Here is a 226,829-nt window from a genome sequence, read left to right on the forward strand (position 1 = left end):
CGCCCGCACTGTGCTGCAGGGTGTCGTCGGCCTCCAGCTGCAGGCTGCCACCATCGGTAACCTTCAACGGCCCCTGCAGTTCGGCCGCATGCACGGGCAGGGCGGCCCACAAGGCGCTGGCCAGCAGGCTGGGAATCAAGGGAAGGCGCGCCACGCGCGCGCAGGCGGGCGCACGGCGGCGCCGTGGGGGAGAGGCGTTCATGCTGTTGGATTCCTGTGGCAGGGCGCAGCGCGGCTGCGCGATCTGGCGCGGCAGGGCCGCGTCGCTGTGGAAACCGCGTGCGATGGCCGCTGCAGGCGCCATCCGGTTTCCCTCCCGCCGGTAACGCGATGACGATGGGACGTCGTCACCGTGGCGGGATGCATCCAGACTAGAAATCAGCCCTGTCCTATGGAATCAGGCGTTTCCTAAAGCACTTCGTGCCCGGCGCATGGGCCGGGCACGGTTCAGCGTTGTGGACGCCTCAGGCGAACAACGAGGCCTGCAGGCAGTACTCGATCAGCGCCTGGTCGCTGTCCACGCCCAGCTTGCGCATCGCGCTGATCTTCTGGGTGCTGACCGTCTTCGCGCTGCGCTGCAGTTGGCGGGCGATGTCTCCCACGCTCATGCCGCCGGTGAACAGGCGGATCACTTCCAGTTCCCGTGGAGAAAGGCGCGCCAGCACCACCGCGGCATCGGCCGGTTCCGCCGCGGCAACCGGCATCAGTCCGGGCGGGCGATAGATGCGGTCGGCCAGCACCGTGCGCAGCGCCTGCACCAGGCTGCCCAGACCGTGGCTCTTGAGCACCACGCCGCCCGCGCCAGCGGCATACATGGCTGCCACCAGCGAAGGGTTGGAGACCATCGTCAATACCAGTACATGCGTGTCCGGGAAGCTGCGGCGCAGGAACGAGATCAGCTTGATGCCATCGCCGAAGCTGTCACCACCGGGCATGCTGTAATCGGTGATCACCGCATGGGGCTGGGTGCTCGTCATCAGCTCGATCAGGGTCGCCGGATCGGCGGCCTCGCCGACCACGTCCAGGTCCAGTTCGCCGGCCAGGACATCGCGGATGCCGGCAAGCACGATCGGGTGGTCGTCAGCGATGAGGATGCGGGTGGTCATGGCAGTGTCGGGTTGCGGGAAGGTGAGGGGGCGGCGACGTGCGTCAATGGTTCCAGCAGCCGCTGCAGGCGCCGTTGGAAATGGTCGAGCGCCCCGGCCAGCGCAGGCAGCGTGTCGCCGTCGCCGATCTGCTGTTCGATCTGCTGGCCGTGTGCCACCAGTGCCGGTGCGCCGACGATCACCAGTGCGCCGCGGATGCGGTGCAGCACCTGTGCCACGCGTTCGGGCGAGGCATCGCCGATCGCCCGCTGCAGGCTGTCCAGGTCGGCCTGCATGGTCTGCACGAACAACGCCTGCATCTTTTCCGGAACCTGCAGCGGAGCATCGGCATCGTCGTCGCTGGGTTCGCTGTGCGGCCCGGCCGCAACCTGGATCAGCAGGCGCTGCAGTGCTGCCAGGGTGATCGGCTTGACCAGCACCCCCTGCATCCCTGCCTCGTGGCAGCGTTGCCGTTCGGCCGGGTCGGCGTTGGCGGTTGCGCCATGGATCGGTACGCCAACCCCACGCGCGCGCAATGCACGGGCCAGACCGTAACCGTCCAGTCCCGGCATGTTGAGGTCGGTCAACACCAGGGCAAAAGGACGCTGCGGCCAATAGCGCAGGGCCTCATTGCCGTCGCTGGCGACCACGGCGTGGCAGCCGAGCTGCTCCAGCTGGTCACGCAGGATCGCCTGGTTGATCGGGTTGTCTTCGGCGACCAGCACCTGCAGCCCGCCGAACCTGCGTGTCGCGGGCAGGCGCCCGTTGACCTCGGCGGGCAGTGCTCGCCCGGCTGCAGCCGCCAGCGCCATCACGATCGCATCCAGGCGATGCACGCCGACCTGCCAATGTCCCTGCACCTGTTGCGGCTGCATTCCGCCTTCGCGGCAGGCCACCACCTGCGGTCCACTCCACGCAGGCGCACCCTCGTCCAGCACAAGGTCGAGCATCACCGTGCCAGGGTCGACAAGCGCCGGTGCATCGTCGCGGTGCACGCTGGCCTGTGCGCCACGCTGCTGCAGCCGATCGCATATCGATTGTGCAAACTCGCGAACGCTGCCGCGAACCTGCACCGGCAGCCCTGCCGGCAACTGCGGTGAAGCCGCCTGCAGCGGATCGGGTATTGCCTCAGGCAGCGGCAGTTCGACCGAGAAACTGCTGCCCAGGCCGCTTTCGCTGACCACCCGCAGGTGGCCGTCCATCATCGCGGTCAGGTGTGCACAGATCGCCAGGCCCAGTCCGGTGCCACGCATGGCATCGGTGCCCGGGTTGGCCTGGAAGAACGGTTCGAACAGATGTGCCTGGTGCTCGCTGGCGATGCCGATGCCGGTATCGGCCACCTGCCAGCGCAGCCAGCAGCGATCATCGACGTGCTGTGCACCCAGGCGCACCACGACCCGACCGCTGTCGGTGAACTTCAGCGCATTGCTGATCAGGTTGTTGAGGATCTGGCGGATGCGCGCGGCATCACCATTGACCGCAGCCGGTACGTCCGGGTCGATGCAGGCGTAGAACTGCAGGCCCTTGTGTGCAGCGGCAGCGGCGTAGGAGTCCAGTGCGTCCTCGGTCAACCGCACCGGATCGAACGCGCCGGGTTCCAGGCTCAGCTGGTCGGCCTCGGCCTTGCTGACATCCAGGATGTCGCTGATCAGCTGCATCAATGTCGATGACGAGCGCTGGATCGTGTCCAGGTAGTCCTGCTGGCGCGCATCCAGCGGGGTCAGGCCAAGCAGTTCCAGCGTGCCGAGCACGCCGTACAGCGGGGTGCGTATTTCATGGCTCATGGTGGCCAGGAACTGGCTTTTGGCGCGGTTGGCCTGGTCGGCCGCGCGCCGTGCCTGCTGCAGCACCTGTTCGGCCTCGTGCTGGCTGCTGAGGTCGATGAACAGGCACAGCACGGCAGGTTCGCCGCGATAGCGCGCGGGCGTGGCGGTGATCAGCAGGTGGCGGTTGTCCGGCGTGGTGTAGGCCAGGCCGTCGCCCGTGGCAGTGCCGCCGGCGGCGAGCACACTGCGTCGCCAGGGCCCGTGCCAGCCACCCTCGTCGTGGTCTTCCCCCAACCACTGACGCGCCAGCGCGTTGTCCAGCAGCACGCGGCCATCGGTGCGACGCAGCAGGCACAATCCGATCGGTGCGTTGTCGAGGATGGTACGGCTGAAGGCTTCGCTTTCCAGCAACCGCGCATGGTTGCGGCGCAGTGGTTCGATCACCGAACGCCGGTAGGCACGCAGGATCAGCACGCCACCGGTGGCCAGCAGCAGTGCCACCACCATGCTGCCCAGCAGGGGCCCGCGCGGGTGCTGGAACACCTGTTGCCAGCCCACGTGATACACCGCCAGCCAGCCGTGTTCGCTGCGCATGCGGAACAGCAGGCCGTCCAATCCCGCGCGCCAGGACGTAGCGGCGCGGCTGGCATCGCTGGCATCACCGAGCAGCAGGCGGCCGTTGCCATCGAACAGTGACATCCGTTCGAACACCGGCGTACCCATCACCTGGCGGTAGTCATCGACGCGGCCGGGATCCAGCAGGCAGGCCACGGCGGCCAGTGACTCGTCCTCGTTCTCGCCCCACAGGCGGGCATCCTGCGGCGCGTGCGCGATGGCAAGCAGCCGGGTCTGGCCTTCGCGCCAGGCCACCGGTGTCCAGACCACGCTGCCGCGGCGCAGCGCTGGACGTTCGCGCAGGACCTGGTGGATGGCGGCCAGTGCCGGATGCAGGTGATGCGGGCTGCTCTGGCCCGGATCACCACGCGTTGTCTGGATCGGCGCAAGCAGGCCACGGCGGCCCTGGCCATCGACCAGCAGGCATTGCGGAGGCGGAAACCGGGAGGCCGCCCAGAAAGCGCCGTAGAAGCGCAGGAAGCGGTCGCCCAGTTCGTCCGCTGCCTGTGCCGAAGCGCCACTGTCGGCACCGATCCGGGCGAAACTGGCGAACAAGGGGCTGGGCGGCGCACGCGAGGCAGATTCGTCCACTGGCTGCCCGCGACTGCCTACGTCATGCAGGCGCCATTGCCGCAGGAAGCGGTCCTGTTCCTGCAGCGTGCCGTCCAGGCGACGGAAGTGATAGCGGATCTTGCTCTGTTCTTCGTTGAACAGCTGGCTGCCGGTGGACAGCAGCAGGCCGGCCTGCAGGGTTGCCAGCACCACCACGCCAATCAGCAGGGCATGTACGCGCAGGGAGCGGCGGGCGAGTCGGCGTACGGGAGCGGCCTCGGCCGGCATGGGCAGGTCTCGGAGCAGTAGGCGGTCGATGGCGGCCCGAAGGGCCCGGGGCACGGCCGGTACCGCCGCGCAGAGAGGATCGTCAATGACTCTTGATGGGATTGTGAAGCCTTTCAGCCTCGACTGTCAGCGCGATGCTGCACGGCTGCCGCGCGCGCCCTCATCCGGAGCATCTTCGTCCAGCAGTCGGGTGAAGTCGTCCGAGGGCAGCGCCTGCGAAATCAGGAAACCCTGTACCTGGTTGCAGCCGAGCTGGCGCAGCGCGGCCAGATCGGCATCGCTCTCCACGCCTTCGGCAACGATGGTCAGACCGAGCTGGTTGGCCAGCGCGATCACGGTGGTCAAGGTCAGGTGCAGGGCGGGATCGCGCGCGCAGCCGCTGACCAGCGCCCGATCGATCTTGACCTCGGTGAAGGGGGTGTTGACCAGGTTGTGCACCGAGCTCAGGCCTTGGCCGAAGTCGTCCTGGGCCAGGCCGAACCCCTTCATCCGCAACCGGCACGCGCCTGCATAGAAGTCGCTCACGTGGCGGGTGGTGCTGTTCTCCATCAGTTCGAAGCACAGGTCAGCCGGGTTGCCGCCGGCGGCCAGGGTCAATGCCAGCAGCTCATCGGGAAGATCGGACTGCTCCAGCAGATGCGGTGGCAGGTTGATCGATACCGGCACGCGGAATCCCTGGGAGCGCCAGCGCGCCTGCGCCTGGATGCTGGCGGTGAGCATCGCGCGCAGCAGTTCGCCCTCCAGGCCATGACGGCACAGTGCCGGCAGGAAGCTTCCAGGCGCCAGTGTTCCGAGCTGCGGATGGCGCCAGCGCACCAGTGCTTCGGCGGCAACCACGCGCCCGGACTGCAACGACTTCTTCGGCTGGAACCAGGCGGTCAGGCTGCCGTCGGCCAGCGCCTGCCGCAGCTGCACCGCGTCCGGCTCGGGTGTCAGCGCGGCCGGGCTGGTGCGCACGGCTGGCCGGGTCTGCGCCAGTGCATCGAGCAGCGCATCGACATCGCTGGCGGCGACCGGCTTGGCCAACAGCCCGACCACGTCCAGGCCCAGTGATTCAGCCATCAACCGTGCCGAACTCATCATCCGCCGCGAGGCTGCGCTGACCACGGCAAGCCGCGGCGGACGCGGCTGCGCGGCCAGTGCCTGGATGAACTGGATGCCATCCTGGCCGGGCATCAACAGATCGCTCACCACCAGGTCATAGGCCTGGCAGGCACACAGGGCGATAGCCGCATCGACGTCTTCGCAGGCGTCGACCTGCACGCCGGCGCGCGCGCTGAACAGATTGACGAGATAGCCGCGTTGGAACGGCTGGTCTTCCAGGATCAGGACACGGCGGGTCATGCAGGATCTCCTTGGCGAACGGCGGAAAGCGCCTGACGCAGGCGTGCGATGTCGATGGGTTTGCTCAGATAGCCCTGCATGCCACTGGCCAGGCAGCGCTCGCGTTCCTCGGCGGTAGCGTTGGCGGTGGCGCCGATCACCGGCAGCAGAACGCCCTCCGCCCGCAGCCGGCGCGCCAGGGTGTGGCCGTCCATGCGCGGCATGTTGATGTCGGTGACCACCAGGTCGAAGTCATGGGCCTGGCACAGCTGCAACGCCTCGACACCATCCTGCGCAAGCTCCACCTCGCAGCCCAGGGCCTGCAGCTGTTCGGCCAGGATCACCCGGTTGATGGGATTGTCTTCCACGGCCAGCACCCGCAGTCCCAGCGGGCCTGGCTGCACATCGCGCGCTGCGGTCGGCAGCGTTGCGCATTGCCGCTGCTGGCGTGCCACCGCCAAGGCGATCGAGGACATGCCATGCAGGGTGACCAGCAGCGCGCCATCGGCGGCAGGCGCCGGTTGGTCGCCACCATCGATCGAGGCCAGCACCCGCGGTCCCTGCCAGGCCAACGGCTGTTCCGCCTCGCCATCCATCAGGATCGCGCCGGCGTGGTCGAGCAGGGCAGGATCGCCCTGCAGCGGCTGCGCATTGGCACCCCAGCGGCGCAGCCAGCCACAGGCACTATCGACCAGCTCGCGATCGCGGCCGCGCACGTAGACCGGCGGTTCGGCCAGCAACGCGGGGCCATCCTCGGTCGCCGCCAGCACCGGCAAGGGCAGGCGCACGGTGAAACTGCTGCCCAGTCCCGGCTCGCTGACCACGCGCAGTTCGCCACTCATCAAGCGCACCAGGCGGTCGCTGATCGACAGGCCCAGCCCGGTGCCCTGCGCACTGGCAGCGCCACGGACCTGACGGAAGGGCTCGAACAGGCGTGCCTGTTCCTCGGTGGCGATGCCCACGCCGGTATCGGTGACCTGCCAGGCCAGCACGCTCGACTCGCCTTCGCGCTGCACCAGTCGTACGCGCAGCACCACCCGGCCATGCTCGGTGAACTTGATGGCATTGCTGAGCAGGTTGCCGAGCACCTGGCGGATCCGGTCGGCATCACCGAGCACCCGTGTCGGCAACCGGGGATCGGTGCAGACCAGTACCTGCAGGCCCTTGCGCGTCGCCGCAGCGGCGAAGCTGCGCAGCACGCTCTCGGTCAGCTCGCGCGGCGAGAACGATGCCGGCTCCAGGCTCAGCTGGCCCGACTCGATCTTGGACACATCCAGCACGTCGCTGATCAGTTGCAGCAGCACCGACGAGGAACTCTCGATGGTGCGCAGGTACTGTGACTGGCGCGCATCCAGGGGCGTGCGACCGAGCAGCTCCAGCGTGCCAAGCACTCCGTACAGCGGCGTGCGGATCTCATGGCTCATGGTCGCCAGGAACGCGCTCTTGGCCTGGTTGGCGGCGTCGGCCGCCTGCCGCGCCGAGGACAGCGCCGCCTGCGCCTGGCGATGGCGTGAGATGTCATGGAACACGCACAGCAGCACGTCGTCATCCTGGTAACGGCAGGCCGCATGCAGCACCTGCAGCTGGCGACCGTCGCGTGCGGTGAACTCCAGCCCGCGACCGCGTTCGCCGGCATGCCCGCGCCACGGTGCCTGCCAATCGCTGTCCGTGCCTTCCTCGCCCAGCCAGTCGCGCAGCAGCTGGTTGGACAGCAGCAGCTGGCGGTCGCTGCGGCGCAGGACACAGATGCCGACCGGCGCCAGGTCGATCACCGTGGAACTGAAATCCAGGCTTTCCAGCAGGCGCCGGTGCTGCAGCAGGGCCGGCTGGATCAACTGGCGGTCGACGCGATGCCGCAGCAGGCGCAGCGCGATGCCCGCCAGCAGCAGCAACGCACTGCTGATCAGCAGCGAGGTCGCCATGTCGCCGAGCAGCAGGCGTGGAGGCAGGTGATAGACCAGCCGCCAGCCGTCATTGCCTACGCCCTTCACCAAGGCCACGCCGCGTGGCAGGCCTGTGCTCCAGAGCACGCCGAAACTGTCGTCCTGGCGCTGCTGCAGTGCTTTCCAGCCTGCGCTGTCCAGGCGCGGAGCCAGGCTCGACAGGGCGGGCTGCCCGTCGCGGTCCAGCAGGGCGTAGCCGCCGATGCCCTGGCCATCGATCATGTCCGAGGCGGCCGCACTGTCCAGCAGCAGCATCAACCATTGGCCCGGTTGCGGTCCGGCCTGTACCGGTTGTGCCAGGGCGACCCCGGCGTCGCCCGCGCGCAGCCAGTACACCGGGTCGGTACCGGCAAGCGTGCCGCTGCGCTGCTGCAGTACATGCAGCGTGGGCAGGCCGGCGATGTCCACGTCGGCCTGGCCGCCGGCCAGCCAATGCGTTCCCTGCGCGTCGACCAGCAGCAGATGGGTCTGCAGGGTCTGCAGCGTGTGTTCTGCGCGCGGCGACAGCAGCAGGCGCTGGCCCGGCTTTCCACCCGGCCCGTCCAACGGCAGCTGGCGTACGCCCTCGCTGGACGGCGCCGACGGATCACCCACCACCACCGAATCGCCCAGATAGCGCAGCAGGGCCTCACGCTGGTCGAAGTAGATCTGCGCCCTGTACGCGGCGGCATTCATGTCGCGGCGGTGGCTGGAGATATCTTCGGTCAACGCGGTCAGCAGGTAGAAGCCGGTGGCGGCAGCCAGGCACAGGAACACGCACACCGTCAGCCAGCGCAGCAGCACCGAAGCGGTGGTCGGCGGTGCGACCAGGGGCAGGGAAGGGCGAGGGAATCGGAACATGCACCGATCCTAGGGAGGACGGTCACCCGCCCGGAATCAGCCATGTCCTAAAAAGCGGCGCGCCCGCCGTGGAGGCCGCCGTCGGCGGGGAACCGTTCAGGCTGGGGCAGCGGCAGGCGGTCAAAAAAAGACCCCCGCCGAAGCGGGGGTCTGTGGCGAGCCAGCAGCAGGGCGTCCTTACAGCGCGCTGCCACCGAACTTGTGGGTGTACTGCAGGTTGATGGTACGGCCGACGCTGTCGAACCAGGACACGTCGTAGTACGGGTACGCCGTATAGGTCTTGTCCTTCGGCGGCATCTTGTTGAACACATTGACCACCGACAGCGACAACCGCGAGTGATCGTCGAAGCGGTACTGCAGCGAAGCGTTGTAGCGGTAGGTCGCCTTGATCCACGGGCTGTCGCCGCTTTCCTCGTCGAACACCTGGTCGTAGCTGTCCGAGGTCGGCAGCTTGCCCAGGCGCGAGCCGTACACGGTGGCCGACCAGGCGTCCTTTTCCCAGGTCACGCTGACGCTGGTCTTGGTGCGGGGAATATCGAAGCCGCTGTTGATCGCGAACTGGTCTTCGGTCACATCGCCGGCATAGCGCTGGAAGTCATGCTTCTTCACCCAGGTGTGGGTGCCATTGAAGATGAAGTCGCCGATGCCGGTCTGCAGGCGGTAGCGCAGGCCGACGTCGATGCCGGAGGTGGACTCGCGCGCCACGTTGATCGGATTGACGTGCACACCGTACAGACGGCCGTCGGCGGTGCGGGTGATGCGGGCCAGGGCATCCACGCAGGTCGGCGAGCCGATGTCGGCGCTGCCCAGCCGGCAGTTCGCTTCGCTGGCCAGGATCGTACGCACGTCCATGTCCTGCACCTGGTCGCGCATGTCGATGTTGAACCAGTCGGCCGACAGGTCCAGGCCGGTGGCCGGCGACCACACGAAGCCCGCGCTCCAGGAGGTGCTGGTTTCCGGTTCCAGCTCGCGGTTGCCACTGCGGCTGCGGATCACGTTGCGCTCGTAATCCGCGCAATCATCGGCGGCGTCGGCGCGGCAGTTGTACAGATCTTCCGCGCTGGTCTCATCGTTGCCCGGGCCGGCGAACACATAGTGCAGGTCCGGCGCACGGAACGCGGTGCCGTACGAGCCGCGCACCAGCAGCGTGTCGATCGGGCGCCATTCCAGGCCGCCGCTCCAGGTCGCCTTGCCGATGGTGTGGCCCGAATAGCGATACTGGTCGTAACGGCCGGCCACGCTCAGGTTGACCGTCTCATGCAGCGGCATGCGCAGCTCGGCGGCAGTCGCCCAGCGGTTGCGCGAGCCCTTGCCGTCCGAATCCTTCCAGCTGTAGTAGTAATAGCCGGTCGCCAGCGGGTCCGGGTTGAGCGCGTAGGCCTGCTGGCCCACTTCCACCGTCGCGGCAAAGCCGGCATCGCCGCCAGGCAGGGTGAACAGCGCCCCATTGGTCAGGGTCAACGCAGCCGTCTCGGTGCGCGACTTCGGCGTATAGGTGGTGCGTGCGGCGATCGAATCGTACTCGGCACGGGTCAGCGGCCGGTACAGGCGCGACGGATCGGCGTTGTAGATCGGGAAGCCGTCCTCGTCCTCGCCCAGCTGCGGGCCCAGGAACAGGTCGTTGGCCTTGGATGCGATGATCTGCGCCCAGCTGATCCGCGACTGGTACTGCGAATGGCTCAGTGCTGCTTCGTAGTCCCAGTTGCCGGTCAGGTTGCCCTTGAAGCCGGTGGTCACGCTGAAGGTCTTCTGCGTGCTGCGCACCATCGCATTGTCCAGCCCGCCCATTTCCTCGGGCGAGAACTGGCGCTGCCAGAACTCGATCTCGCCGGTGGCTTCATTGTTGAAGTAACCCGACTCATCGCCGTCGGCGGCCATGCGGCCCCACTTGGTGACATCGCGCATCAGCGACATCGTGTGGTAGCCCAGCTGCACGTCGGCGAACCACTGCTGGCCGTTGTCGAAGTCGTAGCTGAGCGAGGCATAGCCGTTGGCGCCGCGGCGCTTGCTGAGGATCGTGCCGTAGCCGATCGAGCTGTCGCTGCCGCAGTAGTAGCCGTAGCGCGGACGGAACGCGCGGTAGGTGCTGCCCTGGTTCTGCCCGGCCAACGCCTCGCAGGTCGCCGCGCCCGGGTCCAGGTAGTCATCGTTGTAATCGGTGCGCAGGTAGGAACGACGGGCGATGCGCGCGCCTTCGGTCGGGCCGTCCTGCGTCGAGTCCTGGATGTCGCGGTCGTAGGCCCACAGCGGCGTCTGCGACTGCAGTTCGACGCTGTACACCGCGTTGAAGTTGCCGCTGCTGAAGCCGCTGGCCAGGCTCATGTCGAACGACTCACCACCGCCTTCGGTGGTGGTGCCCATGCGCATGTCGATGGTGGTGCCATCGGCCTTCTTCTTCAGGATGAAATTGACCACGCCGGCGATTGCATCCGAGCCGTAGATCGCCGACGCGCTGCCGGTCAGCACTTCAATGCGGTCGATCATGCCCAGCGGAATGTTGGACACATCGGTGAAGTTGCTGCGGCCCTTGAACGGCATCGGGAAGTCGGCGATGCGACGGCCGTTGACCAGCACCAGGGTGTGGTTCGGCCCCAACCCGCGCAGGTCGACCTGCTGCGCACCCGGCGAGAAATCGGCCCCTCCGGAGGACTGCTGGCTCTGCGTCTCACCGCCGTTCTGGGTCATCGCGCGCAGCACGTCCGGCACGGTGGTGAAGCCGCTGGAGCGGATCTGCTCTGCGTTGATGACAGTGATCGGCGCCGGTCCTTCCATCTGGGCGCGCGGGATGCGTGAGCCGGTCACCTGCACCGCATCCAGCTGTTGTACCGAAGAGGAAGCGGGAGTCTGTGCCGCCGCCGAAGCAGCAACGCCCATCAACGCCAGCTGGATCGACCACGCCATCGCCTGTCTACGCATGAGAAATTCTCGGAAGTAATGCCGGCCCACAGAGGAGGGGCCCTGTCCCCCATTCACATTTCAGGAATGGGCGCGCGCATTTAACGCCTTTTTCATGTCCTTGACTACTGGGAATATGTCTGGCAAAGAGTGAAAACGGTTGCAGGTCGTTTTTGTTCAGGGAGATCAAAATGCGACGCCTTCGCTACGGGCTGCGTGGCCCGCTCATCGCCTTGCTGCTGTCGGCGCTCTTCTGGTCATCGCCAGCGGCGGCACAGGAACTGATGGACCCGGGCTTCGCCTACTACGAAGTGGGCGATCTGGATGCACCGCGGCCTGGCCCGCGAGCCCCCGCGATGATGCTGATGGGCGGTGGCGAATGGGTGCCTGAAGCCTTCCAGTGGTGGCTGCGCCAGGCCGGCAATGGCCGTGTGCTGATCCTGCGCGCCTCCGGCACCGATGAGCTGCAGGACCGTCTGTACCGGGAGATTGGCGGCACCACCGCCGTGCAGACCCTGGTGTTCGACAACCGCCGCGGCGCCGATGACCCGGCCGTGCTGCGGGTCGTGGCCGCGGCCGATGCGATCTTCATCGCCGGCGGCGATCAGTCCCGTTACATCCGCTTCTGGAAGGGCACCGCGCTCAATCGCGCGCTGAATGCCCACGTGCGCGCCGGCAAGCCGATTGCCGGCACCAGCGCCGGGCTGGCCATCCTCGGCGGCTACGCCTATGGCGCACTGGATGGCGGCAGCATCGATTCGGCCAGCGCCATGGCCGACCCGATGGGCGAGGCGGTGACCCTGGACCGCGGCTTCCTGCAGTTGCCCTATCTGCAGCGGGTGGTCACCGACACCCACTTCGACAAGCGCGACCGTCTCGGTCGCCTGATCGTGTTCGTGGCTCGCGCCGCGCATGACAGCGGTGACCCGGACATGGTCGGCATCGGCGTCGACGAAGACACGGCCCTGTGCGTGGAGCCTGACGGCCAGGCCCAGGTTTACAGTGCCGACGGCGAAGGCAAGGTCTGGGTGGTCAGCCCCGGACGCGATGCCGACCGGCTGGTGGAAGGCGAACCGCTGCGCTTCCATGCGGTGCCGGTCACCGTGGTTGCCAGCGGCAGTCGCATGCGCCTGGACGACCTGCAGGCCGACGCGGCCTACCAGGCTTTGGCTGAAATCAGCGATGGCGAGATTGAAGTCGTCCGCCAATGATCCGGTAGCGCCGGGCCATGCCCGGCGGATGCCGTCGCGCTGTGCCTTCCACCGGGCATGGCCCGACGCTACCGTGCAATCCAATCCTTGTCCTGCTGGAGATCTGCTTCCATGAAACTGCGCCTGGCGCTGTCCGCGCTGTTGTCCCTGCCACTGCTGGCCCAGGCCGCACCCACCGCATCACCGCTGCTGGTCATCCACGGCGGTGCCGGGGTGGAGCGCAAGGATCTCTCCGCGGCAGAAGAACAGGCCGCGCGCGCTGCGCTGAAGGCGGCATTGCTGAAGGGCCATGCCGAACTTGCAGCCGGGCGTCCGGCACTGGCGGCGGTCACCGCGGCCATCACCGTGCTCGAGGATGATCCGACCTTCAACGCGGGCAAGGGCGCGGTGTTCACCCACGAAGGCCGCAATGAACTGGACGCGGCGGTGATGGATGGTGCCACCCAGGCGGCCGGAGCAGTGGCCGGCGTGCAGCGCGTGCGCAATCCGATCCTCCTGGCGCAGGCGGTGATGCAGAAGTCCAGGCACGTGATGATGGTGGGGCAGGGCGCCGAAGCCTTCGCCACCGAACAGGGCGTGACCCTGGTCGACCCCTCCTACTTCCGCACCGACAAGCGCTGGCAGCAGCTGCAGCGTGCATTGAAGGAAGAAGCGAGCGGGCAGGCGCATGCCGACCTGGAAACCGCAAAGCACTTCGGCACGGTCGGTGCGGTCGCCCTGGATGCACAGGGGCATCTTGCTGCAGGCACCTCCACTGGCGGCATGACCAACAAGCGCTATGGACGTGTCGGCGATTCGCCGATCATCGGTGCCGGCACCTGGGCCGATGCGCGTTGTGCGGTGTCAGGTACCGGTTGGGGCGAGTACTACATCCGTACCGCGGCAGCCCATGAGATCTGCGCGCGCATGCGCTACCTCGGTCAGTCGCCGGAACAGGCGGGCAAGGGCGTGATCAACGACGCGATTCCGCAGATGGGCGGCGACGGCGGGGCGATCGTGCTCTCTGCAGATGGAAAAGCGGCAGCGCCGTTCAACACCCAGGGCATGTATCGGGGCTGGATCGGGGCCGATGGCGTTGCCCATGTGGCCATCTTTGCCGACGAGACAATCGCGCTGCCTTGAGCAGACCCTTGCGTATCAAGGGGTTTGCGACGCGCGTGAAAAAAAGTGAAAAAAAGCGTTGACAGACCCCCGCTTCATCTCCAGAATTGCGGGCTCACCACCACACACCGCAACGCTTCGGCGGCACGGAATGGGGTGGTAAGGAGGGATACCCAAGCGGCCAACGGGGGCAGACTGTAAATCTGCTGGCTTACGCCTTCGGTGGTTCGAATCCACCTCCCTCCACCAGCTTCACGTTGTGGCACATTCCCGGTGCGGGAGTAGTTCAATGGTAGAACCTCAGCCTTCCAAGCTGATGGTGCGGGTTCGATTCCCGTCTCCCGCTCCATTGAATGAACTTTGAATATTATCGAGTTCATGCCATAATGCAAAACTCGCTCACATAGCTCAGTCGGTAGAGCACTTCCTTGGTAAGGAAGAGGTCGAAGGTTCGATTCCTTTTGTGAGCACCATCTTCAGCACCACACCAGACGAATTCGAGATAAGCAGCCATGGCCAAGGGTAAGTTCGAGCGCACCAAGCCGCACGTCAATGTCGGCACCATCGGTCACGTCGACCACGGCAAGACCACGCTGACCGCCGCACTGACCAAGATCGGTGCCGAGCGCTTTGGTGGCGAGTTCAAGGATTACTCCGCGATCGACGCCGCGCCGGAAGAAAAGGCACGTGGCATCACGATCTCGACCGCGCACGTCGAATACGAATCCACCGTTCGTCACTACGCCCACGTCGATTGCCCGGGCCATGCTGACTACGTCAAGAACATGATCACCGGTGCTGCCCAGATGGACGGCGCGATCCTGGTGTGCTCGGCCGCTGACGGCCCGATGCCGCAGACCCGCGAGCACATCCTGCTGTCGCGTCAGGTTGGCGTGCCGTACATCGTCGTGTTCCTGAACAAGGCCGACATGGTTGACGATGCCGAGCTGCTGGAACTGGTCGAAATGGAAGTCCGCGAGCTGCTGAGCAAGTACGACTTCCCGGGCGACGACACCCCGATCATCTCGGGTTCGGCCCGCCTGGCGCTGGAAGGCGACCAGAGCGACATCGGCGTGCCGGCCGTCATCAAGCTGGTCGAGGCGCTGGACACCTGGATCCCGACCCCGGAGCGTGACGTCGACAAGGCGTTCCTGATGCCGGTCGAAGACGTGTTCTCGATCTCGGGCCGCGGCACCGTGGTGACCGGTCGTATCGAGCGCGGCGTGATCAAGGTCGGCGAAGAAATCGAAATCGTCGGCATCCGTCCGGTGCAGAAGACCACCGTGACCGGCGTGGAAATGTTCCGCAAGCTGCTGGACCAGGGTCAGGCAGGCGACAACGCCGGTCTGCTGCTGCGCGGCACCAAGCGTGACGACGTCGAGCGTGGCCAGGTTCTGGCCAAGCCGGGTTCGATCAAGCCGCACACCAAGTTCGACGCCGAAGTGTACGTGCTGTCGAAGGATGAAGGCGGCCGTCACACCCCGTTCTTCAAGGGCTACCGTCCGCAGTTCTACTTCCGTACCACCGACATCACCGGTGCGGTCGAGCTGCCGGAAGGCGTCGAGATGGTGATGCCGGGCGACAACGTGAAGATGGTTGTCACCCTGATCAACCCGGTCGCCATGGACGCCGGCCTGCGCTTCGCCATCCGCGAAGGTGGCCGTACCGTCGGTGCTGGCGTGGTTGCCAACATCCTCGAGTAAGCCTGCATGCCGGCGGTCGCATAGCGCTGCCGGTCTGGCGAGTGGCGGGCCGGGAACCTCGGTCCGCCTTCGCCGTCTAAGGGAAGGCAAGTTTTCAACGTACGCCAGTAGCTCAATTGGCAGAGCAGCGGTCTCCAAAACCGCAGGTTGGGGGTTCGAGTCCCTCCTGGCGTGCCATCTGCCCACCTTACCGAGCGGCCCTGCCGCTAAAGCAGACACAGCCTGATGAATAGCAAGATCGAACATTCCAAGGACACCTCCGCGCAAGGCGGGGATATCGTCAAGTACGTCCTCGCATCGTTGCTGGTGCTGGCAGGTCTGTTCGTCTGGTTCTGGTTCTCCGCCGACTCCGGTCGCGCTGCCCAGCTGGGCGCGTGGGCGGGTCAGCTGCGTGCGTTGGCGGTCGTGGTCGGCCTGGTTGGCGGTATCGGCGTGTTCATGCTGACCGGCAAGGGGCGCGACACCCGCGAATTCCTCTCCGAGTCGCGCTTTGAACTGCGTAAAGTGGTTTGGCCGACCCGCCAGGAAGCCATTCGCATGACCTGGGTGGTGATTGTCGTCGTCCTGATTCTCAGCTTGCTGCTGGGCGGGTTCGACTTCTTCATCCAGAAACTGACTCAGTGGTTCCTGAGCCGCTAAGGAGAAATGCATGAAGCGTTGGTACGTCGTTCACGCCTATTCGGGCTTCGAGAAGTCGGTGGCGCAGGCTCTGCGCGATCGCATCGTCCGTGACGGCATGGAAGAGCGCTTCGGCGACGTCCTGGTTCCGACCGAGGAAGTGATCGAAATGCGCGCCGGCCAGAAGCGCCGTTCCGAGCGCAAGTTCTTCCCGGGTTACGTGCTGGTCCAGATCGAGACCCACGAAGAAGCCGGTATTCCGCGCATCGACAACGAAAGCTGGCATCTGGTCAAGGAAACCCCGCGCGTCATGGGCTTCATCGGCGGAACCGCTGATCGTCCGCTGCCGATCGCCGACTCCGAGGCCGAGGCGATCCTGAACCGTGTCCAGGAAGGCGTCGAGAAGCCGCGTCCGAAGGTGCTGTTCGAGCCGGGCCAGATGGTCCGCGTCACCGAGGGTCCGTTCAACGACTTCAATGGTGTCGTCGAAGAGGTCAATTACGAGAAGAGCCGTCTGCGCGTCTCGGTGTTGATCTTCGGTCGCGCCACCCCGGTCGAACTTGAGTTCGGTCAGGTCGAAAAGGCCGTCTGATCTGCATTCATCTGCCGCTTCAGGCATGTGAAGAAAAAACCTGATATGCTGCGCGGCTCCCGTTGGGAAGCTGGCGGGACGAGGCCACCGAAAGGTGGCCTTCGGCATGATTTCAAAACGCGATGCCGGGACGCGTGATTCCCGGTCCGATGGGGAGCCTGTTGTCGCAAGGCGCTAGCACCCGGAGAGTACTCACATGGCAAAGAAAGTTGTCGGTTATATCAAGCTGCAGGTGAAGGCCGGTCAGGCCAACCCCTCGCCGCCGGTCGGTCCTGCGCTGGGTCAGCGCGGCCTGAACATCATGGAATTCTGCAAGGCCTTCAATGCCGCCACGCAGAAGCTCGAGCCGGGTCTGCCGGTTCCGGTGATCATCACGGCCTATTCGGACCGTACGTTCACCTTCATCACCAAGAGCACTCCGGCCACCACCCTGCTGAAGAAGGCCGCTGGCATCTCGTCGGGCTCCAAGCGCCCGAACACCGAGAAGGTCGGCAAGGTCACCCGTAAGCAGCTGGAAGAGATCGCCAAGGCGAAGGAACCGGATCTGACTGCCGCCGACCTGGACGCCGCCGTGCGTACCATCGCTGGCTCTGCCCGTTCCATGGGCCTCGTGGTGGAGGGTTAAGAAGATGGCACAGACCAAGCGTGAGAAGGCCATCAAGGCCGCTATCGTTCCGGGCAAGGCATACGCCTTCGAGGACGCAATCAACATCCTGAAGACCGCCACCAAGGCCAAGTTCGTCGAGTCGATCGACGTTGCTGTGCGCCTGGGCGTCGACGCGAAGAAGTCCGACCAGCAGGTCCGTGGCTCCACCGTGCTGCCGGCTGGTACCGGCAAGTCGGTCCGCGTCGCTGTCTTCGCTCCGGCCGGTGCCAAGGCTGATGAAGCCCTGGCCGCTGGCGCCGAAGCCGTCGGTATGGACGACCTGGCCGAGAAGATGCAGGCCGGCGATCTGAACTACGACGTCGTGATCGCGACCCCGGACGCAATGCGCGTTGTCGGTAAGCTGGGTACCGTGCTGGGCCCGCGCGGCCTGATGCCGAACCCGAAGGTCGGCACCGTCTCCCCGAACCCGGGTGAGGCTGTGAAGAATGCCAAGTCGGGTCAGGTGCGTTACCGCACCGACAAGGCCGGCATCATCCACTGCACCATCGGCAAGGCCGACTTCGCCGAAGACGCGCTGAAGTCGAACCTGACCGCGCTGCTGCTGGACCTGATCAAGGCCAAGCCGGCCACCTCGAAGGGCACCTACCTGCAGAAGGTTTCGGTCAGCTCGACGATGGGCCCGGGCGTCACCGTCGACCAGTCGTCGCTGAGCCTGAAGTAATCGTTTCAAGCGGTCGCGGGTCCCTCGGGCCCCGCGACCGTGACATTTGAAGGCATCGCCGGCAACCCATCGCCGGTGGTAGCCGTCAAAGACCGCAGGTGCGGTCGTGGTATGTCGGCGACGGGCACGGAAGCTCGAATTGGCAGGGAGTCGCCGCCGAAGCAGCCATGACCGCTTAATCGATTCCCCGGAATCACCCTGCGTAGATGGTGCCCTTCTGGAGTTTTTCTGGTTCACGCACGTCTGGGATTTCCCAGGTTGGCCCACTCCAGGTCTAGAACGGCCCACCCCCGGAACATCATTCCGATGTTCCCGGCGTCCAGGACGGATGCTGCACAGGACCGCACACGGCAGGAGCCGTAAGCGGAGTTCAATTGGAGGAGTGCAATGGCTCTCAATCTGTCCCAGAAGCAAGAAGTAGTCGCGGAGCTGGCAGAAATTGCTGGTAAGGCACACTCCTTGATCGCAGCCGAATACGCTGGCACCACGGTCGCTCAGATGACCGCGATGCGTAAGCAGGCGCGTGAAACCGGCGTTTTCTTGAAAGTTGTCAAGAACACCCTGGCTTCGCGTGCCGTTGAAGGCACCGAGTTCGCATGTGCGCAGGACAAGCTGGTTGGTCCGCTGCTGTATGCGTTCTCGCTTGAGGAGCCCGGCGCTGCCGGTCGCCTGATCAAGGATGCCGCCAAGGGCAACGACAAGCTGCAGGCCAAGGTCGTCGCCATCGGTGGCGAAGTGTTCCCGGCAAGCCATGTCGACGTGTTGGCCTCGCTGCCGACCCGTGACCAGGCCCTGGCAATGCTGGCCCGCGTCCTGACCGAGCCGGTCACGATGTTCGCCCGCGCCATCAAGGCAATCGGCGACAAGCAGAATGGTGGCGACGTCGCCGCCGACGCTGCTGAACCGGCCGCCGAGACCGCCTGAGTTTCGACTAATCGTGGTTCCTGACGGAACCTCAATCCAGAAAAACATCCAAAGGTAATTATCATGTCCCTTACCAACGAACAGATCGTCGACGCCATCGCCGAGAAGTCCCTGATGGAAGTGATGGAGCTGGTCAAGGCCATCGAAGAGAAGTTCGGCGTCTCCGCCGCTGCTCCGGTCGCCGCTGCTGTGGCTGGCCCGGCTGCCGTCGTTGAAGAGCAGACCGAATTCGTCGTCACCCTGAAGACCGCTGGCGACAAGAAGGTCGAAGTCATCAAGGCCGTCCGCGCCATCACCGGCCTGGGCCTGAAGGAAGCGAAGGACCTGGCCGAAGCCGGCGGCGTCCTGAAGGACAACGCTTCGAAGGACGAAGCCGAGAAGATGAAGAAGGACCTGGAAGCTGCTGGCGCGACTGTCGAAGTCAAGTAAGCACTTCCATTGCGTCGCCATCGAAATCCGGCGATGCAGCCAAGGCTGGGGGCGTAAGCCCCCGGCCTTTGGTCGTTGTTGTAGGCCCGGCCAATCGTGGCGCGGTTCTACGGAAATACGGTGAAAAAGCCCAACACGGGCTGCGGTCAAACCCTGGCCGACCAGCGCAACGCGCGGCGGCGGGGGAGTGGATGCAGACGAGTTGGCAGTTGGAAGTAGCGGGAGAAGGCGTGCTGGTGCCGGCAATACCAGCGACTTCCAACTGACAATTTCAAGTTCCCTTCGGGTCGTGGGCGCACGACTCGCACAACAAGGTGGAAGACCTCATGACGTCCTATTCGTTCACCGAAAAAAAGCGTATCCGCAAGGATTTCGGCAAGCAGCGTTCGATTCTCGAAGTGCCGTTCCTGCTCGCCATCCAGGTGGATTCCTACCGTGAATTCCTGCAGGAAAACGTCGATCCGGCCAAGCGCACGGACCACGGCCTGCACGCTGCACTGAAGTCGGTCTTCCCGATCGCCAGCTACAGCGGCAATGCTGCCCTGGAATACGTCGGCTACAAGCTGGGCGATCCGGTCTTCGACGAGCGTGAGTGCCGTCAGCGTGGCATGAGCTACGGTGCGCCGCTGCGCGTGACCGTGCGCCTGGTGATCTACGACCGCGAGTCGTCGACCAAGGCCATCAAGTACGTGAAGGAGCAGGAGGTCTACCTCGGCGAAATCCCGCTGATGACCGACAACGGCACCTTCATCGTCAACGGCACCGAGCGCGTCATCGTCTCGCAGCTGCACCGCTCGCCGGGCGTGTTCTTCGACCACGACCGTGGCAAGACCCACAGCTCGGGCAAGCTGCTGTACAGCGCCCGCATCATTCCTTACCGCGGCTCCTGGCTGGACTTCGAGTTCGACCCGAAGGACGCGCTGTTCACCCGTATCGACCGTCGCCGCAAGCTGCCGGTGTCGATCCTGCTGCGTGCGCTTGGCTACAGCAACGAAGAGATGCTGGCCGAGTTCTTCGAGATCAACACCTTCCACATCAACCCGGATGAAGGCGTCCAGCTGGAGCTGGTGCCCGAGCGCCTGCGCGGCGAAACCCTGGGCTTCGACCTCGCCGACGGCGACAAGGTCATCGTGGAAGCCGGCAAGCGCATCACCGCGCGCCACATCAAGCAGCTGGAAGCCTCGGGCATCGCCGCCCTGGCCGTGCCGGACGACTACATCGTCGGCCGCATCCTGTCGCACGACGTGGTCGATGCCTCGACCGGCGAACTGCTGGCCCAGGCCAACGACGAAATCACCGACGAACAGCTGCAGGCCTTCCGCAAGGCCGGCGTCGATGCCGTGGGCACCCTGTGGGTGAACGACCTGGATCGTGGCCCGTACCTGTCCAACACCCTGCGCATCGATCCGACCAAGACCCAGCTGGAAGCCCTGGTCGAGATCTACCGCATGATGCGTCCGGGCGAGCCGCCGACCAAGGATGCCGCGCAGAACCTGTTCCACAACCTGTTCTTCACCTTCGAGCGCTACGACCTGTCCGCAGTCGGCCGCATGAAGTTCAACCGTCGCGTGGGCCGCAAGGAAACCACCGGCGAAGCCGTGCTGTACGACCGCAAGTACTACGGCGAGCGCAACGACGAAGAGTCCAAGCGCCTGGTTGCCGCACACGGCGACAGCTCGGACATCCTGGACGTGATCAAGGTCCTGACCGAGATCCGCAACGGTCGCGGCGTGGTCGATGACATCGATCACCTGGGCAACCGTCGCGTGCGTTCGGTCGGTGAAATGGCCGAGAACGTGTTCCGCGTGGGCCTGGTCCGCGTCGAGCGCGCGGTCAAGGAACGCCTGTCGATGGCGGAGTCGGAAGGCCTGACCCCGCAGGAGCTGATCAACGCCAAGCCGGTGGCTGCGGCGATCAAGGAATTCTTCGGCTCCTCGCAGCTGTCGCAGTTCATGGATCAGAACAACCCGCTGTCGGAAGTCACGCACAAGCGTCGCGTCTCGGCCCTGGGCCCGGGCGGCCTGACCCGTGAGCGCGCCGGCTTCGAAGTGCGCGACGTGCACCCGACCCATTACGGCCGCGTCTGCACCATCGAAACGCCGGAAGGCCCGAACATCGGCCTGATCAACTCGCTGGCCGTGTACGCCCGCACCAACCAGTACGGTTTCCTCGAGACCCCGTACCGCAAGGTCGTGGACGGCAAGGTCTTCGACGAAGTCGAGTTCCTGTCGGCCATCGAAGAAAACGAGTACGTCATCGCCCAGGCCAACGCCCTGACCGATGCCAACAGCGTGCTGACCGAGCAGTTCGTCCCCTGCCGTTACCAGGGCGAATCGCTGCTGAAGCCGCCGGCGGAAGTCCACTTCATGGACGTCTCGCCGATGCAGACCGTGTCGATCGCGGCCGCGCTGGTTCCGTTCCTGGAGCACGATGACGCCAACCGCGCACTGATGGGCGCCAACATGCAGCGTCAGGCCGTGCCGACCCTGCGTGCGCAGAAGCCGCTGGTCGGTACCGGCATCGAGCGCGCCGTGGCGCGTGACTCGGGCGTGACCGTGAACGCCCGTCGTGGTGGTGAGATCGTGCAGATCGACGCCGCCCGCATCGTGGTCAAGGTCAACGAAGCCGAGATCACCGACGCGTCCGACGCCGGCGTGGACATCTACAACCTGATCAAGTACACCCGCTCCAACCAGAACACCTGCATCAACCAGCGTCCGCTGGTGGAAGTGGGCAACGTGGTGGCGCGTGGCGACGTGCTGGCCGATGGTCCGTCCACCGACATCGGTGAACTGGCCCTGGGCCAGAACATGCTGATCGCCTTCATGCCGTGGAACGGCTACAACTTCGAAGACTCCATCCTGCTCTCCGAGCGCGTGGTGGAAGAGGATCGCTACACCACGATCCACATCGAAGAGCTGACCTGCGTTGCGCGTGACACCAAGCTGGGGCCGGAGGAAATCTCGGCCGACATCCCGAACGTTTCCGAGCAGGCGCTGAACCGCCTGGACGAAAGCGGCGTGGTGTACATCGGTGCCGAAGTCCGCGCCGGCGACATCATGGTCGGCAAGGTGACCCCGAAGGGCGAAAGCCAGCTGACCCCGGAAGAGAAGCTGCTGCGCGCGATCTTCGGCGAGAAGGCTTCGGACGTGAAGGACAGCTCGCTGCGCGTGCCCCCGGGCATGGACGGCACCGTCATCGACGTGCAGGTCTTCACCCGCGATGGCATCGAGAAGGACAAGCGCGCCCGTCAGATCGAAGAATCTGAAATCAAGCGCGTCAAGAAGGACTTCGACGACCAGTTCCGCATCCTGGAAGCAGCCATCTATGCCCGTCTGCGTTCGCAGATCGTCGGCAAGGTGGTCAACGGTGGCGCCGGCCTGAAGAAGGGCGACGTCATCTCCGACGCCTACCTGGATGGCCTGAAGAAGGCCGACTGGTTCGTGCTGCGCATGAAGGACGAGGACGCCGCCGAAGCCATCGAGCGCGCACAGAAGCAGATCCAGGCGCACGAGAAGGAATTCGAGCGTCGCTTCGCCGACAAGCGCGGCAAGATCACCGCTGGCGACGACCTCGCCCCGGGCGTGCTGAAGATGGTCAAGGTGTTCCTGGCAGTGAAGCGCCGCATCCAGCCGGGCGACAAGATGGCAGGCCGCCACGGCAACAAGGGTGTGGTGTCCAACGTGGTGCCGGTCGAGGACATGCCGTACATGGCCTCGGGCGAAACCGTGGACATCGTGCTGAACCCGCTGGGCGTGCCGTCGCGTATGAACATCGGGCAGATCCTGGAAGTGCACCTGGGCTGGGCAGCCAAGGGTCTGGGTCGCAAGATCCAGGCAATGCTGGAAGCCCAGGCCGCGGTCGCCGACCTGCGCAAGTTCCTGGACGACATCTACAACCACGATGACACCAACGTGGCCAACCGTGTCGACCTGTCGCAGTTCAGCGACGAGGAACTGCTGCGCCTGGCCCGCAACCTGTTCGACGGCGTGCCGATGGCAACGCCGGTGTTCGACGGTGCCACCGAAGCGGAAATCAAGCGCATGCTGGAACTGGCCGACCTGCCGAGCAGTGGCCAGACCCAGCTGTATGACGGCCGCACCGGTGAAGCCTTCGATCGCCACACCACCGTTGGCTACATGCACTACCTGAAGCTGAACCACCTGGTCGACGACAAGATGCACGCCCGTTCGACCGGTCCGTACTCGCTCGTCACCCAGCAGCCGCTGGGCGGCAAGGCGCAGTTCGGCGGCCAGCGCTTCGGTGAAATGGAAGTCTGGGCGCTGGAAGCCTACGGCGCGGCCTACACCCTGCAGGAAATGCTGACGGTGAAGTCCGATGACGTGCAGGGCCGCAACCAGATGTACAAGAACATCGTCGACGGTGAGCACGAGATGGTCGCGGGCATGCCGGAATCCTTCAACGTCCTGGTGAAGGAAATCCGCTCGCTGGCCATCAACATGGAACTGGAAGACAACTGATCCATGCCGGCGCGGCGGCCACCGCCGCCGCGCCGCTGGCAGTGAACTGAAAGCCCATCGACACAGCATTCCTCCTTCTGGAGAACACCATGAAAGACCTGCTCAACCTCTTCAACCAGCAGCGCCAGACGCTGGACTTCGACGCGATCAAGATCGCGCTGGCTTCGCCGGACCTGATCCGTTCGTGGTCCTTCGGCGAAGTGAAGAAGCCGGAAACCATCAACTACCGTACCTTCAAGCCGGAACGTGACGGCCTGTTCTGCGCCGCCATCTTCGGACCGGTCAAGGACTACGAGTGCCTGTGCGGCAAGTACAAGCGCATGAAGCACCGCGGCGTGGTCTGCGAGAAGTGCGGCACCGAAGTGACCCTGGCCAAGGTGCGTCGCGAGCGCATGGGCCACATCGACCTGGCCTCGCCGGTCGCGCACATCTGGTTCCTGAAGTCGCTGCCGTCGCGCATCGGCCTGATGCTGGACATGACCCTGCGCGATATCGAGCGCGTGCTGTACTTCGAAGCCTACGTGGTGACCGAGCCGGGCCTGACCGCCCTGGAGCGCCGCCAGCTGCTGACCGAAGAACAGTACCTGCAGGCCCGCCAGGAGCATGGCGACGACTTCGACGCCGCCATGGGCGCCGAGGCCGTGTACGAACTGCTGCGCACCATCGACCTGCAGTCGGAAATGACCCGCCTGCGCGAAGAGATCGCCAGCACCGGTTCGGAAACCAAGCTGAAGCGACTGACCAAGCGCATCAAGCTGATCGAAGCCTTCCTGGAATCGGGCAACCGTCCGGAGTGGATGGTCATGACCGTCCTGCCGGTGCTGCCGCCGGACCTGCGTCCGCTGGTTCCGCTGGATGGTGGCCGCTTCGCGACCTCCGATCTGAACGACCTGTACCGCCGTGTCATCAACCGCAACAACCGCCTGCGCCGCCTGCTCGAACTGAGCGCGCCGGACATCATCGTGCGCAATGAAAAGCGCATGCTGCAGGAATCGGTCGATGCGCTGCTGGACAACGGCCGTCGCGGCCGTGCCATCACCGGCACCAACAAGCGCCCGCTGAAGTCGCTGGCCGACATGATCAAGGGCAAGCAGGGTCGTTTCCGCCAGAACCTGCTCGGCAAGCGCGTCGACTACTCGGGCCGATCGGTCATCGTGGTCGGTCCGTACCTGCGCCTGCACCAGTGCGGCCTGCCGAAGAAGATGGCGCTCGAACTGTTCAAGCCGTTCGTGTTCGCCAAGCTGCAGCGTCGTGGCCTGGCCACCACCATCAAGGCCGCCAAGAAGCTGGTCGAGCGCGAAGAAGCCGAAGTCTGGGACATCCTGGAAGAGGTCATCCGCGAGCATCCGGTGATGCTGAACCGTGCGCCGACCCTGCACCGTCTGGGCATCCAGGCCTTCGAGCCGGTCCTGATCGAAGGCAAGGCCATCCAGCTGCACCCGCTGGTCTGCACCGCGTTCAACGCCGACTTCGACGGTGACCAGATGGCCGTCCACGTGCCGCTTTCGCTGGAAGCCCAGCTGGAAGCGCGTGCGCTGATGATGTCCACCAACAACATCCTGTCGCCGGCCAACGGCGAGCCGATCATCGTGCCGTCGCAGGACGTCGTGCTGGGTCTGTACTACATGACCCGCTCGCTGGAAAACAAGAAGGGCGAGGGCATGGCCTTCGCCAACATCGCCGAAGTCAAGCGCGCCTACGACAACCGCGTGGTGGAACTGCACGCGCGCGTCAAGGTCCGCATCACCGAGGTGGTGACCGACGAGGAAGGCAACAAGCAGAGCAAGACCTCGATCGTGGATACCACCATCGGTCGCGCCCTGCTGGCTGAAATCCTGCCGGAAGGCCTGCCGTTCGCGCTGGCCAACACCGAGCTGACCAAGAAGAACATCAGCCGCCTGATCAACTCCAGCTACCGCCAGCTGGGTCTGAAGGACACGGTCGTGTTCGCCGACAAGCTGATGTACACCGGCTTCGCCTACGCGACCCGCGCCGGCGTCTCGATCGGCATCGACGACATGCTGATCCCGGACGAGAAGAAGGGCATCCTCACCGAGGCCGAAGCCGAAGTGCTGGAAATCCAGGAGCAGTACCAGTCGGGCCTGGTCACCGCCGGCGAGCGCTACAACAAGGTGGTCGACATCTGGTCGCGCACCAATGAGCGCATCGCCAAGGCGATGATGGACACCATCGGTACCGAGAAGGTCATCAATGCCAAGGGTGAGACCATCGACCAGAAGTCGATGAACTCCCTGTACATCATGGCCGACTCCGGTGCACGAGGCAGCCAGGCGCAGATCCGTCAGCTGGCCGGCATGCGTGGCCTGATGGCCCGTCCCGATGGCTCGATCATCGAGACGCCCATCAAGGCGAACTTCCGCGAAGGCCTGAACGTGCAGGAGTACTTCAACTCCACCCACGGTGCCCGTAAGGGTCTGGCCGATACCGCGCTGAAGACCGCGAACTCGGGTTACCTGACCCGTCGTCTGGTCGACGTGGCGCAGGACGTGGTGATCACCGAGGTGGATTGCGGTACCACCGAAGGCCTGATCATGACCCCGATCGTTGAAGGCGGCGACGTGGTCGAGCCGTTGAAGGATCGCGTGCTGGGTCGCGTGGTTGCCGAGGACGTGTTCCTGCCGGGCAACGACGAAGATCCGATCGTCACCCGCAACACCCTGCTCGACGAAGCATGGGTCGCCAAGCTTGAAGAGGCCAGCGTGCAGACCATCAAGGTCCGCTCGACGATCTCCTGCGAATCGGCCTTCGGCGTCTGCGCTCGCTGCTACGGCCGCGATCTGGCCCGTGGCCACCTGGTCAACATCGGTGAAGCGGTCGGCGTCATCGCCGCGCAGTCCATCGGTGAGCCGGGTACCCAGCTGACCATGCGTACGTTCCACATCGGTGGTGCGGCATCGCGAGCTGCTGCGGTCGACAACATCACCGTCAAGACCACCGGCTCGGTCAAGTTCAGCAACCTCAAGTCGGTTGCCCATGCCAATGGCTCGCTGGTCGCGGTGTCGCGCTCGGGTGAAATGTCGGTGCTCGATGCGCACGGCCGTGAGCGTGAGCGTTACAAGCTGCCGTACGGTGCGACCATCACCTCCAAGGACGGTGATGCGGTCAAGGCTGGCCAGACCGTGGCCAACTGGGATCCGCATAACCATCCGATCGTTTCGGAAGTGGCCGGTTTCATCCGCTTCATCGACTTCGTCGACGGCATTACCGTCATCGAGAAGACCGATGAGCTGACCGGCCTGGCGTCGCGCGAAATCACCGACCCGAAGCGCCGCGGCGCCCAGGCGAAGGATCTGCGCCCGATCGTCCGCATCGTCGATGGCAAGGGCAACGACCTGTCGATTCCGGGCACCGACCTGCCGGCGCAGTACCTGCTGCCGCCGCGCTCGATCGTCAACCTGCAGGACGGCGCTGCCGTCGGCGTGGGTGACGTGGTTGCCAAGATCCCGCAGGAAGCGTCGAAGACCCGCGACATCACCGGTGGTCTGCCGCGCGTGGCCGATCTGTTCGAAGCCCGCAAGCCGAAGGATCCGGCAGTGCTGGCCGAGCGTTCGGGCATCATCAGCTTCGGCAAGGACACCAAGGGCAAGCAGCGCCTGATCATCAAGGACACCGATGGTTCGGAGCACGAAGAGCTGATTCCGAAGTACCGTCAGGTCATCGTGTTCGAAGGTGAGCACGTGACCAAGGGCGAAACCATCGTCGACGGCGAGCCGAGCCCGCAGGACATCCTGCGTCTGCTGGGCGTCGAGCCGCTGGCCGCCTACCTGGTCAAGGAAATCCAGGACGTGTACCGCCTGCAGGGCGTGAAGATCAACGACAAGCACATCGAGGTGATCACCCGCCAGATGCTGCGCAAGGTCGAGATCACCGATCAGGGCAGCAGCAAGTTCCTGAACGGCGAACAGGTCGAGCGCCAGCGCGTCATCGAGGAAAATGCACGCCTGACCACCCGCAACGAGCTGATTGCTCGCTTCGATCCGGTCCTGCTGGGCATCACCAAGGCATCGCTGGCTACCGAATCGTTCATCTCGGCTGCTTCCTTCCAGGAAACCACCCGCGTGCTGACCGAGGCTGCCGTCCGCGGCACCAAGGACAACCTGCGCGGCCTGAAGGAAAACGTGATCGTCGGCCGTCTGATTCCGGCCGGTACCGGTCTGACCTACCACGCCAACCGCCGCCGCAATGCGAGCGGGCTGACGGACTCGGAAATGCAGACCCTGGCCGGCACCCCGGCAGCTGCAGCCGCCGTGGCCGTGGCAGCACCGGAAGTGGTGGTGGAGTCGACCGACGCCGAGCAGGCCGAGGATTGATCGGCCGGTCCGGCTCAGGCCGGACCTCGATCGGGCAGGGGGCGGCCATCGGCCGGTCCCTGCTTCATGGTCCGGCTCCGTGTCGGACACGTATCACGCAGGACCCGCCTCGGCGGGATCTGCACTCGAGGGCCCAGGCCGCTGGTCTGTTCGCCGTCGATGAGGTAGGATGCCGCCCCGGCCCAGCGATGGGTCGGGCGACAACCTGAACGGGGGGCATGGAGAAGGCTCCCCTGTAACGGCCCTGGATCAGGGCTGGCTTGGCGTGTGCGCATTTGACCGCGTTTTCGCCAGGTTGCTACAATCGTCTGTCTCAGCAGGCCGGTCTTTCGCCTGCTCGCACATATCCGCATTCATGGCCGGTTTTTTTCGGCCTCTCTCAGAAGAACATACTGATGGCGACGATCAATCAGCTTGTCCGCAAGCCGCGGCAGGCAACCACTTATAAGAGCGCCTCGCCGGCTCTCGAAAAGTGCCCCCAGCGCCGTGGCGTCTGCACGCGCGTTTACACCACTACTCCGAAGAAGCCGAACTCGGCCCTTCGCAAGGTTGCCAAGGTTCGCCTGACCAACCAGGAAGAAGTGATTTCCTACATCGGCGGTGAAGGCCACAACCTGCAGGAGCACTCCGTGGTCCTGATCCGTGGCGGTCGCGTCAAGGATCTGCCGGGTGTGCGTTACCACACCGTTCGTGGTTCGCTCGACGCCTCCGGCGTTGCCAAGCGTCGCCAGGGCCGTTCCAAGTACGGCGCCAAGCGTCCGAAGAGCTAAGGGAAAGCACACATGTCTCGTAAAGGTAATACGCCGCAGCGCGCAGTCCTGCCGGATCCGAAGCACGGAAGCGAAACCATCGCCCGTTTCATCAACATGGTGATGCTGAGCGGCAAGAAGTCGGTCGCTGAAAAGATCGTCTATGGCGCCATGGACGTGATCGGTGAGAAGAACCCGAATTCCGTCGAGCTGGTTCAGAAGGCTCTGGAAAACGTGGCTCCGTCGGTCGAAGTCAAGTCCCGCCGCGTCGGTGGTGCCACCTACCAGGTGCCGGTCGAAGTGCGCGCCTCGCGCAAGATGGCTCTGGCCATGCGTTGGCTGATCGACTCCGCGCGCAAGCGTGGTGAGAACACCATGCCGAAGAAGCTGGCCGCTGAACTGATCGACGCCTCGGAAAACCGTGGCGGCGCCATCAAGAAGCGCGAAGAAACCCACCGCATGGCCGAAGCCAACAAGGCATTCGCCCACTACCGCTGGTGAGTTTGACGGCCTTGTAAAACAGGCAGGGCAGCACCATTTCGGTGCTGCCTCGCGGCCCCAGAAGGGCTGCGCCAATCCGAAGGCCGCCGAAAGGCGGCGTTCGGCCATCCGAAATCCAAGAAATCTGAGAGGCTCCCCGTGGCCCGTTCCACTCCCATCGAGCGTTACCGCAATTTCGGCATCATGGCCCACATCGATGCCGGCAAGACCACCACGTCCGAGCGCATCCTGTTCTACACCGGCAAGAGCCACAAGATCGGTGAAGTGCATGACGGCGCCGCCACCATGGACTGGATGGAGCAGGAGCAGGAGCGTGGCATCACGATCCAGTCCGCTGCGACCACCGCGTTCTGGAAGGGCATGGACAAGTCCCTGCCGGAGCACCGCTTCAACATCATCGACACCCCCGGGCACGTCGACTTCACCATCGAAGTGGAGCGCTCGCTGCGCGTGCTCGACGGTGCCGTCTTCGTGCTGTGTGCCGTCGGTGGCGTGCAGCCGCAGTCGGAAACCGTGTGGCGCCAGGCCAACCGTTACAAGGTGCCGCGCATCGCGTTCGTCAACAAGATGGACCGCACCGGCGCCAACTTCACCAAGGTCGTCGGCCAGCTGAAGGCGAAGCTGGGTGCCAAGGCCGTTCCGATGCAGCTGCCGATCGGCGCTGAGGAAGGCTTCAAGGGCGTCGTCGATCTGCTGAAGATGAAGGCCATCCATTGGGATGAGGCTTCGCAGGGCATGAAGTTCGAGTACAGCGATGTGCCGGCCGACCTGCTGGCTGAAGCGACCGAAGCCCGTACCTTCATGATCGAAGCGGCTGCCGAAGCCAGCGAAGAGCTGATGGACAAGTACCTGGGCGGCGATGAGCTGACCGAGGCCGAGATCATCGAAGCCCTGCGCGTGCGCACCCTGGCGACCGACATCGTGCCGATGTACTGCGGCTCGGCGTTCAAGAACAAGGGCGTGCAGGCCATGCTGGACGGCGTGATCCAGCTGCTGCCGTCGCCGATCGACGTGCCGGACGTGACCGGTACCGACGTCGACGATGAAACCAAGGAAATGAGCCGCAAGTCTGACGACAAGGCTCCCTTCTCGGCCCTGGCCTTCAAGATCATCACCGACCCGTTCGTCGGCGCGCTGACCTTCTTCCGTGTCTACTCGGGCACGTTGAATGCAGGCGACCAGCTGCTGAACTCGGTGAAGGGCAAGAAGGAGCGCATCGGCCGTATCCTGCAGATGCACTCCAACAACCGTGAAGAAATCAAGGAAGTGCTGGCAGGCGACATCGCCGCCGCCGTGGGCCTGAAGGACACCACCACCGGTGACACCCTGTGCTCCATGGATCAGCCGATCATCCTCGAGCGCATGGTGTTCCCGGAGCCGGTCATCTCGATGGCCGTCGAGCCGAAGACCAAGTCCGACCAGGAAAAGATGGGTCTCGCACTGGGTCGTCTGGCCCAGGAAGATCCGTCGTTCCGCGTCAAGACCGACGAAGAATCCGGCCAGACCATCATCTCGGGCATGGGCGAGCTGCACCTGGACATCATCGTTGACCGCATGAAGCGCGAGTTCAACGTTGAAGCCAACGTCGGCAAGCCGCAGGTGGCTTACCGCGAAACGATCACCCTGTCGGACGTGAAGTCGGACTACAAGCACGCCAAGCAGTCCGGTGGTAAGGGTCAGTACGGTCACGTCGTGATCGAGCTGTCGCCGATCACCGATGCCGATCGTGCAGATCCGAAGATCGCCGCGGGTATCAAGGACGACTTCCTGTTCATCAACGACATCACCGGTGGCGTGATTCCGAAGGAATTCATTCCGTCGATTGAAAAGGGTCTGCGCGAAACCATCACCAACGGTCCGCTGGCTGGCTTCCCGGTCGTGGACGTCAAGGTGAAGCTGGTGTTCGGCTCGTACCACGACGTCGACTCCTCGGAAATGGCGTTCAAGCTCGCTTCCTCGATGGCCTTCAAGGAAGGCTTCCGCAAGGCCAAGCCGGTCCTGCTGGAGCCCATCATGAAGGTCGAGATCGTGACCCCGGAGGATTACCAGGGTGACGTGATGGGCGACGTGAGCCGTCGTCGCGGCGTTCTGCAGGGTTCTGATACCACCGGTGACGGTTCGGCCAGCATCATCAACGCGATGATCCCGCTGGGCGAAATGTTTGGCTACGCGACCTCGCTGCGTTCGCAGACCCAGGGCCGCGCCACCTTCACGATGGAATTTGACCACTACGAGCCGGCGCCGAACAACATCGCCGACGAAGTCATGAAGAAGTCCTGAGCGTAACGCTCAGGTCCTCCAAACCACTTACGAACTAAAAGGTAGAACGAAATGGCAAAGGGTAAGTTCGAGCGCACCAAGCCGCACGTCAACGTCGGCACCATCGGTCACGTCGATCATGGCAAGACCACGCTGACCGCCGCACTGACCAAGATCGGTGCCGAGCGCTTCGGTGGCGAGTTCAAGGATTACTCCGCGATCGACGCCGCGCCGGAAGAAAAGGCGCGTGGCATCACGATCTCGACCGCGCACGTCGAGTACGAATCCACCGTTCGTCACTACGCCCACGTCGATTGCCCGGGCCATGCTGACTACGTCAAGAACATGATCACCGGTGCTGCCCAGATGGACGGCGCGATCCTGGTGTGCTCGGCCGCTGACGGCCCGATGCCGCAGACCCGCGAGCACATCCTGCTGTCGCGTCAGGTCGGCGTGCCGTACATCGTCGTGTTCCTGAACAAGGCCGACATGGTTGACGATGCCGAGCTGCTGGAACTGGTCGAAATGGAAGTCCGCGAGCTGCTGAGCAAGTACGACTTCCCGGGCGACGACACCCCGATCATCTCGGGTTCGGCCCGCCTGGCGCTGGAAGGCGACCAGAGCGACATCGGCGTGCCGGCCGTCATCAAGCTGGTTGAGGCGCTGGACACCTGGATCCCGACCCCGGAGCGTGACGTCGACAAGGCGTTCCTGATGCCGGTCGAAGACGTGTTCTCGATCTCGGGCCGTGGCACCGTGGTGACCGGTCGTATCGAGCGCGGCGTGATCAAGGTCGGCGAAGAAATCGAAATCGTCGGCATCCGTCCGGTGCAGAAGACCACCGTGACCGGCGTGGAAATGTTCCGCAAGCTGCTGGACCAGGGTCAGGCAGGCGACAACGCCGGTCTGCTGCTGCGCGGCACCAAGCGTGACGACGTCGAGCGTGGCCAGGTTCTGGCCAAGCCGGGTTCGATCAAGCCGCACACCAAGTTCGATGCCGAAGTGTACGTGCTGTCGAAGGACGAAGGCGGCCGTCACACCCCGTTCTTCAAGGGCTACCGTCCGCAGTTCTACTTCCGTACCACCGACATCACCGGTGCGGTCGAGCTGCCGGAAGGCGTCGAGATGGTGATGCCGGGCGACAACGTGAAGATGGTTGTCACCCTGATCAACCCGGTCGCCATGGACGCCGGCCTGCGCTTCGCAATCCGCGAAGGTGGCCGTACCGTCGGTGCTGGCGTGGTTGCCAACATCCTCGAGTAATCTGCTAGACTCTGCGCCCCGATGTTGCCTGGGTAGGGCATCGGGGCGTATCAAACGGGAAAGTAGGCACAGGATGTGCCTTGTGTTCCCCGGACCAGGAAGGGTCAATGCCATTCAGGCGGCGTCAACAGGAGACTGTTGACAGCTGCCTTGCGTGCCATTATGCTTCTCCGTCTGGGCAGGCCGGTTTCATGGGTCTGCCTATGCATTTGGGGTCTACGGATTGACCTTGTCGGCCTGCGGGAATGCGGGCCGTCTGTATTCAGGGATTTCATGGGGCAAAGCAACCCAGAGGCTTTGTCTGTCGCTCTTTTATCGAAGGAACCTACCGCCATGGCGGACCAAAAGATCCGGATCCGGCTGAAAGCGTTCGATCATCGTCTGATCGACCGTTCGGCCAGCGAGATCGTTGAGACGGCGAAGCGGACCGGCGCGCAAGTGCGTGGCCCGATCCCGCTGCCGACCAAGATCGAGCGTTACACCATCCTCGTCTCCCCGCACGTCGACAAGGACGCGCGTGACCAGTACGAGACCCGCACGCACAAGCGCGTGCTCGATATCGTTGACCCGAATGACAAGACCGTGGACGCGCTGATGAAGCTCGAACTGGCTGCCGGCGTCGACGTTCAGATCAAGCTGACCTGAGGACTACGACCATGACGAAGAAGTATTCGTTGGGCTTCGTGGGCCGCAAGGCTGGCATGAGCCGCGTGTTCACCGAAGATGGCCGTTCCATCCCGGTGACCCTGATCGAAGCAACCCCCAACCGCATCGCGCAGATCAAGACCGTCGAAACTGACGGCTACAGCGCCGTGCAGGTGACCGTCGGTGCGCGTCGCGCTGCCCTGGTCAACAAGCCGGAAGCCGGCCACTTCGCCAAGGCGAAAGTGGAAGCGGGCCGTGGCCTGTGGGAATTCCGCGTTGAAGACGCCCAGCTCGGCGATTTCGCCGTGGGTGGCGAAGTCAAGGCGGACATCTTTGAAGTCGGCCAGATCGTCGACGTCCAGGGTGTCACCAAGGGTAAGGGCTTCCAGGGCACCATCAAGCGCTACAACTTCCGTATGGGTGACGCTACCCACGGCAACTCGCTGTCGCATCGCGCGCCGGGTTCGCTGGGTCAGCGCCAGACGCCCGGCCGCGTGTTCCCGGGTAAGAAGATGTCCGGTCACATGGGCGCCGTGCAGCAGAGCACCCAGAACCTGGAAGTTGTCAAGGTCGACGTCGAACGCGGTCTGATCGCGGTTCGCGGCGCCGTTCCGGGCGCGGCGGGTGGCGACGTGATCGTCCGTCCGGCGAGCAAGGCATAAGGAGAGATGACGATGGAACTCGTTATCACGGGTAGCAATAACAAGGTCTCGGTCTCCGACGCCGTGTTCGGTCGCGATTTCAGCGAAGATCTGGTTCACCAGGTCGTCGTTGCTTACCGCAACGCCGGTCGCGCCGGCACCAAGGCGCAGAAGACTCGCTCCGAAGTGGCAGGTACCACCAAGAAGTCGAAGAAGCAGAAGGGCGGCGGCGCGCGTCATGGCGCACTGACGGCTCCGATCTTCGTCGGCGGCGGTGTCACCTTCGCGGCAAAGCCGCGCAGCTTCGAGCAGAAGGTCAATCGTAAGCAGTACCGTGCCGCCATGTGCGCGATCCTGTCCGAGCTGAACCGTCAGGGCCGTCTGACCATCGTGGAGTCCTTCGATGTCGAAGCGACCAACACGAAGGCTCTGATCGCCAAGCTGGCCGGCCTGGAAGTGGGCAAGCGCCCGCTGATCGTCACTGAAGAAGCCTCCGAGCACCTGTACCTGTCGGCTCGCAACATTCCCTACGTGGAAGTGCGTGACGTCCAGGGCCTGGATCCGGTGTCGCTGGTCGGTGCCGACACGGTCGTCATCACCGCTGACGCGGTCAAGAAGGTCGAGGAGTGGCTGGCATGAACAGCAACGAAAAAATCTTCAGCGTGCTGCTCGCCCCGCGTGTCTCCGAAAAGACCGCGCGCCTGCAGGAACTCTCCAATCAGTACGTCTTCGAAATTTCGAACGAAGCCACCAAGGCCGATGTAAAGGCCGCGGTTGAGCAGCTGTTCGACGTCAAGGTCGAAGCAGTCAACGTGGTCAACGTCAAGGGCAAGAACAAGTCCTTCCGTAACCGTGCTGGCCGCCGCGGCGATTGGCGCAAGGCGTACGTTCGCCTGGCCGACGGCCAGTCGATCGATGTAACGGCCAAGGCCTGAGGTACATCCCATGCCATTGATGAAATTCAAGCCCACTTCTCCCGGTCGCCGTTCGGCCGTGCGCGTGGTTACTCCCGACCTGCACAAGGGCGCTCCGCACGCTCCGCTGGTCGAGTCGCAGAGCCGTTCCGGTGGTCGTAACCACCACGGCCGCATCACCGTGCGTCACGTCGGTGGTGGCCACAAGCAGCACTACCGCCTGATTGACTTCAAGCGCAACAAGCTGGGCATCCCGGCGCGCGTGGAACGCATCGAATACGATCCGAACCGCACCGCGCACATCGCCCTGCTGTGCTACGTCGACGGCGAGCGTCGCTACATCATCGCCCCGAAGGGTCTGAAGGCTGGTGATCAGGTGATCGCTGGTTCGGATGCTCCGATCAAGGCGGGCAACACCCTGCCGCTGCGCAACATCCCGGTCGGTACCACCATCCACTGCATCGAGCTGAAGCCGGGCAAGGGCGCTCAGATCGCTCGCGCTGCAGGTGCTGCCGTGCAGCTGGTTGCTCGTGAAGGCATCTACGCCACCCTGCGCCTGCGCTCGGGTGAGATGCGCAAGGTTCCGGTTGAATGCTGCGCGACCATCGGCGAAGTCGGCAACGACGAGCACAGCCTGGAAAAGCTGGGCAAGGCCGGTGCCAAGCGCTGGCGCGGCGTCCGCCCGACCGTTCGTGGTGCTGCCATGAACCCGGTTGACCACCCGCACGGTGGTGGTGAGGCGAAGGCCGGCCAGGGTAACCCGCATCCGGTCACCCCGTGGGGTGTTCCGACCAAGGGTTACAAGACGCGCCATAACAAGCGCACTCAGCAGTTCATCGTCCGCGATCGTAGGGGCTAATCGACCATGGCACGTTCACTCAAGAAGGGCCCGTTTGTCGATCACCACCTGGTTGCTAAGGTGGCTGCCGCTGCGGGTAGCAAGCGTCCGATCAAGACCTGGTCGCGTCGTTCGATGATCCTGCCTGACATGGTAGGCGTCACCATTGCCGTGCATAACGGCAAGAACCACATCCCGGTTCTCGTCAACGAGAACATGGTCGGCCACAAGCTCGGCGAATTTGCCATCACCCGGACCTTCAAGGGTCACGGTGGTGACAAGAAGTCGGGCAAGTAAGGAGAGATGACAATGGAAGCGAAAGCCATCCTGCGCACCGCGCGCATCTCCCCGCAGAAGGCACGTCTGGTCGCTGACCAGGTGCGCGGTCTGCCGGCCGAGCGTGCCGTCAACCTGCTGAAGTTCTCGGACAAGAAGGCTGCCCACCTGATCAAGAAGGTGGTGGAGTCGGCTATTGCAAATGCCGAGAACAACCAGGGCGCCGACGTCGACGAGCTGAAGGTTCAGACCATCATGGTAGATGAAGGTCCGACCCTGAAGCGTTTCATGGCGCGGGCGAAAGGCCGCGGTACCCGCATCCTCAAGCGCACCAGCCACATCACTGTGGTTGTGGGCGCCGCCAAGTAAGCGGATAAGGAAAAGACCATGGGTCATAAAGTTCATCCGATTGGTATCCGCCTCGGCATTTCCAAGGACTGGAACTCCAAGTGGTACGCCAACAAGGCCGAGTTCGCTGGTTACCTGGCAGCCGACCTGAAAGTGCGCGAAATGCTGCGCAAGAAGCTGGCGCAGGCCGGCATCAGCAAGATCCTGATCGAGCGTCCGGCAAAGACCGCTCGCGTGACGATCCACACCGCCCGTCCGGGCGTGGTGATCGGCAAGCGCGGTGAGGACATCGAGAAGCTGCGCAAGGAAGTGAGCGAGATGATGGGCGTCCCGGCGCACATCAACGTCACCGAAGTGCGCAAGCCCGAGCTGGACGCACAGCTGGTTGCCGAATCGATCGCGCAGCAGCTGGAGCGTCGCATCATGTTCCGCCGCGCAATGAAGCGCTCGGTCGGCAACGCGATGCGCCTGGGTGCCCTGGGCATCAAGGTCAACGTGGGTGGCCGCCTCAACGGTGCAGAAATCGCCCGTTCGGAGTGGTACCGCGAAGGCCGCGTGCCGCTGCACACGCTGCGTGCCGACATCGACTACGGCTTCGCTGAAGCCAAGACGACCTACGGCATCATCGGCATCAAGGTCTGGATCTACAAGGGCGAGGTCTTCGATTTCTCCCAGGTTGGCCAGGAAAAGCAGGACGACACCCCGTCGCGCAACGATCGTCATGATCGCGGCGACCGCGGTGACCGTCAGCGCCCGGCTCGTGAAGCGAGGTAACGACAATGTTGCAACCCAAGCGAACCAAGTACCGCAAGGTGCACAAGGGCCGTAACGAAGGCCTCAGCTGGAGCGCAAACGCTGTCAGCTTTGGCGAGTACGGCCTGAAGGCAACCGCCCACGGTCAGCTGACCGCGCGTCAGATCGAAGCGGCTCGCCGTTCGATCAGCCGCTACGTGAAGCGCGGCGGCAAGATGTGGATCCGAGTGTTCCCCGACAAGCCCATCACCAAGAAGCCCATCGAAGTTCGAATGGGTTCGGGTAAGGGCAACGTGGAATACTGGGTGGCCCAGATCCAGCCCGGCCGCATGATCTATGAAATCGAGGGTGTTACCGAGGAAGTGGCACGCGAGGCGTTCCGCCTGGCCGCTGCCAAGCTCTCGGTCACCACCACTTTCGTGACCCGGACGGTGCGCTGATGGATATCAAAACTCTCCGTGAAAAGTCGGCTGACGACCTCAAGGCCCACCTGATCGACCTGCGTAAGGAACAGTTCTCTGTCCGTATGCAGCAGGTCACCGGCCAGCTGCCGAAGACACACGACATCCGCCGGGTGCGTCGCGAAATTGCTCGCGTCAAGACCCTGCTCGGCAGCACGAAGTAAGGATGGCCGCTATGAGCGACAATACTGAAAACAAAGCGCTGCGCACGGTCGAAGGCCGTGTCGTCAGCAACAAGATGGACAAGACGGTTACCGTCCTGGTCGAGCGTCAGGTCAAGCACGCACTGTACGGCAAGTACATCAAGCGCTCGACGAAGCTGCACGCCCACGATGCCGACAACGCCTGCAAGGAAGGCGATGTCGTCCGCGTGACCGAGATTGCTCCGATGTCCAAGACCAAGAACTGGCGCGTGGTGGAAGTCATCACGCGTGCGGCTGAATAAGGAGTCTGAATCATGATCCAGATGCAGAGCTACCTTGACGTCGCCGACAATTCTGGTGCCAAGCGAGTGATGTGCTTCAAGGTGCTGGGTGGTTCCAAGCGCCGTTACGCCGGCATCGGCGACATCATCAAGGTCACCGTGAAGGATGCGATTCCGCGCGGCAAGGTCAAGAAGGGTGAAGTGTATGACGCCGTCGTGGTGCGTACCCGCAAGGGTGTGCGTCGCGCCGACGGCTCGCTGATCCGCTTCGACGGCAACGCCGCCGTTCTGCTTAACAACAAGCAGGAGCCGATCGGGACCCGTATCTTCGGGCCGGTGACTCGTGAACTTCGTTCGGAGAAGTTCATGAAGATCGTCTCGCTCGCTCCCGAAGTGCTGTGAGCGACAGGAGATAATCATGGCTAACCGTATCAAGAAGGGCGACCAGGTTGTCGTCAACGCCGGCAAGGACAAGGGTAAGCAGGGCGAAGTCGTCCGCGTCGATGGCGACCGTCTGGTCGTCGCCAACGTGAACATCGTCAAGCGCCACACCAAGCCGAACCCGCAGGCAGGTGTTGCCGGCGGCGTGGTCGAGCGTGAAGCGTCGATCCATATCTCCAACGTGAATGTGCTGAACCCGGCTTCGGGCAAGGGCGAGCGCGTTGGCTTCAAGGTGCTGGAGGATGGACGCAAACTGCGTGTGTTCCGCTCCAGCGGTGAGGCGCTCGACGCCTGAGGAATGAGAAGATGACTTCCCGTCTCGAAAAGTTTTACAAGGAAGAAGTGGTGCCGGCGCTGATGAAGCAGTTCGGTTACACCAATTCCATGCAGGTGCCGAAGCTGGTCAAAGTCACCCTGAACATGGGTGTCGGCGAAGCGGCCACCAACAAGAAGATCCTGGAAAACGCCGTCGGCGACATGACCAAGATCTCGGGCCAGAAGCCGATCGTCACCAAGTCGCGTATCTCGGTGGCATCGTTCAAGATCCGTGATGGTTGGCCGATCGGCTGCAAGACCACGCTGCGTCGCCACAAGATGTACGAGTTCCTGGACCGCCTGATCAACATCTCGCTGCCGCGCGTGCGCGACTTCCGTGGTGTTTCCGGTCGTTCCTTCGACGGTCGCGGCAACTTCAACATGGGTGTGAAGGAACAGATCATCTTCCCGGAAATCGACTTCGACGCTGTCGACGCGATCCGCGGTATGGATATCGCCATCACCACCACTGCGAAGACCGACGCGGAAGCGAAGGCGCTGCTGGCAGCGTTCAAGTTCCCGTTCCGTAACTGATTCGTCGAGGAAACCGAAATGGCAAAGACCTCCATGGTCAACCGCGACATCAAGCGGAAGAAGCTGGCTGAAAAGTTCGCTGTCAAGCGTGCTGCTCTGAAGAAGATCGTGTCCTCCCCGGATGCGAGCTACGAAGAGAAGATCGAGGCCGCCACCAAGTTGTCGAAGCTGCCGCGCGATTCGTCGCCGAGCCGCCATCGCAACCGTTGCGAACTGTCTGGCCGCCCGCGTGGCGTGTACAGCAAGTTCGGCCTGGGTCGCAACAAGCTGCGTGAAGCCACCATGCGTGGCGACGTTCCGGGCCTGCGCAAGGCCAGCTGGTAACCCCAGCCGGTCCTGCCAGCGAGGGCTCCCCCCGGGGGGCTTCGCAGCCGGGGAGGGGAGGCGTTCAGCTTTCCCTCTGCAAAAAACCGAAGAGCCCGACGCAAGTCGGGCTCTTTTGGCGTATACTCCCGCGTCTTGCTCTGCGCAACGCGTAGGGGTAGGGGGCCTGGCCCGTTTCCAGGAGACAACAGATTTTCGCGAAAGCGGATATCGGTGCACTCAAAGGTACTCATATGAGCATGACTGATCCCATCGCCGACCTGCTGGTCCGCATCAAGAATGCGGCAGCGGTTGGCAAGCAGACGGTGAAAGCCCCGTCGTCCAAGATCAAGGTTGCGATCGCCCAGGTCCTGAAGGACGAGGGTTACATCGCCGACCTGCGCGTGACCGCGCTCGAGAACAACAAGTCCGAGCTGGAAATCGTGCTGAAGTATTTCGAAGGCAAGCCGGTCATCGCGACCCTGAAGCGCTTCTCGCGTTCGGGCCTGCGCCAGTACCGCGGCAAGAGCGAACTGCCGAAGGTCATGAACGGCCTGGGCATTTCCATCATTTCCACTTCCAAGGGCATCATGACTGATGCGCAGGCGCGCCAGTTGGGCGTCGGCGGCGAAGTCCTGTGCTTCGTGGCCTAAGGCGAAAGGAGTAGACCATGTCCCGTGTAGCCAAGAAGCCGATCGACCTGGGTAAGGTTGAACTGAACGTCCAGAACGACAGCGTCATCGCCAAGGGCCCGAAGGGCACCCTGTCGCTGGCCAAGCCGGCTGGCATCAACATCAATGTCGAAAACGGCGTTGCCACCCTGAGCACCGACAACGTGGAGCTGATCCCGCTGACCGGTACCGTCCGCGCCATCCTGTCCAACATGGTCAAGGGTGTTTCCGAAGGCTTCGAGCGCAAGCTTGAGCTGGTCGGCGTGGGTTACCGTGCCGCGATGCAGGGCAAGGACCTCAGCCTGTCGCTGGGTTACTCGCACCCGATCGTGTTCGTGGCGCCGGAAGGCATCACCATCACCACCCCGACCCAGACTGAAATCCTGGTGCAGGGCGCTGACAAGCAGGCCGTCGGTGAAGCTGCCGCCAAGATCCGTGCGTTCCGCAAGCCGGAGCCGTACAAGGGCAAGGGCGTGAAGTACTCCGACGAAGTCATCATTCGCAAGGAAGCCAAGAAGGCCTAATTAGGACCTTCCGCTTTCCAGGGAAAAAGATCATGAACAAGAACATCGCCCGCCTGCGTCGCGCCAAGTCGACCCGTGCCCACATCCGTGTGCTCGGTGTGGCCCGCCTGTCGGTGCTGCGCACCGGCCAGCACCTGTATGCACAGGTCTTCACCGCTGACGGCTCGAAGGTGCTGGCTGCCGCCAACACCACCCAGGCCGACATCAAGGAAGGCCTGAAGAACGGCAAGAACGCCGATGCCGCCGCCAAGGTTGGCCGCATCGTCGCTGAGCGTGCCAAGGCCGCCGGCGTCGAGAAGGTTGCCTTCGATCGTTCGGGTTACCGTTACCACGGCCGCATCAAGGCCCTGGCTGACGCTGCCCGCGAAGCCGGCCTGCAGTTCTAAGGGATCAGGGCAGGGGACTCCGGTCCCCATGCCCGCCTGCTCGCCAGCCTGAGTGAGGCTGGGCGGCGCCGCTCTTCTGCAGCGGCCCACCGCAACAACGCACCACTCCACAACCATAAGCGGCATCGAGCCGTACATAACCCAACAACCAAGGAATAAACATGGCAGAAGAACGTCAGCAGCGGGGTCGCGATCGCGACCGTAACCGCGAAGAGAAAGTCGATGACGGCATGATCGAAAAGCTGGTCGCGGTCAATCGCGTCAGCAAGACCGTCAAGGGTGGCCGTCAGTTCACCTTCACCGCCCTGACTGTTGTCGGCGACGGCGAAGGCAAGGTCGGTTTCGGTTATGGCAAGGCACGCGAAGTGCCGGTCGCCATCCAGAAGTCGATGGAGCAGGCTCGCAAGAACCAGGTCACCGTCGATCTGAACAACGGCACCCTGTGGCACACCATCAAGGATGGTCACGGCGCAGCGCGCGTGTTCATGCAGCCGGCTTCCGAAGGTACCGGCGTCATTGCCGGTGGTGCCATGCGCGCCGTGCTGGAAGCAGTTGGCGTGAAGAACGTGCTGGCCAAGGCCACCGGTTCGCGCAACCCGATCAACCTGGTGCGTGCCACCGTGAAGGGCCTGACTGCAGCGCAGTCGCCGGCTCGCATCGCGGCCAAGCGCGGCAAGAAGGTGGAGGATCTCAACCATGGCTAATGAAACCAACAAGACCGTCAAGGTCCGTCTGGTTCGCGGCCTGCGTGGTGCCCAGGCGCGTCATCGCCTGTCGGTGCGTGCGCTGGGTCTGGGCAAGCTCAACGATGTGCGTGAACTGAAGGACAGCCCGCAGGTTCGCGGTCTGATCAACAAGGTCCACTACCTCGTCAAGGTTGAGGAATAATCCAATGACCATGCATCTGAATGAATTGAGCCCGGCACCGGGCGCTCGTAAAGAGCGTACCCGCGTCGGTCGCGGTATCGGCTCCGGCCTGGGCAAGACCTGCGGCCGCGGCCACAAGGGTTCGTTTGCCCGTAAGGGTGGCGGCAAGATCAAGGCTGGCTTCGAAGGCGGCCAGACCCCCATGCAGCGTCGTCTGCCGAAGATCGGCTTCCGTTCGCCGATCGCCAAGGACACCGCTGAAGTGCTGCTGTACCAGCTGGACAAGCTGCCGGCCGGCGAGATCGACTTCGCTGTCCTGCGTGCTGCCAAGCTGGTCCCGAGCACTGCCAAGAAGGCCAAGGTCGTCGTCAAGGGCGAAGTGACCAAGGCGTTCACCCTGAAGGGTGTTGCTGCCACGGCCGGTGCCAAGGCTGCGATCGAAGCTGCCGGCGGCAGCGTAACGGAGTAAGAGAATCATGGCGCAAGCTGGCATCGGTAACCTCGCGGGCGGAATGGGCAAGTTCACTGAACTTCGCCAACGTTTGCTGTTCGTCGTCGGGGCTTTGATCGTCTATCGCATTGGCTGCTACGTGCCGGTGCCGGGCGTCAATCCCGATGCCATGCTTGCCATGATGCAACAGCAGGGCGGCGGCATCGTGGACATGTTCAACATGTTCTCGGGCGGCGCCCTGCACCGTTTCAGCATTTTCGCGCTGAACGTGATGCCATACATCTCGGCATCGATCGTGATGCAGCTGGCTGTGCACATCTTCCCCGCCTTGAAGGCGATGCAGAAGGAAGGTGAGTCCGGCCGCCGCAAGATCACCCAGTATTCGCGCATCGGCGCTGTGCTGCTCGCAGTGGTGCAGGGCGGTTCGATCGCGCTGGCGCTGCAGGGCCAGGTGTCGCCGACCGGTGCACCGGTCGTGTACATGCCGGGCATGGGCTTCGTGCTCACTGCCGTGGTCGCACTGACCGCCGGCACCATGTTCCTGATGTGGGTTGGTGAGCAGGTGACCGAGCGCGGCATCGGCAACGGCGTCTCGCTGATCATCTTCGCCGGTATCGTGGCGGGCCTGCCGGGTGCGGTCATCCACACCTTCGACGCCTACCGCGACGGCAACATCCAGTTCATCCAGCTGCTGCTGATCGCCATCGTCGTGCTCGCCTTCACCTTCTTCGTGGTGTTCGTCGAACGCGGTCAGCGCCGGATCACGGTGAACTACGCGCGCCGCCAGGGCGGTCGCAACGCGTACATGAACCAGACCTCGTTCCTGCCGCTGAAGCTGAACATGGCCGGCGTCATCCCGGCGATCTTCGCCTCGAGCCTGCTGGCCTTCCCGGCCACCCTGGCCATGTGGTCCGGCCAGGCTGCCAACCAGAGCACCTTTGGCCAGACCCTGCAGAAGGTCGCCAATGCCCTGGGTCCGGGCGAGCCGCTGCACATGATCGTGTTCGCTGCGCTGATCACCGGTTTCGCGTTCTTCTATACCGCGCTGGTGTTCAACTCGCAGGAAACCGCCGACAACCTGAAGAAGTCGGGCGCGCTGATTCCGGGCATCCGTCCGGGCAAGGCCACCGCCGACTACATCGACGGCGTGCTGACCCGACTGACTGCTGCCGGTTCGGCTTACCTGGTGATCGTCTGCCTGCTGCCGGAACTGATGCGCACGCAGCTGAACGCCTCGTTCTATTTCGGCGGTACTTCGCTGTTGATCGTGGTGGTGGTGGTGATGGACTTCATCGCCCAAGTGCAGGCGCACCTGATGTCCCACCAGTACGAGAGCCTGCTGAAGAAGGCCAACCTGAAGGGCGGCAACCGCGGCGGTTTTGCTCGCGGCTGATTAGCCTGTTATACTTTCGTCTTCCTGACGTGATGGTCCTCCGCTTCGCGGACTCTGGCCACACAAACGAAGGGCGGCCCCCGCAGCGGTTCCGGGTGGGGGTGTGATGAGGTGGTCCCGCGCTGGAGTAGCGCGGGCGGCCCGGGAGGCAACTCCAGGTCCAACCCCATCCGGCGCCGGAGCCTGGGCACACTCCCCGGGCCGGGTTCATGAAACCTCTGGTTTCACGGGCTTCCAAGTAAACCGGAACCTTGTTAGTATCACTGGTTCACTTTTTTGATCCATCCTGCCGGATCGGCGTGCCTTGAGCGCGCTGTCGGCCATCACTCAGCTGGAGAACCGCGTCATGGCGCGTATTGCAGGCGTCAACCTGCCAGCCCAGAAGCATGTCTGGGTCGGGTTGCAAAGCATTTACGGCATCGGCCGTACCCGTTCGAAGAAGGTCTGCGAAGTCGCAGGCGTCACTTCGACCACCAAGATCCGCGATCTGTCGGAGCCGGAAATCGAGCGCCTGCGCGCCGAAGTCGGCAAGTACATCGTGGAAGGCGATCTGCGCCGTGAAATCGGTATCGCGATCAAGCGCCTGATGGACCTGGGCTGCTACCGCGGCCTGCGTCACCGTCGCGGTCTGCCGCTGCGTGGCCAGCGCACCCGTACCAACGCCCGCACCCGCAAGGGCCCGCGCAAGGCGATCAGGAAGTAAGGGACATATAAATGGCTAAGCCTGCTGCTAAGACCAAGAAGAAGATCAAGCGCGTCGTCACCGACGGCGTTGCCCACGTCCACGCTTCGTTCAACAACACCATCGTGACCATCACCGACCGTCAGGGCAACGCTCTGTCGTGGGCGACCTCCGGTGGCGCTGGCTTCCGCGGTTCGCGCAAGTCGACCCCGTTCGCAGCCCAGGTGGCTGCCGAAAAGGCCGGTCGTGCTGCGCTGGACTACGGCGTGAAGTCGCTGGAAGTCCGCATCAAGGGTCCGGGTCCGGGCCGTGAGTCGGCCGTGCGTTCGTTGAACAACGTCGGCTACAAGATCACCAACATCATCGACGTGACGCCTATCCCGCACAACGGGTGCCGTCCGCCGAAGAAGCGTCGCGTCTAAAGGGAGCGATAAGAAATGGCTCGTTATATCGGTCCTACCTGTAAGCTCGCCCGTCGCGAAGGCGCCGACCTGTCCCTGAAGAGCCCGGCGCGTGCGCTGGACTCCAAGTGCAAGTTGGAGCAGAAGCCCGGCCAGCATGGCGCCACTGCCCGCAAGGGCAAGCTGTCCGACTACGCTACCCAGCTGCGTGAAAAGCAGAAGGTCAAGCGTATCTACGGTCTGCTGGAGCGTCAGTTCCGCAACTACTACAAGAAGGCCTCGACCAAGAAGGGCAACACCGGCGAGAACCTCCTGCAGCTGCTGGAAACCCGCCTGGACAACGTTGTCTACCGCATGGGCTTCGCCGTGACCCGTCCGGCTGCCCGTCAGCTGGTGTCGCACCGCGGCGTCACCGTGAATGGCAAGTCGGTCAACCTGGCCTCGTACCAGGTCAAGGCTGGCGACGCCATCGCCCTGTCTGAAAAGGCTGCCAAGCAGCTGCGCGTCCAGGAAGCCCTGACCGTCGCCGCCCAGCATGACCTGAGCCCGTCGTGGGTTGAAGTGGATTCCGGCAAGTTCTCCGGCATCTTCAAGGCTGTTCCGGATCGTTCGGATCTGCCTGCGGACATCAACGAAGCGCTGATCGTCGAGCTGTATTCGAAGTAATTCACATTGGAGAGCCCCCGGCGACGGCCGGGGGTTCACTAGGAGAACCCGCAACATGACGGTTACCGCCAACCAGGTTCTGCGTCCTCGCGGTCCGCAGATCGAACGCATTACCGACACCCGTGCAAAGGTCGTTATCGAACCTTTGGAGCGGGGTTACGGGCATACGCTGGGTAATGCCCTGCGTCGCGTGCTGCTGTCGTCCATCCCGGGCTTCGCCATCACGGAAGTCGAAATCGACGGCGTGTTGCATGAGTACACCACGGTCGAAGGTCTGCAGGAGGACGTGCTGGAAGTCCTGCTGAACCTGAAGGACGTGGCCATCCGTATGCACTCCGGCGACAACGCGACTCTGTCCCTGTCCAAGCAGGGTCCGGGCGTTGTCACCGCTGCCGACATCAAGGTCGACCACAATGTGGAGATCTTGAACGGCGACCACGTGATCTGCCACCTGACCAAGGACACGGCAGTGAACATGCGTCTGAAGATCGAGCGTGGTTTCGGCTATCAGCCGGCAGCTGCGCGTCGTCGTCCGGACGAAGAAACCCGTGCCATCGGCCGTCTGGTCCTGGATGCCTCGTTCTCGCCGGTCCGCCGTGTCGCCTATGCCGTGGAAGCGGCTCGTGTCGAACAGCGCACCGACCTGGACAAGCTGGTCATCGATATCGAGACCAACGGCACCATCGACGCCGAAGAAGCAGTGCGTACCGCTGCCGACATCCTCAGCGATCAGCTGTCGGTGTTCGGTGACTTCACCCATCGCGACCGCGGTGCGGCGAAGCCGGCCAACAACGGCGTGGATCCGGTGCTGCTGCGCCCGATCGACGATCTGGAGCTGACCGTGCGTTCGGCCAACTGCCTCAAGGCCGAGAGCATCTACTACATCGGCGATCTGATCCAGAAGACCGAAGTCGAGCTGCTGAAGACCCCGAACCTGGGTAAGAAGTCGCTCACCGAGATCAAGGAAGTGCTGGCCCAGCGTGGCCTGTCGCTCGGCATGAAGCTGGAGAACTGGCCGCCGGCCGGCGTCGCCAGCCACGGCATGCTGGGCTGATACCGCCTTTCTGCAAGACCGCATGGCCCCGTCGGCAACGACGGGGCCATTGCACCAAGGCAATACCGCCACGACGAACGAAGGTTCGCGGGCAGGTCGTCCAGGACGGATGGCCAGGACCAACCGCAGTCCGAGCAGCAGCGCCAGGAAGGCGACAACGATCCGCAAAGCCACATCATTAACCAAGGAATATCACCATGCGTCACCAGAAATCCGGCCGTAAGTTCAGCCGTACCAGCGCCCACCGCGAAGCGATGTTCAAGAACATGGCCGCCTCGCTGTTCAAGCACGAGCTGATCAAGACCACCCTGCCGAAGGCCAAGGAACTGCGCCGCGTCGCCGAGCCGCTGATCACCCTGGCCAAGGTCGACTCCGTCGCCAACCGTCGTCTGGCCTTTGCCCGCCTGCGCGACAACGAAGCCGTCGGCAACCTGTTCACCATCCTGGGCCCGCGCTACGCGAACCGTCCGGGCGGTTACCTGCGCCTGCTGAAGTGCGGCTTCCGCGCCGGCGACAACGCGCCGATGGCCTACGTTGAGCTGGTTGACCGTCCGGTCGTGGCTGAAGCCGTCGAAGAGTAATCGACGCGCGACACCCGTCATTCGGTGAAGAACCCGGCCTCGTGCCGGGTTTTTCCGTTTCTGGGCAACGGATGGAGATCCACGCCGGGCGTGGATGATCCCGCATGTTGCGGCGCGCGCGCCGGCGTGTTCCGACGGGCGCGACGTTGTGGCGGTTCGAACGGCGCGCACTCTCGGTTACGCTTGCGGTCCGTACTACACGAGCGTTGCCGATGAATCCTCTGCGCTGGCCTTTCCGCGCCCAGTTCCTGTTGGGCTTCCTGATCTGCGCGGGCCTGCTGGGCTACGCGATTTTCCTGCAGCTGAAGATGGGGCTGGAACCGTGTCCGCTGTGCATCTTCCAGCGCCTGGCGTTCGCGGCCCTGGGCCTGCTGTTCCTGATCGGCGCCCTGCATGGGCCGTCCAACCGTCCGGGGCGGGCGACCTACGGCATCCTCGCTTTCATCGCTGCCGCCGTGGGCGTGGGCATCGCCGCGCGCCATGTGTACGTGCAGATGCTGCCGCCGGAAATGGGGGCGACCTGTGGCCCGCCGCTGGCCTTCCTGCGCGAGACCATGGGGCCGCTGGAAGTGTTCCGCACCGTGCTGACCGGCACCGGCAACTGCGGCAACATCGACTGGACGTTCCTTGGTCTGACCATGCCGATGTGGTCGGGCGTGTGGTTCGTGCTGCTGGCGCTGTGGGCGCTGGTGGTGTCGCTGCGCAAGGTCAAGCACTGAGCCAGTCCGGAGCCACGCATGGCGTGGCTCTACTGTTTTCCGGTAGTGCCGGCCGCTGGCCGGCAGTCGGCGCTACCTCAAAAATCCTGCTGCAGGCTCAGATAGGCGCCGCGACGTGGTCCCCACTGCGGTGCGAACACGCCAATGCCGCCGCCATCGCGCAGCTGGTAGCTTCGGTCCAGTGTGTTGAGTACGGCCAGTTGCACATGCAGCGGATGACCGCTGTCGGCGTTGAAGTCATGCGCGGCGCTGAGATTGACCTGCAGGTACGACGGTAGTTCGCCGCCATTGGGCACGCCCTCGATGTCCGAACGCAGGCCGCTGCCATACACGTAGTTCGCACCTACCCGATTGTGGCCAGCGAACGCATAGCTGACGCCGCCGGAAGACGTCAGCTTCTGGTCGTGGTCCAGATGGATCCAGTTCTGTTGCACGTAGGCCAGTGCATCCGGATCGAGGTTGTACTGGCTGGTGATGACCTGGGTGCCCATGGCCTTGTTGTAGGCCGCGTTGAAGTACGCGCTGATCGGCCCGTTGCTGTAGTCGGCGCTGAACTCCAGACCATGGATGTGGCCGCGGCGATAGTTGAAGGTGGAATAGATGTAGGCGGCGCCGAACTGGCCTTCGTCCTGCAGGCGGTGCACGCGTCGGTCGTAGGCATCCAGGCCGAGGGTGAGGTGGTCGCCGACCTGCTGTGACACGCCGATATCGTAGTAGTCGCTGCGCTCGGACAACGGCGTGTTGCTGCCATCGGCGGGTTGCTGGTTGCTGGTGCCATCGAACAGGGCAAGATCGCTGCCGCCAACCAGTTCGCTGGCGGGCGGGGTGAAGTAGCGCGAATAGCCGGCGTGCACGGTAGTGCTGTCGCTGGCGTTCCAGACCACGCCCAGACGTGGGCTGAGCTGGCCCTCGGTGTGACCGAAGGCCTTGAAGCGGTCGCCGCGCAGGCCGTAATTGACGGTCCAGTCATCGCCGATCCGCCACTCGTCCTGCACGTACAAGGCTGCGGTGCTGGCGTGGAAGGCATTGCGGTCCGGGATCAGCTGCGGCGTGGTGCTCGTCTGCCGCCCATCGGCGTCGACCGGGAAGACCCAGCTGCTGTTGTTGGCGGCGGCGTGTTCGTAGTTGCCATACAGGCCATAACGCAGGGTGTGGTTGTCGCCCAGGGGGGTGGAGAAATCGGCCTGCAGGGTGTCGGCGCGGTTGCTGCGCCGGACCTGCGAGGCGACGCCGCTGAACACCAGGTCGCCCACGACGTCCGGATTGAAGGCCACATCGCTGTAGCGCTGGCCAGCCGAGAGCTGGTACGCGGTCTGGCCAAGCGTGCCCTGCAGCACCAGCATGCCGAAGCGGGTGGTCTCGCGCTGGGTTTCGTCCAGCTGGCTGGAATCGAAGGTGGTGGTGTCCAGGTAGCCGAACTGCGGGGTCTGTCCCGGGTTGACCGGGATCTGGAAGCGGTTGTTGGCAAAGCCGGCGAACACGCTCAGGCGGGTGCTGTCGTTGACCAGATAGGTCAGGTCGGCAAAGGCCTTCCCCTGGTGGGTGTCGTCATGCAGCGGCCTGCGTGCGCTGGTGGGGTTCTCCAGCCCGACCTCGTTCTGGTCGTAGTTGCCGGTCAGGAACCAGCTCCAGCGGCCCTGGTTGCCCCACCAGGAGGCGTTCGGGTTGACCTTGCCGAACGAACCGGCGGTGATGCCAGCGCTGCCGCCGTTGCCCAGCTCGGCGCCACTGCGGGTGGTGATATCGACCACCGCGGCGGTGCGTTCACCGAACTGCGCCGGCAGCGCACCATCCATCAGGCGGATGCTCTTGATGGTGCGGGCATCCAGGGTCTGGCCGAAGCCGGAGATCGATTCGGGCAGCAGTACGCCGTTGATGCGGTACTGCAGGTTGGCGTGGTCGCCGCGCACGTGCACGCCGCCGTAGGAGTCCTGGACCACGCCCGGGGCCTGCAGCAGCACCTGGCTGAGCGGGGCGGAGGCGCCCAGCGGCTGCTTCTGGATGTCCTCGGCGGTGATCTGGTACTGGCTGCTGCCGATGTCCGGTGACAGGGCGTTGCGGGCCTGGTCGAGCTGAGCACTGACGGTGACTACGTCGAGGTCCTTGACCGCAGCCGCGCTGGCATCAGTGTCGGCGGCAAGCGCGGGTTGGCTGGTGAGGATCAGGGCGAAGGTGATGGCGGTGGTGAGCAGGGAGGGCTTCATGGGAAATGGGCAGGGAAGGGGGAGGGGGCCGGTCCATGAGGGAGTGTTACTCCGTAACAACTGCGTGCCGATCATGCGCCTGTCCGGCGATGGCGACCATGCCGTTTCTGGCCGATCACACGGCCCCTTTCCACACCGTTCAGGCAGTCATGACCGGGCCCGGCCCTTTGCGCCAGCGGCTGGCTCTGCGACCATGACCGCCCCCCACCCCCGGATGTCCGTGATGAGCCTGTCCGCCGTTCCGCCCGCCCCCGATCCTGCCGCCATCGCTGCTGGCGCCACCTGGTCACCGGAGAGCTGGCGGGGCAAGACCGCGCTGCAGATGCCGACCTATCCCGATCCGGTGGCCCTGGATGCCGCGCTGCACGAGCTGAAGCGGCTGCCGCCGCTGGTGACCTCGTGGGAGATCCTGGCGCTGAAGCAGCAGCTGGCCGACGCCCAGGAAGGCAAGCGTTTCCTGTTGCAGGGCGGCGACTGCGCGGAGAATTTCAGCGACTGCGAATCGGGCACGATCTCCAACCGGTTGAAGGTGCTGCTGCAGATGAGCCTGGTGCTGGTGCACGGCCTGCGCCAGCCGGTGATCCGCGTCGGCCGTTTTGCCGGCCAGTACGCCAAGCCGCGCTCGGCCGATACCGAGACCCGCGACGGCGTGACCCTGCCCAGCTACCGCGGCGATGTGATCAATGCGCCGGCCTTCACCGAGGCGGCGCGTCTGCCCGACCCGAAGCGGATGCTGCAGGCCCACGCGCATTCGGCGATGACGATGAACTTCGTGCGGGCGCTGATCGATGGCGGCTTCGCCGATCTGCACCATCCCGAATACTGGAACCTGGAATGGGTGAGCCATTCGCCGTTGGCCGCCGAGTACCAGAAGATGGTGGCCTCGATCGGTGATGCCGTGCACTTCATGGAGACCCTGGCCGGGGCCCGCGTGCACAACCTCAACCGCATCGATTTCTACACCTCGCATGAAGCGCTGCTGCTGCCCTACGAGCAGGCGCTGACCCGGCAGGTGCCGCGCCAGCAGGGCTGGTTGAACCTGAGCACGCACTATCCGTGGATCGGCATGCGTACCGCCGCGCTGGATGGCGCGCACGTGGAGTACCTGCGCGGCGTGCGCAATCCGATCGCGATCAAGGTGGGGCCGTCGGTGACGCCGGACCAGTTGCTGCGCCTGATCGATGTGCTCAACCCGGATGACGAGCCGGGCCGCCTGAGCTTCATTCACCGCATGGGCGCGGCGCAGATCGCGCAGAAGCTGCCGCCGTTGCTGGATGCGGTCAAGCGCGATGGTCGTCGCGTGTTGTGGGTGTGCGATGCGATGCACGGCAATACCGAAAGCACCGCCAACGGCTTCAAGACGCGGCGCTTCGACAACGTGCGCGGCGAGGTCGAGATGTCCTTCGACCTGCATGCGGCCGCAGGCACCCGTCTGGGTGGCGTGCATCTGGAGCTGACCGGTGAGGATGTGACCGAATGCACCGGCGGTGCGCGCGAACTGACCGAACGTGACCTGGAACGCGCCTATCGTTCGACCGTCGACCCGCGATTGAACTACGAGCAGTCGCTGGAGATCGCGATGGCGATCGTGCGCAAGCAGGAGCAAGTGCGGTAAGTGTGTTTCGGCAGGGCTGCGCCCTGCACCTGCCGGATCAACGTCAACATCAACGTCAAAAGCGGGCTATCCGTGGGTTGGCGGGGCGGTGTCGGAGTGCGGGGACGCCGCAAGTACGTCCCTGTAGGCTCAGCCGCGCCATCCATGGCGCGGATGCCCCGCAATCCGACACCGCCCCGCCTTCGACAGTTGTCCGGTGTCTGATGGATTCACACCATGCGTGGATGAATCTCCATCGGAATCGAATATTTCGAATTGAATTTGAAGAGCATCCACGCATGGCGTGGATCTACGTGTCGACCAAGGTCGACACCCACCAGCAGCGGGGATCGCCACCCGCCAACAGCCGCGGGAAATTGTCGAAGGCGGGGAGGGGGCAGATGGCGGGGGCGTGAGCGCCATGGATGGCGCGACCGAGCTTACATGGACGTACTTGCAGCGTCCCCCGCCATCTGTCCCCTCCCCGCCATCCCACGGAATGCAGGCTTTTGCTGTTGCTGTTGCTGTTGAGGTTGAGGTTGAGGTTGCCGGCCAGCGGCCGGCACTACCGCGGGTGCAGGGCGCAGCCCTGCCGAACACCCCCGCCTACATTCTGCTTACGAACGACTGACATTGTGCTCATGGTGCATGGGCCACGCTGTAGCTCGGTGTTTACAGCGAGGATGCATGGTGGTCTGGCAACAGCTGCAGCAGTACCTGTGGCCGATCGGCAGCGCCCTGGTGGTTGGCGGCCTGGGGGCTTGGGCCGTACTGGCCCTGTACCGCCGCCTGCGCGGGCGTGACCGGCGCCGTGCGCGCATCGGCCGGGTGATCGGACCGCCGCTGGCCCTTGCACTGCCCGTGCTGTTGCTGGTGCCGGCGCTGCAGGCCACGCCATTGCCGGAACACACGCTCGATCAACTGCTGCGCGTGCTGCACATCGCCCTGACCGCCTGCTTCATCTGGTTGCTGGTGCGCGGCGTTGCGGCGGGTGAGCGGGCGATCCTGCGCAGCCATCCGATCGATGTCTCCGACAACCTCGAAGCGCGCCGCATCCAGACCCAGACGCGAGTGCTCAGCCGCGTGCTGATGGGCGGCATCATCGTGCTCGGTGCTTCGCTGGTGCTGCTGACCTTCCCGATGGTGCAGAAGATCGGCACCGCACTGTTGGCGTCGGCGGGACTGATCGGCCTGGTGGCGGGTATCGCCGCCAAACCGGTGTTCGGCAATCTGATCGCCGGCCTGCAGATCGCGGTGACCCAGCCGATCCGACTCGATGACGTGGTGATCGTCGAGGGCGAATGGGGGCGCATCGAAGAGATCGGCAGCAGCTACGTGGTAGTGCGCATCTGGGATGAGCGGCGGATGGTGGTACCGCTGACCTGGTTCATCGAGCACCCGTTCCAGAACTGGACACGACGCAGTGCCGACCTGCTCGGTACGGCGTTCCTGTGGCTGGACTACCGTGCGCCGATCGCGGCGATACGTGCCGAGCTGGAACGCATCTGCCAGGGCCAGCCGCTGTGGGATGGACGGGTGTGCGTGACGCAGGTGACCGAGACCAGCGAGCGCGCGATCCAGGTGCGGCTGCTGGTCAGTGCGCGCAGTTCCGGTGATGCGTTCGACCTGCGCTGCTTGGTGCGCGAACGCATGCTGGATTTCCTCGCACGCGAACATCCGCAATCGTTGCCGCAGGTGCGCGCGCGCCTGCAGCGGGACGATGAGCTGGATATGCCGCGGATGCGGCGTGCAGGCAGCGCCGATGTGCGTTCACCCGGTGCGGAGGATGGTGAGGCGGCCATCGCGCCGGCGGAGCCGCGCCCGGAATGGTAGCGCCGGGCGATGCCCGGCGGATTGCAGAGTGCCGCTGCGCTCGCCGGGCACGGCCCGGCGCTACCATCCATTGGGTCAGGGGTCGCCGGATTCGATCAAGGTATCGGTATCGAAGTGCGGTGGGCGCCGGGCGCGCGTGCGCTGCTCATACGCGTAGGCCATCTCGATCAACTTCGGCTCGCTCCAGGCCGTGCCCATGAACAACAGCCCCGCAGGCAGGCCATCGATCTGGCCCATCGGCACGCTCAGGCTGGGGTAGCCGGCGACGGCGGCGACGCTGTAGCTCTCGCCGGGGAAGTCATCGCCGGTGCTGCGCAGGGGCCAGGCCACACCGGTCGTCGGTGCGACCAGCGCATCCAGCTTCTGCGATGCCAGAATGGCGTCGATGCCTTCCGGGCCCGCCAGTCGCCGCGCATCGCTGCGCGCGCGGATGTAGACGGGATCGCCCAGGCCAGGAGTCGCCTGGGCTTCCAGCAGCAGCTCCTGGCCGAACAGGCCCAGTTCCTGGCCTTTGTGCGCCTCGTTGAAGGCGATCAGCCCGGCCAGGCTGCGCAGTGGCGCCTGGTAGGTGTTGAGGTAGCGCTCCAGACCCGCCTTGAATTCGTACAGCAGCACGATGCGCTCGGCATCGGCCCAGGCGCCCTGGTTGGGTAGTTCCACGGGTACCACCACGGCGCCGGCGCGGCGCAGTTCAGCGACAGCCTGTTCAACCAGCGGTGGCATCCCGCGATATTTCAGCAATGGTGTCTGCAGCAGGCCGATGCGCTTGCCGCGCAGGCCCTGCGGATCCAGCCGTGCGGTGTAGTCGTAGACTGCGCGGCCGGGCATGGTCGCAGTGGCGGGATCGGCGTCATCGCGGCCAGCGATGGCGGTCAGCACGGCGGCGGCGTCGGCGACGCTGCGGGTCATCGGGCCCGCGGTGTCCTGGCTGAAGGAGATCGGGATGATGCCTTCGCGGCTGACCAGGCCGACGGTCGGTTTCAGGCCGACCACGCCGTTGATCGCTGCGGGGCAGACGATGCTGCCATCGGTTTCAGTGCCGATGGCCACGCTGGCCAGGTTGGCGGCCACGGCCACAGCGCTGCCGCTGCTGGAGCCGCAGGGCGAATGACTGAGGCGGTAGGGATTGCGGGTCTGTCCGCCGCGCGCGCTCCAGCCGGAGATGGAGTCGTTGCCGCGGAAGTTGGCCCACTCGCTGAGGTTGGTCTTGCCCAGCACCACTGCGCCCGCTTCGCGCAGGCGGCGGACCAGGTAGGCATCGCCGGGGCGGAAGCCCTGCAGGGCCAGCGAGCCGGCACTGGTGGCCATCGGTGCGGCGTTGATGTTGTCCTTCAGCAGGATCGGGATGCCATGCAGGGGGCCGCGCAGGCGGCCGGCACGGCGCTCCTGGTCGCGCTGTGCGGCTTCCTTGAGGGCATCGGGGTTGAGTTCGATCACCGCGCGCAGGCGTGGCCCGGTGCGGTCCAGGGCAGCGATGCGCTTTAGGTAGGCGCCGGTCAGGGTGACGCTGTCGAGCTCACCGGCGACCATCCGCGCCTGCAGGTCGGAAACTTCGGTCTCGGCGTAGGCGAAGGGCACGTTGCTGCTACCCGGTTCGGCGGCGTGGGCGCTGGACGTAGCCGGGCTGCAGCCAGCGGCAAACACCGCAGGCAGTGCGGCGATCAGACAGGACAGGAGGGGCGGCAAGGACAGGCGCATGGGGCAGCTTCGACGGCTCCGATCCCCAGTGTAGCGGCTGCTCAGCGACGGCGCTTGCGCAGGTCGCGCGCCAGCACGTAGACGACGATCAGGTTGATCGCCAGCACCGTCCACGAGGCCCAGCCGGGATGGCGGACGATCGCGTAGATATCGAAGGGCAGATAGATGGAGGCGGTCAGGCAGCCCAGCCAGGAAGCCCATGCCTTGGCTTTCCAGAGGCCCCAGGCCTCGACCAGGTGCAGCAGGCCGTAGCCGATCATCGCCGCCGCAGCCAGGTGCACCGCGTCGGGACTGATTGCATTCAACAGCGAGGGCAGGGTGCCGTGATCCGGGTCCAGGCTGAAACGCCGGATCAGGGCATTGACGCCGTCGCGAAGCGGCTGCGGGCCGAGGATTTCCAGCCCGGTGGCCGCCAACAACGCCAGCATCGCCTTGCTCGCTTCGAGCAAGGCGATGACATGGAGGCCCGGATGCCGGTGTGGATCCGGGTTGTAGCCGTTCTGGCTCACGGTTCGCTGGATCAGCCGCCGCGCGAGTTCTTCTTGCGGTCGCTTTCGGTCAGGAACTTCTTGCGCAGACGGATCTCCTTCGGGGTGATCTCGACCAGCTCGTCGTCTTCGATGAAGTCCAGGGCCTGTTCCAGCGAGTACTTGATCGCCGGGGTCAGCTGGATCGCATCGTCCTTGCCCGAAGCACGCATGTTGGTCAGCGGCTTGGTCTTGATCGCGTTGACGGTCAGGTCGTTGTCCTTGGAGTGGATGCCGACCAGCTGACCTTCATACACGTTGTCGCCTTCAGCAGCGAACAGCTTGCCGCGTTCCTGCAGCGGGCCCAGCGAGTACGCGGGGGTGGTGCCCGGCGCATTGGCGATCATCACACCGTTGATGCGCTTGGCGATGGCGCCCTGTTCCTTCGGACCGTAATGGTCGAACACGTGGAACAGCAGGCCCGAGCCCTGGGTGAGGGTCTTGAACTCGTTCTGGAAGCCGATCAGGCCACGGGCCGGGATCTGGTATTCCAGGCGGACACGGCCCTTGCCGTCCGATTCCATGTTCTTCAGCTGGCCCTTGCGGGTGCCCAGCTTTTCCATCACGCCGCCCTGGTGGACTTCTTCGATGTCCACCACCAGCTGCTCGATCGGCTCCATGGCCTGGCCGTCGATCTGCTTGATGATCACTTCCGGGCGCGACACGGCCAGCTCGTAGCCTTCACGACGCATGTTCTCGATCAGCACCGACAGGTGCAGTTCGCCACGGCCGGAGACCAGGAACTTGTCGGCGTCTTCCAGCTGTTCGACCTTCAGGGCCACGTTGTGGACCTGCTCGCGGTCCAGGCGGTCCTTGATCTGGCGGCTGGTCAGGAACTTGCCACCGGACAGGTCCTTGTTGCCGGCGAACGGCGAGTTGTTGACCTGGAAGGTCATCGAGATGGTCGGCTCGTCGACGGTCAGTGCCGGCAGGGCTTCCGGGGTTTCCGGGTGGCACAGGGTGTCGGAGATGGTCAGCTCCGGAATACCGGAGATGGCGACGATGTCACCGGCTTCGGCGGTGTCCTGCTCGATGCGCTCCAGGCCCAGGAAGCCCAGCACCTGGGCGACCTTGCCGTTGCGCTTCTTGCCTTCACGGTCGATCACCGCGACCTGCATGTTCTTCTTCAGGGTGCCGCGCTGGATGCGGCCGATGCCGATCACGCCCACGAAGTTGTTGTAGTCCAGCTGGCTGATGCGCATCTGGAAGGGACCTTCCGGGTCCACTTCCGGCTTCGGCGCGTGCTGCATGATCGCTTCGTACAGCGGGGTCATGTCGCCGTCGCGCACGGTGTCTTCCAGGCCGGCGTAGCCGTTCAGGGCCGAGGCGTAGACGATCGGGAAGTCCAGCTGCTCATTGGTGGCGCCGAGCTTGTCGAACAGGTCGAAGACCTGGTCGATCACCCACTCCGGACGCGAGCCCGGACGGTCGACCTTGTTGACCACGACGATCGGCTTGAAGCCCATCGCGAAGGCCTTCTGGGTGACGAAGCGGGTCTGCGGCATCGGGCCGTCCATCGCGTCGACCAGGATCAGCACGGTGTCGACCATCGACAGCACGCGCTCGACCTCGCCGCCGAAGTCGGCGTGTCCGGGGGTGTCGACGATGTTGATCCGGTTCTTGATACCGGTCTTCTTGTCTTCCCAGGTGATGGCGGTGTTCTTGGCCAGGATGGTGATGCCGCGTTCCTTTTCCTGGTCGTTGCTGTCCATCACGCGCTCGGCGAGGACGGTACGCTCGGACAGGGTGCCGGACTGCTTCAGCAGCTGGTCGACCAGGGTGGTCTTGCCATGGTCGACGTGAGCGACGATGGCGATGTTGCGAAGGTTTTCGATGGACATACGAAAGGGGGCCAGTCGGCGCCGGATTTGGAAAAAGAAGTCCAACATTATACGTCGAACTTGACGATTGGCGAAAACCTGGATTTCAGGACTGCTGAGGCCCCCATTCAGCCTGCCCCCCGGCGCTGCCCGTCCGGAGGCTGAAGACCCTGCCTGCGCACATGGTCGAAGCCGCCCATGCCACGGGGGAGGTGTATCCTTATGGGGCTGATTACACACCCCGCATCCCAAGGATCTGCATGTCCCTCATCGCCACTTTCGACACCACCCAGGGCCCGATCAAGGTCGAGCTGTTCGCCGACAAGGCGCCGCTGACGGTCGCCAACTTCGTGAACCTGGTCAAGCGCGGCTTCTATGACGGCCTGATCTTCCACCGCGTGATCCCCGATTTCATGATCCAGGGCGGCTGCCCGCAGGGTCGTGGCACCGGCGGCCCGGGCTACAAGTTCGAAGACGAGAAGAATGGTGTGAAGCACCAGATCGGCTCGCTGTCGATGGCCAACGCCGGCCCGAACACCAATGGCAGCCAGTTCTTCATCACCCACATCAAGACCGATTGGCTGGACGGCAAGCACACTGTGTTCGGCCAGGTCCTGGAAGGCCAGGCGATCGTTGATTCGGTCAAGCAGGGCGACGTGATCCATTCGATCACCCTGGAAGGCGACACCGACGCCGTGCTCGCCGCCCAGGCAGAGCGCGTGGGTGAGTGGAACAAGATCCTCGCCGCCTGATCCAATACCCGGACGGCCCCCTGCACAGGGGGCCGTTTCCATGTTGCGGCCGCCCCGCCAGGCCTGTCCCCGCCCGCGCGGCCATCTCCCACAACGCTACTTAGCTTCTTAGCAGAGGAAATCCCCATGAAAGCACCTGTTCGTGTTGCCGTGACCGGCGCCGCCGGCCAGATCGGCTACGCCCTGCTGTTCCGTATCGCCTCCGGTGAAATGCTGGGCAAGGACCAGCCGGTCATCCTGCAGCTGCTGGAGCTGCCGGTCGACAAGGCCCAGGCCGCCCTGAAGGGCGTGATGATGGAACTGGAAGACTGCGCGTTCCCGCTGCTGGCCGGCATGGTCGGTACCGACGACGCTGAAGTCGCCTTCAAGGACGCCGACATCGCCCTGCTGGTCGGCGCACGTCCGCGCGGCCCGGGCATGGAGCGCAAGGATCTGCTGCTGGAAAACGCGAAGATCTTCACCGCCCAGGGCGCCGCACTGAACAAGGTCGCCAAGCGTGACGTGAAGGTGCTGGTGGTCGGCAACCCGGCCAACACCAACGCCTACATCGCCATGAAGTCGGCGCCGGACCTGAACCCGCGCAACTTCACCGCCATGCTGCGCCTGGACCACAACCGTGCGCTGAGCCAGCTGTCGACCAAGCTCGGCAAGCCGGTCGCCGGCATGGAGAAGCTGGTGGTGTGGGGCAATCACAGCCCGACCATGTACCCGGACTACCGTTTCGCCACCGCCGATGGTGCGTCGATCGCCGATGCGATCAACGACCAGGAGTGGAATGCCAACACCTTCATCCCGACCGTCGGCAAGCGCGGCGCGGCGATCATCGAAGCCCGCGGCTCGTCCTCGGCAGCTTCGGCGGCCAACGCAGCGATCGACCATGTGCGTGACTGGGTGCTGGGCAGCAACGGCAAGTGGGTCACCATGGGCGTGCCGTCCGACGGTTCCTACGGCATTCCGGAAGGCGTGATCTTCGGCTTCGCGGTCACCACCGAGAACGGCGAGTACACCCTGGTCAAGGATCTGCCGGTCGACGACTTCAGCCAGAAGTACATCGACAAGACCCTGGCCGAGCTGGAAGAAGAGCGCGCCGGCGTCGCCCACCTGCTGGGTTGATGCGGTCGGTGCCGGCACCCTGCCGGCACCTTTCCATCAGGGTAGGTACCGGCTGTTGGCCGGTACGCAGGAAACGGGGAGGCTTCGGCTTCCCCGTTTTCGTATGGAGTACCTGGCAACGACATGATCCTTCTGCATTACATCGACGACGCGCTGCTGGTGGCCGAGAAGCCGGCCGGCCTGCTGTCCGTGCCCGGCCGCTCGGCGGAGAACCAGGACTGCGTGGTCGCACGGCTGCAGGCGGTGTATGCCGATGCGCTGACCGTGCATCGCCTGGACCAGGTCACCTCTGGCCTGCTGCTGCACGCGCGCGGCAAGGACATGCAGGTAGCGCTGTCGATGCAGTTCGAGAAGCGCCAGGTGGGCAAGCGTTATGAAGCCATCGTGCAGGGACTGCTGGAAGGTGATGCCGGTGAAGTGGACCTGCCGCTGATCGTCGACTGGCCGAACCGGCCCAAGCAGATGGTCGACCACGAACGCGGCAAGCCGGCACTGACCCGATGGCGGGTACTGTCGCGTGACACCGAGGCGCAACGCACGCGCGTTGAACTGGAACCGGTCACCGGCCGCAGCCATCAGCTGCGCCTGCACATGGCCAGCCTGGGTCATCCGATCGTCGGCGACGTGCTGTATGGCGCAGAGGCCGCGCAGCGCGTGTGCCTGCATGCGCGGAAGCTGCAGTTCACTCACCCGGTGACGGGCGAGGCGCTCGCGTTCGAGTCTACGACCCCGTTCTAGAAGGGTAGGGTGTTCGGCAGGGCTGCGCCCTGCACCCTGCACCCGCGGTAGTGCCGGCCGCTGGCCGGCAACCTCAGCAGCAACAGCAGAAGCTGGCATTCCGTGGGATGGCGGGGCGGTGTCGGATTGCGGGGACGCCGCAAGTACGTCCCTGTAGGCTTGGCAGCCGCTTGCTCGTGTGCGCTGTCCTGCGCACACGGCAAGGCCGGGGTTGGGCGTCCTGCCCAACCCGCCCGAGGCATGCCTCGGGCCCATGCGGCTGACACCCCGCACTCCGACACCGCCCCACCTCTGACAGATTTCCGGCGTCTGATGGATCCACCTCATGCGTGGATGAATCTCCATCGGAATCGAATATTTCGACAATTGAACGAAGAGCATCCACGCATGGCGTGGATCTACGTGTCGACCAAGGTCGACAGCTACCAACAGCAGCCCAACAGCGGCGAGAGTTTGTCGAAGGCGGGGTGGGGCCGGTTGCGGGGGCGTGAGCGCCATGGATGGCGCGACCGAGCCTACATGGACGTATTCACGGCGTCCCCCGCAATCGGACCCACCCCGCCATCCCAAGGAATGCACGCTGTTGCTGTTGCCGTTGCCGTTGCTTCTGCGGGTGCAGGGCGCAGCCCTGCCGGCAACACACCCCCTACCAAGGTAGGGCGGCCCACGCGCCAGCGCCGGACTATGCTCGAAGCCATGACTTTGTCTGGGAGGGCTGCGTCATGAACTACGAGGAAACCTACCGCCGTTCGATCGACGAGCCGGAGGCATTCTGGGGCGAGGAAGCCAAGCGCATCCATTGGCACACGCCGCCGCAACAGGTGCTCGACTACAGCAACCCGCCGTTCCGGCGCTGGTTCGTGGGTGGTGAAACCAACCTCTGCTACAACGCCGTCGACCGGCATCTGGCCGACCGCCCGGACCAGCTCGCACTGGTCGCCATCTCCACCGAAACCAACAGCACCCGCGAAATCACCTATCGCCAGCTGTATCGCGAAGTGAACGACTTCGCCGCCGTGCTGAAGCACCTTGGCGTCGGCCACGGCGACCGCGTGGTGATCTACATGCCGAACATGGCCGAGGCCGTGTTCGCCATGCTTGCCTGTGCACGTATCGGTGCGGTGCACTCGGTGGTGTTCGGGGGCTTCGCTGCGCACAACCTCGCGCTGCGCATCGATGATGCCAAGCCGAAGCTGCTCATCGCTGCCGATGCCGGCATGCGTGGCGGCAAGCTCATTCCGTACAAGGCGATGGTCGATGCCGCCTGCGCCGAAGCCAGCAGTCCGCCGCCGCACGTGCTGATCGTTTCGCGCGGGCTGGACCCGGCCGAGCCACGCATCGAAGGGCGCGACGTCGAGTACGCCACCCTGCGTGCGCAGATCGGGCAGACCGATGTGCCGGTGCAATGGCTGGAATCGAGCGAGCCCAGCTACCTGCTGTACACCTCCGGCACCACCGGCAAGCCGAAGGGCGTGCAGCGCGATGTCGGTGGCTATGCGGTGGCGATGGCGCAGTCGATGCAGATCGTGTTCGACTGCAAGCCGGGACAGGTGATGTTCTCCACCTCCGATGTCGGCTGGGCCGTGGGCCATTCCTACAACGTGTATGGCCCGTTGATCGGCGGCTGCACCTCGCTGCTGTACGAAGGGCTGCCGACCAACCCCGATCCGGGCATCTGGTGGGCGCTGTGCGAGCAGTACAACGTGCGCACGATGTTCTCTTCGCCGACGGCGATCCGCGTGCTGAAGAAGCACGATGCCGATTTCATCCACCGCCACGACCTGGATGCGTTGAAGTATCTGTTCCTGGCCGGCGAGCCGCTGGACGAGCCGACCGCGCACTGGATCAGCGACGCGCTGGGCAAGCCGATCATCGACAACTACTGGCAGACCGAAACCGGTTGGCCGGCATTGACCCTGTTGCCTGGGCTGGACATGAAGCCGGTGCGGTTCGGCTCGCCCGGGTTCCCCAATCTCGGCTACCGGATGAAGGTGATCGACGAGAACACCGGTGAAGAGGTGGCTGCCGGGCAGAAGGGCGTGCTGGTGATGACGCCGCCGTTGCCGCCGGGCTGCATGAGCACGGTCTGGAATGACAACAGCCGCTTCCTGCAGAGCTACTTCAGCCACTTCAAGGAACTGCTGTACAGCTCGCTGGACTGGGCCATCCGCGATGACGATGGCTATACCTTCATCCTCGGCCGCACCGACGATGTGATCAACGTGGCCGGGCACCGTCTGGGCACGCGTGAGATCGAAGAGGCCATCTCCAGTCACCCGCGCGTGGCCGAGGCAGCGGTGATCGGGGTGAAGGACGAATTGAAGGGGCAGGTGCCGCTGGTGTTCGTCACCCTCAAGCAGGGGCTCGATGGCGAAGACCCGGCCGCAGTGGTGGCCGAGATGATGGCCACGGTGACCACCTCGCTGGGGGCGGTGGCGCGACCGGCGCACATCCATGTGGTCAACGCGCTGCCCAAGACCCGTTCGGGCAAGCTGCTGCGTCGCTCGCTGCAGGCATTGGCCGAGCAGCGCGACCCCGGCGACCTGTCGACGCTGGACGACCCGGGCGCGCTGGAAGAGATCCGCCGCGCGCTGGGGCGCTGATCGGGGTGGTAGCGCCGGGCCATGCCCGGCGAGCGCAAAGCGCGGAAAAGCCGCCAGGGATGGCCTGGCGCTACCCAGGCCTGCCAGGACATGCGCTAAGCTCCGCCTGTCATCGACCTGCAACACGCGGCACGCGCCGGGGAACGCGCGTGCCACCCGGGGATGGCGAACAGGGGGGCGCGCCCGCAAGGGCGTGCATGCGTATCGCATCGTGGGAAGGGGGAGCTATGGCACTGCTGCATGCCAAGACGGCCGCTGGCCGCCAGGAAATCGAAGATCGTGCCCGGCGCCTGCCGGCGGCGCTGCGTTCGATCCTGTTGATGGTTGACGGCCAGCGTGATGAAAGCGAACTGCGCGGCTTGTTTGAAGGACTGCGCGCGCCGCCGGATGCGCTGCAGCAGCTGGCTGCACTGGGCCTGATCGAAGTGGTCGGCGGCAGGGCCGAACCTGTACCGCAGCGCGGGCTGTGCAGCGGCCGTGAGCAGGATCCGGCGCTGTACCAGCAGTTGTACGACGCGATGAGCGATGCCGTGCGCCGCCATCTGGGCCTGAAAGGCTACTTCATGCAGTTGAAGATCGAGCGCTGTCCCGACGCGGTCGCCCTGGAAAAACTGTGCCCGGAAATGATCGCCGCGATCGGCAAGGCACGCAGCCCGGCGCTGGCCCAGCGCTGGTGGCAGGAGATCCAGATCTCGATGGCACCGGTCACTGCCGAGGTCGTGCCCGGCTGACGCGCGGGGTAAAGTGGTCCGCTCTTTTTCCGCCCAGGAGCCCCGCATGCAGGACGACACCGATACCCCCGGTTGGGATGCGATCAATGCCGCGCTGGCACCGCTGTACGCCGGCCAGGAGCCGCGTCACTTCGGTACCGCGCTGCCGTACACGCTGGGTGGCCAGGATCCGCTCGACGGCATCAGCGTCTACTGGGCCGAATCACCGGTTCCGCATTGGCACTACGTCACCTACGGTCTGTCAGAACTGTATGCAAAAGAGAGCAGTGATGCGGCCACCAGTGGCTATGGTTTCGAGCTGACGCTCCGCCTGGCTGCGGACAAGGGGGAGGATGCAGGCAGCACGCCGCCTGCGTGGCCGATGAACCTGCTGCAGAATCTGGCGCGCTATGTGTTCAGCAGCGGCAATGTGTTCGAGGATGGCCACCACCTCAACGCCAATGGCCCGATCGCGCTGGAGACCGACACCCGTCTCTGCCATCTGGCATTCGTTGCCGATCCGCAGCTGCCACCGCGGCACACCGCCAATGGACATTTGCAGTTCCTCCAGGTGGTGGGGCTGACCGACGAGGAAATGGACGCGATCAAGCGCTGGTCCACGCGCGGTGTCCTGCAGGTGCTTGAGGAAGCGATGCCGCTGTGGATCACCGATCTGCATCGCGGCAATCTGCTGGACGATCCGGCGCTGGCCGCGCGGGTGGAGGCCGGCAGCGAGCGTGAGGGATCCAGTACCGGCATGTTGTTCATCGAGACGCTGGACTGGCGGCAGACGGCGGGTATCACCACGCTGGTGCTGGGGGCCGGGCAGGTCGGCAGTGTGGGTGAGCTGCTGCCACTGCGCCTGCGCCACGGCAAGGCACTGACGCTGGTCAGCCGCGAACGGCAATGGGAGTTCATGCCGGCCACCGATGGCGCGGTCGCGGTCGAGGACGACAACGTGCGCTGGATACTGGATGAGGCGGCGTTGCAGGCCTGGCATGACGTGCGGCCGCAACGCGGGACCTACCCGGTGTCGAATACGTTGCAGGTTGAAGTGGTGCCGACGTTCCTGCGCGATGCGAAGGGCGAAGTGATCCGCGAAATCGGCTGACCGCGCCGATGGCACCAATGGGGTCGGAGCCGCCTGCTGCGCAGACGGATCCGACCCCGGTTCCATCAGGCCAGGCCTTCGGCCTTCAGCACCGCCTGCACGCCCGGATCGGCGTCCATGCGCGCCTTGTAGGCGGCCAGGTTGTCCAGGCCCGACAGGTCGACCTTGGCGCCGGCCGCCCAGCGCAGGGTGATGTAGAAGTAGGGATCGGCGAAGCTGCGGAAGCCGGCCAGCCACGGCTTGTCGGCCAGCTGCCTGTCGGCGGTCTCGAACAGGGCGCGCAGGCGCTTGTGCGCGGCGGCGCGGATCGCGTCGTACTGGCCTTCATCGGCGATGAACTTGCCCGGCGCGAACAGCGGCGAGAACGCCGGGTGCACGTCGGAGTTGACGAAGGCCAGCCAGCGGGTGGCTTCAGCGCGCTGGCGCGGGCTGCCATCGCCGCCGAGACCGGCCTGCGGGTAGCTGTCGGCGATGTAGCCCATGATCGCCGCGTTCTGCACCAGCACGAAGTCGCCATCGACGATCGCCGGTACCGCGCCGGCCGGATTGATCTTGAGGAATTCCGGACCCTTCAGGGTGTCCTTGTTCAGCAGTTCGACCTCGAACGGCTGGCCGGTCCACTGCAGGGCGATGTGGTCGGCGGTGGAACAGGCACCGGGCTTGCTGTACAGCTTCATGGGAACTCCAGGCGGGGTGTGGCGGGAAACCACCACTATCCCAGAGCCCAGCCGCACGCGGCAACGCTGCCACCGGCAACGGATTGTTACGACTGCCGGGGCTTGAGGTTCTGCACTTTGTAGAAGGTGTGATCGCCGATGGTGGCCACCTGGTAGGCGTTGCGCCAGTTCGGGCTGGCGATGGCCAGCGCAGCGAAGTGGCTGGCGCCAGGCACGATCTCGCGGCGCTCGCCGGCTGGCAGCGCCCAGTTGCGCTCGGCGTCGAAGGCCACGTCCATCGCCTCACTCCACGCCGCATCGTTGCCCAACTGGGTGCCGGGGGAGACGATGGTGGGGGCGAACTGCTTGCGCGCGGTCACCACCTGGCACATCGAGTCGCCCCACAGGCCACTGTCGAGGCGACGCAGGGCGACTTCGGCCACGGCCTGCTGGCCACGCAGGGTCTGGTCGCGGGCTTCCAGGTAAACGGTGGTGCTCAAACACAATGAATCAGCGGCCGGCTGCGGCAGCAACTGCGACAGCCAGAGAATCCAGGCCAGTTTCATATAACTCCTTGCTCCGTGTGGGACGCACCTGGCGGTTCCGGCAGCGCAGGCTGCTGGAGGCGGGGTACGACTTGGCGTCATGGGGAGGCGGCCATCGGGGCTGCCCCGTGGGCGGCCCCAAGAACACGATCGTGGATCGATCGGCGGGGTCCGCACCGGCTCACCGGAAACTGGCTGGTGAGCAGAAAGTCGGCGCAAGGTAGGGGGGGATTGCCGAACGCATCCTGAATCGTCCGGCTTGACATTCAGCTTGGGGGCCGGTGACGGAAATCACATTCCGGCCCCCATTCAGGTGTTCATCAGAGCGCGGCGGCGAGCCGGCTGCCCTGATCGATCGCACGTTTTGCATCGAGTTCGGCGGCCACATCTGCACCACCGATCAGGTGAGAGGCGATGCCTGCTGCCTGCAGTTCGGCCTGCAGCGCGCGCTGCGGTTCCTGGCCGGCACAGATCACCACGTGGTCGACCGGCAGCAGCTGTTCGCTGCCGTCCACGCGAATGCGCAGGCCCGCATCGTCCACGCCCAGGTACTCGACACCACCCAGCATGCGCACGCCCTTGGCCTTCAGCGTGGCGCGGTGGATCCAGCCGGTGGTCTTGCCCAGGCGTGCACCGGGCTTGCCGGCACTGCGCTGCAGCAGCCACAGCCTGCGCGGCGACGCCTCCACGGCCGGGCGGGCCAGTGCACCGCGGGCCTCGAAGGTGGCATCCACGCCCCATTCGGCCATCCAGCGCTGCGAGTCCAGCGATGGCGAGGGGCCGTCATGGGCAAGGAACTCGCCGACATCGAAGCCGATGCCACCGGCGCCGATGATGGCGGCGCTGGCACCCACCTCGACCCGGCCCAGCAGCACGTCCAGGTAGTTGACCACCTTGGCGTGGTCGGCACCGGGGAAGTCGACCTTGCGCGGCAGGATGCCGGTGGCCAGTACGACCTCGTCGAAGCCGGCCAGGCTGGCCGCGTCGGCACGGGTGCCCAGGCGCAGCTGCACGCCGGTCTCGCCCAGCTTGTGGCGGAAGTAGCGCAGGGTCTCGTGGAACTCTTCCTTGCCGGGAATGCGCTTGGCCACGTTGAACTGGCCACCGATCTCCTCGCTGGCGTCGAACAGGGTGACCTGGTGGCCGCGTTCGGCAGCGACCGTAGCGCAGGCCAGGCCGGCCGGGCCGGCGCCGACCACGGCCACCCGCTTCGGTGCGGTGGTCGGGGTGTAGACCAGCTCGGTCTCGTGGGCGGCACGCGGGTTGACCAGGCAACTGGCCAGCTTGTTTTCGAACACGTGGTCCAGGCAGGCCTGGTTGCAGGCGATGCAGGTGTTGATGGCTTCGGCGCGGCCGGCGCGGGCCTTGTTCGGCCACTGCGGGTCGGCCAGCAGCGGGCGTGCCAAGGACACCATGTCGGCACCGCCATCGGCGAGGATGCGTTCGGCGACCTCGGGCATGTTGATGCGGTTGGTCGCCACCAGCGGCAATGACACATGCGGCTTGAGCTTGGCGGTGACCGCGGCGAATGCGCCACGCGGTACCGAGGTGGCAATGGTCGGAATGCGCGCTTCATGCCAGCCGATGCCGGAATTGAGGATCGTCGCACCGGCGGCCTCGATGGCCTGGGCCTGCTGCACGATCTCTTCCCAGTTGCTGCCGTCTTCGACCAGGTCGACCAGCGACAGGCGGTAGATGATGATGAAATCCGGGCCGCAGGCTTCGCGGATGCGGCGCACGATCTCCACCGCGAAGCGCATGCGTTGTGCGGCATCACCGCCCCAGCGATCGTTGCGCTTGTTGGTGCGCGGGGCGATGAACTCGTTGATGAGGTAACCCTCCGAGCCCATCACTTCCACGCCGTCGTAGCCGGCTTCGCGGGCCAGCTTGGCGCTGCGTGCATAGTCGGCGATGTGCCGCTCGACGCCGCTGGCCGACAAGGCGCGCGGGGTGAACGGATTGATCGGCGCCTTCAGCTTCGACGGCGCTACCGACAGCGGGTGATAGGCGTAGCGCCCGGCATGCAGCAGCTGCAGGCAGATCTTCGCGCCGTGCTGGTGCGCGGCGGCGGTCAACTGCCGATGCGGGCGCACTTCCCAAGGCCAGGACAGCTTGCCGCCGAAAGGCTTGAGCCAGCCGACCACGTTCGGCGCGAAACCACCGGTGACGATCAGGCCGACGCCACCCTCGGCGCGCTCTGCGAAGTAGGCGGCCAGGCGCGGGAAGTCGCGTGCGCGGTCCTCCAGGCCGGTATGCATCGAGCCCATCAGCACCCGGTTGCGCAGCTGGGTGAAGCCCAGGTCCAGCGGGGCGAACAGGTGGGGGTAGGCGCTTTCGTTGGCTGGCGACATGTCGATACGCTTGCGTACGGAAGCGCGAAGGGTGCCGCGAAACGGCTCCCGGGGCAAGGGCTGCCTCGCTCGGTAGCGCCGGGCCATGCCCGGCCTACCGGTCAGCTCAGGGCGATTGCGGTTGCCGGCCAGCGGCCGGCACTACAGGTGCGCGGCCGATCCCGAACCAGCCAAGTGTGACCCCGCACAACGGTCCGATCAGCAACGCGAAGGCGAGCGTGCCGACGCCGACATTGCCGCCCAGCCACCACCCCAGCAGCAGCACGCTGCCTTCGATCAGGCTGCGCACCTTCCAGATCGGCCAGCCGGTGCGCGCGTGCAGTCCGGTCATCAGGCCATCGCGCGGGCCAGGGCCGAGCTTGGCGCCGATGTACAGGCCGGTGGCCAGCGCCACCAGCAGCATGCCGGCGCAGAACATCGCCACCTGCCAGCCGAGGCCGACGGCCGGGGGCAGCAGCCACAGTCCGAACTGGGCCGAAGGGCCGATCAGCATCACGTTGAGCACGGTACCGACACCTGGCTTCTGCCGCAGCGGCCACCACAGCAGCAGCACCAGCGCGCCGATCACGTTGGTGGCCAGGCCGAACGACAACGGGGTCTGTGCAGCAATGCCCTGCGACAGCACATCCCACGGCGCGACACCGATCGCGGCGCGGATCATCAGCGAGGCGCCGAAGCCGTAGAGGAACAGGCCGATGATCAGTTGCAGCAGGCGCAGGGGCAGGGCGGAGGGCATGACGGGCTCGGGGGAGGGGGATCTGTTTCCACCCTATCTCCGAAACAGGCCGTTCAATAGATACAGATGCCGGCCAATCCACTGCGACAGGCTGTGGGCGGTGAATCAGTCGTCCCAGCCGGCCAGCGCCAGCTTGCCGATGGTGCGGCCGCCGGCCAGACGCTGATGCGCGGCATCCAGGTTGGCCGCATTGATCGGGCCCAGCACTTCGCTCAGCGTGCCGCGCAACTGGCCCGCGTCGATCATGCTGGCGGCGCGGTTGAGGATGCGGTGCTGCTCAATGCGGTCGGCGGTCGCAAAGCGCGCGCGGGCGAACATGAATTCCCAATGGATGCCGATGCACTTGGCCTTGTAGGGATCGCCGATGCGCAGCGGGCCGCGGGGTTCCACGATCAGGCCTACATGTCCCTGTGGTGCCAGCAGCTGGCCCAGTTCGTCCCAGTAGTGATCGGTGTCGGCCAGGTTGAGTGCCACCTGCACTTCGTCGACGCCAAGCGCCTGCAGCTGCGGCAACAGGGGCTGGCGATGGTCGATGACATGCTGGGCGCCCATCCGCCGGCACCAGTCGATCGAGGCTTCACGCGAGGCGGTGGCAATGACCTCAAACCCCGCGTGGTGGGCCAGCTGGATCGCCATCGAGCCGACTCCGCCGGCACCACCGATCACCAGCAGGCGCTGGCCGGCGTGGCGGCGATCATCAAGCTGCAGGGGCATGCGCTGGAACAGCAGTTCCCAGGCAGTAAGGGTGGTCAGCGGCAGTGCGGCCGCTTCGGCGAAATCGAGGGTGGTCGGTTTGCGTGCCACCAGCCGCTCATCCACCAGCTGATACTGTGCATTGCAGCCAGGGCGGGTGACATCTCCTGCGTAGTAGACCTCGTCACCGGAGGCGAACAGGCTGGCCTCCTCGCCCATCGCTTCGACCACCCCTGCCGCGTCCCAGCCGAGAATGCGCGGGGTATCCAGCGACGCGGCCGACGTGGCTGCACGCAGCTTCCCGTCGACGGGATTGACGGAAAGTGCTTCGACGCGGATCAGCAGGTCACGGCCACGTGGCGGCTGCGGCGGTGGCAGCACCAGATCGCGCAGGGCAGGGGCGGAGTCACGGCACAGGGCGACGGCTTTCATTGCAGCTCCAGCTCGGTTCCTGTCTGCATCATAAGGTTCCTCACCTCGATGGGCGCGCGCTGAATCGCTTTGTGACAATCAGCGTCAAAACTGTCGCATCTGGCTCTTAAACTCTTCCAAACCCTTGTGGTGTGTGGGTCTTGCGGATTTTCATCATCCTGTATAGGGTTTCAACGTCGGGCCGGTAGCCGGTCGCGCACGACGCTTCACATGTTACGGGACTGTTAACATGACCTTCACCCGCCTGAGCATAATGTTCGCGGCGGTGGCGTGCTGAATCGGCTGTCTGAACATCGACGCAGTAGTGCTGGCCCATGCCTCTACCGGTTTCATACCCCCGAAATAGGAGCTGTACTCAATGAACAAGAAGATCCTTACTGCCGCGCTGCTGGGCGGTCTGGCTTTCGCCCAGGCTGCGTCGGCGCAGGAGTTCGATGACCGCTGGTACCTGACCGGTTCGGCCGGCTTCAACTTCCAGGACAACGACCGCCTGACCAACGACGCTCCGTTCGTGACCCTGGGTCTGGGCAAGTTCATCAGCCCGAACTGGTCGCTGGATGGTGAGCTGAACTACCAGAACCCGAACTTCGACGCCAACCAGGACAAGAACTGGTCGCAGTACGGCGTGTCGTTCGATCTGCGTCGCCACTTCATCAAGGAAGGCCGCGGCTGGAACCCCTACATCGTGGGCGGCCTGGGCTACCAGAAGTCGGAAGAAGAGTACAACCCGATCGCCGGTGGCCTGGCTGACCGCAAGGACGGCAACCTGGCTGCCAAGCTCGGCGTCGGCCTGCAGACCACCTTCGACAAGCGCGTTGCTGTCCGCGCCGAAGTGGCCTACCGCGCTGACTTCGACGACCAGAGCATCGCCGCGCGCGACGAAAGCTGGTTCGGCGACGTGCTGGCTTCGGTCGGCGTCGTGATCCCGCTGGGCCCGGCCCCGGTGGCTGCTGCTCCGGCTCCGGCTCCGGTTGCCCCGAGCTGCGCCGACCTGGATGACGACGGTGACGGCGTCAACAACTGCGACGACAAGTGCCCGAACTCGCAGCCGGGTCAGACCATCGGTCCGGACGGTTGCCCGGTGCCGGTCTCGATCGACCTGAAGGGCGTGAACTTCGACTTCGACAAGTCGAACCTGCGTCCGGACGCTGTGGCCATCCTGAGCGAAGCCACCGAGATCCTGAAGCGTTACCCGGATCTGCGCGTTGAAGTTGCCGGTCACACCGACTCGAAGGGTACCGACGCTTACAACCAGAAGCTGTCGGAGCGTCGTGCTACCGCGGTGTACAACTACCTGACCAAGAACGGCGTCGACGCTGGCCGTCTGGCCGGTCCGATCGGCTACGGCGAGAGCCGTCCGATTGCGCCGAACACCAACCCGGATGGTTCGGACAATCCGGAAGGTCGCGCCAAGAACCGTCGTACCGAGCTGAACGTCCAGAACTAAGTTCTGACGCTCTGCCAGTAAGACACAGCAGGACCCGGCTTCGGCCGGGTCTTGTTGTTTGTGCGGTCCGCAATGATGAATCAGCGCTGGAATGGTGACCGTTCGTCGGTAATTTGCTTATTAAACCAATGAGTTGCCGTATTCATTGAAAGTGGCGCTTGAAAGATGACGCGGCATTGCTAAACTCGCCGCGTCACTTCCTTTCGTGGATGCCCTCATGCTGCGCTCTGCATCGGCTGCCGTTCTGGCGCTGGCCCTGGTTCCTGCTGCTCACGCTGCGGTCGATTGCTCGGTCAACACCAGCGCTTCGCCGCTGCCGTTGCCGGCCACGGCCGTCGCCCCGGTGGCCGACGAGCTGTACATCCGCAGCAGCCAGCTGGGCATGTCCAGCGGCGTGCTGGGCAGCAGCTACGATCCGTCGCAGTCGCTGGACCAGGTGCTGCAGCGCTTGCGCATCGATGGCTGCCAGAACATCGCCAAGGCGATTCCGAGCGCGCCGGCGGTGAAGCCGAATGATCCGGCCGCGTACAAGCCGCAGACCGAGTTCGACAACACGCCGTGGCGCTTTGACATGAGCCAGAACGGCAAGCGCATGACCGCCGAAGAGTTCGACGCCTGGATGAAGGCGCGCGGCGTACGCGTGGTCAAGGCGCGTCCGGTTCCGGCAGCCACCCCGGCCGCAGCCGAAGTGCCGGCTGAGACCAAGCCGGTCGACAAGAAGTAAGCGCGGCGGGGAGCAGAGGCTTGCGCACGCGCCGCCCACCTGCCGCCCCCGCTGCCCGCTCCCACGCTGCGCGTGGGCGTGCGAATCCCCCTGCGGTTTCCGCTGGCGTGCGCCATGGCTTGGCGCGCGTGCTGTCCAAGGCGGGTGTGTGCTCGCGCAGCGAGGCCGCGCGCTGGATCGCTGATGGCCGCGTTCGTGTCGCCGGGCGCATCGTCCGTGATCCGGAATTCCCGATTGCCAGCCCGGCGCCACCGATCGAGGTCGACGGCCAGCCGATGGGCGCACCGCAACGTCTGTACCTGATGCTCAACAAACCGCGCGGGGTGGTCACCACCGTGCAGGATGAGCGTGGCCGCGACACCGTGTACCGCTGCTTCGATGGTGCCGGCCTGCCGTGGATCGCGCCGGTCGGTCGCCTGGACAAGGCCAGTGAAGGCCTGTTGCTGTTCAGCAATGATCCGCAGTGGGCTGCGCGCCTGACTGATCCGCAGACCGGCCCGCACAAGACCTACCACGTGCAGGTGGATCGCCTGCCTGACGAGGACACCCTGGCCGCGCTGCGCGCCGGTGTCGAAGACGAGGGCGAGTTCCTGCTTGCCTTGGCCGTGCGCGTGCTGCGCAGCGGCGACAAGACCGCCTGGCTGGAGGTGGTCCTCGACGAGGGCCGCAACCGCCATATCCGTCGCCTGCTGGCGGCCTTCGACCTGCAGGTGCTGCGCCTGGTCCGCGTTGCGATCGGAGAGCTCACGCTCGGCGATCTCGGCAAGGGCCAGTGGCGGGCGCTGGAGGTCAGCGACCGGCAGCGGCTGGGGGCCGCTGCACCGGGCTGAGTGATGCCCACGGCCGGCGCTTGCCGGCCACCGTTCCAGGCGTAGGGGGCGCCTGGTTGTCGAATGTCCAGAACGGAGCCTGCCATGTATCACCCGACCCTCAAGCAAACCCTGCGCTGTGCCAGCCTGTTGTTGCCGATCGTGCTGTTGACGGCCTGCGGCGGCCACAAGAAGGCGGCCAAGGCCGATCGCCCCGCCGAAACCCCGGTGGTTGAAGTGAAGACCCCGGAGCTGGATGGCCGCGGCAGCTATCGCTTCATGATGAGCAACGGCGACCAGAAGATGACCGCCGACCAGTTCGATGCCTGGATGAAAGCCAATGGCATCCGCGTTGCCAAGGGCAACGGGCAGGATGCTGCCGCCAAGCCGGTGGTGGTCGCCAGCAAGGACGAGCCCAAGGACAAGAAGAAAAAGAAGAAATAAGGCCTGGCAGGTGCCGACCTTGGTCGGCACGCCCTGATGGGTAGCGCCGGGCCCGTGCCCGGCGAGCGCATGGCGCGGCTATCGGGAAACCGCCGGGCATGGCCCGGCGTTATCCGTGGGTGATCAGCCCTTGATCACGCCCAGCTCGACACCGATGCGGGTGAATGCATCGATCGCGCGGTCCAGGTGCTCGCGGCTGTGCGCGGCGCTGATCTGGGTGCGGATGCGGGCCTGGCCCTTGGGCACCACCGGGAAGAAGAAGCCGATCGCATAGATGCCTTCTTCCAGCAGCCGCTCGGCGAATTTCTGCGCCAGCGGTGCGTCGTACAGCATCACTGGGCTGATCGGATGCACGCCGGGCTTCACGTCGAAGCCGGCAGCGGTCATCTTCTCGCGGAAGTAGGTGGTGTTGGCGGCCAGGGTGCTGCGCAGGTCATCGGCCGCGGCCAGCATCTCGAACGCCTTGATGCCGGCGGCGACCACGTGCGGCGGCAGCGAGTTGGAGAACAGGTACGGGCGCGAGCGCTGGCGCAGCAGCTCGATCACTTCGGCGCTGGCGCAGGTGAAGCCACCCAGTGCGCCGCCCATGGCCTTGCCCAGGGTGCCGGTGATGATGTCGATCTTCTCCAGCACGCCCTTGACCTCGGCCGAGCCGCGGCCCGTCGCGCCGAGGAAGCCGGTGGCATGGCATTCGTCGATGTGGACCAGCGCGTTGTACTTCTTCGCCAGCGCGGTGATTTCGTCCAGCGGCGCGATGAAGCCGTCCATCGAGAACACGCCGTCGGTGGTGATCAGCTTGGTCTTGCAGCCGGCCGCATCGGCGGCCTGCAGCTGCGCTTCCAGGTCGGCCATGTCGCAGTTGGCGTAGCGGAAGCGCTTGGCCTTGCACAGGCGCACGCCGTCGATGATCGAGGCATGGTTCAGTGCATCGGAAATGATCGCGTCGTTCTCGCCCAGCAGCGGTTCGAACAGGCCGCCGTTGGCGTCGAAGCAGGCCGCGTACAGGATGGTGTCCTGCTTGCCGAAGAAGTCGGCGATCTGTTTCTCCAGCTGCTTGTGCAGGTCCTGGGTGCCGCAGATGAAGCGCACCGATGCCATGCCGAAACCGTGGCTGTCCAGCGCGTCCTTCGCGGCCTGGATCAGGTCAGGATGGTCGGCCAGGCCGAGGTAGTTGTTGGCACAGAAGTTCAGCACCTTGCGGCCGTCTTCCAGGGTGATCTCGGCGGACTGCGGGCTGGTGATGATCCGCTCGGACTTGAACAGGCCCTGGGCGCGGATGGCGTCCAGTTCCTCAGCATAGTGGCGGGTCAGGGCGGAGGAGTCGGTCATGGCGTGGGCACGGCTCAGCACGGGGAAACCGCTGATTCTACCGGGCATCGACGGCTGCGGACCGGGCCGGATGGGGCACCGCCATGGCCGGCACATGTTGCATCGCAATAGCAAACGGGTTAAAAATTCGTGAACCGGGGCTGTCTGGCTCCGGTTGCTGCGCCCGCTGCAGATCCCCGCCTTCCACGCCACCGACCCCACCGGAGACGCTCATGAAGCACGCCCGTGCCTGCCTCGCCATTGCCGCCGCCCTGACCCTCGCGCCGTTCGCCGCCAGCGCCCAGGACAACGAATCTCCGTACAGCTGGAACGTCACCGCCGTCTCGGACTACCTGTTCCGTGGTGTGTCGCAGACCGATGAGGATCCGACCCTGCAGGCCGGCTTCACCTACACCAGCCCGGTTGGCCTGTATGCCGGTGTCTGGGGTTCGGGCGTGGACTTCGGTCCGGGCGATCCGAATACCGAGGTCGACTACCTTATCGGCTACGGCGTGGACGTGACCGAGCGCGTCAACTTCGACGTGCTGTTGAACCGTTACACCTACCTCAAGGCCAGCCACCAGAACTACAACGAGCTGATCACCACCACCACGCTGGACGACACCTACAAGCTGACGGTGGCCTACAGCAACGATGTGTGGAACAGCAGCACCGACGGCTGGTACTTCGGCCTGGGTGGCAGCTGGGGCCTGCCGAAGGACTTCACGCTCAACGCCAACGTCGGCCGCAGCACCTTCGAGGACGGTATCGCCAAGGACTACACCGACTGGAACGTCGGCGTCGCCCGCCAGTTCGGCCTGTTCAATGTCGGCCTGGGTTACTACGGCACCGATGGCAACGGCCGCGACAACTCCGGCAAGCTGGCCCACAGCCGGGTGATGCTGAGCGTGGCCGTAGGCAAGTAACGCCGCAGGCGTTACGGTAGGTGCCTGGCTTGCCTGGCACGCTTCACGAAAAAGGCGCCCAATGGGCGCCTTTTTCGATTCCGCAGCGTTCTTGATCCCATCTGGGGGAGAGCCCCCTTGTTGTTCAAGGGGGCGCGCCGACGGCGCGGGGATAAGGAAACCTGCGGGGGAATTGACCCGAAGAGTCAATTCCAGCTGAGGACCACCTTGCCGGCCTTGCCTTCTTCCATCAGGTCGAAGCCCTTCTGGAAGTCGTCGATCGGCAGCTGGTGGGTCATCACCTTGCCGAGCGGGAAGCCGGACAGCACCAGCTGGGTCATCTTGTACCAGGTCTCGTACATCTTGCGGCCGTAGATGCCCTGCACGGTCAGGCCCTTGAAGATGATCTTGTCCCAGTCGCAGCCGGCGCCCTTGGGCATGATGCCGAGCATGGCGATCTTGCCGCCGTGGTACATGCAGTCGAGCATGTCGTTGAACGCACGCGGGTTGCCGCTCATTTCCAGGCCCACGTCGAAGCCCTCCATGTGCAGTTCCTTCATCACGTCCTTCAGCGACGTGTTGGCGACGTTGACCACGCGGGTGGCGCCCATGTCGGCGGCCAGCTTCAGGCGGAAGTCGTTGACGTCGGTCACCACCACGTTGCGTGCACCGATATGCTTGCAGATGCCCGCCGCGATGATGCCGATCGGGCCGGCGCCGGTGATCAGCACGTCTTCGCCGATGACGTTGAATTCCAGCGCGCAGTGCGCGGCATTGCCGTACGGGTCGAAGAAGGCGGCCAGTTCGGACGGGATCTGGTCGGGAATCGGCCACAGGTTGCTGGCCGGCATCACCATGTATTCGGCGAACGCGCCGTTGACGTTGACGCCGATGCCGACGGTGTTCGGGCACAGGTGCGGACGACCGCCGCGGCAGTTGCGGCAGTGGCCGCAGACGATGTGGCCTTCGGCCGACACGCGCTGGCCGATCTCGTAGCCGGTCACGCCCGGGCCGATCTCTGCGATGCGGCCGACGAACTCATGGCCGATGGTCAGGCCCGGCTTGATCGTGCGCTGGCTCCATTCGTCCCACAGGTAGATATGCAGGTCGGTGCCGCAGATCGCGGTCTTTTCCAGCTTGATCAGGACCTGGTTGGGGCCCGGGGTCGGCACCGGAACCTCTTCCATCCAGATGCCCTTGGCCGCTTCGCGCTTGACCAGGGCCTTCATCGTTTGCTGCGCCATCGGGGTGGAACTCATCAGGGGGAAAGCGCGGATTATAGGGCGCCACGCAGAATTCCCATGCTGCGCTGCGGGCGCAGCGGTGGAACGAAAGCTGTGCGCAGGCGGGCGTTTCGAACAGCGCCACTGCGTTCGCCGGGCATGGCCCGGCGCTAACGGCAAATCGTGCGGGTAGCGCCGGGCCATGCCCGGCGGGCCGGGGCCCATGACTTCCGGGGTTCGGGCCGGGGCAGGGCGGCGGGCTACAATCGAGGGTTCCACTACCAGGGGCCGCTCCATGCGCTCGAACCTGCTTGCATTCTCCGTCGTCGCCAGCCTTGGGCTGGTCCAGGTCGCCCATGCCGCTGAAGGCATGTGGGTGCCGCAGCAGCTGCCGGAAATCGCCGGCCCGCTGCAGAAGGCCGGCCTCAAGCTGTCCCCGGAACAGCTGGCCAACCTGACCGGTGACCCGATGGGCGCGGTGGTCGCGCTGGGCGGCTGCACCGCCAGCTTCGTCTCCCCGCAGGGCCTGGTGGTCACCAACCACCACTGTGCCTATGGTGCGATCCAGCTGAACTCGACCGCACAGAAGAACCTGATCAAGGACGGCTTCAACGCGCCCAAGCTCAGCGATGAACTGAGTGCCGGCCCGAACGCCCGCGTGTTCGTGCTCGACCAGATCACCGACGTCACCGCCCAGGCCAAGGCGGCCATCGCCGGCGCCGGCAAGGACCCGCTGGCCCGCAGCCGTGCGCTGGACGCTTTCGACAAGGCCCAGGTCGCCGCGTGTGAAGCCGATGCCGGCTTCCGCTGCCGCCTGTATTCGTTCTCCGGCGGCAACACCTACCGCCTGTTCCGCAACCTGGAAATCAAGGACGTGCGCCTGGTCTATGCACCTCCGGGCAGCGTCGGCAAGTTCGGCGGTGACGTCGACAACTGGATGTGGCCGCGCCACACCGGTGATTTCTCGTTCTACCGTGCCTACGTCGGCAAGGATGGCAAGCCGGCCGCGTTCTCGGCCGACAATGTGCCGTACCAGCCCAAGCACTTCCTGAAGTTCGCCGATACGCCGCTCGGCGCCGACGACTTCGTGATGGTGGCCGGCTACCCGGGCCGCACCAACCGCTACGCGCTGGCCGGTGAGTTCAACGAGACCGCCAGCTTCACCTACCCGACCATCGCCCGCCACTACAACGCGGTGCTGAAGATGATCGCCGACGCTGGCAAGGCCGACGCCGACGTCAAGGTGAAGTACGCCGCCACCGCGGCCAGCATGAACAACGTGGCCAAGAACTACCTGGGCCAGCTGGAAGGCTTCAAGCGCATCGATGCCGCCGGCCAGAAGCAGGCCGAAGAAGCGGCGGTGCTGGCCTGGCTGAAGAAGCAGGGCGCTGCCGGCAAGCCGGCACTGGCTGCGCACGCGCAGCTGCTGCAGCACCTGGATACCAGCAAGTCGACGCGCGAGCGCGACCTGTTCGTCGGCCAGTTCAACAACACCTCCGCGGTGGGCGCGGCCATCACCCTGTACCGCCTGTCGATCGAGCGCAGCAAGCCCGACGCCGAGCGCGAAGCGGGTTACCAGGACCGCGACCTGACCACCATCGAGGGCAGCCTGAAGCAGATGGATCGCCGCTACGTGGCGAAGATGGACCAGCAGCTGCAGACCTACTGGCTGGACCAGTACGTGGCCCTGCCAGCCGCCCAGCGCGACAACGAGGTGCTGAACACGTGGTTGGCCGGCAGCGATGCCACTGCGGTGAAGTCGCTGGTGACCAAGCTGGGCGGCACCGGACTGGGCAGCCTGGACAACCGCCTGAAGTGGTTCAAGGCCGATCGCGCTGCGTTTGAAGCCAGCAATGATCCGGCCATCCAGTACGCGGTGGCCGTCATGCCGGCGCTGCTGAAGCAGGAAGAGCAGAAGAAGATCCGCGAGGGCGAATCGCTGACCGCTCGTCCGCTGTACCTGCAGGCCGTGGCCGACTACAAGAAGAGCCAGGGCGAGTTCGTCTATCCCGATGCCAACCTGTCGCTGCGCATCACCTTCGGCAACGTGATGGGCTATGGCAAGGACGGCGTGAAGTACACCCCGTTCACCACCCTGGAAGGTGTGGCGGCGAAGGAAACCGGTGAGGATCCGTTCGACTCGCCGAAGGCCCTGCTCGATGCGGTCAAGGCCAAGCGTTACGGCGGTCTGGAAGACAAGCGGATCGGTTCGGTACCGGTGAACTTCCTGTCCAACCTGGACATCACCGGCGGCAACTCCGGTTCGCCGGTGCTCGATGCCAACGGCAAGCTGGTCGGCCTGGCCTTCGACGGCAACTGGGAATCGGTCAGTTCCAACTGGGTGTTCGACCCGGTGATGACCCGCATGATCGCCGTCGACAGCCGCTACATGCAGTGGATCATGCAGGAAGTGGCGCCGGCGCCGCAGCTGCTGAAGGAACTGAACCTGGCGAAATGAACCGGTTGCGGTAGTGCCGGCCGCTGGCCGGCAACCTCGACCAGATAGCCGGAGTTTCTGAAACCCCGCGACGTCTGTCGCGGGGTTTTTTCATGCCCCGACCGGCCGGGTCCGCCGAACAGGTATCATCCCTGTTCCGCGCACTTCACAGGATGTGAACAATGCGCCGGAACTCCTCCCCCAAGGACCCCTTGTTCGCATGCGCATCCTGCTTGCCCGTCACGGCGAAACGCCGTGGAACGCCGAAGGCCGCTACCAGGGCCAGATCGACATCCCGCTTTCGCCCATCGGTGAGGCCCAGGCCCAGGCGCTTGGCGCCCGCCTGGCTTCGGTGGACATCACCCGCGCGGTGGCCTCGCCGCTGTCACGCGCCCAACGCACCGCGCAACTGGCCCTGGGTGCTGCACGCGCCGACATGCTGCTGACCGAGCAGGAGCTGCAGGAAATCGCCCACGGTGAGTGGGAAGGCCTGCTGGCCAGCGAAATCAACGAAAAAGACCCGTCGCGCCTGCAGGCGTGGCGCAATGAACCGGACACCGTGCTGATGCCCGGTGGCGAATCGCTGCGCCTGGTGCTGGAGCGCAGCTGGCGCGGCCTGGCCCGCGCCGCCGAAGGCCTTGGCGAACACGACACCCTGCTGGTGGTCGCCCACGATGCAGTCAACCGGGTGATCCTGTGCAAGGTGCTGGGCCTGCCGTTGTCGCGGCTGTGGACCTTCCGCCAGGCACCGACCACGCTCAACCTGCTTGAAGGCGCCGACCTGGACAGCCTGGAAGTGGTGCGCCTGAACGACTGCGCCCACCACACGCCGTTCTTCGGTGAAGCCAAGCACCGCGCACTCTGAATCTTCTGCCCTGAACCACCTGCACCTGTTGGAAGCCTTGCCGTGAAGAACACCCCGACCACTCTGGCCGAATGGCTGGACTACATTGAACGCCAGCATCCAGCCAGCATCGACATGGGACTGGAGCGCGTGCGCACCGTGGCCACCGCGATGGGCCTGGGCACGCCGGCCAGGCACACCATCGTGGTCGGTGGTACCAACGGCAAGGGTTCCACCGTCGCCTTCATCGAGGCCATCGCGCGTGCTGCGGGCTGGAAGGTCGGCGCGTACACCTCGCCGCACCTGCTGCGCTACAACGAGCGCGTGCGCATCGATGGCCAGGATGTCGATGACGCCGCACTGGTGGCCGCGTTCAACACGGTCGAGGCAGCGCGCGGTGATGTGACGCTGACCTACTTCGAGTACGGAACACTGGCCGCGCTGCAGTTGTTTGCCGATGCCGATCTTGATCTGGCCGTGCTGGAAGTGGGCCTCGGTGGCCGCCTGGATGCGGTCAACATCGTCGACGCCGACGTGGCGGTGATCACCACCGTGGACATCGATCACGCCGAATGGCTGGGCGAGGACCGCGAGGCCATCGGTGCCGAGAAGGCCGGCATCATCCGCGGCTGGAAGCCGGTGATCCTGGGCGAGACCGATCCGCCGTCGAGCGTGCTGGCGCGCGCCTACCTGGTGGGTGCCAATGCGATCCGCGGCGGCAGCGACTATTTCTACGAACCGATCGACGCGCAGCGTTGGCGCTGGCGCGATGTCGGCACCCGCTTGGAACTGCCGACGCCGACGCTGGCCGGGCCGATCCAGCTGGCCAACGCCGGTGCGGCGATCGCGGCGCTGCGCGCGTTGGACAGGCCGGTGCCGCGCGCGGCATGGGCCGCAGGCGTGGCAGCGGCGCGCATCGCCGGGCGCCTGCAGGCGTTCGAGCGCGATGGCGTGCAGGTTCGCGTCGATGTCGGCCACAACCCGCAGGCAGCCGGCCAGCTGGCGCGCGCGCTGAAGGCCGAGGCATCCCCCGGGCGCACCCTGGCGGTATACGCCGCGCTGCAGGACAAGGACGCCGTGGGCGTGGTGCAGGCCCTGCAGGAGGTGGTGAGCGACTGGACCCTGGCCGGGCTCGATGGCGCGCGTGGGCAGAGTGCGGCGGAACTGCAGGCACGGCTGGCAGATACTGCGGCAGCCACTGCGGCGCTGGCCGGCACGGTCGAACAGGCTATGGCGCAGGTGCTGGCCCGCGCCGAGCGCGGCGACCGGGTGCTGGTATTCGGTTCCTTCCATACCGCCGCCGCTGCGCTGCAATGGCTGCAGGCCCACGCCTGACCGCCGTTCAGCCATTACCGACGCCGTGCGGTCGCGCACCCGTATAATCGACCGCAACGTCCAGCCTGCCGCCTGCCCTACGTGGATACGCCCCTGAAACAGCGTCTGATTGGTGCCATCGTCCTGGTGGCCTTGGCCGTCATTTTCCTGCCGATGCTCGTCAAGGGCCCGGCCCCGGACAGCGGTGTCGCTTCTGTGCCGATCGCCGCGCCCGATGCGCCGGCCGATGGCCAGTTTGAAACCCGTGAACTGCCGCTGGTCGCACCGGCCGGTGGCGCCACCGGGTTGCAGAGTGGCCAGGCCCGCCCCGTCGAGGAGGCCGCCGCCCCGGCGGCACCGCCGACCGTGGACACCTCGCCAGCCGTCGCCGCAGGTAATTACGCGGTGACCTTCGGCGCCTACGGCAGCCAGGCCGACGCCGATGCAGTGATCGCCTACCTCAAGCGTTCGCAGCTTCCGGGCTTCATCGAGACCGCATCGATCAACGGTCGCCCGGCCTGGCGCGTTCGCGTTGGGCCGTATGCCGACCGTGCCCAGGCCGAAGCGGCCCGGCTGCAGGCGGTGAAGGTGCGTGCCGACGTGAAGGCAGAAGTCATCACGCTCGATGCGAAACCCTCCACCAGCGCACCGGTGGCAAGCACGCCGACGCCCCCGCCGAGCGCCAGTACTCCCGTCGCGGCGGCCACGCCGTCGGCGACCGGCAACCCGGTGCGCAGTGAAAGCCTGCCGCCGAGTACGCCGACCGCAGCAGCGCCGCCGGCCGCCAAGCCGGAGCCGGTCAAGCCGGTGGCCAAGCCGGAACCGAAGCCCGAGCCCAAGCCGGAAGCGACCGCCAGCAAGCCGGCCACGCCGCCGACCACGCCGGCCGCACCGGCCGCCAGCGGAGTGGGTTTTGCCGTACAGCTCGGCGCATTCGGCCAGGCCAACGATGCCAACGCCCTGCGCGACAAGGTGCGCGCGGCAGGCTTCAGCGCCTTCGTCGAGCAGGTTCGTACCGAAAAGGGCAGCCTGCACCGTGTCCGTGTCGGACCGGTCGCCAACCGCGCCGATGCTGAACAGTTGAAGGCGCAGGTCGCCGCCAAGGTCGGCGTGGCCGGCATGGTGCGACCGCACCCATGACCTGTACGCAGCCCCGTTGCCAGCGCCGCCGAAGGAGCGGGGCGCCATGATCGACGTGGTGCTGCTGATCGTGATCGCCGCCTCCACCCTGCTTGGGTTGCTGCGCGGCTTCGTGGGCATCGTCATCGGCACCGTATCGTGGCTGGTGGCCGCCTGGGCGGCCTTCGCCTTCGGCAATGACGCCGCACGCTGGTGGGCAGCACCGGCTGCGCCCGGCGGCGAGCATTTCATCGGCGGCTACCTCAGCGTCGGCATCGGCGTGATGGTCGTGGTCGCCGTGATCGGCATGGTCATCAAGGCCATCGTCCACCGCAACATGCTGGGCAGCCTGGACCGCCTGCTGGGCGGGGTCCTCGGTGCCGTGCGTGGCGGGCTGATCGCGGCCGTGCTGCTGTTGCTGGCCGGCTTCACTCCGCTTACCGCCGAACCCTCCTGGCGCGGCTCGGCGCTGCGCCCGGTGCTGAACCCGGCCGTGGCCTGGATGAACAGCAAGCTGCCGCAGTGGCAGGTGCCGGGCACCGACCTGCTGCCCAAGGCCTTGCCGATGGACGCGCTGTCCCCATCTGCGTTGATGGAGCTGGGCAAGAGCGCCGGCGCCGGAGTGGGCAAGCCGGGGGCGACAGGCGATAATGGCGTACTCGGTCAGATAGTGGCGGGCAGCGGATGGCTGCGGCCTGCGAAGGCGGAACAGGGCGAGGCATACGATCCGGCCGAAGTGCGCCCGGACGCCCCAGCACTACCGGGCAGCATCGAGCCGGACGACCCGGCCAATGTCGACCGCAGACGCGGCGACAACTCTGGCCAGGTACGGCCACCTTCCTTGTAACTGGGCACAGCCCAGCGGAGACCTCGCATCATGTGTGGCATCGTCGGAATCGTCGGCAACCAGAACGTCGCCGGGCAGTTGTATGACGGCTTGACCGTCCTCCAGCATCGCGGCCAGGACGCGGCGGGCATCGCCACCGTCAACGGCAGCCGCCTGCGGGTGCAGAAGGCCACCGGCCTGGTCCGCGATGTGTTCGATGCACGCACCATGTCCACCCTGGAAGGCAGCGTCGGCATCGCCCATGTGCGCTATCCGACCGCCGGTTCGGAAGGCATGGACGAGGCACAGCCGTTCTACGTCAATTCGCCGTACGGCATCGCGCTGGCCCACAACGGCAACCTGATCAACACCGAGGACCTGCGTCAGCAGGTGTTCGAGCAGGACCGACGCAACGTCAATACCGATTCGGACAGCGAAGTGCTGTTGAACGTGTTCGCCTACGAACTGGAACAGCAGCGCCAGCTCAGCCCGGAAGCCGCCATCCGCGCGGTTGCCGGCGTGCACCGCCGCTGCAAGGGCGGCTATGCGGTGGTCAGCGTGGTGCTGGGCCTGGGCCTGGTCGCTTTCCGCGATCCGCATGGCATCCGCCCGCTGGTGCTGGGCAAGCGCAGTCATGCCGAGGGTGACGAATACATCGTTGCCTCCGAGTCGGCCGCGCTGGACGTGCTGGGCTTCCAGCGCGTGCGTGACGTGCAGCCGGGCGAAGCACTGGTGATCACCGCGCGCGGCGAGTTGTTCTCGGAAATCTGCGCCGAGCCGGCCGAACACACCCCGTGCATCTTCGAGTACGTGTATTTCGCACGCCCCGATTCGATGATCGACAACGTGTCGGTGCACAAGGCGCGCATGCGCATGGGCATCAAGCTGGGCGAGAAGATCCTGCGCCTGCGCCCGGACCACGACATCGACACCATCATCCCGATCCCGGACACCTCGCGCGATGCCGCGCTGGAGATCTCCAACGTACTCGGGGTGAAGTACCGCGAAGGCTTCATCAAGAACCGTTACATCGGCCGCACGTTCATCATGCCGGGCCAGGGCGAACGGGTGAAGTCGGTGCGCCGCAAGCTCAACCCGATCCACCTGGAATTCCGCAACCGCGTGGTGCTGCTGGTGGACGACTCGATCGTGCGCGGCACCACCAGCCAGCAGATCGTGCAGATGGCGCGTGACGCCGGCGCACGCAAGGTCTACCTGGCCAGCGCCGCGCCGCCGGTGCGTTACCCGAACATCTACGGCATCGACATGCCGGCCGCTGAAGAGCTGGTCGCGCACAACCGCAGCATCGAGGAAATCGAAGCGCACCTGGGCTGTGACTGGCTGATCTACCAGGACATCGAAGACATGGAAGCGGCGGTGAGCGAAGGCAATCCGGCGCTGCGCAACTTCGATTCCTCGTGCTTCAACGGCCATTACCCGACGGGCATCGAGCCGGGCTACTTCGAACGCATCCAGCAGCTGCGTTCGGACGACGCCAAGCACAAGCGCCGCGCCTGAGGTCCATGCGGTGATCGGCGTGCCTGACGTCGGCGGCAATCTGCTGCGCGCCGCGCAGCAGTGCCTGGCCGAAGCCGATCCGCTGCGCAAGGTCGCACTGACCCAGGCCTACGCTGCCGCGTTCCGCGCCGGCCGCTTGAACGTACCGGCCGATGCACCGCCGGCCGATTCGATCCGCATGCCCGGCCGGCCGCCGCAGCTGGTGATGGTGCATCCGCGTGAAGTGCCCCGGCGCGGCCTGGGCGGGGTGGAAGGGCGTGCGGCGTTCATCCATGCCATCGCCCATATCGAGCTCAATGCGATCGATCTGGCCTGGGACGCGGTGTACCGCTTCCGCGGTCTGCCGGCTGCGTTCCATGCCGACTGGGTGAGCTGCGCCGACGACGAATCGCGCCACTTCATGCTGCTGCGCGAGCGCCTGCTGGCACATGGCCATGAGTACGCCGATTTCCCTGCGCACAACGGCCTGTGGGAAATGTGCGAGAAGACCGCGCACGACGGCCTGGCGCGCATGGCGCTGGTGCCGCGCGTGCTGGAAGCGCGCGGGCTGGACGTGACGCCGGGCATGATCGACAAGCTGCGCAACGTCGGCGATGGCGAAACCGCCGACGTGCTGGAGGTGATCCTGCGCGAGGAGGTTGCACATGTTGCCGCCGGATCGCGCTGGTTCCGCTGGTACTGCGAGCGCGCCGGCGTCGAGCCACGAGCGCGTTTCAAGGAACTGCTGGTCGAGTATGCCGGTGGCTACCTGCACGGACCGTTCAACATCGAGGCACGCCTGCTGGCCGGGTTCGATGCGGATGAGCTCGCCAACCTGGTCGAACAGGCGGGTTGAAGGAAAAGGGGACGGAGGGAATCAAGTCGTTTGTGCCACAAACGGCGTGATTCCCTCCGTCCCCTTTTTGGTTCTCATGCGTTCGGCAACACCACGCGTCTGCCATCCACCGTCGGCCGGTTGATGTAGAACAGCCCCGGCCCGGGGCGATACGGCAGCTCGCTGACACCGGCGTCGGCGGTGTAGGTCAGGGCGGTATCGCCCAGCGCATCGAAATTCCAGTGTGCGGACTGCATCAGGTAACGGCGGCGCAGCAACGCTTCCTGCGTCGGGGTCAACGGCTGGCCGGCAATCAGGCGGCGCGCGATCGGCTGCAGCGCGCCTGGCAGCTGCCAGCCCGCCACCTCGGCGGCGTCTGCGGTCCAGGTCACGCCGGCAGCGTTGGCGTGCTGCTGCATCACCTGCAGCGCAACCAGCTGGTAGCGCCAATCGATGCGCCGGTGCAGCACCACCGCAGCGGTGACGTACAGCACCGGCGACATCAGCACGCTGCGGCTGCCCGCGCGTCGCTGCTGCTGCCACTGGTGCCAGACATCGACCCACACTTCCTTCGGGTTCAACCCCAGCTGCTGCCGCCAGCGTTCGGCGTCGGCCTGTGCTTCAGCGTACGCGGTGGTCGCCTGCAGCAGTGCCAGGGGCGGTGTCTGGTAGTCCTCCACGCCAGGCCGGCGCAGTTGCTGCCGCCGCGGCCGGCTGAGCAGCTTGGGCCCTTCTTCCACCTGGTCGTAGCCACCACCGATGTTGGCGTGCACGCCGGGCAGTGCGATTTCGGGATGGGCTGGTGCCACCGTGGTCAGCGCATAGTGCTGGCGATGCTCGTCGCGCGCACTGAGCTGCAGCACGGCCTCGGCGATGCCTGCGGGCAGGGCGATGCGGGGGTGTTCGTCGGCGCGGCCGCCGTTGACGGCGACCACCGTGTCGAACAGGCCGATGAAGCGCAATATCGGCCGCGGCAGGGCGAAATCGGCGCTGCATGAAAGCCCCGCCTGCTGCAGCAGCTGTCGCCAGCGCGCGCCGTCCCATCCGCGCAGATGATTGGCCACATCACGCGCGGAGGCCGCGCCGCGCGAGTAGCCGAACAGATCCAGCTGCACGCTGTGCAGGGGCGCGCGCCACTGCGACGCAAGAGCCGTCAGTGCCGCCGGCAACAGCACCTGCAACGCACGCTGCACCTTCGCCTGCACGCCACTGGCGCCGATACCGAAGGCCAGGCCGATCAGGTCGTCTTCGGCATCATCGCGGGTGCCGACGCCTTCCACGTAGATCGCCAGCGAAGGTGTACTGCCGGGCGTGCGCCGGCTGTCCGGATACAACTGATGCAGGCGCGCGATGTTGGTGGCGCCGTTGTCGTAGCTGCTGGTCAACCGGCTCTGGTAGGTCGAATCATCATCAGCACGGAGCAGGGCGGGGCGCGGTCGCGGCACCTGCCGGTGGCCCTGCGCCAGGTTGTGTGCGTTGTTGCGGGTGCCATCGAAGAACAGGCCGATCCGCAGCAGGCCCGGATCAGCCGTCGTGTCACCGCTGTGCTGCGCTGGCGCCATGTGCATCCCCTGTCGTGGCCACGTCACGGTAGCGCGAAAGCCGTGTGTTGGCGAAGTGTACTGACGCTTTTGACCTGACTGAACGCAGATGCGGTCGATCACAGATCGCGATTTCCATTCCTCTCGTCTATTGAATTCACACGCCCTGCGCAGGCCTGATGGCCGGACCCGGCACCCCGGGTCGTGCTGCATCAACGCTGTCCACTTCACTTCAAGGAGCGACAAGATGATGTCCAGATCGATAGGTAAAGCGACAGGTGGTCTGTTGTTGGGATTGTCGGTAGCGGCGGCCGCCCATGCGGCGCCGCTGTTCGAGCCGGTCACCGTGCTCAGCCGTGCATCGGCCACCAGCGAGCCGGCACTGGGGCGATTGCTCGCCACCCCGTCCACCGCCGCCGTACAGGAAGTGCGTGTCGATGCTTCCGCCACCGCGCAGCCGCAGCTGGAATTCGAGCTGCTCGGGCAGAAGGTGCAGGCCGTTCGCAGCAAGGTCGAGGCGCTGCCCGATGGTGGCAGCATCTGGTACGGCCAGTTGCGCGCGCCGTCCGATCGCCTGCAGGCGGCCACGTCCAATGGCCAGGACGATCCGGGCAATTCGCTGATCCTGGTGCGCTCGGGCAATACCCTCACCGGCTCGATCCGCAAGGACGGCAAACTCTATCGTCTGCGTCCGCTGGGCAATCGCCACGTGCTGGTCGAGGTGGATGAATCGCGGATGCCGGCCGATCATCCGGCCGACTACAACCAGTTGCCGAAGATCGCCATGCCTGCCAATGATCGCCTCGGCACTGCGCAGGCCTCCTCAGGCAGCCCGGCGACCATCCGCGTGCTGGTGGTGGCAACCAACGCTGCAGTGACCGCCTATGGTGGCAACATGCAGTCGCTGGTGCAGTTGGCGGTTGCCGAATCCAACCAGGGTTACACCAACAGCAACGTAGGCCTCACCCTGCAGCTGGCCGGTTATGAAACCACCAACTACACCGAGTCCGGCAATTTCACCACCGACCTGTCGCGCTTCCGTGGTACCAGCGACGGCTACATGGACAGCATCCACACCAGCCGCAACAACACCGCCGCCGACGTCGGCGTACTGCTGATCAACAACACCAGTTACTGCGGACTGGCGTCGGGCATCGGTTCCACCGCATCGACCGCGTTTGCTGCGGTGTACTGGGATTGCGCCACCGGCTACTACTCGTTCGCCCATGAAATCGGCCACCTGCAGAGCGCACGGCACGACATCGCCAGTGATCCGAGCACGTCGCCGTATGCCTATGGCCATGGCTATCGTTATGAGCCGGCCAGCGGATCGCGCTGGCGCACGATCATGGCCTATGACTGCTCGGCCGGCTGCCCGCGGCTGAACTACTGGTCCAATCCGAACATCAGCTACAACGGCGTGCCGATGGGCATCGCCAGCAGTGCCGACAACCAGCGCGTGCTGGTCAATACCAAGGCCACCATCGCGGCCTTCCGCTGAGTCCAAGCGCCGACCAGGGTCGGCGTCTACCAGGGCGCGTGCACCTGCTCTGGTAGATGCCAACCTTGGTTGGCATCCTGTGATCCATCATGCGCGGCTGAGCGTATCCAGGGTCCAGCCGTTGACATCCACGCGCAGCACCGAACCCTGTTCGTACCAATCGCCCAGCACGATGCGGGTGCAGCTGCGTCCGCCGGCCTGCAGGGTGTGGATCGCCGGGCGATGGGTGTGGCCATGGATCATCGTGTCCACGCCGTGGCGCACGTAAGTGGCTTCCACTTCGGCCGGGGCCACGTCGGTGACTGTTTCGAACTGCGCACGGTCGCCCTGCTTCATTTCCGACTGGCGCGCCTGGCTGGCATCACGCGCCTTCTGCGCGAAGGCGATACGCGCTTCCAGCGGCTGCGACAGGAACTGCGCCTGGAAGACCGGGTCGCGGGTCTGGGCACGGAACTGCTGGTAGGGGATGTCATCGGTGCACAGCAGGTCACCGTGCTGCAGCAGCACCGGGCGGCCGTACAGCTCGATCATGCACGGGTCTGGCAGGATGCGCAGGCCGGCGCGGCGGGCATAGTCTTCGCCCAGCAGGAAGTCACGGTTGCCGCGGATGAAGAAGACCGGCACGCCGCTGTCGGACAGTACCTTCAGCGCATCGGCCACCGCGTCGGCTGCGGCCGAGGGGGTGTCATCGCCGATCCAGGCTTCGAACAGATCGCCGAGGATGTACAGCGCATCGGCGCCAGGCGCTTCCTCGCGCAGGAAGCGCAGGAACAGGTCGGTGATGGCCGGACGGCTGGGGTCCAGATGCAGATCGGAGATGAACAGCGTGGTCATGCGGACATTCTAGGGCATCACACCGGCAACGGCAGCCAGGCCAGGCTGGCCGAGGCCAGCAGTGCAGCGATGCCGGTGGCAGCCAGAACGTCGCTTGGGTAGTGCAGGCCCAGAACTACGCGCGACAGGCCCACGCCGAAGGTGAACGGCACCAGCAGCGGCGCCAGCCAAGGATAGTAGGCCAGCGCGACGATGGTGAACGACACCGCGTGCAGGGTATGGCCGGACGGGAAACTGAACTCATCCAGCGGCGCCACCCAGGCACGGATACGCAGGTCGGCCGCGTACGGCCGTGGCCGCCGGGTCCAGCGTTTCAGGCCCTTGTACAGCAGCAGCGCGGCCAGGCCGGTGGCGGCCATGTGCACTGATGCGCGCAGGCCGTCGAAGCCATCGATGAGCACCAGCGCGCCCATCAGCACATACCAGAACACGCCATCGCCGAGCCGGCTGATGATCGAAAAGACGCGCCGCACGCGGCGACGTCGGCAGTAGTGGTTGGCGCGGCGGCACAACCGGGCTTCGCGACCGGCCAGCAGCTCAAGCGGCGTGGTGCGCATGTCCGCTCCTCCGCGCGCTGGCCAGTTCCGCCAGCAGGCTTTCGAACTCCGCCACCACCTGCTGCGGGTGCAGCCGCTTCATCGCCCGTGCCGCGTTGCCACCCAACCCGCGGCGCTGGGCATCATCGGCAGCCAGTTGCACCGCTGCCTGCACGAACTGCTCGTCGTCATCCACTGCGGCACCGTTCTCGCCGTTGCGCAGGTACTCGCGGGCCGCGCCGTAGTCGAAAGCCACCGTGGCCAGGCCGCTTGCCATGCTTTCCAGGGTCACGTTGCCGAAGGTCTCGCTGCGGCTGGGGAACAGGAACAGATCGCCACTGGCGAAGTGTCGGGCCAGGGCATCGCCGCGCTGGATGCCGCAGAAGATGAAATCGGGATTCTCATGCGCCAGTTTCTCGCGCGCCGGGCCATCGCCGACCCAGATGAAACGCGCTTTCGGACGCACCTGCTGCAGCTTGCGGAAGGCCTTCACCGCCAGGCCGAGGTTCTTTTCGGCGGCGATGCGGCCAACGTAGATCGCCGCCAGGCCCGTGCCATCGATACCCCATTCCTCGCGCAGCGCCGGGTCGCGGCGTGACGGGTCGAACTGCTGGCTGTCGACCGCACGGGCGAGCAGGCGCACGCGCTCGAAGCCCTGGTCGCTCAGGAATTCCTGCAGTTCGCGGGTGGGCACCAGGGTCGCGTCGGCCTGGTTGTGGAAGCGGCGCATCCAGCGCATTGCCGCCGACTGCAGCCACGCCACGCCATAGTCGGGCAGGTATTCGTCGAAGCGGGTGTGGAATCCGGTAGCCACCGGAATGCCGAGGCGGCGCGCGGTGCGCAGTGCCGACCAGCCCAGCGGACCTTCGGTCGCCACGTAGACCGCATCGGGGCGCTGCTGTCGCCAGTGCCGGCCCAGCCGGATCGGTGCCGGCAGGCCGAAGCGCAGGCCAGGGTAGCGCGGCAAGGCCGCGCCCGGTACCAGCAGGGTGCCCGGCGCCGCATCCAGTGCTTCGCTGACCTGGCGCGGACGGATCAGGTCGACCTCGTGGCCGGCGGCGCGCAATCCCTGCTCCAGGCCCTGCACGGTCAGTGCGACGCCGTTGATCTCCGGCGGGTAGGTTTCGGTGACGATGGCATAGCGCATGGCGGGCCTCCGGTTTTACGCATGCTCGGGCCTGGCGATGTAGCCGACATGACCGCTTTGCGACAACGCGATGACGACCGGGCAAGGTGGTGCCTGCGCAGTTCAGCGGCACAAAAAAACCACGGCCCCGAAGGGCCGTGGTCGTGGTGTTGCGACAGCGCGAGGATCAGAAGCGCTGGGTGTACTTCATGTAGATGAAACGACCGATGTCATAGCCGCCGTAGTACGAGAAGACCGAGCGCGGCTTGGTGTACATGACCGGGCCCTGCTTGTCGAACACGTTGTTGGCGCCGACCGACACGGTGGCATCCCACGGCAGGTTGTAGCGGAACTGGACGTCGTGGAAGGTGACCGAACCACGCTCGTTGTAGTTGCGCGTGCCCTTGTACCAGGGAGCTGCAACGTTCAGGTCCGAGCACTCGTCGGCGTACTTGCCCGGGTTGACGCACTGTTCCTTGACGCTGGAATAGTAGCGTGCGGTCCAGCTGACGCCGAAGTTCTCCAGATCCCAGCCCACGGTCAGGTTCGAACGCACGCGGAAGCCGATGCCGGTGTTGGTGGCGATGCCGTTGTTGACGGTCGGCACGATCGTGCTGTCGTTGGACGAGCGGAAGACGTCCTTGGCCACGTAGGTGGTCGACCACGAGGTGCTCAGCTTGCCGTAGTCGGTATCCAGGCGGTACGTCAGGTCCATGTCGTAGCCTTCCGTTTCCATGAAGCCGGCATTGCGGTTGCCGAACTTCAGGCCGGTGACGATACCGGTGGTCGCGTTGCGGGTGAAGCGCGCGCAACGGTCGGCCAGGCCCTGCTCATAGCAGTCGATCAGGATCTGGTTCGGGCTGTCGTCGACGATGGTGTCGTCGATGCGGATCTTCCACCAGTCCAGCGAAACGTTGAAGTTGCTGATGAAGGTCGGGCTCCAGACCACGCCCAACGTGCGGCTGGTCGAGGTTTCCGGCTTCAGGTCCGGGTTCGAGCCGGAGGTGAACGGCGTCGGCGTAGCGGCGACGGAGCCTTCGGTCGGCTGGTTGCGGTTGTCCAGCTGGCGGAAGTTGGCCACATCGGCGATGTCACGTGCACAGCGGGCACGCACTTCGGCGCTGCTGCGGGCCGAGCCGTACTTGCTGTCACACGGGTCGGAGAAGTTGGCGAAAGTTTCCGAGCCGCCGCCGTACAGGTCGGAAATGGTCGGAGCGCGGAAGCCCTGTGCCCAGGTGCCACGCACCAGCAGCTGGTCGATCGGCTTCCACTTGAAGCCGAACTTGCTGTTGAGCGTATTGCCGAAGGTGTTGTAGTCCGAGAAGCGGGTCGCCGCGTTCAAGCTCAGCTCACGCGCACCCGGCAGGTCGGCCAGCACCGGCACGTTCAACTCCAGGTAGGCTTCCTTCACCTTGTACGACCCACCGGTCGGGCCGGCGGCCAGGTTGGTGGTGGCACCGGTCTGCGCCAGCGGGTCCGGTACGAACTTGCCGGTTTCCTCGCGGTTTTCGACGCCGAAGGCGAAGCCCAGGTCGCCGGCCGGCAGGGTGAACAGGCTGCCGCTGATGGTGGCGAAGGCGTTCTTGGAGGTGGTGCGGCCGGTTGCGTTCTCCGGCGGGAACAGCCAGTCCTGCAGGGCCTGGTTGTTGGTCATGCCATACGGGCTTTCCACGCCATAGGGAATCAACGGATTCCACGGCATGCAGTTGGCGATCGGCGCACCCGGCGCACCACACTCGACCTTGCCCGTTGCCGGGTTCAGGTAGGACTTGCCGGTAGCCTGTTCGACGCGGCCCTTGTGCAGGTTGCCGAAAGTGCTCTGGCGCAGTTCGTTCTTGTTGTACTGGTAGCCCACTTCCCAGTCGAAGTAGCGCTCACCGATGTCGAACGAGCCCTCGAACGCAGCCACGGCGCGGTAGGTCTTCAGCTCGCTGGTGCTGGTGCGCGGCACCTCCCACAGGCGGCGGTTCCAGCTCACCTCCGTGGGCTTGGCGTAACCGTGCTGGTTGCCGAACGGGTTGAAGTAGCTGTCCACCGACATGCCCTTGATCTTGGCGGTGGCGGTGTCGAACGGATAGCCGGCGGTGACGCGGGTCGAGGAGCGCTTGTTGTAGCCCAGCTCGGCCTTGAAACGGACGTTGTCGGTGATGTTGGCCGTGCCCGAGAAGTACAGCGAATCACGCTTGATCGGGTAGCTCAGGTGCATCTGTTCATTGGTGTTGCTGACATCACCGGTGAACGCGGTCGGATCGGTGAAGTGGTAGTTCGCCGGGTTGGTCGGGTCGGTGCCGCGGTTGAGCGCGTAGTCGCAACCGGCTGCCTTGGTGCAGCCCGGGCCGCCCTTCACGCCGTAGAACTGGCCCCACTGGCTGTTGGTGGTCCAGCCATCGGTCGGGTGGCGGTCAGTGTTGCCGTAACGGCTGAAGCCGCGGTCGCGCGCCCACACGGCCTTTTCTTCCGAGTGTTCGGCAGCGAAGGTGGCCGAGAAGCGGTCGTTGGACCAGCCGGCAACCACGTCGACGCGATCACGGGCGCCGTCGCCCTCGCTGTACTGGCCGTGGTAGACGTTGGCGGTGACGCCGTTGACGTTGGTGCGGGTGATGATGTTGATCACGCCGGCCATCGCGTCGGAACCGTAGATGGCCGAGGCGCCGTCCTTCAGCACTTCAATGCGTTCGACCGCAGACACGGGCAGGGTCGACACGTCCTGGTAGCCGGAGGTGCTGATGCCCAGGCGCTTGCCGTTGACCAGCACCAGCGTGCGCTGGGTGCCCAGGTTGCGCATGTTCACGTAGGTACCACCGGCATCCTCACCGGCCGACAGCACGTTGGCACGGCTGATGGTCGGGCTGCCCATCGCGGTCACGTTCTGCAGGATATCCGACACCGAGCTGAAGCCCTGGCGTTCGATGTCGGCGCGGGTCAGCGCCAGTACCGGCTGCGACGTTTCAACGTCCACCTGGCGGATACGCGAACCGGTGATCTCGATGCGGTCCAGGTTGGTCGGCGAAGCGGTGCTGCTGCTCTGGGCGAACGCCGGCAGCGCAGCCAGCGTCGCGGTGGTTGCCAGGGCGTAGCGGATGGCCTGCCCCAGTGCGGTGGTGCGTGAAGTCATGACGAGCTCTCTCTCTCGGGTCGTGCAAAGGACGCCAAAACGGGCGTCGAAGGAATCGGCCGGTCCATGACCGAGCCGATGACCCGATAGTAGTCTCGTTGGTTAATGCCCTGTAAAGAGCGTGTGTCGGTTTGTGTCGCTACACATCGCGTGGTTTCACGAAATGTGAACAAAAGCAGGGGTTTACGTGAAGACGCGGCAGGCACGGCCATCGCCAGCTGCTGCGTTGCAGCAGAAATTGGCGGTCGATTGCGCGAACTGTAACGAAATGTAATCGGGCGCCGGCCGGCGATCGGACGGCGTCCCGTCGCCCTGCTCAGACCACGAATGGACGGAACTGGATGCCGAGTCCAGCGATGCCCTCGGTCTCGCCGATCAGGTCGGCGCGCAGCAGCGGGCGCGCATCGATGAAGTCCTGCGGCACGATCAGCGACAGGCGGCTGTCGTCGGCAGTCAGTTCCAGCACCGGCAGCGGCGCGTCCTCATGCGCGCGGTTGAGCAGGACCGCCAGGCGCAGCAGGGCAGCCAGGCGCCGTGCGGTCAGCAGCAGGCGTTCGGGAATGGCATCGAAGGCGGTCTTGCTGATGCCGCGGCGGTGATTGCGCACCAGCGTCGCCAGCATCTGCTGTTCCTGCCGCGAGAAACCGGCGATATCCGAGTTTTCCAGCACGTAGCTGCCATGCACGTGGTAACCGCTGTGGGCGATCATCAGCCCCAGCTCATGCAGGCGTGCGGCCCAGCCGAGCATGCGTGCGTCATCGGCATCCAGCTTCCAGCGCTCCTGCACCTGCTCCAGCAACGACAGCGCGGTGTCCTGCACGCGGCCGGCCTGCACCGTATCGATGCCATAGCGATGGGTGAGGGCGGCCACCGATTCATCGCGCGGGTCGTTGTCGCCGGCACGGCCGAGGATGTCATAGAGGATGCCCTCGCGCATCGCGGCCTTGCTGACCAGCAGCTTCTGCAGGCCCAGCGCCTGGAAGGCGGCCTCCAGCACCAGGATGCCGCCGGCGATGATCGGGCGGCGATCGCTGGACAGGCCAGGCAGCACGATGTCGTCGATCTTCTTGGCCTTCAACAGCTCATCGCGGAGCTGCGGCAACGCCTCGGCGGTGATCGCACCCTTGCTCAGCTTCATCGTCGCGCAGATTTCGCTGATGGCCTTGTGGGTACCAGACGACCCCAGTGCCTCCTGCCAGCCGAGCGCGCGGTATTTGCTGGCGAAAGGCTGGAACTCCCGGCCAATCTCGGCCAGTGCGTCCTTCCAGCGCTTCTTGCTGAGTTTGCCGCCCGGGAAGAAGCGACGGGTGCTGGCGATGCAACCGGCCTGCAGGCTCTCGCGCTCCAGGGTCTGCATGCCCTTGCCGATGATGAACTCGGTAGAGCCGCCACCGATGTCGATCACCAGGCGATGCTGGTCGGGCTTGGGCGGTTGCGCATGGGCCACGCCCAGGTAGATCAGGCGCGCTTCCTCGCGGCCACTGACCACTTCGATGGCGTGCCCGAGCGCGGTTTCGGCCGGCATCAGGAACGCCTGCGGCGAGCGCAGCTGGCGCACGGTGTTGGTGGCCAGTGCACGCACGCGATGCGGCGGGACGTTGCGGATGCGCTGGCCGAAGCGGGCCAGGCACTCCAGCGCGCGCTGTCGCGCTGCTGCGGAGAGTCCGCCCTTGCCGTCCAGGCCGTCGGCCATGCGCACGGTTTCGCGCAGGCGGTCGATCACCCGCAGCTGGCCAAGCGTGTAACGCGCGATGACCATGTGGAAACTATTGGAGCCAAGGTCGATGGCGGCCAGCAGGTCGCCATCCTGCAATGCGGGCGGAGTCGTGGTGGTATGCGGCATGGGCGAATGTTAGCCGAAGGGGCGGTGAACTCGTCACCGCGCGGCCTTCACATTTTGGAGGGGGAGTGCGGCAGGGCTGCGCCCTGCACCCGCTGAAGCGGTAGTGCCGGCCGCTGGCCGGCAACCTCAACGTAACAGCAACAGCAACAGCAACAGCAACAGCTGGCTTCCTGTGGGATGGCGGGGTGGGTCCGGTTGCGGGGGACGCCGTAAACCCGTCCATGGGGGCTTGACCGCGGCATCCATGCCGCGGACACCCCCGCAACCGGACCCACCCCGCCTTTGACAGTTTTTCGCGATCTGTCGGAATGGCATGGCCTGCGCATGGTGGGTGTCGACCTTGGTCGACACGGTGGATCCACGCCATGCGTGGATGAATCCAAACGTGCCAACCGAGGTTGGCATCTATCGGATCAAAGGGCCTGCATATGTCGACCTTTGACAGGTTCACGCGGCTGTTGGTGGGTGTCGACCTTGGTCGACACGGTAGATCCACGCCATGCGTGGATGAATCCAAACGTGCCAACCGAGGTTGGCATCTATCGGATCAAAGGGCCTGCATATGTCGACCTTTGACAGGTTCACGCGGCTGTTGGTGGGTGTCGACCTTGGTCGACACGGTAGATCCACGCCATGCGTGGATGAATCCAAACGTGCCAACCAAGGTTGGCACCTACCTGGCCACCTACCGGGTCAGAGGCCCTGCATCAACGCCATCTGCGCCGAATGCGGGGCTTCGTCGTGGGCCGGTGCGCGCTTGTGGTAGATGCCTTCGGCATCCAGCTCCCAGGCGTTGAGGTTGTCGTCCAGGTAGTTCTGCAGCACCTCGCGGTACACCCGCTTGGCCAGCGCCGGGTCGAGAATCGGGAAGCAGGTTTCCACCCGGCGCAGCAGGTTGCGTTCCAGCCAGTCGGCGCTGGCGCAGTACAGCTCCGGTGCGCCGTCGTTGCCGAACCAGTAGACCCGGCTGTGTTCCAGGAAACGGCCGACGATCGAACGCACGCGGATGTTGTCCGACACGCCCGGTACGCCCGGGCGCAGGGTGCAGGCGCCACGGATGATCAGGTCGATCTGCACACCCGCCTGCGAGGCGGCGTACAGCGCACGGATCACCTGCGCTTCGTTGAGGGCGTTCATCTTGGCGATGATCCGCGCCGGTCGCCCGGCGGCGGCGATGCGCGTCTCGCGCTCGATCCTCGCCAGGATCCCGGTGTGCAGGGTGAAGGGCGACTGCAGCAGGCGCTTGAGCTTCATCTTCGACGCCAGCCCGGACAGCTGCTGGAACAGCAGGTGCACGTCGTTGCCGATGTCCGCATCGGCGGTGATCAGGCTCAGGTCGGTGTACGCGCGCGCGGTACCGCTGTGGTAGTTGCCGGTGCCCAGGTGCACGTAGCGGCGCAGCTTGCGGCCTTCGCGGCGCACGATCAGCAGCATCTTGGCGTGGGTCTTGTAGCCGACCACGCCGTACACCACCTGCACGCCGGCTTCCTGCAGCCGATCAGCCAGGCCCAGGTTGGCCTCTTCATCGAAGCGCGCGCGCAGCTCGACCACCACGGTCACGTCCTTGCCGGCGCGTGCTGCCTGGATCAGTGCATCGACGATCAATGAGTCCTTGCCGGTGCGATACAGGGTCTGCTTGATCGCCAGCACGTTCGGATCGAGCGCGGCCTGGCGGATCAGGTCGAGCACCGCCGCGAACGCGTCGAAGGGGTGGTGCAGCAGCAGGTCCTGGCGGGCCACGGTCTCGAAGATGCCGTCGCTGTCGCGCAGGGTGCGCGGGGTCATCGGCGGATACTTCAGGTCCGGCTGGGCGATCAGGTCGTACAGCTGGATGATGCGGTTGAGGTTGACCGGTCCGTCGATGCGGTACACCGCGTTCTCGGTCAGGCCGAAGTTCTGCAGCAGGGTACGTACGATGTCGCGCGGCATGTCGTGGGCGATCTCCAGCCGCACTGCAGGCCGGTAGCCGCGGTCCACCAGCTCATCGCGCAGGGCCAGCGCCAGGTTTTCCACTTCCTCTTCATCCACCACCAGCTCGGAGTTGCGGGTGACACGGAACTGATAGGCGCCCAGCACTTCCAGCCCCGGGAACAGCTCGTCCACGAAGGTGGACAGCACCGAGGACAGGAACACGAAATTCTGCGGGCCGCCGAGTTTTTCCGGCAGCTGGATGATCCGCGGCAGCGAACGCGGTGCGCGCACGATGGCCAGGTGGCCGCTGCGGCCGAACGCATCGGTGCCCTTCAGCACCACCACGATGTTCAGCGACTTGTTGAGGATCTTCGGGAACGGATGCACCGGATCCAGGCCCAGCGGCGACAGCACCGGCATGATCTCGTTGCGGAAATAGGCACGCAGCCAGCGCTTCTGGCGGTGGGTCCAGGAGTTGCGGCCGAGCACGCCGATACCGGCCTCCATCAGCGCCGGGCGCAGCGTCTGGTTCCAGCAGCGGTACTGCTGGTCCACCAGCTCGGCGGCGCGCTCGTGGATGGCATTGAGAATGGCCTGCGGGCTCATGCCGTCCGGTGCCGGCGGCAGGCCGAACTCCTGTGCATGACGGACCGCGGCGGCACGGATCTCGAAGAATTCATCCAGGTTCGTGCAGGAGATGCACATGAAGCGCAGGCGCTCCAGCAGCGGCACCTGCGGATCCATCGCCTGCGCCAGCACGCGGAAGTTGAAATCCAGCTGCGACAGTTCGCGGTTGATGTACAGCGCCGGGTCGCGCAACGGATCGCTGTCCGTGCTCACGGGGAGGGGGAGGGATCCGAGGCTGCTCATGGCGTCATTCTTCGAAGGAGGTCAGGGGGGCGGACTCACGCGGTCGCACGTGGTCGGCATCGAAATGGCAGGCGAACACCGAGCCCTTGCCGACCTCGCTGTCGATTTCCAGGCGTGCGTGGTGCAGACCGAGGATGTGCTTGACGATCGACAGGCCCAGGCCGGTGCCGCCGCTTTCGCGCGAGCGGCTGCTGGAGACGCGGTAGAAGCGTTCGGTCAGGCGGGGCAGGTGGGTGGCCGGAATGCCGTAGCCGGTATCGCGTACCGCCAGCACCACGCCGTCGCCCTCGCGGCGGAACTCCACCGCGATGCGGCCACCGGCCGGGGTGTAGCGCACCGCGTTGGTGACCAGGTTGGAGAACGCGCTGTGCAGTTCCTTGGTCGAGCCCTGCAGGTCCACGCCGGCCAGGTCGTCGATGCTGATCTGGTGCCGGCCCTGGCTGTGCGCTTCGGCTTCGCGGCGCAGGGTGGCCAGCATGGGCTGCATCGCCACCGTCTCGGCCTCGCTGTGTTCCTGCGATTCCAGCCGCGACAGGGTCAGCAGGTCCTCCACCAGCTGGGCCATGCGCTGGCTCTGCTTGCGCATTTCCTCCAGCATCGGTCCGGTTCCCGGGAAGTCCTCCGGGTCCATCATGTCCAGGTAGCCGTGGACCACGGTGAGCGGGGTGCGTAGCTCATGTGAAACGTTGGCCACGAAGTCGCGGCGTACCTGTTCCAGGCGCAGCAGCTTGCTGACGTCACGGGCGATCAACAGCCAGTAGTCGGACGAATAGGGAATCAGGCGCAGGTTCAGGCGAATCGCAGGATCGACCGGCGAGGGCACGTCCAGGATCGGTTCGGCATTGCGGCCACCGGCCAGCCAGTGGGCCAGCGGCATCGGCTGCAGGCGTTCGACCAAGGCCTCACCCAGGTCGCCCGGATGGTGCAGGCCGAGCAGGGCCGTGGCCGCTTCGTTGAACCACTGCACGCGCTGGCTGTTGCGGTCCAGCACCACCACGGCGTCGGGCAGCGCGGCCGCTGCAGCGCGATAGCTGCGCAGCATGTCCAGCAGTCGCCGCTTGCGCACGCGCATCTCGACCTGGTTGCGGTACAGCAGGCGGTCCAGCTCGTTCCAGACGCCGGTGCCTTCGGCGGCGGTGTCCCAGCGCTGGCGCGCGGTCAGCCGGCGCAGCACGCGGCGCAGCCGCCAGTAGTGCCAGACCAGCGTCGCCAGTGCCGCCAGCGCGATGCACAGCCACAGGTGGCCAGTGAACCAACCGACCAGACCGGCCAACAGCAACACGGTGGCCACGGTGGCCAGTGTCTTCAACCAGGCAGAGCGGATGTGGCGGGGCATTGCGGTCTCGTCGTGGGTTGCGGCGGTTCACGCAGGTGAACCGGAAGTTATAGCAGAGTTGCCGACGCCGGCACCGTGGGGTGCACGGCGCCGGCACGACGAGGCTCAGGTTGCGGTGGAGAAGCGGTAACCGGCGCCGCGCACGGTCTGCACCATGTTCTCGGCGTTGAACGGTTCCAGCGTCTTGCGCAGGCGGCGGATATGCACGTCGATGGTGCGTTCTTCCACATACACGCTGCCGCCCCACACGTGGTCCAGCAACTGCGCGCGGGTATACACGCGCTCGGGGTGGGTCATGAAGAAGTGCAGCAGGCGGTACTCGGTCGGGCCGATCGGCACCGGCTGGTCGTTGGCGAACACGCGATGGGCGGCACCGTCGATGCGGATCGCACCCACCGCCACGCTGCCGTCCTCGTCATCGTCGCGGGCGCGGCGCATGACCGCGCGGATACGCGCCAGCAGTTCGCGCGCCGAGAACGGCTTGACCACGTAGTCGTCGACACCGGCTTCGAGGCCGCCGACGCGGTCGTTCTCTTCGCCGCGCGCGGTCAGCATGATGATCGGCACTTCGCGGGTGAGGGTTTCCTTGCGCCAGCGCCGGGCCAGGTCCAGGCCGCTGGTGCCGGGCAGCATCCAGTCGAGCAGGATCAGGTCGGGGACGCGGTCGGCGATGGCGGTCTGGGCCTCGCGGGCGTCACCGGCGTGGACAGGTTCGTAATCGCCCTTGCGAAGGGCGAAAGCGACCATTTCGCGGATCGCGGGCTCGTCATCGACGATCAGGATGCGTTTCTGCACGAGGGCACCGTAGGGCTCAGTTACTGGAGTGGTGCCAGTAGACTACGGTTTGATGACATGTTTGTGACTGCCTGGCCGGCATCTGGCATTGCTGCCATCTGCCGGTCATGCCGCACTCAGCGGCGGTCCAGATCCGGGTCCTGCACGCCCTGCCGGCGCAGCTCGAGCACGGTGGGCGTGATCGACTCGATCCGCGCATCCACCCGGGCCCGACCGACATAGTCCAGCGCGGGGTTGCGCTTGAGTGCCTGCAGCTGCATCAGGGCCTGTTCCGGGCGCCCGCCCAGGAACGCCGCCTCGGCATAGGCCTCGCTGGCGCGGACGCTGTCGCCGGCCAGTTCACTGGCGCGGGCGTAGCGCTGCTGGAAGACCGGATCGTTACCGCTTTGCGACAGCAGGGGGCGCAGCATCGCCTGCGCGCGCTGGCCCGCGGCCTGGCCTCCCTGCTCGTTCAGGATCTCGGCGTAGGTCAGGGCCACCGGCCGGCTGTTGGGGTGTTCGTGCAGCAGCTGCTCGAAGCGCGCATTGGCCTGGGTGGATTGGCCGGTGCGCGACTCCGCTTCGGCCAGGGCCAGGGCGACCCACAGGCTGTCCGGGTGGGTCTTCAGCAGGTCGGTGAGGGTCTGCCGGGCCTGGCTGGCACCGCTGCGGCCACCGCGCATCGTGGCCAGCGCCTGGCCATAGCGCTGGGCGTCATCCAGGCCGTCCTTCTGCCTGCGCGCAAGATCGGCGTACTCGCGTTGCAGGTCGGCCGGGCTGTCGGCGCTGAGCACGCGCAGGCGCTCACGGGCCCAGTTGAAATCGCCACTGGCGCCGCGGCTGAGCTGGCCGATCGGAACCCGCAGCACGCTGCCGGGCAGCAGTGGGTTGATGCCGCGCAGCAGCGGATCGCCCAGGGTCGGGTCGGCGGGATCCACTCGCTCCTTGCGCTCGCCGCTGGGCGTGCGCGTGGTCAGCAGCACCGTGTCCTTCTTCATCTGTTCGGCGCGGGCCTTGGCCTCGCTAATGCGGGTGGTGTTGACCGGGTGGGTGCGCAGGAAGTCGGGAACGCTGTAGCCGCCATCGTTGCCGCGCATCGCCGAGGACATGCGTTCGAAGAAGCCGGCCATCGCATCCACGTCGTAGCCGCTGCGCGACAGCGTGCGGATGCCCAGCCGGTCGGCCTCCGATTCGTTGGAGCGGGTGTAGTCGATCTGCCGTTGCTGCATCAGGCCCATGCCCGAGCTGATCGCGGCCATGGTCGCGTTGCCCGAGGACGAACTGTTGCTGGCCTGGGCGGCAACCACCGCCGCCAGCATCCCCAGCAGGATCGGGATCTGGTCGCGCTGGGCGCGCTCGACCCCGCGCAGCACGTGCTGCTGGGTGACGTGGGCGATTTCGTGCGACAGCACCGCCGCCACCTCGTCCTCGCGCTCGGCCGTCAGCACCAGGCCGGCATTGACGCCGATATAGCCGCCGAGGGTGGCGAAGGCATTGATCTGGCGGTCTTTCATCACGAAGAACGTGTAGGGCTGGCGTGGCTGGTCACTGTTGGATCCGAGGCGGGTGCCCATGGTCTGCAGCCAGTCGTTGACCAGGGGATCGTCCAGCAGGTAGCCATAGTTGCGCAGTTCGCGCAGCATCATCGCGCCGTACTCGGCCTGCCGGGCCGGGGTCAGCAGTTCGCCCGCCGAGGAGCCGATGTCCGGCAGCTTCTCCTGGGCCTGCGCCAGCGGGGCGGCCAGGGCCAGGGTCAGGGCAGCGGTGAGCAGCAGGGGTCGCAAGCGGTCGGTCCTCGGGCAGGGTCGGCCCAGCGTGGCAGGGCAGGGGGCAACCATTCGTTAATCAATCCACAGTGTTGCGGGCGTGGCGTGGAAATTCCAGCGCACCGGTACCATATATGGACCGTCGATCCATCGTGGAGTTTCCCGTGACAGCCCAGTCCGCCGGCGCTACCCCCGCCATCACCATCTATTCCACCGCCGTCTGCCCGTACTGCGTGGCCGCCAAGAACTTCCTCAAGAGCAAGGGCCAGCAATGGACCGAGGTCCGCATCGACCTGGACCCGGTCGAGCGCGAGAAGATGATGGCCAAGACCCGACGCACCAGCGTCCCGCAGATCTTCGTGGGCGACGTCCACGTGGGTGGCTACGACGACATGATGGCCCTGCATCGTGAAGGCAAGCTCGAGCCGCTGCTGGCCGGGCAGGGCCAGGCATGAGCGCGGCCGACGACGGCGGCAAGGACCGGATCGCCGAGTTCACCGACTTCCGCAAGCGCATGAATGAACGCATCCTGGGCGAGCCGAACCAGGTGGTGCGCCGCTTCTTCGCGCTGGATACGCAGACCTACCAGGCCGGCGCGCTGGACGTGAAGACCAAGGAGCTGCTGGGCCTGGTGGCCTCGATGGTGCTGCGCTGCGACGACTGCATCAGCTACCACGTGGCCCAGTGCAAGGACGCCGGCGTCACCCGTGAGGAGTTCTTCGAGACCTTCTCGGTAGGTCTGGTGGTCGGCGGCTCGATCGTGATCCCGCACCTGCGCCGCGCGGTGGACTTCCTCGATCAGCTGGAAGGTGGCGCCGCCGCCCCGGCAGCGCACGAGCACTGAGCCTGGCCGCTACCGCGAACCGGGCCCTCTGGTAGTGCTGGCCGCTGGCCGGCATCTGGTGGACCCAAATCGGCAGAGGTTGCCGGCCAGCGGCCGGCACTACCCGGTAAATGCCTGCACCGGGGCCTTCCCCGCGATCCCGCAGCCCAGGAGCCCCCTTGTTGTTCAAGGGGGCGCGCCGCAGGCGCGGGGATAAGGAGGAATGCGCGGGCAATTCTGCCTGAGCCGGGGACTGGGACCATGGTCTATTTGGGACCTCGGCCCCGGCTCAGGCATAATTGCGGGTGAAACTTCCTTTGCGCCGGCGTTTCCGGGCACGTCCGGACGGCGTTTTTCCCCCTGTTCGGAACATCGATCAATGACGCAGAAAATTACGGTCATCCGCGGCGACGGCATTGGCCCGGAAATCATGGACGCCACCCTGTTCGTGCTCGACCAGCTCAACACTGGCCTGGAGTACGAAGACGCCGACGCCGGCCTGGTGGCCCTGGAGAAGCACGGCGATCTGATGCCGGCGGTGACCCTGGAATCGATCGCGCGCAACAAGGTCGCGCTGAAGAGCCCGCTGACCACCCCGGTCGGTGGCGGTTTCACCTCGATCAACGTCAGCCTGCGCCGCCACTTCGACCTGTACGCCAACGTGCGTCCGGCCCACACCTTCCCGAACACCAAGTCGCGTTTCGACAACGTCGACCTGATCACCGTTCGTGAGAACACCGAAGGTGCGTACCTGGCCGAAGGCCAGGAAGTGTCGGCCGACGGCGAGACCGCTTTCTCCGGCACCCGCATCACCCGCAAGGGCTCCGAGCGCATCGTGCGTTACGCCTTCGAGCTGGCCCGCAGTGTCGGCCGCAAGAAGGTCACCGCCGTGCACAAGGCCAACATCATCAAGTCGACCTCGGGCCTGTTCCTGGCCGTGGCGCGCGAAGTCGCCGCGCAGTACCCGGACATCGAGTTCCAGGAAATGATCGTCGACAACTGCTGCATGCAGCTGGTGATGCGTCCGGAACAGTTCGATGTGATCGTCACCACCAACCTGTTCGGTGACATCATTTCCGACCTGTGCGCCGGTCTGGTCGGTGGCCTGGGCCTGGCCCCGGGCGCCAACATCGGCAAGGACGCGGCGATCTTCGAAGCCGTGCACGGCACCGCGCCGGACATCGCCGGCCAGGGCAAGGCCAATCCGTGCGCCCTGCTGCTGGCGGCGGCACAGATGCTGGACCACGTCGGCCAGCCGGAAAACGCCGAGCGCCTGCGCAAGGCCATCGTCGCCACGATGGAAGCCAAGGATTCGCTGACCGGCGACCTCGGCGGCACCGGCAACACGATGGGCTTCGCCAAGGCGATCGCCAGCCGCCTGTAAGCGGCGGCTCGACTCCGATTGGATCCACAGCGGGGCGCCTTCGGGCGCCCCGCTGCGTTTCACCGGCCAGTAGATCCACGCCATGCGTGGATGGCGGCATCATCTGCAAGGAAAATGATCTGTGCGAAAACCGCACAGATTGTGTGCTCAACGGCGGCTGGTTCGTGCATTCAATGCTCCTCATCCTGTGCCCACTTTCCACCGCACAGGAGCTTGACCATGAACCTCACTGCTTTCGGCCTGGCCGGCCTGATCGGCATGGCTGCCACCGCCCCGGTTGTCGCCGCCGAGCCGGTCCACCCCACCATCCGCCATATGGCTGGCGCTGCGGCTGCCACCTCGCTCGACGCAGCGAAGACGGCCGTGCTGGTGATCGACTTCCAGAACGAGTACTTCGACGCCAGCGCCGCGCCCGGTTTCGCCGGTGGTCGCATGGTCATTCCCGATGGCGTGGCGGCCCTGCGGCAGACGCGTCGCGTGGTCGACTTCGCTGATGCCAACGGCATCCGCGTGATCCATGTGCAGCACGTATTGCCGGCAGGCGCGCCGCTATTTGCAGAAGGCAGTGTCAACTCGGCATTCCACCGTGACATGCAACCGCGCAAGGGCGAGACCGTGGTGCAGAAGGACAACGTCAGCGTGTTCGCCGGTACCTCGGCAGCGGCACTGGACAAGGTGCTGGAGGATGCCGGTATCGACACCCTCATCGTCACCGGGCTGCAGACCCATGCCTGCGTTGCCGGTGCTGCACGCGATGCTGCTGCGGCGCCGCGCGGCTACCGGGTGATCGTGGCTTCCGATGCCTCTGCCAGCCGTGATCTGGATCTGGCCAATGGCGGGACCATCGGCCATCGCGCATTGCATGAGGCGTCGCTGGCGCAGATCGAGGATGCCTTTGGCGATGTGATGACCACCTCGGCGATTCTGGCCCTGCCGGTGCGCAAGGCAGGCAACGGCACTTGATAAGCTGGCGGGGTCCGCAGCCTGCGGGCCCCACCGACTGGAGCGCGCTGCCGATGGACCATTTCGCCGCCCTGCGAGCCCTGCGCGCGATCGTCGACGCCGGCAGTTTCACTGCCGCCGCCGAGCGGCTGGGTACCACCCATTCGGCGATGTCGCGGCAGCTGCGTCAACTTGAAGAGCACCTGCAGGTGCGGCTGCTGGATCGCAACAGCCGGCGGCTGTCGCTGACCGAGGCCGGGCGCGACTACTACCGCGAGGCGGTGGCGCTGCTTGACCGGCTGGAGGCCGCCGATGACCGTGCGCGGGCCGGCCAGGCCCAGCCCAGCGGGCGCGTGCGGGTCAGCGTGCCGCAGGTGGTCGCCAGCCAGGAGCTGCCGCATTGGCTGCCTGGCTTCCTGGCGCGCTATCGCCAGGTGGCGCTGGAACTGTCGGCCGACGATCAGCTGGTCGATGTGGTCGGCGGTGGCTTCGACCTCGCCCTGCGCATCGCACCGTCCCTGCCTGACAGTCAGCTGGTCGCCCGTGAACTGGCGCGATGCCCGCGCATCCTGGTTGCGGCACCGGCGTACCTCGCCCGGCAGGGACTGCCTCGACAGGTGGCCGACCTGCAGAACCACACCTTGTTGGGGTTCAACCCTGTTGCGGCGATGACGCCGTGGCAGCTGCACGGACCGCGCGGTGTCATCGCCAGCGTGGAAGCAGGCCAACGACTGCGCGTGGACGCCACGCCGGCACTGTATGCGGCCGTGCTGGCCGGCATGGGCATCAGTCTGTTCACCGCGCTTACGGTGCAGGAAGATCTTCGCGCCGGCCGCTTGATCCGTGTGCTTCCCAGCTGGCACGGTGGCACGCGCTGCTATTTCGCGCTGTATCCCCATGCGCGTGCGCTGGCGCCGAAGGTGCGCGCGCTGGTCGATCATCTCGCCACGCATTACGCTGCAGCGTCGGGTGCGGCAGGGTAAGTCGCACGGCAGTGGTGAGGAGTGGGGATGGAGCCGGTGTATCTGCTGGTCGCGCTGGGCGCGATCGTCGCGGGGTTCGTGCAGGGCCTGTCGGGATTCGCGTTCGGCATGGTCGCGATGTCGTTCTGGGCGTGGGGGCTGGATCCCCGGCTTGCGGCGACGCTGTCGGTGTTCGGCGCGCTGGTCGGCCAGTTGCTGGCGGTATTCACCGTGCGCCGTGGCTTCAACCTGCGCCTGCTGCTGCCGTTCGTGCTCGGTGGGTTGGCGGGCATTCCGCTTGGCGTGCTGGTGCTGCCGCAGCTGGACATGGCCTGGTTCAAGGCGCTGCTGGGAGGTTTCCTGGCGCTGTGGTGCCCGGTGATGCTGATGGCGCGTTCGTTGCCACCGGTCACCGTTGGCGGCCGGTTCGGCGACGCGCTGGCCGGCATGGCCGGTGGTGTGCTCAGTGGCATCGGTGGCTTCGCCGGGCCGATACCGACCCTGTGGAGCACGCTGCGGGGCTTCGGCAAGGACGAGCAGCGCGCGGTCATCCAGAACTTCAACCTGGCGATGCTGGCGGTGACCATGGCCACCTATGTCGGTACCGGCATGGTCACCCGGCAGATGCTGCCGTACTTCGCCATTGTCGCGCCGGCGATGCTGGTACCCACGCTGCTGGGGGCGAAGCTGTATATCGGTATCAGTGAGGCGCGTTTCCGGCAGATCGTCCTCGGCCTGCTGACCGCTTCCGGCATGGCCATGCTGGCCTCGTCGCTGCCGATCCTGCTGTCCCGTGGGGCGGCGGGATGAGGGGTCAGGTGGGCCGCAGCATGCGGAAGCGTTGATCGGCGGTGATCCGGAAGTAGTCGGCCGGTCCGCCACCGCGCAGGATGGTGTCGCTCGCTGCGGTGTCGTAGACGCCGTCGACGAGCAACCGCGTATCGATATGCACGGCGACCACTTCTCCCAGTACCAGCCAGCCATTGGTGTCATTGCCGACCGCATCACGCAGACGCACGATCTGCGTGCAGCGGCACTCCATGCTCACCGGGCTCTGCGCAACGCGCGGCGGTGCCACCTGCTCCGAGGCCAGTGGTGTCAGCCCTGCCAGGACGAACTCGTCCACGTCGGGCGCGACTGCGCGGCAGCTTTCGTTCATTGCCTGGGCCAGATCGAATGTGGCGAGGTTCCAGACGAACTCGCCGGTGGCTTCGATGTTGCGCAGCGAGTCCTTGCGGCCCTGGCTGCTGAAACCAATGATCGGCGGCGTGTAGTTGAACGCGTTGAAGAAGCTGTAGGGCGCCAGGTTCACATTGCTGTCGGCATCACGACTGGAGATCCAGCCGATGGGGCGCGGGCCGATGATGGCGTTGAACGGATCGTGTGGCAGGCGATGGCCATCGGCCGGGCGATAGCTGTGGAAGCGGGGAGGGATGGGGGCTGCCATGGGCGTATTTCCGCGGGAGTCGAGCGTGCTCGACGCTACAAAAAAGGCCGCGATCCCGACGGACCGCGGCCTTGTCGTTTACGGCATGGACTGGATCAGCGCTGCTGGATCTTCGACAGCAGGCGCAGGAACTCCACATACAGCCAGACCAGGGTCACCATCAGGCCGAATGCGCCATACCATTCCATGTACTTCGGCGCGCGCTGGGCCACGCCGGTTTCGATGAAGTCGAAATCCAGCACCAGGTTCAGCGCGGCCACGACCACCACGAACAGGCTGAAGGCGATGCCCAGCCAGCTGGCGTCATGGATCACCGGCACGTTGATGTTGAAGAAGCCCAGCACGAACGAGGCCAGGTACAGCAGGGCGATGCCGCCGGTGGCGGCGACCACGCCGAGCTTGAAGTTCTCGGTGGCCTTGATCAGGCCGCTGCGGTAGGCGAACAGCAGTGCGAACAGGGTGCCGAAGGTCAGCAGCACGGCCTGGAACACGATGCCCGGGAACTTCATGTTGAACACGGCCGAGATGGCACCCAGGAACAGGCCTTCCACCAGCGCATAGAGTGGTGCAGTGACCGGCGACCATTCCTTCTTGAACACGGTGATCAGGGCCAGCACCAGGCCACCGATCGCCCCGCCCATGGCGTACAGCTTGGCGCCGGCCATCACCTGGCCGTAGTCGTCCACGGTCTGGTTCCAGGCGAAGGCCGCGGTCAGCACGGTCAGCAGCAGCAGGAAGCCGGTCTTGTTGACGGTGCCATTGAGGGTCATGGCCTGGTCTGGGCTGGTCACCACCGAGCCACTGGCCAGATCGAGGAAGGTCGACTCGGAAAGAGCCGGGTTGCCGCTGCGCATGCGAAGTCTCCGTGCGAAAAGGGGGCGATTGGGCCATCCGGCCGCTGGCTGCGAGCATAGCCGATGACTGCGCAAGCCGTGGTCATGGCGGGGCAGGGCTGGGATTGCGCGTTGACAGTTCGCAGGGCGCTTGGCCACAATGGCCAGCTCCCCGGGTCCATGCCCGAGGGGATTGCAACACCGGGGTATAGCGCAGTCTGGTAGCGCGCCTGCTTTGGGAGCAGGATGTCGGGGGTTCGAATCCCTCTACCCCGACCAATCCCACGTCACGTCGGATTGGACGCCGTTCCGGTTCGGGCGCCCGTAGCTCAACTGGATAGAGCACCGGCCTTCTAAGCCGGCGGTTACAGGTTCGATTCCTGTCGGGCGCGCCATTGGCGCGACACCGGAACGTAGCTGGCGGATGTGAAGAAGTGCTTGCAAAAGCATGCAGACTCCACCAGAATATCGGACTCGCTTCGGCGGACCTGAACTTCGGTGACAGTCCTCGGGCAACGTATCAAGCGTCAGCGTCGGCAGCATTGGCGGTGAAGCGAAAGTTTCAGTGGTGGCTGTAGCTCAGTTGGTTAGAGTACCGGATTGTGATTCCGGTGGTCGGGGGTTCGAATCCCCTCAGCCACCCCACTGATTCAACCGCATCGGCATCGCCGAAACGGTATTGCAATAAACAGGTCGCCGGCTATAATGTGCGCCTGAGTTTCAAGGGCTGTTAGCTCAGTTGGTAGAGCAGTTGACTCTTAATCAATAGGTCCAAGGTTCGAATCCTTGACAGCCCACCAAGACAGAAGCCATCGGGTCCGCCCGGTGGCTTTTTTCTTCAAGATGTAACCCTTCGCGATGGATCGCCGGTTGCAGTGCTTGTTTCAACGACGTTGAAGAAAGTGCTTGCAACGCCCTCGCGGATCGGGTCATAATTCGCCCCCCCCGATTTCGGGCTGTTAGCTCAGTTGGTAGAGCAGTTGACTCTTAATCAATAGGTCCAAGGTTCGAATCCTTGACAGCCCACCAGACGAAAGCCACTTGGTCCGCCAAGTGGCTTTTTTCTTTATGTCTCCGTTGGCGTGGAGCCGGCTGGAGGATAGCCCCCTTGAGTCAAGGGGCGCGGCGAAGCCGGGGGGATGTGGGCGTTGGTGAGAGGGGCCCGCGCGGTGCGCAGCAGCGCGTGGGGCGGCAGCGCGAATGCGCAGCCGCGTCCCCAAGGTTCGAATCCTTGACAGCCCACCAGGCGAAAGCCACTTGGTCCGCCAAGTGGCTTTTTTCTTGCTTGCGGCAGCGTCGGTAGATCCACGCCATGCGTGGATGAAGGCCGCACGAAGCGCGCAGTCCACGCATCGCCTGGCTCTACTGAAGCACGGCTGAAATCAGCGTCACATGCGTCATCAGCATGTTCAATGCTGTGAGCTGCTTCTCACCGGTTGCTGCCGGCATCGCTCCCAATAGGTGTTCCGCGCCGAAGGCGCATGCATGAGGAGTGCTTCGATGACGTTCAACAAGAGCACGGGCGTGATGCTGTCCGGCCTGGTGGTGATCGCGCTGTCAGGCTGCAGGGCGGATGAGGCGGCTACCGCCGCTGCACCGGATTACGCGCGGACGGTCGAGCGATCTGCGGATGTCGACCACGTCGCTGCACAGCCGGTGGAGGGGCGCGACGCCGCGCAGTCGACCGGGGCGACAGGGGAGGCGCTGCCTGCTGGCGCGGTTGAAATGACGCGCTCCGCCGATGGCGCCACGCTGGAAACGCCCAGTGACGATGCGGCCGGCGTCCCTGCGGGCGAAACACCCGAGCCCGCGCCGGCCGCCAGCTGACCCGGATCGGCCTGGGGCGGGATGCGCCCAGGCCGACTCCAAAGGGCAATTTCCCTGTTCAGTTTTGTGGAAGCCTTCCGCTTTCCGCCCTCGCCTGCAACAATGAACACCTGAGCCGGCCACGCGAAAGTGGCGGAATTGGTAGACGCCCTGGATTTAGGTTCCAGTGCCGCAAGGCGTGGGGGTTCGAGTCCCCCCTTTCGCACCAGGCCGGCCCGTCCCCCGCCCAGTCGGGCATTCCGCGTCAACCCCTGCGCCCGGCCGTGCTGGCGGCGCCGCCCGAATTGGGCGAAACTAAAGGGCTGCGGCAAGCAGGCGCGTCATCGACGTCGTGTCCTTACAACCGTTTCATCCATCATCGAGCCGGGGGCCAGGGCGCCACCGGTGGCAGGAGTCAACATGCAAGCTTCGATTGAAACCATCGGCAACCTGGAACGCCGCCTGAGCTTCTCGCTGCCGGAAGACCGTCTGCAGAGCCACATCAACGGCCGCCTGGGCGAAATCGCCCGCACCACCCGCATCAAGGGTTTCCGTCCGGGCAAAGTGCCGGCCAAGGTGATCGAGCAGCGCTTCGGCGCGCAGGTCCGTGGCGAGGCGCTGGACGGCCTTCTGCGCGAAACCTTCGACGCCGCCGTGCGTGAGCACGACCTGCGCATCGTCGGCAGCCCGCGCATCGACAAGGGTGACGAGGGTGAGTTCTCCTTCGTGGCCACCGTCGAAGTGGTGCCGGACTTCGGTGACATCGACGTCAGCAAGCTGACCGTGGTGCGCCACACTGCCGAAATCACCGATGCCGACATCGACCAGATGATCGAGAACCTGCAGACGCAGCGTCGCAGCTGGTCGCCGGTTACCCGCGCCGCACAGGACGGCGATCTGGTCGCACTGGAAACCTGGTCGCAGGCCGGTGACGAGCGCCTGCCGGCAGAAGGCACCGAGAAGGGCAGCATCGTGCTCGGCCAGGGCATGATGTTCGAGACCATCGAGCAGGGCCTGGTCGGCATGGCCAAGGACGAAGAGAAGACCCTGGACGTCGAGTTCCCGGCTGACTGGCGCGTGCCGGCGCTGGCGGGCAAGACCGTGCAGGTCACCGTGAAGGTCAGCGACGTGTCCGAGCCGGTCGTGCCGGCCGTCGATGAAGCCTTCATCAAGAGCTTCGGCGTGAAGGGTGGCGACGTCGAGCAGTTCCGCAGCGACATCCGCGCCAACCTCGAGCGTGAGCTGAAGGGCGCACTGATGAACCGCCTGCGTCGTGAAGTCGGCGAGCAGCTGATCGCGGCCTATTCGTCGGTGGAAATGCCGCCGCGCCTGGTCGAGAACGAAGCCCGTGCCATGCTGGCCCAGCAGGTCGAGCAGATCCGCCGCAGTGGCCGCAACCCGGGCGAGATCCCGGCCGACGCCCACGAAGGCTTCAAGGACGCTGCTGCCAAGCGCGTGCTGGTCGGCCTGGTGGTCGGCGAAGTGGCCCGCAGCAACGACCTGCGCCTGGAGCCGAAGCGTCTGAATGAAACGATGCGTCTGATCGCCTCGACCTACGAAGAGCCGGAACAGGTCATTGAGATGTACCGCAACGACCCCCAGCTGATGTCTGGCCTGCAGAACCGCGTGATGGAAGAGCAGGTGATCGACTGGATCGCCGAGCGCGCCCAGCACACTGAAGAAAAGCTGTCGTTCCAGGACGCGATCCGCCAGTAATCCCTGGCGGATTGCCGGATACCCCGCGCCAGCCCTGGCGCGGGGGTGTTTCCCCCCAAGATAGGTACCTCACGAAATGGACAACCGAACCAAAGCCCTGAACATGGTTCCCATGGTGGTCGAGCAGACCAGCCGCGGCGAGCGTGCCTACGACATCTATTCGCGCCTGTTGAAGGAGCGCCTGATCTTCCTGGTTGGCCCGATCGACGATCACATGGCCAACGTGGTGGTGGCGCAGCTGCTGTTCCTGGAAGCGGAAAACCCGGAAAAGGACATCAGCATCTACATCAACTCGCCGGGTGGCGTGGTCACCGCCGGCATGGCGATCTACGACACCATGCAGTACATCAAGCCGGACGTGAGCACCATCTGCGTTGGCCAGGCCGCCTCGATGGGCGCGCTGCTGCTGGCGTCCGGTGCGGCGGGCAAGCGCTATGCGCTGCCGAACTCGCGGGTGATGATCCACCAGCCGCTGGGTGGCTTCCAGGGCCAGGCCACCGACATCGACATCCACGCACGCGAGATCCTGACCCTGCGTGCGCGCCTGAACGAAGTGCTGGCCAAGCACACCGGCCAGTCGCTGGAGACCATCGCGCGCGATACCGAGCGCGACAACTTCAAGAGCGCGGTCGATGCGGTCGCCTACGGCCTGGTCGACCAGGTCCTGGAGCGTCGTCCGGAAGAGTCGATCCAGGCCGGCTGACCGGCACTCACGGGGCCATGGCAGGCCCCGTTCCTGCAGGGTCGGGTGGACTGATGTCCCTCCGGCCCTGTGTTATTCTCGAATCGAACCCCCGTTCAGCGGGTGGGGTAACTGGGTAAGCGAAGCATGAGCGAAGACCGCCAAGGTCGTTCCACGGACACCGGCAAGATCCTCTACTGCTCTTTCTGCGGCAAGAGCCAGCATGAAGTGCGCAAGCTGATTGCCGGTCCGAGCGTGTTCATCTGTGATGAGTGCGTGGAGCTGTGCAACGACATCATCCGAGAGGAGCTTGAGGAGAAGGCGCAGTCGGCGCGCAGTTCGCTGCCCAAGCCGCGCGAGATCCTCGAGGTGCTCGACCAGTACGTGATCGGACAGAACCGCGCCAAGCGGACCCTGGCCGTGGCCGTGTACAACCATTACAAGCGCATCGAGAGCCGCCAGAAGAACGACGAAGTCGAGCTGGCGAAGTCGAACATCCTGCTGGTCGGTCCGACCGGTTCGGGCAAGACCCTGCTGGCCGAGACCCTGGCCCGCCTGCTCAACGTGCCGTTCACCATGGCCGACGCCACCACGCTGACCGAAGCCGGTTACGTGGGCGAGGACGTGGAGAACATCATCCAGAAGCTGCTGCAGAAGTGCGACTACGACGTCGAGAAGGCACAGCAGGGCATCGTCTACATCGATGAAATCGACAAGATCTCGCGCAAGAGCGAGAACCCGTCGATCACCCGCGATGTGTCCGGCGAAGGCGTGCAGCAGGCCCTGTTGAAGCTGATCGAAGGCACCGTGGCCAGCGTTCCGCCGCAGGGTGGGCGCAAGCATCCGCAGCAGGAATTCCTGCAGGTGGACACCAAGAACATCCTGTTCATCTGCGGCGGCGCGTTTGCCGGCCTGGACAAGGTGATCCAGCAGCGCTCCAACGACGCCGGTGGCATCGGTTTCGGCGCCAAGGTGAAGAGCAGCGAGCGCAAGCAGGAAGTGGGCAAGGTGCTGGCTGAAGTCGAGCCGGAAGACCTGATCAAGTTCGGCCTGATTCCCGAGTTCGTGGGCCGCCTGCCGGTGGTCGCGACCCTGGAAGAGCTGGACGAGCCGGCCCTGATCCGCATCCTGACCGAGCCGAAGAACGCCATCACCAAGCAGTTCAAGAAGCTGTTCGAGATGGAGAACGTCGAGCTGGAGTTCCGTCCGGACGCCTTGTCGGCCATCGCCAAGAAGGCGCTCAAGCGCAAGACCGGTGCCCGTGGCCTGCGCACCATCGTCGAATCGGTCCTGCTGGACACCATGTACGACCTGCCGTCGCAGGAAAACGTCAGCAAGGTTGTCGTGGATGAATCGGTGATCGAGCACAAGTCCGAGCCCTACCTGATCTACCAGACCCCGCCGGTCCCTGAACAGAAGGCCGCCGGCGCCGAATGATTCTTTCAACTTGTTGAATAGAAAGAATTTTCTCGGAACGTCTTGCATCTGAAAGCCGATGGCCCCATAACGGGGCCATCGGCTTTTTTTGTCTCCGGAAGATGCCCTCCCGGAGACGGTTTTCCCCTTCCCTGGAGCCCCCATGGCCCGTTCCCCAAGTGAGACCCTCGACCTGCCGGTCCTGCCGCTGCGCGACGTAGTGGTATTCCCGCACATGGTCATCCCGCTGTTCGTCGGCCGCGACAAGTCCATGCACGCGCTGGAACAGGCGATGGAAGCAGACAAGCGCATCCTGCTGCTGGCGCAGAAGTCGGCCGAGACCGATGACCCGCAGGCCGCCGACCTCTACCAGGTCGGCACCCTGGCGCAGGTCCTGCAGCTGCTGAAGCTGCCTGACGGCACCATCAAGGTGCTGGTCGAAGGCCTGTCGCGCGTGCAGGTGACCAGCGTCAGCGAACGCGATGGATCGCTGCACGGCCAGGCCGTGGAAATCGAGGCCGCCGATGCACGTGAGCCGCGCGAAATCGAGGCCATCGCCCGCTCGCTGATGTCGCTGTTCGAGCAGTACGTCAAGACCAACCGCAAGCTGCCGCCGGAACTGCTGCAGACCCTGGCCGGCATCGATGAGCCGACACGCCTGGCCGACACCATCGCCGCCCATATCAGCGTGCGGTTGTCGGACAAGCAGCGCCTGCTGGAAACGCTGGCGGTGGGCGAACGCCTGGAGATGCTGGTCGGCCTGGTCGACGGCGAGATCGACGTGCAGCAGATGGAAAAGCGCATCCGCGGCCGCGTGAAGTCGCAGATGGAAAAGAGCCAGCGCGAGTACTACCTCAACGAACAGATGAAGGCCATCCAGAAGGAACTGGGTGACCTGGACGATGCGCCGGGCGAACTGGAAGAGCTGGCGCGCAAGATCGCCGAAGCGGGCATGCCCAAGCCGGTGGAAGCCAAGGCGCGCAACGAGCTCAACAAGCTCAAGCAGATGTCGCCGATGTCTGCCGAAGCAGCGGTCGTGCGCAACTACCTGGAGTGGCTGCTGGGCGTGCCGTGGAAGAAGCGCAGCAAGGTGCGCAAGGACCTGAAGGCCGCGCAGGACACCCTCGATGCCGATCACTACGGCCTGGAGAAGGTCAAGGAACGCATCCTTGAATACCTGGCGGTGCAGTCGCGGGTGAAGCAGATGAAGGGTCCGATCCTGTGCCTGGTCGGGCCGCCGGGCGTGGGCAAGACCTCGCTGGGCCAGTCCATCGCCAAGGCCACCAACCGCAAGTTCGTGCGCATGTCGCTCGGCGGCGTGCGCGATGAAGCCGAGATCCGTGGCCACCGTCGTACCTATGTCGGTTCGATGCCGGGCCGCATCGTGCAGAACCTCAACAAGGTCGGCAGCAAGAACCCGCTGTTCGTGCTGGACGAGATCGACAAGATGTCGATGGACTTCCGTGGCGATCCGTCCTCGGCGCTGCTGGAAGTGCTCGATCCCGAGCAGAACAACGCGTTCAACGACCACTACCTGGAAGTGGACCTGGACCTGTCCGAAGTGATGTTCGTGGCGACCTCCAACTCGCTCAACATCCCCGGCCCGCTGCTGGACCGCATGGAAGTGATCCGCATCCCCGGTTACACCGAGGATGAGAAGCTCAACATCGCCACCCGTTACCTGTCGCCCAAGCAGATCAAGGCCAACGGCCTGAAGCCGGAAGAGCTGGAGATTGGCAGCGATGCCATCCAGGACATCGTGCGCTACTACACGCGCGAATCCGGCGTGCGCAACCTGGAACGCGAGATCGCCAAGATCTGCCGCAAGGTGGTGAAGGAAATCGCGCTGGGTGGGCCGCAGCCGGTGGCGAAGGCGAAGAAGGGCGCGCGCAAGTCCAAGGCGCTGGTGAGCGTGTCGAGCAAGAACCTGGACAAGTACCTGGGCGTGCGTCGCTTCGACTTCGGCCGTGCCGAAGAAGAGAACGAGATCGGCCTGGTCACGGGCCTGGCCTGGACCGAAGTCGGTGGCGATCTGCTGCAGATCGAATCGACGCTGGTACCGGGCAAGGGCCAGCTGATCCTGACCGGCCAGCTCGGCAACGTGATGAAGGAATCAGCGTCGGCGGCGTTGTCGGTGGTGCGTTCGCGTGCCGAGCGCTTCGGCATCGATGCGGACTTCCTGCAGAAGCACGACGTGCACCTGCATGTACCCGATGGTGCGACGCCGAAGGATGGCCCCAGTGCCGGTGCGGCAATGGTGACCTCGCTGGTGTCGATGCTGACCAAGGTCGCCGTGCGCGCCGATGTGGCGATGACCGGCGAAATCACCCTGCGTGGTCGCGTCACCGCGATCGGCGGCCTCAAGGAGAAGCTGCTGGCGGCCCTGCGCGGCGGAATCCGCACGGTGATCATCCCCGATGAGAACCGCAAGGATCTTGCTGACATTCCGGCCAACGTCACCCGCGACCTGGAGATCGTGCCGGTGAAGTACATCGAGGAAGTGCTCGATCTGGCCCTGGAACGTCCGCTGGCACCGAAGAAGACGCGCAAGAGTGCGCAGCGCGTCACGGTGCGCAGCAAGGCCAAACCGAGTGGAAACGCGCGCGTCAAGCATTGATGCGTCCTGTCGAAATGCTTGAAACCCGCGTCGTTGCTGGCTTTCCAGCTTGCGTGGGGGTAGGGCCGCTGGTATAAAAGCAGCACTCGCGAATGAGTGATCGCAGTCAGCGCTCACTGAATTCGGCGAACCGTTTCCACATGGCAACCGCATGCAGACGTCGTGCGGTTGCTTCCCTGTCGAATACGCGGAACCCACCGCCAAAGGAGTTGTAAAGAATGAACAAGACCGAATTGATCGATGCCGTTGCTGAAGCTGCCGACCTGACCAAGGCCGAGTCCAGCCGCGCTGTCGATGCCGTCGTTGCTGCCGTCACCAAGGCGCTGAAGGACGGCGATGCGGTCACCCTGGTTGGCTTCGGTACCTTCCAGGTCCGCGACCGTGCTGCCCGCACCGGCCGCAACCCGAAGACCGGCGACACCATCAAGATCGCTGCTTCGAAGAATCCGTCGTTCAAGGCTGGTAAGGCCCTGAAGGATGCTGTAAACTAAGCGGCTCGCTGGGGTGCTTAGCTCAGCGGTAGAGCGTCTCCTTTACACGGAGAGGGTCGGGGGTTCGAAACCCTCAGCACCCACCACAGCACCGCGGTAAGTTTGAAATGTGGAGCGGTAGTTCAGCTGGTTAGAATGCTGGCCTGTCACGCCGGAGGTCGCGGGTTCGAGTCCCGTCCGCTCCGCCATTTTCAACGAGGCCCCCGGCCGAAAAGCTGGGGGCCTTGTTTTCTCTCCAACCAACCGGTTGTAGAGAAAACAAAGAGGTCTGCAATACGGAGCGGTAGTTCAGCTGGTTAGAATGCTGGCCTGTCACGCCGGAGGTCGCGGGTTCGAGTCCCGTCCGCTCCGCCATTGCAAAACTCTTAAATCCTCGTGAAAAAACTTTGAAAAAAGTGTTCAGCGGGGTAGGTTTTCAGGAAGTCTTCGGATATACTGAGCGCCTGCAAAGTTTCAAGCGCGGAGCGGTAGTTCAGCTGGTTAGAATGCTGGCCTGTCACGCCGGAGGTCGCGGGTTCGAGTCCCGTCCGCTCCGCCAACTCTAAGAGCCCTCGACGCAAGTCGGGGGCTTTTTCTTTGCGCCGTTTTCTTCATTCGATGCGCGCGAACCTGTAGATCGCCTGGGCGGGATGGCGCCAGGCCCTGCTGCCACTGCTTTTGGTCCACGCCGCGAAGCGGGTTACACTGCCGGGCTCGCCAATCAAGCCTTGTGATTCCTCACCATGCTGCAGAAACTCCGCGACAAGACCTCAGGCTGGATCGTCACCGTGATCCTGGGGCTGCTGATGATTCCGTTCCTGTTCGTGATCGACAACAGCTACCTCGGTGGCGTCGGCGCACAGAACGTCGCCAAGGTTTCGGCACCGCCGACCTGGTGGCGCTCGGCACCGTCCTGGTGGCCGGTGCGCATGATGTGGCAGCACCATGAGATCAGTGCACAGGACTTCCGCACCCGTTTCGAGCAGGAACGCATGCGCGAACGCCAGCAGCAGGGCGAGAACTTCGACCCGCGCGCGTTCGAAAGCACCGAGAACAAGCTGGCCGTGCTCGACCAGTTGATCGACGAGCAGGTCGTGCGCCTGGTCGGTGAGCAGGCCGGTGTCGTGATTGGCGACGGCGCTGTGCGCGAATACATCACCACCATTCCGGGCTTCCTGGGCGCCGATGGCAAGTTCAGCGAAAGCAATTACCGTCTGGCCCTGGCCGGTGGCAATCCGCCGCGCACGCCGACCCAGTTCCAGGAACTGGTGCGTGAGAGCCTGCAGCAGTCGGTGATCCCGTCGGGCCTGCAGAATTCCGGCTTTGTTACCCAGGCCGAGACCGAGCGTCTGTTGAAGCTGCTGGGCGAGACCCGCGATGTCGAACTGGCCGCACTGCCGGAAGTTCCGGTGGATACCGCGCCGGTGACCGACGCGCAGATCAAGCAGTGGTACGACAGCCATGGCAAGGATTTCCGCCAGGCCGAATCGGTCTCGCTGGAATATGTCGAGCTCAATGGTGCCAACCTGCCGGCGCCGACTGCGGCCGACGAAGCGACCCTGCGCAAGCGCTATGAAGACGAGAAGGCCAAGTTCACCACGCCGGAACAGCGCCAGGCGGCGCACATCCTGATCACCGGCGACGGTGCTGAAGCCAAGGCCGCCAAGCTGGCTGTCGAAGCAAAGGCGGCAGGTGCCGACTTTGCCGCGCTGGCCAAGGCGAACTCGGAAGACCCCGGCTCCAAGGCGCAGGGCGGTGACCTGGGTTGGGTGGAGCGGGGCGCGATGGTCAAGCCGTTCGAAGATGCACTGTTTGGTGCCAAGGCGGGTGAGGTGATCGGCCCGGTCAAGACCGACTTCGGTTACCACATCATCAAGGTCGCAGCGGTTCGTGGCGGCCAGGGCAAGTCCTTCGAAGAAGTACGCGACACCTTGGCTGCCGAGCAGTTGAAGGCCGACGGCGAGCGCGGCTTCAACGATCTGGCGGGCCGCCTGGTCGATGCCATCAACAAGAGCCCGAGCGACCTGTCCGCGGCCGCCAAGGCGGTCGGCCTGTCGATGCAGACGCTGGGCCCGATCACGCGCACGACCGCCACCGGTATTGCCGCTGATCCGGCCGTGCTGCGTGCCGCCTTCTCCGACGTCCTGGTGCAGGACGGTACCGCCAGCGATCCGATCGCCCTGGGCGGCAGCAGCAACCACAGCGTGGTGATCCGCGTTGCCGCGCATACCCCGGAGCAGGCGCTGCCGCTGGACAAGGCGCGTGAGCAGGTGATCGCCGCGATCCGTGCCGACCGTCAGCGCCAGGCCGGTGACAAGGCCGCCGATGCCCTGCTGGCCAAGCTGAAGGCCGGCGCGACCCTGCAGTCGCTGGCTGCCAGCGAGAAGCTGCAGCTGAGCCCGATGCCGGGCCTGCCGCGCAGCCAGCCGGTGCCGACCCCGGAGATCAACCGTGCGATCTTCAGTGCGCCGCTGCCTGCCGAGGGCAAGCCGAGCTACGGCAAGGTCGATGTCAACGGCCATGCGCTGGTCTTCGCGGTGAACAAGGTCAACCCGGGCGACATCAAGGAAGTGACCGCCGAACAGCAGAAGCAGTTGAAGGACCAGCTGAGCCAGATCGACGGCATGGCTGCTGCCAAGGCCTACATCGAGGCGATGCGCAAGAAATTCTTGATCCAGACCACCGAAGCGAACCTGTAAGCCCTCCGGCGAGCAGGAACGAAAAGGCCCGGCATTGCCGGGCCTTTTTTGTTGTCGCAACCCTGATCGATCCGTGACCTGCGCGATGAGTACCGACCAAGGTCGGCCGCGACCAGAAGCGAAGCGACCTGCTCCTGCTCTTCATCTTCCAATCCGCGGGTGCCACCGGAATTTGTCCGCGGCCGGGCAGATGGGCTGTGCAGGGGCGTGAGCCGCATGGGCCCGAGGCATGCCTCGGGCGGGTTGGGCAGGACGCCCAACCCCGGTCTTGCCGTGTGCGCAGGACAGCGCACGCGAGCAGGCGGCGACCGAGCTTACAGGGGTGAGGGCGCTTTGCTTGCGAAGCACTGCTTCGCAAGCGCCCGAACGCACAGCCGCCAGCGGCTGGGCCGGGCCCCGGAGGGGGACTTTGCAGCGGCCCCTGCGCAGCCTATCTGCCCGGCCGCACACGAGCGATCAGGGCCACCCGCGAGGGGCTTCGCCGTTGGCCGGAAACCGCGCGTCAGCGCCGCACCGACCTCAGTCTTCGACGCGCAGTACCGCGCCTGGCTTCAGCACGCTGCTGCCGCTCAAGCCGTTCAGCGACAACAGCGCCTTCACCGGCATGCCGTAGCGGCGGGCGATGGTCCAGGCCGATTCACCGTTGCGCACGGTGTGGCGACGGTTGCGCGGGCGATCGGCAGCCGACGCGACCACCTTGGCCACCTGCGGGCTCGGCGCGGCGCTGGCGGTGCTGGCCACTGCGGTGGCAACGGCCGTGCTGGTGATGTCGGCAACGTCCGCGTTGGACGCCGAAACCGGGGCAAGTACGCGGGCGGTGCCCGACGGGCGGTTGCCGGCGGCCAGTGCCGGATTCAGGCGGGCGATCTTCGCCGGGTCCAGCGCGCGCTGGGCGGCCCACTGCTGGACGCTGGTGCCCGCCGGCAGGGTGTGGTCCTTCAGCACCGGTACGGTGCGGTCCAGCGAGGCCATCACGCCCGGCTGGTCTTCCACGTCTTCCAGCACGCAGGCCAGGGCATGCAGCTTCTCGACGTAGGCATGGGTGACCGGCGACAGCCCGGGCAGGCCGGCCGGCTTGGCGTTCTGCGCATTCATGCCGGCCTTGCGCATGGACTGCAGCACGCGGTATTCACCAGCGTTGTAGGCCATCGTGGCCAGGCGCCAGTCACCGCCGAACATGCCATGCAGGGTCTTCAGGTAGCGCACGGCGGCCTGGGTGGACTCCACTGCTGACAGTCGGCCGTCGTAGTTGTTGCTCATCGGTACGCGATGGTTGCGTGCCGTGGTGGCGATGAACTGCCACAGGCCGGTCGGGCCGCTGCCGTTGCGGGCATTGGGCCGGTAGCCACTTTCGACGAAGGGAATCAGGGCGAATTCGGTGGGCAGGTTGGCTTTGCGCAGCTCTTCGACCACATAGCCGAACAGCACCAGCGCGTCGTCATCCTGGTTGGCCAACCGCGAAGGCGCATGGGCGAACTGCTTCTGCCAGCGCGGGCTGGTGGCTTCGGCGTCACAGGTAGGTTCTGCAAGGCCGTCGCGGAAGCTGGAGAAGATCTCCTGGCCGTTACGTACCGATGCGGCCGGCAGCGTTGACGGATCCAGCGGCAGGGCCGAGGCGGCGGTCAGGTTCTGGCTGATGCCGGCGCCCAGCGATTGTGCGCCGGCAGTTCCGGCCAACCCCAGGACGAGACCCAGGGCCAGCGGCAGACTTCGGCGACTCATGCGCGGAAGCCGTCTTTCCAGTGCCGGAGACCGGCCATGACGTCGACGTCGTCCACGACTTCGCGCCCCAGGTGCGCCGACACGGCCGCGCGGATGGGCGCCGTGTGGGTACGCAGGAACGGATTGCAGGCAATTTCATCGGCCAGGGATACTGGCAGGGTGGAACGGTCATCGCGGCGCATGGCCAAAGCCTCCTCTTGGCGCTGCAACAAGGCAGCGTTGGCGGGGTCGACATGCCGCGCGAAGACGGCATTTGACACGGTGTACTCGTGAGCGCAACACAGCAGCAGTTGCGCGGGCAGGGCACCCAGCTTGCGCATCGATGCCAGCAGCTGGGACGGCGTACCTTCGAACAGGCGTCCACAGCCCAGGCTGAACAACGAATCTCCGCTGAAAAGCTGTTCAGCGGTGTGAAACGCGATGTGGCTGCGGGTGTGCCCGGGGACGGATAGTACGTGGAACATCCGGCCCAGTGCCTGAACACGTTCACCTTCACCGACCCGCTCGGTGGCCATCGGGATGCGCTCGTCGACCGGTGCGATCACGCGCACCCCGGGGAAACGCGCCTGCAGCGCCGGTACCCCGCCGATGTGATCGTCGTGGTGATGGGTGAGCAGGATGGTGTCCACGCGCACGCCTTGGGCAGCCAGCGCCAGTACCGGCGCAGCGTCGCCGGGATCGACGACCACGGCAGCACCGTCGTCGGCGATCAGCATCCAGATGTAATTGTCCGCAAATGCGGGCAGGGCAGTCAGTCGCATAGAATTGGACCATGCCCGCGCTGCAGAGCACCCGTCAAGCGAGCCAAGCCCCGTGGTTCGACAGTGAACCGGCGGAGGCCCTGCGCGTGCTCGAACGGCAGCTGCTGCTGCCGCAGCTGTCGCTGCTGCCGACCCGGCCCTGGTTGTGGATCGCCCCCAGCGCCGCCTGGCTGGCGGATGCGCAGCTGGGCGGTCGGGGCCTGCGCCTGCATCGCCAGGGCAGTGGTTACGCCGGCGATACCCGCTGTGCCCTGCCGTTGCCGCTGCCCAATGAGAGTGTCAACGCCATCGTGCTGCAGCATGTGACCGTCGGCGATGCCGACCATCTGCTGGACGAATGCGAGCGCGTGCTGATGCCCGGCGGCCATCTGTGGCTGACCAGCCTCAACCCGTTCAGCCCGTTCCGCACGCGCTGGCGCCAGCACGGGCTGGTGGTGCGCACGCCGCAGCGGATCCGCCAGCTGCTTGAGCGCCATGGGCTGGAATGCGAGGACATGCGTTACCTGGGGCCGATGTGGCAGGGTGCCGGCAGCCGCCGTCGCGGCGGCTGGGCCCCCCTGCGCGCGGCCTGCCTGTTCCACGCTGAAAAACGCACGCTGGCCCTGCCCGGGCCGACCCCGTTGCCCGTGCGCTGGCACGGCACCGTTGCTACCTGATCTGGAGTTGTATTGAAAACCATCGAAATCCACACCGACGGTTCCTGCCTCGGCAATCCCGGCCCCGGTGGCTGGGCGGCTCTGCTGCGCTACAAGGGGCACGAGCGCGAACTGAGCGGTGGTGAAGCGCATACCACCAACAATCGGATGGAGCTGATGGCGGCCATTTCCGGGCTGGAGTCGTTGACCGAGCCCTGTGAGATCGTCCTCTATACCGATTCGCAGTACGTACGGCAGGGCCTGACCCAGTGGCTGCCGGGCTGGATCCGCAAGAACTGGAAGACCGCCGGCGGTGACCCGGTGAAGAACCGTGAACTGTGGGAGCGCCTGCAGGCCGCCACGCTGCGGCACCAGATCGACTGGCGCTGGGTGAAAGGCCATTCCGGCGACCCGGACAATGAACGCGTGGATACCCTGGCCCGCAACGCCGCGATCCAGATCCGCGACGGCAGCCCGGTAAACTGAGCCCATGCGTCAGATCATCCTTGATACCGAAACCACCGGCCTGGAGTGGAAGAAGGGCAACCGCGTCGTCGAAATCGGCTGCGTCGAGTTGTTCAAGCGCCGCCCGACCGGCAATACCTATCACCAGTACCTGAAGCCGGACTGCGAATTCGAACAGGGTGCGCAGGAAGTGACCGGCCTGACCCTGGAATTCCTCGCCGACAAGCCGGAGTTCGCGCAGGTCGTGGAGGAGTTCCTGGCCTTCATCGATGGCGCCGAGCTGATCATCCACAACGCCGCGTTCGACCTGGGCTTCCTCGACAACGAGCTGTCCCTGCTCGGCGAGCAGTACGGCAAGATCACCGACCGCTGCACGGTGATCGATACCCTGGCGCTGGCGCGCGAGCGCTTCCCGGGCCAGCGCAACTCGCTCGACGCCCTGTGCAAGCGGCTGGGCGTGGACAACTCGCACCGCGCCCTGCATGGCGGTCTGCTGGATGCGCAGATCCTGGGTGATGTGTACATCGCGTTGACCTCGGGCCAGGAGGAGATCGGCTTCGGGCTGGGCGATGACGATGCCGGTGGCGCTGCGGCGTTGCAGGCGTTCGATGCGTCCAAGCTGCTGCCGCGGCCGCGCGTGGTGGCCACGCCGTCGGAGCAGGAAGCGCATGCGGCGCGTCTGGAACGGCTGCGCAAGAAGGCCGGCCACGCGTTGTGGGACGGCCCGAAGGTGGAAGAAGCCGCGAGCGCGTAGGCGCAGCGGTGGCGTGCGAAATGCAGCCACGCATGGCGTGGCTCTACTGTAGATCCACGCCATGCGTGGATGGCGTGGATCAGTGGCAGCGCACCAGGATCACGGTGATGTTGTCCGAGCCGCCGCCGTCGAGGGCGGAGGCGACCAGGCTGTCCACGCATTCCTGCGCGCTGGCGTCGTCGAAGGCGAGGGTGCGGGCGATGCCGCGGTCATCCACTTCCTCGGTCAGGCCATCACTGCACAGCAGCAACTGCATGCCCGGGCGCAGCTCGCCGCTGGTGGTCGCCACGTTCAGGTGTGCCGGGTCGGTGACGCCCAGTGCCTGGGTGACCACGTTGCGGTGGGGATGGGCGCGCGCCTGCTCGGCGGTCAGGTTGCCCTGCGCGACCAGTTCCTGCACCACGCTGTGGTCCTGGCTGAGCTGGGCAAGCTGGCCATCGCGCCACAGATAGGCGCGGCTGTCGCCGACCCAGGCCACTTCGTAACGGTTGCCCTGCACCCGTGCAGCGACCACGGTGGTGCCCATCGGCAGGCTGTCGTTGCGCCGGCGCGAGGCGCGGATGATCTCTTCGTCGGCGGTGCGGATCGCCTGCGCCAACGGCGCGCCACGGCGGATCTCACGCACGATGGTCTCGCGCGCCAGTGCGCTGGCCACCTCGCCGCAGGCGTGCCCGCCCATGCCGTCGGCTACCAGCCACAGGGCCAGCTCGCCGTCACCGTAATAGGTGTCCTCATTGAGCTCGCGGCGCAGGCCGGGGTGGGTGAGATGTCCGAATTCGATCATGGTGGGTGCTGGGCGAGGGGGTAATGCCGGGGAGAACGGCATCATCACGGCCAAGCGGACATCCGGCAAGCCATGCAGTCAGGAAAATTTCACTTCATTGGGCGCAATGACTTGTCGTCAGCCGCGCTTCCTCGTATGATGCGCGTCCCCGGTTCGCCGGGGAACATCTGGAGAGGTGGCAGAGCGGTTGAATGTACCTGACTCGAAATCAGGCAGGCGTTTATAGCGCCTCGGGGGTTCGAATCCCCCCCTCTCCGCCAGATTAAAAAAGAAGGGCTGCCGAAAGGCAGCCCTTCTTTTTTAATCTGGCGCGGGGATGCGACGACGCTTCGCGCGTCGCCCCAAACGTTGCGATGCAACGTTCGGCCCCCTCCCTTTGCCGGCCTTCCTGCGGATGCTTCAGTAGATCCACGCCATGCGTGGATGCTGTTCGCGTGCGGCGGGTTACCATGTACGTCATCACCTGCTGGAGCCGCCACGATGACCGCTGAAATCCTCGTCCCCGTTTCATTCGGCGAGCTGCTGGACAAGATCTCGATCCTGCAGATCAAGTCCGAGCGCATCAGTGACGAAGGCAAGCTGGCCAACGTACGCAAGGAGCTGTCCGCGCTGGAAACCACGTGGATGGCGCACCCGGCGGCAGTGAAGGACATCGCCAAGCTGCGCGCCGAGCTGAAGTCGGTCAACGAGCAGCTGTGGGAGATCGAGGACGACATCCGCCTGAAGGACAAGGCGCAGGCGTTCGATCAGGGGTTCATCGACCTGGCGCGCAGCGTGTACCTGCGCAACGACGAACGCGCACGCATCAAGAAGGCGATCAACCTGGCGCTGGGTTCGGCGTACGTGGAAGAGAAGTCCTACCAGGATTACACGCAGCGCGCGTAATCCCGGGCGGCCCGACGCAGTAGATCCACGCCATGCGTGGATGGATCTCCCGGGTTGCGGGACGGTGCGGACCAAGGTCCGCACCCAGTTGACAGCGCTCAGCTGCCCGACGTGCCACTCACCCCAGATGGTCGGCGACGTAACGCTCGAACGCGGCAATGCCGTCCTCGACGGTGATCAGTTCCATCACGTCGTCGAATTCGATCTTGGTGCCCCACTTGAGGTCGGCTGCCTGCTTGCCCAGATACTTGCGCGCCGCGTCGTCGTAGCGGTCCGCGCAGTAGCGGCGGTCGGAATACGGGCCGCTGCGGTTCGGGTTGCTGGCCGCATGCAGGCCCAGCACCTTGGTACCCATTGCGTTGGCAATGTGCATCGGGCCAGAGTCCGGGGTCATCACCAGGTTGGCGCGGGCCAGCAGGGCCGGCAACTGCTTGAGCGTGTCCTTGCCGACCAGGTCCAGCGCCGGAACATCCAGCTGGGCCTGGATGGCGTCGGCCATGCTGCGCTCCAGTTCGCTGCGGCCGCCGCACAGCACGACCCGCCAACCGCGCGTGACGGCATGGTTGGCGACCTCGGCATAGCGGTCGGCGTACCAGTTGCGGCGCACGTGGCTGGAGCAGGGCGAGATCATCAGCACCGGCCGGCCATCGTCCTGCCATTGCGCAGCGGCCCAGTCATAGGCTGCCTGCGGCACGGCCAGGTCCCAGCTGACATCGGTCTGGCGCAGGCCCAGCGGCTCGCAGAAGCTGCCGATGGCGTCGAGCACATGGATGCCCGGGCGATCAGGGATGCGTTCGTTGATGAAGAGGCCGTGCAGATCCTTGGAGCGGCTGCGGTCGTACCCGATGCGGCGCTCGGCAGGAATGAAGGCGGACAGCACGTTGGCGCGGAACGCCACCTGCATCTGCAGCAGGGCCTCGAAACGCCCGGGTGGCAACTGCTTGCGCAGCTCCTTCACTCCGGCCATGCCGGTCTTCTTGTCGTAGGCGTGGAAGGTGACGCCCGGCAGGCCATCGAGCAGCTTCTGCCCGACCTTGTCGATGATCCAGTGGATCGGCGTGTCCGGGCGCGCGGCCTGCAGGGTGCGCACCAGCGGCACTACGTGGGTCACATCGCCAAGAGCGGACAGGCGCAGAAGACACAAGGAGGAGGACGCTGATGCCATGTGTTGTTAGACTCAAAGGAATGGTCGCATTCGACGCCAATGAAGCGCTGACGCCATGCCGCGAGGGTCGCGGCATCGGGGCCATTCTGTTCGACCGCGAGCGGCTGCGGCAAGCCGACATCGGTCTGTTCTCGCCACAGCACTGGGCCGGCAAGGCCCGGCCGGTGGGTGAGGGCGGCCGTGGCAGCGCCTGGTTCGTGGATGCGCCGTTCGGCGCCAGCGTACTGCGGCACTACCTGCGCGGGGGGCTGGCGGCCCGGATCAGCCACGACCAGTACATCTGGCGGGGGGCGGACCGGACCCGCAGCTTTGCCGAATTCCGGCTGATGCGCGCGCTGCGCGAGAAGAAGCTGCCGGTGCCCAGGCCGATTGCCGCCTTCTACATGCGTGAAGGCCTGCGCTACCGCGCCGCGATCCTGATGGAACGGATCGAAGGGGTGCGCTCGCTGGCCGACCGCGCACTGGTGGCCGGGCGCGGGGCGCCGTGGGAGGAAACCGGGCGGATGATCGCGCGCTTCCACCGTGCCGGGCTGGACCATGCCGATCTCAATGCGCACAACATCCTGTTCGATGGCAACGGCCATGGCTGGCTGATCGACTTCGATCGCGGGGTGATCCGCATCCCGGCCACGGCCTGGCGCGAGCGCAATCTCAAGCGCCTGCTGCGCTCGCTGGTCAAGCTGCGCGGTGAGCGCAGCGTGGAAGACGTGGAAAAAGACTACGCGCGCCTGCGTCGCGCCTATGACATGGCCTGGAACCGGGGCACCTGATGGACTGGTCGTTGCGTTTCCTCGGCGTCGGCAATGCGTCGGCGGTCGAGCTGGGTTCGCCGATGTCGGTGATCGAGCGCGATGGCCGGCCGTGGCTGACCATCGACTGCGGCGGCGAAGGCCTGACTGCCTTCAAGGCCCATTACGGGCATATGCCGCAGGCGCTGTTCGTCACCCATGTACACCTGGACCACGTGGCCGGTTTCGAACGGCTGTTCGTGGATACCTTCTTCAGCGCGCAGCGGCGCGGCAAGGTGCGCCTGTACGTGCCGGCCACGGTGGTGCCGCTGCTGCACAAGCGCATCGGCGATTACCCGAACGTGCTGGCCGAGGGCGGCGCCAACTTCTGGGATGCCTTCCAGCTGATCGTGGTGGGCGATGCGTTCTGGCACGAGGGCGTGCGCCTGGAGGTGTTCCCGGTGCGGCACCACTGGCCGGAGACGGCCTATGGCCTGCGCCTGCAGGGTGCGCTGACCTGGAGCGGCGACACCAGGCCGATTCCGGAAATGCTGGCGCGCTATGCCAGTGACAACGAACTGATCGCCCACGACTGCGGGTTGCACGGCAATCCTTCGCATACCGGGGTGGATGACCTGGAGCGCGAGTACAGCGCCGAGCTGCAGGCACGCATGATGCTGTACCACTACGCCAGCGTGGCCGATGGCCAGGCCCTGGCCGCGCGCGGGCACCGGGTGGCACAGCCGGGCCAGTGCGTTGTGCTGGCCGCACCGACGGCGCCGCACGTGCTGGCGCAGGATCCGCCGTGAGCAGCGCTGGCGCCGCCGCTTCACCGGCGCTGGCCGCAGAACTGGAGGGGCTGGAACGCGCACTGCATTGCCCGCAGGTGCGCGCAGACCATGAGCGTCTGGCGGCATTGCTGGATGAGGATTTCAATGAGATCGGCAGTTCCGGCCAGTGCTACGGCCGTGAGGCCGCGCTGGAAGAGATCCCGCTGGAGCGTGCGCAGGTGGTGATCGAGTCGGACCGGTACGCCGTGTGGATGCTGGCAGAGGGCTTGGCCCAGGTGCGTTACCGCAGTCGCTATCACGTCGATGACCAACCACAGCGCTGGGTGCTGCGCAGCTCGCTGTGGCGTCAGCATTCAACGGGCTGGCGGATGGTGTTCCATCAGGGTACGCCTGAGGCGCGGTAGCGCCGGGGCATGCCCGGCGAAGGGCGCCAACCAAGGCTGGCATCTACCGGAGCGGGGCTTCGCCGAAAAGGCGGTGGCCCCGCCGGCTGACCTCGGCGCCCGCGTCGATCGATACCGTTGCTGCCTTCCGGCCCTGGCGGAGTTTTCGACCTAGCGTCGCGAGGGGCCGACGGGGCCACCATAGAGACGTTGGCCGCCCGGAGGCGGCCGATTCACGGATCAGGGGAAGCAGCGCGTTGTGCGCCGGAGACCACAGCCGGACTGCACATCGGCTTACCGATGGCAGACGCGCATTCTAGCGCAGGCAGGTGCGTTGATGCCAGCTTCATGCACTGAATCCGATGTAACCCTGTGTCCCCAGCGTCGGCCGGTGGCTGCCGCCGTTGCTAGAATCCGGTCCCAGGAGGAACGACCTCCCCCGCATCGGGATTCAATGACCAGGACGGCCTGGCCCTACCAAAGGAGGGCTGTCATGGCCTGGATCTATCTGTTGTTTGCCGGCCTGCTGGAAATCGTCTGGGCCGTGTCGATGAAGCAGTCTGAAGGCTTCACCAAACTCACCCCCACCGTCATCACCATCGTCGGCATGATCGCCAGCTTCTGGCTGTTGGCCGTCGCCATGCGCAGCCTGCCGCTGGGCACCGCCTATACGATCTGGACCGGTATCGGCGCGGTCGGTGCTTTCGTGGTCGGCGTCGTGTTCCTGGGCGAGCAGGTCAGCCCGATGCGGATTGGCGCGGCGGTACTGATCGTCGCCGGCCTGGTGCTGATGAAACTCTCCAGCAGCTGAGGCCGGTTACGAATGCGGCGGGAATATGGATATTCCCGTTCTGCAGAAACAAGAGAATATGCATTTTCGGCAAAGTCGTGACGACTGCCGTGATTATTTGACGGCCATCATGAAAATAACGTGCCGGATTCACGTGGTGCTGGCGTTGACGGCCGCACAGTGCGCCCATTCGTCAAGCGAAACCGGGGAGTTTTCGCGCTGACGGACAGGCAGGCGCGCGCAGTTCCTGCAGCGCTTGCACGTGAAAGTGTGACTGTTTTTCAAGGTTGATACCGAAGGTCTTGTTCCCGGGTGGAGCAGGGCAGGACGACATCACCTCCAAAAAACCTGCCTGCTGTGCCACCGGTCATTTCATGGAGATTTACCGATGAACCGCATTTACCGTCTGGTTTTCAACCGTGCCCTGGGTGTGATGCAGGTGGCCTCGGAAATCACCCAGAATCCGACGGGAGGCGGTAAATCGGCAGGACGACACCTGCCGGGCCTGAAGGCGCATCGGCTGGCGCTGGCATTGACCGCTACATTGGCCAGCGGCTCGGCGTTTGCAGCCTGCACCACGGCCGGTGCGGTGATTACCTGCGATGGCGCGACGGACCAGAACAATCTTTCCAGTACCGCCAATGGCGTGACCCTGAACATCGCCACCGGCGCGGTGCTGAGCGTGCCGCCGGTACTGGGGGGCACTGCGGTGACGCTGTCCGGCAACGGCATCACGGTGAACAACCAGGGCACGATCGATCCCACCATCAACGGCGGCTTGAGCCTTGCGGCGGCAGGCATGGTGCTGGGCAACAACACTGCCGGTGGCAATACCATCAACGTCAACAACCAGGTGGGCGGCAGCATCAAGGGCCTGGTCAACATCGGTTCGATTCTTGGGTTTGGTGGACAGGCACTGGTCACGCAGAACGCTGCCGGTGGTGTCACCAACATCACCAATGACGGCACCGTGGACATGTCCATCCTCGGGGCGGGGCTGTTCACCACTGCCGACGCCGCTGCCATCGTCAGCTACGGCGGTGCGCAGACCAACCTCACCAACAGCGGCAGCATCACCGGCCGCATAGGTCTGGGCGGATCAACAGCGGGCAACCATGTGATCAACGCCGGCAGCATCACCGGCAGCGTGCACTTGGGCAACTCCACGACGACGGGAAACACGTTCACCGCCGTGTCCGGTTCAAGCGTCAACCGCGGCGTGCTGGCAACGGGCATTGCGGGCGTTCTGGGCACCGTAGGCGTGAATCTGGCCGCTGCCGGCATTGTCGATGGCGGTACCGGTGCCAGCGATCGCCTGCTGCTGCAGAACAGCGCTTCGGGCCCGGGCGCGGGTACCGGCGGGACGGTGACCAACCTCGTTTGGGGCAATTACACTGGATTCGAGAACCTGACCGTCAACAGTGGTACCTGGAATCTGCAAGGTGCCTGGACCGGAACCAGTGCCACGATCAACGATGGCTTGGTCAACTTCAACAACGCGGCGTCATTCGGTACCGGTACCTTCAACGTCAACGGCGGCGCCATCGCGGCGTCGGCGGGCGGGCTCACGCTTGCAAATTCCTTTGCGCTCAACACTGGCAGACTGACGTTGGGCGGCACCAACCCCTTCAGCTTGAGTGGTGTGCTGTCCGGTGCTGGCGGCCTGACCGTGACCAACACCGGTGTGGTCACGCTGGGCGGCGCGAATCTGTTCGGTGGTGGCGTCAACCTCAATGCTGGCGGCTTGCTGCTGGGCAACGCAGGTGCGCTGGGCAGCGGCAACCTGACGGTAGGTGGTGCCGCGTCGCTGGATACCAGCGGGGCCTTCAATCTCGCCAACAACATCGTCGTCAACGGTGGTGGCAGTCTGAATCTGGTCGGCACCAATGCGTTGACGTTGAACGGTGCGCTGTCTGGTGCCGGCAATCTGGTGAAGAACGGCGCCGGCACGCTCACCCTGGGCGGTGCAAACACGCTTACCGGCAATGTCTCGATCGCGGGCGGCGCGTTGGCGCTCGGTGCAGGCGGCAGCCTGTCACCGACCGCTGCGATCTCGCTCACGGCAGGCACGTCGCTGGACCTCACTGCCGCAGCCAACCAGACCGTCGGCTCGCTGTCCGGGCTTGGTGGAACGGTCAGCCTGGGCACTCGCACACTTACTCTAGGCGGTCTCGGCAATACCTCCTTCGCCGGCAACTTCACTGGCACTACCGGTGGCCTGGCCAAGGTCGGTACCGGAGTGCAGACACTGTCCGGCAGCAACAGCTTGACCGGTGGTTTTGCCCTGAATGGCGGCGGCCTGCTGCTCGGCAACAACGGTGCATTGGGAACGGGTGTGCTGAGCGTGGGCGGCGAGGTCACGCTGGATGGCACCACCGCAGCGCTCACCCTGGCCAACGACATCACGCTCGGCGCCGGTGGCTCGCTCGCGCTGCAGGGCGGCCAGCCCGTGGTGTTGAACGGGGTGATCTCCGGCGTCGGCAACATTGGCAAGAACGGCGCATCTCTGCTCACGTTGAACGGCACCAACACGTTCAGTGGCGGCCTCGTCGTCAACGGTGGCGGCCTGCTGCTGGGCAACAGCAGTGCGCTCGGTACCGGCCTGCTGGACATCAACAACGCTGCGACGCTGGATACCTCTTCAGCCCTGACCCTGGGCAATGACGTGATCATCGGCGCGGCAGGCTCGTTGAACGTGCTGGGTGGCAACGCGCTGACACTGGGCGGTGCGATTTCCGGTGGTGGCGGCCTGATAAAGAGCGGGGCTTCGACACTGACGCTCAACGGCGCCAATACCTTCACCGGTGGCTTGAACGTTGCTGCCGGCACGGTGGCGCTGGGCAGTGGTGGCAGCTTGGCCGCGACTGGCGCGGTCAGCCTGTCGGGGGCTGGGGCGGCGCTGGATCTTTCCCTGGGTGGTAACCAGACCATCGGTGCACTGTCCGGCGTGGCAGGTTCCACCGTGGCATTGGGCGGCAATACGCTCACCTTTGGTAGTGCGGCCGACCAGGTCTTCGCCGGTGTGATCAGTGGCGTCGGCGGAGGCCTGGTAAAGAACGGAAGTGGCGTACAGACGTTGACCGGCGCAAACACCTTCACCGGCGGCGTCGCGCTCAATGCTGGCGGTCTGCTGCTGGGCAACAGCGGTGCACTGGGCACCGGCGCGCTCAGCGTCAACGGTGCCGCGACGTTGGACGGCAGCTCTGCGCTGACCCTGGGCAACGCGGTCAACCTCGGTGCCGCACTGACCCTGGGCGGCAGCAACAACATCACCCTGACCGGCGACATCTCCGGCGTCGGCAGCCTGACCAAGAACGGCGCCTCGCTGTTGACCTTGAACGGCACCAATGGCTTCAGTGGTGGCCTCAACCTCAATGCCGGCAGCGTGCTGCTGGGCAGCAGTGCGGCGGCCGGCACCGGCGCGCTGAACATCGGCGGCAACGTGTCGCTGGACGCGGCGGTTGCGCTGAACCTGAGCAACAACGTGGCCTTGGGTACCGGTGCGATTCTTACGCTCCCCGGCAGCCAGAACATCACGCTGGGCGGCGTGGTGTCCGGCGACGGTGGCCTGGCGAAGAACGGCGCCACGGTGTTGACGCTCAACGGTGCCAATACCTTCGGTGGCGGCCTGAACCTGGCGGGCGGCGGCCTGTTGCTGGGCAACAGTGGAGCGCTGGGAACCGGTGCGCTGAACGTGGCTGCGAACGCCAGCCTGGATAACAGCATTGCGCTTGACCTGACCAATGCGGTCAACCTTGGCGCCGGCTCGGCACTGACGCTGATCGGCAGCAACGCACTCACGCTCGATGGCGTGATTTCCGGCACCGGCAGTCTGGTCAAGAACGGCGCTGGTACGTTGACCCTCGGCAACGCCAACGGCTTCAGTGGCGGCCTGGCGTTGAATGGCGGCAACCTGCAGTTGGGCAACGCTGGCGCTCTGGGAACGGGTGCGCTCAACGTCGGCGGCAATGCAACGCTGGATACTGCCGCCGCCTACACCGTAGGCAACGCGATCAACCTGGCCTCGGGCACGACGCTTGCCCTGCAGGGCAGCAATGCGCTGACGCTCGGCGGCGTGGTGTCCGGCAATGGTGCACTGGTCAAGAACGGTGCAGCCACACTGACCCTGGCCAATGCGAACACCTACGCCGGCAGCACCACGATCAATGCCGGAACCCTGGCGCTTGGCGCGGGCGGCAGCCTGGCTGTCGGGGGTGACGTCACCCTCGGCGGCGCTGGCGCGGGCTTCGATATATCGGCGGCAACCGGCAACCAGACCATCGGCGCGCTGAATGGCGTGGTCGGTTCGACGGTCGCGCTGGGAGGAAACTCGCTGACCTTTGGTACGGCAGCCGATGCGGTGTTCGATGGCGTGATCAGCGGAGGCGGTGGCCTGGTCAAGGTGGGCGCGGGCGTGCAGACGCTGTCCGCTGCCAACACCTTCGGCGGCGGCGTCAGCCTCAATGCCGGTGGCCTGCTGCTCGGCAATGACGCGGCACTGGGCAGTGGTGCGCTGACCGTGGGTGGCGCGGCCACCCTCGACACCAGCCTGGCGGCAACACTGGTCAACAACATCGCCCTCAATGCCGGCCTGACCGTGCTGGGCAGCAACGCGCTGACGCTCAACGGGGTGATCTCCGGCACCGGCAGCCTGACCAAGAATGGTGCTGCCACGCTGACCTTGAACGGCGTGAACACTTATACCGGCGGCACCAACGTCAACGCCGGCACGCTGGCCCTGGGAGCAGGTGCAAGCCTGGCCGCCAGCGGCATCGTCAACCTGGCAACCGGCGCTACGCTGGATCTCTCCGCGGGCAACGGTGCCCAGACCTTCGGCACCCTGACCGGTAGTGGCACGGTCAACCTGGGCGCGAACTCGATCACCGTCGGCGGACCGACCAACGGTGTCTTCAGCGGATCCATCGCCGGCACCGGCGGCCTGATCAAGGAGGGGACCGGTACTGAAACGCTGACCGGTACCAATACCTTCACCGGTGGCACCCTGATCAATGCGGGAACGCTGGCGATCGGTGCCGGTGGCAGCCTGGCGGCAACCGGTGCAGTCACGCTTTCCGCGCCGGGCACCGGCTTCGACATCTCCGCGGCCGGCAACCAGACCATCGGCGCGCTCAACGGCGTCGCCGGCAGCACCGTGGCGCTGGGCGGAAACACGCTGACCTTCGGCGGCGTTGGCAACGGGACCTTCGATGGCGTGATCGGTGGGACCGGCGGGCTGGTCAAGAACGGTACGGGCATCCAGACGTTGGGCGGCGCCAACGTCTTCGGTGGCGGGGTGGCACTCAATGGTGGCGGCCTGGTGGTGGGCAACAATGCCGCGCTGGGTACCGGCGCGCTGACCGTGGGCGCCAACGCATCGCTGGACAGCAGCATCGCTGCGAACCTCGGCAACGACATCGGCCTGCTGGCCGGTGCCACGCTCAACCTGCTTGGCAGCAATGCATTGACGCTGGGCGGGGCGGTCACCGGCGATGGTGGCCTGATCAAGAACGGCGCGGCGACGGTCACCCTGACCGGCAGCAACACCTTCACCGGCGGCACGGTCATCAACAGCGGCACGCTGGCGATCGGGGCGGGCGGCAGCCTGTCGCCGACCGGCGCGGTGAACCTGGCCGGTACCGGCACCTTCGACATCTCCGCCGGCGGCAACCAGAGCATCGGTTCGCTGGCGGGCGTGGCCGGCAGCACGGTGTCGTTGGGGGGCAGCAGCCTGACGCTGGGAGGTACCACCGACGCGACCTTCAACGGTGCCCTGACCGGCAGCGGTGGGCTGGTCAAGAATGGCAGCGGCGTGCAGACCCTCAACGGTGCCAGCACGTTCGGTGGCGGCGTCACCCTCAATGCGGGTGGCCTGGTGGTGGGCAACAATGCTGCGCTGGGAACCGGCACGTTGACGGTGGGGGGCGCTTCCACGCTTGATTCCAGCAGTGCGGTGACCTTGGCCAACAACGTGGTGCTCAACGCGGGCCTGACCGTACTTGGCAGCAACGATCTCACCCTCAACGGCAATCTGTCGGGGGCCGGCAGCTTGACCAAGGACGGCGTTGCTACCCTCACGTTGAACGGCACCAACACCTATACCGGCGGCACCTACATCAACGCGGGCACGCTCGCGCTCGGTGCCGGTGCCAGCCTCAGCGCAGGCGGTATCGTCAATCTGGCCACGGGTGCCACCTTCGATCTTTCGGCCGGCAGCGGCACGCAGGTATTCGGCACGCTGATCGGCAATGGCACGGTCAACCTCGGCGCGAACACGTTGACCATCGGCGATGCCACCAATGGTGTGTTCAGTGGTTCGATCGGCGGCACCGGTGGACTGATCAAGGAGGGCACCGGTACCGAAACATTGACCGGCACCAACACTTTCACGGGCGGCACCACCATCAACGCCGGCACGCTGGCGATCGGCGCCGGTGGCAGCCTGGCCGCAACCGGTGCAGTGAACCTGGCCAACGCCGGTACCGGTTTTGACATCTCCAGCGGTGGCAACCAGGCCATCGGTACATTGTCCGGCGTTGCCGGCAGCACGATCAGCCTTGGCGGCAACACACTGACCACCAACGCAGCGGGCAACAGCACCTTTGCCGGGGACATCAGTGGCGCCGGTGGCCTGGTCAAGAACGGTGCCGGCGTGCTCGGCCTCACCGGCAGCAACACCTTCGGTGGCGGAGTGGCGCTCAACGCCGGTGGTCTGTCGCTGGGCAGCAGTGGTGCCCTGGGCACCGGCACGCTGACCGTAGGCGGTGACGCCACGCTGGACGGCAGTGTGCCGCTGACCCTGGCCAACAACGTGCAGCTGGCAAGCGGCACGTTGACCCTGCTGGGGGGCACGCCGCTGACGCTGGACGGTGACATCGCCGGCAGTGGCAGCCTGCTCAAGGATGGTGCGGCGACGGTGACCCTGGGCGGCGCCAGCAGCTACACCGGCACCACGACGATCAACAGCGGCACCCTGGCGGTCGCCGCCGGTGGCAGCCTGTCCTCGGCCAGCACGGTGAACCTGGCCGGCGCCGGAACGCTGGACATCAGTGCGGCCGGCAACCAGGCCATTGGTGGCCTGGCCGGTGTTGCCAGCGGCAACGTGGTGCTCGGCGGTTCCACCCTGACCACCGGCGGCAGCAATGCCAGCACCACCTTCGGTGGCACCATCGGTGGCAGCGGTGGCCTGGTGCAGACCGGCACCGGCACGTTGACCCTGACCGGCAACAACACCTACACCGGTGGAACCACCATCAACGGTGGCAGCACCTTGCAGATCGGCAATGGCGGCGCGACCGGTGCGATCATCGGCGACGTGACCAACAACGGCGCACTGGTGGTCAACCTGTCGGGCAACACGACACTCGGTGGCACCGTCAGCGGCAGCGGTGGCCTGACCCAGGCCGGCAGCGGCACGCTGACGCTGACCGGCAACAATACCTATACCGGCGGCACCACCATCAATACCGGTGGCACCCTGCAGGTGGGCAATGGTGGTGCAACGGGGTCGATCATCGGCGACGTCGGCAACAACGGCAGCCTGGTGTTCAACGCGGGTGGCAACACTACGCTCGCGGGCGTGGTCAGCGGCAGCGGCGGTCTGACCCAGGCCGGTGCCGGCACGCTGACCTTGACCGGCAACAACACCTATACCGGCGGTACCACCATCAACACCGGCGGTACGCTGCAGGTGGGCAATGGTGGCGCCACGGGTGCGATCACCGGCAACGTCAGCAACAACGGCAGCCTGGTGTTCAACGTCGGCGGCAATACCACGCTTGGTGGCGTGGTCAGTGGCAGCGGCGGGTTGACCCAGGCCGGCAGCGGCACGCTGGTCCTTACCGGCAACAACACCTATACCGGTGGCACCACGATCAACACCGGCGGTACCGTGCAGATCGGCAACGGCGGCGCCAGCGGCGCGGTCACCGGCAACATCACCAACAACGGTGGCCTGGTGGTCAACACCGGCAGCACCACCACGCTGGGTGGCAGCATCAGTGGCGCGGGCAGCATCGTGCAGGCCGGCCCTGGCCTGCTCAACCTGGGCGGCAACAGTGGCGGATTCACCGGTACCGGTCAGGTCACCGGTGGTGGCCTGAATGTCACCGGCACCGTCGGTGGCCAATGGACCATCGGCAGCGGCACCACGTTGTCGGGTACCGGCACCATCGGCGGCAGCGCTGGCGGCGTCACCGTGAGCAGCGGCGGTGTGCTGTCGCCGGGCAACGGCCCGGGCAATGGCAGCAGTGGCGGCAACGGTACGGGGGCGATCACCGTGGGCGGCAACCTGACCCTGGCACCGGGCAGCACGCTGTCGGTCGACCTGGGCGCTACCGGCAGTGACGTGGTGCAGGTGGGCGGTAGCGCGAACATCGGTGGTGCATCGGTGGTGGTCAATGCCATCGACCCGAACACCAGCTACCAGCAGGGCCAGCAGTACACGATCATCAACGCAGGCGGCGGCGTCAGCGGGCAGTTCGTACCGCCCACCACCACCTCGGCGTTCCTCTCACTGAGCCCGGTCTACACAGCGAATGCCGCGCAGCTGAAGATCGATGTGAAGCAGACAGCGGCCTTCGTCACGGCTGCGCAGACCCGCAACCAGCTGGGCGTGGCATCGGCGCTGGACAGCCTGCCGCAGACCGGCGCGGCGCTGGGCCTGTACAACACGCTGCTGGCCTACGACACCGCCACCGCGCGCAACGCGTTCAACCAGCTCTCCGGTGAAGTGCATGCAGCCAGCCGTGCAGTGCTGCTGTACGACAACTACCTGGAAGAGGGCATCCGCCAGCGTCTCGGCAGCGAGTTGCCGACGGTGCGTGGCGAGCGTGCTTCGGCATGGCTGGCGGGTAGCGGCAAGGTGTTCAAGCAGGACGGCGATGGCAACGGTGACGAGATCCGTGCCAACCGCAATGCACTGATGGCCGGCGTCGATTGGAAGCTCGGCGAGCATGTGGTGCTGGGTGCGGCGGCGGGCAGCGAGCGGCTGGATACGCGGCTGTACGATCGCCAGTCGCGTGCACGCCTGCGTGGCAACACCTATGGACTGTATGCGCAGGGCGAGTGGAACAACGGATTTGCGGTCGGTGGCAGTGTGTCGCGCGGCGATTACCGCACGCGCACCACGCGTGAAGTGCCGCTGCTGGCACAGACGCTGCACAGCCGCCAGGATTCGGATGTCACCATCGCCCAGATCGAAGGCAGCTGGACCTGGACCCATGGCAGGACGCAACTGCAACCGTATGTGCAGTTCACCAAGCACTGGGTGGACAGCGATCGCGCGGTGGAGCAGGGCGGCAGCGCGGCGCTGGTGCTGGAGGGCGGCAAGGACACGCTCAATGTCAGCACCGTCGGCGTACGCGGCCGCTGGGATGTGGGCAGCGGCGAGCGCTATCCGGCACAGCTGACGGTCGGGCTGGGCTGGCAGCATGCGTCCGGTGACACCGACGTGGCCAGCCGGCAGAGCTTCGCCGTCGGTGGCACTGCGTTCGATGCCTACAGTGCCGTGATGGCGCGCAACGCACTGGTCAGCCAGGTCGGTGTGGCCGTCGGCCTGGGACGCAGCAGCCAGCTGTCGCTGTTCGTGCAGGGCCAGCATGGCGACGGTCGCAACGATATCGGTGGCCAGTTGAACCTGCGCGTCGGGTTCTGAGCCAGCGCGTGTCTTCGACGGATCCACGCCATGCGTGGATCCGTCGAGAGCCGGGTTACAGCACCCGCTGCATCTCCACGGCGTCGATTCCGGCACCGTGGCCATCGGCTACCACGCGTACCACCTGGAAGCCGAGGCCGGCATAGAAGCCCTGCGTGTGCTGGCTGGTGCTGAGCGTAATGCGCTGGATCGATGGGTCTGCTTCAGCCTGATGCAGGCGGGCCACTGCCAGCGCGCGTCCCAGCCCCTGTCTGTGGCGACTTCGTTCGACCATGCCCCAGCACAAGCTGGCGCTGCCATCGCCGCAGTGCCAGAGGCCGCCGCAGGCCACCACCTGGCCCTCGACCTCGATCACCTGGAAGGCGCGTGGCACGGCGTGTTCGTGCAGGAAGCGCTCGAAGTCACCCCGCTCTGCCGGTGCGAAGTAGGTGGGCACGTTGCTGTCGAAGATCGACAGGCAGGCGGTGAGGTCGGTGCAGCGGTAGGGGCGGGGTGTCATGAATGACTGTCATCGTGGTGGCGGGCACATTGTGCGCGAGGTCCGGACCATTGATGTCCGGATATGGCGAGCCCGGAAACCGGTCCGGACGCAGACTGCGGGTCCCCGTCATCAGGAGGTTCCATGTCCAACGTTCACCAGAACTTCGTTCAACTCCATCAACGCGCTGGTCTTTATGTGCTGCCCAACGTATGGGATGCCGGTGGCGCCCGCCTGGTCCAGCAGCTGGGAGCTGTCGCGGTGGGAACATCGAGTGCTGCCATGGCGTGGTCCTGCGGTTATGCCGATGGCGGTGCGCTGCCGGATACCGCGCTGCTGCAGCGGGTTTCAGAAATTGTTGGTGTGACCTCGCTGCCGGTCACGGTCGATATCGAGGACGGTTACAGCGATGTCCCCGATGCGATCGCTGAGCGGGTGCTGCGCCTGGTGGAGGTGGGTGCGGTAGGGATCAACATCGAAGACGGTGCCGGCAGCCCTGCGGCGCTGGTGGGCAAGATCACAGCCATCCGTTCGGCGCTGGGCGGACGATCGCTGTTCATCAATGCGCGCACCGATGTGTATCTGTGCGGCCTGGCTGAAGAGGATGAGGCGGTCAGGATGAGCATCGATCGGCTGCAGGCCTATGCACGTGCCGGTGCCGACGGCGGCTTCGTGCCCGGACTTCGCGCGCTGGACGAGGCTGCTGCAGTTGCCAGCGGCGTGTCGCTGCCTCTCAACCTGATGTGGCTGCCAGGGATGGCGCCGTTCGCTGCGCTGTCGCAGGCCGGTGTGCGGCGGCTCAGCGCTGGCCCGGCCTTGTTCATGCACGCATGGACAGCGATGGCCGCGGCGACCACGGATTTTCTCGGCGGAGTGATGGCGATGCCCGAGGGCGCACCGGGCTATGCGGCCTTGAACCAGCTGTTCAGCGACAGGTGAGGGCGCCAAGGCGGTGCGCGCCGACAGGCTCGACCACGGGCGGGTAGTCGATGCGACCGGGCCGAGGCATCCACGCATGGCGTGGATCTACTGCCGTAGCTGGAGGAACAAGCCCCTTTGTTGAGGGGCTGCCCCGACAGGGGCGGGGAGAGGCAGGCCAAGCGTGCGGAACGCGCGTCGCGTCCCCAGCCAGATAAATAAAAAAGGGCTGCTGTCCGGCTCTACCCCTGCAGGCCGTCGAACCTGGGCGGACGCGGTTCCTTCGGTCATCCACGCATGGCGTGGATCTACTGCCGTATCTGGGGGAACAAGCCCCTCTGTTGAGGGGCTGCCCCGACAGGGGCGGGGAGAGGCCGGCGAAGGGAGGGGCCCGAACGTTGCGCAGCAACGTTTGGGGCGAAGCGCGCGCAGCGCACTTCGCGTCCCCAGCCAGATAAATAAAAAAGGCCGCCCGAAGGGCAGCCTTTTTTATTTATCTGGCGGAGAGAGGGGGATTCGAACCCCCGAAGCGCGGTTTAGACGCTTACACACTTTCCAGGCGTGCTCCTTCAACCACTCGGACACCTCTCCGGATCCCTGCCATCGGCAAACGCCTCAGCAGGGGCGCAGATTCTAGCGGGCGCAGCGGCAGGACACAAGCACTGGTTTGCAGGGCGAGAGGGCTGGACAGGCGTGGCACAATGGAACATCCGATGGAAGACGGTGGCCTGATGTCCTATCTCGTCCTTGCCCGCAAGTGGCGTCCGAAGCGTTTTGCCGAGCTGGTGGGCCAGGAACACGTGGTCCGTGCGCTCAGCAATGCGCTCGACAGCGGCCGGGTCCACCATGCGTTCCTGTTCACCGGTACCCGCGGCGTGGGCAAGACCACGATCGCGCGCATCTTCGCCAAGTCGCTGAACTGCGAGCAGGGCACCAGTGCCGATCCCTGCGGCCAGTGTGCGGCCTGCCTGGACATCGACGCCGGTCGCTACATCGACCTGCTGGAAATCGATGCTGCGTCCAATACCGGCGTGGACGATGTGCGCGAGGTGATCGAGAACGCCCAGTACATGCCCTCGCGTGGCAAGTACAAGGTGTACCTGATCGACGAAGTGCACATGCTGTCCAAGGCCGCGTTCAATGCGCTTCTGAAGACGCTGGAAGAACCGCCGGAACATGTGAAGTTCCTGCTGGCCACCACCGACCCGCAGAAGCTGCCGGTCACCGTGCTCAGCCGCTGCCTGCAGTTCAACCTCAAACGCCTGGATGAAGACCAGATCCAGGGGCAGATGACCCGCATTCTCGCCGCCGAGGAGATCGAGTCGGATCCGACCGCTATCGTGCAGCTGGCCAAGGCCGCCGACGGCAGCCTGCGTGATGGCCTGTCGCTGCTCGACCAGGCCATTGCCTATGCCGGCGGTGCGCTGCGTGAGGATGTGGTGCGCACCATGCTGGGCACGGTCGACCGCACCCAGGTGGCGGCCATGCTCGATGCCCTGGCCGAGGGCGATGGCCCGCGCCTGCTGCAGGTGGTGGCGGCGCTGGCCGAGTTTTCGCCGGACTGGAGCGGGGTGCTCGATGCGCTGGCCGAGGGCCTGCACCGCATCCAGGTGCAGCAACTGGTGCCGGGCGCGTCCGCCGCTGCCGAGGGACTGGATGCCAGCGTGTTTGCTGAACGCCTGCGCCCGGAAGTGGTCCAGCTCTGGTATCAAATGGCCCTGAATGGTCGTCGCGATCTGCCATTGGCGCCCAGCCCGCGCGCCGGCTTTGAAATGGCCGTGCTGCGCATGTTGGCGTTCCGCCCTGCGGCTGCCGTGCCGTCGGTGCCGCGTACTCCGGAATCCTCCGGTGGCAGCGCACCGGCCGGTACGGGCCAGACCGGGGGCGGCCTTGCTGGCAGCCACGAAGGAGCTGCACCGGCCGCTGCTGCGGCACCAGAAGCCGCAGCGGTCACCCAGGCAATTGCGGCACCCGTGTTGGCGGAGGCGACCGCGCAGACGCCGAACCCGGCGCCACAGCGCGAACCCGAGCCGGAATCCGAGCCGACCCCGGAACCAGATCCGACCCCTGAACCTGAACCTGCTCCGATCAAGGAACCCGGGTCACCGCTGCCGATGAAGGCGCAGTTGGCTCCCGAGGCGGCCACGCCCAAGGCACCTGCCGAGGCAGACGACCTGCCGCCGTGGGCGACCGACGCGGCTGGCGCGCGCGATGAAGCGCTGGCGGCCGAGATGGCAACGCCCGACGCGGCCATGGTCGCGCCGTGGCACGAGCCGCCGGCGCCGGCTTCACCGCCGGTTGCAGAGGCTGTTGCCGCGCCGGAGCGTTCGTTCCGTGCCGAGGGTATCGACATCGCCCCGGCGCCGGTTGCGGCAAAGGAAAAAGCTTCGCCGGCAGGCAGTGTCAGTGACCTGGCCTGTGCCGAAGACTGGCTCGACCTGATCGCCAACAGTGGCCTCAGCGGTCCGTCGCGACAGCTTGCGGCCAATGCGGCCTTCATCAGTTGCCAGCATGGGGTCTTGAAACTGGGCCTTTCGCCCGGATTTGAATACCTGCGCTCCGAGCGCGCGCTGGCAGCGTTGGGCGAGGTGCTGGAAAAGTCCCTTGGTCACGCGCTGAAGATCGTGGTCGAAACCGTGGAAACCGAGCAGGTCCCGGCCGAGACCCTGCACCAGCGCGCCGACCGCCAGCGTGGCGAGCGGCAGCAGGCTGCCGAGGCCATTTTCATGGACGACCCGGAAGTCCAGCTGCTGATCCAGCAGCACGGCGCCCGGGTTGTTTCCGATTCCATCCGTTCTTTTGACGAGTAAGACGACATGCGCGGCAATATCGCCCAACTGATGCAGCAGGCCCAGAAGATGCAGGAAAACCTGCAGAAGGCCCAGGAAGAAATCGCCAAGATCGAAGTGACCGGCAGCGCCGGTGGCGGCATGGTCAGCGTTACCCTGACCGGCGCCAAGGAGTGCCGCAAGGTACGCATCGATCCGTCGCTGGCCAGTGATCCGGAAATGCTGGAAGACCTGATCGCCGCCGCCTTCAACGACGCATCGAACAAGATCGACGCCGAGTCGAAGTCGAAGATGGGTTCGGCCACTGCCGGCATGCAGCTGCCGCCGGGCATGAAGATGCCGTTCTGATGTCCGGCCTGGCACCCGCACTGCCGGGTGCCATGCACTGTGTAGCGTCGAGCGTGCTCGATTGCCCGCAACTTCCAGTCGAGCACGCTCGGCTCTACAGAACACGCCGCCGTGTCCGCACCCCTGCTTGAACAACTGATCGATGCACTGCGGGTGTTGCCTGGCGTAGGCCAGAAGACGGCCCAGCGCATGGCTTACCACCTGCTCGAACGCGAGCGCGAAGGTGGCAAACGCCTTGCCGAGACGCTGGCGCAGGCGGTTGAACGCATCGGTCACTGTGCGCAGTGCCGCGACTTCAGCGAAACCGAGCTGTGCCCGACCTGCGCCAATGGCAGCCGCGAGCGCAGCCAGCTGTGCGTGGTGGAATCGCCGGCTGACCGCCTGGCGATCGAGAACGCCACCGGCTATCGCGGCGTTTACTTCGTGCTGCAGGGGCGCCTGTCGCCGCTGGATGGCATCGGCCCGCGCGAGCTGGGTCTGGAGCAGCTGGAACAGCGCCTGGCCGAGGCGGAGGTGCAGGAACTGATCATTGCCACCAGCGCCACCGTCGAAGGCGAAGCTACCGCGCACTATCTCGCGCAGCTGGCGCGCGCCCGCCAAGTGCGGCCGAGTCGACTGGCCCAGGGCCTGCCCCTCGGCGGTGAGCTGGAGTACGTCGATCGCGGCACGCTGTCGCACGCGTTCGGCACCCGCAGCGAAGTGCGCGATTGAGTCGATGCCGGGCATGCCCCGGCGTTACCGGCCTACAATGCGGAAAACACCCCGCCGAGGCCGACCATGAGCAGCGAAACCCTCTTCAGCAAGATCATCCGTCGCGAGATCCCGGCCACCATCGTCTATGAAGACGACGACGTGCTGGCGTTCAAGGACATCGCACCGCAGGCGCCGGTGCACGTGCTGTTCATTCCGAAGAACGAGATCATTCCGACCCTGGATGACCTGCAGCCGTCGCAGGCGCACCTGATCGGCAAGCTGGCCCTGGCCGCCGCCGAATACGCGCGACGGGAAGGTTTCGCGCAGGACGGCTACCGCATCGTGATGAACTGCCGCGAAGATGCCGGGCAGACCGTGTTCCATATCCACATGCATCTGCTGGCTGGCGCGCCGCTGGGTCACTTCGGTACACCAGGGCGTTGAGGCGGCCATCCACGCATGGCGTGGATCTACTGTTGTTGGTGCGCTGTCGATCCACGCCTGGCGTGGATGAAAAAAGGCCGCCCGATGGGCGGCCTTGTGCATCGTGCGTACCGGGCCTGGACTACCACCAGCCCCAGCCGCGGTAACCGCCCCAGTACGGGCCATACGGGCCCGGGCCCCAAGGCCCGTAGGGGTAGGGCACCACATCGACCTGGCGCTGCTCCGGCCACAGGTAGATCACGTCGGCAGACAGCTTCGGCAGCCGGTAGTCGTAATCGCCGATACGGGTGTTGGCGTAGCCATCGATCTTGCCGATGAAGGTCACGTCGCGGCCGGCTTCGAACACGGCCGGATCGTAGAAGCCGGCGCGGCAGGCGATGAAGCGGCCGTCGCTGGCATCGGAAGAGGTGGTGTTCGGGCGGCCACTGCCGTTGAGCGGGCGCGAGATGATCTGGAAACAGGTCTCGCCCTGGCCGGGCTTGGTTTCGATGATCCGGCCACCCCATCGCACCGGCGTGCCGACCTGCTGGGTGGCAACCGAGTCGCGCGGGGAAACCAGGCTGAACTGTCCCTGCAGCGGCTTGGGGGCCGTGGCGCAGGCCGACAAGGCCAGGGCGGCCACGGCGGTGAGGAGGAACTTGGTATTCATGGGGAGGCTCCGGAAGTCGGGCGATGCCTGCGCAGGTCCCGCAATAATGGGGCGAGCTCGGTACAAGTGCCAGCGTAGCGTGCATCAGCGAAACGCTGGCTGAGTGTGATGAGAGCCGGGTCGGGGCGCAGTGCGTGGACCCGGCGGGCCCAGTGCAGGGCCGGTTCGTGCGGTTCGCGGCCCAGACCCAGCCGCACATAGCGCTGCCCCAGACGGTGCCAGGCGCGCAGCAGCGGGTCACGCTCGCGTTCGCCACGGGCCAGCAGCCATGCCATCCACGCCAGCGCCAGCAACGCGGCCATCACGAAGCCGGCCAGCAGCTGTCCAGGGCCGAGGTCGTCCAGCCCGAACGGTTGCAGCAACTGCTGCTGACGGCGCGCGTCGAACGACAGCACCAGTTCATTCCAGCCCCTGCGCATCCAGTCGCCGACCTGGCCCAGCTGCAGCCAGCGGTGCTGCAGGCCGGTGTCGGCCCCGGCCAGCAGGCGATCGTCGAGTGTGTCCAGGATGCGCTCGGGTGCTACTGCCGCTGTCGGATCGATGCGTACCCAGCCGCGTTGCGGCAGCCACACCTCAGCCCAGGCGTGGGCGTCCATCCGTCGCAGCACCCAGTAGTCGCCGATCGGGTTGCGCGTGCCGCCGGCGAACCCGGTGACCACCCGCGCGGGAATGCCGGCATTGCGCATCAGCACCACGAAGGCAGAGCTGAAATGCTGGCAGTAGCCGGCCTTGTAGTCGAACAGGAATGCATCGACCGGATCACGCCCGGCGGCCGGTGTTTCAAGCGTGTACGAGAAGTCCGCGGTGATCCACGCCAGGGCGCGACGGACCACGGCGTCGTCATCGTTTCCCGCTTCCTGCCGCCACTGTCGGGCCAGGTTTGCCGTGCGTGGGTTGAAGCCTTCGGGCAACTGCAGCGCAGCGCGACGCTGGTACGACGACAGCGTGGCATCGAAGCGCTGCGGCGGAGCCGAGTGCAGGCGCCACCGGCTCAGTGCGGACAATGCGCGGTCGCTGCTCAGGCTCAGGGCTGCATCCAGCCGGCTGCCCTCTGGTGCGGCAGTAGGGAGATCCAGCGCGACCAGCTGGCGACGGTCGGTGGGTTCGTAATCGATCTGATAGTCCCAGCCCTCCGTGCCGTGTTCCACGATGGCTGGCGGCAGACCTTCAGTACGGCGGTCGCGTCGCCAGACATGCCCATCGAACTGGGTCAGTACCGGCCCGCGCCAGTAGCGCTGTGCCGGCGCTGGAACCGCGCCGAAGAACTGCGCCCGCAGGGCCGGGGTGTCGTCGGCCATCAGGTCCAGCCACTTGTCCGGCTCCATCGTGTCCGACAGCCCCGGTGTGCCGACGGCGCGTTCGGGAATGCCCCACAGCGGCGTGGCCAACCGCGGGAACAGCCAGAAGCAGGCCAGCGCCAGCGGCAGGCCGATCAGCAGCAGGCGACCGACACCACGCAGCTGCGTGGTCAGCGGCGGCGGCGCACTGCGGCCTTCACCCTGCGCCAGGCGCTGCAGCGCAATCAGGGCGCTGACGCCGGCCAGCACGGCGAGCACGGTGGTCAGCGGCCCTTGGTCGAGCAGGAAGGCAGCAAACGGTGAAAACAGGGCAAAGCCGAGCAGGCTGCGTGCATCGCGCAGCGTGCGCAGCTCGCTGGACTTGATGGCCAGCATCGCCGCCAGCAGAGCGCAACCGGTATCCCGGCCGGGGCGCACTGCCCCCATCTGCCAGACGATGGCAGCAAGCATGCCCAGCACCAACAGTACCCGCACCGGCATCGGCAGCACGCCGCGCTGTGACAGTGCTGCGGTGACGAGCGCCGCCACGGCGATCAACGCGGCCAATGCGGTGGGCAGCTGCAGCAGCAGCGGCAACAAGGCCAGTGCGGCGCTGGCCAGCGTCCACGTGCGGGTGTTGCGGTCCAGCAGCAGGGTAGGCTCAGTCATGGGGAAGCAATGCCAGCGCGCGCAGGCACAGATGGTGGTGGCCGGCGCCCTGGCCGGGGCCAAGCGGTGGCTGCATCGGCAGCAGCAGCGTGTAGCGACGGCCTTCGCGCTCGGCGCTGTCCACCCAGCGTGCCAGCCGCGCGATGCGGGCCTCCTGGCCCAAGGGGGCCAGCGCGCGCCAGTCCAGCACGACCTCGATGCCTATCGGTTTTTCATACTCGCGTACCAGCAGCGTGTCGCGGCGCGCCGAATGTTTCCAGGCAATGCTGCGGGGTGGATCCCCGGCGCGATACGGGCGCAGCTGGTGCAGTTCCTCGCCGTTGGCATGGGCGCGGGTGTGCAGCGGATCGCTGCCCTGCTGCGGCAGCGGCGGTGCCTTCGCTTCGGCCAGCGGGTAGACCAGCAGGGGTTCTTCAGGCCACACCCATGACCACGCCCTGACCAGGCCAAGCGGCTGGGTGCTGGACAGGCGGATGCGTGGCAGTTCCAGCCAGCCACGGCGTTCGCTGGGTACTTCCAGCTCGGCTTCACCGCGGCCGTGGGCGGGCAGGTCGAGCCACACCTCGCTGTCGCCCAGTTGCAGGTGCAGGCCATGGCGCGCTCGCGGGTCGCGCAGCGACAGGTCCACGCGCAGGCGCAGCGGTTGCCCGGCCGGCACCGGCTCGGCGGAGATCGCATCGATCTGTACGCCCGACAGCTGCAGGTGTGCGGCGATGGTGCTGGCGATCGCGGCTGCGGCCAGCAGCAGCGCCAGCAACAGGGCCGGATTGTTGTTGTAATTCAGCGCGCCCAGCAGCATCGCGACCAGCAGGCAGGCCACAAACAGGCCGAAGCGGGTGGGCAGCACATAGATGCGCCGGCGGTCCAGCCGCTGCGGCAACGACTCGGGCGTACGCGGGCGTGCCAGCTGCAGCAGTCGCCGGGCATGTAATGCCATCTTCAATCGACCGCGACGGTCTGCAGGATCGCTCGTGCCAGCGCCGGCCCCGTGCTGGACTCGGCTTCGCCCACCAGGCGATGGCCCGCCACCGCCACGAACAGGGTCTGCACGTCTTCGGGCACGACGTGGCCACGGCCGAGCAGCAGCGCATGTGCCCTGGCGGCACGCAGCAGGGCCAGGCCGGCGCGCGGCGACAAGCCCACGCGTACGCCGGCGTGCTGGCGGCTGCGGGTCAGCAGAGCCTGCACGTAGTCCACCAGCGCATCGCTGACATGTACCTGGCCGACCGCTTCGCGCAGCGTGCGGACCTGGTTGTCGTCCAGCTGCGGCAGCGCGCGGGCGATCAGGTCGCGACGATCGCTGCCGCGCAGCAGTTCACGCTCGGCCTGCGCGCTGGGATAGCCCATCGCCAGCCGCAGCAGGAATCGATCCAGTTGCGAGTCGGGCAACGGGAAGGTGCCCGACAGATCCACCGGGTTCTGCGTAGCGATCACGAAGAACGGATCGGGCAGGGCATGTGTCTGACCGTCGAGGGTGACCTGCTGCTCGGCCATCGCTTCCAGCAGGGCGCTCTGCGTGCGCGGCGGCGCCCGGTTGATCTCGTCGGCCAGCAGCACGTGGGTGAACACCGGCCCGGGATGGAACTGGAACTGACGGCTGCCGGCGTCGTACACCGATACACCGAGCACGTCGGCAGGCAGCAGGTCGGAGGTGAACTGCACGCGCTGGAAGCTCAGTCCCAGGCTGCTGGCCAAGGCGTGGGCCAATGTGGTCTTGCCGAGACCAGGCAGGTCTTCGATCAGCAGATGGCCGCCAGAGAGCAGGGCCACGAAGGCCAGCCGCACCTCATGCACCTTGCCCAGCACCAGCGCGTTGACCTGGTCCTGCGCATTGCGCAGGGACTGACGCAGTTGATCGGTTAGCATGCTGGGCATGGGGGACGAAGCTGTCATGGTCGTCTCAAGTTCGGTAACCGGTCGATTCTATCCATACATCAATGCAGGGCGAACAGCGCGCACGTACGATTTTTCTCTGGTTATGGACGCTCGTCACAGCGGCCAAGCTGGTCGTGGCCGCACGCCTGCCGTTGTTCGTCGATGAGGCGTTCTACTGGCAGGAAGGCCAGCATCTGGCTGCGGCCTATTCGGATCTGCCGGGGCTGACAGCCTGGTTGACCCGGTTGGGTGTGGAGCTTGGCGGCCAGCACGTGCTTGCGCTGCGCCTGCCGTTCCTGGCCATCGGTGCACTGCTGCCGCTGCTGGTATCGCGCATTTCGGCGCGCTGGTTCGGCAATGTTGCCGGTTGGCAGGCCGGCAGCTTGACGCTGCTGATGCCGTTGTCGGCAACGCTGGGCCTGCTGGCCGTACCTGATGTGCCGATGGCACTGGCAGCCGTGCTGTGCCTGGACGCCGGCGCACGCCTGCTGCGCAGCGTCGACGCTTCCTCGGCGGTGAAGCTGGCGCTGGGCCTGCTGATCGGTGCGCTCAGCCACTATCGCTTCATCGGTGTGATCGGCGTCGGCTTCATTGCCCTGCTGGCGCTGCCGCAGGGCCGGCGCATGCTGGCCGATCCGCGCGTCTGGGTGGCCCTGGCCGTTGGCGTAGTGGCATGGCTGCCGCTGTTGGCCTGGAATGCCGACAATCATGATGCCGGACTGAAGTTCCAGGTGGTCGAGCGTCATCCGTGGGCGTTCGAGTGGCGCGGCCTGTGGTTCCTGGTGATCCAGCCGATGCTGGTGACGCCCATACTCTGCATCGCGATGTGGAAAGCTGCACTGGCCGGCACCCGCAGCGGCGGCGGCGCGCGCGTGCAGTGGCGCTATTTCGGCCTGGTCGGCGGCGTATCGACACTGGGTATCTTCGCGCTGGGCTTCTTCACCGACGTCGAGCGCATCAGCTTCCATTGGCCGCTGCCGGGCTACCTGGCCCTGCTGGTGGCGGTGCCGGTGATCCTCAACGGCTGGCCACGCTGGTTACGGCGTACCGGCTGGTGGCTGGCCGGGCTGGGCATGGTGCTGGCCTTCGGCTATTACCTGATGGCGTCCTCGTCATCGCTGCGCGAGCAGTTGGCCGGCGACAAGTACTACCCGCGCAACTTCGCCGGCTGGCAGCCGCTGGCTGCTGCGGTCCGCGAAGAACTGCAGCAGATGCCGGAAGGCAGCCGCGTGCTGGCCGGCAACTTCAAGGTGGGCGCCGAACTGGGCTTCCAGTTGGGCCGGGGTGACATCGACGTGCTGCCGCATCCGCTCAACGACAAGCACGGCCGCACCGCGCAGTTGGCGCAATGGGGCCAGGTGCATGAAGGTGCGCGCGAGGTGCCGATGCTGCTGGTGCTGTCGCCCAGCGATCAGCGTTTCCGCGATCTGCTCACCCGCTATCACGCCATCTGCGAACAGGTCGGGCCGCTGCCGCCACCGCGCGTGGTCAGCAACGATCACGGATTCCAGCGCTTCCTGCTGTTCCGCCTGCCGGTGCAGCGCGCGCAGGGCGCGTGCGTGACGCCTGCGCTGGCCTACCTGGACTCGCCGGCCAATGGAGACGTGGTGAACGGGACGCTGGCGATCAAGGGCTGGGCGTTCAAGGAGGGCGTTGGCCTGTCGCGGGTTGAAGTGCTGGTGGATGGTCGTTCGATCGGCGACGCCACCTATGGACGGGTGTTCGATATCCGCCACGCCTGGCCGGACAGCACCGATCCGCAACATCCGGCTGTCGGCTTCGACGCAACACTCGATACCACGACGCTGGCACCGGGAAAGCACTGGCTGGGCCTGCGCCTGCACGGTCGCGATGGCAGCGTGGAGCAGTGGCAGGAGCAGCCATTCGTGGTGGGCAAGCGCTGAGGCAGCGTGCCTCGTGCCGGGGTTACGGCACCGCGAATCCGGCCCTGCGCAGCAATCCGCACAGTGCGATCAGCGGCAGCCCGATCAGCGCCGTGGGGTCTTGGTTGTCGATGGCCTCGAACAGGCTGATGCCCAGGCCTTCGCACTTGAAGCTGCCGGCGCAGTCCAGCGGCTGCTCGATGGCCACGTAGCGGGCGATCTCCGGCGCCTGCAGCGCGCGGAAGCGCACCTGGGTCGAATCCATTGCCGAAAGTAATTCTCCGTCTCGGATGAGACTGACGGCCGTGTGGAAGCGCACCGTCTGCCCGGACATTGCCGCCAGCTGCGCGCAGGCCGCCTCGACCGTGCCCGGCTTGCCCAGCGGCTGACCGTTCAGGTCCGCCACCTGGTCCGAGCCGATCACCCAGCTACCGGGGTGGCGGGCGGCCACCTCGGCCGCCTTCGCGCTGGCCAGGCGTGCCGCCAGCGCCAGCGGCGCCTCGTCGGCCTCCCGAGTCTCATCCACCTGCGGGCGTGCGCAGTCGAAGGGCAGGCCCAGCCGATCCAGCAGATCGCGGCGGTAGCGGGAGGTGGAGGCCAGGACCAAGGCAGGCATGCGGGAATTCCGGGGGCGGGGCGCGGCAGTCTGGCCCGTGACCGCCAGCCACAGCAAGCCTTTCATGGCAGTCATTTGACACGCGACCTGCCGATCCTTAATATTCGGCGGCTTATGTCCGCGAACGTACCCGAAACGCTGGATGCCTGGCGGATGGTCGTAGCGCGAAGGCGCTTCGACGGTCAGGTTCCCCTGGCTGAATTGACTCGCCTGCAGGGGCTTGTCGCAGATACCGAAGGTGAGTGTAATTACTCGCTCGAATTCGGTCGCGACGAGATCTTGCGGGTATCCTATGTGGAACTGACCATCGATACCGCGTTGCCGCTGACCTGTCAGCGCAGCATGCAGCGTTTCCTGTTGCCGGTGAAGATGACCCAGAGGCTTGGCCTGATCCGCGAGGAAGACGAGGAATCGTCTTTGCCGGAAGAATACGAGCCGTTGCTGGTGCCGGAAGATGGCCAGCTGCGTCCGTTGGACCTGGTCGAGGACGAGTTGGTGCTGGCGGTGCCGGTGGTACCCCTGTCGCCGTACGGTGAGGCAGTCGACAAGGACTGGGCGCCGACCGAAGAAGAAATTGAAAAGGCCAATCCGTTCGCGGCGTTGGCGGCATTGAAGAAACAATAGCAGCCGGTTGTCGTCGGCGGCTGCGGCGAAAGCGAAAAGTGTGCTGGACGCTGGCGTCCTGTGCGACGAAACGACGAAGCAAAACGAACCGAGTTTGGAGCAATCCCATGGCTGTCCAGAAATCCCGTGTTACCCCGTCCCGTCGCGGCCAGCGTCGTTCGCATGACGCCCTGAGCGCCAAGCAGCTGTCGACCGACCCGACCACCGGCGAAGTGCATCTGCGTCACCACATCACTGCTGACGGTTTCTACCGCGGCAAGAAGGTCATCCAGACCAAGTCTTCGGCTGTCCAGGAAGACTGATGTGCCGGAAGGTCGCTGCCCGCTGGGCAGCGGCCTTCGCCTTCTTTCCCGGGCACGCCGGTGAACGGCGGCTCGTGCAACAGGAAACATGATGAGCAAGCGGATCTACTCGAGGATCGCGGGCACCGGTAGCTATTTGCCGGAAAAAGTCCTGACCAACGCCGACCTGGAAAAAATGGTCGAGACCTCGGACGAGTGGATCCAGACGCGCACCGGTATCCGTGAACGGCACATCGCTGCCGAAGGCGAAACCACCAGCGATCTCGGCTACCAGGCCGCGCTGCGTGCGATCGAAGCCGCTGGTATCGACGCTTCGCAGCTCGACATGATCGTGGTCGGTACGACCACTCCTGATCTGATCTTTCCCTCCACCGCGTGCCTGATCCAGGCCAAGCTCGGTGTGAGCGGCTGTCCCGCTTTCGACGTCAACGCGGCCTGTTCGGGCTTCGTGTTCGCGCTCAGCGTGGCTGACAAATTCATCCGCTCCGGTGATGCCCGCCATGTGCTGGTGATCGGCACGGAAACCCTGACCCGCATCGTCGATTGGGAAGACCGCACCACCTGCGTGCTGTTCGGTGATGGCGCGGGCGCCGTCGTGCTCAAGGCCGACGAAGAAACCGGCATCCTCAGCACCCACCTGCATTCGGATGGCAGCAAGAAAGAGCTGCTGTGGAATCCGGTCGGCGTCTCGGTCGGTTTCGGTGAAGGCAACAACGGTGGCGGCACCATCAACATGAAGGGCAACGACGTGTTCAAGTACGCCGTCAAGGCGCTGGACTCGGTCGTGGACGAAACCCTGGATGCCAACGGCCTGACCAAGTCCGACCTGGACTGGCTGATTCCGCACCAGGCCAACCTGCGCATCATTGAAGCCACCGCCAAGCGGCTGGAGATGTCGATGGACCAGGTCGTGGTCACCGTCGACAAGCATGGCAACACCTCGTCGGCCTCGGTGCCGCTGGCCCTGGATGCTGCTGTTCGTTCCGGCAGGGTCGAGCGCGGCCAGCTGTTGTTGCTGGAAGCGTTCGGTGGTGGCTTCACGTGGGGTTCGGCACTGCTGCGCTATTGATAGTGCCAGTTACGACAACGTGAAACCGTCGTTACGGCCCCTCTGGGGCCGTAATGCGTTAAAGGAGACTGTCATGGTTGAGCCCATCGTCATCGAAGGGCAGCGCGCCTGGCTGAAGCAGTACGGCGAAGGAAGCCGAGCAGTGGCCCTGGGCCTGCTCAATTTTGTTGCCCGCCGGTTCCATCTCGATGCCCTGCGCCCGCCGCCGCACCGCGGTGGCGACGCCGCGCGCGAAACCGAGGCCCGCCGGCTGGCGGAACTGCAGGCGCAGGGCGTGAACGTGCCCGCGGTGATCGGCAGCGGCCATGCCGCGCTAGTGATCGGCGACAACGGCAGCTCGTTCAATACCTGCCTGCGCGAAGCCGACGATGCAGGCCGCGATCGCCTCGTGGCCGCGGCAATGCAGGCCATTGCCGAAGCACACGCACGTGGCGCCTATTTCGGCCAGCCGTTGCCGCGCAACCTCACCTGGGATGGCCAGAACGTCGGTTTCATCGACTTCGAAGAAGATCCGCTGGAAGTCATGGATCTGGCCGAAGCGCAGGCGCGTGACTGGCTGATGTTCGGCTACGGCGTGGCCAAGTACTACGCTGACCGCCCCGAAAGCCTGCAGGCGATGATGGCCGAGGCGATGAACGGGGTGCAGGCACCGGTACGCGCGCATGTGCACGCCGTCAGCGGCCGTCTGCAGCGCCTGGCGCGGGTGTGCATGAAGCTGGGGCGCTCGGCGCGTGCGCTGGCCCACTCCATCTTCATCACCCACGGTGCCACCACGCTGGGCCTGCTGATGGTGGTCGGCCTGTGCATGGACTGGTTTGCCGACGGCGAGCTCGACATCCTGCAGCTGCTCTGCTGATCGCGGTCCGCCGGGCATGGCCCGGCGCTACCGGTAGCGCCGGGCCATGCCCGGCGGACCCCGTATCGCGGCACTGTCCATACGCCGTGCATACGCGCACGTACAGACGACACGGCATGTTCCCCCTTATCATGGCCCGCTTCGATTGCAACAAGCGGATGACCGCGTGACCGTATCCACCCTCGCTTTTGTCTTCCCCGGTCAGGGCTCGCAGTCTGTGGGCATGCTGGCCGAGCTGGCCGAACTGCACCCGCAGGTGCGTGAGGCCTTCACCGAGGCATCCGATGGTGCCGGCGTTGACCTGTGGGCGTTGTCCCAGGGCGGCCCGGAGGAAATGCTCAACCGTACCGAATACACCCAGCCTGCCCTGCTGGCCGCCAGCATCGGCGCGTGGCGCGCCTGGAGCGCCGTGGGCGGTCCGCGTCCGTCGGTTCTGGCGGGGCACAGCCTGGGTGAGTACACCGCCCTGGTCGCCGCTGGCGCCCTCAGCCTGCACGACGGTGCGCACCTGGTGCGCCTGCGCGGCCAGCTGATGCAGGACGCCGCTCCCGCAGGTGTCGGCGCCATGGCCGCCGTGCTCGGCGCTGAAGACCAGCTGGTGCTGGACGTCTGCGCAGAAGCTGCCGGCAGCCAAGTGGTCGTTCCGGCCAACTTCAACTCGCCGGGCCAGATCGTGATCGGCGGCGACGCTGCCGCGGTCGACCGCGCGCTGGCGCTGCTGGCCGAGAAGGGCGTGCGCAAGGCGGTCAAGCTGGCCGTCAGCGTGCCCTCGCACACCCCGCTGATGCGCGAAGCCGCCAACCGTCTGGCCGAAGTGATGGCCGGCCTGTCCTGGCAGCTGCCGCAGCTGCCGGTGGTGCAGAACGTCGACGCCAAGGTGCACGACGGTGTGGACGCGATCCGCGCCGCGCTGGTGCAGCAGCTGTACCAGCCCGTGCAGTGGACCGGCTGCGTGCAGGCGCTGGCCGCCCGTGGCGTCACCCGGATCGCCGAATGCGGCCCGGGCAAGGTGCTGACCGGTCTGGTCAAGCGCATCGACAAGGCCATCGACGGCCGTTCCCTGGCCACCCCGGGCGACTTCGAAACCGCCCGCGAGACGTGGTCGGCCTGATTGCCCCTGTTCCTGCCGACCGTGCCGGTGGCCGCTGCAAGCGGCGCGGGTGCGGCGGCCGCCCCAGCCTGAGGAAAACATCATGAGCAAGCCCCTGCAGGGTGAAATCGCACTGGTTACCGGTGCCAGCCGTGGCATTGGTGCCGCCATCGCCGATCTGCTGGCCGCCCAGGGCGCCACCGTCATCGGCACCGCCACCACCGATTCCGGCGCCGCCGCGATCGGCGAGCGCCTGGCTGCCCACGGCGGTCACGGCCGCGCGCTGAACGTCACCGACGCCGCTGCGCTCGATGCCGTGCTTGACGGTATCGCCAAGGAATTCGGCCCGATCTCGATCCTGGTCAACAACGCCGGGATCACCCGCGACAACCTGCTGATGCGCATGAAGGAAGATGATTGGGCGTCGATCATCGACACCAACCTGACCAGCGTGTTCCGTACCAGCAAGGCCGTCATGCGCGGCATGATGAAGGCGCGCAAGGGCCGCATCATCAACATCGCCTCGGTGGTGGGGGTGACCGGCAACGCCGGCCAGGCCAACTATGCCGCCGCCAAGGCCGGCATCATCGGTTTCTCCAAGTCGCTGGCCAAGGAAATCGGCTCGCGCGGGGTCACCGTCAACGTGGTCGCGCCGGGCTTCATCGACACCGACATGACCAAGGCGCTGCCGGAAGAAGCGCGTACCGCGCTGATCGGCGACATCGCCCTCGAACGCCTGGGTTCGCCGGAGGACATCGCCCATGCGGTGGCCTTCCTGGCCAGCCCGGCTGCCGGCTACATCACCGGCGAAACTCTCCATGTGAACGGCGGCATGTACATGCCGTAAGCAAGGGGCGCAGGGATCGCGCCGCAAGTGGTTGATCTGCGAGGATTTTTGCTGCAATGCAAGGTCACGCCGGTTTCCACTACACTATCCCACGGCCATCGCCTTTGATGGCGACCACTTTTGAACCACTACTCCATCTGGAGCGATATCCCATGAGCACCATCGAAGAACGCGTCAAGAAAATCGTCATCGAACAGCTTGGCGTCAAGGAAGAAGAAGTCACCAACAGCGCATCGTTCGTCGATGACCTGGGCGCTGACTCGCTGGACACCGTCGAGCTGGTGATGGCGCTGGAAGAAGAATTCGAGTGCGAGATCCCGGACGAAGAAGCCGAGAAGATCAGCACCGTGCAGGCTGCGATCACCTACATCACGGCCCACGTCAAGGCCTGATGCAGGACGTCAGTGCGCGTGCGGGCGTTGAGTCCGGCGCGCACGACACCCCATGGGGCCGCTGTTTGCGGCCCCGTGTGTTTGCGCACCACACCGAAGTAAACCGCGTTACCCGCAAAGAACGTTCGGGTCAGGAGAATCAGCAATGAAGCGTCGCGTCGTCGTAACCGGCCTGGGTATGGTCTCGCCGTTGGGCAATGATCTGGCCAGCAGCTGGGAAGGCATCACCCACGGTCGTTCGGGCATCGGTCCGCTGACCAACGTTTCTGATGCCTACCTGGAGCGGTTCACCACCAAGATCGCAGGTGAGGTCAAAGGCTTTGACATCACCGCCGACAACGAACTGTTCGGCAAGTACCGGGTCAGTGGCAAGGATGCCAAGAAGATGGACCCGTTCATCCATTACGGCCTCGGTGCCGCGTTCATGGCCCTGCATGATTCGGGCCTGGAGATCACCGACGCCAATGCCGACCGCATCGGCGCCATCGTTGGCGCTGGCATCGGCGGCCTGCTCGGCATCGAAGAGCAGACCATCGAATTCCACGAAGGGAAGAAGATCTCTCCCTTCTACGTGCCCAAGACCATCATCAACATGCTGCCGGGCCAGCTGAGCATCATCAGCGGCCTGAAGGGCCCGTCGTTCTCGGCGGTCTCGGCGTGCGCCACCTCCAACCATTCCATCGGCACCGCCATGCGCATGATCCAGTACGGCGATGCGGACGTGATGGTGGCCGGCGGTGCAGAGCGCGGCTCCTCGCCGACGGCGCTGGGCGGCTTCTGCGCGATGAAGGCGATGAGCACCCGCAACGATGCTCCGGAACAGGCCTCGCGCCCGTGGGACAAGGACCGTGACGGCTTCGTGCTGGGCGACGGCGCCGGCATCCTGATCCTGGAAGAGTACGAGCACGCCAAGGCGCGTGGCGCGAAGATCTATTGCGAGCTGGCCGGTTTCGGCGCCAGCTCCGACGCGTACCACATGACCGCGCCGAGCGAGAACGGCGAAGGCGCTGCGCGCTGCATGACCATGGCCATGAAGGACGCCGGTGTCACCCCGGAACAGGTCGGCTACCTCAACGCACATGGCACCTCGACCCCGCTGGGCGACCTCGGTGAGACCATGGCGATGAAGACCGCCTTCGGCGACCACGCCTACAAGATGATGGTCAGCTCCACCAAGTCGATGACCGGCCACCTGCTCGGCGCTGCCGGCGGCGTGGAAGCGATCTTCTCGGTGCTGGCAATGCGTGACAACGTGATTCCGCCGACCATCAACCTGCAGCAGCCGGGCGAAGGCTGCGACCTGGACTACGTGCCCAACGAAGCACGCCAGGCCAAGGTCGACGTGGTGATGTCGAATGGTTTTGGTTTCGGCGGCACCAACGGCACGCTGATCTTCAAGCGCGTCTGATCGCACCTGTAGGGTCGAGCCATGCTCGGCTCCGCCAACCACGAGGCCGCCGCAAGGCGGCTTCCGTGTATCCGTCTCCCGAACTGGCTGCCATGACCCACGCCCCGCTGATCCACCCGCTGCCGCACCCGATCGACCTGCTGGCCCTGCAGCAGCGCGACCCGGCGCGTTTCCCGCTGCTGATGGAGTCCACCGCCTCGGGCACTGCGCAGGGCCGCTGGAGCCTGCTGCTGGCCGCGCAGGGCGACACCCTGCAGCTGGACGCCGATGGCCAGGTGCGCGACCAGCACGGCGCGGTGCAGCCCGGCAGCTTCCTGCAGGCGCTGGACCACGCATGGCAGGCACAGCGATTGCCGCACGACGGCGGCCACGCGCTGCCGTTCCGCGGTGGCTGGGCGCTGATGCTCGATTACGAAGTGGCCAGCCAGGTCGAACCGGTGCTGCCGGCGCGCGCGCGCGATGACGGCCGGCCGACCGCACTTGCCCTGCGCTGCCCGGCCGCCGTGCTGCATGACCACCAGGCCGACGCCAGCGTCCTCATTGCCGAAGCGGGCGAGCAAGCGCTGCTGGACTCGCTGGTCGCGCTGGTAGCGGGTGAACTGCCGCCGGCCGGGCAGGGCTGGCAGCCGCCGCAGTCGGTCAGCGAAGACGAGCCGCAGCGCTTCACCGAGGGTGTGCGCCGAGTGATCGACTACCTGCGCGCCGGCGACGTGTTCCAGGTGAACCTGTCGCGGCGCTGGAGCGCGCACTTCGCAGCGCCGGTCAGCCCGCAGGCGCTGTACGCGCAGCTGCGGCGGGCCAATCCGGCGCCGTTTGCCGGCCTGTTCAGTGCGCACGGCCGGCATGTGGTCAGCTCGTCGCCGGAACGGCTGGTGTCGGTGCATGGCGGCCACGCGCAGACCCGCCCGATCGCCGGTACCCGTCCGCGCTTCGAGGGCGACGACGATGCCGCGCGCATCCAGGAACTGGTCGGCCATCCCAAGGAGCGCGCCGAGCACGTGATGCTGATCGACCTGGAGCGCAACGATCTGGGCCGCATCTGCCTGCCCGGCACGGTCGTGGTGGACGAGCTGATGACCGTGGAAAGCTACGCCCACGTGCACCACATCGTCAGCAACGTCAGCGGCCAGCTGCGCGCGGACGTCACCCCGGGCGAGGTGATCGCCGCGACCTTCCCCGGCGGCACCATCACCGGCTGCCCGAAGGTGCGCTGCATGCAGATCATCAGCGAACTGGAGCAGGTGCCACGCGGCGCGTACACCGGTGCGTTCGGCTGGCTGAACCGCGATGGCGACCTGGACCTGAACATCCTGATCCGCACCGCAGAAGTGGACGGCAACGAGGTCAGCTTCCGCACCGGAGCCGGCATCGTGGTCGATTCGGACCCGGACAAGGAACTGGACGAAACCCGGGCCAAGGCCCGCGGCCTGCTGCGGGCGCTGGGGCAGCAGGGCTGATCGATTGCCGCCGCCGGGCATGGCTTGTGGGTGCCGACCGTTGGTCGGCACGGATGCCCCCATGGCCGTTCATCCACGCATGGCGTGGATCTACTGGAGATGGCGGGTGGGTGCCGACCGTTGCTCGGCACGGACGCGTGCCCCCGGTCATGACCCCGCCCCACCGGCACGGTATCCTGCACGACGGAATCGAGTTCAGAGGTAGTCCATGGCGGGAGCCAAGCGCGGGTGTCTGTTGGTGGTAACGCTGCTGCTGGTGCTGGCCGCCATCGTGGCCGGCGCGGGCGCGTGGTTCTTCTACAAGCAGAGCCAGTTTGCCGACGTGCCGTTGACCCCCAGTGCGGACAGCGTGGTCATCGCCAGCGGCGATGGCATGAACAGCGTGCTGCGCAAGCTGCGCGAGGCCGGCGTGGACGAGGGCCAGGACACCCAGTGGCAGCTGCTGGCCCGCCAGCTGGACGCCGCCGGCAAGCTGAAGGTGGGCGAGTACGCACTGAGCAAGGACCTGACTCCGCGCGAGCTGCTGCTGCGCATGCGCGCGGGCAAGGTGCTGCAGCACCGCGTCACCATCATCGAAGGCTGGAACATCCGCCAGCTGCGCGCCGCGCTCAAGCGTGCCGATCCGCTGCTGCACACCACCGACACCCTCGATGACGCAGCACTGATGGACCGCCTCGGTTTCGCCGGCCAGCATCCGGAAGGCCGGTTCCTGCCGGAAACCTACGTCTACCAGCGCGGCGACAGCGACCTGGACGTGCTCAAGCGTGCCCACGGCGCGATGGAGAAGGCGCTGGACGAGGCCTGGGAAAGCCGCGCCCCGGATCTGCCGATCAATACGCCCTACGAGCTGCTGACGCTGGCGTCGATCATCGAAAAGGAAACCGCGCTGGCCAGCGAGCGACCGCAGATTGCCGGCGTGTTCATGCGCCGCCTGAAGATCGGCATGCGCCTGCAGACCGATCCGACCGTGATCTACGGCATCGGCGCGGCGTACGACGGCAACATCCGCCGCCGCGACCTGACCACCGATACGCCCTACAACACCTACACCCGCTCTGGCCTGACCCCGACCCCGATCGCCATGCCCAGCCGCGATGCGCTGATGGCCGCTGCACAACCGGCACCGGGCGATGCGCTGTACTTCGTCGCGGTGGGCGATGGCAGTGGCGCACACGTGTTCTCGCCCAGCCTGGACAAACACAACGCCGCCGTAGCCCGCTACCTGCAGAAGCTGCGCCAGCAACGCACCCAGGAGACTCCGGCGCAATGAGTTCCGCGCTGCTTCGCCATCCCCGTTTCGTCAGCCTGGAAGGCGGCGAGGGCGCGGGCAAGACCACCGCCATCAACGCCATCCGCGAGTGCCTGCGGCGCCACGGCCATGAGGTCGTGTTGACCCGCGAGCCCGGTGGCACGCCGCTGGCCGAGCGCATCCGCGGCCTGGTGCTGAAGCCCGATGCCGAGATTGCTGCCGAGCCGCTCAGTGCCGAGGCTGAGCTGCTGCTGGTGTTCGCCGCGCGCGCGCAGCATGTGCGCCAGGTGATCCAGCCGGCGCTGCAGCGCGGCGCCTACGTGCTCAGCGATCGTTTCACCGATTCCAGCTATGCCTACCAGGGCGGTGGCCGCGGCCTCGACCCGCAGTGGATCGCCGACCTGGAGCGCCGCGCCGTGGGCCTGCTGCCCGGCTTGACCCTGTTGTTGGATGTGGACGTGGCCGTCGGCCGTGCGCGTGCCAATGGCCGCGACCTGTGGCCGGACCGCATCGAAAGCGAGCAGGACGATTTCTTCCAGCGCGTGCGCGAAGTGTTCCGCGGCCGCGCACAGCAGGACCCGCAGCGTTTCGCGCTGGTTGATGCAGGCCAGGTGCAGGAGCGCGTGGCCGCCGATGTGGTTGCACGTGTCGAGCGCTGGCTGCAGCAAGGGGAGGGCGCATGAGTACGTTCTCGCCCTGGCAGCAGCGCGCGTTCGACCAGACCGTGGCCGCACTGGATGCAGATCGGCTGGGCCATGGCCTGCTGATCTGTGGCCCGGCCGGGCTGGGCAAGCGCGAAGTGGCCCTGGCGCTGGCCGACCACGTGCTGGCACGCGGGGATGCCTCGCATGCCACCCGCACCCGGCAGCTGATTGCCGCCGGCACGCATCCCGACCTGCAGCTGATCAGCTTCATTCCGAACAAGAGTGGCGACAAGCTGCGCACCGAGATCGTGATCGAGCAGGTGCGCGAGATCAGCAACAAGCTGGCGCTGACCCCGCAGTATGGCGTGGCGCAGGTGGTGATCGTCGACCCGGCCGATGCCATCAACCGTTCGGCCGCCAATGCGCTGCTGAAGACCTTGGAAGAACCGCAACCCGGGCGTTACCTGTGGTTGATCAGCAGCGACCCGGCGCGCCTGCCGCAGACCGTGCGCAGCCGCTGCCAGCGCCTGGAATTCAAGCTGCCGCCGCGCGAGGAAGCGCTGGCCTGGCTGCAGCAGCAGGGCCACAGCGACGCGGCCGCGCATGAGGCACTGGATGCAGCACGCGGCCATCCCGGGCAGGCCGACAACTGGCTGCGCGAAGATGGCCTGAGCCTGCGTCGCGAGGTCGGCCGCGAGCTGGAACAGCTGGCCGCCGGCAAGACCGGCGCAGTGGAGCTGGCGCAGAAGTGGTGCGCCGATGACAACGCGGCGCTGCGCCTGCGCTTCGCTGCCGACCTGGCGTTGGCCCAGGCCAGCACCGATGCCTTGACCACGCCGGAGCGATTGCACAAGCTTGCAGCCTGGTTCGATGCGGCCAACCGCACCCGAGACCTGCTGCGCACCACCGTGCGCGCAGACCTTGCGGTGGTCGAGTTGCTGCTGGCCTGGAACAAGGTGAACGAGCGGCCTGCCGCAAGGGGAAATCGATGAGTGCCAGCAACGCCCGCCAGGGCATCCTGTCCCTGGCAGTGAAGGACAAGGCCGCGCTGTACAGCGCGTACATGCCGTTCGTGAAGAATGGCGGCATCTTCGTGCCCACGCCCAAGCGTTATTTCCTGGGCGATGAGGTATTCCTGCTGCTGACCCTGCCCGATTCCAGCGAGCGCCTGCCGGTGGCCGGCAAGGTGATCTGGGTGACCCCGGCCGGTGCGCAGGGCAACCGCACCGCCGGCATCGGCGTGCAGCTGGCAGATGGCCAGGAAGGCGAGACGGTGCGCCACAAGATCGAAACGATCCTGGCCGGCCTGACCGGTTCGGACAAGCCGACGCATACGATGTGATTCCGGTAGCGCCGGGCCATGCCCGGCGGCCCCTGGAAACGCGCGTGAACACGAATGTGAAAACTGTTGACGGTCTCTGAAAAGCCCCTATAATGAGCGGCTCAGCAACACACCGGGCGGTTAGCTCAGCGGTAGAGCATTGCCTTCACACGGCAAGGGTCACAGGTTCGATCCCTGTACCGCCCACCATGTTGCAGAACGAAAAAAGCCTCCAGCGATGGGGGCTTTTTTGTTGCCCGCGATTTACCCGGGCTTGTTTGCCACCGCTGTGATCGCATCGCCGAGACCTGTCTGCGCGGCATGCGCGATCTGGCGCGCGGCCAGCAGCAGACCATTTCGATGGAAGTCGCCGATCTGCCCGTCGGTATTTCCGTCCACGCGTGCGCGCTCTGCCGCGTGCAGAAGATCGAGTACGGCGGTCAGTGCGGACAGTGAACGGCCGAGGGAGGCGGGGGTCTGTGCGTTGAGCATCTGCGTGGTGCGCGGCTGGCCGTCTTCGCCCTCTCCCCTGCGGATCGCATCCAGGAAGGTGAAGAACATCGGCTGCGCGGGAGGGAACTGCTGCTCCTTCAGTGCGCACTCGATCTCGCGTGCGAGGTCTTCGGGAACGTTGCTGGCGATGTCGCCGATCAGAGCGTGCAGGCGCGGAATGAGGACGGTGTTGTTGGTCATGGTGGAACCCTCACTGGCATAGGGCCACCTTCCAAAGAGAGGGTGGCGGACGGTGCGGGTTGGCGTGCCAAGGCAGAAAAGCTCACTGGGAGAAAAGGCCTGGCGGATCCTGCGATCCCCACACACCGCCCGCCATTGAAGGCAGTCGGTGCATTCTCATTGCTGCGATAGAAATCGCAGCATCCAGTGAGCCTGTTCGTTTATTCGAGACGCCAATCCCGGCCAAGGCAACCTGCCTCGGCCCGGCGATCATCGAGTCGAACAATCACACTGGTCTGTAAGGAAATTTCGCAACAGCACCCGGGCGTACCGCGTGTTCCCCGATCTGTGCGGGACAGCACCCGCACGCCGCGCAGCGCATCACTGATGGCGTCATCCACCGACCGCGCTGACCCTGCGCCTGGGGGCACCCTGCATGCACGAACGTGGCGATCACGTCACTCCGCGCGGCGCATGCCATCGATGGAAGCAGAGGGTTCCATCCGTGCGCTGTCCCGCCGGCCTCGGCGGGCGTAATCTCGGCCCATTGCCGCGCCCCCTCCCATCCCTGGAGTGCCACCATGCCGCTCGCCCGTATCGATCTTCGCAAAGGTAAATCCGTCGAGTACCGCCAGCGTGTCGGCGAAGCGATCTACCAGGCCATGCGCTCCGTCGGCGTGCCGGAAAACGATCGCTTCCAGATCTTCCAGGAGCACGACGCCGGCACGCTGGTGTACGACCCGGGTTACCTGGGCATCGCTCGCACCGATGATTTCATCTGCATCCAGATCACCTGGAACGATGGGCGCACGCTGGAGCAGAAGAAGGCGTTGTATGCCGGTATTGCCGATGGCCTGCACGCGGCGGTGGGTATCCGCCGCGAGGACGTGTTCATCAACCTGGTGGAAGTGAAGCGGGAGAACTGGTCGTTCGGTAATGGGGTGGCGCAGTACGTGAGTTGATGCGCGAAGAGCATCCACGCGTGGCGTGGATCTACTGCGAGCAGGGCAGGGGCTGGGAGGCCAATTCGCGCTTGGCGTGGATCTACACTTCGCTGCCCACCTGCGGGGTCTGCTTGACCGCTGCGCTGCTGGCCGCCTTCACGGCTTCGGCACTGTTGGGCTGCTCGCACTCGATACTGGTGCGATAGCCGTCGCTGCCGATGCTGTGCTCGGCGCGCTTGACCAGCCACTCGCCATCCACGCCATCGCGAAAGCCCTGCATGATCACCGTGGCCTCGGCCATCAGCGTCTCGCGGCCTGGAAGGCTGTAGCTCAGCGTACGCGTCTGCCGCGCCTGCTCGCGGTGCTTGGCGCGCGCTGCGGCTTCGGCGGTTTCGCGGTCGGCATAGGCCATGCGCAGGCGCACGATCGGCTCGCCGCTACCCACCTTCACTTCCTGGCGCTGCGCGCCACGCACATCGCGGTAGTAGGCGATGGTGGTGCCGGCATCGTCGCGGGCGGCGATGGTGACGCGGTAGCTGCTGCCATCGGCCGGCGTGAGGGTCACCTCCGGAATGCGCTCGCCACTGGCGGTGGTCGATTCGCCACGTTTGACCAGCATCAGCCGGCCGCCGCCCGGTTTGGCGATGGCGTCGTGCTGTTTGGCCAAGCGCAGCAGCAGGTTCATGTCCGACTCCTGCGATTGCACCGTCAGCGGCAGCACGATGGATGCCAGCGACGCACTTACCGCAGCGGTCAGGCCGTGTTCGGCGGCCATCCGCTTGACCATGTCGCCAATCGTCGTGCCTTTTTTCCACGTGCGCGTTTTCTGCGTCTGCAGATCGTTCTTGCCGCCTTTGCTGGTTTCAAACGGCGCGGCACGTGCGCGCAGGGTCATGCTGCCCGGATAGCCTGAAATCTCCACCTCGTCGCAGACGTACAGGCCCATGCGCCGCACTTCGCCGTCGTAGCCGATGAAGGCCTCCAGCTCCGCGCCCACCGGCGGCAGCTGGATCGGATCGTTCGGATCGTGATCGGCCAGCTGCAGCTCCAACGTGTCCGAGCTGTTGCCGGTCTCGTCGGTGATGCGCAGTGACTTGAAGCGCGACATGATCTTGTCGGTGATGTCCTGGCTGTTGGCCACCACGCGGAACGCAGGTGCGATGTTCAATCCCACAGCGATACTCCCTTGCGTTCCTTGGCGGGGCGCTGCACGTCCGGCAGGACAATCGCCACGCCAGCCGTGAGCACCGGGCCGCGCGCGGCCAGGCCGGGGTTGGCATCGAACACCGCGCGCAGGATCGCCGGCGATTGTTCGCCATAGTGCGCGTAGGCAACGCGGTCGACGACATCGCCATCGCGGGTGTTATACGTTCGTGCCATCGCTGTGCTTCCGGAGAGTGAGTGTGAAGTCCTGCTTCTGGATCTGGCTGTCGACGGTGAATTCGCTGGAGGTGACGTCGATTTTCTCGATGACCCACAGACCCAGGTTGCCGCCCTTGCCGGTCAGCAGACGCTGCGGTTTTCCCTGGCTGGCCAGCTTGCGCAGTTGCGACATCTCGTTGCCAGCGCCACGGAACAGCGGGTAGACAACGCCTGGCAGTGTCATTGTGGCCGAGCCCGGGCCGGTGTACTGCAGTGCAGGCATCTGCCCGACGCGATCCTGGGCCTGCCAGCGGAAATCGTTGGACTGCTGGATCTGCTGGAATACGGCCGTGTTGAGGCTGAACTTGAAGCCGCCCAGCATCAGCAGCACCGGCGCGTTGCCGGAATCATTGCCCTTGAATTGCGACAGCAGCTTGTCCACTGCGCCGGTTACGAACTCGCGCTTCATGCTTAGTTCCTGTCTCCCAGGGTGGCGCGGGCCTGCACGGCCTGCTGGTGCTGCAGCGCGTTGGCGGTACGCCGTGCCAGCGCCTCGCTGGATTCACCCGGTTGCTGGTGGATGGTGATGTTGTTGGTCTGTTGCTGCTGCACCGTGGTGGAGGTGCGTGCGGTGGCAGAGGAGGGCATCGGCGGTGCGGCGCGGCCTTGGGACGGCGCGGGCAATCCAGGTGCGCGGCGGTCCACGACGGCGCTGTGCAAACCGCCCACGGCAAGACGCACGGGTGGCATCGCGACCTTGCCATCCCTCACGGCGGCGTAGCCGGCGGCTGCGCCGTGGGCCACACCCACTGCCATACGCGCACCATCCACTGCTTTATCTTTGGCCATGCCCAGGGCGCTACCGACCTTGTCCATCACTCCGCCGACGAAGTTCATCAGCGGAGCCAGCTCGGCCATGATGTAGCCGATCGCCGCCGTTGCCTTTTCGGAGATCCAATCCCATACGCCGCCCAACGTGACGGAGATGAATCCAGCGACCGTACCGATGACATCACCGAGGAGGGAGATGGCTTCAACCACAACCCCGACTACCTGGATGACCAGACGGAAGTTGGCCAGCAACGCCGTGCCCACCAGCGAACCGATCTCCGCTACGCGCGAAAGTTCGTTGCCGGTGTACTGCGCGGGAGCCAGCATTTTGGAGAGCCAGTCCCATGCCTGGCCCAGCAGCCCGCCGACCGCTTCCCATGCCGGGCGCAGCGGCTCGACGGCGCGCATCAGTTCGCCCATGGCGGCGGTTCCTGCGCCGCTGAGGCCATCCCAGACGCCGCCGAGGAAGGCCTTGATCGGCTCCCAGTACTTGCGCACCAGCAGTGCGCCGGCGGTGATGGCGGCGATGGCGATGGCGATCGGACCGCCGCCGATGGCACCGACGGCGGTGGCGACCACGCGGAACCCCGATGCCAGGCGCATTGCCGTCGGACCGAACTGCCCCATCTGCGCCAGCAGACTGCCGCCGCGGAACAGCTCGAAGGCCTTCTGCACCGCCAGGATCGGGCCCTGCAGGAACGTCCACGCATAGCGCACGCCGAGTACTGCAGTGCGCATGCCCATCAGGCCGACCACGACCTGGGTGGTATTAGCGATCAGCTTCGGGTTTTCCTGCACGAACGACGCAACGCCGTTCAGCAGTTCGGTCAGCTTCACCGCCGCCTCACCCACGGCCGGCAGCAGCGCGGCACCGAAGGCCTTGGACAGGTTGTCGACGGCGATCTTCGCGCCTTCGATCTTTTCCGGGTCGGTCTGCAGCTTGGCCGCAAAGCCGCTGTCGGTGGTGCCCGCCGAGCTGTTGAGCGCCTTGTCGCGGATGCGGACGTACTCATCCCAGTTCTGGATCATCGGACGCACGAAGTTCTGCGCCTGTGCATCGCCGAACAGCTTGCCGATCTTCGCCTGGTCACCGGCGGTGGCCTGGATGATGGCCTGCATCGCCGCGTCGAACGGATTGCCACCGCTGCTCTGCGCTTCGCTGATGATCCTGCGCAGGTCCAGCTTGAAGCCTTTCTTGGCACGGGCCTGCAGGTCGGGCGAGAGGATGCTGGCCATGAAGCGTTGCATGTTGCCGGCCGCTTCGTCGGCACCACCGGCTCCTTGCCGGGCGACATCCAGCGCAGCGCCCATGGTGGCGGCGGCCGCGTTGCCGTGCATCTGCAGCGACTGGAATGCGCCGCCGAGCACCGGCAGTGCACCGGCCATGTCCTTCAGGCCCAGGCCACCGTTCCTGCCTGCCACCACCAGCACATCAAGCGCCGATTGCAGGCCGGCCGGATTGATCTTCAGTGCCTGCTGCAGTCCCGATGCGGCCAACGTGACATCGTCGATGCTCTCGCCGGTAGCGGTGGTGGTGCGGCCGATTGCACCCAGGCTGGACTGCGCGGTCTGCGCATCCAGGCCTGCGGCGACCAGCTGGCTGACTGCGCGCTGCAGCTCGCCCGCGCCCCGGTGGGTGCGGCTGGATTCGGCAAGGATGGTCTGGCCCAGCGCAGCGACCTGGGCGCGGGTCAGGTTGGCGGCGTTGCCGATGGCCTGGTTCTCGCGCGCGAAGCCGGCGGCATTCTCCACCGGTTTGGCCAGCGTGGTGATGGCGCTGCCGAGCATGCCGCGCGCATCGCCAAACGCCGAGCCCAGCTTTTCGCGCTTCTCAAGATTCGCCGTGCGCTTGTCTTCGATCCGCTGCAACGCTTCCTGGGAAGCGCGCAACGCATCGGCCTCGGCACGCATGCGGGCGAACTGGTTGCTCGACCTGCCCATGACATTGAGCTTGCGCTCGAGCTTGTCGGCCTCATCGCCAAGGCGCTTCAGGCCATCGTTGCTGAAGGACAATGCGTCCTGCAACGACCGGGAAACCGAGCCGCCGATCGTGATCGTTGTCGTTTGAACGTTACTCGCCATGTACCGGCAATCCCTGTATCCACCAGATGAACTTCGACACCCGCAGCGTCATGATTTCGCGCAGGCCCCAGCCGGTGTGGCCGGCCAGGGCGAGCGCTCCCTGCCTGATCTGCGGCAGGGTCAGGTGGTAAAAAGCGCGACGCCGGCCTGCAGGCGGGCGTAGTCGCGCAGCGGCATCCTGCGCACGTCATCCGGCGCGATCTCGCACAGGTTGGCGATCATGCGCACTTCGCGCTGGGCATCGGTGCCCTTGTCGTCCTGGTAGCGCTCCATGTCTTCCACGGTCGGTTCGCGCATGCGCAGCACGGCGGTGTCCACGCCGTTGACCTGGCGCGGGCGGGAGAGGGTGATTTCGGCATAGCCGTCGCGTTCGATGACGGTGTCGGCGGTGGTCTTGGTCTTGCTGGACATGGCTGTGTTCCCGGATGTCGATGGAGTTGCGGTGGATCCGGGGGCGCTGTGCGCCCCCGTGTACGTCGAAGCGGTGCCGGGAATCAGATGCCCAGGGCGCCGCGGATGCCGGCCAGTGCGTCCACGCCGCCCTGGCGGGCGATCATGTTGGTCACGTCGATCTCCTGCACGACCTGCACGCCATGGGTCAGCTTGTAGTAGCTCAGTGCCAGGGAGACCTTGACCGTGCCCTTTTCGCCGACCTTGGTTTCGCCGCGGTCGAGGGTCTTCACCTTGCCGCGCATGTTGTGCACGACCGAAGTGACCGAGCCATCATCGGCTTCCAGCGCCTCGCGGGCGGTGAAGCCGTACTCCTTGCTCTCGATGACGTGGAACTTGGACATGATCTCCGCGTCATCGGAGGCGAAGGTGACCTCGGCGGTCAGCTTGTCGTGGCCGAGCACGATCTCCGTCGGGGCGAGCATGCCGCCGGCCTGGAAGTCCTCGGTCTTCAGCGACAGCTTGGGGGCGGTGAAGGACATTACGCTGCCGGCAAAGCCCTTGCCGTCGACGTAGAAGTTGAAGTTCTTGCGGATCTTGCGCGCCATGCTTAGAAGATCTCCGAGACGTAGTTGTTGTTCATGTGCATGCGGAAGGTCAGCTGCTCACCCGGGTAGGTCGGGGTGAAGTCGAAGTCCCAGTAGAAGCGGCCATCGGCCACGCTGTCGGCTGCGTTCAGTTCCGGGTCGATCCAGCAGTTGCCGCCGAGGATCGCGCCCTGCGTCTTCAGGCCGCGCAGGAAGGCGTTGACACCCTCGCGCACGTCATCGACGTAGGTCTTGCTGATGCCGCGGTCGACGGCCCACAGGTGGGCAGCCTCCAGGCTGTCGGCGATGATGTCGGCGGTGCGTACCACGCACAGGAACTGCCATTTCGGATCGATGCTGGCGGTGCGGTTGCCCCACAGGCGGAAGCCACCTTCGCGGATGATGGTCGCCACGTTGGCCTGGTTCAGCAGGTTGGCGCGGCTGGTCGCATCGGACAGGCCGAAGTCGATCGCACGCGCAGTGCCGACGATGCCGTACAGCTCCTGGTTGGACGGAGATGCCCACCAGCCGCGTTCGTTGTCGCTGCGGGCGATGGCACCGGCCACGGCACCGGAGGCGTAACGGCTGACGATCGCTTCACCCTGCTGCACCAGCACGGCCGGATCGACCACGTAGACACGCTTGGAACCGGTCAGTGCGGTGGTGGTCTTGGCTGCATCGTCGTTGCTGTTCGGGCCATCCTTGATGATGATCGCGCGCAGCTTGTCGGCGATGGCGAGCAGCTCGACCACGACCGGGTTGGCCAGCACGGTGTCCGGACTGGCCGGATCGGCCGGGTGCAGGTGGGTGAAGCCCGGGGCGACCAGGATGCGCGGCTTCACGCCGACGATGGACTTGGCGGCGAGCAGTGCATGCACGCCGGAGTACGCGCCGGTCTGTGCGTTCACGCCGCCGAGCACGTTGGCCTGGGTGGCACTTTCATTGGCGCCGTTCTCGACGCGGATCACGACCACGACGGCCGACGACTGGTCGAAGATCGCATCCAGTGCGCCGGGCAGGGTGCCGGCTTCGGTGCCGGTCTTGGCCGACAGTTTGGCGGCCTGCGAGGGCGAGGTCACCAGGACAGGCGTGTTGATGGGGAAAGCGTCGGCGTCGGCCAGCGGCGCAGTGCCGACGATGCCGATGACGCTGGTGGATGCAACGGCGATCGAGCGCGCACCGGTGTCGATGTTGACGACCTGTACGCCGTGGAGAAATTCGGTCATTCGGAGAGGTTCCTCGGTGTGGTGGTGTGCCTGCAGATGCAGGCGACGGGTATATGTTCGGAAAATGCGGCCGCCGCGATAATTGCAGCGGTGGCCCGGTGATCGATCAGACCCAGCCGGAGGCGCTGACGCTGGCGCTGAAGCTGGAGACCTGCGGGCTGCCGCCGGCACGACGCAGGTGGACGTTGATGCTGGTGGAGGCACTTTCAAAACTGGTGGACCTGGCCGGCACACTGACGGACACGCCTGCAGACTGCGAAGACGCCAACGAGGCGAACGACGGTGCACTGTTGCTGAAGTACGCCGCTCCCTGGTTGCTCACGCTGAACTGCACGTCGTACTCGGACGCACTGGCGCCGGCCGGAAGCCAGCGGCCGGAGGCAACGACGGTGTTGCTGTTGTTGCCGCCACCGGTGACGCTTCGACGGATGCTGTAGTTGCCATCGGACAGCATGTCGATCGAGATCGATGCCGATGCCGAGCCGCTCGAGTTGGTCTTGGCGCTGTTGCCTGCCGAATAGCCCTGGCCATGGAACGGCAGGCGATAGCTGGCGCTGCCACGCGCCGCCCACAGGTTCGATACGTCCATGCCGCCAACGCGATAACCCACGTCACCACGTTTGCTGCCGTACTGGATGTGGGCGTAGCGACGGCTGAGGTCGGTGCCGCCCACGCGCAGGCCGCAATCCTGCGCGGTGGGACCTTCCACGTAGGGATCGAACAGGTCGTCGAAATCAACACCCGCCGAGCGATATCCGCTGGCCATGTCAGCGCTCCGCCTTCAGTGCGTGCACTTCTGCGGCCAGTTCCTGGATGGCTTTGGCCATGACCGGCAGCAGTTGGTCGAGCTTGACCGTGGCGACGCGTTCGCCGTTGAACTCGACACCTTCCAGGTTGACGGCCTCGGGTACGAGTTCGGCAAGCTGTTCGGCGACAAAGAAGAGACGACGGCGGCCGTCGCTGTTGTATTCCGGCTTGTAGTGACCGGTAGCCAGTTCCATGCGCTCGACGACAGCCAGGCCGTATTCGACCGATCCCCCGATGTCTTTGAGCTTGCGCGACGAACCGATGTCGAAGCCGCCGGTAGTGGTGAGCGCTCCGTTGCCGTTCAAGGTCATCAGGCCGCCCATGCTGCTCGGGTAGGTACTGATACCCCACTGCATGGTGCCGGCAGCCATCCACCAGCCACCCTGTATCGAGTTGTCCAGCATCCCAAAGCCACCGCCGAAGGAGCCTTCGGAGGTGAAGCCGAAACCGGTAATGCCCGTGCCGGGATTCGGGAATTCAGGCGAGGTGGTTACCTGCCCGGAATTGGACATGCGGATGCCACGTCGCATCGATGGGTTGTAGAAGTGAAAGCCGTTGCTGATCGCGTGCATTTCCGCGAAGCTGCTGCCGTCTCCGGTAACCGATTCGAGGGTTGTGCGAGGGAAGCCGTTCAGCGTCTGCGAGTGGAACCTGATGCCTGGCTGGGATTCGCCAGCTGCCCTGAACAGCGAAGGACCGTTGGCGAAGATGCCGGAATTGAAGGTGTGCCGTGTCCCGTAGTAGTTCATTGGCACGTAGGCATCAACAGCGGGGTTCGTGCCCATGATGCACGGGTAGCCGTCCCCGGAAATGGTGATGCGCACCTTGTTTCCGCTGGCCGGGCCAGCCGTGATGTGCGAGAGGTTCTTCAGCTCGCCGGTCATGGTGTCGCCAGACTTGTTTACCTTGCCTGCCGGATCGAAGTTTCCACTCGTCCAGATCGAGCCACCAGCACTCAACGTGGTGGTGTAACCACCGGCGGAATTGGCGAAGGTGAAGTTCGGGCCGTTCTTGAACAGGTACGAGCTAGCATCGCCCAGGACCAGCACGCCATCGTTGGCGACGCCGTTCCAGCCGTATGAGCGCAGCGAATTTCCGTTCACCGCGACGTGGCCGGTGAACGTGCCTCCGGTCTTGTCCATTTTGGTGTCCGGCACAAAGTTGCCGGCATGCCACATCGCAGAGCCGTTCCAGCGCGGGCTGTCGCCGTGCTTGATGGTGATTTCACTACTGGCCGCGCGATCATTGCTCCATACCCGCCACAGGCCTGCGTTGGCCCAGCCGCCGATGAAGGATTGCTCTGCACCCTGGGCGCCAAAGCCCACCAGCGGATACGTCCCGCCGACAAACTGCTGATCGGTGAAACTATTGGTTCCCTTGACCGCCTTGGCATCCAACACTCCCTGCAGCCCGGTCACATCCGCGATGACATGCTTGTGGCCGACAGTAGCGAAGTCACCCGCCAGGGCGAACGCGGATGCGTGCTTGCCATCCAGGGTATCGGCATCCAAGCCGTTGCCATGGCCAGTGTCCTTCAGTGCGGCACCCTTCAGCTCCAACGCGGTGCGTGCGGCGGCCGTGGTTGCGGCAGACAGCAAGGTCCTGGCCAGTGCAGTGGGCGCAGCAGCACCAAAGCGCTTGTCCGTGAATGCACGCAGGCCGCGCGGAGTCACCGCGCGCTGGGTGTCAGCCCCGTCTTCCGCCTCGTTGTTGGTGGCCAGCTCGACCACGCCCAGCACCTCGGTGGTGGCCGGCGGGTAGATGAACTCGGCGTTGCCGAACTGGATCTGCGTGATGTCCACGTCGGTGAAACGCACATCAGTGGCGAGCAGCAGCATCGATGCAGCCGACTTTTCCATGATCGGATCGATCTGGCCGTAAGTGGCGAACAGCGTGCCGTCAGCCAGGTACAGGCCGAATCCGCGCAGCGAATAGGCGGTGGCACTGTCGTCGCGGATGGTCACGTGCAGCGTGTCATCGCCCACGGCCTGGCCGCCGAAGGTCGCGACCCGCTTGATCTCGCCTGGCAGCGCGGTCAGGTCGCCCGAAGGTGCGAATGCCGTGGACGTCAGGCCGATCTGGGCGATCAGAACGGCATTGGTGCCGGTATTCGGCGGATTGACCAGCTTGGCGAAGCCGGCGTCGGTGATTTTCAAGCGCATGCGGGTTTTACTCTCCGATCAGTTGGATGCGGCGGAAGGCCGTGGCGTGTGCGGCTGCAAGCGCGCCGATTGCTGCGTCGGCCTGCATGCCCTGGGTGAAGGTGAAGTGTGATCGCACCGGCTTGGTGCGGGTGATCTCGCCAATGACGTCGTCGACGAACATCGCGGTGGCCGACGTGCCGCCCTGGTTGGCAATGGTCATCACCGCTTCGAAGGTGTGCGGCGGTCCCTTCGGCTGCAGCTGCCACCACTCGCGGATCAGCACCGAGCCACCGAACGCAGCAACCACATCGCGGACGCTGCCGGCGGTGCCCTTGCGGCGCTGGATGGCGATGGCGGCACGCACGCGGGCGCGCTTGACCGGTTCGGGCCAGTACGCCTTCCATTCGTCCACCGAGAGCGCCCATGCCAGCCAGGGCAGCAATGCGGCCGGACAGCGATCGGCATCCCACAGGGCGGTGATGTCCACCGGCAGTGGACGGGCAACAATTGCCTGCGACAGTGCGCGCTCGGCCTGGGAGGCATTGGGCGGCAGCAGGTTGGCTGAGGTCGGCACCCGGACCTGTGCGTCGCCGTCGATGATCACGCCAGGGGCAGGCGCGGTTGCGAGCGTGATCACGCCACCGCTGATGGAAACATCGTCCACGCGCCGGCGCCCCTGCCCATCCGTGCGATATACCGCTTGCAACGTTGCCAGCATGCCGCCGGGATGGCGGAATACCTGGTTCTTCCCATCAACCGCGCCACGCAGACGCGCATTTACCAAGCGCGTGGTGACCTCACTCATCGTTGCCACCATGCGCCAGCGTGACCGCGGTGCAGTACGTGGCCTGGGTGCGGTCCACCACCACGTCTGCGGCGGGGCTCTCGATCACCACGCGCTGTACGCCTTCGGCATGCAGTGCAGCGAACAGCCCGGAGCGGGTAACGTCGCGGCCAAGCCGATGCGATTCGACGATGTAGCGGTCCAGGCGCATGCGCGCTTCGGCCAGCACGACCTGTGAGTCGGGCCCAGCGAAGGTGTACAGCGTAGCGGCGACGGCGTAGTTGATGATGCTCGCCGGTTTCACCAGCACGTGATCGGTCAACGGGCGCACGTCATCCGCGCTCAGCTTCGCCTCGACCACATCGAGCAGGCCCTGGGTGGCGGTGCCGTCCGCTTCACGCGACAGCACCGACACCACCACTTCGCCAGGCGTGCTGCTGGTGGCGCTGGCGTCCAGCACGCGCGGATCCGCGCTTAGTGCATGGAATACATAGGCACCTTCCGGGCCTGCCACGCTGAAGCCCTCCGGCCCCAGCTGGATGCGGCGACGGAAGTCCTCGTCGTTTTCATAGCGGGGAGGGATGCCCTCCTGCGGCATGCCCGGATCGAGCTCCAGGCGTGCGATGCCGAAGAGTGCCGCCAGCTGATCCAGATCGCTGCCCACCGCGTAGGCGAGCATGACACCGCGCGCGGCATCGTTGACGCGCTGTCGATCGAGCAGGCGCAGGTAGGTGCAGACTTCGAGAATCTTGAAGGCGGGGTCCGACGGCAGCAGCGCGTCGAACGTGGGGTCCAGGGCCTGTAATGCCGTCAGCGACTCATCGAACATGGCTTCGAAATCGAGCACTTCGATGACCGCCGGGGCTGGCAGCTGGGAGAGATTGACACTGGTGAACGAGCCGGATGCCACGGTTAGCGAACCTCGATTCCTTCGATGGTGATGGCCTCGCCATCGGGCAGGTGGATCCCGGTTACTGCCAGGATCATCACGCCGGGGGCGGGGAGGGAGACGTCGACGTTCTCGACGTGAAGCCGCGGTTCCCATCGCGCGAGTGCGTCGACGGTGGCCGCGATCAGGTCCATGCGCAGGGAGCGGTTGGTCGGCGCATCGATCAGTTCGAAGATGCGCGAGCCGTACTCGCGACGCAGGACGCGGGAGCCAAGGGGTGTGGTGAGAACGTCACGCACGGACTGGTGCAGATGGGCCAGCCCATCCAGGGATTTGCCGGTGTTGGCGTCGATTCCTCGCATGGTCTCTATCGTCGTGGAGTACGGGTTTTCAGGGCATTGCAGCGATGGCCTATCACGGCTGTGCAGGCGTGGTGGGTGCGGTCGGGCCCTGGGCGGTGTGTTTGTGTGAATTCAGGCTGATGGCGCCGGCTTTGACGTCGGCCGATGTGCTGATGTCCTTGCCTGCTGTGATCGCACCGGTGACGTCCAGATCGCCGGTGGCCTTGAGCGTCGGCGTGTCGAGCAACACCGATTCGCTGGCATGCACTTCTGCGTTTGCGCAGTTGACGATGACCTTGCCGCTGCCGACGGTGATGGTCAGCGTGGTGGTTTGGCGGTCGTACTCGACGAGGCTGCCGTCGGCGTACTGCGTGCGCTGCAGCTGGCGCGTGTCGGCGGGTGCGGGAAAGCGGTCCTGGTACAGGCTGCCGAGCACCAGGGCCTGGCCGGGGTCGCCATACGGGCAGGCCAGCACCACCTGTTCACCCGGCTCCGGTGCGCACCAGCTGCGCACGCCGGGTCCCGCACGACGTTCCAGCCAGGGAATCCAACCGGTGAGCATGCCGTCGGCATCGACGCGCACGCGGCCGCCGGCTTCATCAAGTTCGCGCACGACGCCGATCATCAACAGGTTGCCGATCAGCCGGGCATGTTCGGCGCTCATGGCGTGTCCTCCGCGAGTGGCTGGTAGCGCCGCTCATGGGCGCGGCCGATCTCCGGTGCGAAGCTGTAGGACGCGTGCGGCACTACGCCATCGCCGTCCTCCCAGGCATTGCCGCCCAGCGCGATGGGCACTGACCATTCCACGATCCACGTGCGCAGGTCGGGCTGCGCCGCTGCGGCATCCTCTGGAAGCGCTGCGATTACCTCGATCGCGCCACTGGGCGCACCCGGAAAGCGGCCGAGCTGATGCAGCCAGGTGGCGAGGTTTACAGCGATCCGGCGCAGCTGCAGGGCAGAATCGGCTGCCGCGGACTGCACGCAGATGCGTGCTTCAAAGCGCAGCAGGGCCTGCAGTTGGCCGCTGCCATCATCGCTGTCCTTGCCGCGATCACAGCGAGTCATCGCCAGCAGGCAGGCGGGCGTGGGTGGCGCACCACTGTTGGCGTCGCGATAGAACTCGACGGTCGCGAAGTCCGCAAAGCGTGTTCGGATCGCCGCTTCGATGGCGGCGTGCAGCGCGTCGAAGGTGGAGGAAGGGGTATCGGTTGCCATGTCAGCTCATGCGATGAATGGAAGGAAGAACGCGACTGGCCGCAGCACGCGCTTTCTGCAAGCAGTGTTGCCATCGCCCGGGGCGCGGGACATTGCACGCGTGGCCGTGACTGGCCCGCTCAGTGCTCGTGTGGGCCGCTATGTCTGGTGTTGCCCGCGGGGATGCAACCGGCAGGCGTCAGCGGTGCTGCACCATTGATGGTGAAGCCGTGCTGGCTGCCGAGGCTGCACAGCAGGGCGCGCATCTGGTCGGCCAGTTCGTGGTACTGGCGCGCAACGGCAACGTGGTTGCGCAGCAGCGCATCGTCGTCGGCAGCCTGCAGATCGGGCAGTTCCTGCGGCGCGCGCAGTTGTGCCGGTGCAATGCTGAGGTCAGGGATGAAGAGGGCGGCCGGCATTGGCTTCGCGCCAGATGCGCACGAACTCAGCATCAGCATCGCCGCGGTCGCGGCCAGGAGTCTTGGCATGGGTCTCGATGTCCTGTTGCAGGGTGATGAACTGCTGGGTGCGCCCGGACTGCATGGCCAGGCGCTGTGATTCAGCCTGTGCACCGGCCTGTGCGTTGGTGTGGTCCTGCTGGCGCGCGACGAGCACGGTGTCGGCACGACTGGTCTCCTGCGTGGCCTGTACGCGGATGGCAGCGAGGTCCGCGCTGCGGTCGCGCAACTCCCAGCCCAGCCAGGTGCAACAGGCGTGGCTGGCAGCCAGGCCCAGCAGGGCGATGCGAAGCCTCAGCGGTATCGGCATCACTGCAGGAGCCCGCCAGCGGCGCGATAGGCGGCGCGCAGCGTTTCCAGCGCGTGCTCCTTCTGCCCGTAGCCGGCGCCCGGCAGCGACGCCCAGATGCGCCGGGCGGCGGCGACTGCAGCGTCAAAGCGGCCCAGGCGGATCAGGTCGTAGGCGCCGCACTGCTTGAGCAGCGCCACTGCCGCGCGGTCCTGCGAGACCGGGCCGAAGTCCGGCAGGTCCAGGCGTGCACGCAGGTCGTCCCAGGTGCTGCGCAGGAACTGGTAGCGGCCGGCGGCGCTGGACTTGATGCCGTAGCGCGGCAGCGACACCAGTACGCGTGGATGGTCGCGATGGTCATTGAACAGCTGGCCGCCGACGATCACGTCGTAACCGCGATCGCGGGAGCGCTGGCCGGGAATGTCGGTGCCTTCGGATACGGCCAGCATGTCCAGGAACGCGGCCACGTTGGCGCCGCCGAGGTCGCTCGCTGCTGCGGCGGTCATGCGGCTGCTCCCGACCGTTTGCGCACCAGGTCCAGCAGCGCATCGATCTGCACACTCTGCTGGGCGATCTGTGCGCGCAGGGCGCTGACTTCACCACGCAGCTGGCCGATCTCCTGGGCCATGGCCTCGCGTTCGTGCATCAGCCCATCGGCGCGTGTGCGTTCGGCAGACAGCTGTTCCTGCAGGGTGCGCAGGGTGTTGCTGGTGGCTTCATCGGCGGTGCGGTCGACCTTGGCCGATGACAGCCATTGCCGCAGCCACAACGAAACTGCGATCAATACCCCGGAGGTGCCGCCGAGGTACTTGGCCCAGTCCGGTACGCCGGCCAGCAGGTCGGTCTCGTTCATGCGCGCGCGTATCCCTTCAGCAGGGCCGGATGGACGGCCGGGACCGGGGTGGAACGGGCACCGCGCACGGCGCGCTTGATGGTGGTCTGCGATACGCCGAACTCCTGCGCGACGTGCTCGCGGGGCATGCCGCTGGCTACTGCCCGGGCGATCTGCTCGCGGCGCTCATGCGCACTGGCGGCGAAGCAGGACGCCAGGAACAGCAACTCACCGCCGAAGTGCGCGACGAGGCGCTGGGCTATCTCCAGGCCAAGAATGTCGATCAGTCGATGCTGATCGGGCAGGGTGGAGGGTACGTAGACGATGACGCGGTGGCGTCCGGTGGTGCTGGAGGTCGTCGGCGGCCATGCACGCACCAGCGTGAGGGCTGCGGATTCGCCGATGACCTCGGCAAGGGTCTGGATGCTGTCGGGCAGGGCGTTCATGGCAAGGTTGGTCAGTGGCATTGGTATCCACTGTTGCCATCCCGTCGATCACGTCAACACCTTGCATCTACTTTCGGGTCTTGCGACTGAAAGCATTCAGATGCGTGCGCGAGGACCGGCGAGTACCTGCATGCGCAGGTTTGCAATGAGGCCCTGCCATGCCATCCGGACTTGCCTGTGGTTTCGCTGGTTCTCCCGTACTCCTTGTCCTCACCTGCTGGAAACGGAGACAGGGCAATAGGGGACGGCAGGTACAGGGTGAGGACGGCCACGGTGTTGATGCTCGTGCCGGGCATTTGGGTGCCTGAAACGAAAAAGCCCCGGACGATGCCGGGGCTTCAGGACTGCACGTGGTGCTGGGTCAAAGGTCGAACACCAGGTTGCCGCCGGTCTTGCGCGGGATGTAGCCGGCATCACGCAGCCAGCGGGCTGCATTGACCTGGTCCATGCGCTTGACCGGGAAACGGTTGGCGAACATCAGGAAGCGTGCCACGGTGATCGACTCGCCCTTGCCCTTGAGCGCGGCCAGCGTCTCGATGAACCACGGAGCGGGCGGCTGCTGGCTGCCGGGGCGGGCGGTGGTACGTGCCTGCCTGGCGGCAGTGGCCTCGGGCTGGGCGCTGGCCAGCGAGCACAGCGAAATGAAGATCGCATCCAGACTCACGATGTCCTTGCCACCCTTGGGCTGCGACTTGAACAACGCGATGGCCTTCTGGCGTGTCGACGTGAACTGTTCGACCTCCATGACATTTCCTCTTTGCGAAAGCGGTTGGGGATGCAGGGTGACGGCAGGTGCCGTCATTGATGGGGGACGACCTTACATCATTTTCGCCGATGATGGGCCGGAACCTGCGTTATGGATGAGGAAGCAACGGTCCGGCCCGTCGCACGGCGGCGGCTGCGGCAGGCCGTTCAGATCACGCCACGGCACATCAACTGGTCCAGTGCCATGCGCACCAGATCGGCCGCGCTGCGGTCGTTGTGCAGCTCGAAATCGATCAGCGCGGCGGGCAGCGGCTGGCCGCCGGCATGCAGGTCCACGCTGTCGTGGCCGGGGCGGGTGATGCGGATCACAACGCCACCCTGACGGCGGATGGCGCGCGCCTCGTCAGCGGAATGGACATCGGGAACCAGGCCGCCTTCGGGCAGGCGCGAGAACAACGAGCGTACCCAGAGCTCCGGATGGACATGCTCGCGACGACATTCGGTGCTGGCACGTGGCCGCACCGGGCCATCGAAGGTGTCGCAGCGCAGGGCCAGCGCCGAGGCCAGGCCGTTGGCGAGGGTGTCCTTGCCCACGCCCTTGGCACCGGTGATGCCGATGTACAGTGGTGGCCGCGTCAGAGGGGCGGGGAGCAGCGGCACGCTGCCAAAGGCGGAACCGCAGCGGAATGCGGCCAGCGTGTCGGCGATCATGCGCTGGCTGCTGTCGAGCGAGGCGGGGATCATGCGGTAAGTACTCCTGGGGGAAGGCGCAGGCGCGGCGGCAGTCAGCAATCGCTGCCGGTGGTACTGCGGGCGCGCAGGATGCGCTGGGTGATGCGGCCACCGCGTGCTGCGGCGGCGATCGGGTCGAAGCACAGCATGGCCGTGGACGTGCGGCGGCCGGCGGCGAGGTGGTCGCGGATGGTCCGTTGCGATAGAACCGGCACGCGTTGATGGATCTGCTGCACGGTCAGCTGTTCGCCTTCGAAGGCGTGCAGGCGGGCGCGAGGCATGGCTGGGCTCCTGGAAGGTGGCGTGGCCGTTACCCATATCTTGCCTTTGCAGTCGCTTCTCGTCAACACCTTTCATCTACTGTCATCCATTTCCAGGGCGCGGGGCTGCTGCGTCCCATATCCGCAGCGCGGCCGCTGCCAGCCGATCGCGCTCGGCAAGGCCACGTGCTGCCTGCACGCGCTGAAGGTACTGCTGGCGGTGCCGGCGAGGCCCGATCTTCATCCTGCGTCCGCGCGCATCGATGCAGTGGTAACCGTCCAGCCCCAGCAGGTGTCGTGCCTCGCAGTCCAGGCGCCAGTCGGCGCTGCTGCTACCGACACTGCGTCCGTCGTGGGTCCAAGGCATCAGAACGGTCCGGCGGCGTGCTCGGCAACGCTGCGGCTGCGCGGTGGCATCAGCCACACTTTCGCCCGTTCCTTGCCGATCAGCCTGGTGCGTACCTCATGGCGCTTGACCACGTAGGCTGCCGCCTCGTTGACGTCACGGCGGCTGGGTTTGTCGATGCCCACTGCAATGGCGATCTCGGTGGCGCGATAGGGCACGCTGCGCTGCTCGGCAGGCAGCGACCAGTCGAAGTGACGGTCGATCAGTTCGGCAATCGGCGAGATCGGCTCGTGTTCGCTGTTGGTGGCGTTCAGCGCGTCCAGCTCATCACTCGCCAGATGCCAGGTTTCGCCGTTGCAATAGAGCGCATGCGCTTCGGCCCAGACCTGTTGCATGTCGATCCGGGCAGGCTCGCCCAGCGCCACGGCGTGCACGGTCCACCAGCGCGTATTGCCGGTGGCATCGCGCAGGAAGCGTTCGTCGTTGACACTGGCAAACAGGATCGTGCGCCGGGCATAGCGCGACTCGGTGCGTGCGTAGGGCCGCCGGATTTCATCATGGCTGCGGGAGATGAACGACTTCAATGCCGCGATATCGGTGCGGCGAAACGTGGCATCTACCTCGCCCAGCTCGACGATCCACTTGGAAATGACCTGCTTGACGCTGTCCTTGTTGGCGGGGTCGAGCACCACGCCGTCGGCGATCAGCTGCAGCTCGGCCGGTGCCAGCTGCCGCGCCCAGCGCGTCTTGCCCAGGTTCTGCTTCGACACGAAGGTCAGTACGCCGCGGGCGACCACGCCATCGGGCTCGAATGCGGCGGCAACGCCGGAGATCAACCAGCGTCGCATCAGGATCTCCTTCAGTACGCGGCCGTCGGCCATGCGTGTGGGCTGGGCTTCCTGCACTGTGTCGAAGAACGCCTGCAGGCGTGATTGCCCATCCCATGGCCGTGAGGTGATCCAGCTGGCGACCGGGTTGTACGGATTGGCCTCGGCCACCTGGCAAAGGTTGGTCTCGAAGCTGGCGACGGCCATGCCGGCGCGGTGCATGCAGTCCATCACTTCGCCGGCGGCAACCTCCTTGGCGTTGTCCACGGTGGTCTGCAGGCCGGGAACGAGGATTTCCAGATCCTTGCGGATGACGTTGTAGCGCACGATCACGCCGGTGCGCCGGCACAGTTCGGCCAGGTTGCGCGCGGTCGGCAACGGCCGGCCACGTGCGCTGCAGTCGGGGAACGGGGTGAAGGTGTCGAAAGCGGAGAGGTTGCCAGGCACCAGATAGCGCGCGGCGGCCACTGCCGGCGCCTCATCTTCCGTGGCCGCTTCATCGGCGGTGGCGGCAGGGGCCGGCATCAGTTGCGCACGCAGTGCCTCCAGACCTTCGCGCAGATGCAGGTCGTTGAAGTCGGTGGGGCGGTCATCCTCGTCATGCAGTACGGCGAACTTCGGCCATACCACGCGTGCGTCAATGTCCGCAGCGGCATGCGTTGCCTGGGTGACGCCGGGGTTGTCCAGCGGTTGCCGGGTCCATCGGTCATTGTCGGCGCAGATCACCAGGCTTGCGTCTGGCATGGCGGTGCGCCATGCGCGTGCGACTGCGGCCAGGTTGCCGGCGTCCCAGGCCACCACCACGCACCAGCCGGTCGCCTGATGGATGGAATCCGCCGTGGCGTAGCCCTCGGCGATGGCGATGGGCTGGCCGGACAGCGGCTTGCCGATGAGATGGAAGCAGCCTTGTTTGCGGCCGCCCGCCAGGAAGTCCTTGTCGCGACCGAGCGCCAGGTCCATGCGTGGAAAGATCGCCTGCAGCGAGACGATTCGGCCCGCGGTATTGGTCACCGGGACCAGCAGTGCGTTGTCGATGTGCCGGAACACCAGACCATCGCTGTTGCGCACCGGCCACGCCGCTACGCGCAGCCCGTGCGCCTGGATGCCCTTGCGCACAAGATACGGGTGGCTGGCATCGGCAGGCACTGCACGGTTCCACAGGACATTGGCCGCCTTGGCCGCCGCGTCCTCGCGTTCGCGCTGCTGTCTTTCCCGCTCCGCGCGGGCGGCATCCTGGCGCTGCCGGATCGCGCGTTGTTCGGCGGCGGTCAGGGAGGTCGGCGACTTCGCGCACCAGCCCTGGCGCAGGCCGGTACGCCAACTGCCGAACTCGCCGGCGGGCACGTCGTCGCCGAACAGCACGGCCCAGCCATTACGGGTGCCGCGGCGATCCCCTTCGACGTGGAAGCGTACCAGCGTGCCGTCCGCATTGAGTGCATCTCGGCCAAGCGCATCAGGCACGATGCCGTGTGCGTGCATGGCCTGCAGGAATGCGGGAACGATGTCCTGCACTGGGTGCGGTGTATGCATTCGGCGGGGTCCCCTTGAAGCGTGGTTCGGTTCACAGCGGCCGGTTGCGGCCAGGGTGCTGTGTGCTGCCCGTTGAACGCGGGACATGCGGCGGCTGCCCGGCGCAACGTGGCCAGTGGGTGATGGAAGGTGGTGACGTCATCATGGTGTCGGAGCGGGCTTGTTTTTGCAACACCTTTTGACACCTTGCATCCCCGGCCTCGCATGGCGTCCTTGTCAGCGAGGGATCTGGGATGACAGTCGCAGATCGTCCTCATCGCGACGATGCGTCGCAGCCGGCGAGAACGCATTTTCCGATGATGCCGTTGCCGTTCGATACGGCTCTTCGCCCTCTCTCAACGCCCAACCCGGGCGCCATGCACAAGGAGTCCGCATGTCTGAAAACGAACCCGATGAAGCAGGCCTGTCCGATGCCGTGCTGATGCCGCGCACGACGGTCGCGACGTTCTCAATCGGTGCGACCACCTCCCGGTAAAATACGACTGGCATGACGGACACCATCGACGAAGCGCAGGAACTGGAAGCGCGCCACCTGCAACGCGCCTTGGCCCAGCACGCAGTGCGGGCCGGCAACGTTGTTTCTCTCATACCTACTGGGGAATGTCACAACCCGGACTGCAGCGAAGACTTCGAAAACGATCCGGCCAGACTGTTCTGTGGGCCTGCCTGTGCCGAGCGTTTTGAAGCCATCCATCAACACCGCAACGCATAGGAACAGGGGACATGTCTCTGAACAGCAACGACGCTGGCTTCACCGAACGCATCGCCGGGGTATCGGCCGAGCTCGCCGTATTGATGAGCCTGGTGGAGCACCATATCCATCTGCAGTTGGCCGACCTGGCTGACTCCGGGGATGTGGATGCACAGGAGCGGTTCGCGGTAGCCGATCCGGAGCGCTGGTTGGAGAACGCCCGCAACAGCCTGCAGGCGGGCGTCATGTTCCTGGAACGCGCTGTGCAGCAACCGGCGCGGTTCTAGCGTTGCCGCCAGGGGAGGGAAGGGGGCGCTCACACCAGGCGCCCTTCCGTCCCTTTCTCGCGATATCGGCACAGGGCAAGGATCGGCATGTAGTCGCCTGCGACACGATGTCGCAGGACCGGGGTGGCAACCCTGAACGTGGTCCAAGGTTGGCCCCGGGCTCGTAGAATGGCTGGGTGCGCCGCTCCGTTCTCCACCGCCGGTTCCAGACCCTGGCATGGCTTGCCATGCTGTTGGTGCTGTTCGCGCCTCTGGTGAGCCGCTGGCTGGTACATGGGCACGTTGTTGCGTCTGCCGCACCGGTGGCGGTCATGGATCACGCCCTGCACGCGCAGCACGCGATGGAAGGGCATCACGACCACCACGCGATGGCAATGCAGCATGGCGAAGCGACACCGAAGCCGCCGGCCGATCCACACGCCGACCACGAGATGGGCGTGGACTGCGATTACTGCCTGATTGCCGGCAGGCTGATCACGCTGTTGGTGGCGGCGCTGCTGCTGATGATTCCGCTGGCACCGGTGTGCCGTGCGCTGCGCGGTGCGGTGCAGACGTTGCCGCAGCGGATCTGCGGCACGTTGGGCGCGCGCGGGCCACCGGTGCTGCTGGCCGTCTGAGCGCTTTGCGCACGCGCTGATTGATTTTCCCAGGTTGCCAGGCGTGGCCCGGCACTACCGCGTGCGCCTTTCTTTCTGCTGCCTCGCAGTGCGGGGCGGCCTTGCATGCCGTGAACAAATGAAGACAATCCCCAACCCTGCGCGTCTGTGCAGGGCCGCGCTGCCTGTGCTGTGTATGTCCCTCCTGCACACCATGCCCGCCCTTGCCGACGATGCGGCACCTCCGACAACCCTGGATACCGTCCGCGTGGTCGATACCCGCAGCGGTTCGCTGTCCTCCACCGCCAATACCGTTTCGGCGCTCGGGCTGAGCGTGCTGCAGACGCCGGCCAGCCTGACGGTGATTTCACGCGAGCAGCTGGAGCAGCGCGGCGATTCCAATCTCAACGACGCGATCACCCGCGCTGGCGCGATCAGTGCCATGCCCCATCCCGGCAACGGCCTGAGTGCGCTGTCCAGCCGTGGTTTCACCGATGGCGCCTCGGTGATGCGCCTGTATGACGGCCTGCGCCAGTACGGTGGTGTGGGCATCACCTTTCCGTTCGATACCTGGTCGATCGAGCGCATCGAGGTGCTGCGCGGGCCGGCCTCGGTCATCCACGGCGATGGCGCCATCGGCGGCGTGGTCAACATCGTGCCGAAGAAGCCTTCGCGCGGCGCCATCGAGAACGAGGTCAGCGTAACCCTGGGCAGTGAGGACACTGCGCGCCTGGGCTTCGGCAGTGGCGGTGCGCTCACGCCGGCGCTGGCCTACCGCGTGGATGTCAGCGGCAACTACAGCAGCGGGTGGGTCGATCGCGGCCAGAACGGCGATGCCACGTTCTCTGCTGCGCTGCTATGGCAGCCACGAACGGATCTGCAGTTCACGCTGACCCATGCGCAGGGCTACCAGAAGCCGATGCGCTACTTCGGTACGCCATTGATCGATGGGCGGCAGCTGGGCGCGCTGCGCCACGAGAACTACAACGTGGCCGACAGCGTGATCCGCTTCCGCGACCGCTGGACCCAGCTCGATGCGGCCTGGACGCCGAACGACAACGTGGAGTGGCGCACACGCGTCTACCAGATCGACAGCCAGCGCGACTGGCGCAATGCCGAGGCCTATGTCTACAACGGGCGCACCGGCCTGATCGACCGCTCCGGCAACACCCAGATCACCCACAACCAGGACCAGACCGGACTGACCTCCACGCTGCGCCTGCTGGGCAATGCAGGTGGGCTGCCGAACAGTTTCGCTGTCGGCTTCGATGCCAACCGTGCGCATTTCAAGCACATCAACAACACCTATGCGGGCAGCTCGGGGCCGGTGGATCCTTTCAACCCGGTGCCCGGTGGGTTCAGCAGCGATGCCCCCAACCTGCCGCGTTACCGCAACAGCGCCGAACAGGTCGCGTTGTTCGTGGAAGACCGGCTGGAACTGAGCGAGCGCTGGTCGGTGCTCGCGGGCTTGCGCCACGATCGCGCCACGATCGACCGCAATGACCTGGTCAGCGGCCAGCGTGCGTTCTCCAGGACCTACAACAGCACCGGCTGGCGCGCGGGCACGGTCTTCGCGCTGCAACCAACATTGACCCTCTATGCGCAGTACTCGCAGGCTGCCGACCCGGTCAGTGGTCTGTTGATGATCAGCCCGGCCAACGGCGTGTTCGATCTGGCCAAGGGCAAGCAGATCGAGGTTGGCATGAAGCAGGCCTTCGACGGAGGCGAGTGGACGCTGGCGGCCTATCGCATCCGCAAGACCGGCCTGCTGAGCCGTGACCCGTTGCAGCCCGACCGGCGGGTGCAGGTGGGGGCACAGACCTCAAAGGGAATCGAAGCTTCGTTGAACTGGAACTTCGCTCCACAGTGGTCGCTGGATGCCAACGCGACCGTGCTCAAGGCCGGGTTCGAGGATTTCCTGGAAGCCACCGGCACGCCGGCGGTGATCGTCTCGCGTGATGGCAACGTGCCGCCGAACGTGGCCGAGCGCCTGGCCCACGTCTGGTTGAGCTGGCAGTTCCAGCCCGACTGGAGCGTGGCCAGTGGCGTGCGTTACGTGGGCAAGCGCTATGCCGACAACGCCAACACGCTGCAGCTTCCGGGTTACGCCACCACCGACCTGGCCCTGACCTGGCAGGCCGCGCCGCGCACACGGCTGACCGCGCGCATGTTCAACGTGTTCGACAAGGCGTACTACGCCACGGCGTACTACACCAGCACGCAGTGGCTGCTGGGCGCAGACCGGCGCGTCGAGTTCAGCCTCGACCATCGCTTCTGAGGACGCAGGCCATGTCGTTGCGATCCACCGCCAAACGCTGGACCTACCTGACGCATCGCTGGCTGGGCATCGGCGGGTGCCTGCTGATGTTGCTGTGGTTCGTCAGCGGCATGGTGATGCTGTTCGTCGGCTACCCGAAGCTGACGCCAGCGGAGCGGTTGGCCGCGCTGCCCGCATTGGTCGACGCGCGCGGCTGGCAGGCACTTTCCGTGCTGCCGGAAGTGGTGCGACAGGCGCCTGAGCGGGTCGTGTTGACGACGCTGCGTGGCGAGCCCGCCTACGTGGTGCGCTCCGGCGCGAACGTGGGCGCGTGGTCGGTTCTTACCGGACAGGCATTGCCGCCGGTATCGGCGCAGTTGGCCGAGGTTTCCGCCGCGCAGTTCGCCGGCGGCCCTGCCTTCGTTGGCGCCATGCCGCTGGACGAAGACCGCTGGACGCATTCGCGCGCGCTGGATCCGCATCGACCGCTGTATCGCGTCGGCGTCGGCGGCGCACAGCCCGGTGATGTCTACGTGTCCTCGCGGACCGGCGAAGTCGTGCTGGATGCGCCGCGCCTGCAGCAGCGCTGGAACTATGTGGGTGCGTGGTTGCACTGGCTGTACTTCCTGCGTATGCAGTCGGTGGACCCGGTATGGACCTGGACGGTGATCGTGCTGTCGGCGCTGTGCACGGTGGCCGCGATCAGCGGGGTCGTGGTCGGCATCTGGCGCTGGCGGTTTCGCGGACAATACCGGTCGGGGTCGAAGACGCCGTACCAGGAGCCGTGGATGCGCTGGCATCACCTGATTGGCTTGATGGCGAGCGCATTCGTGTTCACCTGGATCTTCAGTGGGTTAATGTCGATGAATCCGCTGGGAGTGTTCAGCAGCTCTCGTGCCTCGTTTGACGTTGCGCGCTATCAGGGCGTGGTGCCGGTGGATACAGGTGTCATTGCGCAGCCGGCTGCGCTATTGGCTGCAGTGCACACGCCGCGGTTCGTGCCGGTCGAGATCCAGTGGCGACGCATCGGCGGTGAACTTTTCGCGGTGGTGCTGGATGGCAACGCCGATTCGCGCGTGGTCAGAGAGCGGGGCGGCGCACTGCAGGTGTCCAATGCGTTCGGTGCAGAATGGTTGCGGGGCAGGGTCGCGGCGATGTCCGACGCGCGGCTGCGCGGATTCACCATTCTGCAGGCGCCCGATGCCTACTTCTACCCACGCGCTGCAGAGGCGATGAACGGCGCCGCGGTACGTCGCTTTCCGGTGGCGATGGCTGATTTCGATGACGCTGAGGCAACCCGCGTCTATGTCGACCTGGCCACCGGCGATCTGCTGTTGACGCTGGGCAAGCGCGAGCGCGCAGGTCGCTGGCTGTTCTCCTTCCTGCACAGCTGGGACTTGCCGGCAATGCTGCGGCAGCACAGTGCGCGGCTGGTCGTGCTGCTGCTGCTCAGCCTGGCAGGCACCGCGTTATGTGCAACGGCAACCGTCATCGGCTACCGGCGGTTGCGCATGACATTCCGGCACAAGCGCCGCCATGCGCATCACGCCCGCAGCCAGCGCGTCGACACCGCCGCCAGCAACAGCGCCATCGCCACACCGACAAAGGCGGCGATGAGGCCGAAGTGATTGGCGGCGAAACCGATCAGCGCCGGGCCGGCAAGAATGCCGGCAAAGCCGAGGGTGGACACGGCGGTGATGGCGATCGCCCGCGGCATCCGGTTCTGGCTGCCAGCCAGCGAGAACAGCGCCGGTGCGATGGTGGCGCAGCCCAGGCCGGCCAGCACATAGCCGACCAACGACACCTGCCATGGCGTGACCAGGGTGAGCACCAGCACGCCGGCGCAGGCCAGCAGCGCACCGGTCAAGATCGCCCTCTGCCGGCCGATGCGCTCTACCAGGTTGTCTGTGCGTTAATGTGCAGTATCTGGCGTTGGTGGCGGCTCGTAGGGACGCCTGTACACACTGCGGCTGCAGCGCTGGTGAATCGCGCGCGAGTTGGTGCTGTCCATCGCCTTTCCAGCGCGGCATCATGGCAAGGCACCCGGCACGGAACCCTGCATGCCCTCCACTGTTCACCATAAGCTGCGCATCGGCGCCGATCAGTTCACCGGCCAGAAGGTGGTCGACCAGCAGTTCCTGGAATGCGATTTCTCCGGCGCTGACCTCACCGCCACCGAGTTCGTGAACTGCGTTTTCTACGATGCCGACACGCGCACCGGGTGCCGTTTCAGTGGTGCCACGTTGAAGGAAGCCAGCTTCTGCCAGTGCGACATCAGCATGTGCAATTTCAACTTCATCAAGGCGCTGGGGCTGGAAATCAGCGAATGCCGCGCACAGGGTGCCGATTTCAGCAACGCCAGTTTCATGAACCAGATCACCACGCGCAGCTGGTTCTGCAGTGCCTTCATCAAGAAGAGCAACCTGCGCTATGCCAACTTTTCGCGGGTGACGCTGGAGAAGTGCGAGCTGTGGGAGAACCGCTGGGACGGTGCCAACGTGAGCGGCGCCAGTTTTGCAGGGTCGGACCTGTCCGGCGGCCAGTTCGATGGCGTCGACTGGAATTCCGCCAACTTCACCGATTGCGACCTGACCAACTCCGAACTGGGCGAATTGGACCTGCGCAGCACCAACCTGCGTGGCGCCACGCTCGATGTGCAGCAGGTCGCGCTGCTGATGCAGCGGATCGGCATCACCGTGGTGCCATGAGCGTGCGTCGCGGCGCTATACCGGTGTGGCCGGCGCATGTGCCACCCAGCCCCTGAAGCTGAAGCCGGCGTAGAACAGTTCCACGCTCTCGAAGCCGGCCTCCTGCAGCAGCGCCACTTCCTGTTCGGGTGAGAGCAGCGGCAGGCGCTCGGCAATCGCCTCGATCGCGCGCTGTGTATCGGCACGTGGAATGCCGGAAGCCTCGGCGAACGCGGCGTAGCGCTGGAGCCAGCGATGCTTGCCGGCCGCGTCCTGCGACACGCTGTGGTGCGCCACCACCAACGGCGCACCTGCGCGCAGCCGTTGCCGCAGTTCGCGCAGGGTGTGCAGGCGCTGTTCAACGGTGAGGAAGTGCAGGGTCAGCAGGCAGGTGGCGCCGTCGAAGACGGTGCGCGGGGCATCGTCGATGTAGCCTTCCAGCAGCGTCACCTGGGCCATCAACGGCCCCAGGGTCTGTTCGGCCAGCGCGAGCATTGGCGCGGCAGGATCGACGCCGAGCATCCGCCATTGCGGGTGCGCTTCTGCGAAGGCCTTGAGTTCCAGGCCGCCGCCTGCGCCGAGCACCAGCACCTGGCCATCATCGGGTACGTGTTCGGCCAGCAGCAGGTGGCTCATCTGCTGCAGTCCGAGGAAACCGGGTACCTGCCGCAGCGGGCCCTCCGCGTAGCGGGCCACGGCGTGGGGATCGGAGAAGGACATCGGAAGGATTCCTGCGGCAATGGCGAACATCCACTTTACCGTGCTCGGCAAGTGTCGATTGCACAGTGGCCCGCCTTTGCTTAAGGTCTGCGCCTGCATGCATTGAAGAGATCGGGAATGGACCCTCGCAGCCCCGCGATGCCATCGGCGGAAGCCTTTGAACTGGCGCTGACAATGCTGGGACGGGGGGGCGTGGATGAGGAGCAGGCCGAGCGGGCGCTGCTCGCGCTCGGCAGCGAACACTGGCAGATGCGACGCCTGCTGGTGTGGTTGCCTGAAGCCTTCGCCATGGCCCTGATCGGTCATATGGAGCTGGGCGTGCAGCTGCCCGGTACCTTCACCGCCTCCGACGCACAAGGCGAGCTGCATGAACTGCCGCTCGACCGTGAGCCTGTATTCGCTGCCGGTCTCCAGCGCGCCCTGGCCATGTACCACGAAGAGCCACGCGCCGCGTTCCGGGCGATCTGCCAGCGCAGTTCGTCGCTCAATGCGATCGACAACGCCTTGAATACCGGCGCCGATCTGCGGGGCGCCGCGCTTTCGGGTCCGGAGCTTCTGGACATCCCGGCAGAGACCTACCTCGCCCATTGAGCCCGGGGTTTTCAGAGCGCGGGCTTCATCCCGTCTGCTTCCAGGCGATACAGGCCGGTCAATCGCCAGTCATCGTGTACGCGTCTGCAACGCCTTCCCAAGCACCTGCCAGATCTTCGGGTCCTGGCACTGCGACACATTGAAGCGCACGTAGTCGGCAGCGCGCTGCGACTGGCTGAAGGCATTGCCCGGCGCTACCACCACGCCTTCGCGCAGGCACTGCCTGGCCACCGCCGATGCATCGCGGCCATCGGGCAGCTGGCACCACAGGAACAGCCCTGCATCGGGTTGCAGCCATGGCGTGATGCCCAGCTTTTGCACCTGCCGCAGCGTGTGCTTGCGCACATCGGCCAGGCGCGTGCGCACCGCCTGCATGTGTCGGCGGTAGCCACTGTCGGTCAGTGCGATCTGCATCAGGTGCGCGGCCAAGTGCCCACCGCCGAAGCTGGTGGCCAGCTTCAGATCGGTCAGTGCCTCGATCCAGTCCGGGCGCGCGGCGATGTAGCCGCAGCGCGATGCCGCGGAAATGGTCTTTGAGAAACTGCCGACATGGATCACCCGCGACAATCCATCCAGCGCCGCCAGCCGCGGCGCCGGGCGCAGCTCGAAGTCGGCGAAGATGTCATCTTCGATGATGATCAGTTCGCTGTGTTCGGCCAGGCCCAGCAGGCGGTGTGCCGTGGTCGCCGACAGCACCGCGCCGGTCGGGTTGTGCAGCCCGGCGTTGGTGATGTACAGGCGTGGCGCGTGTTCCTGCAGCGCGCTGGCAAACACCTGCAGGTCCGGCCCAGTGTGCGTGTACGGTATGCCGATGGCCTGCACCTGATGGGCCTTCAACATCGCGTGGTAATTGAAATAGCTTGGGTCGTCGACCAGCACGCAGTCACCGGGCTTCAGCAGGAAGCGGCAGATCAGGTCGACCGCGTGCGTCCCCGATTCGGCCAGCAGCAACTGCTCCATCGACGCGTCGATGCCCAGCGTGGCCGCGCGTCGCTGCAGTGTCTGCCGCAATGCCGGCAGACCCAGCGGTCCTGCATAGTCCACCAGCTGCGCGGAGTCGGCGCGGGCCATGCGGCGCAGGCCGCGGCGCAGGCCATCGTGGTACAGCCAGTCGCTGGGCATCCAGCCGCAGCCAGGCTTGAGGTGTCCCGGCGGGGTTTCCAGCGATTGCCGTGATACCCACAGCGGGTCCACCGCGCGATCCAGCCGCGGTTCCATTTCCGCCAGCGCCAGTGGTGCCGCCGGGCCAGCCACGTAGAAGCCGGAGCCGGCGCGCGCGGCGATCACGCCTTCGGCGGCCAAGCGTTCGTAGGCCTCGACCACGGTGGACACGGAAACGCCCATCGCCGTGGCCTGCGCGCGCACCGAGGGCAGGCGGCTGCCCGGGCCATCCAGGCGCGAACTGATGCGGGAGCGGACGGCGTGGATGACGCTGTCGATGCGGCTGGGCGGTCGGGACATGCGCGTGACTGTAAGGGGATTGTGGGCAGTACAGTTACTTGTGACTGTACTGGATTGTAGCTGTGTATCGCCCGTGCCCGGTGGCCCAATGACGGGCACGGCCGGCCATTGCCCGGCATTTCTGGAGCAGGGTGTGGAACGGTCGGCAAGCGGGTGGATCAATGGCTTCATAGGTGTGGTGATCTTCGCCGGCTCGTTGCCGGCCACCCGCCTGGCAGTGATGGAGCTGGACGCCAGCTTCGTCACCGCCGCACGCGCCAGCATCGCCGCGTTGCTGGGGCTGGTGCTGCTGCTGGCATTGCGCCAGCCGCGCCCAGTCAGAAGCGATCTGCCCGGTCTGGTGCTGGTCAGCCTGGGCGTGGTGGTGGGCTTCCCGTTGCTGACCGCGCTTGCCCTGCGCCACGCCTCCTCGGCACATACCATCGTGTTCCTGGGCCTGTTGCCGCTGAGCACGGCGGTATTCGGCGTCCTGCGCGGCGGTGACCGGCCACGCCCGGCATTCTGGGTGTTCTCGCTGCTGGGCAGCGCCTGTGTGGTCGGCTACGCCGCGCGCAACGGCATCGAAGCCTCACTGCAGGCCGACCTGTTGATGCTGGCAGCGATCGTGGTGTGCGGACTTGGCTATGCCGAGGGCGGCCGCCTGGCCCGGCATCTGGGTGGCTGGCAGGTAATCAGCTGGGCATTGCTGCTGGCATTGCCGGTGATGCTGCCGCTGATGGTGGCGATGCGCCCGGCCTCGTTCACGGCGGTGGCCGCGTCGGCCTGGTGGGCGCTGGGGTACGTGGCGGTGTTCAGCATGCTGGTCGGTTTCCTGTTCTGGTATCGCGGCCTGGCCCAGGGCGGTATCGCTGCGGTCGGCCAGCTGCAGCTGCTGCAGCCGTTCTTCGGCCTGGCGCTGGCGGCGCTGCTGCTGCACGAGACCGTCAGCGCCGGCATGTTGCTGGTGACCGTGGCAGCGGTGATCTGCGTGGCCGGCGCCCGCCGCTTCAGCCGATGACGCGCGATAGCGTCGGCGTATCGTGGCGTGCCGCCAACAGTATTGGCCGGGGCCGGCGCGCTTGGTTGAAGCTGTGCCGATGAAACCCAATTCCAGTATCTCGTTCGAAGGCCAGGTGGGCCTGGTAACCGGTGCCGCCGGTGGCCTCGGCCTGGCCTACAGCCGCCTGCTGGCCCAGCGTGGCGCGCACGTGGTGATGCATGACGTGGGCGCCGCGACGGACGGCACGGGTACCGATCCGCAGCGCATCGCCCAAGCGGTGGCAGCACTGCATGCCCAGGGCCTGCCGGTCGAAGCCGCCAGCGGCCCCATCAACCAGCGCAGTGGCTGCCACGCGCTCGTGCAGGACATCCTGCAGCGGCATGGTCGCCTGGACTTCATCATCCACAACGCCGGCTGGGTGGCCTACGCCGGTATTGAAGTGGTGGAAGACGATGCGCTGGAGCAGATGCTGTGCCTGGCGGCGAAGACACCGCTGTGGCTGGCACAGGCGGCATGGCCTGCGATGCGTGCTGCCGGCGGCGGCCGCATCGTGCTGACCACCTCCGATCGCGCGCTGTACCCGCAGTATGCGCAGCGCGGCCTGTGCGGCTACGCGATGGCCAAGCTGGCTGCGCAGGGGCTGGTCAATGTGCTGGCCCTGGAAGGTGCCGAGCACGGCATCGTCGTCAACGCGGTGTCGCCGGTGGCCAAGACCCGCATGTGGGGCATCGACGGGGAACCGGATGAACTGCATCCAGAGGCGGTGGCACCCGGGGTCGCCTTCCTTGCCTCTACGCGGTGCCGGCAGGGTGGCTGGACCCTGCGGGCCAGCAACGGCCAGTTCCATGCATTGCGATTGCAGGAAGCCGAACACGTGGCCTATCCGCGCGACCTGCGTGCGGTGGCAGCGGACAGCATCGAATCGGTGGCCCTGCAGTGGCCGGTCATTGCACGGCCGAGTGTCGACGCGCGCGGTTGAACGCGTACCCTAGGCAGGTCTCCACCTGCCTGCGATGAAATGATCGATCTGCGCCTGCTCCGCCAGTTCGTGGCGGTGGCCGAAGAACTGCACTTCCATCGCGCTGCTGCACGCCTGCACATGTCGCAGCCGCCATTGACGGCGGCGATGCGGCGCCTGGAAGACGAGGTGGGTACCGGGCTGATCGTACGCGGCAACCGCACGCTGGGCCTGACCGCAGCGGGGCAGACGCTGCTGGTGGAGGCGCGTGCAACCCTGCAGCACGCCGAACAGGCGCTGCAGCGCACGCGGGAAGCGGCGGCAGGGCAGACCGGCAGCCTGCGTGTCGGCTACGTCGGCAGCGCACTCTATGGGCGCCTGCCGGCACTGATCCGCCAGTTCCGCCATGCGTTTGCGCAGGTGCAGCTGCATCTGCACGAAGCCACCTCGCGGCAGCAGCAACAGTGGCTGCGCGAGGGCCGCATCGACCTGGGCATCCTGATTCCGCCGATCATTTCCGCAGAGCTGCATCTGCAGGCGTTCGACCATGATCGACTGGCCATTGCCCTGCCGCGCGCGCATCGGTTGGCCGCACGGCCACGGCTGGATGTCGCCGCGCTGGTGGACGAGCCGTTCGTTTCATGGCCGTCGGCCGAAGGCATCGGCTTTCACGCGCAGGTGCTGGGCCTGTGTACTGCTGCCGGCTTCACGCCACGGGTCGTGCAGGAAGCGCAGGGCATGCACGCAGTGCTGTCGCTGGTGGCCGTGGAAGCGGGCGTGGCGATCGTGCCGGCCAGCATGGCCGGGTTCCGTCCCGAAGAAATCGTCTATCGACCACTGGATGGCGGCAACGCTGCGTTCGAGTTGCAGTTCTGCATGCGCCCGGAATCGCCTGCGCCGGTGCTGCAGAATTTCCTGGCGATGGCAGCGCAACCGGTGTCGTGATTGCCAGCTGAGCATCTGTGCTGCGTGCAGTGGTGCGACGCTGATCGGCGTCGTGCATGCCTGCGGAGTGTGACTCGTCCTGCAGTTCTGCCCTTGGAAATCGCACCTGCGGCAAGCCTGAGGCGCGGGCGCGGACAACCCCTACATACCGCCTCGGCGACAGCACTCAGCATGTCCCCGTCGGCCATCATCGGCCGGCTGGGATTGGCGTCCCACAATCAACTCTGGCACGTGATCGGCAGGCGCACGGATGGCGCCTGCGGATCTCGTGACCCGCTGTCCGTGGTGGGCGATGTGTGGGGATCACAATGATCCGCCGGTCAGTCCCAGAGTTGTCCGGTACGCCAACCCGCATCGCCCGCCGCCCGTTCGTGGTCAGCCACGAGTGCGCTGATGGCGCTTGCCTCGGGGGTGGCAATGCGCGTCGTGCATGGGGAGCGGCGGCGGGCGGTGCATCTGTCTGCTCAGCGGGGACGGGCGAACAGATGTTCGGCCGTGTAATCGATGAACACCCGCAAGCGCGCGCTGGGGTGGCGATTGCCCGGCCACAGCAGTGAGAATTGTCCGTGCTGCCGTTCCAGCATCGGCAGCACCTGCTGCAGCCGGCCATCGGCCAGTGCTTCGGCCGCCAGGAAATCAGGCATCCAGGCCACGCCCATGGCACCGATCGCCGCGGCCAGCAGCGCTTCCATGTTGTTGCAGGTCATTGCCGTAGCCAGAGCAGCGCCGGCATCGCCATTCACGCCGGGCAGGCTCCAGGGCTGCAGCGTGCCGGTGGTCGGGAAGCGGAAACGCACCGCCTGCAGTGAACGCAGTTCCGGCAGCGACTGTGGCCAGCCGTGTGTTCGCATGTACACCGGCGCTGCGCACAGCACGAAGTGGAAGCTGCCGAGGCGACGCGACATCAGGCTGGAATCGGCCAGTTCACCGCTGCGTATCACCGCATCCAGCCCTTCGCTGACTACATCCACGAGGCGGTCATTGAAATCAAGTTCCAACTGCACCTGCGGGTAGCGCTGCTGGAAGCCGGGCAGCACCGGCAGCAGAAAACGGTAGCCGATGGTGGGCAGGCCAATCCGCAGCAGGCCGCGCGGAGCGAATTGGCGTTGCGCAAGATCAGCCTGGGCCTCGGATAGTTCATCCAATGCCCGGCGGCAGCGCTGCAGCAGCAGGTCGCCTTCGTCGGTGAGGTGCATGCGGCGCGTGGTGCGGTGGAACAGTCGCGTACCCAGGTCCTGCTCCAGGCGGGCGATCCGCTTGCCCACTGCGGAAGCGGACAGGCCCAGCACCCGGGCGGCACCGACAATGCTGCCGGCCTCGGCGGTGCGGACGAAGGCCAGCAGTGCGGAAATGGAGTCCATGGCGGAATGATTGCGGAACATCTGGCTGTAATCAAACGCCTGCGGGCCTGTTTTTCCCGGATCGCGGCGTGTTCATCATCAATGGCCCCGTTTGCAGGAGGCCGCGATGGCCCGTTTTCTGACCGATTCCCACTCCGCGCAACGGCGCTGGGCCCTGTTGTCGGTGTGTCTGGCCGCGCTCGCGTTGCCATTGTCGTTCTCGGCCGGCGCTGTCGCGGTGCCGGTGTTGGCCATCCAGTTGGCCAGTTCGCCCGCTTCGCTGGCTTGGGTGACCAACGCCTTCATGCTCGGATTCGGCAGCCTGCTGTTGGCGGCAGGTGGGCTGGCGGACCGCTATGGGCGGCGCCGCCTGTTCCTGCTGGGCAGCGGCGGCTTCGCGTTGGCGACGATGTTCGTCTGCCTTGCGCCGGATCTGTTCTGGCTGGACCTGGCGCGCGGGTTGCAAGGCGTGGGCGCTGCGGCGGCATTGGCGTCGGGCAGCGCCGCGTTGGCGCAGGCGTGGCACGGCCAGGCCCGCACGCGCGTGTTTGCCCTGCTGGGCACGACCTTCGGTGCCGGCCTGGCGCTGGGGCCACTACTTGCAGGCGTACTGCTTGAGGCGCTGGGCTGGCGAAGCGTGTTTGCCGCCGGAGGTGTACTGGCTCTGCTGGCGTGCACGCTGGCAGCCCGCGTGCTGCCGGAGAGCCGCGGGCAGGCTGCGCAGCTGGACGTATCGGGCATGCTGGCTTTCAGCCTGACACTGAGCATGCTGACATTGGCGCTGTTGTGGCTGGGCGAATTCGGCCTGTACGCAGCGCGGGTGCGATGGGCATTGCTGGCGACCGTGTTGCTGGCGGCATCGTTCGTGCTGATCGAGCGCAGGCAGCCGGCGCCGTTGCTCGATCTTTCGCTGTTCGCACAGCGGGCATTCGTCGGTGTGCAGCTGCTGCCGGTGGCAACCTGCTTCGGCTACGTGGTGCTGCTGGTGGTCCTGCCGTTGCAGTTGCTGGGCGTGCATGGCCAGAGCGTCGCCACCGTTGGCGTGCAGATGCTGGCGCTGTCCGCGCCGATGCTGGTGCTGCCACTGCTGGCTGCGCGCTGGGCCGTCCGGCTGGGAAGCACGCGCCTGTGTGTGGCTGGGTTGCTGCTCTGCGCGCTGGGGCTGTATCTGCTGTCGCGGCAGGCGGCACATCCATTCCCGGCGCAATGGATCCCGCTGCTGGTGCTGATCGGTACAGGCACCGCATTGCCATGGGGCTTGATGGACGGGTTGTCGGTCAGCGTAGTGCCGGTGCAACGCGCGGGCATGGCGGCGGGAATCTTCGGCACGGTGCGGGTAGCGGGCGAGGGCATCGCACTTGCTGCGGTGACTGCATTGCTGGCGACGCTCATCGGTCAACGCCTGCCGGGCGCATCCGCTCCGGCAGTGGGCAAGGCCGCGGTTTATCTGGCTACCGGTGCGCTGCATTCGGCCCAGCCGCTGCTGCCTGGGTCAACGTCGCTGCAGTTGCAGCGCGCCAGCGGCGAAGCGCTGGCGCAGCTGCTGCACGTGTTGTCGGCGCTGACCGCCGGCAGCTCCCTGCTGCTGCATGTGCTGCTGCGGCGGTCGCCGGCCGTTGCCGTGCTCAGAACCGATAGCTGATGGTGCCGGTGACCACGCGCGGGTAGCCGGCGAAACAATCGCCGAAGGTGCGGCACGGCGCGTAGTAACGCTTGTCGGTGAGGTTGGTGATGTTCAAGGCCCAGGTCCAGTTGGTCACCTGCACTTCCACCAGCGCATCGGCCAGGGTGTAGCTGGGGGTGATGACGCGGCCGCCGTTGCCCAGCGACACCGTGTTGCCGACATGGCGGACACCCAGGCCGAGTTTCATTCGTGCGGCGTCATCCAGCTGGAAGCCCTTGGACACCCAGGCCGAGGCCAGGTCCTGCGGGGTGTCGTTCAGGCGTTCGCCCACTTCCAGTGCGAAGTTGCTGCGGCTGACTTCGGCTTCGTTGCGCGCGTAAGCCGCAGTGACCGTAAGGTCGTTGGCGAACTGGAACTGGCCCTCCAGCTCCACGCCCTTGGAACGGATCTGGCCGGTCTGGACCACGTTCAGCACGTTGTCCGGATCGTTGGTCTGCCGGTTGGTCTCGGTGATGCGGTAGGCGGCCAGGGTCAACAGCATGTTGCGGGCCGGCTGCCACTTGATGCCACCTTCGGCCTGGCGTCCGCGCATCGGCTTGAATGCATTGCCGAACAGATCCTGGCCGGATACCGGCAGGAACGATTCGCTGTAGCTCAGGTACGGCGATACGCCGCCGCCGACGTCGCCGATCAGGCCGGCACGGTAGGTAGTGGCATCGTCGGTCTGGCTGGGCTGGCCTTCGGTCTTCGAACGAGCATGGTCGCGACGCGCACCCAGCACCAGCGACACGCGATCAGCCCAGCGGATCTGGTCCTGCACATATACGCCCAGCTGGGAAGACTCCTGGTCCGGCTGGCGCTCCCAGCCACGTACGGTCGGGGCGGTCGATACCGGCGCGTAGACGTCGATGGGCGTGCCGGTGGCATCCAGCCGCTGCAGCTGCTCCTTGTACTGGCTGTAGTCCACGCCGGCCAGCAGCAGGTGCTGGAAGGCGCCCGTGGCGAAGTCGAACTGCACCGCGTTGTCGGCGCTGATCACCTGGATGTCCGGCTGCGTGCCGTAGGCGGTGCGGTTGACCACGCGCCGGTCGGCATCGATGAAGGGGTTTTCCGGATTGCTGTAGCTGTCCATATACAACTGCTGCAGGGTGGTCTTGCCGTCGATGTAGCGCACCGCCGAGCGCAGGCTGACCGCATCGTTGAAGCGATGATCGAACAGGGCAGTCAGGCTGTACACGCGCGAATCGATGCGGTCAAAACCGGCATCGCCGATGAAGGTGGTCGGATCCAGGCGGCGACCGGGCGCTGCGTGCAGGGTGGCGGCCAGCGGCAGGAACTGCTGGCTGGAGCCGGTCTTGTCGTGCTGGTAGCTGGCCAGCAGGGTCAACGTACTGCGTTCACCGCGCCAGCTGATCGAGGGTGCCAGATACACGCGGTCGTCCTTGAGGACATCGGTCTGCATGTTCGATTCGCGGACCAGACCGACCAAACGCCCGGCAACCGTGCCGTCGTCATTCAGCGCACCGCCGATGTCGCCCTGCAGCTGCCGACGATCGAAGCTGCCCAGCTGCAGGCCGACCTCACCGCTGGCGGCGCCGAAGGTCGGACGCTTGCTCATCGCGTTGATGATGCCGCCGGTGGCACCCGCTCCGTACAGCACCGATGACGGGCCGCGCAGCACTTCCACCCGTTCCAGGCCGTATACCTCCGGGCGTGCCAGCGGGCTGAAGCCGTAGCTGCGGCGCAGGCCATCCTGGTACTGCACCGGGTCCAGGCCACGTACCGAACTGGCGTCATTGCGGGTGTCCAGGCCCCAGGCGTCGGCGGTGACACCGGCGCTGTAGCGCAGCACTTCCTGCAGGTTGTGTGCGCCGCGATCGGTGAACAGCTGCTGGGTGACCACGCTGATCGCCTGCGGCGTCTCGGTCAGGGCGGTGTCGGTCTTGGTCGCGGTGCTGGCGCGCTCGGCCACCACGGTCACCTTGTCCAGGGTCCGGGCCGCAGTGCCGTCCTGGGCGTGGGCGATGGCCGACGCCAGCAGGGTGGGCAGGAACAGCGTGTACAGCAGCGGGCGGCGCGACGTCAGGGCGGGCATCGTGGGGAATCCGGGAAGGGCGGTGACGGCGGATTATCCGGATGCCTGCTTCCAAATACAAATGATTCCCAAATGCACTTGCCGGTGATGAGTCCGGCTTCAGGGCAGGCCGTCTGCGGCGCCCCGGATGCTCATCCAGGCGCCGCCGCCGGGCGCGCTGCCGGCGCGGACACGGAAGCCGTGCAGCCCGGCAATGGCGGCCACGATCGACAGCCCCAAGCCAAAGCCGGGCCCTTGCCCGGCACTGCTGCTGCCGCGGAAGAAGCGCTGGTAGATCAAGGTGCGGTCCTGCGGCGGGATGCCCGGCCCGTTGTCGATCACATCGATCCGGGGCGCGCCGTGGTCGTCCACCGCGCGCAGCAGGATGCGCCCGTGCGCAGGCGTGAACTGCAGGGCGTTGGACAGCAGGTTGGCCACCGCTTCGAACAGCAGTTCGCGGTCGCCGCGCAGCATGCCGATCTGCGGCGCCACCTGCAGCTGCAGATCCTGTTGCTTCTCTTCGGCCAACGGCAGGTAGAACTGGTGCAGCTCCTGCAACAGGTCGGCGATGTCGACCTCGTCGAAGGCCGAACGGCGCTGGTGGCTTTCCAGCTCGGACACGCGCAGCAGGGCCGCGAAGCGCGCCATCAGCATGTCGGTCTCCGCCAGCGCCTTGTCCAGCGGGTCCGCATGCGGGTCGTGCTCGTCCAGGCCCACGCGCATGCGGTAGAGGTGTGCACGCAGGCGCGTGAGCGGTGTGCGCAGGTCATGCGCGATGCTGTCGCACACGCCTTTGACCTCGGTCATCAGCTGTTCGATGCGTTCCAGCATGGCATTGACGATGCTCGACAGCCGATCGATCTCATCGCGTCGGTTGGATACCGGCAGGCGTTGCCCGAGGTCGCCGGCAATGATGCGGTTGGTGGCCGCTTCGATCTGCTGGATCCGCTTCAGTGGGCGCCGGCGCAGCAGATGCCAGCCCACCAGCCCGGGGATGACGGTCAGTGACACGCCCCACAGCAATGCATCGAGGATGATGCTGTTGACCGCCATCAGCTTGCCGTTCTGGCGCACGAACACCAGTGTCCGGCCATCCCGGGTCACCACGCCGAGCGCGCTGCCACCGCTCTCGTGGCGGCCATCGACCAGCGTCCAACCCGCTACCTGGTGCGAGTTGCCATCCAGCGGCAGTCCTTCGGGGATGGCCGTCAGCGGGCCCGCCATCGCCACGCCGGCCTTGTCGAACAGCCCGTACGTATACACCTGGTGCAGGTCGAAGCGCTGGCTGTCGCGCAGCGCGTCATCCAGCGCCGGGCCGTCGAAACTCATGAACAGATGGGCGCGCTGCTGCAGGCCCGATTCGGTCAGGTCGTTCAGGTAGTCCGAGATGCGCCAGTACATCACGCCCAGCAGCAGGCTGGACCAGGCCACGAACAGGATGCAGTACAGGCCCAGCAGGCGGCTGCTGGATGAGCGCCAATGGTCAGGACTGCGCGTCGAAGACATAACCGGTTCCACGTACGGTCAAGATCGGCTGCGGCCGGCCGGGTTGTTCGATGCGTTTGCGCACCCGGCCGATATGCACGTCGATCAGGTTGGTGCCCGGGTCGAAGTGGTAGCCCCAGACTTCCTGGAACAACATGGTGCGGGTGACCACCTGGCCGGCATTGCGGACCAGGAATTCCAGCAGCTTGAACTCGGTCGGCAGCAGGTTGATCTCCTGGCCGCCACGGCGCACCGAGCGGCTCATCAGGTCCAGTTCCAGGTCGCCGGCGCGCAGCACCTTGTCGCTGGCAGCGGCCTGGCCCTGGCGCCGGATCAGCACTTCCACGCGCGCGGCCATTTCATCGGAGGCGAAGGGCTTGGTCAGGTAGTCGTCGCCACCTGCGCGCAGGCCGCGCACGCGTTCATCCACGTCCGACAGCGCACTGATCATCAACACCGGCGTGGCGATGCCTTCATGGCGCAGCGTGGTGACCAGGGCCAGCCCGTCGATGCCGGGCAGCATGCGGTCCAGGGTGATCACCGCGTAGTCGCCTGAACGTGCCAGCGCCAGGCCACTGCTGCCGTCGCTGGCCAGATCCACCTCGAAGCCGTGGCTGCGCAGCTCGGTGGCGATTTCCTCCGCGGTGACAAGGTCGTCCTCGATGGTGAGTACGCGCGGCATGGGCCACTTTGCATATTGGGACCTGCGCATCCTCGCAACCACGGGTGTGCACTGCAAATGAAAAATGTTTCATGCGTTTTTCGCTGGATCGCAGCGCGCTGTCTTCTATATTCGGCGCCGAACGCTCCCCCCGCGCGTGGAACCTGCTGCCGATGACCCTTCCGTACTTCTCCCTGCCTGCCGCGGGCTGGCGCCGGCCGCTGCTGGTGCTTGCCCTGGCTACCCTGCTGGCCGGCTGCGGCAAGGACGCGCCCAAACCAGGCAAGGCGACGCCGGAAGTGACCGTGCTGACGCTGCAGAACCAGACGCTGGCGCTGCAGCAGGAACTGCCCGGACGCACCATTGCCTCGCAGGAATCGGATGTACGTCCGCAGGTGGACGGGGTGCTGGTGAAGCGCCTGTTCGAGCAGGGGCAGCTGGTGAAGGCCGGGCAGCCCCTGTTCCAGATCGAGCCGGCGCTGTACCAGGCCGCCCTGAACGAGGCGCAGGCCAACCTCAGGACCGCCGAAGCGGCCGCCGTGACCGCTCGCCTGCGGGCGCAGCGGATGCAGGCGCTGGGCAAGGACCAGCTGGCCGCGCGCCAGGACGTGGACGATGCCATCGCCAGTGGCCAGCAGGCGGCTGCGGCCGTGCAGGCTGCGCAGGCAGCGCGCGATACCGCCAGTACGCGGCTGGGTTTTGCCACGGTCACCGCACCGATTGCCGGTCGCATCGGGCGTGCGCTGTTCACCCCGGGGGCACTGGTGACATCCGCCCAGGCCGATCCGCTGGCGCGGATCCAGCAGGTCGACCCGATGAACGTGGACATCACCCAGTCCAGCAACGAGTACCTGGCGCTGCGTCGCGCCATTGCCGAGGGGGGCGTGCAGGCCAACAGCGCGCCGGTGCGGCTGCGCCTGTCCGATGGCACCGACTACCCGCTGCCGGGCACGCTGGAATTTGCCGACATCGATGTGCAGCAGGAGACCGGCAGCATCACCCTGCGCGCGCAGTTCCCCAACCCCGAGGGACAGCTGTTGCCGGGCATGTACGTGCGCGCGCAGGTAGGCCAGGGCACGCAGCAGCAGGCGTTGCTGGTACCGCAGTCGGCGGTGGACCGCAGTGCCAAGGGCGAGGCGCAGGCGTGGCTGGTCGACAAGGAGGGCAAGGCGCGGCTGCGTACCTTCCGCACTGCCCGCGCGGTGGGCAACCAGTGGCTGGTGCTTGATGGCATCAGCGCTGGCGAGCAGGTGGTGGTGGCGGGGGCGCAGGGCCTTGCCGACGGCATGCTGGTGCGGATGAAGACGGCGCCCGTGGCTGCGCCGGCCGGAAAGGACTGAGCGCATGCTGCCGCGCTTCTTCATCCACCGCCCTGTATTCGCCTGGGTACTGGCGATTTGCATCATGGCGTTCGGCACGATTGCGGTGACCCAGCTGCCGGTCGAGCAGTACCCGGACATCGCACCGCCGCAGGTCAACATCACCGCCAACTACACCGGCGCGTCTGCACAGACGGTGGAAGACAGCGTCACCCAGGTGATCGAACAGCAGATCAAGGGCATCGACCACCTGCTGTATTTTTCCTCCACCAGTTCGTCTTCGGGACAGGCGCGGATCACGGTCACCTTCGACCAGAGCGCCAACCCCGATATCGCCCAGGTACAGGTGCAGAACAGCGTAAACCAGGCCATCAACCGCCTGCCGCAGGAAGTGCAGCAGCAGGGCGTGACCGTGGCCAAGTCGCAGGGCGACTCGCTGATGGTGGTTTCGCTGTACGACACCAGCCGGCGCATGGAGCGGGTGGACGTTTCCGATTTCCTGGTCAGCAACGTGCAGGACCCGATCAGCCGCATTGCCGGCGTCGGCGAGATCAATGTGTTCGGTTCGGCCTATGCGATGCGGGTGTGGCTGGATCCGCACAAGCTGCGTGCCTACGACCTGATGCCGTCGGATGTGCGCAGCGCGATCCAGGCACAGAACACCCAGGTCACTGCCGGCGAGCTGGGGGCGTTGCCGTCCAGTGCGACGCAGAGCCTCAATGCCACCGTCACGGCGCAGTCGCGCCTGCAGACTCCGGAACAGTTCCGCGCGATCATCCTGCGCACGCTGCCCAGCGGCGCGGCGGTGCACCTGGGCGACGTGGCGCGGGTCGAGATCGGCGCGGAGAATTACCAGACCAGCAGCTTCCTCAACGGCTATCCGGCTGCGGGTTTCTCGGTGACCCTGGCCTCCGGCGCCAACGCGCTGGCCACTGCCGATGCAGTACGCGCGGAGCTTGAACGGCTGCGGCCTACGTTCCCGCCCGGGCTGCAGGTGGCCTATCCACGCGACAGCACGCCGTTCGTACGGGTCTCCATCGAAGGGGTCATCCACACCCTGATCGAGGCGATCGTACTGGTCGTGGTGGTGATGTTCCTGTTCCTGCAGAACCTGCGCGCCACCCTGATTCCCGCGATCACGGTGCCGGTGGTGCTGCTGGGTACCTTCGGCGTCCTTGCGGTGGCCGGTTTCACCATCAACACCCTGACGCTGTTTGCGATGGTGCTGGCCATCGGCCTGCTGGTCGATGACGCGATCGTGGTGGTGGAGAACGTGGAACGCATCATCCACGAAGAGCATCTGCCGCCACGCGAGGCAACCGAGAAGTCGATGGGCGAGATCACCGGTGCGCTGATCGGCATCACCGTGGTGCTCGGTGCGGTGTTCCTGCCGATGGCGCTGTTCGGCGGTTCCACCGGCATCATCTACCGGCAGTTCTCGATCACGATTGCATCGGCCATGGCGTTGTCGGCGCTGGTCGCGCTGACCCTGACACCGGCGCTGTGCGCGACCCTGCTCAAGCCCTCGTCGGCGCAGAAGCCACCGGGGCGCTTCTTCGCCGCGTTCAACCGTGGCGTCGAACGCAGCCAGTCGGCCTACCAGGGCAAGCTCGGTGGCGTGGTGTCACGTCCGCGGCGCTGGATGGCGTTCTATCTGCTGCTGGTGATCGCCATGATTGCCTTGTACGCGCGCATGCCCACCGGCTTCCTGCCGGTGGAGGACCAGGGCCAGGTGACCTTCCAGTTCTCCACGCCGGAAGGCACGCCGATGGCGCGCACCGAGGCGCTGGGCGAGCAGATCAGCCGTTACTTCATGGAGCACGAGAAGCAGAACCTGGACGTGGTGTTCGTGGTGGTCGGTCGTAACAACGCCGGTACCGGCCAGAATGCGGGGCAGGGCTTCCTGGCACTCAAGCCCTGGGACGAGCGCAAGGGCGACAACACCGCAGCGGCGATCATCGCGCGCGCCAATGCCTATTTCCGCAAGCTGCCCGATGCCAAGGTCAACGTGCTGGCGCCGCCGGCAGTGCGCGGCCTCGGGCAGTCCAGCGGTTTCGAACTGTGGCTGCAGGACACCAGCGCGGCCGGACGCGTAGCGTTGCAGGCCGCGCAGGAGCAGGTGGTACGCGCGGCCGGCGAAGACGACGGACTGACCTCCGTGCGATTGAACGGGCTGGGCGACAAGGCCGAGCTGCGGCTGGACATCGACCACGCCCAGGCCAGCGCGCTGGGCCTGGCACAGGCCGACATCAATTCCACGCTGTCTGCGGCCTGGGGTGGCAGCTACATCAATGATTTCCTGGATCGCGGCCGGGTCAAGCGTGTCTACATGCAGGGCGACCAGCCTTACCGCAGCGTGCCCGACGACATCGGCCAGTGGTACGTGCGCGGTGGCAACGGTCAGATGGCCTCGTTCGCCAGCTTTGCCAGCAGCCACTGGGCGCGTGGGCCGCAGCTTCAGCAGCGTTTCAACGGCCTGCCGGCGATGCAGATCCAGGGCAGCGCGGCCGAGGGGCGCAGCTCGGGTGAAGCGATGCAGCGCATGCAGGCGCTGGTGGCCGATCAACCCGGGTTCGATCTGCAATGGAGCGGGCTGTCCTATCAGGAACAACTGGCCAGCAACCAGACGCTGTACCTGTACGCCGCTTCGATTGCCTTCATCTTCCTGTGCCTGGCCGCGCTCTACGAGAGCTGGACGGTGCCGGTGGCGGTGGTGCTGGTGATTCCGCTGGGCGTGATCGGTACGGTGCTGGCGACCACGGCTGCGGGCTTCGTCAATGACATCTACTTCCAGGTGGGGTTGCTGACCACGATTGGATTGTCGGCAAAGAACGCGATCCTGATCGTGGAGTTCGCCGAAGCACGCTACCGCGCCGGCAGTTCAGCGGTGGAAGCGGCACTTCAGGGCGCGCGCCTGCGCCTGCGGCCGATCGTGATGACCTCGCTGGCCTTCGTGGCAGGCGTCATCCCGCTGGCGTTGGCCACCGGCGCCGGCGCGGTCAGCCGGCGTGAAATCGGCATGAGCGTGATCGGCGGCATGCTCTCCGGAACGGTGCTGGCGGTGGTGCTGGTGCCGCTGTTCTTCGTGCTGGTACGGCGGATGGGCAGGGCGCGGCCGGTGCACTGAGGGCAGGGGCGTCGGCTGTCACCTTCCTGCCGCAGCGCCATCACCCGGTCTTGGCCCGGGCGTCGGTAGGGTTGATCGTCCCCGTCCCCCACGGAGACCTGCCATGTGGTTGCTTGACCGACTCTGGCCCCCGCGCCCTGCGCTGCCCGCCGCGACGCTGCCGCCTGCAGCGGACCTGCCCGCGCGTCGAACGCCGTTGAAGCGTCCGTTGCGCGTCGGCCGGGCCAGCATGGCACCGTGGCAGAAGATCGCGCCGCCGCCCCGGCGCAGCCGCCACTAACCGGTGCGATCAGAGGGGTGGTTCACCCCGTCGCTGACCGGAACGGTTCCCAGCGCGAACGGATCGATGCCTTCCAGGCAGGCCACGTTGTAGCCGTACTGGTCCGGGTTGGAGCGGCGGCGATGGTGCGTGTAGATGCCACAGACGTCGCAGAAGTAGTGTTCGGCCACGTGCGTGTTGAACTGGTACAGGCGCAGATGGGCCTGGCCACGCACGATACGCAGCCCGTCTTCGGCCACGCTGGCGGCGATGGCGCCGCGGCGCCGGCACATCGAACAGTCGCAGCGGCGCGGGTCGACGATGCCCTCGGGCAGGTCCAGCAGCAGCTCGACGGTGCCGCAATGACAGCTGGCCCGATGCTGCGCCTGCACGGCGACGCCGGCCACGGTGGTAATGCCCATCCTCGCTCCCTGTACACCTTGGTGGACGCCAGTATGCGCCCGCCGGCGCCAGCCTGAACCGTCGTAGATGTCGCCGTGAGGCGGCTTGTGGCTAACTATGCCGCCCCGGGACCCCGACAGGATGCCAGTGAAAGCCGCAGGACGATGGATGACAGGATGTGTGATGGTGCTGCTGGCGCTGTGGGTGGCCGGTCTGCTGACCTACCAGATGCCCGGGCCAGGCTGGCTGGGCGTGACCGCGGCGATGCTGTGGCTGCTGGCCGCCGCCTGGGCGGCCTGGCAGGTGGCGCGCGGCCGTGGCACGCGCCGTCTGTGGGTGGCTTTTGCCGGCGCTCTGGCGCTGGCGGGGCTGTGGTGGCTGCTGCTGACCCCACGCCAGGACCGCGACTGGGCCGATGACGTGGCGCAGCGCCTGCACGTGGAATCCTTCGATGGCCGCCACGTGGTGCTGGACAACGTGCGCGATTTCACCTGGCGCACCGAGACCGACTACGACGCGCGCTGGGTGCGCCGCAGCTACGACCTGGACCAGCTGCGTTCGGCCGATCTGGTGCTGTCGTACTGGATGGGCCCGGCGATCGCCCACACCCTGGTCTCGTTCGGATTCGAGGACGGGCGCCATCTGGTGTTCTCGCTGGAAATCCGCAAGGAGCGTGGTGAATCGTTCTCGGCATTGGGCGGCTTCTTCCGCAAGTTCGAGATGACGCTGGTCGCGTCCGAAGAAACCGACATCATCCGCACGCGCACCAACGCGCGCGGCGAGGATGTCTACCTGTACCGCCTGCACGGCATGGACCGCAACCAGCTCAAGACCCTGTTTGCTGCCTACATCGACCAGGCACGCCAGCTTGATGCCACGCCCGGCTTCTACAACACGCTGACCAGCAACTGCACCACGATTGTCTTCGACCTGGCGCGGCATATCGCCCCGCGCCTGCCGCTGGACTACCGGTTGCTGGTCTCGGGCTACCTGGCCGAGTACGCGCAGGAGGTGGGCGCGCTCACGTCTGGCGTGCCGTACGCCGAACTGCATGCCAAGGGCCGCATCACCGAGCGCGCGCTGAAGATGGCACCCGACGATGATTTCTCCACCGTGATCCGCCAGGGCATCCCTGGCACCGAGCAGGACCCGCAGCAATGACCCCGATGATCCTGTTCCGCTGGCAGCGCGCGCTGCCGGCGTTGTTGGCTGCTTTCCTGCTGCTGGGCGGCAGCGGCTGCGCGATGGTCACCGTCAAGCAGGTGGCGTCCAGCGATTACCTGGTCAACAAGCGCGCCGATGTGCTCAACACCGGCAAGCTCAGCCCCGCCTCGCGCGAGACATTGAGTGCGGCCGGGCTGGACGAATCGCAGTGCGAGAAGGACTTCCTGGTCTGCCGCAGCACGCTGTTGATGACCGATGACCTCAACGTCGAGCAGCGGTTGTCGACGCTGTCCGAGCTGTGGGTGAAGGCCGCTCTGGCATTGACGCCGAAGAAGCAGGCGGCCAACGAACCGCCGATGAGCGATGCGGCGCTGGATGCGTGGCTGGAGGCGGCGCGCTATGGCTATGCCTATCTGTTCTACAGCGGGCGCTCGCCCTCCGATCGCGCGTTCGAGGATCGGCAGACGCAGGTACGCGATTACTACAACTATGCTGCCGAGAAGGCCGCCGTGGTGTTGTTCGCGCGTGCCCGTGCCGCAGCATTGGCCGGCGAGGACTACACCAAGCCGGTGTCGGCGGGCAGCTGGACGCTGGCTTCCGATTTCCAGCGCCTTTCATTGAAGAGCATCCCCAAGCAGCTGGTGCCGGCCGGTACCGTCAGCTTCGTCGGCATGCGCAGCACCTATCGCCGCGATGGCTTCGGCGCCGAGCTGGTGATGGTGATGGACCCGCCGAAGCTGGTGGTGCCTGCCGTCGCCGCGGAAGGGGCCAAGGCCGAAACGGCACAGGCGCAGGCCACCAAGGACGAGCAGGAGGAGGGCGTCCGCCGCGGACGCCGCCACCAGCACGATGATTCGGTGCCCGAGTACAGCGAGATGTCCTCGATCAACGTTACGGCATTGCTGCGTTTTGAAGGCAACACGCTGGAAGACGTGATGCGCACCCGCCAGGTGCTGCTGGATGGCTATTCGCCCGAGGCCACCGAGCGCATCACCCTGCATGGCGAAGAGGTGCCGCTGGCGGGCAACTTCACCGCCGCCTACGGTCTGTGGCTGGCGCAGAGCGGGTTCGCCACGCAGTCGCTGCGTACCTTGTTCGGCATGAGCGAGGGCATCGGCGAGCCGCACATCTACCTGATGCAGCCATGGGATCCGAACCGCCGCATCATCTTCATGCTGCATGGCCTGGGCAGCAGCCCGGAAGCGTGGGTGAACCTGGCCAACGAGATCATGGGTGACCCCGAACTGCGCCAGCAGTTCCAGGTGTGGCAGGTGTACTACCCGACCAATGCGCCGATCGCGCTGAACCGCTACGAGATCGCCAACGCATTCAACGACACGTTGCAGCACTTCGACCCCAACGGCAGCACGCGCGCCTCGAAGGACATGGTCTACATCGGCCACAGCATGGGTGGCGTGCTGGCGCGCCTGCTGGTCAGCGATTCCGGCGATGTACTGTGGAACGATCTGCTCGCCAACTACAACCTGAAGGGCGAACGCCTGAAGCGGGTGCAGTCCAAGCTGGGTCCGCTGCTGCACTTCAAGGCCGAACCGAACGTAGAGCGTGCGATCTTCATCGCCGCCCCGCACCAGGGCACGGACATCGCCGGCAACAAGGTCGGCCGCCTGATCGGCCGCCTGGTGCGCCTGCCGCTGACCATCCTCGGCAAGTTCGAGGATGTGTTCCTGGCACTGGCACAGGCCGAGCAGCAGGCGGATGGCACGGCCAAGCCGAAGATTCCCAACAGCATCGACAACCTCAAGGCCAGCGACCCGTTCGTGAAAGCCGCTGCGCAGCTGCCGATCACGCCGGGCCTGAAGTACCACTCCATCATCGCCCAGCGCAAACCGGAACTGCCGGTGGAGAAATCCGACGATGGGCTGGTGCCTTACTGGAGCTCGCACCTGCCGGGCGCGTTGTCGGAGAAGGTGATCATCTCCGGCCACAGCGTGCAGGAGACGCCGCAGGCAGTGCTGGAAGTGCGCCGCATCCTGCACCAGGACATCGATGAAGTGGGTACGGTGGCGAGGCCGTAACGGGACGCTCTCCGGAGCGTCTACACGCGACGTGCGATCACCGTGGCGAACACCGCCAGGCCCAGGGTGATGGCCAGGCACAGGATGTAACCGGTATGCGGGGCGCTTTCCACGAACAGTGCGAACAGCGCGCCGGATACCGCCAGTGCGGTGGTCACCGACAATGCTTCGCTCAACTGCAGGGCCGAGGTGTTCGCACCCTGTTCGTGTGGTGGTGACAGTGACAGCGTCAGCACCGACAGGCTGGCGTAGATCATGCCCATGCCGAAGCCGGTCAGTGTCCAGCCGACCAGGGCGACCGGCAGTGGCACCGCAGTGAACAGCACCGCCAGCGTCGCGCCGATGCCCACGGTCATCAGCGGTGTGCCCACGCGCAGCAGTTGCTGCCGCGACCAGCCGCGCTGCTGGTGACCCTGCAGCCACGAGCCGGTGAACCAGCCCAGCGCGCCCAGGCTCAGCACGGCACCGGCCCAGCTGGGTGACAGCCCACGCTCGCGCTGCAGCAGCAGGGGCAGGTAGGCCTCGCAGGCGAAGAACGCGGCAGCGGCCACACCACGCAATGCGATCACACTGGGCAGGCCACGGCGCAGGCGCAGGGTGCCGGCGGGCAACAGGCGATGCACGCAGAACAGCAGCGCCAGCATCGCCACGCTGATGCACAGCAGTGCAGGTACGCCCTGTTGTTGCCCGCCCAGATACAGCAGCAGGGCAGCCAGGGAGGCGCCGCTGGCCCAGCGCACGATGTTGCCGCGGCCATCATCGGCAACATCCGTGGCTGCAGCCTGCATGCGCGCCAGCGCCGGTCGCAGCAGCAGGCCGGCCGGTATCGCCAGCAGCGGCACCGCCAGGAACACCCAGCGCCAGCCAAGATGCTGCACGATCACACCGCTCAGCGCGGGGCCGATCATCGACGGCACCACCCAACCGGCAGAGAACGCGGCGAAGACCTTCGGCCGCAGATGCTCGGGATAGGTCCGGCCGACCATCACATACAGCGACACCGAAATGGCGCCTGCGCCCAGGCCCTGCAGCAGGCGTCCGGCCACCAGCATGCCCATGCGCAGGGCGAAGCCCGCCAGCAGCAGGCCCAGCACGAAGCAGGCCAGGCCCCACCATAGCGGGCGTGCGGGGCCGTGGCGGTCGGCCCAGCGGCCGGCCAGGGTCATGCCGATCACGCTGGTGGCCAAGGTGCCGCCGAAGGCCAACGCATACAAGCGCAGGCCGTCCAGGGCCTCGGCCACGGTCGGCATTGCTGCGGCCACCGCCAGTGCCTCGAAGGCATGCAGGGAGACCAGGGCGACCATGCCCAGGGTGGTGGCGCGGTAGCGCGCGGACAGGATGGAGGAATCGACCGGATCGGCCGTGGCAGCGGGGGAGGGCATCGGGTTCCTGCGGGGGCGGACGGGCCGCGCTTGTCATCTGGCGGCGATGGTAGCAGCATGCCACCTCAACCAAAGTTGAGGTCAATCGATGCTGGCACAGGACATGAGCGTCGGCGATGTCGCCCGTCGCAGCGGCGTGGCCGTCTCTGCGCTGCATTTCTACGAGCGCAAGGGATTGATCAGCAGCCTGCGCACGTCGGGTAACCAGCGCCGCTACGCCCGCGACGTGCTGCGCCGGCTGGCGGTGATCCGCGTGGCGCAACGCGTGGGCATGCCGCTGGAAGCGGTGGCACGTGCGTTCGAGAGCCTGCCTCAGGGGCGGGCGCCGACCAAGGCCGACTGGGCCAAGCTGTCGGCACGCTGGCAGGTGGAGCTGGAGGAACGCATCCACATGCTGCAGCTGCTGCGCGACGAGCTGACCGGCTGCATCGGCTGCGGTTGCCTGTCACTGAAGCGCTGCCGCCTGGCCAATCCGGATGACGTGCTCGGCGAGCGCGGCGACGGCCCGATGCGCTGGGGCTGACCGTGCTGGTGGGTGCCGAACCTGGTCGGCACGCTCGTTACCAGACGGTGATGGTTTCGCCGCTCTGGATGCCTTCTACCGCGCGCTGGAAGGCCAGTGCCGCGCGCTGTGCGGTCACCGCTTCGAAGCCGGGGAAGTAGGGGCCGTAGGCTTCCATCGATTCCACCAGCACGTTCGGGCTGACCACGTTGATGCGCAGCCCGCGCGGCAGCAGTTCCAGCGCCGCCGCCCGCACGAAACCTTCCAGCGCATGGTTGACGGCGGTGGCGTTGGCGCCATCGCGGATCGGCTGCGCGCTGACGATGCCGCTGGTCAGGGTGATCGAGCCGCCAGCGTTGAGATGGTGCTGCGCGGCCAGTGCAAGGCGTACCTGGCCGAGCAGCTTGTCCTGCAGGCCGACGTTGAACTGTTCGGGTGTCATCTGCTGCAACGGGCCGAAATGCAGCTTGCCGGTGGTGGAGATCACCGCATCGACCGGGCCGGTCTGCGCGAACAGTTCGCGCACGCTGGCGTCGTCGGTGAGGTCCACGCGCAGGCTGCCGCTGTGGCGGCCGGCAGCGAGGATGTCGTGCTGCTGGCCCAGGTGGCGGGCGACCGCCTGGCCGAGGGTGCCGCTGGCACCGACGAGAAGAATCTTCATGACAGCTCCTTGCGAGAGGGGATGGATGCAGTCTGCGCCGTCACCAGTTGGTTTGGTAAGCGGCGTATGATTCGCATATTCCTAACCATGGGTTTGCAATGGATACCTTGCGCTGCATGCAGGCCTTCGTCGCAGTGGCCGAGCACGGTAGTTTTTCCGCCGCCGCCAGCCACCTGCAGGTGTCGGCGGTGATGGTCGGCAAGTACATCCAGCAGCTGGAAGCGCACCTGGGCGCCGCGCTGCTGCAGCGGAACACCCGTCGCCAACGCCTGACCGAAGCCGGCACCGCCTACCTGGCCGGTTGCCGGCAGGTGCTGGAACAGGTGCAGCAGGCCGAGGCGGACGTGGCCGGGCTGCAGGTGCAGCCACGCGGGCTGTTGCGGGTCAGTGCGCCGACCACCTGGGGCAGCTGCGTGCTGGCTCCCGTGTTGAGCGAGCTGCTGCGGGCACAGCCGCTGCTGAACATCGAGCTGGACCTGAGCAATCGCCGCATCGACCTGATCGAGGATGGCTTCGATGCAGCCATCCGCGTCGGTCCGCTGCCGTCGCAGGAACTGGTGGCGCGGCCGCTGCCGCCGTATGCGATGAGTCTGTGTGCATCACCGTCGTACCTGCGCCGCCGTGGTACGCCGCGCACGCCCGCCGATCTTGAAGGACATGATTGCCTGAGCCACCTGGCCTGGCGCGGCGGTCACGGTTGGCAGCTGGCCAATGGCGAACAGGTCGATTGGGAAGCGCGGTTGACCAGCAATGACGGCTACGCGCTCCGCGAAGCAGCCGTGGCGGGCGCGGGCCTGGTGCTGCAGCCGACCGCGCTGCTTGCCGGCGAAATCGCAGCGGGACGATTGAAGCCACTGCTGCGCGACTATCTGCCCGAGCCACGGCCGATGCACCTGATCTACCTGCCCGACCGTCGCCCACGACCACGCCTGCAGTGTTTCGTTGATTTCGTCATGGCCAGGCTGGGCACGTAGATCCACGCATGCGTGGATGGCGGTGGGTGCCGACCGTTGGTCGGCACACCTGTTTCAATCATTGGCCGCAGACAGTTCCTGCCCACGCACCTGCGCGGCACGCAGTGCCTTTTCCACCAACGCTTCAAACCCACCTGCTTGGAAGCTTTCGATCGCCGCCTGGGTGGTGCCGTTGGGGGAGGTCACCCGGCGCCGCAGTTCGGCTGGGCTTTCCCCGGCTTCGTCCAGCATGCGCGAGGCGCCCAGCAGTGTCTGCACCACCAGCGTGCGCGCCGCTTCTGCAGGCAGGCCTTGTGCGATGCCGGCCGCTTCCATTGCTTCGGCCAGCAGGAACACATATGCCGGGCCACTGCCGGATACGGCGGTGACCGAATCCATCTGCGCTTCGTCGTCGATCCACACCGTGCGTCCCGCGCTGGCCAGCACGCGTTCGGCCTGCGCATGCTGCTGCGCATCCACCGCTGGCGTGGCATACAGGCCGGTGACCCCGGCACCGAGCAGGGCCGGGGTGTTGGGCATCGCGCGCACCACCGGCAGCGCGCCACCCAACCAGCGCTGCAGCTGCGGGCTGGTGATGCCGGCGGCGATCGAGATCACCAACGGCTCCTGTGCCTGCGCCAACACCTGCAGTGACTGGCAGACTTCGCGCAGCACCTGCGGTTTCACCGCCAGCAGCCACGTGTTGCCCTGCGCCGCCGCAGCGGCCGCGTTGTCGTGGGTCTGCACGCCAAAATCGGCAGCCAGCTTTTCGCGCAGTTCGGCCACCGGTTCGGCCACGTGGATGTGCGCGGCCGGCACGCCCTGCCGGATCAGGCCGGCAATCAGGCTGCGGGCCATGTTGCCGCCGCCGATGAAGGTGATGGAATCAGCTGCCATGGGAATCTCCTTGGAATCAGGCCGGGCGCGGACGCGCGCCGAACAGGGCGGTACCGATGCGCACCAGGGTGGCACCTTCGGCGATCGCTTCAGCGTAGTCGCTGCTCATGCCCATCGACAGGGTGTCCACCTGGGCATGAGCGGCAGCCAGCGCCTCGAAAAGTGTGCGCATGCGCACGAACGCGTCGCGCCGGCGCTCGGCGTCGGGCCACGGCGCAGGAATCGCCATCAGGCCGCGCAGGCGCAGGTTCGGCTCGGCGGCGATGGTTGCCGCCAGCGTGTCCACGTCGTCCGGCGCGCAGCCGTGCTTGCTCGACTCGTCATCGATGTTGACCTGGATGAGTACGTTCAGCGGGCCGCGTTCAGCGGGGCGGTAGCGGGCCAGCGCGGCGACCAGCTTGGGCCGGTCCACGCTCTGCACCCAGTCGAAGTGCGTGGCCACCGGTTCGGCCTTGTTCGACTGCAGGTGGCCGATCAGGTGCCATTCCAGGCCCAGCGGCTGCAGTTCCTGCATCTTGGCCAGCGCTTCCTGCACGTAGTTTTCGCCGAACGCGGTCTGGCCCTGCGCGGCAAGCGCAGCCACGGCCTCGGCCGGCTGGGTCTTGGACACCGCCAGCAGGCGCGGCGGTGGCCGCCCGGCGGCAGCGGCGGCGTTGTGCAGGTTGCTCAGGATCTGGGGCAGGGGAGTGGCCACGTAACGCGTTCCGTTCAATCAGGAGGCTATACTGCCGCCCGGGGAAAGATCCTTCCAGTCGAAGCCGTTATTGGGGAGTAGCCGCTCATGGATATCGCCGAGCTCTTGGCGTTTTCCGTAAAGAACAAAGCGTCCGACCTGCATCTGTCCGCAGGCCTGCCGCCGATGATCCGCGTGGACGGTGATGTTCGCCGGATCAACATTCCAGCCCTGGACCACAAGCAGGTCCACGCGCTGGTGTACGACATCATGTCCGACAAGCAGCGCCGCGATTACGAGGAATTCCTCGAAGTCGATTTCTCCTTCGAGATCCCGTCGCTGGCGCGCTTCCGTGTCAATGCGTTCAACCAGAACCGTGGCGCCGGTGCGGTGTTCCGTACCATTCCGTCCGAAGTGCTGACCCTGGAAGACCTGGCCTGCCCGCCGCTGTTCCGCGAGGTGATCCAGCAGCCGCAGGGCCTGATCCTGGTGACCGGCCCGACCGGTTCGGGCAAGTCGACCACGCTGGCGGCGATGATCGACTACATCAACAAGAACGAATACGGCCACATCCTCACCGTCGAGGATCCGATCGAATTCGTGCACACCTCGCAGAAGTGCCTGATCAACCAGCGCGAAGTGCACCGCGATACGCATGGCTTCAATGAAGCGCTGCGTTCGGCACTGCGTGAGGACCCGGACATCATCCTGGTCGGCGAACTGCGTGACCTGGAAACCATCCGCCTGGCGCTGACCGCCGCGGAAACCGGCCACCTGGTGTTCGGCACCCTGCACACCAGTTCGGCGGCCAAGACCATCGACCGCATCATCGACGTGTTCCCGGCCGGCGAAAAGCCGATGGTGCGCTCGATGCTGTCCGAATCACTGCGCGCGGTCATTTCGCAGGCGCTGCTGAAGAAGGTCGGCGGCGGTCGTACCGCTGCGTGGGAAATCATGGTCGGCACCCCGGCCATCCGCAACCTGATCCGCGAGGACAAGGTGGCGCAGATGTATTCGGCCATCCAGACCGGCCAGCAGTACGGCATGATGACCCTGGACCAGCACCTGCAGGACCTGGTCAAGCGCAGCCTGATCACCCGCAACCAGGCCCGCGAATACGCCAAGGACAAGCGTCTGTTCGAGTAAGGCGAGGCAATGGCGGGGCAGGGCGCGCGAATACGTCGCCGGCCCCGCGCTGTTTCCTCCACCGACCGATTCCTGGTACATGCCCCATTGGGAGCCCGCCGTGAACACCACCGCGACCACCATCGATTTCACCTCGTTCCTTAAGCTGATGGCGCACCAGCGCGCCTCGGACCTGTTCATCACTGCCGGCATGCCGCCGGCGATCAAGGTCAACGGCAAGATTTCGCCGATCACCCAGACGCCACTGACGCCGCAGCAGAGCCGCGACCTGGTGCTGAACGTGATGACGCCGGCGCAGCGCGAGGAATTCGAAAAGACCCACGAATGCAACTTCGCCATCGGCCTGTCCGGCGTCGGCCGCTTCCGCGTGAGCTGCTTCTACCAGCGCAACCAGGTCGGCATGGTGCTGCGTCGCATCGAGACGCGCATTCCCACCGTGGAAGAGCTGAGCCTGCCGCCGATCATCAAGACGCTGGCGATGACCAAGCGCGGCATCATCCTGTTCGTCGGCGCTACCGGTACCGGTAAATCAACCTCGCTGGCAGCGATGATCGGTTACCGCAACCAGAATTCGACCGGGCACATCATCACCATCGAAGATCCGATCGAATTCGTGCACAAGCACGAGGGCTGCATCATCACCCAGCGCGAAGTCGGCATCGATACCGACAGCTGGGAAGCCGCGCTGAAGAACACCCTGCGCCAGGCGCCGGATGTGATCATGATCGGCGAGGTGCGTACCCGCGAGGGCATGGACCACGCCATCGCCTTCGCTGAAACCGGTCACCTGGTGCTGTGCACGCTGCACGCCAACAACGCCAACCAGGCGATGGACCGCATCGTCAACTTCTTCCCGGAAGATCGCCGCAACCAGCTGTTGATGGATCTGTCGCTGAACCTGAAGGGCGTGGTCGCGCAGCAGTTGATTCCTTCGCCGGATGGCCGCTCGCGCAAGGTGGCGATGGAGATCCTGCTGGGCACGCCGCTGGTGCAGGACTACATCCGCGACGGTGAGATCCACAAGCTGAAGGAGCTGATGAAGGAATCGGTCCAGCTGGGCATGAAGACCTTCGACCAGAGCCTGTTCGAGCTGTACCAGGCCGGTGAGATCAGCTACGAGGACGCACTGCGCTACGCCGATTCCCAGAACGAGGTGCGCCTGCGCATCAAGCTCAGCCAGGGCGGCGATGCCCGCACCCTGTCGCAGGGGTTGGATGGCGTGGAGATTTCAGAGGTCCGGTAACGAAGGTGCCGCTGCCGGCGGCAGTGCGATGGATGGCAGGACGGCATTCATGAGATCCAGTCATGACCGACTGCCATCCAGGTCGTTCAATCCGCTGCCCCTGCAGGCGTATCGTCATCGCTCCCCTACTGGAGCACGACGATGCAGACACGTGAACTCGGCCGCAGCGGCCTGAAAGTCTCCGCCCTGGGCCTGGGCTGCATGGGCCTGAGCCACGGCTACGGTCCCGCCGTCGAGCAGAGCCAGGGCATCGCCCTGCTGCACGCCGCGGTCGAGCGCGGCGTGACCTTCTTCGACACCGCCGAAGTCTACGGACCGTATACCAACGAAGACCTGCTCGGCAGGGCGCTGGCACCGTACCGCGACAAGCTGGTGATCGCCACCAAGTTCGGCTTCAAGGACGCACGGGTCGACACCGGCCTGGACAGTCGTCCGGAGAACATCCGTGCGGTGGCCGAAGCCAGCCTCAAGCGCCTGCGCACCGACTACATCGACCTGTTCTACCAGCACCGCGTGGATCCGAACGTGCCGATCGAGGATGTGGCCGGCACCGTGCGTGACCTGATCGCCGAGGGCAAGGTGCGCCACTTCGGCTTGTCCGAAGCCAGCGCTGCCACGGTGCGTCGCGCGCATGCCGTGCAACCGGTGGCCGCAGTGCAGAGCGAGTACTCGCTGTGGTGGCGCGAACCGGAACGCGAACTGCTGCCGGCGCTGCAGGAACTCGGCATCGGCTTCGTGCCGTTCAGCCCGCTCGGTCGCGGCTTCCTGACTGGCGCAATCAACGCCGACACCACCTTCGCCGACAACGATTTCCGCAACACCGTGCCACGCTTCGAAGTGGAAGCGCGTCGCGCCAATCAAGCGCTGGTTGACCGCATCACCACGATCGCGGCGGCGCGGGGCGCCACCCCGGCACAGGTCGCGCTGGCCTGGCTGCTGGCGCAGGCACCGTGGATCGTGCCGATTCCGGGTACGACCAGGATCCATCGCCTGGAAGAGAACCTTGCCGCCGCCGACCTGCAGCTGTCTCCCGCCGAGCTGGAGCGCATCGCGCAGACGCTGCAGGAGATCGCCATCGTCGGCGAGCGCTACAACGCACAGCGTGCGGCACAGGCCAAGGGCTGATCGCAGTGGGCGCGGACTCTCGTCCTGTGGTGGGTGCGGACCGTTGATCCGCACGCCTCACCCCACCATCGGCCCGCGCAGCGCATCAAGCACCGTACGCATCGCCACGGTGACATGCCGGCGTGACGGGTAATACGCGTAGTAGCCATCGAAGTGCGGGCACCAGTCATCCAGTGTTGATTGCAGGCGGCCTTCCAGCAGGGCCGCCTGCACCTGGTCTTCGGGCAGCCAGGCCAGTCCGCTGCCGGCAAGCGCCGCAGCCCGCGTCATGCCCATTGTGTTGAAGGTCCACTGACCAGAGACGCGGATGCTCAGCTCGTTGCCATCCTGACCGAAATCCCACGGCATCAGGCCGCCATGGGTGGGCAGGCGCAGGGTGATGCAGTTGTGCGCGGCCAGATCGTGCGGATGCACCGGCGCCACGTGCTGGCGGAAGTACGACGGTGCCCCCACCACGCGCATGCGCAGCGGCGGACTGATCGGCAGCGCCACCATGTCGCGTGCCAGGCGCTCACCGAGACGGATGCCGATGTCGTAGCGCTCGGCGACGATGTCGGCCAAGCCGTAATCGGTGGTCAGCTCGACCTTCAGGTCCGGGTACTGCTGCAGCAGCGGCGCCAGCCTGGGCCAGGCCAGGTATTCGGCGGCGTGGCCGGTGGCGTTGATGCGGATGGTGCCTGCGGGGCGCTCGCGGTACTCGGCCAGCGCGGCCAGTTCGTCTTCGATCTCGGCCAGGCGCGGGGCCAGGGTTTCCAGCAGGCGGGCACCGGCCTCGGTGGTGGCGACACTGCGGGTGGTGCGGGTCAGCAGGCGCACGCCCAGTCGCTCTTCCAGCCCGCGCATGGCGTGACTGAGGGCGGACTGGGAGACGCCAAGCTGGGCAGCGGCCTTGGTGAAGCTGCCTTCGCGGGCAACGTGGACGAAGGCTTGCAGGTCGTTGAGGTTTTCACGCGGCATGAGGGGATGATACGGCCGGGCTGCGCCCGGCGCCCGCGGTAGTGCCGGCCGCTGGCCGGCAACCGCAACAGCACAGCCGGAGCAACAGCAACAGCGGGCTTCCTGTGGAGCGGCATGGCCTGCTCTTGGTGGGTGTCGACCTCGGTCGACACGTAGATCCACGCTATGCGTGGATGCGTGCCCGGTGTTGCCGGTGCTGGTCGGTTAATGCGCCATGTCGATTTGTGGTTCCGTGGTTCGTCGAATGGGTACTTTCCAAACAACAGGGAGCAGCACATGAGCACCGACAGCAAACCCAAGGGCCCGGCGTCCTATTTTCCTTCCATCGAGAAGACCTACGGGCAGCCGGTGGCGCATTGGCTGGGTCTGCTGGCGAAACGGCCGGGGCTGAAGCACATGGAACTGGTCAGCTTCCTGAAATCCGAGCACGGGCTGGGCCATGGCCATGCAAACGCCCTGGTCGCCCACCACCTGGCCACCCAGCGCTGAGACAACCGCTCCACCGAGCGCAGCGACCCGCTTCTGCTCTTCTTTTCTCTTTACGTGGCTGGACGCGCACGGAACCTGTCCAAGGCCGGGTGGGGTGAGGCTGCGGGGGTGTCCGCGGCATGGGCCCGAGGCATGCCTCGGGCGGGTTGGGCAGGACGCCCAACCCCGGTCTTGCCGTGTGCGCAGGACAGCGCACACGAGCAAGACGCGGCCAAGTCCCCAAGGACGGGTTCACGGCGTCCCCCGCGAACCCATCTCCCCCGGCCAAGCGCGGCTTTTGCTGTTGGTACACCAGCCACGAGGGGCTGCGCCGTTCGCCGCAACTCCCAACTGAACGATTTCATCTGCAACTGTCATGCAGATCGTGTCTAATACCGCTCCCCACCCGTAGTGCCCCCACCTGTATGTCCCTCCAATCCCATGGCCCGGCGCCGTGCGACGACGCTGACGGCCACCTGGTCACCGCTGGCCCGCTGACCCCGCCGCCCGATGTTGCCGGCACCCCCGCCGATGAGAAGGCGCTGCGCCACTCGGTCGCCGAGGACGTGCAGGGCATGGTGCTGGCCATGCTCGTGGCCTCACTGGGCCTGGCGATCTTCGCCAAGGGCGGGCTGATGATCGGCGGCATGGCCGGCATGGCCTTCCTGCTGCACTATTCGATGGGCTGGAACTTCGGCCTGGTGTTCGTGCTGGTCAACCTGCCGTTCTACTGGGTGGCCGTGCGCCGCATGGGCTGGGAATTCACCCTGAAGACGTTCGCAGCGGTCACTGCCTGCGGCCTGCTCACCGACATCCTGCCGCGCTGGGCGGACTTTTCGCATATCGCGCCGCTGTACTCGGCGCTGGTCGGTGGCGCGCTGTCCGGCCTGGGCATCCTGTTCTTCATCCGCCACCGCGCCAGCCTCGGCGGCATCGGCATTCTGGCGGTTTACCTGCAGCGCACCCGCGGCTGGAGCGCCGGCAAGGTGCAGATGTCCTTCGATGCGTGCCTGATGGTGGCCGCGTTCTTCGTGCTGTCGCCGTCGAAAGTGATGTACTCGGCCATCGGTGCGGTGGTGCTCAGCCTGGTGCTGATGTTCAACCACCGCCCGGGCCGCTACATGGGCGTCTGATTCCGCATTCGGCGGATCGCCTGCCCAGGCGCCACGCGCCCCGGTAGCGCCGGGCCATGCCCGGCGGATGCGCATCAGCCGCGCGCTGCCTGTACCCACGGCGGTGCCAGCTTCAGCAGCGTTGCATGCACCGGGCAGTCCTCGGCATGCGCGCCCGGCAGGTAGCCCAGGCTCATCAGGAACTCGCCGGTGATCTCGCCACCGGTGAAGCGGAACGTCTTCTTGAACAGCTTCACCCAGTCGGCCTTGCTGCGCGGATGGTGTGCGTCCAGCCAGGCGGCGAAACTGCCGTGGCTCTGGCGCAGCTGCTGGATCACCTGCGCGTTGTGAATCGCTGCCAGCACCTTCAAGCGGTTGCGGATGATGCCCGGGTCCGACAGCAGGCGCTCGATGTCCTGCTCGGCGTAGGCCGCCACGCGATCAACGTCGAACGCGTCATAGGCCGCGCGGAATCCCTCGCGCTTCTTCAGGATGGTCTCCCAGCTCAGGCCGGCCTGGTTGATCTCCAGCAGCAGGCGCTCGAACAGTTCACGCTCATCGCGCTGCGGGAAGCCATATTCATTGGCGTGGTAGTACTCGTGCACCGGATGGCCCGGGGCGATGCGGCAGTATCCGCTCATGGTGTGGCCGCCTCCGCGCGGTCGTCGCTGCGATCAATCTCCAGCTGGCCCGCCGCGCCGTCAAGCAGCAGCGTCGGCCAGCGCGGCGGCTGCATGGTCAGGCGGCCGTCGCGCAGGGCCTGCGGGGCCCCGTCCGAGGTGCGCTGGTCAACGTCCTGGAAGGAAACATCACCCTCCTTTCTCCAGCCAGCCGGTTCACGCACGTGCAGCTGGCAGCGCGGACCGCTGTACAGACTGGTCATGCACAGCAGCACGTCGTCTTCTCCATCGCCGTCCAGGTCACGGCGCAGGGTGACGCAGCGGTTGTCGCCGGTCTTGTCGTCGTCCAGGCAATCGCCCGCGTGCAAGCGACGGTCCAGTATCGCCTGCCACCAGTCATCGGCTGGCGAGGCGGTGCCCTTGGCCTGCACGATCCGTGACTTCAGGCTGGCCAGGTCGCGCACGCCATCATCGATGTCGTTATCCCAGCGTGACTCGCGCTTCTGCCGGGCCAGGGCCTGCACGATGATGCTGGAGGCGCGCGTGTCGGCCGCCAATGACGGTGCTTTCTGCAGCGTGCGCAGCGCCTGCACACCTCGACGGCCCAGCTCGAAACGCAGCTGATTTGCGGCGTCCGCAGTCATCAACGCCGGATCGGCGCGCAGGCGCTTCATCTGGCTGGCCAGGGTGATGCGCACCGGGTCGATCACCGGCGAGATGGCCAGCAGTGCGGTTGCCAGCACGGCCCAGCACATCCAGCGGTTGACCGGCTCAAGCCGATGCAGCCAACGCCCGTGCCGGCGCGGTGCGGCGAAGGCGTAGCCGATGGCATAGCCGGCAATCAGCACTGCGACCGCCACGCCCCAGAAGCGCGAGAGGGTCCAGCCGTACTGGCTGACCCGCAGGGACATCGCATACAGCGCCAGGCCGGCGTAGATCGGCAGTGCCAGCAGGCTGGCCTCGACCAGCCGGCGCAGCCATGCCGGGTAGGGCGGGGTGCCGTCGTCGTGCTGGTAGACCGCATTGGCCAGGCTGATCAGCAGCACCGCCAGCACCAGCAGCAGGCTGGCGGCCGAACGCGTGGCCCACAGCGGCGCCAGCCCGGTGAACGGCAGCGACAGCACGAACAGCACCGCGATGAACGACAGCAATGGCAGCAGGCCGCGGCAGATCGCGAAGAGCACCTGGCGGGTGATCTGCATCGCGCGATGCTGGGTGCGCCCGATCAGCACGCCGAAGCCTGCCAGCATGCCGGTGGCCAAGGCGATGAAGGCATCGCTGCCGAACAGGACGTGGAAGAAGTCGACCTTGACCATCCGGAACAGCGCCGCCCACAGCCACAGCAGCAGCCAGGTCAAGCCGGTGAACACCGCCGCCAGCACCAGGGTCAGCCCGTTCTGCCAGGCGCGTTCGAACAACGCGCCATAGTCGGCCCGCCAATGTCCGGCATGCAGGCGGAACTGCCACCACGGCAGGGCAATGAACGTGGCAACGGCCAGGCAGATCGAGAGCGGAACCTGCAGCACGGCCGCATACAGCGCGGTTTCTCCGCTCAGGTTCCAGGCGGTCCAGGCGGCCAGGGCGAGGACCAGCAACGAGGCCAACCCGGCGTGCAGCCACAGGCGCCAGGCCTTCAGATCGACCAGCGTCAAGGCCACTGCGGTGGGCACGGTCAATACCCAGGCATACCAGCAGTAGCGCCAGCCGATGTCCCGGAACGGCCATTGATCCGCCAGTTCCTGGGCCGCGAAAAGCATCAGCCCCTGCAGCAGTGCGATCAACACGATCATGCTGCGGGTGGGCCATGACAGCGTTGCATCCTGCTGCATCGGGTCGTCCTCCTTGCAAGAGCGCCATCCTAGCCCATCCCTTCGCGCCCGCATCCGGTCGCAGCGGTTAGAATGGCGCCCATGCCAGTAACGCCGACTTCCCTCGCCAATCACCTGCTCGTGGCGCTGCCGTCGCTGATCGACGCCACCTTCGCCCGCACCGTTGCGCTGATCTGCCAGCACGACGAGAACGGGGCAATGGGGGTGCTGGTCAACCAGCCGTCCGAGTACACCCTGGGCGAAGTGCTTGCGCAGATGGATATCGCTACCGGCGATGGCGTCCTGCAGGCGCGTCCGGTGCTCAATGGCGGACCGGTGCATCCCGAGCGTGGCTTCGTCATCCATGACGACGCGCGCGCGTGGGATTCCAGCCTCGTCGTCGGTGACGGCCTGTACCTGACCACCTCGCGTGACATCCTTGAGGCGATGGCGCGTGGCGAAGGCCCGGCCAATGCCGTGGTCACCCTGGGCTGCGCGGGCTGGAGTGCCGGCCAGCTGGAAAGCGAACTGTCCGAAAACAGCTGGCTGACCGTGCCGGCCGATGCCGAACTGGTGTTCCAGCTGCCGCTGGAACAGCGCTGGCAGGGCGCCGCGTCGCGCATTGGCGTCGATCTGTTCCGGCTG

Annotated in this window: 207 protein-coding genes, 17 tRNA genes, 1 other RNA gene and 1 pseudogene (2 of these 226 only partly in view); 145 read left to right on the forward strand and 81 right to left on the reverse strand. The window is 65.8% G+C overall.

Annotated elements, in window-relative coordinates; translation table 11 throughout:
• The 6 genes from CLM74_RS03940 to CLM74_RS03965 form a co-directional block, all read right to left on the reverse strand.
• Positions 1-202 carry the beginning of an autotransporter outer membrane beta-barrel domain-containing protein gene (locus CLM74_RS03940; protein WP_105164930.1) on the reverse strand. Its footprint begins 3,041 nt before the window's first position, so 202 of the gene's 3,243 nt are visible here — the first part of the coding sequence; it begins with the start codon at positions 200-202; its stop codon lies beyond the left edge, outside the window.
• Between the two features lie 262 nt (positions 203-464).
• Entirely contained in the window at positions 465-1,106 is a 642-nt protein-coding gene (locus tag CLM74_RS03945) for a response regulator transcription factor (RefSeq protein ID WP_025879152.1), read from the reverse strand.
• A complete protein-coding gene (locus CLM74_RS03950; RefSeq protein WP_105163492.1) occupies positions 1,103-4,306 on the reverse strand; it encodes a hybrid sensor histidine kinase/response regulator in 3,204 nt (1,067 codons plus the stop codon). Before CLM74_RS03950 ends, CLM74_RS03945 begins: the two co-directional genes overlap by 4 nt.
• Positions 4,307-4,432: 126 nt before the next feature.
• Complete coding sequence (locus CLM74_RS03955; protein ID WP_025879154.1) at positions 4,433-5,650, reverse strand: EAL domain-containing response regulator; 1,218 nt, start codon at positions 5,648-5,650, stop codon at positions 4,433-4,435.
• Positions 5,647-8,412, reverse strand: a complete 2,766-nt coding sequence (locus CLM74_RS03960; RefSeq protein WP_105163493.1) for a response regulator — start codon at positions 8,410-8,412, stop codon at positions 5,647-5,649. Before CLM74_RS03960 ends, CLM74_RS03955 begins: the two co-directional genes overlap by 4 nt.
• 177 nt (positions 8,413-8,589) lie before the next feature.
• Positions 8,590-11,328, reverse strand: coding sequence for a TonB-dependent receptor (locus tag CLM74_RS03965; protein ID WP_105163494.1), 2,739 nt, complete (start codon positions 11,326-11,328; stop codon positions 8,590-8,592).
• 170 nt (positions 11,329-11,498) lie between these two features.
• Between CLM74_RS03965 and CLM74_RS03970 the strand changes: the two genes are divergently transcribed.
• From CLM74_RS03970 to CLM74_RS04205, 47 genes are all read left to right on the forward strand, one after another.
• Positions 11,499-12,518 (forward strand): cyanophycinase, encoded by a 1,020-nt coding sequence (locus tag CLM74_RS03970; protein WP_025879157.1) that lies wholly within the window; start codon positions 11,499-11,501, stop codon positions 12,516-12,518.
• Between the two features lie 111 nt (positions 12,519-12,629).
• Positions 12,630-13,640 carry an isoaspartyl peptidase/L-asparaginase gene (locus tag CLM74_RS03975; RefSeq protein ID WP_033830429.1) on the forward strand — a complete coding sequence of 337 codons (1,011 nt, stop codon included), beginning with the start codon at positions 12,630-12,632 and terminating at the stop codon, positions 13,638-13,640.
• Between the two features lie 142 nt (positions 13,641-13,782).
• A tRNA-Tyr gene (locus CLM74_RS03980) sits at positions 13,783-13,868 on the forward strand.
• A gap of 26 nt (positions 13,869-13,894) precedes the next feature.
• Positions 13,895-13,968: transfer RNA gene (locus CLM74_RS03985), tRNA-Gly, on the forward strand.
• 48 nt (positions 13,969-14,016) lie between these two features.
• Positions 14,017-14,092, forward strand: a tRNA-Thr gene (locus CLM74_RS03990).
• A gap of 39 nt (positions 14,093-14,131) precedes the next feature.
• Positions 14,132-15,322, forward strand: a complete 1,191-nt coding sequence (tuf, locus tag CLM74_RS03995; RefSeq protein ID WP_032977440.1) for an elongation factor Tu — start codon at positions 14,132-14,134, stop codon at positions 15,320-15,322.
• Between the two features lie 101 nt (positions 15,323-15,423).
• Positions 15,424-15,499, forward strand: a tRNA-Trp gene (locus CLM74_RS04000).
• Positions 15,500-15,547: 48 nt separating this feature from the next.
• Positions 15,548-15,961 (forward strand): preprotein translocase subunit SecE, encoded by a 414-nt coding sequence (gene secE / locus CLM74_RS04005; protein WP_025879351.1) that lies wholly within the window; start codon positions 15,548-15,550, stop codon positions 15,959-15,961.
• A 10-nt stretch (positions 15,962-15,971) separates the two neighbouring features.
• A complete protein-coding gene (gene nusG, locus CLM74_RS04010; protein WP_025879350.1) occupies positions 15,972-16,532 on the forward strand; it encodes a transcription termination/antitermination protein NusG in 561 nt (186 codons plus the stop codon).
• Positions 16,533-16,728: 196 nt separating this feature from the next.
• A complete protein-coding gene (rplK, locus tag CLM74_RS04015; RefSeq protein WP_004145248.1) occupies positions 16,729-17,157 on the forward strand; it encodes a 50S ribosomal protein L11 in 429 nt (142 codons plus the stop codon).
• A gap of 4 nt (positions 17,158-17,161) precedes the next feature.
• Positions 17,162-17,860: a 50S ribosomal protein L1 gene (rplA, locus tag CLM74_RS04020; RefSeq protein ID WP_025879349.1), complete on the forward strand. Its 699-nt coding sequence runs from the start codon at positions 17,162-17,164 to the stop codon at positions 17,858-17,860.
• Between the two features lie 387 nt (positions 17,861-18,247).
• Positions 18,248-18,784: a 50S ribosomal protein L10 gene (gene rplJ, locus CLM74_RS04030; protein WP_033830430.1), complete on the forward strand. Its 537-nt coding sequence runs from the start codon at positions 18,248-18,250 to the stop codon at positions 18,782-18,784.
• A gap of 63 nt (positions 18,785-18,847) precedes the next feature.
• Positions 18,848-19,213: a 50S ribosomal protein L7/L12 gene (gene rplL / locus CLM74_RS04035; protein WP_025879347.1), complete on the forward strand. Its 366-nt coding sequence runs from the start codon at positions 18,848-18,850 to the stop codon at positions 19,211-19,213.
• A 326-nt stretch (positions 19,214-19,539) separates the two neighbouring features.
• The gene (gene rpoB, locus CLM74_RS04040) at positions 19,540-23,694 is read left to right on the forward strand and encodes a DNA-directed RNA polymerase subunit beta (RefSeq protein WP_025879346.1); all 4,155 of its coding nucleotides are present in this window, start codon (positions 19,540-19,542) and stop codon (positions 23,692-23,694) included.
• 89 nt (positions 23,695-23,783) lie between these two features.
• Positions 23,784-28,025: a DNA-directed RNA polymerase subunit beta' gene (gene rpoC, locus CLM74_RS04045; RefSeq protein WP_025879345.1), complete on the forward strand. Its 4,242-nt coding sequence runs from the start codon at positions 23,784-23,786 to the stop codon at positions 28,023-28,025.
• A gap of 395 nt (positions 28,026-28,420) precedes the next feature.
• A complete protein-coding gene (gene rpsL, locus CLM74_RS04050; protein ID WP_025879344.1) occupies positions 28,421-28,795 on the forward strand; it encodes a 30S ribosomal protein S12 in 375 nt (124 codons plus the stop codon).
• A 12-nt stretch (positions 28,796-28,807) separates the two neighbouring features.
• Positions 28,808-29,275 carry a 30S ribosomal protein S7 gene (gene rpsG / locus CLM74_RS04055; protein WP_025879343.1) on the forward strand — a complete coding sequence of 156 codons (468 nt, stop codon included), beginning with the start codon at positions 28,808-28,810 and terminating at the stop codon, positions 29,273-29,275.
• 138 nt (positions 29,276-29,413) lie between these two features.
• Positions 29,414-31,555, forward strand: coding sequence for an elongation factor G (gene fusA / locus CLM74_RS04060; RefSeq protein ID WP_025879342.1), 2,142 nt, complete (start codon positions 29,414-29,416; stop codon positions 31,553-31,555).
• A gap of 51 nt (positions 31,556-31,606) precedes the next feature.
• Positions 31,607-32,797, forward strand: a complete 1,191-nt coding sequence (gene tuf, locus CLM74_RS04065; RefSeq protein WP_032977440.1) for an elongation factor Tu — start codon at positions 31,607-31,609, stop codon at positions 32,795-32,797.
• A gap of 333 nt (positions 32,798-33,130) precedes the next feature.
• Positions 33,131-33,442 (forward strand): 30S ribosomal protein S10, encoded by a 312-nt coding sequence (rpsJ, locus tag CLM74_RS04070; RefSeq protein ID WP_010341589.1) that lies wholly within the window; start codon positions 33,131-33,133, stop codon positions 33,440-33,442.
• Positions 33,443-33,453: 11 nt separating this feature from the next.
• Positions 33,454-34,104 carry a 50S ribosomal protein L3 gene (rplC, locus tag CLM74_RS04075; protein WP_025879301.1) on the forward strand — a complete coding sequence of 217 codons (651 nt, stop codon included), beginning with the start codon at positions 33,454-33,456 and terminating at the stop codon, positions 34,102-34,104.
• Positions 34,105-34,116: 12 nt separating this feature from the next.
• The gene (rplD, locus tag CLM74_RS04080) at positions 34,117-34,722 is read left to right on the forward strand and encodes a 50S ribosomal protein L4 (RefSeq protein WP_025879302.1); all 606 of its coding nucleotides are present in this window, start codon (positions 34,117-34,119) and stop codon (positions 34,720-34,722) included.
• A complete protein-coding gene (gene rplW / locus CLM74_RS04085) occupies positions 34,719-35,018 on the forward strand; it encodes a 50S ribosomal protein L23 (protein ID WP_025879303.1) in 300 nt (99 codons plus the stop codon). Before rplD ends, rplW begins: the two co-directional genes overlap by 4 nt.
• 10 nt (positions 35,019-35,028) lie before the next feature.
• Complete coding sequence (gene rplB / locus CLM74_RS04090; RefSeq protein ID WP_025879304.1) at positions 35,029-35,856, forward strand: 50S ribosomal protein L2; 828 nt, start codon at positions 35,029-35,031, stop codon at positions 35,854-35,856.
• A 6-nt stretch (positions 35,857-35,862) separates the two neighbouring features.
• Positions 35,863-36,132: a 30S ribosomal protein S19 gene (gene rpsS / locus CLM74_RS04095; protein WP_004145340.1), complete on the forward strand. Its 270-nt coding sequence runs from the start codon at positions 35,863-35,865 to the stop codon at positions 36,130-36,132.
• 12 nt (positions 36,133-36,144) lie between these two features.
• Entirely contained in the window at positions 36,145-36,480 is a 336-nt protein-coding gene (gene rplV / locus CLM74_RS04100; RefSeq protein WP_004145348.1) for a 50S ribosomal protein L22, read from the forward strand.
• An 18-nt stretch (positions 36,481-36,498) separates the two neighbouring features.
• Positions 36,499-37,233: a 30S ribosomal protein S3 gene (gene rpsC, locus CLM74_RS04105; protein ID WP_004145350.1), complete on the forward strand. Its 735-nt coding sequence runs from the start codon at positions 36,499-36,501 to the stop codon at positions 37,231-37,233.
• 5 nt (positions 37,234-37,238) lie between these two features.
• Entirely contained in the window at positions 37,239-37,652 is a 414-nt protein-coding gene (gene rplP, locus CLM74_RS04110; RefSeq protein WP_025879305.1) for a 50S ribosomal protein L16, read from the forward strand.
• A complete protein-coding gene (rpmC, locus tag CLM74_RS04115; RefSeq protein WP_025879306.1) occupies positions 37,652-37,837 on the forward strand; it encodes a 50S ribosomal protein L29 in 186 nt (61 codons plus the stop codon). Before rplP ends, rpmC begins: the two co-directional genes overlap by 1 nt.
• A gap of 11 nt (positions 37,838-37,848) precedes the next feature.
• The gene (gene rpsQ, locus CLM74_RS04120; protein WP_004145355.1) at positions 37,849-38,118 is read left to right on the forward strand and encodes a 30S ribosomal protein S17; all 270 of its coding nucleotides are present in this window, start codon (positions 37,849-37,851) and stop codon (positions 38,116-38,118) included.
• Positions 38,119-38,130: 12 nt separating this feature from the next.
• A complete protein-coding gene (gene rplN, locus CLM74_RS04125; protein ID WP_025879307.1) occupies positions 38,131-38,499 on the forward strand; it encodes a 50S ribosomal protein L14 in 369 nt (122 codons plus the stop codon).
• A 16-nt stretch (positions 38,500-38,515) separates the two neighbouring features.
• Entirely contained in the window at positions 38,516-38,833 is a 318-nt protein-coding gene (gene rplX, locus CLM74_RS04130) for a 50S ribosomal protein L24 (RefSeq protein ID WP_025879308.1), read from the forward strand.
• 11 nt (positions 38,834-38,844) lie between these two features.
• Positions 38,845-39,387 carry a 50S ribosomal protein L5 gene (rplE, locus tag CLM74_RS04135; protein ID WP_025879309.1) on the forward strand — a complete coding sequence of 181 codons (543 nt, stop codon included), beginning with the start codon at positions 38,845-38,847 and terminating at the stop codon, positions 39,385-39,387.
• Positions 39,388-39,405: 18 nt separating this feature from the next.
• Positions 39,406-39,711: a 30S ribosomal protein S14 gene (gene rpsN, locus CLM74_RS04140; RefSeq protein ID WP_032977438.1), complete on the forward strand. Its 306-nt coding sequence runs from the start codon at positions 39,406-39,408 to the stop codon at positions 39,709-39,711.
• A gap of 233 nt (positions 39,712-39,944) precedes the next feature.
• Positions 39,945-40,343: a 30S ribosomal protein S8 gene (rpsH, locus tag CLM74_RS04145; protein ID WP_025879311.1), complete on the forward strand. Its 399-nt coding sequence runs from the start codon at positions 39,945-39,947 to the stop codon at positions 40,341-40,343.
• Between the two features lie 17 nt (positions 40,344-40,360).
• Complete coding sequence (gene rplF, locus CLM74_RS04150) at positions 40,361-40,885, forward strand: 50S ribosomal protein L6 (protein ID WP_025879312.1); 525 nt, start codon at positions 40,361-40,363, stop codon at positions 40,883-40,885.
• A 32-nt stretch (positions 40,886-40,917) separates the two neighbouring features.
• Positions 40,918-41,271: a 50S ribosomal protein L18 gene (gene rplR, locus CLM74_RS04155; RefSeq protein WP_025879313.1), complete on the forward strand. Its 354-nt coding sequence runs from the start codon at positions 40,918-40,920 to the stop codon at positions 41,269-41,271.
• A 161-nt stretch (positions 41,272-41,432) separates the two neighbouring features.
• Positions 41,433-41,975 (forward strand): 30S ribosomal protein S5, encoded by a 543-nt coding sequence (rpsE, locus tag CLM74_RS04160; RefSeq protein WP_025879314.1) that lies wholly within the window; start codon positions 41,433-41,435, stop codon positions 41,973-41,975.
• Positions 41,968-42,159 carry a 50S ribosomal protein L30 gene (rpmD, locus tag CLM74_RS04165; RefSeq protein ID WP_025879315.1) on the forward strand — a complete coding sequence of 64 codons (192 nt, stop codon included), beginning with the start codon at positions 41,968-41,970 and terminating at the stop codon, positions 42,157-42,159. Before rpsE ends, rpmD begins: the two co-directional genes overlap by 8 nt.
• Positions 42,160-42,163: 4 nt before the next feature.
• On the forward strand, positions 42,164-42,607 hold the full coding sequence (rplO, locus tag CLM74_RS04170; protein ID WP_025879316.1) for a 50S ribosomal protein L15: 444 nt from the start codon (positions 42,164-42,166) through the stop codon (positions 42,605-42,607).
• 7 nt (positions 42,608-42,614) lie between these two features.
• A complete protein-coding gene (gene secY, locus CLM74_RS04175) occupies positions 42,615-43,982 on the forward strand; it encodes a preprotein translocase subunit SecY (RefSeq protein ID WP_025879317.1) in 1,368 nt (455 codons plus the stop codon).
• 346 nt (positions 43,983-44,328) lie between these two features.
• Positions 44,329-44,685 (forward strand): 30S ribosomal protein S13, encoded by a 357-nt coding sequence (gene rpsM / locus CLM74_RS04180; RefSeq protein WP_025879318.1) that lies wholly within the window; start codon positions 44,329-44,331, stop codon positions 44,683-44,685.
• Positions 44,686-44,696: 11 nt separating this feature from the next.
• Positions 44,697-45,086, forward strand: a complete 390-nt coding sequence (rpsK, locus tag CLM74_RS04185; protein ID WP_004145443.1) for a 30S ribosomal protein S11 — start codon at positions 44,697-44,699, stop codon at positions 45,084-45,086.
• Positions 45,087-45,101: 15 nt separating this feature from the next.
• Complete coding sequence (gene rpsD / locus CLM74_RS04190; RefSeq protein ID WP_025879319.1) at positions 45,102-45,731, forward strand: 30S ribosomal protein S4; 630 nt, start codon at positions 45,102-45,104, stop codon at positions 45,729-45,731.
• A 55-nt stretch (positions 45,732-45,786) separates the two neighbouring features.
• Positions 45,787-46,785, forward strand: coding sequence for a DNA-directed RNA polymerase subunit alpha (gene rpoA, locus CLM74_RS04195; RefSeq protein ID WP_025879320.1), 999 nt, complete (start codon positions 45,787-45,789; stop codon positions 46,783-46,785).
• Between the two features lie 197 nt (positions 46,786-46,982).
• A complete protein-coding gene (rplQ, locus tag CLM74_RS04200; protein WP_025879321.1) occupies positions 46,983-47,366 on the forward strand; it encodes a 50S ribosomal protein L17 in 384 nt (127 codons plus the stop codon).
• A 212-nt stretch (positions 47,367-47,578) separates the two neighbouring features.
• Positions 47,579-48,085, forward strand: coding sequence for a disulfide bond formation protein B (locus CLM74_RS04205; RefSeq protein ID WP_025879322.1), 507 nt, complete (start codon positions 47,579-47,581; stop codon positions 48,083-48,085).
• A gap of 77 nt (positions 48,086-48,162) precedes the next feature.
• Here the strand turns inward: CLM74_RS04205 and CLM74_RS04210 are convergent, their stop codons facing one another.
• Positions 48,163-50,289, reverse strand: coding sequence for a TonB-dependent receptor (locus CLM74_RS04210; protein WP_105163495.1), 2,127 nt, complete (start codon positions 50,287-50,289; stop codon positions 48,163-48,165).
• 223 nt (positions 50,290-50,512) lie between these two features.
• Here CLM74_RS04210 and CLM74_RS04215 point away from each other — a divergent pair, with 223 nt between their 5' ends.
• Together CLM74_RS04215 and CLM74_RS04220 are read left to right on the forward strand one after the other, a co-directional pair.
• On the forward strand, positions 50,513-51,904 hold the full coding sequence (locus tag CLM74_RS04215; RefSeq protein WP_105163496.1) for a 3-deoxy-7-phosphoheptulonate synthase class II: 1,392 nt from the start codon (positions 50,513-50,515) through the stop codon (positions 51,902-51,904).
• A 666-nt stretch (positions 51,905-52,570) separates the two neighbouring features.
• Complete coding sequence (locus tag CLM74_RS04220) at positions 52,571-53,716, forward strand: mechanosensitive ion channel family protein (protein WP_199776076.1); 1,146 nt, start codon at positions 52,571-52,573, stop codon at positions 53,714-53,716.
• A gap of 75 nt (positions 53,717-53,791) precedes the next feature.
• On the opposite strand, the gene CLM74_RS04225 is transcribed toward CLM74_RS04220, so the two are convergent.
• The 3 genes from CLM74_RS04225 to typA are packed head-to-tail and all read right to left on the reverse strand — an operon-like array spanning position 53,792 to position 57,782.
• Positions 53,792-55,414, reverse strand: coding sequence for an amidase (locus CLM74_RS04225; RefSeq protein WP_105163497.1), 1,623 nt, complete (start codon positions 55,412-55,414; stop codon positions 53,792-53,794).
• 41 nt (positions 55,415-55,455) lie between these two features.
• Entirely contained in the window at positions 55,456-55,923 is a 468-nt protein-coding gene (locus CLM74_RS04230; RefSeq protein WP_025879438.1) for a DUF2127 domain-containing protein, read from the reverse strand.
• An 11-nt stretch (positions 55,924-55,934) separates the two neighbouring features.
• Positions 55,935-57,782 carry a translational GTPase TypA gene (gene typA / locus CLM74_RS04235; RefSeq protein WP_025879437.1) on the reverse strand — a complete coding sequence of 616 codons (1,848 nt, stop codon included), beginning with the start codon at positions 57,780-57,782 and terminating at the stop codon, positions 55,935-55,937.
• A gap of 239 nt (positions 57,783-58,021) precedes the next feature.
• Here typA and CLM74_RS04240 point away from each other — a divergent pair, with 239 nt between their 5' ends.
• The 6 genes from CLM74_RS04240 to CLM74_RS04275 all read left to right on the forward strand — a co-directional run bounded on the left by CLM74_RS04240 (position 58,022) and on the right by CLM74_RS04275 (position 64,788).
• The gene (locus tag CLM74_RS04240; RefSeq protein ID WP_025879436.1) at positions 58,022-58,513 is read left to right on the forward strand and encodes a peptidylprolyl isomerase; all 492 of its coding nucleotides are present in this window, start codon (positions 58,022-58,024) and stop codon (positions 58,511-58,513) included.
• Positions 58,514-58,639: 126 nt separating this feature from the next.
• Positions 58,640-59,626, forward strand: a complete 987-nt coding sequence (locus CLM74_RS04245; protein ID WP_025879435.1) for a malate dehydrogenase — start codon at positions 58,640-58,642, stop codon at positions 59,624-59,626.
• A 123-nt stretch (positions 59,627-59,749) separates the two neighbouring features.
• Entirely contained in the window at positions 59,750-60,364 is a 615-nt protein-coding gene (locus CLM74_RS04250) for an RluA family pseudouridine synthase (RefSeq protein WP_105163498.1), read from the forward strand.
• Between the two features lie 722 nt (positions 60,365-61,086).
• A complete protein-coding gene (prpE, locus tag CLM74_RS04265) occupies positions 61,087-62,967 on the forward strand; it encodes a propionate--CoA ligase (RefSeq protein ID WP_105163501.1) in 1,881 nt (626 codons plus the stop codon).
• Between the two features lie 227 nt (positions 62,968-63,194).
• Positions 63,195-63,698 carry a hypothetical protein gene (locus tag CLM74_RS04270; RefSeq protein ID WP_105163502.1) on the forward strand — a complete coding sequence of 168 codons (504 nt, stop codon included), beginning with the start codon at positions 63,195-63,197 and terminating at the stop codon, positions 63,696-63,698.
• A 46-nt stretch (positions 63,699-63,744) separates the two neighbouring features.
• Entirely contained in the window at positions 63,745-64,788 is a 1,044-nt protein-coding gene (locus tag CLM74_RS04275) for a suppressor of fused domain protein (protein ID WP_105163503.1), read from the forward strand.
• Positions 64,789-64,853: 65 nt separating this feature from the next.
• Here the strand turns inward: CLM74_RS04275 and CLM74_RS04280 are convergent, their stop codons facing one another.
• The 5 genes from CLM74_RS04280 to CLM74_RS04300 all read right to left on the reverse strand — a co-directional run bounded on the left by CLM74_RS04280 (position 64,854) and on the right by CLM74_RS04300 (position 70,201).
• Positions 64,854-65,465, reverse strand: coding sequence for a glutathione S-transferase N-terminal domain-containing protein (locus CLM74_RS04280; RefSeq protein ID WP_025878086.1), 612 nt, complete (start codon positions 65,463-65,465; stop codon positions 64,854-64,856).
• 86 nt (positions 65,466-65,551) lie between these two features.
• Positions 65,552-66,010, reverse strand: a complete 459-nt coding sequence (locus CLM74_RS04285; RefSeq protein WP_025878087.1) for a cell wall hydrolase — start codon at positions 66,008-66,010, stop codon at positions 65,552-65,554.
• A 299-nt stretch (positions 66,011-66,309) separates the two neighbouring features.
• On the reverse strand, positions 66,310-68,340 hold the full coding sequence (locus tag CLM74_RS04290) for an NADPH-dependent 2,4-dienoyl-CoA reductase (RefSeq protein WP_105163504.1): 2,031 nt from the start codon (positions 68,338-68,340) through the stop codon (positions 66,310-66,312).
• Between the two features lie 106 nt (positions 68,341-68,446).
• Positions 68,447-69,076, reverse strand: a complete 630-nt coding sequence (locus CLM74_RS04295) for a membrane protein (protein ID WP_033830442.1) — start codon at positions 69,074-69,076, stop codon at positions 68,447-68,449.
• A 105-nt stretch (positions 69,077-69,181) separates the two neighbouring features.
• Positions 69,182-70,201 (reverse strand): zinc-binding alcohol dehydrogenase family protein, encoded by a 1,020-nt coding sequence (locus CLM74_RS04300; RefSeq protein WP_099782969.1) that lies wholly within the window; start codon positions 70,199-70,201, stop codon positions 69,182-69,184.
• A gap of 358 nt (positions 70,202-70,559) precedes the next feature.
• Here CLM74_RS04300 and CLM74_RS04305 point away from each other — a divergent pair, with 358 nt between their 5' ends.
• The 4 genes from CLM74_RS04305 (at position 70,560) to CLM74_RS04320 (ending at position 73,625) form a co-directional block, all read left to right on the forward strand.
• Positions 70,560-71,648, forward strand: coding sequence for an OmpA family protein (locus CLM74_RS04305; protein ID WP_032977421.1), 1,089 nt, complete (start codon positions 70,560-70,562; stop codon positions 71,646-71,648).
• 217 nt (positions 71,649-71,865) lie between these two features.
• A complete protein-coding gene (locus tag CLM74_RS04310; RefSeq protein WP_025878093.1) occupies positions 71,866-72,372 on the forward strand; it encodes a hypothetical protein in 507 nt (168 codons plus the stop codon).
• A gap of 20 nt (positions 72,373-72,392) precedes the next feature.
• The gene (locus tag CLM74_RS04315) at positions 72,393-73,202 is read left to right on the forward strand and encodes a pseudouridine synthase (protein WP_234003419.1); all 810 of its coding nucleotides are present in this window, start codon (positions 72,393-72,395) and stop codon (positions 73,200-73,202) included.
• Between the two features lie 84 nt (positions 73,203-73,286).
• On the forward strand, positions 73,287-73,625 hold the full coding sequence (locus CLM74_RS04320) for a hypothetical protein (RefSeq protein WP_088101157.1): 339 nt from the start codon (positions 73,287-73,289) through the stop codon (positions 73,623-73,625).
• Positions 73,626-73,748: 123 nt separating this feature from the next.
• Here the strand turns inward: CLM74_RS04320 and kbl are convergent, their stop codons facing one another.
• The gene (kbl, locus tag CLM74_RS04325) at positions 73,749-74,954 is read right to left on the reverse strand and encodes a glycine C-acetyltransferase (protein WP_059066100.1); all 1,206 of its coding nucleotides are present in this window, start codon (positions 74,952-74,954) and stop codon (positions 73,749-73,751) included.
• A 212-nt stretch (positions 74,955-75,166) separates the two neighbouring features.
• On the opposite strand from kbl, the gene CLM74_RS04330 reads away from it, so the two are divergent.
• Positions 75,167-75,859: a TorF family putative porin gene (locus tag CLM74_RS04330; protein WP_025878097.1), complete on the forward strand. Its 693-nt coding sequence runs from the start codon at positions 75,167-75,169 to the stop codon at positions 75,857-75,859.
• Between the two features lie 185 nt (positions 75,860-76,044).
• Here CLM74_RS04330 and tdh read toward each other — a convergent pair whose 3' ends face one another.
• The gene (tdh, locus tag CLM74_RS04335) at positions 76,045-77,067 is read right to left on the reverse strand and encodes an L-threonine 3-dehydrogenase (protein ID WP_032952044.1); all 1,023 of its coding nucleotides are present in this window, start codon (positions 77,065-77,067) and stop codon (positions 76,045-76,047) included.
• Positions 77,068-77,356: 289 nt separating this feature from the next.
• Here tdh and CLM74_RS04340 point away from each other — a divergent pair, with 289 nt between their 5' ends.
• The 7 genes from CLM74_RS04340 to CLM74_RS04370 all read left to right on the forward strand — a co-directional run bounded on the left by CLM74_RS04340 (position 77,357) and on the right by CLM74_RS04370 (position 85,954).
• The gene (locus CLM74_RS04340) at positions 77,357-79,519 is read left to right on the forward strand and encodes a S46 family peptidase (RefSeq protein ID WP_025878099.1); all 2,163 of its coding nucleotides are present in this window, start codon (positions 77,357-77,359) and stop codon (positions 79,517-79,519) included.
• A gap of 199 nt (positions 79,520-79,718) precedes the next feature.
• The gene (locus CLM74_RS04345) at positions 79,719-80,363 is read left to right on the forward strand and encodes a histidine phosphatase family protein (RefSeq protein WP_105163506.1); all 645 of its coding nucleotides are present in this window, start codon (positions 79,719-79,721) and stop codon (positions 80,361-80,363) included.
• Between the two features lie 42 nt (positions 80,364-80,405).
• Positions 80,406-81,677, forward strand: coding sequence for a bifunctional tetrahydrofolate synthase/dihydrofolate synthase (gene folC / locus CLM74_RS04350; protein WP_033830448.1), 1,272 nt, complete (start codon positions 80,406-80,408; stop codon positions 81,675-81,677).
• Between the two features lie 81 nt (positions 81,678-81,758).
• The gene (locus CLM74_RS04355; RefSeq protein WP_105163507.1) at positions 81,759-82,796 is read left to right on the forward strand and encodes an SPOR domain-containing protein; all 1,038 of its coding nucleotides are present in this window, start codon (positions 81,759-81,761) and stop codon (positions 82,794-82,796) included.
• 46 nt (positions 82,797-82,842) lie between these two features.
• Entirely contained in the window at positions 82,843-83,622 is a 780-nt protein-coding gene (locus tag CLM74_RS04360) for a CvpA family protein (RefSeq protein ID WP_033830450.1), read from the forward strand.
• A 30-nt stretch (positions 83,623-83,652) separates the two neighbouring features.
• Positions 83,653-85,119 carry an amidophosphoribosyltransferase gene (purF, locus tag CLM74_RS04365; protein WP_025878104.1) on the forward strand — a complete coding sequence of 489 codons (1,467 nt, stop codon included), beginning with the start codon at positions 83,653-83,655 and terminating at the stop codon, positions 85,117-85,119.
• A 10-nt stretch (positions 85,120-85,129) separates the two neighbouring features.
• Entirely contained in the window at positions 85,130-85,954 is an 825-nt protein-coding gene (locus CLM74_RS04370; protein ID WP_105163508.1) for a ferritin-like domain-containing protein, read from the forward strand.
• 74 nt (positions 85,955-86,028) lie between these two features.
• Here CLM74_RS04370 and CLM74_RS04375 read toward each other — a convergent pair whose 3' ends face one another.
• Positions 86,029-87,495, reverse strand: coding sequence for a DUF2235 domain-containing protein (locus tag CLM74_RS04375; RefSeq protein WP_105164932.1), 1,467 nt, complete (start codon positions 87,493-87,495; stop codon positions 86,029-86,031).
• Positions 87,496-87,721: 226 nt separating this feature from the next.
• On the opposite strand from CLM74_RS04375, the gene CLM74_RS04380 reads away from it, so the two are divergent.
• The gene (locus tag CLM74_RS04380; RefSeq protein WP_105163509.1) at positions 87,722-88,975 is read left to right on the forward strand and encodes a zinc-dependent metalloprotease; all 1,254 of its coding nucleotides are present in this window, start codon (positions 87,722-87,724) and stop codon (positions 88,973-88,975) included.
• A gap of 87 nt (positions 88,976-89,062) precedes the next feature.
• On the opposite strand, the gene lpxH is transcribed toward CLM74_RS04380, so the two are convergent.
• The 9 genes from lpxH to CLM74_RS04425 form a co-directional block, all read right to left on the reverse strand.
• A complete protein-coding gene (lpxH, locus tag CLM74_RS04385) occupies positions 89,063-89,809 on the reverse strand; it encodes a UDP-2,3-diacylglucosamine diphosphatase (protein ID WP_105163510.1) in 747 nt (248 codons plus the stop codon).
• 17 nt (positions 89,810-89,826) lie between these two features.
• Entirely contained in the window at positions 89,827-90,366 is a 540-nt protein-coding gene (locus CLM74_RS04390) for a phosphatase PAP2 family protein (RefSeq protein ID WP_025878111.1), read from the reverse strand.
• The gene (locus CLM74_RS04395) at positions 90,347-91,492 is read right to left on the reverse strand and encodes a glycosyltransferase family 1 protein (protein ID WP_099841979.1); all 1,146 of its coding nucleotides are present in this window, start codon (positions 91,490-91,492) and stop codon (positions 90,347-90,349) included. The genes CLM74_RS04390 and CLM74_RS04395 overlap by 20 nt, the downstream gene beginning before the upstream one ends.
• A 166-nt stretch (positions 91,493-91,658) precedes the next feature.
• On the reverse strand, positions 91,659-94,586 hold the full coding sequence (locus CLM74_RS04400) for a TonB-dependent receptor (RefSeq protein ID WP_032977399.1): 2,928 nt from the start codon (positions 94,584-94,586) through the stop codon (positions 91,659-91,661).
• A 316-nt stretch (positions 94,587-94,902) separates the two neighbouring features.
• On the reverse strand, positions 94,903-96,429 hold the full coding sequence (ppx, locus tag CLM74_RS04405) for an exopolyphosphatase (protein WP_025878116.1): 1,527 nt from the start codon (positions 96,427-96,429) through the stop codon (positions 94,903-94,905).
• 693 nt (positions 96,430-97,122) lie between these two features.
• Positions 97,123-99,210, reverse strand: a complete 2,088-nt coding sequence (gene ppk1 / locus CLM74_RS04410; RefSeq protein WP_025878118.1) for a polyphosphate kinase 1 — start codon at positions 99,208-99,210, stop codon at positions 97,123-97,125.
• 4 nt (positions 99,211-99,214) lie between these two features.
• A complete protein-coding gene (phoR, locus tag CLM74_RS04415) occupies positions 99,215-100,546 on the reverse strand; it encodes a phosphate regulon sensor histidine kinase PhoR (RefSeq protein WP_025878120.1) in 1,332 nt (443 codons plus the stop codon).
• A gap of 105 nt (positions 100,547-100,651) precedes the next feature.
• Entirely contained in the window at positions 100,652-101,341 is a 690-nt protein-coding gene (gene phoB / locus CLM74_RS04420; protein WP_025878121.1) for a phosphate regulon transcriptional regulator PhoB, read from the reverse strand.
• Between the two features lie 116 nt (positions 101,342-101,457).
• The gene (locus CLM74_RS04425; protein ID WP_193601141.1) at positions 101,458-103,158 is read right to left on the reverse strand and encodes a M48 family metalloprotease; all 1,701 of its coding nucleotides are present in this window, start codon (positions 103,156-103,158) and stop codon (positions 101,458-101,460) included.
• A gap of 92 nt (positions 103,159-103,250) precedes the next feature.
• Between CLM74_RS04425 and grxC the strand changes: the two genes are divergently transcribed.
• From grxC to CLM74_RS04455, 6 genes are all read left to right on the forward strand, one after another.
• Positions 103,251-103,541: a glutaredoxin 3 gene (gene grxC / locus CLM74_RS04430; protein ID WP_025878124.1), complete on the forward strand. Its 291-nt coding sequence runs from the start codon at positions 103,251-103,253 to the stop codon at positions 103,539-103,541.
• Positions 103,538-103,930, forward strand: coding sequence for a carboxymuconolactone decarboxylase family protein (locus CLM74_RS04435; protein WP_105163512.1), 393 nt, complete (start codon positions 103,538-103,540; stop codon positions 103,928-103,930). The genes grxC and CLM74_RS04435 overlap by 4 nt, the downstream gene beginning before the upstream one ends.
• 358 nt (positions 103,931-104,288) lie before the next feature.
• The gene (locus CLM74_RS04440; RefSeq protein WP_033830456.1) at positions 104,289-105,293 is read left to right on the forward strand and encodes an isocitrate dehydrogenase; all 1,005 of its coding nucleotides are present in this window, start codon (positions 104,289-104,291) and stop codon (positions 105,291-105,293) included.
• A 219-nt stretch (positions 105,294-105,512) separates the two neighbouring features.
• Positions 105,513-106,256 carry a cysteine hydrolase gene (locus tag CLM74_RS04445; protein ID WP_105163513.1) on the forward strand — a complete coding sequence of 248 codons (744 nt, stop codon included), beginning with the start codon at positions 105,513-105,515 and terminating at the stop codon, positions 106,254-106,256.
• A gap of 53 nt (positions 106,257-106,309) precedes the next feature.
• The gene (locus CLM74_RS04450; protein WP_032977394.1) at positions 106,310-107,218 is read left to right on the forward strand and encodes a LysR family transcriptional regulator; all 909 of its coding nucleotides are present in this window, start codon (positions 106,310-106,312) and stop codon (positions 107,216-107,218) included.
• Between the two features lie 27 nt (positions 107,219-107,245).
• Positions 107,246-108,007, forward strand: coding sequence for a sulfite exporter TauE/SafE family protein (locus tag CLM74_RS04455; protein ID WP_105163514.1), 762 nt, complete (start codon positions 107,246-107,248; stop codon positions 108,005-108,007).
• A gap of 4 nt (positions 108,008-108,011) precedes the next feature.
• Here the strand turns inward: CLM74_RS04455 and CLM74_RS04460 are convergent, their stop codons facing one another.
• Together CLM74_RS04460 and CLM74_RS04465 are read right to left on the reverse strand one after the other, a co-directional pair.
• On the reverse strand, positions 108,012-108,644 hold the full coding sequence (locus CLM74_RS04460) for a flavin reductase family protein (protein WP_105163515.1): 633 nt from the start codon (positions 108,642-108,644) through the stop codon (positions 108,012-108,014).
• 95 nt (positions 108,645-108,739) lie between these two features.
• Positions 108,740-109,498 (reverse strand): Bax inhibitor-1/YccA family protein, encoded by a 759-nt coding sequence (locus CLM74_RS04465; RefSeq protein ID WP_025878135.1) that lies wholly within the window; start codon positions 109,496-109,498, stop codon positions 108,740-108,742.
• A 181-nt stretch (positions 109,499-109,679) separates the two neighbouring features.
• On the opposite strand from CLM74_RS04465, the gene CLM74_RS04470 reads away from it, so the two are divergent.
• The 17 genes from CLM74_RS04470 to CLM74_RS04555 all read left to right on the forward strand — a co-directional run bounded on the left by CLM74_RS04470 (position 109,680) and on the right by CLM74_RS04555 (position 120,883).
• Positions 109,680-109,756 (forward strand) — tRNA-Pro (locus tag CLM74_RS04470).
• A gap of 39 nt (positions 109,757-109,795) precedes the next feature.
• Positions 109,796-109,872, forward strand: a tRNA-Arg gene (locus CLM74_RS04475).
• Between the two features lie 173 nt (positions 109,873-110,045).
• Positions 110,046-110,122, forward strand: a tRNA-His gene (locus tag CLM74_RS04480).
• A gap of 79 nt (positions 110,123-110,201) precedes the next feature.
• A tRNA-Lys gene (locus tag CLM74_RS04485) sits at positions 110,202-110,277 on the forward strand.
• 153 nt (positions 110,278-110,430) lie between these two features.
• Positions 110,431-110,506 (forward strand) — tRNA-Lys (locus tag CLM74_RS04490).
• 471 nt (positions 110,507-110,977) lie between these two features.
• A complete protein-coding gene (locus CLM74_RS04500) occupies positions 110,978-111,304 on the forward strand; it encodes a hypothetical protein (RefSeq protein ID WP_105163517.1) in 327 nt (108 codons plus the stop codon).
• Between the two features lie 123 nt (positions 111,305-111,427).
• Positions 111,428-111,512: transfer RNA gene (locus CLM74_RS04505), tRNA-Leu, on the forward strand.
• Positions 111,513-111,703: 191 nt separating this feature from the next.
• Complete coding sequence (tig, locus tag CLM74_RS04510) at positions 111,704-112,999, forward strand: trigger factor (protein ID WP_025878140.1); 1,296 nt, start codon at positions 111,704-111,706, stop codon at positions 112,997-112,999.
• Positions 113,000-113,075: 76 nt separating this feature from the next.
• A complete protein-coding gene (gene clpP, locus CLM74_RS04515; RefSeq protein WP_025878142.1) occupies positions 113,076-113,702 on the forward strand; it encodes an ATP-dependent Clp endopeptidase proteolytic subunit ClpP in 627 nt (208 codons plus the stop codon).
• 126 nt (positions 113,703-113,828) lie between these two features.
• Positions 113,829-115,118 carry an ATP-dependent Clp protease ATP-binding subunit ClpX gene (clpX, locus tag CLM74_RS04520; protein ID WP_025878143.1) on the forward strand — a complete coding sequence of 430 codons (1,290 nt, stop codon included), beginning with the start codon at positions 113,829-113,831 and terminating at the stop codon, positions 115,116-115,118.
• A 142-nt stretch (positions 115,119-115,260) separates the two neighbouring features.
• Positions 115,261-117,714 (forward strand): endopeptidase La, encoded by a 2,454-nt coding sequence (gene lon, locus CLM74_RS04525; protein WP_025878144.1) that lies wholly within the window; start codon positions 115,261-115,263, stop codon positions 117,712-117,714.
• Positions 117,715-117,932: 218 nt separating this feature from the next.
• Positions 117,933-118,205, forward strand: coding sequence for an HU family DNA-binding protein (locus tag CLM74_RS04530; protein ID WP_004146343.1), 273 nt, complete (start codon positions 117,933-117,935; stop codon positions 118,203-118,205).
• Positions 118,206-118,216: 11 nt separating this feature from the next.
• A tRNA-Val gene (locus CLM74_RS04535) sits at positions 118,217-118,291 on the forward strand.
• 25 nt (positions 118,292-118,316) lie between these two features.
• Positions 118,317-118,393, forward strand: a tRNA-Asp gene (locus CLM74_RS04540).
• 89 nt (positions 118,394-118,482) lie between these two features.
• Positions 118,483-118,559: transfer RNA gene (locus CLM74_RS04545), tRNA-Asp, on the forward strand.
• A gap of 107 nt (positions 118,560-118,666) precedes the next feature.
• Positions 118,667-118,743 (forward strand) — tRNA-Asp (locus tag CLM74_RS04550).
• Positions 118,744-118,927: 184 nt separating this feature from the next.
• Entirely contained in the window at positions 118,928-120,883 is a 1,956-nt protein-coding gene (locus CLM74_RS04555; protein ID WP_032977385.1) for a peptidyl-prolyl cis-trans isomerase, read from the forward strand.
• Positions 120,884-121,402: 519 nt separating this feature from the next.
• Here CLM74_RS04555 and CLM74_RS04560 read toward each other — a convergent pair.
• The gene (locus tag CLM74_RS04560) at positions 121,403-122,605 is read right to left on the reverse strand and encodes a lytic transglycosylase domain-containing protein (protein ID WP_105163518.1); all 1,203 of its coding nucleotides are present in this window, start codon (positions 122,603-122,605) and stop codon (positions 121,403-121,405) included.
• Complete coding sequence (gloB, locus tag CLM74_RS04565) at positions 122,602-123,366, reverse strand: hydroxyacylglutathione hydrolase (RefSeq protein ID WP_105163519.1); 765 nt, start codon at positions 123,364-123,366, stop codon at positions 122,602-122,604. Before gloB ends, CLM74_RS04560 begins: the two co-directional genes overlap by 4 nt.
• Positions 123,367-123,377: 11 nt before the next feature.
• Between gloB and CLM74_RS04570 the strand changes: the two genes are divergently transcribed.
• From CLM74_RS04570 to dnaQ, 3 genes are read left to right on the forward strand one after another with little or no spacing between them, the layout of a single operon-like run.
• On the forward strand, positions 123,378-124,022 hold the full coding sequence (locus tag CLM74_RS04570; RefSeq protein WP_025878154.1) for a methyltransferase domain-containing protein: 645 nt from the start codon (positions 123,378-123,380) through the stop codon (positions 124,020-124,022).
• 12 nt (positions 124,023-124,034) lie between these two features.
• Positions 124,035-124,487: a ribonuclease HI gene (gene rnhA, locus CLM74_RS04575; RefSeq protein WP_025878155.1), complete on the forward strand. Its 453-nt coding sequence runs from the start codon at positions 124,035-124,037 to the stop codon at positions 124,485-124,487.
• A gap of 4 nt (positions 124,488-124,491) precedes the next feature.
• Positions 124,492-125,220 (forward strand): DNA polymerase III subunit epsilon, encoded by a 729-nt coding sequence (gene dnaQ / locus CLM74_RS04580; protein ID WP_025878156.1) that lies wholly within the window; start codon positions 124,492-124,494, stop codon positions 125,218-125,220.
• Between the two features lie 79 nt (positions 125,221-125,299).
• Here dnaQ and CLM74_RS04585 read toward each other — a convergent pair whose 3' ends face one another.
• Positions 125,300-126,004, reverse strand: coding sequence for a protein phosphatase 2C domain-containing protein (locus CLM74_RS04585; protein ID WP_025878157.1), 705 nt, complete (start codon positions 126,002-126,004; stop codon positions 125,300-125,302).
• Positions 126,005-126,173: 169 nt separating this feature from the next.
• On the opposite strand from CLM74_RS04585, the gene CLM74_RS04590 reads away from it, so the two are divergent.
• Both CLM74_RS04590 and CLM74_RS04595 read left to right on the forward strand, forming a co-directional pair.
• Positions 126,174-126,264: transfer RNA gene (locus CLM74_RS04590), tRNA-Ser, on the forward strand.
• Positions 126,265-126,484: 220 nt separating this feature from the next.
• On the forward strand, positions 126,485-126,889 hold the full coding sequence (locus CLM74_RS04595; RefSeq protein WP_025878158.1) for a DUF6165 family protein: 405 nt from the start codon (positions 126,485-126,487) through the stop codon (positions 126,887-126,889).
• A 118-nt stretch (positions 126,890-127,007) separates the two neighbouring features.
• On the opposite strand, the gene CLM74_RS04600 is transcribed toward CLM74_RS04595, so the two are convergent.
• A complete protein-coding gene (locus tag CLM74_RS04600) occupies positions 127,008-128,054 on the reverse strand; it encodes a glycosyltransferase family 9 protein (protein WP_105163520.1) in 1,047 nt (348 codons plus the stop codon).
• Positions 128,055-128,074: 20 nt separating this feature from the next.
• Here CLM74_RS04600 and CLM74_RS04605 point away from each other — a divergent pair, with 20 nt between their 5' ends.
• Genes CLM74_RS04605 through CLM74_RS04615 form a run of 3 tightly spaced genes read left to right on the forward strand, consistent with a single transcriptional unit; the run spans position 128,075 to position 129,977 of the window.
• The gene (locus CLM74_RS04605; RefSeq protein WP_033830466.1) at positions 128,075-128,824 is read left to right on the forward strand and encodes a 3-deoxy-D-manno-octulosonic acid kinase; all 750 of its coding nucleotides are present in this window, start codon (positions 128,075-128,077) and stop codon (positions 128,822-128,824) included.
• Entirely contained in the window at positions 128,824-129,591 is a 768-nt protein-coding gene (locus CLM74_RS04610; RefSeq protein ID WP_025878163.1) for an MBL fold metallo-hydrolase, read from the forward strand. Before CLM74_RS04605 ends, CLM74_RS04610 begins: the two co-directional genes overlap by 1 nt.
• Positions 129,588-129,977 (forward strand): nuclear transport factor 2 family protein, encoded by a 390-nt coding sequence (locus tag CLM74_RS04615; protein WP_105163521.1) that lies wholly within the window; start codon positions 129,588-129,590, stop codon positions 129,975-129,977. Before CLM74_RS04610 ends, CLM74_RS04615 begins: the two co-directional genes overlap by 4 nt.
• A 76-nt stretch (positions 129,978-130,053) precedes the next feature.
• On the opposite strand, the gene ffs is transcribed toward CLM74_RS04615, so the two are convergent.
• Positions 130,054-130,150: signal recognition particle sRNA small type (ffs, locus tag CLM74_RS04620), an RNA gene on the reverse strand.
• A gap of 299 nt (positions 130,151-130,449) precedes the next feature.
• Here ffs and sugE point away from each other — a divergent pair.
• Both sugE and CLM74_RS04630 read left to right on the forward strand, forming a co-directional pair.
• Positions 130,450-130,767, forward strand: a complete 318-nt coding sequence (gene sugE / locus CLM74_RS04625; RefSeq protein WP_025878167.1) for a quaternary ammonium compound efflux SMR transporter SugE — start codon at positions 130,450-130,452, stop codon at positions 130,765-130,767.
• Between the two features lie 367 nt (positions 130,768-131,134).
• Positions 131,135-140,398, forward strand: coding sequence for an autotransporter-associated beta strand repeat-containing protein (locus CLM74_RS04630; protein WP_105163522.1), 9,264 nt, complete (start codon positions 131,135-131,137; stop codon positions 140,396-140,398).
• A 55-nt stretch (positions 140,399-140,453) separates the two neighbouring features.
• Here the strand turns inward: CLM74_RS04630 and CLM74_RS04635 are convergent, their stop codons facing one another.
• Positions 140,454-140,897 (reverse strand): GNAT family N-acetyltransferase, encoded by a 444-nt coding sequence (locus CLM74_RS04635; RefSeq protein WP_105163523.1) that lies wholly within the window; start codon positions 140,895-140,897, stop codon positions 140,454-140,456.
• A 123-nt stretch (positions 140,898-141,020) separates the two neighbouring features.
• Here CLM74_RS04635 and CLM74_RS04640 point away from each other — a divergent pair, with 123 nt between their 5' ends.
• On the forward strand, positions 141,021-141,815 hold the full coding sequence (locus CLM74_RS04640; protein ID WP_105163524.1) for an isocitrate lyase/phosphoenolpyruvate mutase family protein: 795 nt from the start codon (positions 141,021-141,023) through the stop codon (positions 141,813-141,815).
• A gap of 477 nt (positions 141,816-142,292) precedes the next feature.
• Here the strand turns inward: CLM74_RS04640 and CLM74_RS04645 are convergent.
• Positions 142,293-142,385: transfer RNA gene (locus CLM74_RS04645), tRNA-Ser, on the reverse strand.
• Positions 142,386-142,507: 122 nt separating this feature from the next.
• Between CLM74_RS04645 and dnaX the strand changes: the two genes are divergently transcribed.
• From dnaX to CLM74_RS04665, 4 genes are all read left to right on the forward strand, one after another.
• Positions 142,508-144,604: a DNA polymerase III subunit gamma/tau gene (gene dnaX, locus CLM74_RS04650; RefSeq protein WP_105163525.1), complete on the forward strand. Its 2,097-nt coding sequence runs from the start codon at positions 142,508-142,510 to the stop codon at positions 144,602-144,604.
• 6 nt (positions 144,605-144,610) lie between these two features.
• On the forward strand, positions 144,611-144,931 hold the full coding sequence (locus CLM74_RS04655) for a YbaB/EbfC family nucleoid-associated protein (protein ID WP_025879376.1): 321 nt from the start codon (positions 144,611-144,613) through the stop codon (positions 144,929-144,931).
• Positions 144,932-145,042: 111 nt separating this feature from the next.
• A complete protein-coding gene (recR, locus tag CLM74_RS04660) occupies positions 145,043-145,642 on the forward strand; it encodes a recombination mediator RecR (protein ID WP_025879377.1) in 600 nt (199 codons plus the stop codon).
• Positions 145,643-145,708: 66 nt separating this feature from the next.
• Positions 145,709-146,068, forward strand: a complete 360-nt coding sequence (locus CLM74_RS04665) for a histidine triad nucleotide-binding protein (RefSeq protein ID WP_032977365.1) — start codon at positions 145,709-145,711, stop codon at positions 146,066-146,068.
• Between the two features lie 121 nt (positions 146,069-146,189).
• Here CLM74_RS04665 and CLM74_RS04670 read toward each other — a convergent pair whose 3' ends face one another.
• From CLM74_RS04670 to CLM74_RS04685, 4 genes are read right to left on the reverse strand one after another with little or no spacing between them, the layout of a single operon-like run.
• Positions 146,190-146,717 carry a Slp family lipoprotein gene (locus CLM74_RS04670; RefSeq protein WP_025879379.1) on the reverse strand — a complete coding sequence of 176 codons (528 nt, stop codon included), beginning with the start codon at positions 146,715-146,717 and terminating at the stop codon, positions 146,190-146,192.
• Complete coding sequence (locus CLM74_RS04675; RefSeq protein ID WP_105163526.1) at positions 146,714-148,663, reverse strand: DUF3488 and transglutaminase-like domain-containing protein; 1,950 nt, start codon at positions 148,661-148,663, stop codon at positions 146,714-146,716. The genes CLM74_RS04670 and CLM74_RS04675 overlap by 4 nt, the downstream gene beginning before the upstream one ends.
• Entirely contained in the window at positions 148,656-149,600 is a 945-nt protein-coding gene (locus CLM74_RS04680) for a DUF58 domain-containing protein (RefSeq protein ID WP_105163527.1), read from the reverse strand. Before CLM74_RS04680 ends, CLM74_RS04675 begins: the two co-directional genes overlap by 8 nt.
• A gap of 2 nt (positions 149,601-149,602) precedes the next feature.
• Positions 149,603-150,556: an AAA family ATPase gene (locus CLM74_RS04685; protein WP_059063237.1), complete on the reverse strand. Its 954-nt coding sequence runs from the start codon at positions 150,554-150,556 to the stop codon at positions 149,603-149,605.
• Between the two features lie 44 nt (positions 150,557-150,600).
• Here CLM74_RS04685 and CLM74_RS04690 point away from each other — a divergent pair, with 44 nt between their 5' ends.
• Positions 150,601-152,442 carry a glycosyltransferase family 39 protein gene (locus CLM74_RS04690; protein ID WP_105163528.1) on the forward strand — a complete coding sequence of 614 codons (1,842 nt, stop codon included), beginning with the start codon at positions 150,601-150,603 and terminating at the stop codon, positions 152,440-152,442.
• A gap of 22 nt (positions 152,443-152,464) precedes the next feature.
• On the opposite strand, the gene CLM74_RS04695 is transcribed toward CLM74_RS04690, so the two are convergent.
• Positions 152,465-153,037, reverse strand: a complete 573-nt coding sequence (locus CLM74_RS04695; protein WP_105163529.1) for a Maf family nucleotide pyrophosphatase — start codon at positions 153,035-153,037, stop codon at positions 152,465-152,467.
• A 114-nt stretch (positions 153,038-153,151) separates the two neighbouring features.
• Here CLM74_RS04695 and CLM74_RS04700 point away from each other — a divergent pair, with 114 nt between their 5' ends.
• The 14 genes from CLM74_RS04700 (at position 153,152) to CLM74_RS04765 (ending at position 164,506) form a co-directional block, all read left to right on the forward strand.
• Positions 153,152-153,661, forward strand: coding sequence for a YceD family protein (locus CLM74_RS04700; RefSeq protein ID WP_025879385.1), 510 nt, complete (start codon positions 153,152-153,154; stop codon positions 153,659-153,661).
• Positions 153,662-153,768: 107 nt separating this feature from the next.
• Complete coding sequence (rpmF, locus tag CLM74_RS04705) at positions 153,769-153,963, forward strand: 50S ribosomal protein L32 (RefSeq protein ID WP_025879386.1); 195 nt, start codon at positions 153,769-153,771, stop codon at positions 153,961-153,963.
• Positions 153,964-154,054: 91 nt separating this feature from the next.
• Positions 154,055-155,032: a beta-ketoacyl-ACP synthase III gene (locus CLM74_RS04710; protein ID WP_025879387.1), complete on the forward strand. Its 978-nt coding sequence runs from the start codon at positions 154,055-154,057 to the stop codon at positions 155,030-155,032.
• Positions 155,033-155,105: 73 nt separating this feature from the next.
• Positions 155,106-155,888 carry a hypothetical protein gene (locus CLM74_RS04715; protein ID WP_032977357.1) on the forward strand — a complete coding sequence of 261 codons (783 nt, stop codon included), beginning with the start codon at positions 155,106-155,108 and terminating at the stop codon, positions 155,886-155,888.
• A gap of 166 nt (positions 155,889-156,054) precedes the next feature.
• Positions 156,055-156,999 (forward strand): ACP S-malonyltransferase, encoded by a 945-nt coding sequence (fabD, locus tag CLM74_RS04720; RefSeq protein ID WP_105163530.1) that lies wholly within the window; start codon positions 156,055-156,057, stop codon positions 156,997-156,999.
• Positions 157,000-157,081: 82 nt separating this feature from the next.
• Positions 157,082-157,825, forward strand: a complete 744-nt coding sequence (gene fabG / locus CLM74_RS04725) for a 3-oxoacyl-ACP reductase FabG (protein WP_025874078.1) — start codon at positions 157,082-157,084, stop codon at positions 157,823-157,825.
• 152 nt (positions 157,826-157,977) lie between these two features.
• On the forward strand, positions 157,978-158,217 hold the full coding sequence (gene acpP / locus CLM74_RS04730; protein ID WP_025874077.1) for an acyl carrier protein: 240 nt from the start codon (positions 157,978-157,980) through the stop codon (positions 158,215-158,217).
• A gap of 145 nt (positions 158,218-158,362) precedes the next feature.
• Positions 158,363-159,625, forward strand: a complete 1,263-nt coding sequence (fabF, locus tag CLM74_RS04735) for a beta-ketoacyl-ACP synthase II (protein WP_025874076.1) — start codon at positions 158,363-158,365, stop codon at positions 159,623-159,625.
• Between the two features lie 92 nt (positions 159,626-159,717).
• A complete protein-coding gene (locus CLM74_RS04740; protein WP_105163531.1) occupies positions 159,718-161,082 on the forward strand; it encodes an aminodeoxychorismate synthase component I in 1,365 nt (454 codons plus the stop codon).
• 208 nt (positions 161,083-161,290) lie between these two features.
• On the forward strand, positions 161,291-162,352 hold the full coding sequence (mltG, locus tag CLM74_RS04745) for an endolytic transglycosylase MltG (RefSeq protein ID WP_105163532.1): 1,062 nt from the start codon (positions 161,291-161,293) through the stop codon (positions 162,350-162,352).
• Positions 162,349-163,014, forward strand: a complete 666-nt coding sequence (tmk, locus tag CLM74_RS04750; protein ID WP_032977350.1) for a dTMP kinase — start codon at positions 162,349-162,351, stop codon at positions 163,012-163,014. The genes mltG and tmk overlap by 4 nt, the downstream gene beginning before the upstream one ends.
• Complete coding sequence (locus CLM74_RS04755; protein WP_105163533.1) at positions 163,011-163,967, forward strand: DNA polymerase III subunit delta'; 957 nt, start codon at positions 163,011-163,013, stop codon at positions 163,965-163,967. Before tmk ends, CLM74_RS04755 begins: the two co-directional genes overlap by 4 nt.
• Positions 163,964-164,317 (forward strand): PilZ domain-containing protein, encoded by a 354-nt coding sequence (locus CLM74_RS04760; protein ID WP_025874071.1) that lies wholly within the window; start codon positions 163,964-163,966, stop codon positions 164,315-164,317. Before CLM74_RS04755 ends, CLM74_RS04760 begins: the two co-directional genes overlap by 4 nt.
• A gap of 114 nt (positions 164,318-164,431) precedes the next feature.
• Positions 164,432-164,506, forward strand: a tRNA-Val gene (locus CLM74_RS04765).
• A gap of 54 nt (positions 164,507-164,560) precedes the next feature.
• Here CLM74_RS04765 and CLM74_RS04770 read toward each other — a convergent pair.
• Positions 164,561-164,989 (reverse strand): hypothetical protein, encoded by a 429-nt coding sequence (locus CLM74_RS04770; RefSeq protein WP_105163534.1) that lies wholly within the window; start codon positions 164,987-164,989, stop codon positions 164,561-164,563.
• A 560-nt stretch (positions 164,990-165,549) separates the two neighbouring features.
• Here CLM74_RS04770 and CLM74_RS04775 point away from each other — a divergent pair.
• The gene (locus CLM74_RS04775; protein ID WP_105163535.1) at positions 165,550-165,930 is read left to right on the forward strand and encodes a tautomerase family protein; all 381 of its coding nucleotides are present in this window, start codon (positions 165,550-165,552) and stop codon (positions 165,928-165,930) included.
• Positions 165,931-166,012: 82 nt separating this feature from the next.
• On the opposite strand, the gene CLM74_RS04780 is transcribed toward CLM74_RS04775, so the two are convergent.
• The 24 genes from CLM74_RS04780 to CLM74_RS04890 form a co-directional block, all read right to left on the reverse strand.
• Positions 166,013-167,086: a contractile injection system protein, VgrG/Pvc8 family gene (locus CLM74_RS04780; RefSeq protein ID WP_105163536.1), complete on the reverse strand. Its 1,074-nt coding sequence runs from the start codon at positions 167,084-167,086 to the stop codon at positions 166,013-166,015.
• On the reverse strand, positions 167,077-167,292 hold the full coding sequence (locus CLM74_RS04785) for a tail protein X (RefSeq protein WP_099842002.1): 216 nt from the start codon (positions 167,290-167,292) through the stop codon (positions 167,077-167,079). The genes CLM74_RS04780 and CLM74_RS04785 overlap by 10 nt, the downstream gene beginning before the upstream one ends.
• A complete protein-coding gene (locus tag CLM74_RS04790; RefSeq protein WP_105163537.1) occupies positions 167,276-167,743 on the reverse strand; it encodes a phage tail protein in 468 nt (155 codons plus the stop codon). Before CLM74_RS04790 ends, CLM74_RS04785 begins: the two co-directional genes overlap by 17 nt.
• Positions 167,744-167,745: 2 nt before the next feature.
• Complete coding sequence (locus CLM74_RS04795; RefSeq protein WP_234003420.1) at positions 167,746-170,118, reverse strand: phage tail tape measure protein; 2,373 nt, start codon at positions 170,116-170,118, stop codon at positions 167,746-167,748.
• 189 nt (positions 170,119-170,307) lie between these two features.
• Positions 170,308-170,598, reverse strand: a complete 291-nt coding sequence (locus CLM74_RS04800; protein ID WP_093817500.1) for a phage tail assembly protein — start codon at positions 170,596-170,598, stop codon at positions 170,308-170,310.
• Positions 170,599-170,681: 83 nt separating this feature from the next.
• Positions 170,682-171,185, reverse strand: a complete 504-nt coding sequence (locus tag CLM74_RS04805) for a phage major tail tube protein (RefSeq protein ID WP_093817501.1) — start codon at positions 171,183-171,185, stop codon at positions 170,682-170,684.
• 2 nt (positions 171,186-171,187) lie between these two features.
• The gene (locus tag CLM74_RS04810; RefSeq protein ID WP_105163539.1) at positions 171,188-172,390 is read right to left on the reverse strand and encodes a phage tail sheath C-terminal domain-containing protein; all 1,203 of its coding nucleotides are present in this window, start codon (positions 172,388-172,390) and stop codon (positions 171,188-171,190) included.
• Positions 172,391-172,496: 106 nt separating this feature from the next.
• The gene (locus CLM74_RS04815) at positions 172,497-173,156 is read right to left on the reverse strand and encodes a hypothetical protein (protein ID WP_105163540.1); all 660 of its coding nucleotides are present in this window, start codon (positions 173,154-173,156) and stop codon (positions 172,497-172,499) included.
• Position 173,157: 1 nt separating this feature from the next.
• Positions 173,158-175,359, reverse strand: coding sequence for a tail fiber domain-containing protein (locus tag CLM74_RS04820; RefSeq protein ID WP_105163541.1), 2,202 nt, complete (start codon positions 175,357-175,359; stop codon positions 173,158-173,160).
• Positions 175,360-175,366: 7 nt separating this feature from the next.
• Complete coding sequence (locus tag CLM74_RS04825; RefSeq protein WP_105163542.1) at positions 175,367-176,146, reverse strand: phage tail protein I; 780 nt, start codon at positions 176,144-176,146, stop codon at positions 175,367-175,369.
• The gene (locus tag CLM74_RS04830; RefSeq protein ID WP_105163543.1) at positions 176,139-177,035 is read right to left on the reverse strand and encodes a baseplate J/gp47 family protein; all 897 of its coding nucleotides are present in this window, start codon (positions 177,033-177,035) and stop codon (positions 176,139-176,141) included. The genes CLM74_RS04825 and CLM74_RS04830 overlap by 8 nt, the downstream gene beginning before the upstream one ends.
• Before the next feature lie 2 nt (positions 177,036-177,037).
• Positions 177,038-177,376: a GPW/gp25 family protein gene (locus CLM74_RS04835; protein ID WP_089239202.1), complete on the reverse strand. Its 339-nt coding sequence runs from the start codon at positions 177,374-177,376 to the stop codon at positions 177,038-177,040.
• Positions 177,377-177,428: 52 nt separating this feature from the next.
• Complete coding sequence (locus CLM74_RS04840; protein WP_105163544.1) at positions 177,429-178,019, reverse strand: phage baseplate assembly protein V; 591 nt, start codon at positions 178,017-178,019, stop codon at positions 177,429-177,431.
• Positions 178,016-178,570: a hypothetical protein gene (locus CLM74_RS04845; protein ID WP_105163545.1), complete on the reverse strand. Its 555-nt coding sequence runs from the start codon at positions 178,568-178,570 to the stop codon at positions 178,016-178,018. The genes CLM74_RS04840 and CLM74_RS04845 overlap by 4 nt, the downstream gene beginning before the upstream one ends.
• A 119-nt stretch (positions 178,571-178,689) precedes the next feature.
• On the reverse strand, positions 178,690-178,968 hold the full coding sequence (locus CLM74_RS21430; protein ID WP_158684101.1) for a hypothetical protein: 279 nt from the start codon (positions 178,966-178,968) through the stop codon (positions 178,690-178,692).
• A complete protein-coding gene (locus CLM74_RS04850) occupies positions 178,943-179,317 on the reverse strand; it encodes a hypothetical protein (RefSeq protein WP_234003422.1) in 375 nt (124 codons plus the stop codon). The genes CLM74_RS21430 and CLM74_RS04850 overlap by 26 nt, the downstream gene beginning before the upstream one ends.
• A complete protein-coding gene (locus tag CLM74_RS04855) occupies positions 179,317-179,802 on the reverse strand; it encodes a glycoside hydrolase family 104 protein (RefSeq protein ID WP_105163547.1) in 486 nt (161 codons plus the stop codon). The genes CLM74_RS04850 and CLM74_RS04855 overlap by 1 nt, the downstream gene beginning before the upstream one ends.
• A complete protein-coding gene (locus tag CLM74_RS04860) occupies positions 179,799-180,149 on the reverse strand; it encodes a hypothetical protein (RefSeq protein ID WP_093817511.1) in 351 nt (116 codons plus the stop codon). Before CLM74_RS04860 ends, CLM74_RS04855 begins: the two co-directional genes overlap by 4 nt.
• Positions 180,146-180,595: a Mor transcription activator family protein gene (locus CLM74_RS04865; protein ID WP_105163548.1), complete on the reverse strand. Its 450-nt coding sequence runs from the start codon at positions 180,593-180,595 to the stop codon at positions 180,146-180,148. The genes CLM74_RS04860 and CLM74_RS04865 overlap by 4 nt, the downstream gene beginning before the upstream one ends.
• 340 nt (positions 180,596-180,935) lie before the next feature.
• Positions 180,936-181,319 (reverse strand): hypothetical protein, encoded by a 384-nt coding sequence (locus tag CLM74_RS04870; RefSeq protein WP_105163549.1) that lies wholly within the window; start codon positions 181,317-181,319, stop codon positions 180,936-180,938.
• 167 nt (positions 181,320-181,486) lie between these two features.
• The gene (locus tag CLM74_RS04875; RefSeq protein WP_105163550.1) at positions 181,487-182,023 is read right to left on the reverse strand and encodes a hypothetical protein; all 537 of its coding nucleotides are present in this window, start codon (positions 182,021-182,023) and stop codon (positions 181,487-181,489) included.
• A gap of 41 nt (positions 182,024-182,064) precedes the next feature.
• Complete coding sequence (locus CLM74_RS04880) at positions 182,065-182,292, reverse strand: hypothetical protein (protein WP_105163551.1); 228 nt, start codon at positions 182,290-182,292, stop codon at positions 182,065-182,067.
• An 82-nt stretch (positions 182,293-182,374) separates the two neighbouring features.
• Entirely contained in the window at positions 182,375-182,638 is a 264-nt protein-coding gene (locus CLM74_RS04885) for a hypothetical protein (protein ID WP_105163552.1), read from the reverse strand.
• Positions 182,638-184,974 carry a VapE domain-containing protein gene (locus CLM74_RS04890; RefSeq protein WP_105163553.1) on the reverse strand — a complete coding sequence of 779 codons (2,337 nt, stop codon included), beginning with the start codon at positions 184,972-184,974 and terminating at the stop codon, positions 182,638-182,640. Before CLM74_RS04890 ends, CLM74_RS04885 begins: the two co-directional genes overlap by 1 nt.
• A gap of 487 nt (positions 184,975-185,461) precedes the next feature.
• On the opposite strand from CLM74_RS04890, the gene CLM74_RS04895 reads away from it, so the two are divergent.
• The 5 genes from CLM74_RS04895 (at position 185,462) to CLM74_RS04915 (ending at position 190,433) form a co-directional block, all read left to right on the forward strand.
• Positions 185,462-185,686: a hypothetical protein gene (locus tag CLM74_RS04895; protein ID WP_099842021.1), complete on the forward strand. Its 225-nt coding sequence runs from the start codon at positions 185,462-185,464 to the stop codon at positions 185,684-185,686.
• A gap of 11 nt (positions 185,687-185,697) precedes the next feature.
• Positions 185,698-185,952, forward strand: a complete 255-nt coding sequence (locus tag CLM74_RS04900) for a hypothetical protein (RefSeq protein WP_089239227.1) — start codon at positions 185,698-185,700, stop codon at positions 185,950-185,952.
• A gap of 227 nt (positions 185,953-186,179) precedes the next feature.
• On the forward strand, positions 186,180-186,569 hold the full coding sequence (locus CLM74_RS04905) for a DUF2946 family protein (protein ID WP_105163554.1): 390 nt from the start codon (positions 186,180-186,182) through the stop codon (positions 186,567-186,569).
• 118 nt (positions 186,570-186,687) lie between these two features.
• Positions 186,688-188,826 (forward strand): TonB-dependent receptor, encoded by a 2,139-nt coding sequence (locus tag CLM74_RS04910; protein ID WP_105163555.1) that lies wholly within the window; start codon positions 186,688-186,690, stop codon positions 188,824-188,826.
• 11 nt (positions 188,827-188,837) lie between these two features.
• Positions 188,838-190,433: a PepSY-associated TM helix domain-containing protein gene (locus tag CLM74_RS04915; protein ID WP_105163556.1), complete on the forward strand. Its 1,596-nt coding sequence runs from the start codon at positions 188,838-188,840 to the stop codon at positions 190,431-190,433.
• On the opposite strand, the pseudogene CLM74_RS04920 reads toward CLM74_RS04915, so the two are convergent.
• Positions 190,349-190,711: pseudogene (locus CLM74_RS04920) on the reverse strand (MFS transporter); the annotation flags it as partial. The gene CLM74_RS04915 and the pseudogene CLM74_RS04920 sit on opposite strands and share 85 nt — an antisense overlap.
• A 154-nt stretch (positions 190,712-190,865) precedes the next feature.
• Here CLM74_RS04920 and smqnr point away from each other — a divergent pair.
• Entirely contained in the window at positions 190,866-191,513 is a 648-nt protein-coding gene (gene smqnr / locus CLM74_RS04925) for a SmQnr family pentapeptide repeat protein (protein WP_025874060.1), read from the forward strand.
• Positions 191,514-191,528: 15 nt separating this feature from the next.
• Here smqnr and CLM74_RS04930 read toward each other — a convergent pair whose 3' ends face one another.
• Entirely contained in the window at positions 191,529-192,212 is a 684-nt protein-coding gene (locus CLM74_RS04930) for a class I SAM-dependent methyltransferase (protein WP_105163557.1), read from the reverse strand.
• A 117-nt stretch (positions 192,213-192,329) separates the two neighbouring features.
• Here CLM74_RS04930 and CLM74_RS04935 point away from each other — a divergent pair, with 117 nt between their 5' ends.
• Positions 192,330-192,803 (forward strand): hypothetical protein, encoded by a 474-nt coding sequence (locus CLM74_RS04935; RefSeq protein ID WP_158684102.1) that lies wholly within the window; start codon positions 192,330-192,332, stop codon positions 192,801-192,803.
• 69 nt (positions 192,804-192,872) lie between these two features.
• On the opposite strand, the gene CLM74_RS04940 is transcribed toward CLM74_RS04935, so the two are convergent.
• A complete protein-coding gene (locus tag CLM74_RS04940) occupies positions 192,873-194,264 on the reverse strand; it encodes a PLP-dependent aminotransferase family protein (protein WP_059063268.1) in 1,392 nt (463 codons plus the stop codon).
• A 133-nt stretch (positions 194,265-194,397) separates the two neighbouring features.
• On the opposite strand from CLM74_RS04940, the gene CLM74_RS04945 reads away from it, so the two are divergent.
• From CLM74_RS04945 to CLM74_RS04955, 3 genes are all read left to right on the forward strand, one after another.
• Positions 194,398-195,261 carry a DMT family transporter gene (locus CLM74_RS04945; protein WP_099785940.1) on the forward strand — a complete coding sequence of 288 codons (864 nt, stop codon included), beginning with the start codon at positions 194,398-194,400 and terminating at the stop codon, positions 195,259-195,261.
• 79 nt (positions 195,262-195,340) lie between these two features.
• Positions 195,341-196,222 carry an SDR family oxidoreductase gene (locus CLM74_RS04950; protein ID WP_049467249.1) on the forward strand — a complete coding sequence of 294 codons (882 nt, stop codon included), beginning with the start codon at positions 195,341-195,343 and terminating at the stop codon, positions 196,220-196,222.
• A 39-nt stretch (positions 196,223-196,261) separates the two neighbouring features.
• The gene (locus tag CLM74_RS04955) at positions 196,262-197,146 is read left to right on the forward strand and encodes a LysR family transcriptional regulator (RefSeq protein WP_025874053.1); all 885 of its coding nucleotides are present in this window, start codon (positions 196,262-196,264) and stop codon (positions 197,144-197,146) included.
• A gap of 464 nt (positions 197,147-197,610) precedes the next feature.
• On the opposite strand, the gene CLM74_RS04960 is transcribed toward CLM74_RS04955, so the two are convergent.
• Positions 197,611-198,507 carry a LysR substrate-binding domain-containing protein gene (locus CLM74_RS04960; RefSeq protein WP_105164933.1) on the reverse strand — a complete coding sequence of 299 codons (897 nt, stop codon included), beginning with the start codon at positions 198,505-198,507 and terminating at the stop codon, positions 197,611-197,613.
• Between the two features lie 106 nt (positions 198,508-198,613).
• Between CLM74_RS04960 and CLM74_RS04965 the strand changes: the two genes are divergently transcribed.
• Positions 198,614-200,128 carry an MFS transporter gene (locus CLM74_RS04965; protein WP_105163559.1) on the forward strand — a complete coding sequence of 505 codons (1,515 nt, stop codon included), beginning with the start codon at positions 198,614-198,616 and terminating at the stop codon, positions 200,126-200,128.
• Here the strand turns inward: CLM74_RS04965 and CLM74_RS04970 are convergent.
• From CLM74_RS04970 to CLM74_RS04980, 3 genes are all read right to left on the reverse strand, one after another.
• Positions 200,112-202,205 carry a TonB-dependent siderophore receptor gene (locus CLM74_RS04970; protein WP_105163560.1) on the reverse strand — a complete coding sequence of 698 codons (2,094 nt, stop codon included), beginning with the start codon at positions 202,203-202,205 and terminating at the stop codon, positions 200,112-200,114. The genes CLM74_RS04965 and CLM74_RS04970 overlap by 17 nt on opposite strands.
• Positions 202,206-202,304: 99 nt before the next feature.
• A complete protein-coding gene (locus CLM74_RS04975) occupies positions 202,305-203,690 on the reverse strand; it encodes a HAMP domain-containing sensor histidine kinase (RefSeq protein ID WP_025874051.1) in 1,386 nt (461 codons plus the stop codon).
• Entirely contained in the window at positions 203,668-204,351 is a 684-nt protein-coding gene (locus CLM74_RS04980) for a response regulator transcription factor (RefSeq protein ID WP_025874050.1), read from the reverse strand. The genes CLM74_RS04975 and CLM74_RS04980 overlap by 23 nt, the downstream gene beginning before the upstream one ends.
• 152 nt (positions 204,352-204,503) lie before the next feature.
• Between CLM74_RS04980 and CLM74_RS04985 the strand changes: the two genes are divergently transcribed.
• Positions 204,504-205,670: an efflux RND transporter periplasmic adaptor subunit gene (locus tag CLM74_RS04985; protein WP_105164934.1), complete on the forward strand. Its 1,167-nt coding sequence runs from the start codon at positions 204,504-204,506 to the stop codon at positions 205,668-205,670.
• A gap of 4 nt (positions 205,671-205,674) precedes the next feature.
• Positions 205,675-208,776 carry an efflux RND transporter permease subunit gene (locus CLM74_RS04990; protein WP_032977315.1) on the forward strand — a complete coding sequence of 1,034 codons (3,102 nt, stop codon included), beginning with the start codon at positions 205,675-205,677 and terminating at the stop codon, positions 208,774-208,776.
• A 276-nt stretch (positions 208,777-209,052) separates the two neighbouring features.
• On the opposite strand, the gene CLM74_RS04995 is transcribed toward CLM74_RS04990, so the two are convergent.
• Positions 209,053-209,457 carry a GFA family protein gene (locus CLM74_RS04995; RefSeq protein ID WP_105163561.1) on the reverse strand — a complete coding sequence of 135 codons (405 nt, stop codon included), beginning with the start codon at positions 209,455-209,457 and terminating at the stop codon, positions 209,053-209,055.
• Between the two features lie 163 nt (positions 209,458-209,620).
• On the opposite strand from CLM74_RS04995, the gene CLM74_RS05000 reads away from it, so the two are divergent.
• Entirely contained in the window at positions 209,621-210,598 is a 978-nt protein-coding gene (locus tag CLM74_RS05000; protein WP_105163562.1) for a DUF4105 domain-containing protein, read from the forward strand.
• Positions 210,595-212,637 (forward strand): alpha/beta hydrolase, encoded by a 2,043-nt coding sequence (locus tag CLM74_RS05005; protein ID WP_059063277.1) that lies wholly within the window; start codon positions 210,595-210,597, stop codon positions 212,635-212,637. The genes CLM74_RS05000 and CLM74_RS05005 overlap by 4 nt, the downstream gene beginning before the upstream one ends.
• Before the next feature lie 20 nt (positions 212,638-212,657).
• On the opposite strand, the gene CLM74_RS05010 is transcribed toward CLM74_RS05005, so the two are convergent.
• Positions 212,658-214,019 (reverse strand): MFS transporter, encoded by a 1,362-nt coding sequence (locus tag CLM74_RS05010; protein WP_059063279.1) that lies wholly within the window; start codon positions 214,017-214,019, stop codon positions 212,658-212,660.
• An 88-nt stretch (positions 214,020-214,107) separates the two neighbouring features.
• Here CLM74_RS05010 and soxR point away from each other — a divergent pair, with 88 nt between their 5' ends.
• On the forward strand, positions 214,108-214,542 hold the full coding sequence (gene soxR / locus CLM74_RS05015; RefSeq protein WP_032951587.1) for a redox-sensitive transcriptional activator SoxR: 435 nt from the start codon (positions 214,108-214,110) through the stop codon (positions 214,540-214,542).
• A gap of 37 nt (positions 214,543-214,579) precedes the next feature.
• Here the strand turns inward: soxR and CLM74_RS05020 are convergent, their stop codons facing one another.
• On the reverse strand, positions 214,580-215,182 hold the full coding sequence (locus CLM74_RS05020) for a short chain dehydrogenase (RefSeq protein ID WP_025874043.1): 603 nt from the start codon (positions 215,180-215,182) through the stop codon (positions 214,580-214,582).
• A gap of 98 nt (positions 215,183-215,280) precedes the next feature.
• On the opposite strand from CLM74_RS05020, the gene CLM74_RS05025 reads away from it, so the two are divergent.
• Complete coding sequence (locus tag CLM74_RS05025) at positions 215,281-216,156, forward strand: LysR family transcriptional regulator (protein ID WP_105163563.1); 876 nt, start codon at positions 215,281-215,283, stop codon at positions 216,154-216,156.
• A gap of 54 nt (positions 216,157-216,210) precedes the next feature.
• Here CLM74_RS05025 and proC read toward each other — a convergent pair whose 3' ends face one another.
• Positions 216,211-217,032: a pyrroline-5-carboxylate reductase gene (gene proC / locus CLM74_RS05030; RefSeq protein WP_093817533.1), complete on the reverse strand. Its 822-nt coding sequence runs from the start codon at positions 217,030-217,032 to the stop codon at positions 216,211-216,213.
• Positions 217,033-217,048: 16 nt separating this feature from the next.
• A complete protein-coding gene (locus tag CLM74_RS05035) occupies positions 217,049-217,726 on the reverse strand; it encodes a YggS family pyridoxal phosphate-dependent enzyme (protein ID WP_105163564.1) in 678 nt (225 codons plus the stop codon).
• An 87-nt stretch (positions 217,727-217,813) separates the two neighbouring features.
• On the opposite strand from CLM74_RS05035, the gene CLM74_RS05040 reads away from it, so the two are divergent.
• The 3 genes from CLM74_RS05040 to CLM74_RS05050 all read left to right on the forward strand — a co-directional run bounded on the left by CLM74_RS05040 (position 217,814) and on the right by CLM74_RS05050 (position 221,219).
• The gene (locus tag CLM74_RS05040) at positions 217,814-218,851 is read left to right on the forward strand and encodes a type IV pilus twitching motility protein PilT (RefSeq protein ID WP_004147099.1); all 1,038 of its coding nucleotides are present in this window, start codon (positions 217,814-217,816) and stop codon (positions 218,849-218,851) included.
• Positions 218,852-218,930: 79 nt separating this feature from the next.
• Positions 218,931-220,094, forward strand: a complete 1,164-nt coding sequence (locus CLM74_RS05045) for a PilT/PilU family type 4a pilus ATPase (RefSeq protein ID WP_049467229.1) — start codon at positions 218,931-218,933, stop codon at positions 220,092-220,094.
• A 141-nt stretch (positions 220,095-220,235) separates the two neighbouring features.
• The gene (locus CLM74_RS05050) at positions 220,236-221,219 is read left to right on the forward strand and encodes an aldo/keto reductase (protein WP_105163565.1); all 984 of its coding nucleotides are present in this window, start codon (positions 220,236-220,238) and stop codon (positions 221,217-221,219) included.
• A 57-nt stretch (positions 221,220-221,276) separates the two neighbouring features.
• Here the strand turns inward: CLM74_RS05050 and CLM74_RS05055 are convergent, their stop codons facing one another.
• Positions 221,277-222,176 (reverse strand): LysR family transcriptional regulator, encoded by a 900-nt coding sequence (locus tag CLM74_RS05055; protein ID WP_033830519.1) that lies wholly within the window; start codon positions 222,174-222,176, stop codon positions 221,277-221,279.
• 276 nt (positions 222,177-222,452) lie between these two features.
• Here CLM74_RS05055 and CLM74_RS05060 point away from each other — a divergent pair, with 276 nt between their 5' ends.
• Together CLM74_RS05060 and CLM74_RS05065 are read left to right on the forward strand one after the other, a co-directional pair.
• Positions 222,453-222,665, forward strand: coding sequence for a DUF4287 domain-containing protein (locus CLM74_RS05060; protein WP_033830520.1), 213 nt, complete (start codon positions 222,453-222,455; stop codon positions 222,663-222,665).
• 404 nt (positions 222,666-223,069) lie between these two features.
• Complete coding sequence (locus tag CLM74_RS05065; RefSeq protein WP_025874035.1) at positions 223,070-223,777, forward strand: YitT family protein; 708 nt, start codon at positions 223,070-223,072, stop codon at positions 223,775-223,777.
• Between the two features lie 74 nt (positions 223,778-223,851).
• On the opposite strand, the gene CLM74_RS05070 is transcribed toward CLM74_RS05065, so the two are convergent.
• Both CLM74_RS05070 and CLM74_RS05075 read right to left on the reverse strand, forming a co-directional pair.
• On the reverse strand, positions 223,852-224,397 hold the full coding sequence (locus tag CLM74_RS05070) for a DNA-3-methyladenine glycosylase I (RefSeq protein ID WP_025874034.1): 546 nt from the start codon (positions 224,395-224,397) through the stop codon (positions 223,852-223,854).
• Positions 224,394-226,205, reverse strand: a complete 1,812-nt coding sequence (locus tag CLM74_RS05075; protein ID WP_105163566.1) for a DUF4153 domain-containing protein — start codon at positions 226,203-226,205, stop codon at positions 224,394-224,396. The genes CLM74_RS05070 and CLM74_RS05075 overlap by 4 nt, the downstream gene beginning before the upstream one ends.
• An 81-nt stretch (positions 226,206-226,286) precedes the next feature.
• Between CLM74_RS05075 and CLM74_RS05080 the strand changes: the two genes are divergently transcribed.
• Positions 226,287-226,829, forward strand: partial view of a YqgE/AlgH family protein gene (locus tag CLM74_RS05080; RefSeq protein WP_025874032.1) — the 5' portion only. It continues 24 nt past the right edge of the window; 543 of the gene's 567 nt are visible here — the first part of the coding sequence; the start codon lies at positions 226,287-226,289; its stop codon lies off the right edge, out of view.

Source organism: Stenotrophomonas sp. MYb57 (genome assembly GCF_002966815.1).
GTDB lineage: Bacteria > Pseudomonadota > Gammaproteobacteria > Xanthomonadales > Xanthomonadaceae > Stenotrophomonas > Stenotrophomonas indicatrix.

Bases quoted from the DNA above. Each gene is read 5' to 3' on its own strand.
- CLM74_RS03945 (WP_025879152.1), bottom strand. From the start codon at position 1,106: ATGACCACCCGCATCCTCATCGCTGACGACCACCCGATCGTGCTTGCC.
- CLM74_RS03950 (WP_105163492.1), bottom strand. From the start codon at position 4,306: ATGCCGGCCGAGGCCGCTCCCGTACGCCGACTCGCCCGCCGCTCCCTG.
- CLM74_RS03955 (WP_025879154.1), bottom strand. From the start codon at position 5,650: ATGACCCGCCGTGTCCTGATCCTGGAAGACCAGCCGTTCCAACGCGGC.
- CLM74_RS03960 (WP_105163493.1), bottom strand. From the start codon at position 8,412: ATGTTCCGATTCCCTCGCCCTTCCCTGCCCCTGGTCGCACCGCCGACC.
- CLM74_RS03965 (WP_105163494.1), bottom strand. From the start codon at position 11,328: ATGCGTAGACAGGCGATGGCGTGGTCGATCCAGCTGGCGTTGATGGGC.
- CLM74_RS03970 (WP_025879157.1), top strand. From the start codon at position 11,499: ATGCGACGCCTTCGCTACGGGCTGCGTGGCCCGCTCATCGCCTTGCTG.
- CLM74_RS03975 (WP_033830429.1), top strand. From the start codon at position 12,630: ATGAAACTGCGCCTGGCGCTGTCCGCGCTGTTGTCCCTGCCACTGCTG.
- tuf (WP_032977440.1), top strand. From the start codon at position 14,132: ATGGCCAAGGGTAAGTTCGAGCGCACCAAGCCGCACGTCAATGTCGGC.
- secE (WP_025879351.1), top strand. From the start codon at position 15,548: ATGAATAGCAAGATCGAACATTCCAAGGACACCTCCGCGCAAGGCGGG.
- nusG (WP_025879350.1), top strand. From the start codon at position 15,972: ATGAAGCGTTGGTACGTCGTTCACGCCTATTCGGGCTTCGAGAAGTCG.
- rplK (WP_004145248.1), top strand. From the start codon at position 16,729: ATGGCAAAGAAAGTTGTCGGTTATATCAAGCTGCAGGTGAAGGCCGGT.
- rplA (WP_025879349.1), top strand. From the start codon at position 17,162: ATGGCACAGACCAAGCGTGAGAAGGCCATCAAGGCCGCTATCGTTCCG.
- rplJ (WP_033830430.1), top strand. From the start codon at position 18,248: ATGGCTCTCAATCTGTCCCAGAAGCAAGAAGTAGTCGCGGAGCTGGCA.
- rplL (WP_025879347.1), top strand. From the start codon at position 18,848: ATGTCCCTTACCAACGAACAGATCGTCGACGCCATCGCCGAGAAGTCC.
- rpoB (WP_025879346.1), top strand. From the start codon at position 19,540: ATGACGTCCTATTCGTTCACCGAAAAAAAGCGTATCCGCAAGGATTTC.
- rpoC (WP_025879345.1), top strand. From the start codon at position 23,784: ATGAAAGACCTGCTCAACCTCTTCAACCAGCAGCGCCAGACGCTGGAC.
- rpsL (WP_025879344.1), top strand. From the start codon at position 28,421: ATGGCGACGATCAATCAGCTTGTCCGCAAGCCGCGGCAGGCAACCACT.
- rpsG (WP_025879343.1), top strand. From the start codon at position 28,808: ATGTCTCGTAAAGGTAATACGCCGCAGCGCGCAGTCCTGCCGGATCCG.
- tuf (WP_032977440.1), top strand. From the start codon at position 31,607: ATGGCAAAGGGTAAGTTCGAGCGCACCAAGCCGCACGTCAACGTCGGC.
- rpsJ (WP_010341589.1), top strand. From the start codon at position 33,131: ATGGCGGACCAAAAGATCCGGATCCGGCTGAAAGCGTTCGATCATCGT.
- rplC (WP_025879301.1), top strand. From the start codon at position 33,454: ATGACGAAGAAGTATTCGTTGGGCTTCGTGGGCCGCAAGGCTGGCATG.
- rplD (WP_025879302.1), top strand. From the start codon at position 34,117: ATGGAACTCGTTATCACGGGTAGCAATAACAAGGTCTCGGTCTCCGAC.
- rplW (WP_025879303.1), top strand. From the start codon at position 34,719: ATGAACAGCAACGAAAAAATCTTCAGCGTGCTGCTCGCCCCGCGTGTC.
- rplB (WP_025879304.1), top strand. From the start codon at position 35,029: ATGCCATTGATGAAATTCAAGCCCACTTCTCCCGGTCGCCGTTCGGCC.
- rpsS (WP_004145340.1), top strand. From the start codon at position 35,863: ATGGCACGTTCACTCAAGAAGGGCCCGTTTGTCGATCACCACCTGGTT.
- rplV (WP_004145348.1), top strand. From the start codon at position 36,145: ATGGAAGCGAAAGCCATCCTGCGCACCGCGCGCATCTCCCCGCAGAAG.
- rpsC (WP_004145350.1), top strand. From the start codon at position 36,499: ATGGGTCATAAAGTTCATCCGATTGGTATCCGCCTCGGCATTTCCAAG.
- rplP (WP_025879305.1), top strand. From the start codon at position 37,239: ATGTTGCAACCCAAGCGAACCAAGTACCGCAAGGTGCACAAGGGCCGT.
- rpmC (WP_025879306.1), top strand. From the start codon at position 37,652: ATGGATATCAAAACTCTCCGTGAAAAGTCGGCTGACGACCTCAAGGCC.
- rpsQ (WP_004145355.1), top strand. From the start codon at position 37,849: ATGAGCGACAATACTGAAAACAAAGCGCTGCGCACGGTCGAAGGCCGT.
- rplN (WP_025879307.1), top strand. From the start codon at position 38,131: ATGATCCAGATGCAGAGCTACCTTGACGTCGCCGACAATTCTGGTGCC.
- rplX (WP_025879308.1), top strand. From the start codon at position 38,516: ATGGCTAACCGTATCAAGAAGGGCGACCAGGTTGTCGTCAACGCCGGC.
- rplE (WP_025879309.1), top strand. From the start codon at position 38,845: ATGACTTCCCGTCTCGAAAAGTTTTACAAGGAAGAAGTGGTGCCGGCG.
- rpsN (WP_032977438.1), top strand. From the start codon at position 39,406: ATGGCAAAGACCTCCATGGTCAACCGCGACATCAAGCGGAAGAAGCTG.
- rpsH (WP_025879311.1), top strand. From the start codon at position 39,945: ATGAGCATGACTGATCCCATCGCCGACCTGCTGGTCCGCATCAAGAAT.
- rplF (WP_025879312.1), top strand. From the start codon at position 40,361: ATGTCCCGTGTAGCCAAGAAGCCGATCGACCTGGGTAAGGTTGAACTG.
- rplR (WP_025879313.1), top strand. From the start codon at position 40,918: ATGAACAAGAACATCGCCCGCCTGCGTCGCGCCAAGTCGACCCGTGCC.
- rpsE (WP_025879314.1), top strand. From the start codon at position 41,433: ATGGCAGAAGAACGTCAGCAGCGGGGTCGCGATCGCGACCGTAACCGC.
- rpmD (WP_025879315.1), top strand. From the start codon at position 41,968: ATGGCTAATGAAACCAACAAGACCGTCAAGGTCCGTCTGGTTCGCGGC.
- rplO (WP_025879316.1), top strand. From the start codon at position 42,164: ATGACCATGCATCTGAATGAATTGAGCCCGGCACCGGGCGCTCGTAAA.
- secY (WP_025879317.1), top strand. From the start codon at position 42,615: ATGGCGCAAGCTGGCATCGGTAACCTCGCGGGCGGAATGGGCAAGTTC.
- rpsM (WP_025879318.1), top strand. From the start codon at position 44,329: ATGGCGCGTATTGCAGGCGTCAACCTGCCAGCCCAGAAGCATGTCTGG.
- rpsK (WP_004145443.1), top strand. From the start codon at position 44,697: ATGGCTAAGCCTGCTGCTAAGACCAAGAAGAAGATCAAGCGCGTCGTC.
- rpsD (WP_025879319.1), top strand. From the start codon at position 45,102: ATGGCTCGTTATATCGGTCCTACCTGTAAGCTCGCCCGTCGCGAAGGC.
- rpoA (WP_025879320.1), top strand. From the start codon at position 45,787: ATGACGGTTACCGCCAACCAGGTTCTGCGTCCTCGCGGTCCGCAGATC.
- rplQ (WP_025879321.1), top strand. From the start codon at position 46,983: ATGCGTCACCAGAAATCCGGCCGTAAGTTCAGCCGTACCAGCGCCCAC.
- CLM74_RS04205 (WP_025879322.1), top strand. From the start codon at position 47,579: ATGAATCCTCTGCGCTGGCCTTTCCGCGCCCAGTTCCTGTTGGGCTTC.
- CLM74_RS04210 (WP_105163495.1), bottom strand. From the start codon at position 50,289: ATGAAGCCCTCCCTGCTCACCACCGCCATCACCTTCGCCCTGATCCTC.
- CLM74_RS04215 (WP_105163496.1), top strand. From the start codon at position 50,513: ATGAGCCTGTCCGCCGTTCCGCCCGCCCCCGATCCTGCCGCCATCGCT.
- CLM74_RS04220 (WP_199776076.1), top strand. From the start codon at position 52,571: ATGGTGGTCTGGCAACAGCTGCAGCAGTACCTGTGGCCGATCGGCAGC.
- CLM74_RS04225 (WP_105163497.1), bottom strand. From the start codon at position 55,414: ATGCGCCTGTCCTTGCCGCCCCTCCTGTCCTGTCTGATCGCCGCACTG.
- typA (WP_025879437.1), bottom strand. From the start codon at position 57,782: ATGTCCATCGAAAACCTTCGCAACATCGCCATCGTCGCTCACGTCGAC.
- CLM74_RS04240 (WP_025879436.1), top strand. From the start codon at position 58,022: ATGTCCCTCATCGCCACTTTCGACACCACCCAGGGCCCGATCAAGGTC.
- CLM74_RS04245 (WP_025879435.1), top strand. From the start codon at position 58,640: ATGAAAGCACCTGTTCGTGTTGCCGTGACCGGCGCCGCCGGCCAGATC.
- CLM74_RS04250 (WP_105163498.1), top strand. From the start codon at position 59,750: ATGATCCTTCTGCATTACATCGACGACGCGCTGCTGGTGGCCGAGAAG.
- prpE (WP_105163501.1), top strand. From the start codon at position 61,087: ATGAACTACGAGGAAACCTACCGCCGTTCGATCGACGAGCCGGAGGCA.
- CLM74_RS04270 (WP_105163502.1), top strand. From the start codon at position 63,195: ATGGCACTGCTGCATGCCAAGACGGCCGCTGGCCGCCAGGAAATCGAA.
- CLM74_RS04275 (WP_105163503.1), top strand. From the start codon at position 63,745: ATGCAGGACGACACCGATACCCCCGGTTGGGATGCGATCAATGCCGCG.
- CLM74_RS04280 (WP_025878086.1), bottom strand. From the start codon at position 65,465: ATGAAGCTGTACAGCAAGCCCGGTGCCTGTTCCACCGCCGACCACATC.
- CLM74_RS04285 (WP_025878087.1), bottom strand. From the start codon at position 66,010: ATGAAACTGGCCTGGATTCTCTGGCTGTCGCAGTTGCTGCCGCAGCCG.
- CLM74_RS04290 (WP_105163504.1), bottom strand. From the start codon at position 68,340: ATGTCGCCAGCCAACGAAAGCGCCTACCCCCACCTGTTCGCCCCGCTG.
- CLM74_RS04295 (WP_033830442.1), bottom strand. From the start codon at position 69,076: ATGCCCTCCGCCCTGCCCCTGCGCCTGCTGCAACTGATCATCGGCCTG.
- CLM74_RS04300 (WP_099782969.1), bottom strand. From the start codon at position 70,201: ATGAAAGCCGTCGCCCTGTGCCGTGACTCCGCCCCTGCCCTGCGCGAT.
- CLM74_RS04305 (WP_032977421.1), top strand. From the start codon at position 70,560: ATGAACAAGAAGATCCTTACTGCCGCGCTGCTGGGCGGTCTGGCTTTC.
- CLM74_RS04310 (WP_025878093.1), top strand. From the start codon at position 71,866: ATGCTGCGCTCTGCATCGGCTGCCGTTCTGGCGCTGGCCCTGGTTCCT.
- CLM74_RS04320 (WP_088101157.1), top strand. From the start codon at position 73,287: ATGTATCACCCGACCCTCAAGCAAACCCTGCGCTGTGCCAGCCTGTTG.
- kbl (WP_059066100.1), bottom strand. From the start codon at position 74,954: ATGACCGACTCCTCCGCCCTGACCCGCCACTATGCTGAGGAACTGGAC.
- CLM74_RS04330 (WP_025878097.1), top strand. From the start codon at position 75,167: ATGAAGCACGCCCGTGCCTGCCTCGCCATTGCCGCCGCCCTGACCCTC.
- tdh (WP_032952044.1), bottom strand. From the start codon at position 77,067: ATGAAGGCCCTGGTCAAGCGCGAAGCGGCCAAGGGCATCTGGATGGAA.
- CLM74_RS04340 (WP_025878099.1), top strand. From the start codon at position 77,357: ATGCGCTCGAACCTGCTTGCATTCTCCGTCGTCGCCAGCCTTGGGCTG.
- CLM74_RS04345 (WP_105163506.1), top strand. From the start codon at position 79,719: ATGCGCATCCTGCTTGCCCGTCACGGCGAAACGCCGTGGAACGCCGAA.
- CLM74_RS04360 (WP_033830450.1), top strand. From the start codon at position 82,843: ATGATCGACGTGGTGCTGCTGATCGTGATCGCCGCCTCCACCCTGCTT.
- purF (WP_025878104.1), top strand. From the start codon at position 83,653: ATGTGTGGCATCGTCGGAATCGTCGGCAACCAGAACGTCGCCGGGCAG.
- CLM74_RS04375 (WP_105164932.1), bottom strand. From the start codon at position 87,495: ATGGCGCCAGCGCAGCACAGCGGTGACACGACGGCTGATCCGGGCCTG.
- CLM74_RS04380 (WP_105163509.1), top strand. From the start codon at position 87,722: ATGATGTCCAGATCGATAGGTAAAGCGACAGGTGGTCTGTTGTTGGGA.
- lpxH (WP_105163510.1), bottom strand. From the start codon at position 89,809: ATGACCACGCTGTTCATCTCCGATCTGCATCTGGACCCCAGCCGTCCG.
- CLM74_RS04390 (WP_025878111.1), bottom strand. From the start codon at position 90,366: ATGCGCACCACGCCGCTTGAGCTGCTGGCCGGTCGCGAAGCCCGGTTG.
- CLM74_RS04395 (WP_099841979.1), bottom strand. From the start codon at position 91,492: ATGCGCTATGCCATCGTCACCGAAACCTACCCGCCGGAGATCAACGGC.
- CLM74_RS04400 (WP_032977399.1), bottom strand. From the start codon at position 94,586: ATGACTTCACGCACCACCGCACTGGGGCAGGCCATCCGCTACGCCCTG.
- ppx (WP_025878116.1), bottom strand. From the start codon at position 96,429: ATGCCGCATACCACCACGACTCCGCCCGCATTGCAGGATGGCGACCTG.
- ppk1 (WP_025878118.1), bottom strand. From the start codon at position 99,210: ATGAGCAGCCTCGGATCCCTCCCCCTCCCCGTGAGCACGGACAGCGAT.
- phoR (WP_025878120.1), bottom strand. From the start codon at position 100,546: ATGCCCCGCCACATCCGCTCTGCCTGGTTGAAGACACTGGCCACCGTG.
- CLM74_RS04425 (WP_193601141.1), bottom strand. From the start codon at position 103,158: ATGGTTGCCCCCTGCCCTGCCACGCTGGGCCGACCCTGCCCGAGGACC.
- CLM74_RS04435 (WP_105163512.1), top strand. From the start codon at position 103,538: ATGAGCGCGGCCGACGACGGCGGCAAGGACCGGATCGCCGAGTTCACC.
- CLM74_RS04440 (WP_033830456.1), top strand. From the start codon at position 104,289: ATGACGCAGAAAATTACGGTCATCCGCGGCGACGGCATTGGCCCGGAA.
- CLM74_RS04445 (WP_105163513.1), top strand. From the start codon at position 105,513: ATGAACCTCACTGCTTTCGGCCTGGCCGGCCTGATCGGCATGGCTGCC.
- CLM74_RS04450 (WP_032977394.1), top strand. From the start codon at position 106,310: ATGGACCATTTCGCCGCCCTGCGAGCCCTGCGCGCGATCGTCGACGCC.
- CLM74_RS04455 (WP_105163514.1), top strand. From the start codon at position 107,246: ATGGAGCCGGTGTATCTGCTGGTCGCGCTGGGCGCGATCGTCGCGGGG.
- CLM74_RS04460 (WP_105163515.1), bottom strand. From the start codon at position 108,644: ATGGCAGCCCCCATCCCTCCCCGCTTCCACAGCTATCGCCCGGCCGAT.
- CLM74_RS04465 (WP_025878135.1), bottom strand. From the start codon at position 109,498: ATGCGCAGCGGCAACCCGGCTCTTTCCGAGTCGACCTTCCTCGATCTG.
- CLM74_RS04500 (WP_105163517.1), top strand. From the start codon at position 110,978: ATGACGTTCAACAAGAGCACGGGCGTGATGCTGTCCGGCCTGGTGGTG.
- tig (WP_025878140.1), top strand. From the start codon at position 111,704: ATGCAAGCTTCGATTGAAACCATCGGCAACCTGGAACGCCGCCTGAGC.
- clpP (WP_025878142.1), top strand. From the start codon at position 113,076: ATGGACAACCGAACCAAAGCCCTGAACATGGTTCCCATGGTGGTCGAG.
- clpX (WP_025878143.1), top strand. From the start codon at position 113,829: ATGAGCGAAGACCGCCAAGGTCGTTCCACGGACACCGGCAAGATCCTC.
- lon (WP_025878144.1), top strand. From the start codon at position 115,261: ATGGCCCGTTCCCCAAGTGAGACCCTCGACCTGCCGGTCCTGCCGCTG.
- CLM74_RS04530 (WP_004146343.1), top strand. From the start codon at position 117,933: ATGAACAAGACCGAATTGATCGATGCCGTTGCTGAAGCTGCCGACCTG.
- CLM74_RS04555 (WP_032977385.1), top strand. From the start codon at position 118,928: ATGCTGCAGAAACTCCGCGACAAGACCTCAGGCTGGATCGTCACCGTG.
- CLM74_RS04560 (WP_105163518.1), bottom strand. From the start codon at position 122,605: ATGAGTCGCCGAAGTCTGCCGCTGGCCCTGGGTCTCGTCCTGGGGTTG.
- gloB (WP_105163519.1), bottom strand. From the start codon at position 123,366: ATGCGACTGACTGCCCTGCCCGCATTTGCGGACAATTACATCTGGATG.
- CLM74_RS04570 (WP_025878154.1), top strand. From the start codon at position 123,378: ATGCCCGCGCTGCAGAGCACCCGTCAAGCGAGCCAAGCCCCGTGGTTC.
- dnaQ (WP_025878156.1), top strand. From the start codon at position 124,492: ATGCGTCAGATCATCCTTGATACCGAAACCACCGGCCTGGAGTGGAAG.
- CLM74_RS04585 (WP_025878157.1), bottom strand. From the start codon at position 126,004: ATGATCGAATTCGGACATCTCACCCACCCCGGCCTGCGCCGCGAGCTC.
- CLM74_RS04595 (WP_025878158.1), top strand. From the start codon at position 126,485: ATGACCGCTGAAATCCTCGTCCCCGTTTCATTCGGCGAGCTGCTGGAC.
- CLM74_RS04600 (WP_105163520.1), bottom strand. From the start codon at position 128,054: ATGGCATCAGCGTCCTCCTCCTTGTGTCTTCTGCGCCTGTCCGCTCTT.
- CLM74_RS04605 (WP_033830466.1), top strand. From the start codon at position 128,075: ATGGTCGCATTCGACGCCAATGAAGCGCTGACGCCATGCCGCGAGGGT.
- CLM74_RS04610 (WP_025878163.1), top strand. From the start codon at position 128,824: ATGGACTGGTCGTTGCGTTTCCTCGGCGTCGGCAATGCGTCGGCGGTC.
- sugE (WP_025878167.1), top strand. From the start codon at position 130,450: ATGGCCTGGATCTATCTGTTGTTTGCCGGCCTGCTGGAAATCGTCTGG.
- CLM74_RS04630 (WP_105163522.1), top strand. From the start codon at position 131,135: ATGAACCGCATTTACCGTCTGGTTTTCAACCGTGCCCTGGGTGTGATG.
- CLM74_RS04635 (WP_105163523.1), bottom strand. From the start codon at position 140,897: ATGACACCCCGCCCCTACCGCTGCACCGACCTCACCGCCTGCCTGTCG.
- CLM74_RS04640 (WP_105163524.1), top strand. From the start codon at position 141,021: ATGTCCAACGTTCACCAGAACTTCGTTCAACTCCATCAACGCGCTGGT.
- dnaX (WP_105163525.1), top strand. From the start codon at position 142,508: ATGGAAGACGGTGGCCTGATGTCCTATCTCGTCCTTGCCCGCAAGTGG.
- CLM74_RS04655 (WP_025879376.1), top strand. From the start codon at position 144,611: ATGCGCGGCAATATCGCCCAACTGATGCAGCAGGCCCAGAAGATGCAG.
- CLM74_RS04665 (WP_032977365.1), top strand. From the start codon at position 145,709: ATGAGCAGCGAAACCCTCTTCAGCAAGATCATCCGTCGCGAGATCCCG.
- CLM74_RS04670 (WP_025879379.1), bottom strand. From the start codon at position 146,717: ATGAATACCAAGTTCCTCCTCACCGCCGTGGCCGCCCTGGCCTTGTCG.
- CLM74_RS04675 (WP_105163526.1), bottom strand. From the start codon at position 148,663: ATGACTGAGCCTACCCTGCTGCTGGACCGCAACACCCGCACGTGGACG.
- CLM74_RS04680 (WP_105163527.1), bottom strand. From the start codon at position 149,600: ATGGCATTACATGCCCGGCGACTGCTGCAGCTGGCACGCCCGCGTACG.
- CLM74_RS04685 (WP_059063237.1), bottom strand. From the start codon at position 150,556: ATGACAGCTTCGTCCCCCATGCCCAGCATGCTAACCGATCAACTGCGT.
- CLM74_RS04690 (WP_105163528.1), top strand. From the start codon at position 150,601: ATGCAGGGCGAACAGCGCGCACGTACGATTTTTCTCTGGTTATGGACG.
- CLM74_RS04695 (WP_105163529.1), bottom strand. From the start codon at position 153,037: ATGCCTGCCTTGGTCCTGGCCTCCACCTCCCGCTACCGCCGCGATCTG.
- CLM74_RS04700 (WP_025879385.1), top strand. From the start codon at position 153,152: ATGTCCGCGAACGTACCCGAAACGCTGGATGCCTGGCGGATGGTCGTA.
- rpmF (WP_025879386.1), top strand. From the start codon at position 153,769: ATGGCTGTCCAGAAATCCCGTGTTACCCCGTCCCGTCGCGGCCAGCGT.
- CLM74_RS04710 (WP_025879387.1), top strand. From the start codon at position 154,055: ATGAGCAAGCGGATCTACTCGAGGATCGCGGGCACCGGTAGCTATTTG.
- CLM74_RS04715 (WP_032977357.1), top strand. From the start codon at position 155,106: ATGGTTGAGCCCATCGTCATCGAAGGGCAGCGCGCCTGGCTGAAGCAG.
- fabG (WP_025874078.1), top strand. From the start codon at position 157,082: ATGAGCAAGCCCCTGCAGGGTGAAATCGCACTGGTTACCGGTGCCAGC.
- acpP (WP_025874077.1), top strand. From the start codon at position 157,978: ATGAGCACCATCGAAGAACGCGTCAAGAAAATCGTCATCGAACAGCTT.
- fabF (WP_025874076.1), top strand. From the start codon at position 158,363: ATGAAGCGTCGCGTCGTCGTAACCGGCCTGGGTATGGTCTCGCCGTTG.
- CLM74_RS04740 (WP_105163531.1), top strand. From the start codon at position 159,718: ATGACCCACGCCCCGCTGATCCACCCGCTGCCGCACCCGATCGACCTG.
- mltG (WP_105163532.1), top strand. From the start codon at position 161,291: ATGGCGGGAGCCAAGCGCGGGTGTCTGTTGGTGGTAACGCTGCTGCTG.
- tmk (WP_032977350.1), top strand. From the start codon at position 162,349: ATGAGTTCCGCGCTGCTTCGCCATCCCCGTTTCGTCAGCCTGGAAGGC.
- CLM74_RS04755 (WP_105163533.1), top strand. From the start codon at position 163,011: ATGAGTACGTTCTCGCCCTGGCAGCAGCGCGCGTTCGACCAGACCGTG.
- CLM74_RS04760 (WP_025874071.1), top strand. From the start codon at position 163,964: ATGAGTGCCAGCAACGCCCGCCAGGGCATCCTGTCCCTGGCAGTGAAG.
- CLM74_RS04770 (WP_105163534.1), bottom strand. From the start codon at position 164,989: ATGACCAACAACACCGTCCTCATTCCGCGCCTGCACGCTCTGATCGGC.
- CLM74_RS04775 (WP_105163535.1), top strand. From the start codon at position 165,550: ATGCCGCTCGCCCGTATCGATCTTCGCAAAGGTAAATCCGTCGAGTAC.
- CLM74_RS04785 (WP_099842002.1), bottom strand. From the start codon at position 167,292: ATGGCACGAACGTATAACACCCGCGATGGCGATGTCGTCGACCGCGTT.
- CLM74_RS04790 (WP_105163537.1), bottom strand. From the start codon at position 167,743: ATGAAGCGCGAGTTCGTAACCGGCGCAGTGGACAAGCTGCTGTCGCAA.
- CLM74_RS04800 (WP_093817500.1), bottom strand. From the start codon at position 170,598: ATGTCCAGCAAGACCAAGACCACCGCCGACACCGTCATCGAACGCGAC.
- CLM74_RS04805 (WP_093817501.1), bottom strand. From the start codon at position 171,185: ATGGCGCGCAAGATCCGCAAGAACTTCAACTTCTACGTCGACGGCAAG.
- CLM74_RS04810 (WP_105163539.1), bottom strand. From the start codon at position 172,390: ATGACCGAATTTCTCCACGGCGTACAGGTCGTCAACATCGACACCGGT.
- CLM74_RS04815 (WP_105163540.1), bottom strand. From the start codon at position 173,156: ATGGCCAGCGGATATCGCTCGGCGGGTGTTGATTTCGACGACCTGTTC.
- CLM74_RS04820 (WP_105163541.1), bottom strand. From the start codon at position 175,359: ATGCGCTTGAAAATCACCGACGCCGGCTTCGCCAAGCTGGTCAATCCG.
- CLM74_RS04825 (WP_105163542.1), bottom strand. From the start codon at position 176,146: ATGAGTGAGGTCACCACGCGCTTGGTAAATGCGCGTCTGCGTGGCGCG.
- CLM74_RS04835 (WP_089239202.1), bottom strand. From the start codon at position 177,376: ATGCGAGGAATCGACGCCAACACCGGCAAATCCCTGGATGGGCTGGCC.
- CLM74_RS04840 (WP_105163544.1), bottom strand. From the start codon at position 178,019: ATGAGCGCCGAACATGCCCGGCTGATCGGCAACCTGTTGATGATCGGC.
- CLM74_RS04845 (WP_105163545.1), bottom strand. From the start codon at position 178,570: ATGGCAACCGATACCCCTTCCTCCACCTTCGACGCGCTGCACGCCGCC.
- CLM74_RS21430 (WP_158684101.1), bottom strand. From the start codon at position 178,968: ATGCCGGCCGCCCTCTTCATCCCTGACCTCAGCATTGCACCGGCACAA.
- CLM74_RS04850 (WP_234003422.1), bottom strand. From the start codon at position 179,317: ATGCCGATACCGCTGAGGCTTCGCATCGCCCTGCTGGGCCTGGCTGCC.
- CLM74_RS04855 (WP_105163547.1), bottom strand. From the start codon at position 179,802: ATGACCGCCGCAGCAGCGAGCGACCTCGGCGGCGCCAACGTGGCCGCG.
- CLM74_RS04860 (WP_093817511.1), bottom strand. From the start codon at position 180,149: ATGAACGAGACCGACCTGCTGGCCGGCGTACCGGACTGGGCCAAGTAC.
- CLM74_RS04865 (WP_105163548.1), bottom strand. From the start codon at position 180,595: ATGCCACTGACCAACCTTGCCATGAACGCCCTGCCCGACAGCATCCAG.
- CLM74_RS04870 (WP_105163549.1), bottom strand. From the start codon at position 181,319: ATGGAGGTCGAACAGTTCACGTCGACACGCCAGAAGGCCATCGCGTTG.
- CLM74_RS04875 (WP_105163550.1), bottom strand. From the start codon at position 182,023: ATGATCCCCGCCTCGCTCGACAGCAGCCAGCGCATGATCGCCGACACG.
- CLM74_RS04880 (WP_105163551.1), bottom strand. From the start codon at position 182,292: ATGCCTCGCGCCCGCCTGCACGCCTTCGAAGGCGAACAGCTGACCGTG.
- CLM74_RS04885 (WP_105163552.1), bottom strand. From the start codon at position 182,638: ATGCCTTGGACCCACGACGGACGCAGTGTCGGTAGCAGCAGCGCCGAC.
- CLM74_RS04890 (WP_105163553.1), bottom strand. From the start codon at position 184,974: ATGCATACACCGCACCCAGTGCAGGACATCGTTCCCGCATTCCTGCAG.
- CLM74_RS04895 (WP_099842021.1), top strand. From the start codon at position 185,462: ATGACGGACACCATCGACGAAGCGCAGGAACTGGAAGCGCGCCACCTG.
- CLM74_RS04900 (WP_089239227.1), top strand. From the start codon at position 185,698: ATGTCTCTGAACAGCAACGACGCTGGCTTCACCGAACGCATCGCCGGG.
- CLM74_RS04905 (WP_105163554.1), top strand. From the start codon at position 186,180: ATGCTGTTGGTGCTGTTCGCGCCTCTGGTGAGCCGCTGGCTGGTACAT.
- CLM74_RS04910 (WP_105163555.1), top strand. From the start codon at position 186,688: ATGAAGACAATCCCCAACCCTGCGCGTCTGTGCAGGGCCGCGCTGCCT.
- CLM74_RS04915 (WP_105163556.1), top strand. From the start codon at position 188,838: ATGTCGTTGCGATCCACCGCCAAACGCTGGACCTACCTGACGCATCGC.
- smqnr (WP_025874060.1), top strand. From the start codon at position 190,866: ATGCCCTCCACTGTTCACCATAAGCTGCGCATCGGCGCCGATCAGTTC.
- CLM74_RS04930 (WP_105163557.1), bottom strand. From the start codon at position 192,212: ATGTCCTTCTCCGATCCCCACGCCGTGGCCCGCTACGCGGAGGGCCCG.
- CLM74_RS04935 (WP_158684102.1), top strand. From the start codon at position 192,330: ATGGACCCTCGCAGCCCCGCGATGCCATCGGCGGAAGCCTTTGAACTG.
- CLM74_RS04940 (WP_059063268.1), bottom strand. From the start codon at position 194,264: ATGTCCCGACCGCCCAGCCGCATCGACAGCGTCATCCACGCCGTCCGC.
- CLM74_RS04950 (WP_049467249.1), top strand. From the start codon at position 195,341: ATGAAACCCAATTCCAGTATCTCGTTCGAAGGCCAGGTGGGCCTGGTA.
- CLM74_RS04955 (WP_025874053.1), top strand. From the start codon at position 196,262: ATGATCGATCTGCGCCTGCTCCGCCAGTTCGTGGCGGTGGCCGAAGAA.
- CLM74_RS04960 (WP_105164933.1), bottom strand. From the start codon at position 198,507: ATGGACTCCATTTCCGCACTGCTGGCCTTCGTCCGCACCGCCGAGGCC.
- CLM74_RS04965 (WP_105163559.1), top strand. From the start codon at position 198,614: ATGGCCCGTTTTCTGACCGATTCCCACTCCGCGCAACGGCGCTGGGCC.
- CLM74_RS04970 (WP_105163560.1), bottom strand. From the start codon at position 202,205: ATGCCCGCCCTGACGTCGCGCCGCCCGCTGCTGTACACGCTGTTCCTG.
- CLM74_RS04975 (WP_025874051.1), bottom strand. From the start codon at position 203,690: ATGTCTTCGACGCGCAGTCCTGACCATTGGCGCTCATCCAGCAGCCGC.
- CLM74_RS04980 (WP_025874050.1), bottom strand. From the start codon at position 204,351: ATGCCGCGCGTACTCACCATCGAGGACGACCTTGTCACCGCGGAGGAA.
- CLM74_RS04985 (WP_105164934.1), top strand. From the start codon at position 204,504: ATGACCCTTCCGTACTTCTCCCTGCCTGCCGCGGGCTGGCGCCGGCCG.
- CLM74_RS04990 (WP_032977315.1), top strand. From the start codon at position 205,675: ATGCTGCCGCGCTTCTTCATCCACCGCCCTGTATTCGCCTGGGTACTG.
- CLM74_RS04995 (WP_105163561.1), bottom strand. From the start codon at position 209,457: ATGGGCATTACCACCGTGGCCGGCGTCGCCGTGCAGGCGCAGCATCGG.
- CLM74_RS05000 (WP_105163562.1), top strand. From the start codon at position 209,621: ATGGTGCTGCTGGCGCTGTGGGTGGCCGGTCTGCTGACCTACCAGATG.
- CLM74_RS05005 (WP_059063277.1), top strand. From the start codon at position 210,595: ATGACCCCGATGATCCTGTTCCGCTGGCAGCGCGCGCTGCCGGCGTTG.
- CLM74_RS05010 (WP_059063279.1), bottom strand. From the start codon at position 214,019: ATGCCCTCCCCCGCTGCCACGGCCGATCCGGTCGATTCCTCCATCCTG.
- soxR (WP_032951587.1), top strand. From the start codon at position 214,108: ATGCTGGCACAGGACATGAGCGTCGGCGATGTCGCCCGTCGCAGCGGC.
- CLM74_RS05020 (WP_025874043.1), bottom strand. From the start codon at position 215,182: ATGAAGATTCTTCTCGTCGGTGCCAGCGGCACCCTCGGCCAGGCGGTC.
- CLM74_RS05025 (WP_105163563.1), top strand. From the start codon at position 215,281: ATGGATACCTTGCGCTGCATGCAGGCCTTCGTCGCAGTGGCCGAGCAC.
- proC (WP_093817533.1), bottom strand. From the start codon at position 217,032: ATGGCAGCTGATTCCATCACCTTCATCGGCGGCGGCAACATGGCCCGC.
- CLM74_RS05040 (WP_004147099.1), top strand. From the start codon at position 217,814: ATGGATATCGCCGAGCTCTTGGCGTTTTCCGTAAAGAACAAAGCGTCC.
- CLM74_RS05045 (WP_049467229.1), top strand. From the start codon at position 218,931: ATGCCCCATTGGGAGCCCGCCGTGAACACCACCGCGACCACCATCGAT.
- CLM74_RS05050 (WP_105163565.1), top strand. From the start codon at position 220,236: ATGCAGACACGTGAACTCGGCCGCAGCGGCCTGAAAGTCTCCGCCCTG.
- CLM74_RS05055 (WP_033830519.1), bottom strand. From the start codon at position 222,176: ATGCCGCGTGAAAACCTCAACGACCTGCAAGCCTTCGTCCACGTTGCC.
- CLM74_RS05060 (WP_033830520.1), top strand. From the start codon at position 222,453: ATGAGCACCGACAGCAAACCCAAGGGCCCGGCGTCCTATTTTCCTTCC.
- CLM74_RS05065 (WP_025874035.1), top strand. From the start codon at position 223,070: ATGTCCCTCCAATCCCATGGCCCGGCGCCGTGCGACGACGCTGACGGC.
- CLM74_RS05070 (WP_025874034.1), bottom strand. From the start codon at position 224,397: ATGAGCGGATACTGCCGCATCGCCCCGGGCCATCCGGTGCACGAGTAC.
- CLM74_RS05075 (WP_105163566.1), bottom strand. From the start codon at position 226,205: ATGCAGCAGGATGCAACGCTGTCATGGCCCACCCGCAGCATGATCGTG.